The organism is Enterobacter sp. 342, assembly GCF_036663495.1.
Taxonomy (GTDB): Bacteria; Pseudomonadota; Gammaproteobacteria; order Enterobacterales; family Enterobacteriaceae; genus Enterobacter.
In genome coordinates this window covers 1-230,686 of record NZ_JAWUEI010000001.1, presented here as the reverse complement: position 1 = coordinate 230,686, position 230,686 = coordinate 1, and the positions used below count along the sequence as shown (strand labels likewise).

At 52.6% G+C, this 230,686-nt stretch carries 221 protein-coding genes, 3 tRNA genes and 9 pseudogenes; 73 read left to right on the top strand and 160 right to left on the bottom strand.

All coding sequences use genetic code 11. The features are described from left to right. Positions 1–17: 17 nt before the first annotated feature. The gene (gene dauA, locus V6E55_RS01150) at positions 18–1,697 is read left to right on the top strand and encodes a C4-dicarboxylic acid transporter DauA (RefSeq protein ID WP_129995612.1); all 1,680 of its coding nucleotides are present in this window, start codon (positions 18–20) and stop codon (positions 1,695–1,697) included. Here the strand turns inward: dauA and V6E55_RS01145 are convergent. Beyond that, positions 1,683–2,741, bottom strand: a complete 1,059-nt coding sequence (locus V6E55_RS01145; RefSeq protein WP_316941966.1) for a MerR family transcriptional regulator — start codon at positions 2,739–2,741, stop codon at positions 1,683–1,685. The genes dauA and V6E55_RS01145 overlap by 15 nt on opposite strands. 120 nt (positions 2,742–2,861) lie before the next feature. After that, positions 2,862–3,137 carry a stress-induced protein YchH gene (ychH, locus tag V6E55_RS01140; RefSeq protein ID WP_114976988.1) on the bottom strand — a complete coding sequence of 92 codons (276 nt, stop codon included), beginning with the start codon at positions 3,135–3,137 and terminating at the stop codon, positions 2,862–2,864. Positions 3,138–3,411: 274 nt separating this feature from the next. Here ychH and pth point away from each other — a divergent pair, with 274 nt between their 5' ends. Together pth and ychF are read left to right on the top strand one after the other, a co-directional pair. Next, positions 3,412–3,996, top strand: coding sequence for an aminoacyl-tRNA hydrolase (gene pth, locus V6E55_RS01135; RefSeq protein ID WP_129995610.1), 585 nt, complete (start codon positions 3,412–3,414; stop codon positions 3,994–3,996). Between the two features lie 126 nt (positions 3,997–4,122). Beyond that, positions 4,123–5,217 carry a redox-regulated ATPase YchF gene (gene ychF, locus V6E55_RS01130; RefSeq protein ID WP_010432886.1) on the top strand — a complete coding sequence of 365 codons (1,095 nt, stop codon included), beginning with the start codon at positions 4,123–4,125 and terminating at the stop codon, positions 5,215–5,217. Positions 5,218–5,271: 54 nt separating this feature from the next. Here ychF and V6E55_RS01125 read toward each other — a convergent pair whose 3' ends face one another. The 6 genes and pseudogenes from V6E55_RS01125 to V6E55_RS01105 form a co-directional block, all read right to left on the bottom strand. Then, a complete protein-coding gene (locus tag V6E55_RS01125; protein ID WP_129995609.1) occupies positions 5,272–5,565 on the bottom strand; it encodes a YciI family protein in 294 nt (97 codons plus the stop codon). A gap of 392 nt (positions 5,566–5,957) precedes the next feature. Continuing rightward, the gene (locus V6E55_RS01120; RefSeq protein WP_316941965.1) at positions 5,958–6,476 is read right to left on the bottom strand and encodes a hypothetical protein; all 519 of its coding nucleotides are present in this window, start codon (positions 6,474–6,476) and stop codon (positions 5,958–5,960) included. A gap of 60 nt (positions 6,477–6,536) precedes the next feature. Continuing rightward, a pseudogene (locus V6E55_RS25750) lies at positions 6,537–6,629 on the bottom strand (RHS repeat domain-containing protein); the annotation flags it as partial. 136 nt (positions 6,630–6,765) lie between these two features. Next, complete coding sequence (gene comJ / locus V6E55_RS01115) at positions 6,766–7,248, bottom strand: competence protein ComJ (protein ID WP_129995608.1); 483 nt, start codon at positions 7,246–7,248, stop codon at positions 6,766–6,768. A gap of 143 nt (positions 7,249–7,391) precedes the next feature. Beyond that, on the bottom strand, positions 7,392–7,823 hold the full coding sequence (locus V6E55_RS01110; protein ID WP_316941964.1) for an immunity 26/phosphotriesterase HocA family protein: 432 nt from the start codon (positions 7,821–7,823) through the stop codon (positions 7,392–7,394). A 304-nt stretch (positions 7,824–8,127) separates the two neighbouring features. Further along, positions 8,128–9,317: pseudogene (locus V6E55_RS01105) on the bottom strand (RHS repeat domain-containing protein); the annotation flags it as partial. On the opposite strand from V6E55_RS01105, the pseudogene V6E55_RS01100 reads away from it, so the two are divergent. Then, positions 9,311–9,406, top strand: a pseudogene (locus tag V6E55_RS01100) (DUF933 domain-containing protein); the annotation flags it as partial. The pseudogenes V6E55_RS01105 and V6E55_RS01100 sit on opposite strands and share 7 nt — an antisense overlap. 104 nt (positions 9,407–9,510) lie before the next feature. On the opposite strand, the gene V6E55_RS01095 reads toward V6E55_RS01100, so the two are convergent. The 36 genes from V6E55_RS01095 to V6E55_RS00920 form a co-directional block, all read right to left on the bottom strand. Further along, entirely contained in the window at positions 9,511–9,936 is a 426-nt protein-coding gene (locus V6E55_RS01095; RefSeq protein ID WP_129995606.1) for a hypothetical protein, read from the bottom strand. Between the two features lie 306 nt (positions 9,937–10,242). Continuing rightward, positions 10,243–10,734, bottom strand: a complete 492-nt coding sequence (locus tag V6E55_RS01090) for a hypothetical protein (RefSeq protein ID WP_129995605.1) — start codon at positions 10,732–10,734, stop codon at positions 10,243–10,245. Continuing rightward, positions 10,724–11,053 carry a hypothetical protein gene (locus V6E55_RS01085; RefSeq protein ID WP_316941963.1) on the bottom strand — a complete coding sequence of 110 codons (330 nt, stop codon included), beginning with the start codon at positions 11,051–11,053 and terminating at the stop codon, positions 10,724–10,726. Before V6E55_RS01085 ends, V6E55_RS01090 begins: the two co-directional genes overlap by 11 nt. Positions 11,054–11,573: 520 nt before the next feature. After that, a complete protein-coding gene (locus tag V6E55_RS01080) occupies positions 11,574–12,569 on the bottom strand; it encodes a hypothetical protein (protein ID WP_316941962.1) in 996 nt (331 codons plus the stop codon). Beyond that, positions 12,569–16,957, bottom strand: coding sequence for an RHS repeat-associated core domain-containing protein (locus V6E55_RS01075; protein WP_316941961.1), 4,389 nt, complete (start codon positions 16,955–16,957; stop codon positions 12,569–12,571). Before V6E55_RS01075 ends, V6E55_RS01080 begins: the two co-directional genes overlap by 1 nt. Before the next feature lie 3 nt (positions 16,958–16,960). Next, positions 16,961–17,401 (bottom strand): DcrB-related protein, encoded by a 441-nt coding sequence (locus tag V6E55_RS01070; protein WP_316941960.1) that lies wholly within the window; start codon positions 17,399–17,401, stop codon positions 16,961–16,963. A gap of 85 nt (positions 17,402–17,486) precedes the next feature. Continuing rightward, positions 17,487–18,185 (bottom strand): hypothetical protein, encoded by a 699-nt coding sequence (locus tag V6E55_RS01065; RefSeq protein WP_316941959.1) that lies wholly within the window; start codon positions 18,183–18,185, stop codon positions 17,487–17,489. Then, complete coding sequence (tssI, locus tag V6E55_RS01060; protein ID WP_316941958.1) at positions 18,185–20,746, bottom strand: type VI secretion system tip protein TssI/VgrG; 2,562 nt, start codon at positions 20,744–20,746, stop codon at positions 18,185–18,187. Before tssI ends, V6E55_RS01065 begins: the two co-directional genes overlap by 1 nt. 83 nt (positions 20,747–20,829) lie before the next feature. After that, positions 20,830–21,279 carry a hypothetical protein gene (locus V6E55_RS01055; RefSeq protein ID WP_316941957.1) on the bottom strand — a complete coding sequence of 150 codons (450 nt, stop codon included), beginning with the start codon at positions 21,277–21,279 and terminating at the stop codon, positions 20,830–20,832. 49 nt (positions 21,280–21,328) lie between these two features. After that, a complete protein-coding gene (locus tag V6E55_RS01050; protein WP_316941956.1) occupies positions 21,329–21,796 on the bottom strand; it encodes a hypothetical protein in 468 nt (155 codons plus the stop codon). Continuing rightward, on the bottom strand, positions 21,768–22,571 hold the full coding sequence (locus V6E55_RS01045) for a hypothetical protein (protein ID WP_316941955.1): 804 nt from the start codon (positions 22,569–22,571) through the stop codon (positions 21,768–21,770). The genes V6E55_RS01050 and V6E55_RS01045 overlap by 29 nt, the downstream gene beginning before the upstream one ends. A gap of 20 nt (positions 22,572–22,591) precedes the next feature. Beyond that, the gene (locus V6E55_RS01040; RefSeq protein ID WP_114976971.1) at positions 22,592–24,025 is read right to left on the bottom strand and encodes a serine/threonine protein kinase; all 1,434 of its coding nucleotides are present in this window, start codon (positions 24,023–24,025) and stop codon (positions 22,592–22,594) included. 24 nt (positions 24,026–24,049) lie between these two features. Then, entirely contained in the window at positions 24,050–26,665 is a 2,616-nt protein-coding gene (gene tssH, locus V6E55_RS01035; RefSeq protein ID WP_236921034.1) for a type VI secretion system ATPase TssH, read from the bottom strand. A 38-nt stretch (positions 26,666–26,703) separates the two neighbouring features. Beyond that, entirely contained in the window at positions 26,704–27,747 is a 1,044-nt protein-coding gene (tssG, locus tag V6E55_RS01030) for a type VI secretion system baseplate subunit TssG (protein ID WP_316941954.1), read from the bottom strand. After that, positions 27,744–29,615 carry a type VI secretion system baseplate subunit TssF gene (gene tssF / locus V6E55_RS01025; protein ID WP_316941953.1) on the bottom strand — a complete coding sequence of 624 codons (1,872 nt, stop codon included), beginning with the start codon at positions 29,613–29,615 and terminating at the stop codon, positions 27,744–27,746. The genes tssG and tssF overlap by 4 nt, the downstream gene beginning before the upstream one ends. Before the next feature lie 2 nt (positions 29,616–29,617). Next, positions 29,618–30,181, bottom strand: a complete 564-nt coding sequence (tssE, locus tag V6E55_RS01020; protein ID WP_129995588.1) for a type VI secretion system baseplate subunit TssE — start codon at positions 30,179–30,181, stop codon at positions 29,618–29,620. Continuing rightward, positions 30,174–30,986 carry a type VI secretion system accessory protein TagJ gene (locus V6E55_RS01015; RefSeq protein WP_316941952.1) on the bottom strand — a complete coding sequence of 271 codons (813 nt, stop codon included), beginning with the start codon at positions 30,984–30,986 and terminating at the stop codon, positions 30,174–30,176. Before V6E55_RS01015 ends, tssE begins: the two co-directional genes overlap by 8 nt. Positions 30,987–30,995: 9 nt before the next feature. Beyond that, the gene (locus V6E55_RS01010) at positions 30,996–31,994 is read right to left on the bottom strand and encodes a hypothetical protein (RefSeq protein WP_316941951.1); all 999 of its coding nucleotides are present in this window, start codon (positions 31,992–31,994) and stop codon (positions 30,996–30,998) included. 16 nt (positions 31,995–32,010) lie between these two features. Then, positions 32,011–32,808 carry a PP2C family protein-serine/threonine phosphatase gene (locus V6E55_RS01005; RefSeq protein ID WP_114976964.1) on the bottom strand — a complete coding sequence of 266 codons (798 nt, stop codon included), beginning with the start codon at positions 32,806–32,808 and terminating at the stop codon, positions 32,011–32,013. After that, positions 32,805–34,559 carry a type VI secretion system-associated FHA domain protein TagH gene (gene tagH / locus V6E55_RS01000; RefSeq protein ID WP_316941950.1) on the bottom strand — a complete coding sequence of 585 codons (1,755 nt, stop codon included), beginning with the start codon at positions 34,557–34,559 and terminating at the stop codon, positions 32,805–32,807. The genes V6E55_RS01005 and tagH overlap by 4 nt, the downstream gene beginning before the upstream one ends. A gap of 122 nt (positions 34,560–34,681) precedes the next feature. Then, a complete protein-coding gene (locus V6E55_RS00995) occupies positions 34,682–35,062 on the bottom strand; it encodes a hypothetical protein (protein WP_129995584.1) in 381 nt (126 codons plus the stop codon). A gap of 204 nt (positions 35,063–35,266) precedes the next feature. Then, positions 35,267–35,683 (bottom strand): hypothetical protein, encoded by a 417-nt coding sequence (locus tag V6E55_RS00990; protein ID WP_129995583.1) that lies wholly within the window; start codon positions 35,681–35,683, stop codon positions 35,267–35,269. A 469-nt stretch (positions 35,684–36,152) separates the two neighbouring features. Continuing rightward, positions 36,153–36,554 (bottom strand): putative T6SS immunity periplasmic lipoprotein, encoded by a 402-nt coding sequence (locus tag V6E55_RS00985; protein WP_332637095.1) that lies wholly within the window; start codon positions 36,552–36,554, stop codon positions 36,153–36,155. Between the two features lie 67 nt (positions 36,555–36,621). Beyond that, positions 36,622–37,104 (bottom strand): Hcp family type VI secretion system effector, encoded by a 483-nt coding sequence (locus V6E55_RS00980; RefSeq protein ID WP_008502640.1) that lies wholly within the window; start codon positions 37,102–37,104, stop codon positions 36,622–36,624. Between the two features lie 180 nt (positions 37,105–37,284). After that, positions 37,285–37,734 carry a T6SS amidase immunity protein Tai4 family protein gene (locus tag V6E55_RS00975; protein ID WP_410493430.1) on the bottom strand — a complete coding sequence of 150 codons (450 nt, stop codon included), beginning with the start codon at positions 37,732–37,734 and terminating at the stop codon, positions 37,285–37,287. Continuing rightward, positions 37,719–38,213, bottom strand: coding sequence for a T6SS effector amidase Tae4 family protein (locus V6E55_RS00970; RefSeq protein ID WP_316941949.1), 495 nt, complete (start codon positions 38,211–38,213; stop codon positions 37,719–37,721). The genes V6E55_RS00975 and V6E55_RS00970 overlap by 16 nt, the downstream gene beginning before the upstream one ends. Further along, positions 38,210–38,641 (bottom strand): Rap1a/Tai family immunity protein, encoded by a 432-nt coding sequence (locus tag V6E55_RS00965; RefSeq protein WP_114976959.1) that lies wholly within the window; start codon positions 38,639–38,641, stop codon positions 38,210–38,212. The genes V6E55_RS00970 and V6E55_RS00965 overlap by 4 nt, the downstream gene beginning before the upstream one ends. Positions 38,642–38,721: 80 nt before the next feature. Next, the gene (gene tssC, locus V6E55_RS00960) at positions 38,722–40,221 is read right to left on the bottom strand and encodes a type VI secretion system contractile sheath large subunit (protein WP_028018712.1); all 1,500 of its coding nucleotides are present in this window, start codon (positions 40,219–40,221) and stop codon (positions 38,722–38,724) included. Positions 40,222–40,224: 3 nt separating this feature from the next. After that, positions 40,225–40,749, bottom strand: coding sequence for a type VI secretion system contractile sheath small subunit (tssB, locus tag V6E55_RS00955; RefSeq protein WP_008502644.1), 525 nt, complete (start codon positions 40,747–40,749; stop codon positions 40,225–40,227). Positions 40,750–40,824: 75 nt separating this feature from the next. After that, positions 40,825–41,841, bottom strand: coding sequence for a type VI secretion system protein TssA (gene tssA, locus V6E55_RS00950; RefSeq protein WP_316941948.1), 1,017 nt, complete (start codon positions 41,839–41,841; stop codon positions 40,825–40,827). Positions 41,842–41,852: 11 nt separating this feature from the next. Next, complete coding sequence (gene tagF, locus V6E55_RS00945; RefSeq protein ID WP_114976956.1) at positions 41,853–42,569, bottom strand: type VI secretion system-associated protein TagF; 717 nt, start codon at positions 42,567–42,569, stop codon at positions 41,853–41,855. 16 nt (positions 42,570–42,585) lie between these two features. Further along, positions 42,586–46,206 (bottom strand): type VI secretion system membrane subunit TssM, encoded by a 3,621-nt coding sequence (tssM, locus tag V6E55_RS00940; RefSeq protein WP_316941947.1) that lies wholly within the window; start codon positions 46,204–46,206, stop codon positions 42,586–42,588. Positions 46,207–46,208: 2 nt separating this feature from the next. Beyond that, a complete protein-coding gene (locus V6E55_RS00935; RefSeq protein ID WP_114976954.1) occupies positions 46,209–47,447 on the bottom strand; it encodes a DotU family type VI secretion system protein in 1,239 nt (412 codons plus the stop codon). Positions 47,448–47,464: 17 nt separating this feature from the next. Then, positions 47,465–48,808, bottom strand: a complete 1,344-nt coding sequence (gene tssK, locus V6E55_RS00930; protein ID WP_114976953.1) for a type VI secretion system baseplate subunit TssK — start codon at positions 48,806–48,808, stop codon at positions 47,465–47,467. A gap of 28 nt (positions 48,809–48,836) precedes the next feature. After that, on the bottom strand, positions 48,837–49,340 hold the full coding sequence (gene tssJ / locus V6E55_RS00925; protein ID WP_049008586.1) for a type VI secretion system lipoprotein TssJ: 504 nt from the start codon (positions 49,338–49,340) through the stop codon (positions 48,837–48,839). Positions 49,341–49,363: 23 nt separating this feature from the next. After that, positions 49,364–49,858 carry an SH3 domain-containing protein gene (locus V6E55_RS00920; RefSeq protein WP_114976952.1) on the bottom strand — a complete coding sequence of 165 codons (495 nt, stop codon included), beginning with the start codon at positions 49,856–49,858 and terminating at the stop codon, positions 49,364–49,366. Positions 49,859–50,861: 1,003 nt separating this feature from the next. Here V6E55_RS00920 and V6E55_RS00915 point away from each other — a divergent pair. Together V6E55_RS00915 and V6E55_RS00910 are read left to right on the top strand one after the other, a co-directional pair. Next, the gene (locus V6E55_RS00915; RefSeq protein WP_316941946.1) at positions 50,862–53,150 is read left to right on the top strand and encodes an FdhF/YdeP family oxidoreductase; all 2,289 of its coding nucleotides are present in this window, start codon (positions 50,862–50,864) and stop codon (positions 53,148–53,150) included. A gap of 23 nt (positions 53,151–53,173) precedes the next feature. After that, positions 53,174–54,070 carry a LysR family transcriptional regulator gene (locus tag V6E55_RS00910; protein ID WP_114976950.1) on the top strand — a complete coding sequence of 299 codons (897 nt, stop codon included), beginning with the start codon at positions 53,174–53,176 and terminating at the stop codon, positions 54,068–54,070. Here the strand turns inward: V6E55_RS00910 and V6E55_RS00905 are convergent. Both V6E55_RS00905 and V6E55_RS00900 read right to left on the bottom strand, forming a co-directional pair. After that, entirely contained in the window at positions 54,049–54,795 is a 747-nt protein-coding gene (locus tag V6E55_RS00905; protein WP_129997082.1) for a phosphate/phosphite/phosphonate ABC transporter substrate-binding protein, read from the bottom strand. The genes V6E55_RS00910 and V6E55_RS00905 overlap by 22 nt on opposite strands. Next, the gene (locus V6E55_RS00900) at positions 54,788–55,759 is read right to left on the bottom strand and encodes a fatty acid desaturase (RefSeq protein WP_316942038.1); all 972 of its coding nucleotides are present in this window, start codon (positions 55,757–55,759) and stop codon (positions 54,788–54,790) included. Before V6E55_RS00900 ends, V6E55_RS00905 begins: the two co-directional genes overlap by 8 nt. Positions 55,760–55,908: 149 nt before the next feature. Between V6E55_RS00900 and V6E55_RS00895 the strand changes: the two genes are divergently transcribed. The 4 genes from V6E55_RS00895 (at position 55,909) to V6E55_RS00880 (ending at position 59,650) form a co-directional block, all read left to right on the top strand. Continuing rightward, positions 55,909–56,889, top strand: a complete 981-nt coding sequence (locus V6E55_RS00895) for a GlxA family transcriptional regulator (protein ID WP_114976948.1) — start codon at positions 55,909–55,911, stop codon at positions 56,887–56,889. Between the two features lie 78 nt (positions 56,890–56,967). Next, on the top strand, positions 56,968–57,978 hold the full coding sequence (gap, locus tag V6E55_RS00890) for a type I glyceraldehyde-3-phosphate dehydrogenase (RefSeq protein WP_236921425.1): 1,011 nt from the start codon (positions 56,968–56,970) through the stop codon (positions 57,976–57,978). Positions 57,979–58,259: 281 nt separating this feature from the next. Beyond that, complete coding sequence (locus V6E55_RS00885) at positions 58,260–58,991, top strand: hypothetical protein (protein ID WP_316941945.1); 732 nt, start codon at positions 58,260–58,262, stop codon at positions 58,989–58,991. 179 nt (positions 58,992–59,170) lie between these two features. After that, a complete protein-coding gene (locus tag V6E55_RS00880; RefSeq protein ID WP_114976944.1) occupies positions 59,171–59,650 on the top strand; it encodes an Hcp family type VI secretion system effector in 480 nt (159 codons plus the stop codon). A 48-nt stretch (positions 59,651–59,698) separates the two neighbouring features. Here V6E55_RS00880 and V6E55_RS00875 read toward each other — a convergent pair whose 3' ends face one another. Next, positions 59,699–60,886 carry an MFS transporter gene (locus V6E55_RS00875; protein WP_129995576.1) on the bottom strand — a complete coding sequence of 396 codons (1,188 nt, stop codon included), beginning with the start codon at positions 60,884–60,886 and terminating at the stop codon, positions 59,699–59,701. A gap of 115 nt (positions 60,887–61,001) precedes the next feature. On the opposite strand from V6E55_RS00875, the gene V6E55_RS00870 reads away from it, so the two are divergent. Together V6E55_RS00870 and V6E55_RS00865 are read left to right on the top strand one after the other, a co-directional pair. Beyond that, a complete protein-coding gene (locus V6E55_RS00870) occupies positions 61,002–61,958 on the top strand; it encodes an AraC family transcriptional regulator (protein ID WP_129995575.1) in 957 nt (318 codons plus the stop codon). A gap of 102 nt (positions 61,959–62,060) precedes the next feature. After that, on the top strand, positions 62,061–63,746 hold the full coding sequence (locus tag V6E55_RS00865; protein ID WP_316941944.1) for an alpha,alpha-trehalase: 1,686 nt from the start codon (positions 62,061–62,063) through the stop codon (positions 63,744–63,746). A gap of 64 nt (positions 63,747–63,810) precedes the next feature. On the opposite strand, the gene V6E55_RS00860 is transcribed toward V6E55_RS00865, so the two are convergent. Both V6E55_RS00860 and V6E55_RS00855 read right to left on the bottom strand, forming a co-directional pair. After that, entirely contained in the window at positions 63,811–65,913 is a 2,103-nt protein-coding gene (locus tag V6E55_RS00860; protein WP_316941943.1) for a TonB-dependent siderophore receptor, read from the bottom strand. A 112-nt stretch (positions 65,914–66,025) separates the two neighbouring features. Beyond that, positions 66,026–66,280, bottom strand: a complete 255-nt coding sequence (locus tag V6E55_RS00855; RefSeq protein ID WP_114976939.1) for a GlsB/YeaQ/YmgE family stress response membrane protein — start codon at positions 66,278–66,280, stop codon at positions 66,026–66,028. A 207-nt stretch (positions 66,281–66,487) separates the two neighbouring features. Between V6E55_RS00855 and ycgR the strand changes: the two genes are divergently transcribed. Beyond that, positions 66,488–67,219 (top strand): flagellar brake protein YcgR, encoded by a 732-nt coding sequence (gene ycgR, locus V6E55_RS00850; protein ID WP_114976938.1) that lies wholly within the window; start codon positions 66,488–66,490, stop codon positions 67,217–67,219. 38 nt (positions 67,220–67,257) lie between these two features. On the opposite strand, the gene emtA is transcribed toward ycgR, so the two are convergent. Beyond that, positions 67,258–67,869, bottom strand: coding sequence for a membrane-bound lytic murein transglycosylase EmtA (gene emtA, locus V6E55_RS00845; RefSeq protein ID WP_114976937.1), 612 nt, complete (start codon positions 67,867–67,869; stop codon positions 67,258–67,260). A gap of 107 nt (positions 67,870–67,976) precedes the next feature. Between emtA and ldcA the strand changes: the two genes are divergently transcribed. Next, positions 67,977–68,891, top strand: coding sequence for a muramoyltetrapeptide carboxypeptidase (gene ldcA, locus V6E55_RS00840; protein WP_316941942.1), 915 nt, complete (start codon positions 67,977–67,979; stop codon positions 68,889–68,891). 97 nt (positions 68,892–68,988) lie between these two features. Further along, positions 68,989–70,656: pseudogene (locus V6E55_RS00835) on the top strand (potassium/proton antiporter); the annotation flags it as partial. 111 nt (positions 70,657–70,767) lie between these two features. Here the strand turns inward: V6E55_RS00835 and dadX are convergent. Next, the gene (gene dadX, locus V6E55_RS00830; protein ID WP_108089702.1) at positions 70,768–71,838 is read right to left on the bottom strand and encodes a catabolic alanine racemase DadX; all 1,071 of its coding nucleotides are present in this window, start codon (positions 71,836–71,838) and stop codon (positions 70,768–70,770) included. 9 nt (positions 71,839–71,847) lie between these two features. Continuing rightward, a complete protein-coding gene (locus V6E55_RS00825) occupies positions 71,848–73,146 on the bottom strand; it encodes a D-amino acid dehydrogenase (protein WP_028018688.1) in 1,299 nt (432 codons plus the stop codon). Positions 73,147–73,467: 321 nt separating this feature from the next. Between V6E55_RS00825 and V6E55_RS00820 the strand changes: the two genes are divergently transcribed. Then, positions 73,468–75,000, top strand: coding sequence for a SpoVR family protein (locus V6E55_RS00820; RefSeq protein WP_024909810.1), 1,533 nt, complete (start codon positions 73,468–73,470; stop codon positions 74,998–75,000). Between the two features lie 74 nt (positions 75,001–75,074). Here the strand turns inward: V6E55_RS00820 and fadR are convergent, their stop codons facing one another. Then, positions 75,075–75,794, bottom strand: a complete 720-nt coding sequence (fadR, locus tag V6E55_RS00815; protein WP_028018687.1) for a fatty acid metabolism transcriptional regulator FadR — start codon at positions 75,792–75,794, stop codon at positions 75,075–75,077. Positions 75,795–75,995: 201 nt separating this feature from the next. Between fadR and nhaB the strand changes: the two genes are divergently transcribed. Together nhaB and dsbB are read left to right on the top strand one after the other, a co-directional pair. Continuing rightward, positions 75,996–77,534: a Na(+)/H(+) antiporter NhaB gene (nhaB, locus tag V6E55_RS00810; protein WP_236921020.1), complete on the top strand. Its 1,539-nt coding sequence runs from the start codon at positions 75,996–75,998 to the stop codon at positions 77,532–77,534. 143 nt (positions 77,535–77,677) lie between these two features. Next, positions 77,678–78,208 (top strand): disulfide bond formation protein DsbB, encoded by a 531-nt coding sequence (gene dsbB, locus V6E55_RS00805; protein WP_316941940.1) that lies wholly within the window; start codon positions 77,678–77,680, stop codon positions 78,206–78,208. A gap of 65 nt (positions 78,209–78,273) precedes the next feature. Here the strand turns inward: dsbB and V6E55_RS00800 are convergent, their stop codons facing one another. The 3 genes from V6E55_RS00800 to V6E55_RS00790 all read right to left on the bottom strand — a co-directional run bounded on the left by V6E55_RS00800 (position 78,274) and on the right by V6E55_RS00790 (position 79,790). After that, positions 78,274–78,714 (bottom strand): YcgN family cysteine cluster protein, encoded by a 441-nt coding sequence (locus V6E55_RS00800; protein ID WP_028018684.1) that lies wholly within the window; start codon positions 78,712–78,714, stop codon positions 78,274–78,276. A 93-nt stretch (positions 78,715–78,807) separates the two neighbouring features. Continuing rightward, positions 78,808–79,467 (bottom strand): fumarylacetoacetate hydrolase family protein, encoded by a 660-nt coding sequence (locus V6E55_RS00795; RefSeq protein WP_114976932.1) that lies wholly within the window; start codon positions 79,465–79,467, stop codon positions 78,808–78,810. Positions 79,468–79,514: 47 nt separating this feature from the next. After that, positions 79,515–79,790 (bottom strand): YcgL domain-containing protein, encoded by a 276-nt coding sequence (locus V6E55_RS00790; RefSeq protein ID WP_028018682.1) that lies wholly within the window; start codon positions 79,788–79,790, stop codon positions 79,515–79,517. A gap of 123 nt (positions 79,791–79,913) precedes the next feature. Between V6E55_RS00790 and minC the strand changes: the two genes are divergently transcribed. The 3 genes from minC to minE are packed head-to-tail and all read left to right on the top strand — an operon-like array spanning position 79,914 to position 81,730. Continuing rightward, positions 79,914–80,621, top strand: a complete 708-nt coding sequence (gene minC, locus V6E55_RS00785; RefSeq protein WP_129995567.1) for a septum site-determining protein MinC — start codon at positions 79,914–79,916, stop codon at positions 80,619–80,621. Between the two features lie 23 nt (positions 80,622–80,644). Further along, a complete protein-coding gene (gene minD, locus V6E55_RS00780) occupies positions 80,645–81,457 on the top strand; it encodes a septum site-determining protein MinD (protein ID WP_114976930.1) in 813 nt (270 codons plus the stop codon). A gap of 3 nt (positions 81,458–81,460) precedes the next feature. Continuing rightward, complete coding sequence (minE, locus tag V6E55_RS00775) at positions 81,461–81,730, top strand: cell division topological specificity factor MinE (RefSeq protein WP_008500504.1); 270 nt, start codon at positions 81,461–81,463, stop codon at positions 81,728–81,730. Positions 81,731–81,804: 74 nt separating this feature from the next. On the opposite strand, the gene rnd is transcribed toward minE, so the two are convergent. The 5 genes from rnd to V6E55_RS00750 all read right to left on the bottom strand — a co-directional run bounded on the left by rnd (position 81,805) and on the right by V6E55_RS00750 (position 88,184). Next, a complete protein-coding gene (rnd, locus tag V6E55_RS00770; RefSeq protein ID WP_316942037.1) occupies positions 81,805–82,920 on the bottom strand; it encodes a ribonuclease D in 1,116 nt (371 codons plus the stop codon). A gap of 83 nt (positions 82,921–83,003) precedes the next feature. Then, positions 83,004–84,689 (bottom strand): long-chain-fatty-acid--CoA ligase FadD, encoded by a 1,686-nt coding sequence (fadD, locus tag V6E55_RS00765; RefSeq protein ID WP_316941939.1) that lies wholly within the window; start codon positions 84,687–84,689, stop codon positions 83,004–83,006. A gap of 203 nt (positions 84,690–84,892) precedes the next feature. Next, positions 84,893–85,474: a Slp family lipoprotein gene (locus tag V6E55_RS00760; RefSeq protein ID WP_114976929.1), complete on the bottom strand. Its 582-nt coding sequence runs from the start codon at positions 85,472–85,474 to the stop codon at positions 84,893–84,895. A gap of 37 nt (positions 85,475–85,511) precedes the next feature. Further along, positions 85,512–86,207, bottom strand: a complete 696-nt coding sequence (tsaB, locus tag V6E55_RS00755) for a tRNA (adenosine(37)-N6)-threonylcarbamoyltransferase complex dimerization subunit type 1 TsaB (RefSeq protein WP_316941938.1) — start codon at positions 86,205–86,207, stop codon at positions 85,512–85,514. 66 nt (positions 86,208–86,273) lie between these two features. Continuing rightward, entirely contained in the window at positions 86,274–88,184 is a 1,911-nt protein-coding gene (locus V6E55_RS00750) for an ATP-dependent DNA helicase (RefSeq protein WP_114976927.1), read from the bottom strand. Between the two features lie 134 nt (positions 88,185–88,318). Here V6E55_RS00750 and V6E55_RS00745 point away from each other — a divergent pair, with 134 nt between their 5' ends. Beyond that, on the top strand, positions 88,319–88,663 hold the full coding sequence (locus tag V6E55_RS00745; protein ID WP_316941937.1) for a RidA family protein: 345 nt from the start codon (positions 88,319–88,321) through the stop codon (positions 88,661–88,663). A gap of 6 nt (positions 88,664–88,669) precedes the next feature. Here the strand turns inward: V6E55_RS00745 and V6E55_RS00740 are convergent, their stop codons facing one another. Continuing rightward, positions 88,670–88,852, bottom strand: coding sequence for a YoaH family protein (locus V6E55_RS00740; RefSeq protein WP_008500497.1), 183 nt, complete (start codon positions 88,850–88,852; stop codon positions 88,670–88,672). Between the two features lie 61 nt (positions 88,853–88,913). Here V6E55_RS00740 and pabB point away from each other — a divergent pair, with 61 nt between their 5' ends. The 4 genes from pabB to V6E55_RS00720 all read left to right on the top strand — a co-directional run bounded on the left by pabB (position 88,914) and on the right by V6E55_RS00720 (position 94,104). After that, entirely contained in the window at positions 88,914–90,239 is a 1,326-nt protein-coding gene (pabB, locus tag V6E55_RS00735) for an aminodeoxychorismate synthase component 1 (protein WP_316941936.1), read from the top strand. A gap of 6 nt (positions 90,240–90,245) precedes the next feature. Next, positions 90,246–90,824, top strand: a complete 579-nt coding sequence (locus tag V6E55_RS00730; protein ID WP_047652298.1) for a CoA pyrophosphatase — start codon at positions 90,246–90,248, stop codon at positions 90,822–90,824. Between the two features lie 185 nt (positions 90,825–91,009). After that, on the top strand, positions 91,010–92,374 hold the full coding sequence (sdaA, locus tag V6E55_RS00725; RefSeq protein ID WP_316941935.1) for an L-serine ammonia-lyase: 1,365 nt from the start codon (positions 91,010–91,012) through the stop codon (positions 92,372–92,374). A gap of 131 nt (positions 92,375–92,505) precedes the next feature. Then, positions 92,506–94,104 carry a cyclic diguanylate phosphodiesterase gene (locus tag V6E55_RS00720; RefSeq protein ID WP_316941934.1) on the top strand — a complete coding sequence of 533 codons (1,599 nt, stop codon included), beginning with the start codon at positions 92,506–92,508 and terminating at the stop codon, positions 94,102–94,104. 6 nt (positions 94,105–94,110) lie between these two features. Here the strand turns inward: V6E55_RS00720 and yoaE are convergent, their stop codons facing one another. After that, complete coding sequence (gene yoaE, locus V6E55_RS00715; RefSeq protein ID WP_049008537.1) at positions 94,111–95,670, bottom strand: CNNM family cation transport protein YoaE; 1,560 nt, start codon at positions 95,668–95,670, stop codon at positions 94,111–94,113. Next, entirely contained in the window at positions 95,658–95,816 is a 159-nt protein-coding gene (locus V6E55_RS25745; RefSeq protein WP_410493429.1) for a protein YoaL, read from the bottom strand. Before V6E55_RS25745 ends, yoaE begins: the two co-directional genes overlap by 13 nt. A 316-nt stretch (positions 95,817–96,132) precedes the next feature. Between V6E55_RS25745 and manX the strand changes: the two genes are divergently transcribed. The 5 genes from manX (at position 96,133) to mntP (ending at position 100,294) form a co-directional block, all read left to right on the top strand. Further along, complete coding sequence (gene manX / locus V6E55_RS00710) at positions 96,133–97,095, top strand: PTS mannose transporter subunit IIAB (RefSeq protein WP_028018670.1); 963 nt, start codon at positions 96,133–96,135, stop codon at positions 97,093–97,095. Positions 97,096–97,141: 46 nt separating this feature from the next. Further along, positions 97,142–97,942 (top strand): PTS mannose/fructose/sorbose transporter subunit IIC, encoded by an 801-nt coding sequence (locus V6E55_RS00705; protein WP_028018669.1) that lies wholly within the window; start codon positions 97,142–97,144, stop codon positions 97,940–97,942. 12 nt (positions 97,943–97,954) lie between these two features. Beyond that, a complete protein-coding gene (locus V6E55_RS00700; RefSeq protein WP_028018668.1) occupies positions 97,955–98,806 on the top strand; it encodes a PTS mannose transporter subunit IID in 852 nt (283 codons plus the stop codon). Positions 98,807–98,868: 62 nt separating this feature from the next. Continuing rightward, on the top strand, positions 98,869–99,327 hold the full coding sequence (locus V6E55_RS00695) for a DUF986 family protein (RefSeq protein ID WP_316941933.1): 459 nt from the start codon (positions 98,869–98,871) through the stop codon (positions 99,325–99,327). Between the two features lie 400 nt (positions 99,328–99,727). Continuing rightward, a complete protein-coding gene (gene mntP / locus V6E55_RS00690) occupies positions 99,728–100,294 on the top strand; it encodes a manganese efflux pump MntP (protein WP_316941932.1) in 567 nt (188 codons plus the stop codon). Here the strand turns inward: mntP and rlmA are convergent. The 7 genes and pseudogenes from rlmA to mgrB all read right to left on the bottom strand — a co-directional run bounded on the left by rlmA (position 100,291) and on the right by mgrB (position 105,524). Continuing rightward, positions 100,291–101,106: a 23S rRNA (guanine(745)-N(1))-methyltransferase gene (gene rlmA, locus V6E55_RS00685; RefSeq protein ID WP_316941931.1), complete on the bottom strand. Its 816-nt coding sequence runs from the start codon at positions 101,104–101,106 to the stop codon at positions 100,291–100,293. The genes mntP and rlmA overlap by 4 nt on opposite strands. Before the next feature lie 67 nt (positions 101,107–101,173). Further along, complete coding sequence (gene ftsI / locus V6E55_RS00680) at positions 101,174–102,892, bottom strand: peptidoglycan glycosyltransferase FtsI (protein ID WP_316941930.1); 1,719 nt, start codon at positions 102,890–102,892, stop codon at positions 101,174–101,176. A 219-nt stretch (positions 102,893–103,111) separates the two neighbouring features. Beyond that, positions 103,112–103,321, bottom strand: coding sequence for a transcription antiterminator/RNA stability regulator CspE (gene cspE / locus V6E55_RS00675; RefSeq protein WP_001062678.1), 210 nt, complete (start codon positions 103,319–103,321; stop codon positions 103,112–103,114). Positions 103,322–103,333: 12 nt separating this feature from the next. Next, positions 103,334–103,478 (bottom strand): annotated as a pseudogene (locus V6E55_RS00670) (DUF2627 domain-containing protein). 524 nt (positions 103,479–104,002) lie between these two features. Next, positions 104,003–104,992 (bottom strand): MBL fold metallo-hydrolase, encoded by a 990-nt coding sequence (locus tag V6E55_RS00665; protein ID WP_129995558.1) that lies wholly within the window; start codon positions 104,990–104,992, stop codon positions 104,003–104,005. 23 nt (positions 104,993–105,015) lie between these two features. After that, on the bottom strand, positions 105,016–105,306 hold the full coding sequence (locus tag V6E55_RS00660) for a YebO family protein (RefSeq protein WP_114976916.1): 291 nt from the start codon (positions 105,304–105,306) through the stop codon (positions 105,016–105,018). 74 nt (positions 105,307–105,380) lie between these two features. Then, entirely contained in the window at positions 105,381–105,524 is a 144-nt protein-coding gene (gene mgrB, locus V6E55_RS00655; protein WP_006175995.1) for a PhoP/PhoQ regulator MgrB, read from the bottom strand. A 159-nt stretch (positions 105,525–105,683) separates the two neighbouring features. On the opposite strand from mgrB, the gene V6E55_RS00650 reads away from it, so the two are divergent. Next, positions 105,684–105,923 (top strand): YobH family protein, encoded by a 240-nt coding sequence (locus V6E55_RS00650; RefSeq protein ID WP_114977445.1) that lies wholly within the window; start codon positions 105,684–105,686, stop codon positions 105,921–105,923. Between the two features lie 60 nt (positions 105,924–105,983). Here the strand turns inward: V6E55_RS00650 and kdgR are convergent, their stop codons facing one another. Next, complete coding sequence (gene kdgR, locus V6E55_RS00645) at positions 105,984–106,775, bottom strand: DNA-binding transcriptional regulator KdgR (protein WP_114976915.1); 792 nt, start codon at positions 106,773–106,775, stop codon at positions 105,984–105,986. Between the two features lie 178 nt (positions 106,776–106,953). Between kdgR and V6E55_RS00640 the strand changes: the two genes are divergently transcribed. After that, on the top strand, positions 106,954–108,327 hold the full coding sequence (locus V6E55_RS00640) for an MFS transporter (protein ID WP_316941929.1): 1,374 nt from the start codon (positions 106,954–106,956) through the stop codon (positions 108,325–108,327). A gap of 50 nt (positions 108,328–108,377) precedes the next feature. On the opposite strand, the gene htpX is transcribed toward V6E55_RS00640, so the two are convergent. The 4 genes from htpX to V6E55_RS00620 all read right to left on the bottom strand — a co-directional run bounded on the left by htpX (position 108,378) and on the right by V6E55_RS00620 (position 112,801). Further along, positions 108,378–109,259: a protease HtpX gene (htpX, locus tag V6E55_RS00635; protein WP_028018658.1), complete on the bottom strand. Its 882-nt coding sequence runs from the start codon at positions 109,257–109,259 to the stop codon at positions 108,378–108,380. Positions 109,260–109,452: 193 nt separating this feature from the next. Further along, positions 109,453–111,501 carry a carboxy terminal-processing peptidase gene (prc, locus tag V6E55_RS00630; protein ID WP_316941928.1) on the bottom strand — a complete coding sequence of 683 codons (2,049 nt, stop codon included), beginning with the start codon at positions 111,499–111,501 and terminating at the stop codon, positions 109,453–109,455. A gap of 19 nt (positions 111,502–111,520) precedes the next feature. Then, complete coding sequence (proQ, locus tag V6E55_RS00625) at positions 111,521–112,207, bottom strand: RNA chaperone ProQ (RefSeq protein WP_114976912.1); 687 nt, start codon at positions 112,205–112,207, stop codon at positions 111,521–111,523. Between the two features lie 96 nt (positions 112,208–112,303). Next, positions 112,304–112,801: a GAF domain-containing protein gene (locus V6E55_RS00620; RefSeq protein WP_114976911.1), complete on the bottom strand. Its 498-nt coding sequence runs from the start codon at positions 112,799–112,801 to the stop codon at positions 112,304–112,306. Positions 112,802–112,933: 132 nt separating this feature from the next. Here V6E55_RS00620 and yebS point away from each other — a divergent pair, with 132 nt between their 5' ends. From yebS to V6E55_RS00600, 4 genes are all read left to right on the top strand, one after another. Next, positions 112,934–114,217 (top strand): membrane integrity lipid transport subunit YebS, encoded by a 1,284-nt coding sequence (yebS, locus tag V6E55_RS00615; protein ID WP_316941927.1) that lies wholly within the window; start codon positions 112,934–112,936, stop codon positions 114,215–114,217. Next, positions 114,186–116,819, top strand: a complete 2,634-nt coding sequence (locus V6E55_RS00610) for a PqiB family protein (protein WP_168112366.1) — start codon at positions 114,186–114,188, stop codon at positions 116,817–116,819. The genes yebS and V6E55_RS00610 overlap by 32 nt, the downstream gene beginning before the upstream one ends. Before the next feature lie 76 nt (positions 116,820–116,895). Continuing rightward, positions 116,896–118,338, top strand: a complete 1,443-nt coding sequence (gene rsmF / locus V6E55_RS00605) for a 16S rRNA (cytosine(1407)-C(5))-methyltransferase RsmF (protein ID WP_316941926.1) — start codon at positions 116,896–116,898, stop codon at positions 118,336–118,338. 106 nt (positions 118,339–118,444) lie between these two features. Beyond that, positions 118,445–118,684, top strand: coding sequence for a YebV family protein (locus V6E55_RS00600; protein WP_028018652.1), 240 nt, complete (start codon positions 118,445–118,447; stop codon positions 118,682–118,684). Between the two features lie 34 nt (positions 118,685–118,718). Here V6E55_RS00600 and pphA read toward each other — a convergent pair whose 3' ends face one another. Beyond that, positions 118,719–119,363, bottom strand: coding sequence for a protein-serine/threonine phosphatase (gene pphA / locus V6E55_RS00595; protein WP_129995552.1), 645 nt, complete (start codon positions 119,361–119,363; stop codon positions 118,719–118,721). A gap of 176 nt (positions 119,364–119,539) precedes the next feature. On the opposite strand from pphA, the gene V6E55_RS00590 reads away from it, so the two are divergent. Further along, the gene (locus tag V6E55_RS00590; RefSeq protein ID WP_316941925.1) at positions 119,540–120,481 is read left to right on the top strand and encodes a VirK/YbjX family protein; all 942 of its coding nucleotides are present in this window, start codon (positions 119,540–119,542) and stop codon (positions 120,479–120,481) included. A 407-nt stretch (positions 120,482–120,888) separates the two neighbouring features. On the opposite strand, the gene V6E55_RS00585 is transcribed toward V6E55_RS00590, so the two are convergent. From V6E55_RS00585 to yobA, 3 genes are read right to left on the bottom strand one after another with little or no spacing between them, the layout of a single operon-like run. Continuing rightward, positions 120,889–121,227: a YebY family protein gene (locus V6E55_RS00585; protein WP_114976905.1), complete on the bottom strand. Its 339-nt coding sequence runs from the start codon at positions 121,225–121,227 to the stop codon at positions 120,889–120,891. Positions 121,228–121,243: 16 nt separating this feature from the next. Next, complete coding sequence (gene copD, locus V6E55_RS00580) at positions 121,244–122,113, bottom strand: copper homeostasis membrane protein CopD (RefSeq protein ID WP_316941924.1); 870 nt, start codon at positions 122,111–122,113, stop codon at positions 121,244–121,246. Position 122,114: 1 nt separating this feature from the next. Next, positions 122,115–122,486 (bottom strand): CopC domain-containing protein YobA, encoded by a 372-nt coding sequence (gene yobA / locus V6E55_RS00575; RefSeq protein WP_316941923.1) that lies wholly within the window; start codon positions 122,484–122,486, stop codon positions 122,115–122,117. Positions 122,487–122,623: 137 nt separating this feature from the next. Between yobA and V6E55_RS00570 the strand changes: the two genes are divergently transcribed. The 3 genes from V6E55_RS00570 (at position 122,624) to exoX (ending at position 124,303) form a co-directional block, all read left to right on the top strand. Further along, positions 122,624–122,854, top strand: a complete 231-nt coding sequence (locus tag V6E55_RS00570) for a DNA polymerase III subunit theta (protein WP_028018646.1) — start codon at positions 122,624–122,626, stop codon at positions 122,852–122,854. Between the two features lie 111 nt (positions 122,855–122,965). Next, positions 122,966–123,616, top strand: coding sequence for a carbon-nitrogen hydrolase family protein (locus tag V6E55_RS00565; protein WP_114976901.1), 651 nt, complete (start codon positions 122,966–122,968; stop codon positions 123,614–123,616). 24 nt (positions 123,617–123,640) lie between these two features. After that, positions 123,641–124,303 (top strand): exodeoxyribonuclease X, encoded by a 663-nt coding sequence (gene exoX, locus V6E55_RS00560; RefSeq protein WP_316941922.1) that lies wholly within the window; start codon positions 123,641–123,643, stop codon positions 124,301–124,303. Here exoX and ptrB read toward each other — a convergent pair. Together ptrB and V6E55_RS00550 are read right to left on the bottom strand one after the other, a co-directional pair. Then, the gene (gene ptrB / locus V6E55_RS00555; RefSeq protein ID WP_114976900.1) at positions 124,300–126,360 is read right to left on the bottom strand and encodes an oligopeptidase B; all 2,061 of its coding nucleotides are present in this window, start codon (positions 126,358–126,360) and stop codon (positions 124,300–124,302) included. The two genes, exoX and ptrB, sit on opposite strands and share 4 nt — an antisense overlap. 85 nt (positions 126,361–126,445) lie before the next feature. Continuing rightward, complete coding sequence (locus V6E55_RS00550; RefSeq protein WP_316941921.1) at positions 126,446–127,096, bottom strand: tellurite resistance TerB family protein; 651 nt, start codon at positions 127,094–127,096, stop codon at positions 126,446–126,448. Positions 127,097–127,266: 170 nt separating this feature from the next. Between V6E55_RS00550 and purT the strand changes: the two genes are divergently transcribed. Then, a complete protein-coding gene (purT, locus tag V6E55_RS00545; protein ID WP_129995545.1) occupies positions 127,267–128,445 on the top strand; it encodes a formate-dependent phosphoribosylglycinamide formyltransferase in 1,179 nt (392 codons plus the stop codon). A gap of 41 nt (positions 128,446–128,486) precedes the next feature. Here purT and kdgA read toward each other — a convergent pair whose 3' ends face one another. From kdgA to zwf, 3 genes are all read right to left on the bottom strand, one after another. Continuing rightward, positions 128,487–129,128, bottom strand: a complete 642-nt coding sequence (gene kdgA, locus V6E55_RS00540; RefSeq protein ID WP_129995544.1) for a bifunctional 4-hydroxy-2-oxoglutarate aldolase/2-dehydro-3-deoxy-phosphogluconate aldolase — start codon at positions 129,126–129,128, stop codon at positions 128,487–128,489. Positions 129,129–129,167: 39 nt separating this feature from the next. Beyond that, the gene (gene edd, locus V6E55_RS00535; RefSeq protein WP_028018639.1) at positions 129,168–130,979 is read right to left on the bottom strand and encodes a phosphogluconate dehydratase; all 1,812 of its coding nucleotides are present in this window, start codon (positions 130,977–130,979) and stop codon (positions 129,168–129,170) included. Positions 130,980–131,213: 234 nt separating this feature from the next. Further along, entirely contained in the window at positions 131,214–132,689 is a 1,476-nt protein-coding gene (gene zwf / locus V6E55_RS00530) for a glucose-6-phosphate dehydrogenase (RefSeq protein ID WP_129995543.1), read from the bottom strand. A gap of 357 nt (positions 132,690–133,046) precedes the next feature. Here zwf and V6E55_RS00525 point away from each other — a divergent pair, with 357 nt between their 5' ends. Together V6E55_RS00525 and pyk are read left to right on the top strand one after the other, a co-directional pair. Beyond that, on the top strand, positions 133,047–133,916 hold the full coding sequence (locus V6E55_RS00525) for a MurR/RpiR family transcriptional regulator (RefSeq protein WP_114977444.1): 870 nt from the start codon (positions 133,047–133,049) through the stop codon (positions 133,914–133,916). 139 nt (positions 133,917–134,055) lie between these two features. Then, positions 134,056–135,498: a pyruvate kinase gene (gene pyk, locus V6E55_RS00520; RefSeq protein ID WP_114976895.1), complete on the top strand. Its 1,443-nt coding sequence runs from the start codon at positions 134,056–134,058 to the stop codon at positions 135,496–135,498. A gap of 45 nt (positions 135,499–135,543) precedes the next feature. Here pyk and lpxM read toward each other — a convergent pair whose 3' ends face one another. The 3 genes from lpxM to znuA all read right to left on the bottom strand — a co-directional run bounded on the left by lpxM (position 135,544) and on the right by znuA (position 138,915). Continuing rightward, a complete protein-coding gene (lpxM, locus tag V6E55_RS00515) occupies positions 135,544–136,515 on the bottom strand; it encodes a lauroyl-Kdo(2)-lipid IV(A) myristoyltransferase (protein WP_028018636.1) in 972 nt (323 codons plus the stop codon). Between the two features lie 120 nt (positions 136,516–136,635). Then, positions 136,636–137,955, bottom strand: a complete 1,320-nt coding sequence (gene mepM / locus V6E55_RS00510; RefSeq protein ID WP_114976893.1) for a murein DD-endopeptidase MepM — start codon at positions 137,953–137,955, stop codon at positions 136,636–136,638. 15 nt (positions 137,956–137,970) lie between these two features. Continuing rightward, a complete protein-coding gene (znuA, locus tag V6E55_RS00505; RefSeq protein WP_316942036.1) occupies positions 137,971–138,915 on the bottom strand; it encodes a zinc ABC transporter substrate-binding protein ZnuA in 945 nt (314 codons plus the stop codon). A 77-nt stretch (positions 138,916–138,992) separates the two neighbouring features. Here znuA and znuC point away from each other — a divergent pair, with 77 nt between their 5' ends. Both znuC and znuB read left to right on the top strand, forming a co-directional pair. Beyond that, on the top strand, positions 138,993–139,748 hold the full coding sequence (gene znuC / locus V6E55_RS00500) for a zinc ABC transporter ATP-binding protein ZnuC (RefSeq protein ID WP_316941920.1): 756 nt from the start codon (positions 138,993–138,995) through the stop codon (positions 139,746–139,748). Continuing rightward, the gene (gene znuB, locus V6E55_RS00495; RefSeq protein WP_114976890.1) at positions 139,745–140,530 is read left to right on the top strand and encodes a zinc ABC transporter permease subunit ZnuB; all 786 of its coding nucleotides are present in this window, start codon (positions 139,745–139,747) and stop codon (positions 140,528–140,530) included. The genes znuC and znuB overlap by 4 nt, the downstream gene beginning before the upstream one ends. A 59-nt stretch (positions 140,531–140,589) precedes the next feature. Here the strand turns inward: znuB and ruvB are convergent, their stop codons facing one another. The 6 genes from ruvB to aspS all read right to left on the bottom strand — a co-directional run bounded on the left by ruvB (position 140,590) and on the right by aspS (position 145,844). Further along, positions 140,590–141,600: a Holliday junction branch migration DNA helicase RuvB gene (gene ruvB / locus V6E55_RS00490; RefSeq protein WP_114980176.1), complete on the bottom strand. Its 1,011-nt coding sequence runs from the start codon at positions 141,598–141,600 to the stop codon at positions 140,590–140,592. A gap of 8 nt (positions 141,601–141,608) precedes the next feature. Beyond that, a complete protein-coding gene (ruvA, locus tag V6E55_RS00485) occupies positions 141,609–142,223 on the bottom strand; it encodes a Holliday junction branch migration protein RuvA (RefSeq protein WP_025756925.1) in 615 nt (204 codons plus the stop codon). A gap of 79 nt (positions 142,224–142,302) precedes the next feature. Next, positions 142,303–142,824, bottom strand: coding sequence for a crossover junction endodeoxyribonuclease RuvC (gene ruvC / locus V6E55_RS00480; RefSeq protein ID WP_316941919.1), 522 nt, complete (start codon positions 142,822–142,824; stop codon positions 142,303–142,305). 34 nt (positions 142,825–142,858) lie between these two features. Next, on the bottom strand, positions 142,859–143,599 hold the full coding sequence (locus V6E55_RS00475) for a YebC/PmpR family DNA-binding transcriptional regulator (protein WP_028018629.1): 741 nt from the start codon (positions 143,597–143,599) through the stop codon (positions 142,859–142,861). Between the two features lie 27 nt (positions 143,600–143,626). Further along, entirely contained in the window at positions 143,627–144,070 is a 444-nt protein-coding gene (gene nudB / locus V6E55_RS00470) for a dihydroneopterin triphosphate diphosphatase (protein ID WP_114980175.1), read from the bottom strand. Position 144,071: 1 nt separating this feature from the next. After that, a complete protein-coding gene (gene aspS, locus V6E55_RS00465; protein WP_316941918.1) occupies positions 144,072–145,844 on the bottom strand; it encodes an aspartate--tRNA ligase in 1,773 nt (590 codons plus the stop codon). Positions 145,845–146,108: 264 nt separating this feature from the next. Here aspS and V6E55_RS00460 point away from each other — a divergent pair, with 264 nt between their 5' ends. The 5 genes from V6E55_RS00460 to cmoB are packed head-to-tail and all read left to right on the top strand — an operon-like array spanning position 146,109 to position 149,691. Next, positions 146,109–146,675 (top strand): hydrolase, encoded by a 567-nt coding sequence (locus V6E55_RS00460; protein ID WP_114980173.1) that lies wholly within the window; start codon positions 146,109–146,111, stop codon positions 146,673–146,675. Beyond that, positions 146,672–147,490: a DUF72 domain-containing protein gene (locus V6E55_RS00455; RefSeq protein ID WP_316941917.1), complete on the top strand. Its 819-nt coding sequence runs from the start codon at positions 146,672–146,674 to the stop codon at positions 147,488–147,490. The genes V6E55_RS00460 and V6E55_RS00455 overlap by 4 nt, the downstream gene beginning before the upstream one ends. Before the next feature lie 52 nt (positions 147,491–147,542). Beyond that, entirely contained in the window at positions 147,543–147,938 is a 396-nt protein-coding gene (locus V6E55_RS00450) for an MAPEG family protein (RefSeq protein ID WP_114980171.1), read from the top strand. A 41-nt stretch (positions 147,939–147,979) separates the two neighbouring features. Further along, complete coding sequence (cmoA, locus tag V6E55_RS00445; RefSeq protein ID WP_114980170.1) at positions 147,980–148,723, top strand: carboxy-S-adenosyl-L-methionine synthase CmoA; 744 nt, start codon at positions 147,980–147,982, stop codon at positions 148,721–148,723. Continuing rightward, entirely contained in the window at positions 148,720–149,691 is a 972-nt protein-coding gene (gene cmoB, locus V6E55_RS00440; RefSeq protein WP_114980169.1) for a tRNA 5-methoxyuridine(34)/uridine 5-oxyacetic acid(34) synthase CmoB, read from the top strand. The genes cmoA and cmoB overlap by 4 nt, the downstream gene beginning before the upstream one ends. A gap of 132 nt (positions 149,692–149,823) precedes the next feature. On the opposite strand, the gene cutC is transcribed toward cmoB, so the two are convergent. Next, positions 149,824–150,567: a copper homeostasis protein CutC gene (gene cutC, locus V6E55_RS00435; RefSeq protein WP_114980168.1), complete on the bottom strand. Its 744-nt coding sequence runs from the start codon at positions 150,565–150,567 to the stop codon at positions 149,824–149,826. Between the two features lie 78 nt (positions 150,568–150,645). Next, positions 150,646–151,206 (bottom strand): VOC family protein, encoded by a 561-nt coding sequence (locus V6E55_RS00430; RefSeq protein WP_316941916.1) that lies wholly within the window; start codon positions 151,204–151,206, stop codon positions 150,646–150,648. A gap of 239 nt (positions 151,207–151,445) precedes the next feature. Here V6E55_RS00430 and argS point away from each other — a divergent pair, with 239 nt between their 5' ends. After that, entirely contained in the window at positions 151,446–153,179 is a 1,734-nt protein-coding gene (gene argS, locus V6E55_RS00425; RefSeq protein WP_028018619.1) for an arginine--tRNA ligase, read from the top strand. 41 nt (positions 153,180–153,220) lie between these two features. On the opposite strand, the gene flhE is transcribed toward argS, so the two are convergent. The 14 genes from flhE to V6E55_RS00355 all read right to left on the bottom strand — a co-directional run bounded on the left by flhE (position 153,221) and on the right by V6E55_RS00355 (position 168,604). Further along, positions 153,221–153,613, bottom strand: a complete 393-nt coding sequence (gene flhE / locus V6E55_RS00420; protein ID WP_114979672.1) for a flagellar protein FlhE — start codon at positions 153,611–153,613, stop codon at positions 153,221–153,223. After that, complete coding sequence (flhA, locus tag V6E55_RS00415) at positions 153,613–155,691, bottom strand: flagellar biosynthesis protein FlhA (protein ID WP_316941915.1); 2,079 nt, start codon at positions 155,689–155,691, stop codon at positions 153,613–153,615. The genes flhE and flhA overlap by 1 nt, the downstream gene beginning before the upstream one ends. Beyond that, positions 155,684–156,832 carry a flagellar biosynthesis protein FlhB gene (gene flhB / locus V6E55_RS00410; RefSeq protein WP_114979674.1) on the bottom strand — a complete coding sequence of 383 codons (1,149 nt, stop codon included), beginning with the start codon at positions 156,830–156,832 and terminating at the stop codon, positions 155,684–155,686. Before flhB ends, flhA begins: the two co-directional genes overlap by 8 nt. Before the next feature lie 148 nt (positions 156,833–156,980). Continuing rightward, positions 156,981–157,625 carry a protein phosphatase CheZ gene (gene cheZ / locus V6E55_RS00405; RefSeq protein ID WP_008500432.1) on the bottom strand — a complete coding sequence of 215 codons (645 nt, stop codon included), beginning with the start codon at positions 157,623–157,625 and terminating at the stop codon, positions 156,981–156,983. 10 nt (positions 157,626–157,635) lie between these two features. Continuing rightward, complete coding sequence (gene cheY, locus V6E55_RS00400) at positions 157,636–158,025, bottom strand: chemotaxis response regulator CheY (RefSeq protein ID WP_008500431.1); 390 nt, start codon at positions 158,023–158,025, stop codon at positions 157,636–157,638. A 17-nt stretch (positions 158,026–158,042) separates the two neighbouring features. Further along, positions 158,043–159,092 (bottom strand): protein-glutamate methylesterase/protein-glutamine glutaminase, encoded by a 1,050-nt coding sequence (locus tag V6E55_RS00395; protein WP_014884341.1) that lies wholly within the window; start codon positions 159,090–159,092, stop codon positions 158,043–158,045. Further along, positions 159,089–159,955 (bottom strand): protein-glutamate O-methyltransferase CheR, encoded by an 867-nt coding sequence (gene cheR / locus V6E55_RS00390; RefSeq protein ID WP_028018614.1) that lies wholly within the window; start codon positions 159,953–159,955, stop codon positions 159,089–159,091. The genes V6E55_RS00395 and cheR overlap by 4 nt, the downstream gene beginning before the upstream one ends. A gap of 19 nt (positions 159,956–159,974) precedes the next feature. After that, the gene (gene tap, locus V6E55_RS00385) at positions 159,975–161,576 is read right to left on the bottom strand and encodes a methyl-accepting chemotaxis protein IV (RefSeq protein WP_316941914.1); all 1,602 of its coding nucleotides are present in this window, start codon (positions 161,574–161,576) and stop codon (positions 159,975–159,977) included. Between the two features lie 44 nt (positions 161,577–161,620). Then, positions 161,621–163,288: a methyl-accepting chemotaxis protein II gene (tar, locus tag V6E55_RS00380; protein ID WP_114979677.1), complete on the bottom strand. Its 1,668-nt coding sequence runs from the start codon at positions 163,286–163,288 to the stop codon at positions 161,621–161,623. A gap of 84 nt (positions 163,289–163,372) precedes the next feature. Continuing rightward, positions 163,373–164,338, bottom strand: a complete 966-nt coding sequence (locus V6E55_RS00375; RefSeq protein ID WP_316941913.1) for a Csu type fimbrial protein — start codon at positions 164,336–164,338, stop codon at positions 163,373–163,375. Next, complete coding sequence (locus V6E55_RS00370; protein WP_316941912.1) at positions 164,335–166,719, bottom strand: fimbria/pilus outer membrane usher protein; 2,385 nt, start codon at positions 166,717–166,719, stop codon at positions 164,335–164,337. Before V6E55_RS00370 ends, V6E55_RS00375 begins: the two co-directional genes overlap by 4 nt. Continuing rightward, positions 166,695–167,453 carry a fimbrial biogenesis chaperone gene (locus tag V6E55_RS00365; RefSeq protein WP_114979680.1) on the bottom strand — a complete coding sequence of 253 codons (759 nt, stop codon included), beginning with the start codon at positions 167,451–167,453 and terminating at the stop codon, positions 166,695–166,697. Before V6E55_RS00365 ends, V6E55_RS00370 begins: the two co-directional genes overlap by 25 nt. A gap of 16 nt (positions 167,454–167,469) precedes the next feature. Further along, positions 167,470–168,018: a Csu type fimbrial protein gene (locus V6E55_RS00360; RefSeq protein WP_129995529.1), complete on the bottom strand. Its 549-nt coding sequence runs from the start codon at positions 168,016–168,018 to the stop codon at positions 167,470–167,472. 13 nt (positions 168,019–168,031) lie between these two features. Continuing rightward, on the bottom strand, positions 168,032–168,604 hold the full coding sequence (locus V6E55_RS00355; RefSeq protein WP_316941911.1) for a spore coat protein U domain-containing protein: 573 nt from the start codon (positions 168,602–168,604) through the stop codon (positions 168,032–168,034). A 426-nt stretch (positions 168,605–169,030) separates the two neighbouring features. On the opposite strand from V6E55_RS00355, the gene V6E55_RS00350 reads away from it, so the two are divergent. Next, positions 169,031–170,302: a dicarboxylate/amino acid:cation symporter gene (locus V6E55_RS00350; RefSeq protein WP_316941910.1), complete on the top strand. Its 1,272-nt coding sequence runs from the start codon at positions 169,031–169,033 to the stop codon at positions 170,300–170,302. Between the two features lie 45 nt (positions 170,303–170,347). Here V6E55_RS00350 and cheW read toward each other — a convergent pair whose 3' ends face one another. The 6 genes from cheW to flhD all read right to left on the bottom strand — a co-directional run bounded on the left by cheW (position 170,348) and on the right by flhD (position 175,774). Continuing rightward, positions 170,348–170,851, bottom strand: a complete 504-nt coding sequence (gene cheW, locus V6E55_RS00345; RefSeq protein ID WP_041909416.1) for a chemotaxis protein CheW — start codon at positions 170,849–170,851, stop codon at positions 170,348–170,350. Between the two features lie 19 nt (positions 170,852–170,870). Continuing rightward, on the bottom strand, positions 170,871–172,901 hold the full coding sequence (gene cheA / locus V6E55_RS00340) for a chemotaxis protein CheA (RefSeq protein WP_114979684.1): 2,031 nt from the start codon (positions 172,899–172,901) through the stop codon (positions 170,871–170,873). Between the two features lie 4 nt (positions 172,902–172,905). Next, the gene (gene motB / locus V6E55_RS00335; RefSeq protein WP_028018604.1) at positions 172,906–173,835 is read right to left on the bottom strand and encodes a flagellar motor protein MotB; all 930 of its coding nucleotides are present in this window, start codon (positions 173,833–173,835) and stop codon (positions 172,906–172,908) included. Next, a complete protein-coding gene (gene motA / locus V6E55_RS00330) occupies positions 173,832–174,719 on the bottom strand; it encodes a flagellar motor stator protein MotA (protein ID WP_316941909.1) in 888 nt (295 codons plus the stop codon). Before motA ends, motB begins: the two co-directional genes overlap by 4 nt. Positions 174,720–174,842: 123 nt before the next feature. Continuing rightward, positions 174,843–175,421 carry a flagellar transcriptional regulator FlhC gene (gene flhC / locus V6E55_RS00325; RefSeq protein WP_010432486.1) on the bottom strand — a complete coding sequence of 193 codons (579 nt, stop codon included), beginning with the start codon at positions 175,419–175,421 and terminating at the stop codon, positions 174,843–174,845. A gap of 2 nt (positions 175,422–175,423) precedes the next feature. Next, complete coding sequence (flhD, locus tag V6E55_RS00320; RefSeq protein WP_023312264.1) at positions 175,424–175,774, bottom strand: flagellar transcriptional regulator FlhD; 351 nt, start codon at positions 175,772–175,774, stop codon at positions 175,424–175,426. A gap of 795 nt (positions 175,775–176,569) precedes the next feature. Between flhD and uspC the strand changes: the two genes are divergently transcribed. After that, positions 176,570–176,998, top strand: coding sequence for a universal stress protein UspC (uspC, locus tag V6E55_RS00315; protein WP_316941908.1), 429 nt, complete (start codon positions 176,570–176,572; stop codon positions 176,996–176,998). Between the two features lie 15 nt (positions 176,999–177,013). On the opposite strand, the gene otsA is transcribed toward uspC, so the two are convergent. The 5 genes from otsA to araF all read right to left on the bottom strand — a co-directional run bounded on the left by otsA (position 177,014) and on the right by araF (position 182,962). Beyond that, positions 177,014–178,438 (bottom strand): alpha,alpha-trehalose-phosphate synthase, encoded by a 1,425-nt coding sequence (gene otsA, locus V6E55_RS00310; protein ID WP_316941907.1) that lies wholly within the window; start codon positions 178,436–178,438, stop codon positions 177,014–177,016. Beyond that, on the bottom strand, positions 178,413–179,216 hold the full coding sequence (gene otsB / locus V6E55_RS00305; protein WP_316941906.1) for a trehalose-phosphatase: 804 nt from the start codon (positions 179,214–179,216) through the stop codon (positions 178,413–178,415). Before otsB ends, otsA begins: the two co-directional genes overlap by 26 nt. A 176-nt stretch (positions 179,217–179,392) precedes the next feature. Then, positions 179,393–180,373, bottom strand: a complete 981-nt coding sequence (gene araH / locus V6E55_RS00300; protein WP_114979688.1) for an L-arabinose ABC transporter permease AraH — start codon at positions 180,371–180,373, stop codon at positions 179,393–179,395. Between the two features lie 14 nt (positions 180,374–180,387). Further along, positions 180,388–181,902, bottom strand: a complete 1,515-nt coding sequence (gene araG / locus V6E55_RS00295; protein ID WP_114979689.1) for an L-arabinose ABC transporter ATP-binding protein AraG — start codon at positions 181,900–181,902, stop codon at positions 180,388–180,390. Positions 181,903–181,972: 70 nt separating this feature from the next. Then, positions 181,973–182,962: an arabinose ABC transporter substrate-binding protein AraF gene (gene araF / locus V6E55_RS00290; RefSeq protein WP_008500409.1), complete on the bottom strand. Its 990-nt coding sequence runs from the start codon at positions 182,960–182,962 to the stop codon at positions 181,973–181,975. Positions 182,963–183,752: 790 nt separating this feature from the next. Between araF and V6E55_RS00285 the strand changes: the two genes are divergently transcribed. Together V6E55_RS00285 and V6E55_RS00280 are read left to right on the top strand one after the other, a co-directional pair. Beyond that, entirely contained in the window at positions 183,753–184,256 is a 504-nt protein-coding gene (locus V6E55_RS00285) for a non-heme ferritin-like protein (RefSeq protein WP_316941905.1), read from the top strand. 157 nt (positions 184,257–184,413) lie between these two features. Then, positions 184,414–185,757: an anaerobic C4-dicarboxylate transporter gene (locus tag V6E55_RS00280; RefSeq protein ID WP_028018596.1), complete on the top strand. Its 1,344-nt coding sequence runs from the start codon at positions 184,414–184,416 to the stop codon at positions 185,755–185,757. 42 nt (positions 185,758–185,799) lie between these two features. On the opposite strand, the gene V6E55_RS00275 is transcribed toward V6E55_RS00280, so the two are convergent. Beyond that, positions 185,800–186,051: a DUF2766 family protein gene (locus V6E55_RS00275; protein ID WP_028018595.1), complete on the bottom strand. Its 252-nt coding sequence runs from the start codon at positions 186,049–186,051 to the stop codon at positions 185,800–185,802. Between the two features lie 231 nt (positions 186,052–186,282). Between V6E55_RS00275 and yecR the strand changes: the two genes are divergently transcribed. Both yecR and ftnA read left to right on the top strand, forming a co-directional pair. Next, positions 186,283–186,621: a YecR family lipoprotein gene (yecR, locus tag V6E55_RS00270; protein ID WP_316941904.1), complete on the top strand. Its 339-nt coding sequence runs from the start codon at positions 186,283–186,285 to the stop codon at positions 186,619–186,621. Between the two features lie 201 nt (positions 186,622–186,822). Beyond that, complete coding sequence (gene ftnA / locus V6E55_RS00265) at positions 186,823–187,320, top strand: non-heme ferritin (protein WP_114979692.1); 498 nt, start codon at positions 186,823–186,825, stop codon at positions 187,318–187,320. Positions 187,321–187,356: 36 nt separating this feature from the next. Here ftnA and V6E55_RS00260 read toward each other — a convergent pair whose 3' ends face one another. Beyond that, the gene (locus tag V6E55_RS00260; RefSeq protein ID WP_316941903.1) at positions 187,357–187,698 is read right to left on the bottom strand and encodes a hypothetical protein; all 342 of its coding nucleotides are present in this window, start codon (positions 187,696–187,698) and stop codon (positions 187,357–187,359) included. 230 nt (positions 187,699–187,928) lie between these two features. Between V6E55_RS00260 and tyrP the strand changes: the two genes are divergently transcribed. Beyond that, positions 187,929–189,140: a tyrosine transporter TyrP gene (tyrP, locus tag V6E55_RS00255; RefSeq protein ID WP_114979694.1), complete on the top strand. Its 1,212-nt coding sequence runs from the start codon at positions 187,929–187,931 to the stop codon at positions 189,138–189,140. 33 nt (positions 189,141–189,173) lie between these two features. On the opposite strand, the gene V6E55_RS00250 is transcribed toward tyrP, so the two are convergent. Then, the gene (locus tag V6E55_RS00250; RefSeq protein ID WP_316941902.1) at positions 189,174–189,842 is read right to left on the bottom strand and encodes a YecA/YgfB family protein; all 669 of its coding nucleotides are present in this window, start codon (positions 189,840–189,842) and stop codon (positions 189,174–189,176) included. Between the two features lie 425 nt (positions 189,843–190,267). Between V6E55_RS00250 and V6E55_RS00245 the strand changes: the two genes are divergently transcribed. From V6E55_RS00245 to V6E55_RS00215, 7 genes and pseudogenes are all read left to right on the top strand, one after another. Further along, a complete protein-coding gene (locus V6E55_RS00245) occupies positions 190,268–191,389 on the top strand; it encodes a branched-chain amino acid ABC transporter substrate-binding protein (protein WP_028021355.1) in 1,122 nt (373 codons plus the stop codon). A gap of 100 nt (positions 191,390–191,489) precedes the next feature. Beyond that, positions 191,490–192,404 (top strand): ABC transporter permease subunit, encoded by a 915-nt coding sequence (locus V6E55_RS00240; RefSeq protein ID WP_129995523.1) that lies wholly within the window; start codon positions 191,490–191,492, stop codon positions 192,402–192,404. Positions 192,405–192,414: 10 nt separating this feature from the next. Continuing rightward, positions 192,415–193,689, top strand: coding sequence for a high-affinity branched-chain amino acid ABC transporter permease LivM (gene livM / locus V6E55_RS00235; RefSeq protein WP_316941901.1), 1,275 nt, complete (start codon positions 192,415–192,417; stop codon positions 193,687–193,689). Continuing rightward, positions 193,686–194,561, top strand: a complete 876-nt coding sequence (locus V6E55_RS00230; RefSeq protein WP_114979698.1) for an ABC transporter ATP-binding protein — start codon at positions 193,686–193,688, stop codon at positions 194,559–194,561. The genes livM and V6E55_RS00230 overlap by 4 nt, the downstream gene beginning before the upstream one ends. Continuing rightward, on the top strand, positions 194,558–195,274 hold the full coding sequence (locus V6E55_RS00225) for an ABC transporter ATP-binding protein (RefSeq protein WP_236920840.1): 717 nt from the start codon (positions 194,558–194,560) through the stop codon (positions 195,272–195,274). Before V6E55_RS00230 ends, V6E55_RS00225 begins: the two co-directional genes overlap by 4 nt. Positions 195,275–195,427: 153 nt before the next feature. Further along, positions 195,428–195,517, top strand: a pseudogene (locus V6E55_RS00220) (type VI secretion system tube protein Hcp); the annotation flags it as partial. A 395-nt stretch (positions 195,518–195,912) separates the two neighbouring features. Continuing rightward, positions 195,913–196,832 (top strand): annotated as a pseudogene (locus tag V6E55_RS00215) (DUF1214 domain-containing protein); the annotation flags it as partial. Here V6E55_RS00215 and V6E55_RS00210 read toward each other — a convergent pair. From V6E55_RS00210 to uvrY, 7 genes are all read right to left on the bottom strand, one after another. Further along, positions 196,829–197,203: a cell envelope integrity TolA C-terminal domain-containing protein gene (locus V6E55_RS00210; protein WP_114979750.1), complete on the bottom strand. Its 375-nt coding sequence runs from the start codon at positions 197,201–197,203 to the stop codon at positions 196,829–196,831. The pseudogene V6E55_RS00215 and the gene V6E55_RS00210 sit on opposite strands and share 4 nt — an antisense overlap. A gap of 353 nt (positions 197,204–197,556) precedes the next feature. Beyond that, a tRNA-Leu gene (locus V6E55_RS00205) sits at positions 197,557–197,643 on the bottom strand. Positions 197,644–197,654: 11 nt separating this feature from the next. Beyond that, positions 197,655–197,728, bottom strand: a tRNA-Cys gene (locus V6E55_RS00200). 46 nt (positions 197,729–197,774) lie between these two features. Then, positions 197,775–197,850, bottom strand: a tRNA-Gly gene (locus tag V6E55_RS00195). 152 nt (positions 197,851–198,002) lie between these two features. Then, on the bottom strand, positions 198,003–198,551 hold the full coding sequence (gene pgsA / locus V6E55_RS00190) for a CDP-diacylglycerol--glycerol-3-phosphate 3-phosphatidyltransferase (protein ID WP_316941900.1): 549 nt from the start codon (positions 198,549–198,551) through the stop codon (positions 198,003–198,005). 56 nt (positions 198,552–198,607) lie between these two features. Continuing rightward, entirely contained in the window at positions 198,608–200,440 is a 1,833-nt protein-coding gene (gene uvrC, locus V6E55_RS00185) for an excinuclease ABC subunit UvrC (RefSeq protein ID WP_129995519.1), read from the bottom strand. Continuing rightward, positions 200,437–201,093: a UvrY/SirA/GacA family response regulator transcription factor gene (uvrY, locus tag V6E55_RS00180; RefSeq protein ID WP_023330806.1), complete on the bottom strand. Its 657-nt coding sequence runs from the start codon at positions 201,091–201,093 to the stop codon at positions 200,437–200,439. Before uvrY ends, uvrC begins: the two co-directional genes overlap by 4 nt. Before the next feature lie 372 nt (positions 201,094–201,465). On the opposite strand from uvrY, the pseudogene V6E55_RS25740 reads away from it, so the two are divergent. Together V6E55_RS25740 and V6E55_RS00175 are read left to right on the top strand one after the other, a co-directional pair. Beyond that, positions 201,466–201,534, top strand: a pseudogene (locus tag V6E55_RS25740) (hypothetical protein); the annotation flags it as partial. Positions 201,535–201,559: 25 nt separating this feature from the next. Continuing rightward, positions 201,560–201,784, top strand: coding sequence for a DUF2594 family protein (locus tag V6E55_RS00175; RefSeq protein WP_014832453.1), 225 nt, complete (start codon positions 201,560–201,562; stop codon positions 201,782–201,784). A 65-nt stretch (positions 201,785–201,849) separates the two neighbouring features. On the opposite strand, the gene sdiA is transcribed toward V6E55_RS00175, so the two are convergent. The 8 genes from sdiA to V6E55_RS00135 form a co-directional block, all read right to left on the bottom strand. Then, positions 201,850–202,572, bottom strand: a complete 723-nt coding sequence (sdiA, locus tag V6E55_RS00170) for a transcriptional regulator SdiA (RefSeq protein WP_114979701.1) — start codon at positions 202,570–202,572, stop codon at positions 201,850–201,852. A gap of 221 nt (positions 202,573–202,793) precedes the next feature. Next, positions 202,794–203,546 (bottom strand): L-cystine ABC transporter ATP-binding protein TcyN, encoded by a 753-nt coding sequence (gene tcyN / locus V6E55_RS00165; RefSeq protein ID WP_114979702.1) that lies wholly within the window; start codon positions 203,544–203,546, stop codon positions 202,794–202,796. Continuing rightward, positions 203,543–204,211, bottom strand: a complete 669-nt coding sequence (gene tcyL, locus V6E55_RS00160; RefSeq protein WP_028019576.1) for a cystine ABC transporter permease — start codon at positions 204,209–204,211, stop codon at positions 203,543–203,545. The genes tcyN and tcyL overlap by 4 nt, the downstream gene beginning before the upstream one ends. 21 nt (positions 204,212–204,232) lie before the next feature. Beyond that, positions 204,233–205,219, bottom strand: coding sequence for a D-cysteine desulfhydrase (dcyD, locus tag V6E55_RS00155; RefSeq protein ID WP_316941899.1), 987 nt, complete (start codon positions 205,217–205,219; stop codon positions 204,233–204,235). Positions 205,220–205,325: 106 nt separating this feature from the next. After that, positions 205,326–206,126: a cystine ABC transporter substrate-binding protein gene (gene tcyJ, locus V6E55_RS00150; protein WP_028019578.1), complete on the bottom strand. Its 801-nt coding sequence runs from the start codon at positions 206,124–206,126 to the stop codon at positions 205,326–205,328. Between the two features lie 86 nt (positions 206,127–206,212). Beyond that, entirely contained in the window at positions 206,213–206,764 is a 552-nt protein-coding gene (gene fliZ / locus V6E55_RS00145; protein WP_028019579.1) for a flagella biosynthesis regulatory protein FliZ, read from the bottom strand. Positions 206,765–206,818: 54 nt separating this feature from the next. Beyond that, positions 206,819–207,538: an RNA polymerase sigma factor FliA gene (locus V6E55_RS00140; RefSeq protein WP_028019580.1), complete on the bottom strand. Its 720-nt coding sequence runs from the start codon at positions 207,536–207,538 to the stop codon at positions 206,819–206,821. A gap of 162 nt (positions 207,539–207,700) precedes the next feature. Beyond that, positions 207,701–208,660 (bottom strand): flagellin N-terminal helical domain-containing protein, encoded by a 960-nt coding sequence (locus tag V6E55_RS00135; RefSeq protein ID WP_316941898.1) that lies wholly within the window; start codon positions 208,658–208,660, stop codon positions 207,701–207,703. Positions 208,661–208,897: 237 nt separating this feature from the next. Between V6E55_RS00135 and fliD the strand changes: the two genes are divergently transcribed. The 4 genes from fliD to amyA all read left to right on the top strand — a co-directional run bounded on the left by fliD (position 208,898) and on the right by amyA (position 212,686). Beyond that, positions 208,898–210,301, top strand: coding sequence for a flagellar filament capping protein FliD (gene fliD / locus V6E55_RS00130; RefSeq protein ID WP_316941897.1), 1,404 nt, complete (start codon positions 208,898–208,900; stop codon positions 210,299–210,301). Between the two features lie 24 nt (positions 210,302–210,325). Then, positions 210,326–210,736: a flagellar export chaperone FliS gene (gene fliS, locus V6E55_RS00125; RefSeq protein WP_021241380.1), complete on the top strand. Its 411-nt coding sequence runs from the start codon at positions 210,326–210,328 to the stop codon at positions 210,734–210,736. After that, complete coding sequence (fliT, locus tag V6E55_RS00120) at positions 210,736–211,095, top strand: flagella biosynthesis regulatory protein FliT (RefSeq protein WP_316941896.1); 360 nt, start codon at positions 210,736–210,738, stop codon at positions 211,093–211,095. Before fliS ends, fliT begins: the two co-directional genes overlap by 1 nt. A gap of 103 nt (positions 211,096–211,198) precedes the next feature. Further along, a complete protein-coding gene (gene amyA / locus V6E55_RS00115; protein WP_316941895.1) occupies positions 211,199–212,686 on the top strand; it encodes an alpha-amylase in 1,488 nt (495 codons plus the stop codon). A 42-nt stretch (positions 212,687–212,728) separates the two neighbouring features. Here amyA and yedD read toward each other — a convergent pair whose 3' ends face one another. The 3 genes from yedD to V6E55_RS00100 all read right to left on the bottom strand — a co-directional run bounded on the left by yedD (position 212,729) and on the right by V6E55_RS00100 (position 213,930). Next, complete coding sequence (gene yedD / locus V6E55_RS00110; protein WP_114979708.1) at positions 212,729–213,142, bottom strand: lipoprotein YedD; 414 nt, start codon at positions 213,140–213,142, stop codon at positions 212,729–212,731. Between the two features lie 231 nt (positions 213,143–213,373). Further along, complete coding sequence (locus V6E55_RS00105; RefSeq protein WP_316941894.1) at positions 213,374–213,691, bottom strand: hypothetical protein; 318 nt, start codon at positions 213,689–213,691, stop codon at positions 213,374–213,376. Beyond that, on the bottom strand, positions 213,691–213,930 hold the full coding sequence (locus tag V6E55_RS00100) for a hypothetical protein (RefSeq protein ID WP_316942035.1): 240 nt from the start codon (positions 213,928–213,930) through the stop codon (positions 213,691–213,693). The genes V6E55_RS00105 and V6E55_RS00100 overlap by 1 nt, the downstream gene beginning before the upstream one ends. A gap of 132 nt (positions 213,931–214,062) precedes the next feature. Here V6E55_RS00100 and V6E55_RS00095 point away from each other — a divergent pair, with 132 nt between their 5' ends. Beyond that, entirely contained in the window at positions 214,063–215,901 is a 1,839-nt protein-coding gene (locus tag V6E55_RS00095) for an SGNH hydrolase domain-containing protein (RefSeq protein WP_316941893.1), read from the top strand. A gap of 31 nt (positions 215,902–215,932) precedes the next feature. Here V6E55_RS00095 and V6E55_RS00090 read toward each other — a convergent pair whose 3' ends face one another. The 18 genes and pseudogenes from V6E55_RS00090 to V6E55_RS00005 form a co-directional block, all read right to left on the bottom strand. Further along, positions 215,933–218,323: a glycosyl hydrolase family 28-related protein gene (locus V6E55_RS00090; protein WP_316941892.1), complete on the bottom strand. Its 2,391-nt coding sequence runs from the start codon at positions 218,321–218,323 to the stop codon at positions 215,933–215,935. 58 nt (positions 218,324–218,381) lie between these two features. Next, positions 218,382–220,859: a host specificity factor TipJ family phage tail protein gene (locus V6E55_RS00085; RefSeq protein ID WP_316941891.1), complete on the bottom strand. Its 2,478-nt coding sequence runs from the start codon at positions 220,857–220,859 to the stop codon at positions 218,382–218,384. Beyond that, positions 220,846–221,238 carry an NlpC/P60 family protein gene (locus V6E55_RS00080; RefSeq protein WP_316941890.1) on the bottom strand — a complete coding sequence of 131 codons (393 nt, stop codon included), beginning with the start codon at positions 221,236–221,238 and terminating at the stop codon, positions 220,846–220,848. Before V6E55_RS00080 ends, V6E55_RS00085 begins: the two co-directional genes overlap by 14 nt. Before the next feature lie 9 nt (positions 221,239–221,247). Then, the gene (locus V6E55_RS00075; protein ID WP_316941889.1) at positions 221,248–221,718 is read right to left on the bottom strand and encodes a hypothetical protein; all 471 of its coding nucleotides are present in this window, start codon (positions 221,716–221,718) and stop codon (positions 221,248–221,250) included. Beyond that, complete coding sequence (locus V6E55_RS00070; protein WP_316941888.1) at positions 221,718–222,215, bottom strand: hypothetical protein; 498 nt, start codon at positions 222,213–222,215, stop codon at positions 221,718–221,720. Before V6E55_RS00070 ends, V6E55_RS00075 begins: the two co-directional genes overlap by 1 nt. Further along, on the bottom strand, positions 222,215–224,680 hold the full coding sequence (locus V6E55_RS00065) for a tape measure protein (protein ID WP_316941887.1): 2,466 nt from the start codon (positions 224,678–224,680) through the stop codon (positions 222,215–222,217). Before V6E55_RS00065 ends, V6E55_RS00070 begins: the two co-directional genes overlap by 1 nt. A 57-nt stretch (positions 224,681–224,737) precedes the next feature. Beyond that, on the bottom strand, positions 224,738–225,112 hold the full coding sequence (locus tag V6E55_RS00060; RefSeq protein WP_316941886.1) for a hypothetical protein: 375 nt from the start codon (positions 225,110–225,112) through the stop codon (positions 224,738–224,740). A 71-nt stretch (positions 225,113–225,183) separates the two neighbouring features. Then, positions 225,184–225,927, bottom strand: a complete 744-nt coding sequence (locus V6E55_RS00055; protein WP_316941885.1) for a DUF6246 family protein — start codon at positions 225,925–225,927, stop codon at positions 225,184–225,186. Positions 225,928–225,977: 50 nt separating this feature from the next. After that, complete coding sequence (locus tag V6E55_RS00050) at positions 225,978–226,733, bottom strand: Ig-like domain-containing protein (RefSeq protein WP_316941884.1); 756 nt, start codon at positions 226,731–226,733, stop codon at positions 225,978–225,980. Between the two features lie 58 nt (positions 226,734–226,791). Continuing rightward, a complete protein-coding gene (locus tag V6E55_RS00045; protein WP_316941883.1) occupies positions 226,792–227,175 on the bottom strand; it encodes a phage tail termination protein in 384 nt (127 codons plus the stop codon). Then, entirely contained in the window at positions 227,172–227,540 is a 369-nt protein-coding gene (locus V6E55_RS00040) for a hypothetical protein (RefSeq protein WP_014883994.1), read from the bottom strand. The genes V6E55_RS00045 and V6E55_RS00040 overlap by 4 nt, the downstream gene beginning before the upstream one ends. Positions 227,541–227,542: 2 nt before the next feature. After that, on the bottom strand, positions 227,543–227,899 hold the full coding sequence (locus V6E55_RS00035; protein ID WP_316941882.1) for a hypothetical protein: 357 nt from the start codon (positions 227,897–227,899) through the stop codon (positions 227,543–227,545). After that, positions 227,899–228,072 carry a hypothetical protein gene (locus V6E55_RS00030; RefSeq protein ID WP_006820518.1) on the bottom strand — a complete coding sequence of 58 codons (174 nt, stop codon included), beginning with the start codon at positions 228,070–228,072 and terminating at the stop codon, positions 227,899–227,901. Before V6E55_RS00030 ends, V6E55_RS00035 begins: the two co-directional genes overlap by 1 nt. Further along, positions 228,072–228,452: a DUF7370 family protein gene (locus V6E55_RS00025; protein ID WP_033817218.1), complete on the bottom strand. Its 381-nt coding sequence runs from the start codon at positions 228,450–228,452 to the stop codon at positions 228,072–228,074. Before V6E55_RS00025 ends, V6E55_RS00030 begins: the two co-directional genes overlap by 1 nt. Before the next feature lie 2 nt (positions 228,453–228,454). Beyond that, complete coding sequence (locus V6E55_RS00020; protein ID WP_039266645.1) at positions 228,455–228,742, bottom strand: hypothetical protein; 288 nt, start codon at positions 228,740–228,742, stop codon at positions 228,455–228,457. A gap of 38 nt (positions 228,743–228,780) precedes the next feature. Continuing rightward, the gene (locus tag V6E55_RS00015; RefSeq protein WP_316941881.1) at positions 228,781–229,812 is read right to left on the bottom strand and encodes a major capsid protein; all 1,032 of its coding nucleotides are present in this window, start codon (positions 229,810–229,812) and stop codon (positions 228,781–228,783) included. Between the two features lie 11 nt (positions 229,813–229,823). Next, positions 229,824–230,261 (bottom strand): hypothetical protein, encoded by a 438-nt coding sequence (locus V6E55_RS00010; RefSeq protein ID WP_199557631.1) that lies wholly within the window; start codon positions 230,259–230,261, stop codon positions 229,824–229,826. Then, positions 230,261–230,686 (bottom strand): annotated as a pseudogene (locus tag V6E55_RS00005) (DUF2213 domain-containing protein); the annotation flags it as partial. The pseudogene V6E55_RS00005 and the gene V6E55_RS00010, both read right to left, overlap by 1 nt.

The following is a 230,686-nucleotide window of genomic DNA, read 5'->3' as shown; positions in this document are numbered from 1 at the left end:
CTGGAAGATAGATAATTGTGAAAAACGTAACCTCCTCACATGTTCTGCCCTTTCGCGCCCTCATCGACGCTTGCTGGAAAGAGAAATACACCTCGTCACGCTTTCTACGTGACCTGATAGCCGGGATCACCGTCGGCATTATCGCCATTCCGCTGGCAATGGCGCTGGCGATTGGCAGCGGCGTTGCACCGCAGTATGGTCTTTATACCTCGGCCGTTGCCGGGATCGTCATTGCCCTGACCGGCGGTTCACGCTTCAGCGTCTCTGGCCCGACCGCTGCCTTTGTGGTGATCCTCTACCCGGTTTCCCAGCAGTTTGGTCTGGCAGGCCTGCTGGTTGCCACCCTGATGTCCGGCGTCTTTTTGATTTTGTTTGGTCTTGCCCGTTTTGGCAGGTTGATTGAATACATCCCCCTTTCCGTGACGCTGGGGTTCACCTCCGGGATTGGTATCACCATCGGGACCATGCAGATCAAGGACTTCCTCGGTCTGCAGATGCCCCACGTACCGGAGCACTACCTGCAAAAAGTGGGGGCGCTGTTTATGGCGCTGCCGACCGCCAACCTGGGCGACGCCGCTATCGGGATTGTGACGCTGGGTACGCTGATTATCTGGCCTCGTCTGGGCATTCGTCTCCCGGGCCATCTGCCCGCGCTGCTGTTGGGCTGCGCGGTGATGGCTATCGTCAATATGTTCGGTGGCCATGTCGCCACTATCGGCTCGCAGTTCCACTATATTCTGGCTGATGGTTCACAGGGGAGCGGAATTCCGCAGCTGTTGCCACAGTTGGTGCTGCCGTGGGATATGCCCGGTTCCAGCTTTACGTTAAGCTGGGATTCGCTGCGCGCCCTGCTTCCTGCGGCCTTCTCAATGGCCATGCTGGGGGCGATTGAATCTCTGCTCTGTGCGGTAGTTCTGGACGGCATGACAGGAACGAAGCATAAAGCCAACAGCGAGCTGGTTGGTCAGGGCCTGGGCAACCTTATCGCACCGTTCTTTGGCGGCATCACTGCAACGGCAGCCATCGCACGCTCTGCGGCAAACGTGCGTGCCGGGGCAACATCCCCTATTTCGGCAGTGATCCACTCCGTGCTGGTGATCCTCGCCCTGCTTATCCTTGCTCCGCTGCTCTCCTGGCTACCGCTTTCTGCCATGGCCGCCCTGTTGCTGATGGTGGCCTGGAACATGAGTGAGGCGCATAAGGTGGTGAACCTGCTGCGTCGCGCGCCGAAAGACGACATTATCGTGATGCTGCTTTGTATGTCGCTGACCGTGCTGTTTGATATGGTCATCGCCATCAGTGTCGGGATTGTGCTGGCTTCCCTGCTGTTTATGCGCCGTATTGCGCAGATGACGCGTCTTTCCCCGGTGAACGTCGAGGTGCCTGACGATGTGCTGGTTCTGCGTGTGATTGGTCCACTGTTCTTTGCCGCCGCAGAGGGGCTGTTCAGCGATCTCGAATCCCGCATCGCGGGGAAACGGATTGTGGTGCTGAAATGGGATGCTGTTCCGGTGCTGGATGCCGGTGGACTGGATGCCTTCCAGCGCTTTGTGAAACGTCTCCCGGAAGGCTGTGAACTGCGCGTGAGTAACCTGGAATTCCAGCCCCTGCGCACCATGGCGCGCGCAGGTGTGCAGCCAATCCCTGGCCGACTCTCCTTCTACCCTAACCGGGAAGCCGCATTAGCGGATCTGTGAGTGGCCTGATGCAGAGTAACGTCTCTGCATCATCACTCCAATCGCCTGCTGGAGCCATTCAAGCACAGCAGGCGTCATCCATGTTCCTTTCATGATATGCGGTTCCTGCTGCATGGCAGTGCGAAACTTTTGCTGGGTCTCCGGGTTGGTGCCCGCGTAAGACTGGAACAATGCCAGCCAGTTTTCAGCCAGCTTTTGCGCTTCCTCCGTGGCAGGATCGATATTTTCCCGCTGCGCCTGATGCAGTTTCGCCACCAGCGGCGGCCACTCCATCATGCGGTCAAAGTAATGTGCCCGGGTAAAGGCCATCTCTTCGGCAGTAAGATACTTCTCCCATATGCTGAGCTTAGATTCAGCAAAAGCACGCGTGATGTAATCCGTCATTTCCGGCGTGATGCCGGTCTGCGCCTGCATCTGCGGTTCAACGCTGTGCATCTCGTTCAGCCGGGTGAGAAACTCCGGCTTGCCCGCCGTGTCCTGCTCCAGGCGTTCCATCCAGCGCGTCGCCAGATCCATCGCCCGCGCGTCCGTAGCGGGTATATGGTGCTCCAGTAGCGTGTTGGCCTCTTTAACCAGCCCTGACCAGATAGCCGCCAGCGCATCCTTCTGCACCGCAAACGGCAGTTGCTGTAACTCTTCTTTGCTAAACCAGCGATCGTACATATTCATTAACTCCAGAGTCTGTAGCCAGGATTCCAGATCCGGTGTCGCATCGTCGAGAAGCCCGGTTCGCAGCTCCACCAGCCGGTCGCGCAGCGTATGTATGCTACGCAGCTGTTTATCCAGCAACGTGATTTGCGCATCGAGTAACTCGGTTAACGACAGCGACTCCTGTTCCAGGAAATCCCTGATTTCAGCAAGTTCCAGCCCCGCTTTTGCCAGCGCCTGGATCATATGTAGACGCTGGACATCCGCCAGGTTGTAAAGCCGGTAACCTGCCGCGCTTCTGGCAGAAGGCAGCAACAACCCTGTTTGATCATAGTGGTGCAAAGTCCGCACGGTGATCCCGGCACGTTTCGCCAGCTCACCCACCTGAATCAACATAACTGCTCCTTTTCTTTGCCAGTGGCGCCACTCTGGAGCCTTACGTTACGTGAGGGTCAATCCTTGATGCAAAAAAAAACGGCTCCCCAGGGAACCGTTTCGGTGTTCTTTATCGTAGCACTAGCTGTGCTTATGCTGGTCGCGACGACAGCGTTTGTCGTAGTGGCGCAACCACCAGTATTTGTCACACACTTCCTCACGGCCGCTCATGCGAGCCCCTGCCAGCCACAATACCGCACCAATGAAGATGCTCAATATCGCGCCATGCGCGAAGTATTGCGGGAGATCAAGCTGCGGCAGTTGGTTTAAAATTGAATAACCCACGCCAGCTACCATCACGAACAGTCCCAACCCCATCAGCACGTTACCGAATAACGAAGCGTTTTTGCGTTTCATGTGTCACCTCCGGAACTTTGGGTTGTCAGGGGAAAAGCCCCTAATCCTTGTGTGTAAAGTATAGACAACGCCCCTTTTATGAGTTGCGTGAATGATCACAATTACCGATAACGTCCAAACAAAAGTTTACAAATAAGACTTTGAACAGCTTGAAATTCTAATTGTTCAAATAAGAAATTATTCGTATTCCGCTGTGGAGATCGCAGAATTTTGTCAAGCGGCTCGTCAGACAGTAAACTACGCGCCAGATCTGGAACCCATTAGGAATTGAATCGTGACGATTAAACTGATTGTCGGCCTCGCCAACCCAGGCGCAGAGTATGCGGCAACACGCCATAATGCCGGGGCATGGTACGTCGATCTCCTGGCCGAGCGGTTACGTGCTCCCCTGCGTGAAGAACCTAAATTCTTTGGCTATACCTCACGTATCAACCTTGCTGGCGCTGATGTTCGTCTGCTGGTGCCAACCACCTTTATGAACCTGAGCGGTAAAGCCGTGGCGGCAATGGCAACGTTTTATCGTATCAACCCGGATGAAATTCTGGTGGCGCACGATGAGCTGGATCTCCCGCCTGGTGTGGCAAAATTCAAACTGGGCGGCGGGCACGGCGGTCACAACGGTCTTAAAGATATCATTAGCAAGCTGGGCAATAACCCGAATTTCCACCGTTTGCGCGTGGGAATCGGTCATCCGGGCGATAAAAACAAAGTTGTCGGTTTCGTACTCGGTAAACCCCCGGTTTCTGAGCAGAAACTGATTGACGATGCGGTAGACGAAGCGGCTCGCTGCACTGAAATCTGGCTGAAAGATGGGTTAACCAAAGCGACAAACCGCTTACACGCTTTCAAAGCGCAATAATCCGCCCGATACGGCTTTTTTACCGCGCGGCATGCGGGTTACGTGTATAATAGGCGTAGTTATTTACTTTTCATCAATCGGTTATCGTTAACGGATTGATTATCAAGATATTAAGGTGATTTAGAAATGGGATTCAAATGCGGTATCGTCGGTCTGCCAAACGTGGGCAAATCCACCCTGTTTAACGCGCTTACCAAAGCGGGTATCGAAGCGGCGAACTTCCCGTTCTGTACCATCGAACCTAACACCGGTGTTGTGCCAATGCCGGACCCGCGTCTGGACCAGCTCGCGGAAATCGTAAAGCCTCAGCGCATTCTGCCAACCACCATGGAGTTCGTGGATATCGCGGGTCTGGTAAAAGGCGCATCCAAAGGTGAAGGTCTGGGTAACCAGTTCCTGACCAACATTCGTGAAACCGAAGCGATCGGCCACGTTGTGCGTTGCTTCGAGAACGACAACATCATCCACGTTAACAACAAAGTGGATCCGGCTGACGACATCGACGTTATCAACACCGAGCTGGCACTCTCTGACCTCGACACCTGTGAACGCGCTATTCACCGCGTGCAGAAGAAAGCCAAAGGCGGCGACAAGGATGCGAAAGCGGAACTGGCTGCGCTGGAAAAATGTCTCCCACAGCTGGAAAACGCGGGCATGCTGCGTGCGCTGAAAAATCTGACGGAAGAAGACAAGGCGGCAATCAAATACCTGAGCTTCCTGACCCTGAAGCCAACCATGTACATCGCCAACGTTAACGAAGACGGTTTCGAGAACAACCCGTATCTGGACAAAGTCCGTGAAATCGCAGCGGCTGAAGGGTCTGTGGTTGTGGCGGTTTGCGCTGCGGTTGAATCTGACATCGCCGAGCTGGACGACGCTGACCGTGAAGAGTTTATGGCCGAGCTGGGTCTGGAAGAGCCGGGCCTGAACCGCGTGATCCGTGCAGGCTACGAGCTGCTGAACCTGCAGACCTACTTCACCGCTGGCGTGAAGGAAGTGCGTGCGTGGACGATCCCTGTGGGTGCGACTGCGCCTCAGGCGGCCGGTAAGATCCACACCGACTTCGAGAAAGGCTTTATTCGTGCGCAGACCATCGCGTTTGAAGACTTCATCACCTACAAAGGTGAGCAAGGCGCGAAAGAAGCAGGCAAGATGCGTGCGGAAGGGAAAGATTATATCGTTAAAGATGGCGATGTGATGAACTTCCTGTTTAACGTTTGATTTGTTTTGAATGAAAAAAATCCACGCTTTGGCGTGGATTTTTTTATTCCGGGGTTAAAACACATTTTCCAGGAGTTCTGTTTTCATGCTGGGTTCAAATGGAATGATCTCAACAGTCGCAAGCTTTAACCTCTGAAAAGGATCATCGCGTAAGCGCTCTTCAAGAGAGGCAAGGCTCTCACATTTCGCGAGAATGACCCCACCGTTTCTTGGGATCCGTCTACCGGACGCCAGGAATATCCCTTCTTCGTACCCCTTTTTAAGCCACTCAACATGAGCAGGTATCGCTGCGTCAACCTCTTCAAGGGGTTTTATATAGGTCAAAATGACAATGTAAACCGTGCTCATCCTTTGCCTCTTAGCTCTGTTTTAAACCGCTTGTTGGAACTGCTTATGCAGCTCCTCTTTTGCCACCCGGTATTGGTATAACGTTTATGTGTATTTTAATCTTAATACGCGGGTCCGGATTGGGACAACACGTTAAGAATCATAGGAAAAAACCAATCATGCCAGCCGTTTTTTACCGCACAGTTACTGACAATGACGACTTCCCTTGGGAGAGTGGGTGTTAAGCAATAAAAAAGTCCCTTGGGGAGGTGCAGAGAAATATATTTTTAACACAGTGCATTGAAGTTTGTCAAAACGGCTGGTAACGGCTTTTGTTCATTTAATATAAAGAATAATTAACGTGTTGAATAGAACATTGCATAGTCTAAAAATGATATGCCGAAAGTATATTTTTACCCTTTAGCGATCACAACGCTTCTATAATCTGTTTCATTTTTTATCCAGAACATTTCATCTTGAGGTAACGATCCATCACTGCAGAAATCAACAAGTTCACCTAACCACCCATCAGAAACATATTTGTGATAATGCATACTCTCAACATATTCAGAAAATAGTCGCTTACTATCAAAGTCTATAAATAAATCCGGCATTAGATCATATATATCCCACCAGGTTGTTTTTTCTGAAAGTCTATTGTAAAACGCCTCAGCTATATCATCCTTATCGTATAAATAACCATCTTTAATTAAGTTATCAATGAATATCTGTACGTTTTCTTCATTTACTACTGGTATGTCATATCTTTCCTTATGGATATCCTGTAGGTTTATTTCTACCCCGCTTTTCACAAAATCGTCTACCCATTTAACTCTGTCCAAAATCCACTTTTCTTTAAAGGCAACAAACCAAAAAAATCTTCCTTCGTTCTTTACTATTACAAGGAGTTCATCATCTTTATTAACATTCATATAGCAACCTAATTTACATTCCCCGAGCCTGGAATCGCTACTTCTTCAAGCTCCATAAAGTGAAGGGCTCTGCGCATTGCCGGTAAAGACGCGGCGATGCAATCGGCCAAGGCTGTCGTACTCGCTGCGGCTGGTCAGCAGCCCTTGGGGGCGGTGGGAAAGATTACATCGTCACAGACAGCGATGTGATTAACTTCTTGTTTTACTTTTGATTTATTTTTAACGAAAACTCCATACAGTGGCGTGACGTAGTTTTTTTATATTCCAATTTTACTTATTTTATATTAACTTAAAAAAAACCTTCTTTGAGAGGATAATCTTTTATTCCTCCCCAAGGGTCATCTAGCAAAAACTTAGCAGTAATAGCTTCTTTCGTCGGTACAAGAGTGAAATTATAGTAAATTTCATCCCCTTCACAAATCTCATAAAAAAGTGAATAAACTTTATCGTTCATATCTATATTTAAATCGAATTTCTCAGTTACAGAAGCGATTTGCAGCTTATGTTTATCCGTAATGAAAAATGGTACAACAATACAGCGCTGAGCATTTTCATCCAATTTGAAAGCATTCTCTATTTTGATATTGACGTTTGCTCCAAACGCGTCCTCTGGTAATGGATCGAATATAACATAATCCTTGTGTAGAACAGCACCTTGAGAAACATTGCCTTTTCCCCACTGACTCAGTTTTTCGTCATAATCTCGGGAACGTAAAAATATTTGACTATGCGAAATCAGTAGGTCAACTATTTGTATTTTTTTATCATTCATTACATTACCTCTATTTTTATTCTCGCTCTACCTATAATGTGAGTTCAAGCCATCAAAAAATAAAACTCCTGTGATATTTTTCAAGGCGTTATTGAGTGACTGTAATACGAAAGGTGACAGGGGAAGCACCCTTCTCCTGATACTCAAATATTGGTCAGAATGTTATCGACAAGCTCAAACCCTGATACCCCCATTGTTGTGTAATTAGGGTATTCTGCAACAGATAATCTCCTGATCTCGTCCTCTCCATTATACAAACCACCTGCATAATTAAATATTTTCAGTTGTTTTTTTTCTTCTGTGAGATCACCGTAACCAATAATTTTCCAAACGCCTTTGCTGATATTTTGGTTGCCAGTAAAGATAACTTTCATCTCCTTACCAAACTTTTCAAAAACTAAAGGCGTTAATGAACCGCTATCCATAAGTTCTTCAGTATGCTGTAATGATAATATGCAGAACCCTATTGCTTGCTTAAATTTTTTGCTTGGAGCAAAAACAATATGACAAATCGCATATTCCCCATTACTCAATGGAATGACAAAAATGTCACCCTCTTTATATTTTACTTTCATAAGCCATTACCGTCCAGAATTGATAACGCATCTTTCAATACTTTCCCACCCCAATCGCTACAATGACCCGCAATATCATATGTGCTAGCATTTGGGTTATTAGGACTATATGACCTGATTTTATTGAGAAGATTTGTTAAGGAATTCGTTGACTTAGCTCCACCATTAAGATCCATAATCCTTTGTTCCAAGTATTTAGCCTCAGCTTTGGTCAAATTATTATCAAATATGGTTAGCTGTTCCAAATGAGATTTACCCGGTGTATTCGCATGGCTATTCAATCGCGTTGGTGCATCCCCACGTCCTACATAGATAATATTCTTTCCTCGTGTAACACATACAACCCTTGTCCATTTACAGGATCATAATGTTTGCCTGTCCCCCCAGCCCTACGTGTGGAAGTTAACCCCTTACAAGACGTTAGACCTAAAGGATCTATCCAGATTTTAGGATTAGAAGCATAGCTGTAAAGATTTATCCCCCCGCCAGCTCTATCGGGTCCTGCTGCGTAAACCTTCCGCAGTCCGGGTCGTAATACCGGAACAGATTGTAGTGCAGCCCTGTCTCACGGTCCAGGTATTGCCCCTGCATCCGCAGGTTCTGAGAATATCCTGATAGCTGCGTCTCGCTTTCCCGCAGCAGCTTGCCCCAGGCGCTGTTCACGCCTTCCCAGCGCACCTGCCCCTCGATATCCGTCATCCGCTCCGGCGTGCCGTTCGGCTGGCAGTGGAACCAGAAAATCTCCGGCGCTTCCACGCCGTCAATACGCGCCAGCGGGTCGTAACTGTCCTGGTCGCTGTAAACGTAGGTCAGCGGCACATCCCCGTGCACTTCCTGCAGCAAGCGGAACCCCTCCCAGACAAACCGGGTGGTGACCAACTTACCGACTGGCTGTCCGCCCAGCATCTGGCGACGCGTTTTGCTGATGCGGCGTCCGAGCGGATCGTAGCGGAAGCTGACCTGCGTCTGCGGTTTATTGCGGTCCCGCGGCTGGCTGATAACCTCCGTCAGGCGATGCTCACCATCGTAGCGGTAGTGCCAGCGGGTCTGGCCGTTATCCTTCTCCACGGTGCGGCCGTGGATGTCATAGTGCCAGCGAATGCCGTTCAGCTGCGTCAGGCGGTTGTGCGTGACCTTCTCAGCGGATCCTTCGAGCGGGTTACCGGCCGCATCCCAGCGCCACTGCTCCTGGCCGGGCAGCGTGCCGTCCTGGACCAGCAGGCGCCCGGCGCTGTCGTACTGCCAGCGGTACCAGCTGAACGGGTTATCGTCCCGCTCTTCGCGCACCAGGTTATTGCGGTAGTCATAATCCCAGCGGCGGGACCAGCGACGCGGCGACGGGCGCTGAGCGTTGCCGGTAAAGACGTCCCGGCGATGCAGGCGGCCGAGGCGGTCGTACTCGCTCCGGGTAGTCAGCAGCCCCTGGGTGCGGCTGGTCTCCCGGTGAAGTTCGTCGCGGGTAAAGTCAGAGACCGACAGCTTATCGAGAGCAAGGCGCGAAAAAAGCAAGCAAGATGCGTGCGGAAGGGAAAGATTACATTGTTAAAGATGACGAAGTGATGAACTTCTTGTTTGATTTTTGATTTTTGATTTTTGATTTTTGATTTTTGATTTTTTATTTTTTATTTTTTATTTTTTATTTTTTATTTTTTATTTTTTATTTTTTATTTTTTATAGATTAACGAACTTACGCCCTCTTGCGCAGATAGAACTCAAGATATTTTTCAGGTCTATCCTGAAAAGCACGCTCTTTGCCATAGTTATAAGCATCGTTAAAATATTGATACGCTTCCTCGAATTGATTCAACTCATAACAGGTCATACCGAGATCGATTAAGGGTGCAGTGTCTATATCCGATTCACGCGTCCTTAATGTCGTTTCTCCCCATTTCTTTGCCTCAGCATAATCCGCGAGATCAAAATATACACTGTACATGCAAGCAGAGATCCAGTTGGCGAGCTCGCATTCGAGCTTTGGCTCAGGGAGAGCTTGCCAGGCTTTTTGGTATTGCTCTAAAGCCTCGGCGTATCTTTTATCGTCGTGAAACTCATTTCCTTTTTCAACAAAGGAGTTGATTTCAGATTCAATTTGTTGATCTTCAAGGTTTTTCATGGGAAGATGTTCCTTGATTGAAAATTCTGATATTGCTCTTCCGCAACCCTTATTAGGCTTTGTAGTGTTACCCTATAATCCTGCATTTACACTAGATTTAATCTTTCCACTCTATATTTAACTCAATTAATCTTAAGATTTTTAAATATACACTCCCGAATGTTTAATTAAAATTTTCAATGACGTTCCTTGGCAAAACAAAATAGCCTCCGGAAAGGTAATTACAATTATACTTCCCCCCTGGCAATTTTCTATTTCCCATCATTAAATAATTGCGAGATTTTTTCACACCAATATGCATCCAATTCAAATTTTTATATTATTCCATTTACAATAATCCTTCCAGGATTTTTCATCTCTGAAACCAGTGCGATAATTGCAATAAATTGCGCCAGAGCAATTCCAATGGTCATATGCCGCATCAATATGGCCCCAAGAACCATGAATTGGGAGATCAATATTCGTTTTTTCTTTGAACCATTCCCTTAATCTTTTTGTTACTTTTCCCTCTGGTTTCTTTTGCTCTCCATCAATTAATTTATCAGGTGCGAAACTCCATCTACCTATAATGGCATTCCCATCATTAGGTTTAATAAAGTTAATTATTAAATAAATATCACCATGTGTGTTTCCTTTTATGTTAAAAATAGCTCTATAAGAGACTGTGTTATTTCCCTTATCTGGCCAAGCCTCCCAATTTAAATTGTTATTATCCATTATTTCTTTTTTGGTCGTAAATGGTGTAAGTGCCTGCATTTTATTGAATAAGAAAGCGCCTGTATCTATATCAATATTCATAGCCATATTCCGATATCAAAAGGCTTGTCAATAGGCTCAAGCACAGTTTTATAATTTGACAGGAAAACTGTGTTCGTCCTCCCAGGCCAAAAACAGCAGGATCTTGTGATAATGCTTGTCCTGTTCCAGCAACTGCATCACGTTTTACTCGGTAAGCCTGAATTTGGCTACGGAATCCATATATTCTATGCGGCTTCACCTGCAAACTCTCCCATAGTTTTTGTCTACTACCGCCGGCGGCATCGAGAGTTGCCTTATCAAAATAAAAACCAGATTGTTCGGGAGCACCACCATAAACGACATCACCTTCTTTTAACATTGTGTTAGACCACACGTCGCGTCCTTTATACTCCCCATGACCTTGCCACTACCTACCGAAGTCAGCCTGATTATGGTCATTTGCTTTCGTCAGTGCACATCTTAGTTTCACCCCCCACGGATCAACTCACCCCAGCGAATTCAGCGCATACTGGCAAAGGTTTATCCCCCCTGCACAATCGGGTCCTACTGCGTAAACTGCCTACAAGCCGGATCATAATATCGGAACAGGTTCCAGCGAGCGCAATGTGTCCTCTTCAGTGAACGTTTTGAGCGCCGAGAGGGTAAAATCATCAATAACCAATCAAGATAATAAGATGCTTTTGGTTATGCGAATAATCCGTACTTTTGTTAGATGCATCCGCTCAGGTAGTGCATGAGGTATACATAATTATCTATTCGCAACGATCGAACCGTAAATTTCTTTACCAGCTTTACCTTATTTTTTAAGCATCGAGGGCTCTACGGCGGTTCCAACTTTGAAGCCATAACACCCTCGATTGCCGTCGGATATTTATACATTAAATCGAGTATATTAAATTAAATAACATATACCCCTCCCTTTCAGGCTTGACATTATATTCATCAATTAACTTTAAAATTTTAGCTTCATCAACGAAAAAACCTCTATACACTATAGCTGAAATAATTTTTTCAAATACATCTTGAGAAACGTTTTTTCTTAAGGCTTTAAGATCTTCTAAATTATCTCTAACAATATAATATGAGTAATTCATTAGTATGAAATTTGATATCAGTAAGTTTTTTGTAGACTGATACTTATCAAAACATTGCTCCAAAGCTTTGTATATTACTTTCTTGGATTTTTTGTACGTATACATGAAAGTATTAGGATCGCTAAGATAACAATTTGTATCATTAAACAACAGGTGATTATTTTCCTTATCCTCAATAAATAAGAAACTCAATACCGATGATTGATAGTGTTTTATAGATTGAGTATCCTCTAGGTCTTTCTTTTTCCCTAATTGCAGGTAAAATTGTTCAAGCAAAGACAACACTGATACATTGTCGTGCTGAATGGTATTTATACAAAGCCCATCATTAGTTATACATAGTAGATTATACGAATCATAATCCATGCCCATTTCAAAGCACAAAAATCTTAAAAAATAATTTTTTGCTTTTATTGCGTAATCTTCTTTGCTATTTTTTAAAGAAACGAGTTGATATATATAAAACAATATGAAGATATCTTTATCAATACGCTGCCGATTATCTATTTGAAATAGATAACCTAATCGAGACAGGAAAACTTCGAATGCATACATTCCATCTTCACTTAAGCCTAATTTCTTCAATGACCGATGAAACATAATTTTAGGAAAACAAGTTTGCCAACGACTCAACTCTGCGGGCTTTCCTTTTTCTTTTTTAAAACAAACGGAAAACAGATCCGGCTCATCTTGCACATAGAAATATTTTCCAAAACTATCAATCTCTGCTCTCGCATTAGTGAAGTGTTCGATTTTATGTAGATACATTTCAAAAATCATTAAGTAATCCTCTTACCACATTTTTTCCAATTTCCTTTAGCATCTTTCTTTTCAATATGGAATGAAGTGATTTTATCATTAAACCGAGAAAGAATATTTTTACCAATACCCTTTGCTCCAGGTTCATTTCTCTTTGATAGAACTCCGTCTTTCAGCCCAGTTTCTTTATAATCAACTTTTGATATATCACTGTGTTGATTAAGAAGCTCAACCCCAGAGTCATTCACAGTCATAACTGCACGATATTTTTCATTTCCGGGATTAAAACCTGGTCGACTATCATGATTAACCCATATGGCTTTATCACCACGATTATTGGGAACCAATCCGCCTTTACCACCGCGTTCAGAAGCTGATGCAATCGCTTCATCTTTACTCATATAGCGTATAACTTCCTCTTGCTTTAATCCCAAAGGGTCTATTCGGGTGAGACTATTTGCACCATACTGGTAAAGGTTAATCCCCCCCGCCAGCCCTATCGGGTCCTGCTGCGTAAACCTTCCGCAGTCCGGGTCGTAATACCGGAACAGATTGTAGTGCAGCCCTGTCTCACGGTCCAGGTATTGCCCCTGCATCCGCAGGTTCTGAGAATATCCTGATAGCTGCGTCTCGCTTTCCCGCAGCAGCTTGCCCCAGGCGCTGTTCACGCCTTCCCAGCGCACCTGCCCCTCGATATCCGTCATCCGCTCCGGCGTGCCGTTGGGCTGGCAGTGGAACCAGAAAATCTCCGGCGCATCAACGCCGTCAATACGTGCCAGCGGGTCGTAGCTGTCCTGGTCGCTGTAGACGTAGGTCAGCGACACGTCTCCGCGCAGCTCCTGCAGCAAGCGGAACCCTTCCCAGACAAACCGGGTGGTGACCGGCTTGCCGACTGGCTGACCGCCAAGCATCTGGCGGCGCGTTTTGCTGATGCGGCGTCCGAGCGGGTCGTAGCGGAAGCTCACCTGCGTCTGCGGTTTATTGCGGTCCCGCGGCTGGCTGATGACTTCAGTCAGGCGATGCTCACCATCGTAGCGGTAGTGCCAGCGGGTCTGGCCGTTATCTTTCTCCACGGTGCGGCCGTGGATGTCATACCGCCAGCGAATGCCGTTCAGCTGCGTCAGGCGGTTGTGCGTGACCTTCTCAGTAGATCCTTCCAACGGGTTACCGGCCGCATCCCAGCGCCACTGCTCCTGGCCGGGCAGCGTGCCGTCCTGAACGAGCAGCCGTCCGGCGCTGTCGTACTGCCAGCGGTACCAGCTGAACGGGTTATCGTCCCGCTCTTCGCGCACCAGGTTATTGCGGTAGTCGTAATCCCAGCGGCGGGACCAGCGACGCGGCGACGGGCGCTGAGCGTTGCCGGTAAAGACGTCCCGGCGATGCAGGCGGCCGAGGCGGTCGTACTCGCTCCGGGTAGTCAGCAGCCCCTGGGTGCGGCTGGTCTCCCGGTGAAGTTCGTCGCGGGTAAAGTCAGAGACCGACAGCTTATCGAGGGCAATGCTGAGCAAATGCCCGCTGCCGTAGTAGAACTGCTTCAGCTCGCGGCCATCGGGCAGCGTGACGGTCGTGCGGTTGCCCAGCGCGTCATACTGCCACGCCAGCTCACCGTGCTCACCCGCCTCGCGCGTCACGCGACCGAGCGCGTCATACTCAAAGGCGAGCTCCTGCTCTGCCTCGGTGGTCCACGCGTCGGCTGAAAGCGCAGGATGAAGCCCAATCCGGCTTAACAGCCCGGACGGCGTGTAGTTGTAGCGAGTCTGTCCTTCCGGCGTGGTGCGGGCGACAAGCTGGCCGCCCGCGCTCCAGGCGAAAGCATGAGTGATGGAATCCGGATGACCGGCGGCAAAGGTGCGCGCAATCGTGCGCCCGCAGGCATCATAGCGATACTGCGAGGCCACGCCATCGAGCCCCACCTCTTCCAGCAGCAGCGAATCTGCTCCCCAGCGGAACTGATACGCTTCGCCGTTTTCGTTTTCCAGAGCAATCAGACGCCCGCGGCTGTCCCAGCGGCGGCGAACCTCTTCGCCCCGGGTATTGCGGATGGCGGTTAAGCGCCCTGCCTCATCGTATCTGAACTCACTTTCTTTCCCGTCTGCGCCAGCATGCTTCACCGGCAGGCCACGTTCGTTCCATTTGAGCGACTCCGTCCAGCCTTCCGGGCGATCAAGCTGCACCGGACGCCCTGCCGCGTCGTAGCGGTAATGGGTCTCTTCACCGTCAGCGCCTATCTCAGCCGTCAGCCAGCCCAGCGGATGATAACGATAGCGGGTCGTGCGGCCAGAGCAGTCCGTAGCACGCACGACTTGTCCGGCCTCGTTGTACTCCTGGTAGCGGCTGTTCCCGGCGGCGTCCACCTCTTCAACCACCTGACCGAACTCATCCCGTCGCAGCTGCGTGGTCTGCCCCATCGGGTCCACCACACGCTTCAGGCCGTGATGTTCGTCGTACCAGAACCGGGTGGCGCTGCCGTCGGCTTCAATGATGGCTGACGGCAGCGCACGGTGCTCCAGCCAGGTCGTGGTGCGGGCATTGCCGTCGGCGTCGATCTCCTGCACCCGGTTGCCCATGTCGTCGTAGACGAAGGTGACGACGTTCCCGAGCGGATCGATGCGTTGCGCGAGGAGTTCGTTGTCATCCCACGCGTAGCGCCAGTTCTCGCCGCGCTCGTCAACGTAGCGGACTATCAGATTTTGCGCGTTCCAGTAGTGCTGACGTTTCTGACCATCGTAGTGTTCAACGGTGGTCAGCCCGGCATTCAGATCGTAGGTAAAGCGGCAGCCATCCCCGGTGCTGGTGCGGTTTTCCACTACGCGCCAGTGGTCAAATTTTTTCCAGCGGTATTCACTTTCCAGACCGCCCGGCAGGCGATGCCAGACCATCAGGCCGTGGTCGTTATAGCGGTATTCACGCGTCACCACGCCGGAGGCATCCGTCGCACTCGCCAGCTGTCCACGCGCATTGTAGCGCCACTGCATCAGCGGCCATGTCTGGTTACCGTCAAAATGGCTGGCAGCGGTAACGCGCTGCGGGAAACGTTCATCTTCATAGCGCAGGGTGACGTCTATCGCCCGCAACTCATCGTGCAGACCGACCAGCCTGCCGTGCTCGTCCCACTCCGTCAGCAGAGCGTTGCCGTATTCGTCGCTGAGAGAGGCCAGACGCAGGATAGATGGCTCCGCCCGGGTTGGTTTATACAGACGCCACACCGCACCGTCATCGTCGGCAATCGCCACGTCGCCGCTCTCATTACGGCGGATAATGACGCCTTCGCTGATGCTGTAAAACGCGTGGTCAACCGACGGCAGCTCAAAAGTCAGCTCTCGTCCGGTTTCATCGAACCAGGTGGCGTTGTTCTCTTCCAGCGTCAGATAGCTGTCGAAAGTCGTTGCCCAGCCCAGACCGAACAACCCTTCGCGGGTGGTCAGGCTGTTATAGCTGCGCTGCCAGCGAAGCGGGAAACGCCCCGGCAGCGAGAAGTCAAGTTCGTCGTCGTCATTCAACACCTTCACGCCGGTGGCGGCGTGAACCGGATGCGAGGAGCCAAACACGGCATTGACGGCCATATCTGCCAGCATCCCGCCGCCGGCTGCCGCCAGCGCACAGGGCATGTTTTTCAGGATCTTGCCCGGACGCCCACGCAGCAAGGATAGCGCAATCATTCCCAGCGCCAGCCCCGGCGTTTTACCGCTTTTGATATCGCGGACCGTCAGCGTATCGCCGCCAATGATCACGTTCGGGTAAACATCATCGGAAACGGTGCCTTCGCAAGTGGTGCGATCTTTCGCACGCACAGCGGGTTGTCCATTGATGAAGACGCTTTTGGAGCCTTCTGCCAGATACTGCGGCCCGGAGTGTTTTTCGCACGCCACCTTGTCCTCTTCCAGCGGTGAAGTCCCCGCAGCGGCAGATGCCACACTCGGCTGCCACATTTCACTGCCGAATTGTCCGGCAGCGGAAAGCAGCATGCCCGCGTAATCGGCAAAGCTACCCGGGGACTGCGGTTCTGGTGAAGGGGTATCCGCGGGTGTCAGCGTGCCCGCCGCGCGTGCAGCAGGGATCGCATTCGTCAGAACGTTATTCGAGCCGGTGGTGATTTTACCCGCAGGTGATGGCGGGAAAAGCGCATTGCCTAATCCCTCCGCAGCGTTGCTGATATCGTCGGTGATGCCCGCCACGTTTGCCAACACGCCGCCAATGATGCCGCTCAGCAAACAGCTGGAACCAATCGCCGCCACACCTGCGGCAGCAGCCCCCGCCCCCAGCAATGGTGCAGCCACGGTGGCTGCCGCGCCCACCGCCGCACCGATCACCGCATAGGCGGCACCTTCCGCCACAATGCTGGTGATGTCAGCAAAAATGCTGGAGTGAATAATCTCGTCGCCCTTACGGGCTGCGTTGCTATCGCTCATGCCTTACACATTCCGGTTGTCGTTTAGCGTCAGACTCTGCTTAAGCGCGCCCCAGCGCACCTCGTCCTCTTCGGTGAAGGCTCTGAGTGCCGAGAGGGTAAAAATCATCAATACCGGTTTGCCCGGTGTCTGTACGGCCAGCTGTTTTTGCCACAGGCGCTGGCCATTACGGTCAAAGGTGGTCTCAACTTCCAGCCCGTTAATTTTTCCCTCAGGACCCGCTTTTACGTTGCGGAATTCACTCTGGGCAATCTCACCCATCTGAGGACGCAGCGCATCCCACTGGCGGTGGAACTCTTGTTCGTAGTTGCTGCCATCCGGGATAACGCCGCGGCTGACCACCACGGACAACCCGCTTTCGTCATCACGAATAATGTTCATACTGTTATCCTGCCAGGCAGCAGGGAATAGGGAAAACGAACCTTCCTGAAGGGTGTATTTCATAAGTGAACCCGGGATGATTAATATTAAAAAAAGTGAAGGCAAAAAAAATAAAGGCCAGAGAATGCTGACCTTTTAATAATAGATTCTATTTATTAACCCATTGACCTGGCTGATCAACTAAAACATGGCTACCTTTACTGACTACCAATTTTAATGGGTTATAAGTAACTGTATAGATAACTTCGCCATTTCTAAATAAAGAACCAATTACTTTTCCAGTTGCATCGTTTAACGTCTTCCCATCTAAAGAAATTGTACTATTGTCACCCTTTCTAATTCCAAGATAAAACATATCATTGCAGTCGCTTTCAAACGAACCGCATTTATTTACTAGAGTAACATTGAATTTATCGGTAACAAAAATTCTTTTTTCGGACGCCGGTGATTTTAACACTTTTGTTAGTTTATAATTCCGTGGAACATAATATTCACCTTTCAGTGGCGATGTAATTAAAGTCCAGAGCATTTTATCACCAACCACTTCAAGTTTCGCATGTCCCTTTTCACCACCAAATGAAGAATTAAATTCCACATTTGCTCGATTTTCAGCAATAACACCCTTTAGATTATTTTCATCATCTGGGGGACAATCAATACGGTTACCGTTTTGCGTAACATAACAATAACTACCATTCACATTTTGACCAACTTGTGTTAATCGTAAAGTGAACGTTGACTCATTTTTTTGCTCTCCGCTCCACTGACCAGAAAACATATCTTTAGCTATTACATGGCCACTATTAAAACCTGCAACCATCAATAACATTACTAATTTTATATTCATTACAAAACCACCTGTGCACACCGATCAACTCGATTTAACCAACCTGTCAAAAACTTAGCATTTTTAGAATTATTTACCACAAGATTTTCATAATATTCTTTACGGATGTCTGATATTCTGGATGTAAGTTTCGCTGAATCGCTTACGCTGTTCATTGCTTCTATTGTCTTAGGTCCTATTTTCCCATCTGCAATCAACTGCTGGCCAAACTCATTATTCAGCAATTTCTGAATTTGTTTACCGGCTCCACCCGATGTTATTGTCCAATCGTAAGACATTAGAGCAAGTTTTGGATCCTTAAGATTATTAAATCCTGAGGGCTCCCAGTAGCGTTTACGGTAAATTGTCTCAGCTTGTTCATTTGTTAAATTTTTCAGGTTATCCAGTGTGGGTTCAACGCCAAGATCTTCTTTAGCATATTTCTGCCATGTTTTCCACGCAATTCCTTTATTGGTAGCACCCCCAGCGTCGTTAGGGTCATTAACGTATCCACCTTCATTCTTGAAAATAATAGGTGAGATCTTTGAAAATTTGTCCTCACTTTGATTCGGTGTTGCTGAAGTGGCATTACTTACTGTTGCTTGAGGTGCTGGTTTCATTGCAGACTGTGATGGCACAGGAGATGCTGCTGCCCCTCTCTTGCTTTGGCCAGGCGCAAAATACGCCTGCACCGCAGCATCAATATCCCCTTTATGTCCCGCCCCCGGTGCCGTGGTACCTGGATTTGTGCCGGAGGTATTCAGATGCAGCTTACCGCCTGTGGTGATATAACCATCGCCCTCAACAAAGAAGTTAAACTCTTTCCCGATTAGGTTGATTTTGCCGTTAGCATTCAGCTCAATGGCGCTTTCACCAGAGACCAGCCGCAGCTTCGTCCCGGAAGCAATGACATACTGCTCTACCGCCGCATCCAGCTTGCCTTTACCCGTCAGGATTTCGGTTCCACCTTTTACGGCCTGGATTTGGTTTGCTTCCACCCGATGCAATTCATTTTTCTTAACATAATGGCTGCGTTCCCCGCCGACGCTGTGCGTTTCATCATTTTTAACGCTGGTATCCATATTGCGCTCGGCCTGGATCCACACCTGCTCTGCACCTGCTTTGTCCTCAAAACGCAGGGCGTTCGCGTTGTCGACAGAACCGTCTTTCGTGCGGCTCATAAAGCCCATCTGCGTAGCTGCAGCCGGTAGCGCCCACGGCGGCATACTCGCGTCGTTATACACACGGCCGGTAATAATCGGACGGTCCGGGTCGCCGTTGATAAAGTCCACCACCACCTCATCGCCGACGCGCGGGATCTGCACTCCACCGTAACCCTGGCCTGCCCAGGCACTCGACACGCGTACCCAACAGGAGCTGGTGTCATCGCCCTTCGCCAGACGGTCCCAGTGGAATTTTACCTTCACGCGGCCATATTTATCTGTCCAGATACTTTCTCCCTGTGGTCCCACCACTTTCGCGGTCTGCGGGCCGTAGGTACGTGGCCACGCCGTGGACTGCAACGGACGGTAGACCACCGCCGACGGGATAACCGTGAAATCAGTACGGTGAATGGTTTCCCCCTCGCCGCTGGCGTAGCGGTTCTCTTCGAGGTGGTAACCTGCGGCCGTCACCAGATACTCACCGTTATCGCTGAAGAACGGCGCGTTGGTTAACGTGAAGGTGTGGCCTGGCGCAATTCCTGCCGCCGTCGCGGTGGCCTGAATCTGCTGATGCTCCACCTGCCAGCGCTCCTGGCGTATACGGGCATAGAACTCCGCATGCCCAGTTTCCACAAAGCGACCCGGCCAGTCGTAGACGTCGATGCTGCCCGGTTTCGGTGACGCCGGGTTCTGCTGAGCCTGGAACAGCCACGCATTCGGCTTGCGGAAGTCATAGTCATCGAGGCTGTAAATCCCCGGCGTGACGCTGTCTTCCAGCGCCCACTGGCTGATGCCCTCTTCGTCCGTACTGCCGCCGGACGGTGTCTGGTGGTAAGGAATGACCTCATAGCCACTGAACGGCTGATGCTGCGTCGCGGCGTCGGTCAGCACCAGCGTATGTTTGTCCGCTTCGTGATTAAAGTGATACGCAATCCCTTCCAGCTCCATCAGACGGCTGATGAAGTCCAGACTGGACTCCTGATACTGCACGCAGTAATCCCACACCCTGTAGCTGCCGGTGAGTTTATCCTCAACGTTGACCTGATGCTCACCCAGCAGGGTTTTCACAATCTGTGGCACCGTCTGGCCCTGGAAGATTCGCAGGTTACGGTCACGTTTCATCGGCCACAAATCTGGCTCTACCGTCAACTGATAGACCGCATAGCGGGTGCCCGTCAGTTCAACGGCGCTGACCCCCACACGTGTGACTTTGCCGTTGATGTAGCGGGAAGTGAGCAGATTCTGCGTCGGAATGGTGACCGTGACCGGCTGCCCCAGCAGTTTACTGCGGTCAATGCGCGCATCCTTGCCGAGCAGCGTCAGCGTCAGCGCGAACGATTCTGACATCGCCTCGCGGCCCGTCAGTTTCCAGAAAAGAAGCCCCTCCACCGGGAGCTGAACGGTAATTCGGTTGAGCATAATCGTTAATCCATATGGCTTATGCGATACAAATGATTTCGGTAGCAAACCTGCAATGCTGAATACTATTCAGATCCAAATCTTTAATTCAATGCAGGCTGTTTTTTAATAACATATATCAGTGAGCCTATCTTTAATAACTCAGATATCACAAGCAGAGAAATATTAACTGTTAATCCACTCCACTCGAATCTATTCGCGATCACAGGAAAGAGAGGTAAAGAAAACCGAAATGTGAATATGCGTAAAACTTCAATCGCTAGTGCGAATTTGGCTGCATAGGGTTTCTTCGTGAAGAACAAGTAAGCCGAAAAAAGCAGCATCAAAGGCATTAACGTGTAAACAAGGTAGTAAGTCCCCTTTAGCGTGCCGTCTACCCCATCAAACCACATGAGAATAAACATTACAGTGAGATTCACCAGCGCTAAAGCCCAATCTTCTCCCAGAAATCGCCATGAATCAATGGCATAATATGCCGCCCCGATGATATCCATGACGCCCCAGAAGTAGAATATTTTTTCTTTCGCAATCATGTTAATCCCGTAGACGATTTTGATACCGGGGAGTTCGCTCTCCCACCAATTAACTGGCACCTCTTAAACTGCGTTCGTCTTCTGATTTTTTCATTACAAATACCAAAGAATAGATCTTTAAAAACTCAGACAACAAAAACAACCCCAGGTTTAGCCAAACATTCGAAACGCCGAACACGCTTACTAACATTGGAAATAGTGACACTGAACATCTGAATGAGATGAGACGAAAAACCTCCTGAACCAGTGCAAATTTAATTGCGCACGTTTTTCTTTTAAAGAAAAACCAGGCCGATACAAAAAGTGAAAGTAAAAGCATCAGATCTAAAATGAAAAAGAGCGTCACCAGTCCGCCCCCTGAAACATTATTCGGCAGACCACTAAAGGCCATAACATCGGAAATAAACGGAATTCTATCCTGCCGAAATGCATTAATGCAGTAAAGTAATACGGCCAGAACATCCATAAATCCCCAGAAATACCATAACTTATTTTTTAAATTCATAATCTTCTTCACTTACTCCTGGGATCCAATGCCAAGATTTACCGCCAATAGCCCAGGCATCATCCCCTTCCTGATACTTTTGGTAAATAGAGCGCTTTTCTCCATAATGTCTGATCACAGACTGCTCAGAGAGCAATGCGCGCGAAGTGCTATCCAAATCTGCGGGTAAAGGAGTCCATTGTTGTATTTTGTCACGTGAGGTATTCATATAATCTTTACCGTCCGATCCAAAAACACGCCCCTCATCCCCCATACTCGTCAATCGATTTATCGCCATTACCAGAACATTTTTTGTGCCATGATAATCATTGTCTACCGTTTTCCAAAAGCCCGGACCATAGCGAGGCGTTGAGGGAACAAACGCATCTCTCGTTGGAGCAGGTTTTCCGAACAGAGCGACATTATTACGATAACGCTCCATGACATAATTTATAAAAGCAGAGTTATAAAGCGCTTCATCAACACAAAATAACTCTCCTGATTCTGAAATGAAAAAAGGATAGGTAGCCTTTGTACGTTGCCGCTGGTCAATTAACACCACCGCACCCGAGTCAATTAAGCGCTCTATCTTATTAAGATTTTGCGCATAAAGCGGATCAAAAACCGCGTTCGGATTAAATTCGTAGCGGTGTCGTAACGTCAACCCCTCTATGCTGTGAAAAGGATTAGATGCACCGCGAACCACAACAAACTCACGTCCTACATCGCCCCGTGCATAAACAGGAGAGACAATCTTTTCAAATTCCTTTGGGTGAAGCCTCTGGTTTCGAAGATCGAATACTTCCATAATATCTCCTGTTTATATACTTATGGATTCACCAGCCAGGTGCCAGGCTTCGCAATATCCAGCGTCTGGGTACGGGTTCTTCCATTCCCTTCCAGTTCAATTCTGATCTCACCCGCCGGCAATTTCAGCGATGCATAACCGTTGGTCGCCGGACGCAGCGCTTTTGTCTCGCCGTTCACTTTCAACGTCTCGCCATCAAGAATGCGAATGTAAACCAGAGCAATCGGGCTGGCTTCAACCGGTGGCGGGCTCGGTTGCGCGGTCTCAGGCGTTGCAGCTGGCTCGCTCACCTTCTCGGTTTCCGGTTTTACGTCAGGCGCGTTAGATGCGGTTTCCGTCGGGCGAGACGCTTCCGGCGCTTGTGCAGCCTGCTCCGGCGCATCATGGCCGCCGCTAAACAGCATCGCTCCGGCGACAACACCCACCAGCACACCTGCGGCAACCATCCCAGGGATCTTGTAGCGACGCCAGTCGAGTACAGAAGCCGGTTTTTCCTCTTCCACCGGAACCAGCATCGTGCCAGGTTTTTTCGCCGTCAGTACGTCGTTGATACCGGCGACCGGCATCTCAATCAGCGCGGCGAACTCGTCGATTGACTGCGGACGGTCTTCCATGTGCAGCGACAGCGCGCGGTCAATGGCCTGCAGCAGTGGAATGGAATAGCCCTGCGGCATCAACTCGACCAGCGGTTTGCAGGTGTCCTGGATCGAACGCACCACGCTGACTGGCGGCGGTGATCCCACGATTAGCGTACGCAACACCGCGCCGAGGGCATAAATATCTGTCCACGGGCCCTGCTCGCTTTCGTTGTCGTCGGTGTACTGCTCAATCGGCGCAAAACCCGGGCGCAACATGGTTTCCGTTTCGTCAGAAAGGTTACCAATGGTGCGACGTGCGGAGCCGAAATCGAGCAGCACCGGCAGACCGTTCTCCTGAATTTGAATGTTATCCAGGGAGATGTCGCGGTGCAGATAGCCCTCGTCATGGATGGTCTTAATCGCGCCAAACAGCATCGGCAGTGTACGACGGATCCAGGCCTCGTTAATCAGCTCCGGCTTTTCTTCACGCAGGCGAGAAAGCGTGGTACCGCTGTAAAACAGCGTCCCCATATAGGCCGTGTCGTTTTGTACCCAGAAACGCAGGACGTGCAGCAGGTTCGGGTGGTTAAAACGCGCCAGCAGACGGGCTTCCTGAATAAAGCTGTTCAGGCCTGCGGAAAAGGCTTTGCCAAAGCGCTCACTGCGCAGCACGAGGGTCATGTCGTCGCCACGCACGGCGAGCGAAGAAGGCATAAATTCTTTGATAGCGATAGTGCGTTCGAGCTGGTGATCCCACGCGCGATAGACGATGCCAAATCCGCCGCCGCCGATCACCTCTTTGATTTCAAACTCGTTGAAGCGATACCCGACCGGGAGCGCGTTTGGAACAGTCCGATTGTTATCATTATCCGTCATCTTTTACAGTTCTCTTGATGATTATTACGCGGCAAACTGACAGTGAAACTCGCCCTGCTCGCAGGTGACATGCAGACGTCGGTACTGCTCGTCGCTGCGGCTGGCGGTAAGTAAGATCTGGCTCATCTGAGGCAGCAGGGTGTTGGTCAGGATAGCGTCCACCATGCGACCACCAGACTCCACCTCGGTACAGCGCTGAACAATTTGTTCCACCACACTGTCGTCAAACTCAGAAATAATGCTGTGATTCTCTTCCAGACGACGCTGAATGCGCTTGAGCTGCAGGCGAACAATCAACCCCAGCATCTCGTCACTGAGCGGGTAGTACGGCACCACCAGCAGGCGGCCCAGCAGCGCTGGCGGGAATACTTCCAGCAGTGGCTGGCGAAGCGCGCCGCTCAGGGCGTCTGGTTCCGGCATCAGATCCGGATCGGCACACATGGCGCTGATCAGATCGGTGCCAACGTTAGACGTCAGAATAATTATGGTGTTACGGAAATCAATGTGGCGTCCCTCGCCGTCTTCCATCCAGCCTTTGTCGAAGACCTGGAAGAAAATCTCATGTACGTCCGGGTGCGCTTTTTCAATTTCGTCCAGCAGCACCACGCTATACGGGCGGCGGCGTACGGCCTCGGTTAACACTCCGCCTTCACCATACCCTACGTATCCCGGAGGCGCACCTTTTAAGGTGGAAACGGTGTGCGCTTCCTGAAACTCACTCATGTTGATGGTAATAACATTCTGCTCGCCGCCATACAGCGATTCCGCAAGCGCCAGTGCGGTTTCGGTTTTACCGACGCCAGACGGGCCACACAGCATAAAGACACCGACCGGTTTGTTCGGGTCGTCGAGTTTCGCCCGTGAGGTTTTGACGCGGCGGGCAATGAGATCCAGACCATGACGCTGGCCAATAACGCGCTGGTTGAGCGTGTCGGCGAGGTTCAGCACCGCGTCGATCTCGTTTTTCACCATCCGCCCCAGCGGGATGCCGGTCCAGTCGGAGACCACTGCAGCGACCACGTTTTCATCCACCGCCGCGAACAGCAGCGGTTCATCACCCTGCAAGGCATTCAGCGCATGTTGCTGTTCCGCCAGTTGGCGGCGAAGCTCAACGGTATCGTCGTCGCCTGCTGCAAACAGCGCGGCACGCAGGCGGATAATCTCCTGCACCAGGTTGCGTTCCTCTTCCCAACGCTGGGCCAGGGTTTCGCGTTTTGTTTCATACGCGTCGCGATCTGCAAGTAATGCCGTGACGCGATCGACGTCACCGGCCCCCACGCGGGCTTCGCGTTCCGCTATCTCTATTTCCACGTCCAGCGCGGCAAGATGGCGCAGGCAGTCTTCCAGCTGCGCAGGTGGTGCGCTCTGGCTGACCGCGACGCGGGCACAGGCGGTATCAAGCAATGCAACAGCTTTGTCCGGTAGCTGACGCGCCGGAATGTAGCGATGCGACAGCTTCACCGCCGCGCTGACCGCTTCGTCCAGCAACAGGACCTGGTGATGGGTCTCCAGCGGCGAGACGGTGCTGCGCAGCATCAGAATGGCTTTGGCTTCATCCGGCTCGTGAACCTGAACTGTCTGGAAACGGCGGGTCAGCGCCGGATCTTTCTCAATGTATTTTTTGTACTCTGCCCAGGTCGTGGCCCCAATGGTACGCAGTTGCCCGCGAGCCAGGGCAGGCTTCAGCAGGTTTGCCGCATCACCGGTCCCCTGCTGGCCACCTGCGCCAATCAGAGTGTGGATCTCATCAATGAACAGAATGATCGGCGTAGCGCTGGACTGCACTTCATTGATTAATGCCTGCAGACGTGCTTCGAACTCACCTTTCATGCCTGCACCGGCCTGTAGCATGCCGATATCCAGCAGCCAGAGTTGAATATTTTGCAGCGGTTCCGGCACATCGCCGTCGGCGATACGCAACGCCAGTCCTTCCACTACCGCCGTTTTCCCGACCCCGGCTTCTCCGGTCAGCAGCGGGTTGTTCTGGCGACGGCGCATCAGAATGTCGACCATCTGGCGGATCTCTTCATCACGCCCGACCACCGGGTCAATTTTCCCTTCACGGGCACGCGCAGTCAGGTCCTGACCATATTGGGCCAGCGTGCCCTGTGCAGCCGGTACTGCACCTGCTGGCACATCCGCTGCGGCAGCTGCCTGCTGCGTCTCTTTGCTGTTGGCGCAAATAGCGTCGAACTGCTCAATCAGCACCTCGACATTCAGACGAGTAAACTGCGCAGAGATGCTTTTCAGCACGTTAGCCAGATTCCAGGTTTTCAGTATGCCGATCAGCAAATGCCCGCCACGAATACGGCTGACGCCAAACTTCAGCGAGCCGAACACCCAGGCGCGTTCCACAGCGCTGTCAATATGTTCAGAGAGATCGGAAACGGAACTCGCGCCGCGCGGAAGTGCGTCCAGCGCGGCCACGATATCACGCGTCAGTTGCTGTTCGTCGAGACCAAAGTGGCGGATGACCTGCTGCAGATCACCGTCCTGCTGCTGCATCAACTGATGCAGCCAGTGCACCAGCTCAACATAGGGGTTGCCGCGCAGCTTGCAGAACGCAGTGGCGCTTTCCAGAGAGGTAAATAACAGCGTATCCAGTTTGCCGAAAAGCACGGCACGGCTAATTTCTGACATGTTAGTTTCCATTAACAATAATTCGGTATACGGAAGGATTACCGCTCTGCGCGATACACCAGGTCGCCACGCGGGACAGGCTGCGGCTGAAGTCCCAGCCAGGTGTTATAGCCTAATCGCCCGGCGCTGCCGAGCGTGGTGCCCTGTACCGCATCTTCACGCAGGATCACCCGTGTTTCCCATTCAAACTCCACCCCAAGATACTGACGCACCCAGTCACGCAGCTCGGTGACCCACGCTTCGCCCGGCAGAAAACGGTTGTACTCCTCCGCGCTCAACGGGCCAATGTCGATGCGAAACTTGTGCTGCACATCGCGGACGGCGACACCGAGAAACGCAGATTCGCCCATACGTGGCAAACGACGTCCTTCGCCTAACTGTGCCTGCTCACGCGGTGAAAGCGGCATCCACTGCGGCACGTTGCTTACCAGTTTGACCGGCGCTTTAAAATAGTTGCGCAGGATCTTCTCCAGCCCCTCGGGATCCCGCCCGTGACGGGCCAGGTGCCCGGCGTGGGTAAAGCGTGCATGCGAGCTCAGGCTGCCTTTTTCCATCTGGCCCGGCTGCCCCATGCCAATCAGCGACGCCAGATACCCCTCAAAGCGCTTGTTATCGGCACGGTCCAGAGAGACCGCAGGCTGCGCATCCGCCCACGCGCGATAAAACAGCAGCGTCAGACGATGATGGAACAGATCGGCAAACGCACTCAGGCTGGTGTCCTGATGATGATGAATACGCTCGCGGGCGTACTCGGTCATGTGTACCGGCAGCGGGCCATTAGGGCCAAACAGACCGAAGCTGAGGATAGACACCTCATGCAGCCCGCTTTCCTCCCGCAGGCCGACTTGTGCCACCGTCGACGGCGCAAAACTCATCGACGGCTGCTGACCGATGCGTAACGGCTCAAACTTTGGCAGTGGCGCGCGTCCCAGCGGGTAGCGCTCGCCGCCCTGAGCATCAATACGCCTTAAGAGCTGGAATAGATCGTAGCGCCACGGGGTCTCGCGAACGCCATGCCAGAACGTATCCGGCAGTGGCGTCAGACGCTGGACACGCAGCGGTGCGACAGCAACATCACTCATAGCAGCGCCCTTTTACCCATCCGCGGCGCCCAGTAGCCGATCTCGCCGCGCTGCTGACTTTGCAGGGTGAACTCAGTGAAGCTGTTGATCGACACCAGCCGGGCAAACAGGCGCTCCAGCACGCTGCCAAAAAGCCAGGGGCTGGCACCGGAAAACGCCCGCTCATCCACCGTCAGGGTAATACCGATCCCACGGGCGAAAACGACCGGACCGGGTTCAGGAACACGACGGTGAACGGGTTCCAGCACGCAGTGACGAACCCCTTCAACCTGACGCGCAACGGGCGTTTCTGCCAGGTTGGCATACAGCCCTAACAGCTGACGCAACGCAGCCGCGCCCTCTTCATTTTCGCTGTCCATCAGGCTGAGGTAGTTCATCTGCAACTGACTGATAAGCCGCCAGGTACTGAACCCTTCTGCCAGTGCCGGACGCGGTGGCGTTGGGCCTTTACGCAAGGTCAGGGATTTCACCGGCATGGAGTCGGCCATAATGAACTGCCCGAGCTCCTGCTGCAGCATCAGCGGCAGATCACGGCTGGTGCACAACACCTCGGCAGAGATGTAGCGCAGGTTTTCCTGCCAGGGTGCATGCTGTTCATCCACCAGCGAAACAAAAACCTCCGAGCCGATATAGCCGGTACGAGTGCCGTACCGCAGAGCATGTTCTGAGAGCACGCGCTGTTCCCGGCGCTGAGAAAAATAGGCACCGTAATTGCCTGCATCGCCGCTCCAGGTGCTCCAGAAAGGACGAAACGTCTGGTCGTCACGCTGGCCATCGACACTGCCGAAGATTTTTTTCACCGCGTAAATTTCATAATCCAGCGGACGAATGTTATCCACCACCAGATGGTATTCATGCTGACCGTCGTTGAGCTTTTGCCGCGCCGCCACTTTCGGGAACAGGTTGATCACCGGCGTACAGTGCAGCGCCAGATGACTGGCATCAACGACGCGCTCCAGTTGCTCATCCGACTTATCCAGCAGAATGAAAATATCAAAGGCTTTTTCGTTTTCACAACGCTGAATCAGCTTGCTCAGACCGCTGAGGCTGATGAAGCGGAAGCGGGCCGGAAACGCGAAATACTCCTGCAGCAAGCGATAACCGTCAAAGTTACGCAGATCGTCCGGGAGCAGCGCCTGATCCGGTTCAAAGCCCTCCTGACGCAAAGCATCAGACGCCAGCACTTGTCGCTGCGGCTGCGGGCTGACCGTCTGACAGACGATCCCGGCGTGGTGCTCCATCACCAACTCCAGCAGCTTCAGCGCTTCAATGTCAGGACCACCGAGGAAAAATTCCAGACGGTCGAAATCCAGGTGGCCGAGGTTTTGCGGGCCGTCGCAGGCGATGCGGATCCGCAAAGCGCTGTTGATCCCCCGTTGGCTCAGGCCCAGTTGCGCCAGTGGCAGGTCAGCAGGCACCCCGCCCAGTTCGACTTTCTCGATTTTCAGCGGCAGCAGGTTGACCTCGTGCGCAGTGGTATAGCTGCAGGTCACGCCGGTTTTTTTCAGCGCCAGGCTGTCCATCATAGTGCCGCGCGGCACGATAAAGCCTTTGCTCAGGTCACCCCGGCTACTGTCAGGCTGGATTTCAGCAATCGCCATTGAGGGGGTCGGGGCGAGATAGTTCGGCGCAATCATCTCCAGCAGGCGCTGAGAGAAACGCGGAAACTCCGCATCCATTTTCATCTGCACGCGGGACGTCAGGAAGGCAAAGCCCTCCATCAGACGTTCGGTGTACGGGTCCGCAACCTCGATGCCACGCATGCCCAGTCGTCCGGCGACTTTAGGGTAGCGTTCTGCAAATTCGGCCCCCATTTCACGCAGGTAGGCCAGTTCACGGTTGTAGTATTCGAGCAGTTTACTTTCCATGATTACCCCGCATCTTTCAGTTCAAAATGGCCGTTTTCCAGATCGACATCGGTGCGAAACAGAAACTCCAGCGGGTATGGCACACACCACAAACGCCCTTTGATTTCGATGGACAGCACATTGTGCAGATCCAGCGAGGAGGTATCCGATACGCAGCGAACCTGCAGCCCTTGCGGCAAAATACGTGGTTCAAAATTGATAATGGCCTCAGTGAGCTTGCGCTGAATGTCATGCCATTCGATATCCGACATTCGCTTCCCGGCCAGCGGCGCAACACCAAAGTTGATCACCGAGCGGTTGACGTGTGGCAACGCACTCAAATCACCGGACGCATCATGGTTAATAGTGTTAAACAGCCACTGCAGATCCCGCAGGACACTGCGACGCAGCGCAGCGTGGGTGATCAGATTGCTGTTGGCCGACTCGCGTTTTTTTTCCGGGTCGTTATCGGTGAGGCGATCCAGCAGTGAGGGCTGCATTTTATCGCGCGCCCCCACCTTCTCCTGCTTGCTACGGGCTTGCCAGCCGCTGCGCAGCAGATCGCCCTCACCCGCAGGATTACTCATGGGCTCCATCCGTTGCAAACGTCACAAGGTTCAGCGACAGCAGCGGGCTTTCGCTTTGCTCGCTCAGCCAGGACTTCTGTCCCATCCCGGCATAGAGCGTGCCGTCTTTGTCGAGCGGTAACCATTCGGTGGTTCGCCCCAGCTTGACGGCATCAGAGGCATCGGCCGTGAAAGGATATCGCGCCGGGATCTGGCACACCTGTTCCGTACCGTCGGTCAGACGCACCAGCGCATGACGCCAGACGAGATCGGTAACGCTGGCCGGAGCCTGGAAGCGGATCTCCGCGATGGCGCTAAACGGCAGCCAGAAATAGCGACCGTTCACAATGGTTTCGCACACCGGACCGAGACGGGCATCGCCATCCATCAGCCAGTCAAACGTCTGTGTTTCCTCGTTTTCGAAAGTGATGTGTCCCGGGTTTGCCTGCGCCTGTTCAAGGGCGTCCAGACGCAGTACGGCTGCTTGTTCGCCTTCTTCGCTCAGCGCCGCAGCAAGCGTGGTCAACCACGGCCACTGGGTTTCAGGCATGGCCGGGCGCGCTTGTCCCGCCATTACCTGCGCACGTAGCAACTCGCCCTGGATTGACTGCTCCAGCAGCGTAACCGTTGGCTTTGCCTGAGGTTTCAGCGCCAGCCAGCTTTTCAGTTGGGTCAGCGCACGCGTCCAGTTGCCGCTGAGGGTTAAAAACTGCACGAACGCGGCGCGGAGATCGGCATCTGCCGGACGGGCTTTGATCTCTGCTTCAAGACGCGCCAGCGCATCGTTGAGCGACTCACCCGCCAGGTGTTGATAGAGCGTATTCATGGCCATTCCTTAATTCGCCGCGCGCCACGCACCGACTGCCGGGTCGCGCAGTTGAGGACGCAGGGTATCAATCAGAACGATATTCACCGGGGTGCCTGGGGCAACCCATGCGCTCCAGGTTTTTTTCACTGCCGCAATACGTGCCTGTAGTTTTGCATCGTCGCTGGCGGTTTCACGGGAAATCTCCACCGCTACGGTGCCGTTACTCTTCCAGCTATTGAGGGTGTCGTCGTAAGGCAGGATCATCCAGCTCTGGTCGCTGTTTGGGGTGCTGAATACCATGCGCTCTTTGTTGACGGAGGTGATCAGCGCGTTTTCAGGGTTGGCGCTTTGATTCAGCCCCATTACCGGGAAGCCATGAATGTACGTCACCGCCATCTCTTTCTGTCCGCCGTTACGGGACTGTGAGATGACGGCGTGTCCGCTCAGCCAGCTCCCGTTACCGCAGCGGGTGGTGTCAGTATCCGGAATAAACAGCGCCGGTGCTGAGGAGCCACCTTCCCAGAAGGTGCGCAGGTGGCAACCATCCTGAAGGGTAAATTCCTGCCACGGAGTGCGGTCGGCGGCAGCAGTTTGGGTGGCGACATTCTGGTCCGGCGGCACTAACGCACCGCTGGCAGGGGTTGCGGTTACGGTCGCTGCTGGGGCGCTCTGCTCCTGCTTCACCACCAGAGCCCAATCCTGCGCTTTACCTGCTGTGCCCTGTGCCAGTGTGGTGCCCGCCGGATCGTTAAGCGTCCAGTTGAGCTTATTCACTTTGCTGCACTGGTGTTCCAGCAGAGAACCAAGACGCGGCACAAAGTTCTCCAGAACGGAAACGTCTTTCTTGCCGTTCGCCACAATACGCAGGGCCACCTCTGGCTTACACCAGCTCTGCGGCGTATTGTCTTTGATGTTGTCGATCCAGATATCCAGCTTCTGCGCAGGTGACTGCACAATGCGGAAATTCTCAGCCTGCGCGGTGGAAGCCACCGTCAGAAGTGCCAAACCCGATAGCCAAAGTTTCATATCGTTCCTTGTGTGTCTAATCAGTTCCGCAGGGAAGAAATTGTGCTGCGTCAGAGAGTGTGTGCAGCAATGTGGTGTCCTGAGGGTTGCCCATCCATACCGCCAGGGCGGTATAGTTATCCTGCGCATTCCCCTCCTGCTCGCCATTCTTTTGAATGATTTGGTTCATTAAGGTCAACCATTCTTGCGGTGTGTTGACCATGTGAAGCGATTGTTTCATCTGCTCTTCGCTGACGCCATGCCAGAAACCGTCTGTGCAGAGTAAAAAGGCATCGCCATCTTCAACCTGTACCACGTCGCTGTAGCTCGCTTCCGGTCCACCGTTTTCAATCCCCAGCGCCAGATACAGCAGGTTGCTGTTCAGGTCGTCGGTCTGGTGTCCGGCATCTTTCATCTGTTGCACCAGGCTGTGGTCGGTGGTGACATGCCACAACCAGCCCCGACGAAACAGATACAGGCGGCTGTCTCCGGCGTGCGCCCAATACGCCAGACCGTAATCCCTGTCAATAAACAGGCTGACCAGCGTCGTGCCCATCCGGCGATAATCCTGTACCGCCTGCTGTTCACTGAGAATGGTGCGGTTCGCCGTTTTCACATAGTCACGTATATGCTGCGCGTTGAGGTGCTTGTCGCCATCGAAGCGGGAGATAATACTGTTGCGGGCCAGTTCAGCGGCAACGTCACCACCCGGCAGGCCCGCGATGCCGTCACAGACGACAAAGCAGGCTGAACGTTCCCCAATGGTTTCTCCCGTCTGATCCTGGTTGCTGGCGCGCGTCCCCTGGCGGGAGAGAGAAGCCGTTGCGATATTCATTTGTCTTCCGATCCGCTCTGTGAGTCTTTGTACTGATTCACCTCCATGTCATATGCATGAAGGAAGGCTTCGCCGAACAGAGTATGGAAGTCATCCTCAATCTCGCCGGCCGTCTCGCCATAGCTGCGGACAAAATAGTCCCACAGGGCGGCTTTGCGGCTGCCCGGTAGCGCCAGACGGGAGGTCATCCCGTTCTGCTTCGCCTGCTCTTCCAGCTGTTCCGGATTAAAGGACTGCAGCATCGCGGCAATAATGGCGCGGATACCGGAGATCATACCCAACTGATGCGCCTGCAAATCGATCAGCGCGTCGCGCACGGATTTTGTTGGCGGCATAAACCCCGGCATCGGGGTGCCGAACATCTGGATCAGTACGGTTTTGCCGGTCGGCAACAGCTTGAACGGGTTGTTGGCATCGTCCAGCACCATGGTCATATCGGCTTTCACGCCGCGCTTGAGGATGGAGCGCGAGGAGAGCAGCGCCACGGTTCCCTGAGAGAACATACCCAGAATCTGCCCCAGTTGACGCATATTTTCACGGTCAAACTGCGGCACCGGCTGCATTTCACTCAGGCCCATGCCTTCCAGCAGCGCCTCCAGCAGTTCGCCCTGCAGCACCTCGCCTTTCTCACCATTGTTTACCGTGGCGGTTGGGGAGGCAGTGTTATTGACTGGATCGATACGCAGACGGCCCTTAGGGGCCTGAGCGCTACTGCGCGCCACAGCCTGCGGCGTAGGCATCGTGAAGCCTGCATAATCTGGTCGCGCGGGCTCTTCTTCTGCACGCGGTGCTTCCTGCGGCTCAGGGGCAAACAACGGAGACTCAGCCAGCACGTTGTTTTCCTGCTCAGGTTCAGGTACTGGCTGATTGTCGATGATCTCATCCGGATGGGTTAACGGCGTGCCGCCCATCAGCCCGAGTGGGTCATCATTACGTGCAGCTGGCGCGCTGGCCTTGCCACCAAACAGGGCCAGCGGATCGAGTTCATCCGTCGCCTCTTCTTCTGGTGCAGGTTTACTCTCTACCGGCGGCACCAGTGTTGACGGGGTGACGTCATCGAAGATGCTCTCTTTTTTGAACAACGCTTCATCGCTGAACAGCGTGTCCGGATCGACATTCTTACGCTCAAGCTTAGGATCGCTGTCGTTGAACATCGCCAGCGGATCTTCAGCGTTACGCTCCGGGGCCGCAGGCTGGGAGAAGGGATCGTGCGAAGCTGCAGGCTGCGGTTTTGTGCGGTTGCTGGAGATACTGTCGGAGATAGAGAACTCCTGCATCAGGTTATCCCAGATTTCCGTTGGCACAGCTGTCGGCCCTGCTTTCACTCGTGGCGCTGCACTCACAGGCTTCGGTTGCGGAGCGGGTGCGGGTGCGACAGTCGGACGCGCCTGCTGCTGCATGCTGGCCGCCATACGGCTCACGGGCTGCGTGTCGTGGATCAGCTCAGTCACTTCGAGGCGGTAGTCATCGATACCGAGAATGTCGCCATCCTGCAGTTCAACCTGACGCCCCCGCTCCAGCGGAATGTCATTTAATACCACGCGGGTGACGCTGCCACGGTTGGTCACGCGGCATTCACCCTGGGCGTCAACGTGAACAATGGCCTGCAGACGAGAGATAGTGCGGTCATTATCCGGCAACACCAGGTTGTTATCCGTACCGCGCCCAATGGTGCCGCCCGGGGCGTAAAAATCACAGCTGCTTTGTGGCGGCTGATGACCAGGTTTTGTAGAAATAATCGTGAATCGCATGGCGTATTCCTGCTGGTATGATTAGCGCTCAAACGCTGCCGCTCTCGAGGGTGAAAACGGCGGCGTTTGGGGGTTAATGCAAAGGTAAGTTTAAATATTGAGCATCATTTGAAACGGTACTTTTATCGCCCAGTAGCAACTAGCACAATTAACAATAACATTAAAAACACGACAAATACTGTTAATTTATGAAACGTTGTAATCCACGGCAAACGGTATATTGAAAGTATAAACTCTCCTGCTTCAGGAGAGATTTGCATTGTATTACCTGATTTTATCGGCTTGCAGGCAATTATTTTTCTCATTAAGAATACACGATGTGCAAAGCCAGGTAATCCAAGCTGTTCATAAAAAAGATAATCATTTATATCTAAGTATTGCTTACTACTCAGAAGGTGAAATGCTTTTTTAAGCTCCTGAGAGTGTTTCCGATAAAAGTAAACGTATAAAACTAAAGAAATAAACAAACCTAAAAATACAAAAGAAAGCAGTATCAGGCGCATTTACTCACCCCCCGAAAAATCAATCGCATGATGTAACTATAGTAAGCACATCATTCCCCACTGAATATTAAGCTACCGTTCTGCTCGCCAACATACCCACCTACTTTCGTACTTCCTACAGCTCAAGCAGCTTTGATTAACGCTCAAACGCTGGCATTCTCGAGGGGGAAAACAGCGGCGTTTGAGAAAGAGAATATCAAAAAACTATTTAATAAAGGTTATAAAATATAATCCAACCATGAGCCATAGAGTGAATATCAACGCCTGTAATTTATAACGGCGATGTAGCTTTAGTATCCAGCCAATTTTTTCTTCCGGTAACGACTGTACGTATTTATAAGCTTCTTCCTGCACAAGCCTTTCATGAGTGAACTTCATTCTAACGCCTTTGTAAAGACGTACAAACCAGATTATTTTTTGATAATTGGCCAACGAACCCAAAAAAGAAGCGTAGTTTGTTACAAGATCCAGATCATATCCTTTGCGTCGGTAATCAGAAAGTAACTGATTATAATCAGCCTCGTGTTTTTTGAAGTCACGAGAATTGAACAGATCCATAACCACAACAATAAGAAATAAAGCCACAATAAGGAATAATAGTAAACTCTCTATATTCACCATAACTTACTACCACGAGAGGATTTATATTTTATTAATACCAGCCAAGACTAAAAGTAGTATAAAAACAGCCGCCGTGAATTTTATTTTTTTGTCATAAGAATAAACCCAGGAGAGCTCAGAATCGGACAAAATGTTATGGCACGAATGGGAATGAAGCATTCGAGAATTGGTTAGTTTAACGGCCCTACTCCGTAACAGTCTGGATAATATTGTGACACGAAAACCAAAACCCCAGAACCCCAAACCTTCCCAAAGTTGATAGTCCTCTTTCCTTAATAACCCAATCTGCATTAATGAATTATATACTTTCGATACTTCACTTGAGTGCTTTCTATAATCAATATAGATAGTCACAGCCAGGGTCAAAAAAAGAATAAAAAGAAAAATCACAAAAATAGAGAAAATATCATTAACAACCACATTCATTTCCTGCCGTACCTATGTTTACTCTGCAGAAGATGCTGCTTACTTACTCAATTTTAATGAGCGATGCCACCCCATTTTTATCTTTATTAAATATAAAACGTGCAGCATAACGTTTAGAATTATTATCCCTTATCACCTTGACCACAACATCATATTCCCCAGTCTGCCAGTCAACTTTTTTCCAGCTAATGCATTCGCCAGAGATTAGGCTCCCTAATGGAGAAGATGTATGGGGTGAAAAAACTGTTTCCCATTGTTCACCGACACGTTTCATTACCGAAGGTTCGTAAATGAATAGTGTTTCTCTGGATTTCAAATCCCCCGGGATACCAAAACAGGGAACGTCGTTTACTAACGTAACCGTAAGATTCTCATACTGTGCAGGATGCGAGATGCAAGCACTACACAATAATGCAATCGATACGACACTTATCACTCGTAACATGATTAACCCGAAGCAGAACCTGGATCACGCATCATGGCCGGGGATATCCCCGGCCATAGATGAACAATTACGCTTCTTTGTTCTCTTTGATGTTCCAGCCAGCGCTGCTTTCAGCACCTTTACCACCAGAAGTGGTCTGCTCCCAGTACTGCTGTTTCACTTTCGCAGCCTGGAATGCATAGGTCACACCAACGGTATCGCCGTTATCTGCACCGGTGTACTGAACAGACGTTACCAGAACGTCTTCCAGTGTGATGCGGGAGTATTCTACCTGCTGGCCACCGGCTTTACAGACGGACAGCTCAACTTTGGTCAGGTGTTTACCGCTGGCGCAGTGTTTCAGGATTGCTGTAGTGGATTTGTCAATCAGAGCGTTAACGTGCAGATCGTTAAAGTTAACTTTACCGGCACCGCCGCCACCGCCGACGCTCATATTACCTGGCTGGGAAGCGCCCCAGGAGAAGGAGGTAATATCAGTCCAGCCGGTGTGGTTAGAATCTTTAGATTCGCCCGTAACACCCTCGACCTTCAGAAACATATCAATAGCCATAATATCTACTCTTCGTGGATGAACAATATTGCTTTCGAAAAAGCACTTATATGGCAAACAGGAAAGCATGGGGCTGAATAAAACCGTCCATATTTTACCTCTGCCTCATATCAAACGACTCATGTCATTTGACAGTCTTACACTCCCCCTGAATGAACGGAAAGAATGTGAAGTCTTTTACTACTCTGGGTTATCCTGGATCCAGCTACGGTCAGGATCGCCAATGATGACTTGCGGAATCAGTTTGTTCAGTTCGTCGCTATGATAAAGACGTAGACAGTTTAAGGTTACGCCTTTGACATCGGGTTTTCGCTCTGAATGAAAACCATTAATTTGATTTTTATATTTTTCGATGAGGGCATTCACTTTATCCGTGCCATTTTCAGCATCAAAAGGTATCCACTCAATAAATGCGCTCGCACTTCGGGCCGCATCAGCAGAAAACTGGCTGCCTTTATCTGCCACCTGAGCAAGACAGCGCGCCAGAACTAAATCTTTTAAAACCTGCCGATATGTTTGCTGCTGATAAAAATCTACGTGTGGGTTATCACCGTGGGCAGAAAAACATAAGCAAGTGAGCAAAATAAATGCTGTCTTTAGATACCTGAATGAAATTATTTTAATTCCCAAAACCAGATTTCCTGACAGTACGGAAAGCAATCGGAGTTACATATAAACGAGTTATTACTCAGAGGCTCGATAAGGTCGATATGCCCACCGCCATACCCATCAATTTTATTGAAGAAAACAACACCTTTTCGACCCAACATTGCGCGCGCACCCGCCTCGCGGTCGGCAAATATTTCTGCCTTACCAAATACATGGGATTTATACAGTTGATCGGCAAGTAATTTTGCGCCAGGTTCGATTGTTTTTCCTTTATAGGGACCCGACTTTATGGGTAAACGACCTGTGAATTCAACATTACATTTTAACAATGCCAGACTCATTCTTACCGCGCAGGTATTTTCGTATGCCGGTTGCTGCTTGATAATTGTTGAATAATCATAGCCAATTTCTGAGAAGACCTGTTCACCCGAGGCAAAACCCGCGCGCGTATGATTTGAAGAGTAATGCTGACGTTTTAGTTGTTCGTATAATGGTCTCATTTATCACTCTCCTTTTTGCACGGGCGTAATTCTTTCATTCCGTCAATGATGATTTTTGAAGCGCGTTCATCGCCTTGCTGTTTCGATAAGTTCGCAAAACGAGAATAGAGAAACTCATGTAGAGTATTTGGCAAAAAAGGCCTGCCGTTGCACCATGCAGTGCCCTCAGACGCGTCGACTACGCCGAGAAGATACATATTTGCCTTGATGCGTTCACGTTCATTCGTTTTCGACAGCCAGGCTTTAGCGAAACGATCTGCACTCAAATTTAAATCGTATCCCGTTAACAACATCGGATCGCGTTGGAAGTTTGATGTGTCATCCTGAGGCAATGCTTCAGCTTGTGGGTATTTATAATTTCCAGCGTCCGCGCTTGCCAGAGTAGAAACTGCCAGCAAACTGGTTGCGATCAAAAGTATATGTTTCACCGTATATCCTTATTCACTGACAGAAATTAGCTAAGCTCTTTACGTTCAAATGGCCGGCTCCTTCGAGCCGGCAATCATCATCACGCGTCTTTCGTCTTCAGCGACGGCAGTTTAGACACCAGACGCAGGGACACAGTCAGACCCTCCAGCTGGTAGTGTGGACGCAGGAAGAACTTCGCGGCGTAGTAGCCCGGGTTGTCTTCGATTTCCTGCACCTGCACTTCCGCAGCCGCCAGCGGCTTACGGGACTTGGTCTCCTGGGAGGAGTTAGCCGGGTCACCGTCCACGTAGTTCATGACCCAGTCGTTCAGCCAGCGCTCCATCTCTTCGCGCTCGCGGAAAGAGCCGATTTTGTCGCGCACGATGCACTTCAGGTAGTGCGCAAAACGGCAGCAGGCGAACAGATACGGCAGGCGTGATGCCAGACGCGCATTGGCGGTGGCATCCGGGTCGTGGTACTCGGCCGGTTTCTGCAGAGACTGCGCGCCGATGAAGGCCGCAAAGTCGGAGTTTTTGCGGTGAACCAGTGGCATAAAGCCGTTTTTCGCCAGCTCGGCTTCACGACGATCGCTGATGGCGATCTCAGTCGGACATTTCATATCCACGCCGCCATCATCGCTCGGGAAGGTGTGGCATGGCAGGTTTTCTACCGCCCCGCCAGACTCCACGCCGCGAATCGAGGTGCACCAGCCGTACTCTTTGAAGGAGCGGTTGATGTTGGCAGCCATCGCATACGCCGCGTTCGCCCAGGAGTAGCTGTTATGGTTCGCGCCGTCGGTCTGCTCTTCAAAGTCAAAGCTGTCGACCGGATTAGTGCGAATGCCGTACGGCAGACGTGACAGGAAGCGTGGCATCACCAGACCCAGATAGCGGGCATCTTCAGATTCACGCAGTGAACGCCAGGCGGCGTATTCGGTGTTCTGGAAGATCTTGGTCAGGTCGCGCGGGTTAGCCAGCTCCTGCCAGGATTCCATCTGCATCACGCCCGGTGCGGTACCGGTGATAAACGGACAGTGCGCCGCAGAGCCGATACGCGCCATTTCACCCAGCAGCTCAACGTCCTGCGGGCTGTGGTCGAAGTAGTAGTCACCCACGATGCAGCCAAACGGCTCACCACCAAACTGACCGTACTCCTGCTCGTAGATTTTCTTGAAGATCGGGCTCTGGTCCCAGCCCACGCCTTTATAGCGTTTCAGGGTGCGACCCAGCTCCTGCTTGGAGATGCTCATAAAGCGGATCTTCAGCATCTCGTCGGTTTCAGTGTTGTTCACCAGGTAGCTCAGACCGCGCCAGGCGCTTTCCAGTTTCTGAAACTCGTCGTGGTGAATGATCTGGTTCACCTGCTGAGACAGCTGTTCATCGATACCAGCAATCAGGTTCTGGATGGTGCGATAGGTGTCGTTCGAGAAGGTGACGGTATTTTCCAACGCCTGCTGCGCCAGAGTTTTGACCGCGCTTTCTACAGCGGAACGCGCCTGATCGGTTTTAGGACGGAACTCTTTGTTCAGCAGCGCGCTGAATTCATCCTGGCTGAACGCCTGACCCGCCTGCTGTTCATGTTGTTGAGTCTGGTTGCTCATCGATTATTCCTCGCTACCTTTCGCACTTTCGTCATTTTTCGGCAACTGGCTCAGAGATTTGAGCAGCGTCGGATCCTGGAGAATTTTCGCGATCAGCTCTTCCGCGCCGTTTTTACCGTCCATATAGGTCAGCAGGTTAGAGAGCTGTGTACGGGCTTCCAGCAGCTTGTTCAGCGGTTCAACCTTACGGGCCACTGCATCTGGCAGGAAGTCGTCCATGCTGTCGAAGGTCAGATCGACATTGAGCTTACCTTCGCCGGTCAGGGTGTTATCCACCTGGAACGCCACACGCGGCTTAAGTGCCTTCATGCGTTCGTCAAAGTTGTCGATATCGATTTCAAGGAATTTACGCTCGTCGACGGCCGGCAGGTTTTCCACCGGTTTGCCGACCAGATCGGCCATGACGCCCATTACAAACGGCAGCTGAATTTTACGTTCTGCACCGTAGATCTCTACGTCGTACTCAATCTGCACGCGGGGGGCACGGTTACGTGCGATGAATTTCTGCCCACTGTTACTCATTGCCATGATGTTCTCCATCAAAGATGCGCGGTGAAGTTGAAACGGCAGGCTCCATGCCTGTCGTCATAATGCCTGGACGCGTTATTCGCGGCGTCCAAAGATGTTTTCCAGTTGGTTAACGCCGTCCGGCGCCAGGTCGCGAATAATGTCCATAAAGTTGAGTTCTGACAGCCGCTGTACCCGTTCAATCATCAGCGGCGCAGGGTGACTCGGTTCGTACTGCGCAAAATACTGCTTCGCTTTTTCCAGCATCAGCTGCGCATCGGCGCGGCTGGTGACCTGCACACTGCGCCAGTCGGTGACCTGCTGAGCAGGCTGCGCTGCCACCTGTTGCTGCTCAGTATGTTGTTCAGCCTGCGCTTCACGGTTTGGCAGCAACTTGCTGATGTCGGTCACCTGACAAGCTCCGGCGACCAGCCCCACGGTTTTCAGCAACTGCTCCATTTCGGGTACGCCGCTTTCACCGAGATGCCCGGTGAGAAGCTCGCGAATCGCCTGCAGTCGTTCGTGAATGACGATAACCGCGGCGGTACCTGGCTGGTCGCCGCGAGCCAGTTCGTCAATCAGTCGTGGACGACCACCCGGATAATCCGGACATTCGGTCTTGCTGCCATCCAGCAGCGCCTGGGCATCCCGGAGCGAAATTTCATCGCCGTTTGAACGCAGCAGCGAAGCGTTACGCACGGCGACGGTGAGGTCAGATTTATCGCTCAGCGCGGCCAGAGCGTTAATGCGATAGAACGGATCAGTTTCGCCGTACTCTTCCAGCAGCGGATAAAGCGGCTCCCAGTAACGACTGATAGCCTCCTGCACCAGTAATAACCCGTCTGCGTAACCTGCCAGGCCGCGACGGCGGGTCCAGGCATGCGTGAGTGCCAGCAGTACGCGAAGATCTTTGGTGCGGGTCAGCAGGCTGGTGGCGAACTTTTCTACCGTGTTCCAGTCAGCAGGCTCTGCCGGGATAATGGTGTCGCCAAACTGCTGTTCTGCTTTCCCCTGACTGGCCTGATTCATGATCTGGAAGTCGGCGTCGTACTCCAGGTTTTCGCCGCAGGGTTTGTCGGGGCTTATTGGCGCGAGAAATTCTTCGATATTCATGAGTTCCCTGCTTATTCAAACATGGGCGGATAGAGACCGTGACGGCCCGGGCGGGCGCCCCCTGCAGGGTCGAACAGCAGAGTGAAAAGCTGCCCGGTAAAGTTACCGCTGTGCACGTGGGTGTACAGCGGATAACCATCGCAGCGGTTAGTCCACCAGTAGCTGGTCTGGCGCAGCGGATCAAAGCACTCCGCGGCCTGGGGCCAGCCCAGCGTGTTCTGACCGTCCTCGTCATAACCAATCACATCAAGGATGTCAGAACGCTTTTGCGGCTCGACAGGCTGCGGCGCCGGAATGGTCATCAGCATCTCATCCAGCTGCGAGGCGGAAAAACTGTTGCGCACCGCGTGCAAACCCAGACGCCCAATCTGCTGATACCAGCTTTCAGCCTGGCTGAGCAGGCTCGTCGACCACTCTGTCGGGGCGAAGCTCAGTTGAATACAAACCGGGTATTGTCGACCAACACTGTCACGACCGGGCAGCAGACAGCCCATCTGGATCATCTGGCTACCCAGCATCGGGGGGACAACAAAATTCCAGACCGGTGCTTTATTGAACTGGCGCTCGCCGCTGCGCTGCTCTTCCTGCTGCCAGGCCAGCAGGCCGACCTGAAACCAGTGTGACCACTGGCGCTGTAGGGTGTCAGGAAAGCGACGCTGCAAAAAATCTCCGGCGCTGGGTAACTTGCCATACCAGCTGTAGCGGTTCATCGCAGAGGTATTCGTCATACGGCTGTCCTTGCGGTTATGGGCATGAGAAACGAGGAAGCTGGAACGGGTTGCGAATGCTGTTTGGCGCAAACTCCAGCGTGACCTGATGTCCGTCGACGTTGAACGTGGCCTGACGGCTAAGACTACCTGCTCCCGGGCTGGTACTCGCTTTATCGAAAAAGCGGTTTAGCGCCCAGGCACCGTTGGTCACCAGCGTCGCCGTACTGCCATTCGCCAGCCCCAGTTGCATACGTACCTGATTGGTACCACCCGGTCCTGGCCAGTTCATGATCTGCACCGCCTGAGGACCATGGCTGTAGCGCAGTTGCTGGCCATCAACGTCCAGCGTCAGGTTCAGAATGGTGTTATCCATTCGGACGGTGCGGACCGTCACTTTGAAAGACGGGGTCGTGGCACCGTTTGCAAAGAAGGCATCACGGATCGACTGGGCCTGCTGGAACGGTCTCAGCAGACCTTCACTTCCTGGCAGCGTTTTACCGTCGATGCCCGGCATAAAGCGCCAGTTTGCCTGGGTGGTGTCCACTTTATTGGTTAGATTGTCGCGGAAGAAGGCATCCATCAGCCCGGTTCCCGGCGCAAACATACGCGCGAGATCGTCAGGAGTGACCTCGGTGCTGGCGCTGCGCACCAGCGGGTAGCGACCGGCAATCGCCTGACGACAGAATCCACCCACTTCGACATTGATCCGCTTACGCACATTGTCCAGATCACGGCGCTGGGTATCGCTGCTGGCTCCCACCGCCATGTTGCTGAACATGGTTTGCAGCCCACCCGGCAGACGACCGGCACTGGCCTGCAGACGGCTGATCGCCTCACCACCCGGTGCCGGCATACCACTGTTGGCGGCATCCTGGACGGCGGTCAGGTAACGATAAAGCTCATCCACCTGCTTAAGAAAGTCATCAAAGACGATAGTCTTGCCGCCCTTCTCCAGCGGTTGCGCCAGCTCAATCAGCGGGGCGTAGTGATCAGTAACCAGTTGTTCCGGTGACTGGGCGACAACGGCAGCCTGTGAAGGAGCAGAGTTGTTATTGCTGAACAGCGTTTCCAGCGTGCGGGTAGCGCGGTTGCTTTGATCCTGTGCTTTACCGGCATTGTCTGCTGCTGGCACATCACGAGACAGCGTCAGTACCTGACTCAGGCTCAGCACCAGACGGCGCAGCGGTGAGTTTGTGCCAGAAAGCAGACGCGCGGTGTTGATGCGCTGAGACAGGTCGGCACTGTTGTTAAGCTGAATGTCGGCGAGATAGGGATCCCAGTTCGCGATAAAGTCACGCATGTAGAGCTGGCGCACGTCGTTATCGATCTGCTGTTTATCTTCCGGCGCCATGGAAGCCCCCAGAACCCAGGCGTCGTCCTCATGCAGGGCGGTGGTCACACTATTAATCTGGCCGTTAAAGCTTTTCCAGTAGCCGTCCGGAGTATAGAGCCCCGGCACACCCTCACTCACTGGTTTGCCACTTTTACGTGAAAATACCAGTTCGCTCTGCGGTCCTCCCAGGTCGGTAAGAGACACCGGCTTCAGATTTTCATCATGCTCCAGCAGACGCTTCAGACGACCATACACGCGGGTGGAGAGCGGCTGCTGGTTGATCAGCGCTCTTTCGCGAGTAACCAGAGATTCGTCCTGGGCGTACGGGGAGGCCTGAATTTTCGGCTCCAGCAACTGGGTCAGATGCCATTCAAGCTGTTGCAGCTGTGCCTTCGTCACGTTTTGCGGCAGGTTGCGCTGCAGATTGAGCATCACCCACGAATGCAGGAATTTACCGTCGTAGTGTTTCGGCTGATACAGCATCTGATAGGCTTTTAACGCTTCATAGCTGTATTCCGTATCGCTACCGTTGTCGTTACGAAGCCAGGTGGTGATGTGCATGGCGACAGCAGGTAATAGCATCTGATCCAGCGCTTTCTGGTACAGAGACTGCGATGCATCACTGACGTCATCCCCACGATAAAGCCCCATACGGCGGGATACTGGCGGATCGTTTACATCAAACGCGTCACTCTTCGGCAGGTCCACCAGACCATTGAGCAGAGGCAGCAGATCAAACAGGTCACGCTGAGGCTGATTCTGTAACGCTTTGCTCTGCTGATCCAGCAGCGGCACCTTCGCATCGACCTCTTCCAGATACGCCTTGTTTTTGGCGTAGCTGGTCAGCCACAGTCCACCAAGGATCACCAGCAGAGACAGCAGCGCTGCATAGCCGGACCAGATCACCGCCCGGTTGCGCAGTTCCCACCAGCGGTTTTCTCCGGCAATACCGGCTTCCTGGAAAATGACGTTTTGCAGCAGATTCTTGATGAAGAAGCTCTGGCCTTTCGCACCGGGAATGGGTGCCTCTTTGCTGACTGCATCCCAGCTATCACCCTCGGCACCTTCAGGTAAAGAGAGCGCGCGGTTCAGTTCGCCCATCACGCGGTCAAACGGCATGCCCTCCTGGGTCCCGCTGGCGAAGTAGATCCCGCGCGGGGAAAACTCAGTTTCGAAATTCGAACGGGCGAAGACTGTGCTCAGGTAGTCCGCCAGCAGCGGACGCAGCGCGGCAAATTCCTGCGGGAAGAGATAGGCTTCGGCGCGAGTTTTCGCATCATGCTCTTTCAGCATGGTTTCCGGCAGCCCGGCATCCAGGCGCTGCTGTAACAGAGAAAACTCCTGCTGGAAGTTGCCCATCAGGTCGTAATCGGCGTGTCTGGTTTGCTCCCACGGCAGCGTAAAGCCCCAGATCTGATCGCGCTGGGCTTTGTCGTAGTCGGCAAACCAGGCACGGAAGCCTTTAAGCAGGTCAGCCTTGGTCACCATCACATAAACCGGGAAACGGATGCCCAGTTGTTCATGCAGCTCAGAAAGACGCTGACGCAGATTCACCGCCTGCTGGCGGGACGCCTCGGCAGACTGGGTGAGCAGGTCAGAAATGCTGATAGTGATGATGACACCGTTGATCGGCTGGCGGCGGCGATACTTACGCAGTAACCCCATGAATTCCAGCCATTCTCCGGCATCCTGTACCTGCTCGCTCTCCTGAGTAGTATAGCGACCCGCCGTATCCAGCAGCACCGCCTCGTTAGTGAACCACCAGTCGCAGTTACGTGTGCCACCAATACCCCGCAGCGCAGTCTTACCGAAACGATCGGCCAGTGGGAACTGCAGCCCGGAATTAACCAGCGCCGTGGTTTTACCGGAACCCGGTGCACCAATAATGACGTACCACGGCAGTTGATACAGATATTGCGTGCTGAAGCGCTGCGTCCACTGGGCACTCTGCCCCGCTTTGCTGAAGTGCGCTTTTTTCAACATCTGCGCGGCTTCATCAAAACGGCTGGCGAGGATCTGCTCCTCGCTGTTCAGTCGTTTCTGCGGATCCGCGGCTTCCGCTTTGCTCGTGTTCTCATTGAGCTTGTCCATCAGCTTGCGGTTCAGCCAGGCATTGTACAACCGCGGCAGGATATGGCCCTGCGCCCAGAGCAGATAGACCACAGCGATGCTGATGATGCGGTTTTGTTCAGACTCAAGCGGTCGGGTGTCCACGATGGACAACAGTGGACCGATCATCCAGATCACCGCCGCAAGCGCCGTTACGCCGAGGAAGCTCCACAGAATGCGGTTGGTCAAAATGGAAAGAAGTGTAGTCAGCATCCTTAGTTTCCTTGCGGCAATCCGTTCAGCTCAGCCTGTGTATTTTCAGGCGACACCAGCAGAGTAATTTCCACACGGCGGTTACGGGCGCGGTTTTCAGGCGTATCGTTTGGCGCTACCGGGTTAATTTCGCCCCGCCCTTCCGCTTTCACACGATCAGGCCGGGAGAGGCTTCCCTGCAGCATGTTCTGTACAGACCGGGCACGTTCCAGAGAAAGTTCATAGTTAGAGGCAAAGCGCGCGCTGCGAATCGGCACGTTGTCGCTGTAGCCCACCACCAGAATTTTGCCGCTGACGTTATTCATTGCCTGCGCAATACGGTTGATCACCGGTTCATAGCGATCACGCACAACGGTGGAGGCAGAGGCAAACAGCCCGTCACCTTTCAGGATCACGACGCTACGGTCCGCTTCGTCTTTCACCGCGACCAGACCCGCCTCGATTTCAGGTTTCAGGAACCCGCGCAGGTTCAACACCGCAGGTAGCTGACGGGCCGGCTGCTGGATGGTGGTTTCCGGTAACTGGGACTGGTAAATCTTCGCCAGCACCGGGTTGGTGTTATCGCCAAGACGCCAGTTAAGCACGATATAAAACAGACAGGCGATAAACCCGACCAGGGCTACGCAGGCCCAGAGGGGTACCATCGGGCGCCACAGTTTGCGCAGCACCGGACGATCTTCCGGATGGGGGGAAAGCGGTGGCGGATAGCTGCCACGTACGCCACGGATCATCTGCCAGAGTCGCTGCTTGATCGTCTCGAGCTGGGTGCGGCCATTATCCAGCACCCGATAACGCCCTTCGAAGCCGAGCAGCAGACAGTAGTTGATCATCTCCAGCAGCAGAATATGTTCGCGTGGGTTTTGCGACAGACGCGCCAGCAACTGGAAGAACTTTTCACCGCCCCAGGTTTCGTTATGGAACGTCACCAGCAGGCCGTTGCTTGACCAGACGCCACTACTGCCCCAGGGGGTCAGCGCAGCCGCTTCATCCAGTGCCGTACACAGGCAGTAACGCGCCCCGACGATCACCTCATAGGCGAGGCCAGCCTGCTGACAGCGGACTTCGAAACGGCGAATTTCATCGATCAGACGCTGGCGTAATGCCACCTGATCGTCATGAGACACCGAATGACGGATCTGCGGAATCGCATTGAGCAGCGGATTAGCGGCCGCCACCAGCGGATTGTTACTACTGGCTCCGGTAATCGCGGCATCACTGCCGGTATCCTGTCGTTCCTGCATATTTAGCGCTCGCTATATTATTCTGTCGGGCTACGGATGGCCCAAAACTCCATATCCAGCCCCGGGAATTCCCCTGCAAGATGCAGGGCAAATGCACCGGACTTATCCATCTCGTGCCACAGCTCACTGCCTTTCTCCAGCTCAAAGTAGCTGTAGCCCGCATGCCATGGGATCTGCGGCGGCGCAACCGGCATGGCGCGCAACATAATGCCAGGCAGTTGCAACTGGACCAGATCGCGGATTTTCGATACCGGCGCGATCTTCATCTGAGCAGGGAAATGAGTTTGCAGGTGTTCGCCTGGCACACTGGCTTTTACCGCCAGTACGAAGCCAAACTCGCGCACCATGCTGGTTTCAGGCACCGTGGCGATGTTCAGACCGTGGGAGCGCTCGTTAAGCGGCAACTGAATCGCGTGATCTTCCATCACCAGCGACAGCCCCTGACGTAACATCAGCATCAACTTGCTGAAGCAGTTCGCGAGATCGTCATGATCGTAAATCGGCAGAATGTTTTCGGCGTGACGTTGCGAGGTCCAGGTGGCGAGTTCGGTCGCAAACGGCAGCCAGCTACGCCAGAGTGTTTCCGGGTGTAGCAGCGGCAGCGTTTTTAAGTGGGAAACTTCGCCCAGATGGCGGTTCACCAGCGACAACAGCGTAAATTCGATCAGTTCAGAGGTGTTAAAGCGGCCAGGCTGACGCAGACGACCGCCAATCTGCTGACTGCGCTGCACCAGTAAGCCGTGAAGATCGTTGATCATGCTGTAGATCTGCGGGCTGTTATTGGCGTTCAGCATCGGTGGAATGTAGCTGTTATCGAGTCGCACGAGGTTATCGTTACGTTTCTCGGTTACCACCGCCACGCCGATGGCGGTCCATTCTGCTGTCAGATCTTTTTCCAGCATCAGGGTCAGACGCAGACGGCCAAACTGGACGGTGGCATCCCCCACCGACATGGCGTTATCGTCTTCTACCTCTTGCTCGAAAGCGATGAAGCGCGCCAGAGAGGCCTGCTCTTCACTAAAAATCACCTCTTCTCTTTCACCACGGCGAACCGGCAGTGCAAGCACCACCTTTTCATTGGTGAGGTTGTCCGGGATTTTCAGCGGAGCGGGACCGTTGCGCCCGTTACGCACCTGGAAAAAGGTACCGTCCGGCAGCAATCCACTGCAGTAGCTCAGGGCAATGCAACCCTGACGAAGCATTGCTTCATCGAGTTCAACGTCAAGAAAGCCCCAGAGATATGAGCGCTGTAGCGCACCCCATTCACGAACATGGTTGAGCAGATAACTTTCAGTCCGCTGAAAATGGTGTGGACGCAGGAACATGCCTTCGGTCCAGACGACCTTTTCTGCTTTCGTCATGATGATGTGTTTCCTGTTTTAACGCGCGTTACTGACTGATGACACGAATACCATTCACGTCGAGAAAAACGTTGGCCTGGAGTTCATCCGCGGACCATTTCCAGAACTGATAGAGATGATTTTCGCCTGGCACAGGCAGAGGGATTGAAACGCGCCATTTTTTGCCATCCAGCATCTGATATTCCGCCATCACACCGATATAGCGGGCCTCCGGAGAGCTTTGTCCGCTGAGGGTTTTCGACAGCTGTCCTGGCATCAGGAAGAACACATCGCTGTTCAGCAGATTCGCGCCAAGCGTTGCTGACGCGTTGTTCTGCAGGGAATAGAAGTCGCTGGACATGAAATCCGCATCGGATTTCAGCAACAGTACCCGGACTTTAAGCGGCGCAGATTCATTGATTTGTGGATGAGCCTGAAACTGCAGATTGTAGCGGGAAGGGTCGCTGTGTGAAGACGACGTACAACCACTGACAAGGGTGAAAACCACCGCGTAAAAGACCAACCATAACCGATGAAAATTTTTATTATTCATAAAAACACGCTCATAAAAGCCGTTTAGTTCAGGATCCAGGTACCGTTAGCGCTGTCTTTGCAGGCTTTGCTGTTGCCATCAACATCGACACAGGTCGCTTTTTTACGTGACTTAGGACGAATGGCCTGTTTACGTACGGCGGCCTCGTACTGATCGGCCTTGATGACGGCGCGCATCGGAACGTAACCAATCAGCTGGTCTTGTCCTTCATCGGCAAGCGCCATCCAGTAGTGTTCAACCTGCCCCAGCACCACGTAGGTTTTTCCGGTTTCCAGCGTACGGATAACCTTTCCGCCAAAGTCAGGACGGCTCATCACGGATGCCGGATACATGGCACGATACGGCTCATTGAGTTGGGTGAATTCTGCAGGCGGCGTAACCGCGTGACGGTGGGTTAAGGTGACGCCGTTGACCTGGCTGGTCACGATCGTATCGTCGTTGATAACAGGTTTCTGCGGCGCTTTACAGCCCGCCACCGCCATTACAAACAGAAGTGAAAACAGTACGCGCATTTTCATATGCTTTTCCGTAGCGATATTTCGATGATGAAGATGAGGGAATGAAGTTTGTTTTAAGTACTAAAGTTAAAACATGCAGGATAATTTCGGGGCGTGACTATTTTAAGGGCATAGCTACCGCACGAGCCCTTCAGAATAAGGCCCAGCGTCTTCCTGACATATTTTAAGAAACAGCGAGCAAGTTTACATGAGCTTCGTATCAATTCAATATTTAACGCCACGCAAGTGATGGTTAATGAAGCACTCGATGCATTATAGGATTAATCTGACAAACAGAGTCGACGCATTCTGAAAGAGGTTATTATTAGGCGAACCACTAACGTAACAACCTGTTTAATAACATAAAAACACAAAAGAGAACGAGTTGCATTAACGCAACCAACCTATTTTCACCACTACCATAATTAGTAGAATTTCGCTTATTTTCGGTTTGCAATGAATATATTCTTTATGAATTATTTGTTGCATCGATAGAGTATGTTTATTTCTGCCCGGCAGGACATCTTAAATCAGATTATTTCAGACCGCTGGCAGGCAGTTAATTTCACACCTCAAAATAAGTATGTATTTTTTATCGTGATAACTGTCTATTCAGACATCAATTGGATGAATTAACAATTAAGCGTGGGTAAACTTTCCTGCTGCAATGATGTTCAGAATTTTCTTTAGATCAATTTACACTGAGGTTTACCGCTAGCTCACCCTTCCCGACTTTCATATGAAGTTTTATCGCTACTACATTATTTTCTCTTCCTGCGTCATCTATCCCACCGAACGTGTGATAGATAAGATTTATTATCAAAATGATAAAATTTCGTTATAATTTCTTTAAATTTTTAGACTACATCGCTTATAAGTCACTGTAATAAAGATGTATTTAAGATAAAGCGCTTTGCAGCACCGTGTGCATTGATACACGTGGTCATCATTGCTTGCGCTTATTGCCCCTCCACAGTGGTTTTACGGGTCCGGCGGTGTATGAGTTAACGAGTCAGGAGTTGGTATGAATAAGAAAAGACGCTCAGTTCCCGGGATCAGACACTATGACGGTCCTGCTGGTGGCTGGGGGGCGTTAAAAGCCACCGCCATCGCGGTGCGTACCCAAATGGATACCTTTGATGCCCCCGCGACGCTGCTGCGCACCAACCAGCCTGACGGCTTTGACTGTCCGGGCTGCGCATGGCCTGATAAAGAGCACAAATCGACGTTCCAGTTCTGTGAGAACGGCGCGAAAGCAGTGACCTGGGAAGCGACCAGCAAACGCGTCACCCCAGCTTTTCTGGCCGAAAACACAGTTGCCTCATTGCTGGCTAAATCTGACTTTGAGCTGGAAGGATACGGCCGTCTGACACATCCCCTGCGCTATGACCGGGCAAGCGATACTTTCAAGCCTGTCGAATGGGACGAGGCGTTTCAACGCATCGGTGAGATCCTGCGCGGGCTCGATCCGGATCAGGTTGAGTTCTATACCTCCGGGCGCGCCTCCAACGAAGCGGCATACCTGTTCCAGCTCTTTGCACGCGAATACGGTACTAATAACTTCCCCGACTGTTCGAATATGTGTCACGAAGCCACCAGCGTCGGATTGCCACGCTCGATTGGTATCGGGAAAGGTACTGTCTCACTGGATGATTTCGATAAAACAGAGCTGGTGATCTCCATCGGTCACAACCCCGGGACTAACCATCCTCGGATGATGGGTACCCTTCATGAACTTGCGCGCCGCAACGTGCCGATTATCGTCTTTAACCCGCTGCGCGAGCGCGCTCTGGAACGTTTTGCGGACCCGCAAAGCGTCATTGAAATGGCGACCTACAGCTCGACAGATATCGCGTCGACTTACTTCCAGGTGAAGGCCGGAGGTGATGCCGCCGCGTTAAAAGGTATTGCTAAACACCTACTGCACATGGAGGCCGAACGCGGTAACGTGCTCGACCACGCGTTTATTGCCGAACACACCCAGGGCTTTGAGGACTTTGCTGCCGATATTGCCCACACGCAGTGGGACGAGATCGAGCGAGAGTCAGGGCTGAGCCAGGCGGCGCTTAAAAGCGTGGCCGACGCCTATGCGAAATCCAGTGCCACTATCATTACTTACGGGATGGGGATTACCCAGCACAATAAAGGCACGGCTAACGTCCGGCTGATTGCTGACCTTCTGCTGATGCGCGGCAATATTGGCAAGCCCGGTGCGGGGATCTGCCCTCTGCGCGGTCATTCAAACGTGCAGGGAAACCGCACCGTCGGGATTAGTGAGAAGCCGACGCCGGCATTTCTGCAGCGTCTGAAAGACGTTTTTGGGTTTGAGCCCCCCTCCCATCACGGCCATGATGCGGTGCAGGCAACGCAAGCCATGATCGACGGCCATGCAAAAGCGCTCATCTGCCTCGGCGGTAATTTTGCCGTCGCGATGCCCGATCACGAGCGCGGTTTTCCGGCGATGGGATCCCTGGCGTTGAGTGTCCACGTCGGGACCAAGCTCAACCGTACCCATCTGCTGGTCGGTAAAGAGACGATTATTTTACCTTGTCTTGGTCGTACCGAACTGGATGTTCAGGCCACCGGGCGTCAGTCCATTACCGTCGAAGACTCGATGTCGATGGTGCATGCCTCTTCAGGCAAGCTAAAACCTGCGTCTCCACTGCTGCGGGCTGAACCGGCCATTGTCGCCGGCATGGCGAAAGCCACTCTGCAGGCAACCCGTGTGGACTGGATGACGTTGATTGAGGATTACGACCGCATCCGCGATCTCATCGAGCAAACCATTCCGGGGTTCGAGAACTACAATGCGCGGATCCGCGTTCCCGGCGGCTTCCGTATGCCACTGCCACCCACGAAACGTATCTGGCCAACGGCGACTGGCAAAGCGATGTTCTCAATATTCGACGGCGTACATGAAAATGCCAGTGGTGAAGGAGAGCATGTTCTGCGCCTGATCACGCTGCGCAGCCATGACCAGTACAACACCACCATTTACGCCCTGGACGACCGTTACCGTGGCGTTTTTGGCCGCCGGGATGTGCTGTTTATGAATGAAGATGATATGGCACAGGCTGGGCTGGAACACGGTGACCGCGTGGATATCGAAACCGCCCTTCCCGGCAGTGTTCAGCGTCTGGAAGATATTACGGTTGTGGCATACAGCATCGCACCGGGCTCTGTCGGAGCGTACTATCCGGAAGCCAACGTGCTGGTGCCGCTTGATTATCTGGATAAAGACAGCGGCACGCCGTCCTATAAATCAGTTCCGGTTCGCATCACCCTGCGCTCGAAAGAGATCCGCATGCTGTAAGGCTGTTTGCGCAGAGAAAGACGATGGATATAAAACAGCTGAAATATTTGATCGCACTCGACGAGACCCGCCACTTTGGTAAGGCGGCCTCGCAGTGCAACATCACCCAGCCGACGCTCTCCATGCGCATCCGCAATCTGGAAGAGGAGCTTGGGCTGGTGCTGATTGTGCGCGGGCAGCGCTTTGAAGGCTTTACACCGGAAGGTGAACGCATTCTGGCATGGGCGCGTGCCTTGCTTGCTGCCCATGACGGATTACAGGCTGAAGCCGCGCTGTGCAAGGGCCAGGTGGTGGGTGAGTTACGCCTGGGAATGGTCCCGCTGGCGAGCGTGGACCCGATGATCTTTATCCGCCTGTTGACGCAAAAATACCCGGAGCTGACTTACAGCCTTTATTCCATGTCCTCGGCACAGATTGCCGATGGCGTCAGCCGTAATCAGCTTGAGCTGGGTATATGCTACCTCAACAGTATCGACACCAGCTTGTTTGACATTATTCAGTTGCCAAAGACGAAGATGGGTCTGCTGCACGATACGCGTCATTTTCAGTTGGATCAGGTCACCCTGACCTGGCGCGACCTGATGGATTTTCCGCTGGGGTTCCTGACCAAAGGGATGCATTACCGGGCGCATATGGAGGCCAGCTTTAACGCCGCAGGGATCGAACCCACGTCCGTTTTTGAAAGCGACTCCACGTTCCAGATTATTCAGGCGGTTCAGAGCGGCGTATGTTGCGCCGTGATGCCGCTGAGCAACGGGCTGGAAGACCTGAACAGCAATTTCAGGATAGTCCCCATCGCCGACGCCAATATTGAGGCCCCTGTCGGCCTGATTATGCGCAGACAGAAGCCCGTCTCCTCGCTGGCACTGCGCTGTTTTACTGACGCTCAGGCGATTTTTCACGCAGACAATGAAGCGTAAGCCTGACGCGTCACCACGCTAAAACCGCCGATCAACACCGCGTCGCAAACGTTCCGATGTTCCGGTGATTCCACCAGCGCGCGGAGCGCATCACGAATGGTGTTAAGCGTTTCAGGCGAGGTGTTATGCGAGGTAATCAGCGGTAGCCCCGGCGTCAAAGGGGTACGGTCAATGACCGCGAGCCCCGCAAGCCGTTCCGGCTCGTGACGCTGCAGCAGTGCCCAGGTCACACAGTCGATGGCTGCAATATCACCTTCTCCGTGTTTGACATCAATCAGCGACTGACGATGGCTGCCACTGAATGTCGTTTGTGAGAAAAAATTGTCGTCAGCCACTTTCTTTCGCAGCGCATGGTAGCCGGACTGCGAGTCCGCGGAATTACAGACCGCCCGACGTCCGCGAAAATCCGCCAGCGTGAGATGCCGGTCCTGTGCACGCACCACCAGAAGACTGCGGTACTGGATCCCATCGCATCCCGGAGCCGTGTAGTGAAAACAACCGACCACCTGCACGTCCGGCAGTTGCGTGACCAGCGGATAGCCGCAGGTCTGGCTGAGAATAAGTTCAGGCTGCTGCCAGTGAGTCAGCAGGTCAGACACCGGCTCGCCGGGGTCTCGAACAACGAACACACCACGTGCGGCCAGCAAACTCTTTACCGTCAGCCAAAGCGCGCGGGTATTGGCTTGATCAATGGCATACATAGGAAATGCCAGCAGATTACTCATCATTTGTCCTTTGTTGGCGCCCCGGATGGACGGTAACGTCAACGGGTCTGCTCCAGAACTGGCAGAACCATTCGCCATAGCCCCGGACGAGAAAACCACGGTTTCGCTGCCGATACGCATCCTGGTTTTGCTGGTAGATTGTCTTCAGCCCATACCAGGGCACGCCCGGTAAATCATGATGTACTGAATGGTAGTTGAGATTCAAAAACAGTACCCGCCAGAACAACCCAGCCTCGTTAATGACAGAACGTGCGAGCGGGTCATCCGCCGCACGATGTTCGAAAAATGATCGGACCTTGGTCAGCGCCAGCGCCGGATAACTGACCGCCAGCACAAACCAGACGGGTGAAAACCCGGTATGTGTCATCCATGTGAAGAGTGCCACCAGCAGCAAAATGTGAACCAGCCACATTGATATTGCCCGCAGTTGAAGATGACTAAACGCCGCCACGGCACTGCCCAGTGTCTGAACGATATCCAGCAGCGGCGCCAGCAATATCCGCCCGGTAAAGGTATTCCGCGCCTGGATCACGCGTTTCTGCCAGGGGGAGAAGCGCGCCCAGCTCGCTTCTGTAAAATAGTATGACTCCGGGTCATCCGCCGGAAAAGTCAGGCTATGGTACCGATGATGGGCGAGATGGGAATCCCGGTACAGACCATATGGATACCAGACAGCCAGTGGGAGCGTACCAAGCAGCTGGTTAAGCCAGGCAAAACGCGTGGGATGTCCGTGGATCAACTCATGTTGCAAGGACATATACCAGGCGGTAAACCCGATGAGCAGCAACGTGGCGGGCAGCAGGCCGAGCATTTGCCAGAACGTCAGTGTGGCAAACCAGCCTGCATAAATAGTGATGATCAATAGCCACGTGGGCAGTTCGCTTCGCCATATAAAACCCGATGCGAGATGGCGGATTTGTTCGCGTTGTTGCTGATGTAAATAGAGGGAGTTTCGTTTACCCATTCCTTCAGTCGCCGTTTCGCCAGAGACAGTGCCCTGACGATCGGGGATAACGTCTGAAATAACAAAGAACTTAAATCGCATTGCTTTGCCAGAAACGTGGGCAGGCTCCGCCACTTGACTTATTCTGCAATAAAGGTACTTTTCAGGACATGAAGAAAATCCTGATTATTGTTCCTGACGGCGGCATGCTGTTTGAAGCCGCCGGTATCGCTGACATTCTGATGCAGGCCAATCGACTGCATCCGGAAGGTATTTCGCATCCCCGCTATCGCATTATCATCGCCACGACTCAGCCCCACCAGGTGATCCACGGTCAGTCCGGTCTGAATCTGCTGGCGGACTACCGTCTGCCGGAGCTGGATCCGCGTGAACCGCTGGATACGATTATCATCACCGGTCGCGGTATGAACGAACAGGAAAGTACCGCCGTGGTGGACTGGCTGCACCTTGCTGCGCCGCATGCGCGGCGGATCGCGTCAATTTGTGGCGGTGCGATGCTGCTTGCCCAGACGGGATTGCTCGATGGTCGTCGCGCGACCACCCACTGGCGGCTGCTGGAAACAATGCAAACCCAGTATCCGGCTATCAGGGTCGAAAGTGGTCCGTTGTATGTTCAGGATGGTCCTGTCTGGACCTCTGGTGGCGTAAGTTCCGGGTTCGATCTGACTCTGGCGCTGGTGGAAGATGACTATGGTTTTACCCTCGCCCGCGACGTGGCGCAGGATATGGTGATGTATCTGCGCCGCCCCGGTGGGCAACTGCAGTTCAGTCGTTATAGCCTTCAGCAACCCGGTGATTCTGGCCCGCTCAGTGCGTTGCAAACCTGGATCCTGCAAAACCTCACGGAAGACTTGTGCGTGGAAAATCTGGCCGGGAAAGCGGCGATGAGCCCGCGCAATTTCACCCGCGTGTTTACCCGTGAGACAGGTGTTTCTCCGGCCCGCTACGTCACTGAAGCGCGTCTGGCTGCCGCCCGACAACTGCTGGAGCAGACCCGGGATCCCCTTGAGCTTATTGCTGAGCGAACCGGGTTTGGCAGCAGTATTAATTTGCGACGCGTGTTTGAGAAACAACTCCACCTCACTCCGGGCGAGTACCGCCAGCGCTTTCATTGCCGGAAGATGGCGTAATCTGATCCTTTTTTGTCGTTTACGCCACCCGGCCTGACGCCTACAGTGACTCCAGACAACAGAGATAAGCAGTGCACCATGGTTAAGGTCGGTATTAACGGTTTCGGCCGTATCGGACGTAATTTCCTGCGCGCGGCGCTGGGCAACGCGGATCTGCAGATTGTGGCCATTAACGATCTGACGGACAGCAAAACCCTCGCCCATTTGCTCAAACACGATTCCCTTCTCGGTACCCTGCCGGTTCCCGTTGAAGCAGCTGACGGCGCGTTGCAGGTGGATGGTCAACGAATTACCGTATACAGCGAACGCGACCCGGCGAATATTCCGTGGCGTGATGCCGGCGTTGACGTGGTGATTGAGGCCACCGGCTTCTTCACCGAACGGGAAAAAGCGGCAGTGCATATCACCCACGGTGGAGCTAAGCGCGTTATCATCTCCGCTCCCGGGAAAAACGATGACCTGACGATAGTCATGGGAGTCAATCACGAGCAGTACGATCCGGCCCGGCATATTGTCGTAAGCAACGGGAGTTGTACCACTAACGGCCTGGCTCCAGCCGCGCAAGTACTGCATCAACAGTTCGGGATTGAGCATGGGCTAATGAACACGACACATGCATATACCAACAGTCAGGCGCTGCATGATCAGCCTGAAAAGGATCTGCGTGGAGCACGTGCTGCAGCACTGTCAATTGTCCCGTACTCCAGCGGTGCAGCAAAAGCGCTGGGGAAAGTCATCCCTTCCCTGGACGGTAAACTGACCGGATACTCCCTGCGTGTGCCAGTTCCAGTGGTGTCGATTGTGGATTTAACGGTAACGCTAAGCCGTAACGTGACTGTCGAAGAAGTGAATGATGCTTTTCGTCACGCTGCCGCCAGTGGGCCACTGAAAGGCATTCTGGGATATAGCGATGAACCGCTGGTCTCCAGCGATTACCAGGGCGACCCACGCTCCTCAATTATCGACGGGCTTTCCACGCTGGTGATTGGCGGGAACATGGTGAAGATCCTGGCGTGGTATGACAACGAATGGGGATTCTCAAACCGCCTGGTCGATCTGGCGTTGTGGATGGATAAGAAAGGGTTGTAAATCTTACCTTGATGCCGGGTGGCGCTTACGCTTACCCGGCCTGCAACTTATGTCATCATTCTGTAATATCACCCACTCCTCGCTGAATATATATTTCAAGATAATCTTAGTTATACTCAACAAGTTCCAATTCATCGCATCAATTATAAATAAGCATCGATTAACTATAGATAATAGGTTAGTGGTTATTCTTTATTTTACTTTTAAAATTGAGAGTACGATCACTATCCTTAGACGATAACGTAGACCATGATAAACCCTGTACACAACAGGGACATATTATGTATTACAGCAAGGAAATTATAGAAAGAATTGGATCCGATAAGGACCTCGCAGTAAGACTCGATCACGCCGTCGCGGGGGTAAAGGATGGTGCCATAGAATATTTAAACAATCTTGGTGATGCTACCACGCGCTTGCTTTATTATACATCTTGCTTTACCGATAATTATCAGGATGTCTGTAAACGATTGAGCATAGAAGACAAGCGATTTGCTGATGGTATTTATCAACTTGTGACACACAGAGACATTATATTTAGAATGATAAGGATTTATATAGAAACATTATTAAATGGCAAAAGTGAAGATCGAAAAAGAAATATTCTTGAAAAAACAATACGTCTTACAACACACTACTCCGTCAAACAAATATCCAAAATAGGTTTACTCTATGCAGTGGCCAAATACATCTGTTATGGTAACAAAATGAACTCTGCCGTACAAAACGCCTTCAATAATAAAATAGCAGGTAAGGGTGCAATAGCTTTATTTGTACTTAATACTTATAGCCTGGTTCAGCAGGCCGCTGATAGTGCAAATAGACTAAAAAATAATAGCCCGCTTTTTTATCATGCTCTATATACGGAACATCTTGAAATGATGTACTTCCTGATTGAACCCGTTATAACAAAATCAGGTAATTTCAATGTTTACTCTGCTTCAGACGATGATATTGCCGAAGCCTTAATCAAGATGATGAAACAATGTTTAACTTCTTTAAGAGTATATTGAAAATAATTTTAGATGATATAATTAGAGACTTGCGCGCTTGTGGGGTCGTCGTAATCATTCTTCTTTTATCAATGATTACAGTGTCTGTTATTGATGATGACATGATAGCAATTCGAATAATTGGGGTAATTGCACTCGTTGTTTTATCAATCGCTTTTTTTATAAAGGAAGATAAAAACATGTCTACTCCAGCACATATATGGTTTACTGATGAAAATAACGCGCCCGTTATTGGTGAATGTTTAATGCCTACAAGATTGGGCTCTACCGAACTAAAATCGTTTAACCACTCTGTCTGGATCCCCACCTGTTCCAACACGGGAAAACTGACGGGGACACGCCTTCATGTTCCAATTACCTTTGAAAAGGAAATAGACCGCATCACACCCTATTTATGTCGTGCAGTATGTACAGGCAAAACATTCAAATCAGCATTAATAAAAATGTATAAAATTGATGACGCCGGTATTGAGCGCGAATACTTCAATATCACTCTGGAAAACGTCAAGATAACGAGGATTTCGCCAGTATTGCATCCATTAGGTATCGCGAGTGCTCACATGGAAGAAGTCGAAATCCGATATGAATCAATTGAATGGAAATATTGCGACGGCAATATAATGTTTAAAGATACCTGGAATGAAAGAGCGACAGCGTAGAACATTGGATATCAATAATTTCCCTCTCCCACTGGAGAGGGAAAAAGATCACTCCGCCTTCACTCTGACACCCATAAACACAATCACCATCGCCGTCACCAGCAGGAGACCGCTTCCAACAAATACGCCGTTGGCGCCGTTAAGGTCAAATACCGCCCCGCCCCCGGCCGCACCGGCACTGATCGCCAGCTGGATGGACGCTACCAGCAGCCCGCCTGCACTTTCGGCTTCATCCGGAACGGTGGTTGCAAGCCAGGTTGACCAGCCCACCGGAACCAGACCAAACGCAAAGCCCCACAACGCAACCAGGAACCCATCCAGCATCGCCAGATGACCAAACGCCACCATCGTGAGGGCGAGTACGCCCATCGCAAACGGTACCAGCGCCAGCGTCAGGCGCAGATTACGCGCCAGCAGATGCCCGGCGACAGAGGTGCCGACAAAGTTGGCAAGTCCAAAACCCAGCAGGATCAGTGAAATACTCTCAACGCTTACCTGCCCTACTGTTTCCAGGAACGGACGCAGGTAGGTAAAGAAAGCAAAGTGGCCGCTAAAGATCAGAATGGTCGCCAGCATACCGCCGATCATCCCCGGACGACGTAACACCCGGAACAAGGTACTCAGGCTACCGCTGCTCTCCGGTTTCATGGAAGGCAGCACCCAGAGCTGCCACAGCAGCGCCAGCATACTTGGCAGAATACAGAGTACAAAGACGTTACGCCAGCCAATCAGGCTGCCCAGATAGCTCCCCAGTGGGGCAGCAACTACGGTGGCAATGGATACACTGGAGAAGATCACCGCCAGCGCTTTTGGCACTTTATCCGCGGGAACCAGACGCATCGTCGTGGCCGTCGACATCGCCCAGAATCCGCCGATGGCAACCCCCAGCAGCAAGCGCCCCATCAGCAGGACGTGTAAGTTGGGCGCAAAGGCTACCAGCAGGCTGGAGATGATTTGCAGCACGGAGAAAAACATCAATACCCAGCGGCGGTCGATGCTTTTGGTGGCCGGCGTGATCAGCAATCCCGTGACCAGCGCCACCAGTGCGGTGGCGGTCACGGCCTGACCGGCCATCCCCTCGCTTACCCCCAGGCTCGCAGCCATTGGCGTCAGCAAACTGGCGGGCAGAAACTCTGCCGTAATCAACCCAAACACCCCCAGCCCCAGTGAATAGACCGCTCGCCAGGCGGGTTTTGCAGGCGCGATGGCCTCTCTCGCCGCGACACATGAATTCATCTGCTGTTCTCCTGTTATGAAAATGTGACATCTGTCGCAAAAGCATAGAAGGTTCACCCTGGACGATCTATGACATATAATCTCCACTTATTGATTATTCGTCCGGAGTTATGCCATGACCGTGCAGTCACCCGATCTGATCAGCGAACTTTTACGCGGCATGCGCCTGTCAGGTGTGAAATACCGGCGGATCCAGGCCAGTGCACCGTTTGGCGTCGCGTTCCATCAGGCGCCCGGTAGGGCGCAGTTTCATTTTGTGAGCCACGGTAGCGCCTTGCTGCGAATGGAGAGCGGTACCACGTTCGAACTGAGAAGTGGTGACGCCCTTTTCATTCCTGGTGGAAATTCCCATTCCCTGCTCTCAGACGAGCAGGCAACTATTACGCCCATCAACGCTTTTCCCAGCGAACCCATCTGCAGCTCGGTGTGTGCCATCACCTGCGAGCCCTGCCCGGAAAGCGAGAACACCATTATCTTTAGCGGGTGCATGGATTTTGAGCTGGGCGGGATGCAGCCGCTGATCAAGGCGATGCCGGAAGTGATGATGGTCAGCCGGTTGATGTCCACCTGGCCGGAGATCCACCCGTTGCTGGCGGCGATGGAGCGGGAATCCGTGGCGCGTCAGGCCGGGTACGCAGGGATCCTTGCGCGACTGGCCGACGTGGTAGCAGCGTTAATCGTGCGTGGCTGGGTTGAAGGCGGCTGTGGCAAAGCCACCGGCTGGGTGCAGGTACTGCGCGATCCGCGCCTGAGCCGGGCCATTTACGCTATGCACCAGCAGCCTGGCCTGAACTGGAGCGTGGCGGACCTGGCAAAAGAAGCGGGCACGTCCCGTTCCGTGTTCGCCGAACGTTTTCTGGCCGCGACGGGAACCACTCCGGCAAAATATCTCAGCGAGTTGAGGATGAGGCTGGCCATTCAGTACATTCGACACGAAAATCAGCCGATTGAAACCGTCGCGCTGCGGCTGGGATACGGCTCTCTGGCGGCATTTAGCCGGGCATTTAAGCGCATTATTGGACATGCACCGGGCACGCTGCGGGAAGCCAGTCAGACGCCGGAAGAGGCCTGACTGAACAGCAATATTTAACGCGAATCAGGCAATATTCGTCTAAGGTTTTCAGGTGATTGACAACAGCGGTCACGCTGTTTAGTGAAGACAGGAGACGAACTGATGATAAGACCTCAAACACTACGCCCCGCGTTCCTGGCCCTTGCGTCAGGAGTCGCGCTGCTCGGCGTAACGACATTGGGTTATGCCGACGATAGCCCCGCGACCCAGACAACCTCACCTGATATTTTGCTGGGCCCTCTGTTCAATGATGTGCAAAGTGCCAAACTGTTTCCCGATCAGAAAACCTTCGCTGATGCCGTCCCCAAAAGCGACCCGCTAATGATTCTGGCGGATTATCGGATGCAGCACACGCAGTCCAGCTTTGACTTACGCCACTTTGTCGAGATGAACTTCACGCTCCCTGCGGAAGGGGAAAAATATGTTCCGCCTGCTGGACAAAGTTTACGTGAGCACATTGATGATCTCTGGCCCGTACTGACGCGCACCACGGATAAAGCCAGCAACAAATGGGATTCCCTTCTACCGTTACCCAAACCTTACGTGGTGCCCGGCGGTCGTTTCCGTGAGGTCTACTACTGGGACAGCTATTTCACCATGCTGGGCCTGGCGGAAAGCGATCACTGGGACAAAATCAGCGACATGGTGGATAACTTTGCGTATGAGATTGACACCTTCGGCCACATTCCCAACGGCAACCGTAGCTACTACCTGAGCCGCTCCCAGCCACCGTTTTTCTCAATGATGGTTGAGCTGCTGGCAACCCATGACAGCGATGCGTTGAAGAAATATCGTCCGCAGATGGAGAAAGAGTACGCTTACTGGATGGATGGCGTAGATGCCCTTCAGCCGGGACAAGCCAACAAACGGGTGGTGAAACTGGATGATGGCGCCATTCTCAACCGCTACTGGGATGACCGCGATACCCCGCGCCCGGAGTCCTGGCTTGACGATGTGAATACCGCCAAAAGTAACCCTAACCGTCCCGCGACCGAGATCTACCGTGATTTACGTTCCGCTGCGGCTTCGGGCTGGGATTTTAGCTCCCGCTGGATGGACGATCCGCAAAAGCTCGGCACGATCCGGACCACCAGCATTGTGCCCGTCGATCTGAATGCCCTGATGTTTAAGATGGAAAAACTGCTGGCGCGGGCAAGCCAGGAGAGTGGCGATGCCGCCAGCGCGAGCAAATACGAAACGCTGGCAACCGCGCGTCAGAAAGCCATTGAGAGCCATCTGTGGAATGATAAAGAGGGTTGGTACGCCGATTACGATCTCAAGAGCAAGAAGGTGCGTAATCAACTCACGGCGGCAGCCCTGTTCCCACTTTACGTGAAGGCGGCGGCGCAGGATCGGGCCGACAAAGTGGCAGCGGCAACCTCGTCTCGCTTGTTGAAACCAGGCGGAATTACCACCACCACTATTAGTAGTGGCCAGCAATGGGACGCGCCAAACGGCTGGGCCCCGCTGCAGTGGGTGGCCGCGGAAGGACTGCAGAATTACGGGCAAGAGAAGGTCTCGATGGAGGTAACCTGGCGCTTCCTGAAGAACGTTCAGCATACTTATGACCGGGAAAAGAAACTGGTCGAGAAGTATGACGTGTCGACAACCGGTACTGGTGGCGGCGGCGGTGAGTATCCGTTGCAGGACGGCTTCGGTTGGAGTAACGGTGTGACATTGAAAATGCTGGATCGGGTCTGCCCGAAAGCGAAACCCTGCGACAGCGTGCCGGAAAATCAGCCTGCGGCAAATGATGAAACAGCGCCGGTGAATGCGACGGCGCAGTAAGTGAGTATTGCCGGGTGGCGGCTACGCCTTACCCGGCTTACATGTTGAACTCACAGGGCTTCGCTTAGAAACTGTAACTCGCCCCTAACTGATACGTCCTGTCACGCCCAATCCAGCAGTTGGTCGCATCGTAGCAGGTCAGTGTCTCTTTATTGGTGATGTTCTGCGCACTGGCTTTAAGCGTTAGCCCTGCCAGCGAGGGCAGAATTTCGCCCATCCGGTACGAGGCCGCCAGATCGTACTGCGTAGTGCCGCCCAGTTTACCCGCATCGTTAGACGGAGAGATTTCCATCGGGCCGGTGTAGCGTGCGCCCGCCCCCAGCATCAGCCCTTTCAACGCCGTGTTCTCAAAGGTGTAATCCCCCCAGAGATTGAAGGCATTCTCCGGAACCTGCGTTGGACGTTTCCCCTGGTATTTATCATCTTCGGTATTGATCGCGTGGGTGTACGCATAGTTGGCAATCAGCGTCAGGTTGTCCATCGGACGGCTGATGGCGGACAACTCTGCCCCTTTAGACTCCACTTCCCCGGTCTGACGATAGTTCAGGAAACCCGGATCGGAAGTGACGACATTTTTCTGACGGATGTTAAACACCGAGGCGGTAAAGGTGGTGGCGTAGTCGGCCAGCAGATATTTTACCCCACCTTCCACCTGCTTGCTGGTGGTCGGTTTGACGTCTTTCGCCACGAGCGTTCCCTGCGGGGAGACTGGCGCAAAACCTTCTGAGTAGCTGATAAATGGCGATATCCCGTTATCAAAGGCGTAAAGTGCCCCCAGACGTTTGGTAACGCGATCCTGCGATACCCAGGCTTTATCGCCGTTTTGCAGATAATTGGTGGTGACGGAGCGGTAATCGTCGTAGCGCAGGCTACCCAGCAGATTGAGGCCGCCAAATTCCACCTGATCCTGCAGGTAATAACCGTTCTGTTGGTAGCTGAGACGGTTTTTCTGGGCGGTGTAGAGCCCCAGCGCGCTTTCATGGATCTGCGAATAATCAGGATGACGCATATCCATACCCGGCGTGGCCGACGCGTAGCGATAATGGAAATGGGAGTTCAGCTTCTGATAGTCAAACCCGGCCAGCAGATGGTGTTTCCAGTCACCCAGCGTAATGGTTTTGGTCACCTGGTTATCGATGTTAAAGCTCTTAAGGTCTTCATCGGTGGTATAGGCGAAGCGGTTGAGCTCGTATACCTCGCTTCCTGTCCCTGTCGCGTAGGCGCTGCGCTGGTGGGTATCGACGTCGAAATAGCGCGCTTTCTGATTAAAGCCCCAGCCGCTGTCAAATTCGTGTTCGAAGCTGTAGCCCAGCATCCACTGACGCTGTTTAAACCCGTTCCACTCATCTCCGGCGTAATCGCGCTTGCCCGCGTATTTCGAGCGCAGATAAGCAAGCGGCAACGGGTTAGACGGCGTCAGGCTCGGGGTGTTTTGCGCCAGGGCATCCAGGGTGAGTCGGGTTTTGCTGTCCGGTTGCCAGGTGACTGACGGGGCAATCAGGTAGTTTTCATAGCGGGTAGTGTGCGGCTGATCGTCATTTTCCGTCGCTTTGCCCAGCAAACGGTAGTTCCAGTCGCTGTCGGCAATTTGTCCGGTTGAGTCGAGATAGCCCTCTTTCAGATTACGGTTCCCGGTGTTAAAACCGACCTCAGTCCGGGCTTCTCGCTGCGGCTTTTTACTTTGGATATTCACCAGCCCGCCCGGAGAACCTCCGCCATAAAGTACCGATGAAGGGCCTTTCAGGATATCAACACTGTCTATTAACAGCGGATCGATGCGCGCCTTGGTGTTTCCGGTGACGTTATAGGGCAGTTGCAACCCGTTGTAGAACTCCTGGTCGACGGTAAAACCACGAATTTTATATTCGCTCATGTAGGAGGTATTCCCGCGCACCTCGGTTGAGACGCCCGGGGCATAGCGCAGGATTTCATTCACCGAATTCGCGTGACGCTTTTCTATTTCCGGTGCAGAGAGGGTCGTGATGACCTGCGGCGTTTTACTTTCGGCAACGGCCGATTTCGTGGCGCTGTTCGTCCAGGCAGGCAGTGCGCTGCCCTGCTCTGAGCCCGTAACAACGATTGTTGATTCTTCGGCAAACGCCTGGGCCTGCAATGCCAGCGTGACGGCACCTGCCAGGGCGCACAGCGCAAAACGTGAGGTATTCATAATGTCGTCTTGTTGTTAGATGCAATTAGGAACGACAATTATTATCATTTAGATTGACAAATCAATACTAAGATAAAAAAACGGCCCTCCGCAGAGAGCCGTTTATGTCATTTTATGCTCGTCGCAGTAATCGGAATATGCCCAACACCACAACGGCACCCACGACAGCGACCAGAAAACTGTGCAGGTCAAAACCACTTATGTTGCCTCCAAAACCAAACATCGTCGCCAGCCAGCCGCCCACAACCGCACCAACGACCCCGAGTACACAGGTCAAAATAAAGCCGCCGCCATCGTTTCCCGGCATGATCAATTTAGCGATAGCGCCAGCAATAAGACCAAAGATAATCCAGGCGATGATACCCATAGCGATGCCCTCTTGCAGGTTTAACGCATGTGCAGAAAACCTTCTGCACAGCTACCTTAATTATAGGTCATCACCAGAAAACCATTTTCATCTCACCGACTTATCTTTTCTTAAACAGGTAAAAAAACTCACCGGTTTGTATTAAGTTTCATTGTTGATTGCCGATAACGCTAAGACAGTCTGTCATCTTTCAAGGAGCCATCCGGCGTGAGTCATTACAGTGAGCAGTTCCTCAAGCAAAATCCGCTGGCTGTATTAGGGGTATTACGCGACCTGCAAAAAGGCGAAGTGCCGCTGCGCATCAGTTGGTCGAATAATCAGTTCATCAGCAAGATCCTTGATGCCTCGCAGGAGCGGCTGGTTATCGACCTGGGCAGTCAGGAGTATGAAAACCGCGCCGCACTGAAAGCGGAAAATATCGCGGTGATGGCCGAAACGCAGGGGGCGAAAGTGGAGTTTGTCCTGCCACGACTGGAACTGAGCGAATATCAGGGGCTTCCTGCTTTTGTTACGCCTCTTCCCACTAATCTCTGGTTTGTCCAGCGTCGTGAGTATTTCCGCATCAGCGCTCCGCTTCAGCCAGCCTATTTTTGTAAGGCCAAAATGCCGGACAAAAAAGAGATCCGTTTCCGCCTTTTCGATCTGTCTCTTGGCGGTATGGGCGCACTGATGGATACCGCGAAACCTGAGGGGCTGGTTGAAGGTATGCGTTTTACCCAGATCGAACTGGATATGGGAGGCTGGGGTCGCTTTTATTTTGATGCACAACTGATAGCCATCAGCGATCGCAAAGTCGTAGACAGCAAAAACGAGACTATCACTACGCCACGCCTGAGCTTCCGTTTCCTTAATGTGGGGCCCGGCGCAGAGCGCGAACTTCAGCGTATTATCTATTCACTGGAGCGGGAAGCGCGGCAACGCGCCAATAAAGTTCTGTGAGAAAAGTCGGGCAGCGTAACCGCCGCCCGTGTACGGCATTACATGGCATCCATCGCTTTCTGAACTTTCCAGATATAACGAGGCGCCTGTGGTGCCGGATGATTCTTAGCCACATGTTCAAAGAACTCATCTTTGTCCATGCCATTAATTTCCGCAATCGCCTCTTTCCGGTCAGAGGAGAAGGTTCTGAGCAACGCGCCGGCACCGTTAACATAAGAAACCACGAGCGCATACTGCATCACCTCCGGGTCCTGAATCCCCTTCAGCACCCCATGTTCCATAATGCTCAGGTAGGCGGTTCCCATCGAAATGTTGCGTTCCGGGTTTTTCAGCTCACTGGTCGAAGGCTGACCGTTCCAGCCCATATAGCGGTAGACCTCTTTTCCCGCCGTTGATGCTTTAAGCTGCATCAGCCCCACCGCGTTGGATTTGCTGACGAGCGTTGGATTACCGCCGGACTCCACCGCAATAATCGCGGTGATCAGTCGTGGACTAACACCCCAGGCCTTTCCGGCTTGTTCGCTGATTGGCATCCACTGCATGGCCCGTTTTACAGGCACTTCCGGGTTCCAGGGCGGGTTTTGATAATCATGTTTGGAACTACAGCCAGCAAGCAACACAATCAAAAAAGCAAACCATCTCAATTTCACGTCATCTATCCTTATAGCCGGTCATCGCGGTGCGCCGCCTCTTGAAGCAGGCGGCGTATAAGCGGCATGATATAGACAATTAGTTTCTCATTCAGCAAGGAATTGCCATGTCTCAGTTTCATCTCATCGCGCCATCGGGCTACTGCATTAACCAGGACGCGGCACAACGGGGCGTTCAGCGCTTGCTGGAGTCTGGCCATCAGGTAGAAAATCAGACGATTATCCCTCGCCGTCTTCAGCGTTTTGCCGGAACGGAAGCGCAGAGGCTGAATGATATTAATAGCCTGGTGAACCTGAAGGGCGAAAACCAGATTGTGCTCGCGGTGCGCGGGGGATACGGTGCGAGTCGCTTACTGGAGAGTATCGACTGGCAAGGGCTGGCACAGCGTCAACAGCAGGATCCGCTGCTGATCTGCGGACACAGCGATTTCACGGTGATCCAGCTTGGGCTGCTCGCTTTGCATAACGTTATTACCTTCAGCGGTCCGATGCTGGCGGGTAATTTCGGCGCACCAGAGCTGGATACGTTTACCATGGAACATTTCTGGCTTGCGCTGCAAAAACCGACCTATAGCGTGAAATGGCAAGGCCGTGGGCCACACTGGGAGTGTGAGGGCCAGCTCTGGGGCGGTAACCTGGCGATGCTGGTCTCGCTGATTGGTACGCCGTGGTTGCCGCAAATTGAGGGCGGCATTCTGGTGCTTGAAGATATCAACGAACATCCGTTCCGTGTTGAGCGTATGTTATTGCAGCTTTATCACGCCGGGATCCTCGAAAGTCAGTCCGCGATTGTACTGGGCAGTTTTAGCGGCTCGGCACCGAATGATTATGACGCAGGTTACTCTCTTGAGACCATGGTCGACTTCATTCGCTCGCGGCTGGATATTCCGGTTATTACTGGGCTGGATTTTGGCCATGAGCAGCAGACTGTGACCCTGGCGCTGGGGGCGCACGCCGCACTGGTTCATGATAATTCAGGCAGTCGACTAACCATCAGCGGCCATCCTGTCATAAAGGCATAAAAAAACCGTTTAACCCCCTTAATAAAACGCTGTTGCCACCGTTAATATGTTAGGGTTTTAGTAACAGCGTTAACATTGAGGTGGGAGAAAGACAACATTGGATGCCGCAGCGATAATCAGCCTTTTCATTCTGGGTTCTGTGCTTGTAACCAGTAGTATTTTATTAAGTTCATTTTCATCGCGTCTCGGCATACCTATTCTTGTTATTTTCCTTGCCATCGGCATGCTGGCTGGCATTGATGGCATCGGCGGTATCCCATTCGATAACTACCCTTTCGCTTACATGGTGAGTAACCTCGCGCTGGCGGTGATCCTGCTGGACGGTGGAATGCGCACCCAGGCGAGTTCGTTCCGTGTGGCCTTAGGGCCGGCACTGTCGCTCGCCACAGTCGGTGTGTTGATTACCTCTGGCCTGACCGGGATGATGGCCGCGTGGCTTTTCCATCTCAATATCATGGAAGGCTTGTTGATTGGCGCTATCGTTGGCTCAACCGATGCCGCAGCCGTGTTTTCTCTGCTCGGCGGAAAGGGGCTTAACGAACGTGTTGGTTCCACGCTTGAGATTGAATCCGGCAGTAACGATCCGATGGCGGTGTTTCTCACCATCACGTTAATCGAGATGATTCAGCAGCACGAAAACGGGCTGAGCTGGATGTTTGCCTGGCATATTCTGCAGCAGTTCGGTCTGGGTATTATCATCGGTCTGGCGGGCGGTTATCTGTTACAGCAGATGATCAACCGTATCTCGCTTCCTCTGGGGCTTTACCCTCTGCTGGCGCTGAGCGGCGGCATTCTGATTTTTGCCGTTACCACGGCGCTGGATGGCAGCGGCATTCTGGCGGTTTATCTCTGCGGATTCCTGATGGGCAACCGTCCGATTCGCAATCGTCATGCCATTTTACAGAATTTCGACGGTCTGGCGTGGCTGGCGCAAATCGGCATGTTCCTGGTGCTGGGTCTGCTGGTCACGCCGTCAGACCTGTTGCCGATTGCCGTTCCGGCGCTGATGCTTTCTGCGTGGATGATCTTCTTCGCCCGTCCGCTATCGGTGTTTGCGGGCCTGCTGCCGTTTCGCGGTTTCAATCTGCGTGAACGGGTTTTTATCAGTTGGGTGGGGCTGCGTGGTGCGGTGCCGATTATTCTTGCCGTCTTCCCGATGATGGCCGGTCTGGATAATGCGCGATTGTTCTTTAACGTGGCGTTCTTCGTGGTTCTGATCTCCCTGCTGTTCCAGGGAACCTCGCTCGGGTGGGCAGCGAAAAAAGCCAAAGTGGTGGTCCCTCCTGTCGGCTGGCCGGTTTCCCGCGTGGGGCTGGACATTCACCCTCAGAACCCATGGGAACAATTCGTCTATCAGTTGAGCGCTGACAAATGGTGTGTGGGAGCATCGCTTCGCGATTTACATATGCCAACCGAAACGCGTATTGCCGCGCTGTTCCGTGATAATGCCCTGCTGCATCCTACCGGCAGCACTCGTCTGCGCGAAGGCGATATCCTGTGTGTCATTGGCCGCGAGCGCGATCTGCCTGCGCTGGGCAAACTGTTCAGTCAGTCGCCACCAGTGGCACTGGATCAGCGCTTCTTTGGTGATTTTATTCTGGAAGCGAGTGCTAAGTTTGCCGATGTGGCGCTGATTTACGGTCTGGATGAGGGACTGGAGTACCGCGATAAACAGCAAACGCTGGGTGAAATCATTCAGCAACTGCTGGGTGCAGCCCCTGTCGTTGGTGACCAGGTGGAGTTTGCCGGGATGATCTGGACGGTGGCCGAAAAAGAAGATAATGAGGTCAGGAAAGTTGGCGTGAGGCCAATGGACGAGGAAGCGGAGTAGCGGTTTTCTGCCGGGTAAGCGCTCGCGCTACCCGGCGAATATATGTTACACCGTCACAACCGGCACTCTTGGCGCCAGAGCACACATCAATTCGTACCCCACCGTTCCTGCCGCAGCGGCCACATCGTCAATTTTGATTTCATTACCCCACAGCTCAACCGGTGAACCGATCCCCGCCTGCGGGCATGGCGTCAAATCAACGGCCAGCATATCCATAGAGATAGTACCCACCGTACCGGTGCGCACACCATCTACCAGGACTGGCGTGCCGGTCGGGGCGATGCGCGGGTAGCCGTCGGCATAGCCGCCCGCCACAATACCAATCCGTTGCTCACCCTTCGCCCGGTAACGGCTGCCGTAGCCCACCGTGTCACCGGCCTTCAGCGTCTGCACGCCGATGATTTCACTGCGCAGGGTCATGACCGGCTTCAGGCCGCTGTTGGCGATATCCTGCCACTGACCTGACGGAGATGCGCCGTACAAGACAATCCCCGGGCGCACCCAGTTATAGTGGGCTTCAGGATGCCATAGCGTGGCGGCTGAGTTTGACAGCGAGCGCGGACAATCCAGCCCTTCAGCCGCCTGCTCAATACGCACCATGGCATCGGCAATGCCATCAGGTTTTTCCGCATCGGCAAAGTGCGCCATCAACGTCATTTCACCCACATTCTTCAGTGCACGAAGCTGTTGCCAGACTGTATGAACCCGCTCAGGCTGGAAGCCCAGGCGGTTCATACCGCTGTTGACCTTGAGATAAATATCCAGCGGTGCGTGCAGTTTTGCATCCTGCAGGGCTTTAATTTGCCAGTTGCTGTGAACGCTGGTGGTCAGACGGTACTTATCCAGTAACGGCAGGTCGTCGGCGTGGAAGAAACCCTCAAGCAACAGGATAGGCCCTTTCCAGCCGCGCTCACGCAGCAGAATGGCCTCTTCCAGATTAAGTAACGCAAAACCGTCGGTGGCGCTCAGTGCGCTCCAGATACGGTCAATACCGTGGCCGTAGGCATTCGCTTTCACCACCGACCAGACGCGTGAACCAGGTGCTGCCCGGCGTACAATTTGCAGGTTATCCTTCAGGGCCTGCAAATCCAGCTGAGCCAGAACAGGACGGGACATGACAACTCCTTAGTTATGCGCGCCGTGCAGGTGCTGTGGACGCGAAGGGGTAAACCCCGATTGATAGCGTGCGGCACTTAAATCGTCAAACGGAATGGCCGGCGTGCGCCCGGAAATCAGGTCGCTCAACAGCTGGCCAGACCCACAGGCCATCGTCCAGCCAAGCGTACCGTGTCCGGTATTGGTCCACAGATTTTTAAACGGTGTGCGGCCCACGATAGGTGTGCCGTCCGGGGTCATTGGACGAAGACCGGTCCAGAATGTCGCCTGTTCAACAAAACCTCCGCGCGGGAAGAGATCCCCTACCACCATCTCCAGTGTTTCACGACGCGGCTTCAGCAGCTCGGTGTTGAAGCCGACAATCTCCGCCATCCCACCGACGCGAATACGGTTATCGAAACGGGTAATGGCAATTTTGTAGGTTTCATCCAGGATGGTCGACACGGGCGCGCCGCTCTCCTCTTTCACCGGAATGGTCAGCGAGTAGCCCTTGAGCGGGTAGACAGGAATATCGAGAATGCCTTTCAGCATGGCAGTGGAGTACGAGCCAAACGCCATGACGTAAGCATCGGCTTTGATCACCTCATCTCCACACTTCACGCCGTAAATCTTTTCCCCTTCCGACAGCAGCTTATCGACAGAGGTGTTAAAGCGGAATTTCACCCCCGCCTGCTCGCACATTTGCGCCAGACGTTGCGTAAAGAGCTGGCAGTCACCGGTTTCGTCATTAGGCAGACGCAGACCGCCCGTCAGTTTGTGCGCCACTTCCGCCAGAGCCGGTTCAACCTGACCAAGCTGACTGGCTTCCAGCAATTGATACGGTACTCCGGCATCTTCCAGCACGGCGATATCACGGGTCGCATTTTCGTACTGTTGCTCTGTACGGAACAGCTGCAGTGTCCCGCCCTGGCGGCCTTCGTACTCAATACCGGTCGACGCACGCAAGGCTTTCAGACAATCACGGCTGTATTCCGCCAGACGCACCATACGCCCTTTGTTTTCCATGTAGTGTCGGGTGTCGCAGTTGCGCAGCATTTGCCACATCCACTTCAACTGGAACTGGGTGCCGTCGAGGCTGATGGCCAGCGGCGCATGGCGCTGGAACATCCATTTAATCGCTTTCAGTGGAACACCGGGGGCCGCCCACGGCGCCGCATAGCCCGGAGAAATTTGTCCGGCATTCGCCGCGCTGGTTTCAAGCGCAGGTCCTGACTCACGATCGATAACGGTCACGTCATGTCCCGCCTGACTTAAATACCAGGCGCTGGTTACGCCAACGACACCACTTCCCAGTATGACAACACGCATAGCCACTCCATTATGTGCAAAAGAACAATCCTCTAATTACAGATTGATAACCTAGTTGAAAATATTATTCAACATATGACTTTTTTATGGTGACTTACCTCACACATCCCCCAGCATCAGGGGATAGTGCTAATTTGGGATCTCATGCTGCGCGTTATTTTTAACCAGCATAATATGCTGCGAGACACCGTTTATTTGCCGTATCAAAAACGCGAAATCGCAAAGAAAAAATTTCTGCTCCAGCACGCTTTTTAACACGTTGATCTATGCTTGAAAGGAGGCTCTCCAGACAGAGAGAGCACCCACAACGAGGGCGCGCTAATGGCTACTATTGATTCCCTGAACAAGGACAACACACGTCTGAGCGATGGACCCGACTGGACCTTCGAGCTGCTGGATGTCTACCTCGCCGAAATCGACCGGGTTGCAAAACTGTATCGCCTGGATACCTATCCGCATCAGATTGAAGTCATTACGTCCGAACAGATGATGGACGCTTACTCCAGCGTCGGGATGCCGATTAACTATCCTCACTGGTCGTTTGGTAAAAAATTTATTGAAACGGAACGGTTGTATAAGCACGGCCAGCAGGGGCTGGCGTATGAGATTGTCATCAACTCCAACCCGTGTATTGCTTATTTGATGGAAGAGAACACCATTACCATGCAGGCGCTGGTGATGGCGCATGCCTGCTACGGACACAACTCCTTTTTCAAGAACAACTACCTGTTCCGCAGCTGGACAGATGCCAGTTCTATTGTCGATTACCTCATCTTCGCCCGTAAGTACATTACCGACTGTGAAGAGCGTTACGGCGTGGATGAAGTGGAAAAACTGCTCGACTCGTGCCACGCGCTGATGAACTACGGCGTGGATCGCTATAAACGTCCACAGAAAATCTCCCTGCAGGAGGAGAAAGCCCGGCAGAAAAGCCGCGAAGAGTATCTGCAAAGCCAGGTGAATATGTTGTGGCGTACTCTGCCGAAGCGTGAGGAAGAGAAAGCAGTTGCCGAAGCGCGTCGCTATCCGTCTGAGCCGCAAGAAAACCTGCTCTATTTTATGGAGAAGAATGCTCCGCTGCTGGAGCCATGGCAGCGTGAGATCCTGCGCATCGTGCGCAAGGTAAGCCAGTATTTCTACCCGCAAAAACAGACCCAGGTGATGAACGAGGGCTGGGCAACATTCTGGCACTACACCATTCTCAACCACCTGTATGACGAAGGAAAAGTCACCGAGCGGTTTATGATGGAATTCCTGCATAGCCATACCAATGTGGTGTTCCAGCCGCCGTACAACAGCCCGTGGTACAGCGGTATTAATCCGTACGCGCTTGGCTTTGCCATGTTCCAGGACATTAAACGTATCTGTCAGTCACCTACAGAGGAAGACAAGTACTGGTTCCCGGATATCGCTGGTTCCGACTGGCTGGAAACGCTGCATTTCGCCATGCGCGACTTTAAGGATGAGAGCTTTATCAGCCAGTTTATGTCGCCGAAGATCATGCGTGATTTCCGCTTCTTTACCGTCCTGGACGATGACCGGAATAATTATCTGGAGATTTCAGCGATCCATAACGAAGAGGGGTACCGTGAGATCCGCTCTCGCCTCTCTTCTCAGTACAACCTGAGCAATCTTGAACCCAATATTCAGGTGTGGAACGTTGATTTACGCGGTGACCGTTCTCTGACCTTGCGTTATATCCCGCACAACCGCGCGCCACTGGATAAAGGGCGTAAAGAAGTGCTGAAGCATGTGCATCGCCTGTGGGGCTTTGACGTGCAACTTGAGCAGCAGAATGAAGATGGTAGCGTGGAGTTACTTGAGCGTTGTCCGGCGCGGTTGAATACGCTGTAGCTCTGCCCTGTTTGTCCGCTAAGCGTCGCGCCATCCGACGAAAAAAAAACCTCTCATATGAGAGGTTTTTTTATTTAACGACTTTGAATCGCTAAATCACCCGGTAGGGTTTTCTGCATACGGTGCCAGATTTCACCAGAGTCATGGCCGTAGCGACGCACGGTTTCATAGACCTGATCGTGCAGACCTTCAGAACAGAGCTTGCTCAGCTTATGGTAGAAACCCAGTGCCAGGCTGCGGGCTTCCGGATTAGCAAAATAGTGGCGACCAATGCGGGTATACAGCCCTTTCATCCCGTTCAGAATAAGGCCATAGATTGGGTTGCCAGAGGCAAACGCCAGCCCACGGAAGACGTTGTAATCGAGGGTTGCAAACGCATCTGCGTGATCTTCAACTTCGTTCGCACTGGCCAGTACTGCAAGAGCGTCTTCAGGATGCTGACGAAAAGCGGTACGAATAAAGATCGTCGCGATGTTGGTGCGAACAGAAAGCAGATTATCGATCAGTTGCGGCACGCTTTCATGGTCGAGACGCGCCAGCGTTTCAAGAATGTTCAGCCCGGAAGTTTCCCAGAAGTTGTTCACTTTCGTTGGTTTGCCGTGCTGAATCGTCAACCACCCATCACGTGCCAGTCGCTGGAGCACTTCACGCAGCGTGGTGCGAGTGACGCCAATCAGTTCAGAGAGTTCGCGTTCAGCCGGAAGAATGGACCCCGCAGGAAAACGATTATTCCAGATGCTTTCAATGATGTACTCTTCCGCGAAACCCGCCGGGCTCTGCGCCTTAATGACCATAGTGAGATTTCCATTACACAGCTTTAGCAAATTGGACTCATCATACCAGAGGCACGCTGTAGCAGATAGCGCGGCAAAGAGAGAAAAGAGGGATCACGGTTTCATTTTTGTGAAATTTACAATGCAGTCATATCCACCTCCAGGCCGCGATTTTTGCGTATACTCATGTTTTGTCTTAGTTGACGGGGAAGGACGTCTGTCGTGGAAATTTCTTTTGGGCGCGCAGTGTGGCGCAATTTTTTAGGCCAGTCACCCGACTGGTACAAACTGTTATTACTGGTGTTCCTGATCGTTAACCCCATCATTTTTATTGTGAACCCGTTTATTGCCGGGTGGTTGCTGGTCGCGGAATTTATCTTCACTCTGGCGATGGCGCTAAAATGTTATCCCCTGCTGCCTGGCGGCTTGCTGGCTTTTGAAGCGGTCGTTATCGGTATGACCAGCGCAGAGCACGTGAAAGCAGAACTGGCCTCGAATCTTGAAGTACTTCTGCTGCTGATATTTATGGTGGCCGGTATCTACTTTATGAAGCAGCTACTGCTGTTTATCTTTACCCGCCTGCTGCTCAGTATTCCGTCGAAAACGCTTCTGTCGCTGGCCTTCTGCATGGCTGCCGCGTTTCTTTCGGCCTTCCTGGATGCACTGACGGTTGTTGCCGTGGTGATAAGCGTAGCCGTTGGATTTTACGGAATTTACCACCGGGCGGCCTCTTCGCGTCCCGGGGACGATCTGCTGGATGACAGCCAGGTTGACACTTACCACCGGGAAGTGCTGGAACAGTTCCGCGCCTTCCTGCGAAGCCTGATGATGCATGCCGGTGTCGGCACCGCACTGGGTGGCGTGATGACAATGGTGGGTGAACCGCAAAACCTGATCATTGCCAAAGCGGCAGGCTGGCACTTTGGTGATTTCTTCCTGCGAATGGCACCGGTGAGTGTACCGGTTCTGCTCTGCGGCCTGGTGACCTGTATGCTGGTGGAGAAGTTTCGTCTCTTTGGCTACGGTGCACAACTCCCGGACCCGGTACGTCAGGAACTGCAAAAATTCGATCTGCAAAGCCGTAGCCAGCGGACACGCCAGGAGACACTGCGTCTTATTGCGCAGGGGATCATCGGTGTCTGGCTTATTGCCGCGCTGGCGTTTCATCTTGCAGAAGTAGGATTAATTGGCCTGTCGGTCATTATCCTCGCCGCCACTTTCACTGGTGTGACGGATGAGCATGCTATCGGCAAAGCGTTTACTGAAGCCCTGCCGTTTACCGCACTGTTGGCTGTATTTTTTGCCGTTGTGGCGGTGATTATTGACCAACACCTCTTCGCGCCAATTATTGCCTTTGTTTTACAGGCTGCACCGGATGCTCAGCTCTCGCTGTTTTATCTGTTTAACGGCCTGCTTTCGTCGATATCAGATAACGTCTTTGTCGGAACGGTCTACATCAACGAAGCGAAAGCTGCCATGGAGCAAGGCGTCATCAGCACAGGTCAGTTTGAGTTACTGGCTGTGGCGATCAATACCGGCACTAATCTGCCGTCGGTGGCGACGCCTAACGGACAAGCCGCTTTCCTCTTCCTGTTGACCTCTGCACTGGCGCCACTCATACGACTTTCTTATGGCAAGATGGTCTGGATGGCCCTGCCCTATACGCTGGTGCTCACGATCGTGGGATTGCTTTGCGTCAAAATTACCCTCATTCCCTGTACGCAATGGTTGATACAAGCGGGTATACTTGCGGCGCAGTAAAGTATGTATATCGGGCAGTTCGCTGCCCGTTTGCCTTTTCGCACGATAAACATCCAATTACGTTTTATTTCGTCAGGTACATCTGGCGCGAAAGACGAATTCGTTTACACTGCGCTTTCTAAGCATGTTCCAGGGAAATGATTATGTTGAGATTTTTAAACCAGTGCTCCCGCGGTCGCGGAGCGTGGTTGTTAATGGCCCTGACCGCCTTTGCGCTGGAAATGGTCGCGCTGTGGTTCCAGCATGTGATGGGACTTAAACCCTGCGTGCTCTGCATCTACGAGCGCTGCGCACTGTTCGGCATTATGGGCGCTGGCCTGGTGGGTGCGATTGCACCGAAAACGCCGTTGCGCTACGCCGCAATCGCTATCTGGTTGTACAGCGCCTGGAAAGGGATTGAACTCTCCTGGCAGCACACTATGATGCAGCTGCATCCGTCACCGTTTATGACCTGTGATTTCGCCGCCCGCTTCCCGAGCTGGTTGCCGTTGGATAAATGGCTGCCGCAGGTTTTTGTTGCCTCCGGTGACTGCTCCGTTCGTCAGTGGGAATTCCTGACTCTGGAGATGCCGCAGTGGCTGGTGGGTATTTTTGTGACCTACTTCGTCGTGGCACTGCTGGTGCTGATTGCCCAGCCATTCAAACCGAAGAAACGCGATTTGTTTGGAAGGTAAACGCAGCGCGACCCGATACACAGCAAACAATAAAAAACCCGCCTCGGCGGGTTTTTTATTTCAACTCAACGGTTGGGATGATTCATGATGTGATCTTCCCAGTCCCGGACCTCAGACTCTTTCACCGCAATGTGGCGTACTGAAATGCGCTCACCGTGCATCGCCGCTTTCGACCCCGTCAGCAGCGGGTGCCAGTTCGGTAAATCCTTCCCTTCCGCCAGCAGGCGATACGCGCAGGTATGCGGCAGCCATTCGAAGGTTGGCAGATTATCGCGGGTTAATTTGATGCAGTCCGGCTCAAACTCGAACCGACGCTCATAGTTACGGCACTGGCAGGTTTTGATGTTCAACTGTTTGCAGGCAACGTTGGTGAAGTAGATTTCGTCAGAATCTTCATCCATCAGCTTGTGCAGGCAGCACTGCCCGCATCCGTCGCACAATGATTCCCATTCCGCGTCAGTCATGTCATCAAGAGTTTTGCTTTGCCAGAAAGGGATGTCGTTCATCAGGATGTCCACACGTCAAAAGAAAGCGCACCTTATAACGAGTCTGGCACGTTGTTGCAAGTTTTGCCGCCCTCTTCAGGCGGCAAGATGCGGTTACAGCACGCGGGTTTTCAGCGACAGGCCATTAAAACCAACGTCCAGTTCATCGCCGCTAATAAGGGGGCCGACACCTTCGGGCGTACCAGTCAGGATCACATCACCCGGTTTCAGGGTAAAGAAGCGGCTCATATAGGCGATCAGCGGCACAATCTTATGGATCATATCGGCCGTAGTGCCCTGCTGACGGATCTCCCCATTGACCTTGAGGCTGAGCGGCGTGTCCTGCGGATCGCGGGTAAATTCGCTGACCGGAACAAAACCGGAAATGGGGCAGGAATTATCAAAACCTTTGGCTTTTTCCCACGGTTGCCCCGCTTTCTTCATTTTGCCCTGAACATCGCGCAGTGTCAGATCCAGAGCCACGCCGTAACCGGCAATCGCTTTCTGGACATGTTCTTCAGAGGCCTGACGCAGCGTCGCACCGATCAGCACAGCGAGTTCAACTTCGTGATGGACTGAACCCAACCCCTGCGGTAAGGCCAGCGGCTGACGGATATCACAAAGCGCCGTTTCTGGCTTAATGAACAGAACCGGTTCTTCTGGCGTCGCGCTGCCCATCTCCTGAATATGTTTTGCATAGTTGCTGCCCACGCAGACCACTTTGCTGACGGGATAATCCAGTAATGCACCTTGCCAGTTATGATGTTGATACATGGTCGCCCCCTAAACGGTTGATGTGTTGTGCCCAAAAACAGTTGAGACTATTTTTTTCCGTTCGCCTCAAGATGCTGTTTTAATAAATTCTCGGGCGGTGGTGGAAGCTGTAAATAATAGCCCTGCTCGGTTAATGCCGTTTTCACTTTTTCCAGATCGGCATTCACCAGAGTCTTACGACCATCCAGCGGCAGCAGCATCGCCAGCTGTGGTCGGCCAAAGCTTTTCATTAATTCTTCAGGCACGCGGGAAAAATCGTCTTTCTTTTCGACATAAAGATAGGTCTGGTCACGACTTGTACTTCTGTAGATCACACAAAACATGTTTTTACTCTGAATTAATGGGTGGTTGCTTGCCTCAATATACTCCTGACTATAACATGCCTGATACTCTTCGGAATATCGCAGCGAGTGGTTGCGGTTAATAGCAAATTGAGTAAGGCCAGGATGTCAAACACGCCCATCGAGCTTAAAGGCAGTAGCTTCACCTTATCAGTGGTACATTTGCATGATGCAAAACCCGAGGTTATTCGTCAGGCGTTAGAAGACAAAATCGCCCAGGCTCCCGCTTTTCTGAAACACGCCCCTGTTGTTATCAATGTCAGCGCGCTTGAAGCGCCGGTTAACTGGAAACTTCTCCAGCAAGCCGTCTCCTCGACCGGGCTGCGTATTGTTGGCATCAGCGGCTGCAAAGATACTGAGCTGAAAGCGGAAATTGACCGTGCTGGGCTGCCACTTCTGACTGAGGGCAAAGAAAAAGCCTCACGTGCAGCACCTGTTGCCGTCCAGACGCCCCCTCCTGCGGTGCAAAACGTTACCGCTGTCACAAAAACGCGAATGATTGATGTACCGGTTCGTTCCGGTCAGCGCATTTATGCACCAAACTGTGATCTGATTGTTACAAGCCACGTCAGTGCTGGCGCAGAGCTGATTGCAGATGGCAATATTCACGTTTACGGTATGATGCGTGGACGTGCGCTCGCGGGTGCAAGTGGCGATCGGGATGCACAAATATTTTGTACTCACCTGACGGCGGAACTGGTGTCCATCGCAGGTGAATATTGGCTGAGCGACAAGATCCCAGCCGAATTTTATGGCAAAGCGGCTCGTCTGCGCCTGGCAGACGACGCGTTGACCGTTCAACCGTTGAATTGATCCCTTTTTAACAAGGAATTTCTATGGCACGCATTATTGTTGTTACTTCGGGTAAAGGAGGCGTTGGCAAGACCACCTCCAGCGCGGCCATCGCTACTGGTTTGGCCCAGAAGGGAAAGAAAACCGTCGTTATCGACTTCGATATCGGTCTGCGTAACCTCGACCTGATCATGGGATGTGAGCGTCGCGTCGTGTATGACTTTGTGAACGTCATTCAGGGCGATGCTACGCTGAACCAGGCGCTGATTAAAGATAAGCGCACCGAGAACCTCTACATTCTCCCGGCCTCTCAGACGCGTGACAAAGACGCGCTGACCCGTGAAGGAGTCGAAAAGGTGCTCGATGATCTGAAAAAAATGGAGTTCGACTTTGTGGTCTGCGACTCCCCTGCGGGTATCGAAACCGGTGCCCTGATGGCGCTCTACTTCGCTGATGAAGCAATCATCACCACCAACCCTGAAGTTTCATCCGTGCGTGACTCAGACCGCATTCTGGGGATCCTCGCGTCGAAATCACGTCGTGCGGAAAATGGCGAAGACCCGATTAAAGAACACCTGCTGCTCACCCGCTACAACCCGGGCCGCGTGAACAAAGGTGACATGCTGAGCATGGAAGACGTGCTGGAGATCCTGCGCATCAAGCTGGTGGGTGTAATCCCGGAAGATCAGTCCGTGTTACGCGCCTCTAACCAGGGCGAGCCAGTGATCCTTGATACAATGGCAGATGCAGGTAAAGCGTATGCTGATACTGTTGACCGTCTGCTGGGAGAAGAACGTCCTTTCCGCTTCATTGAAGAAGAGAAGAAAGGTTTCCTCAAACGCCTGTTCGGAGGATAAGTTATGGCATTACTGGACTTTTTTCTCTCGCGGAAAAAGAACACCGCCAACATCGCTAAAGAACGTCTGCAAATTATCGTGGCGGAGCGCCGTCGTAGCGACGCCGAGCCTCATTACCTGCCGCAGTTGCGTAAGGACATCCTGGAAGTGATCTGTAAGTATGTGCAGATTGACCCGGAGATGGTCACCGTACAGCTGGAGCAGAAAGACGGGGATATTTCGATTCTGGAGCTGAACGTTACGCTCCCGGAAGCGGAAGAGTCACGTCCGTAGGTTTGTGGTTTTGTAACCCCGGTGAGCGCAGCGCCGCCGGGGGAATATGCCGGGTATTTCACCCGGCATATTTATTAGCGCGGATACCCTTCCAGCAGCGTATTCAGACGATCGGCCATCAATTCACCACGCCATCCTGCCACCATTTCCGGCAAACCATTTTGCGGTTTCAACTTCCAGTGCCAGTTCAGCAGCTGGTTAATCTGTCGGCGTGAGGCGAGCAGTTCTGCACTCAGTTTGCTTTCCGTTGCGACGGTCTGCACCAGCGCTTTGATATCCTTAAACGCTTTACGGTAGCCCGGCATATCCATCAGATTCAGCAGCGGTTCCGGCAACGCATCTTCCGGCAGCTCCTGCGCTTTTGCGACCAGCGCCAGCAGGGTTTTGCCGTGGAAACGGATCTCGCTTCCTGAAAGCCCAATGCTGTCCAGCTCGCCCAGGCTACCTGGCATATAGCGTGCAACCGCCCAGAGATGCTCTTCACGGACCACAAAATTAACGGCAAGATCGCGCTCACGGGCTTTGCGCAGACGCCAGTCCGCTAACAGTTGCAGGCACGCCAGCTGACGCGTACGCAACTGCCAGGCATTAGTGATATCACGCCAGGCGTCTTTCGGGTCAACCACTTCCTGGCGACGTTGTTGCGCCATACGACACTCATCCAGGGCCGCAGCCAGCCAACCTGAAGCTTCAGCCTCTTTCATCAGTTGTCCGGCAATCGGCAGCAGATAAAACACGTCTGCCGCCGCGTATTCCAGCTGACGCTCAGTCAGAGGGCGTGCCAGCCAGTCAGTACGGGATTCGCTTTTGTCCAGCGTCAGGCCCGTGTACTCCTCCACCATGGCAGCAAAGCCCCAGGAGAGTGGACGATTGCTGAATGCCGCCAGGATCTGCGTATCAATCAACGGCTGCGGCATGATGCCAAACGTGTTGAGAAAGACCTCCAGATCTTCACTGCCTGCGTGCAGGTATTTCGTCACGGCAGTATCGAGCAGCAGGTCACGCATTGGCGTCCAGTCGGTAATACCAAGAGGGTCGATCAGCGACACATGTTTACCGTCGAACATCTGAATTAAACCCAGCTGCGGATAATAAGTCCGGGTACGGACAAATTCGGTATCCAGGGCAATGGCAGGAAAGTCGCGCGTCACTTCGCACAGCGAAGCCAGCTCGTCATTGGTCGTGATCATCTGGTAATTCAAAACGGGTTCTCTTTTGTTTGCGCCCATAAAAAACGCCGGCTTAACCGGCGTCTGGGCGATTAGCGTGAAGCTCAGGCCTTATTGTCTACTTTGCCACGGGCTTCGTCACGTAATTCTCGTCGTAATATCTTTCCAACGTTTGATTTCGGCAGCTCATCGCGGAATTCAACCAGCTTCGGTACCTTGTAGCCCGTCAGTTGACGGCGACAGAACGTTACCAGTTCCTCCTCGGTGAGAGACGGATCCTTCTTGACCACAAAAATTTTGACCGCTTCACCACTGCTGCCGGAAGGAACCCCTACCGCCGCCACTTCGAGTACGCCGCTGTGCTGCATGACGACATCTTCGATCTCGTTCGGATAGACGTTGAAGCCTGACACGAGGATCATGTCTTTCTTACGGTCAACGATGCGCAGGAAGCCCTCATCATCCATCACGGCGATGTCCCCGGTATGTAACCAGCCGTCTTTGATGATTTCGTCTGTCGCATCAGGACGCTGCCAGTAACCCAGCATCACCTGTGGCCCTTTAACACACAGTTCTCCCGGCTCACCCGGTGCAACTTCGTTATCGTCATCATCGACCAGTTTAGCTTCTGTCGAAGGCACTGGCAGACCAATGCTACCGCTGTGGTAGTCGATATCATGTGGATTGACGCTAACCAGCGGCGCACACTCCGTCAGGCCATAGCCTTCCAGCAAATACTGACCGGTGAGTTTGACCCAGCGCTCGGCGACTGCCTGTTGCACCGGCATCCCACCACCCGCAGAGAGGTGCAGCGTCGAAAAATCAAGCTGCTGGAACTCTTTGTTGTTAAGCAGCGCGTTAAACAGGGTATTCACACCGGTCATCGCGGTGAACGGATATTTTGCCAGTTCTTTGACCAGCCCAGGAATATCGCGCGGGTTGGTAATCAATACGTTTTGGCCACCCAGTTCAATGAACAGCAGACAGTTCATGGTGAGCGCAAAAATGTGATACAGCGGCAATGCTGTAATGACCAGCTCTTTTCCAGGATGCAGCAGTGGGCCATACGTGGCATTCACCTGCTCAAGATTTGCCAGCATGTTACGGTGGGTCAGCATCGCGCCTTTCGCCACACCGGTAGTGCCGCCAGTGTATTGCAGGAAGGCCAGGTCTTCTGACACCACTTCCGGCTTGACGTATTGCATACGATAGCCCGCATGGAGCGCACGGCGGAAGGAGATAGCATCCGGCAGATGGTATTTTGGCACCAGGCGTTTGACGTATTTGACGACAAAGTTAACCAGCGTGCCTTTGGCGGTGGAGAGCTGGTCCCCCATACGCGTCAGGATGACGTGCTTAACCTGGGTTTTATCGACCACTTTTTCCAGTGTGTGGGCAAAGTTAGAGACAATCACAATTGCCGCCGCACCGCTGTCGTTCAACTGGTGTTCCAGTTCACGCGGGGTGTACAACGGGTTAACGTTGACGACAATCATCCCTGCTCGCAGGATACCGAACAATGCTACCGGGTATTGCAGCAGGTTCGGCATCATCAGCGCGACGCGGTCCCCTTTTTGCAGTCCCAGACCTTCCTGCAGGTAAGCCGCAAACGCCCGGCTACGCTCCTCAAGTTTACGGAACGTCATCACCTCGCCCATGTTCACGAAAGCGGGTTGATCGGCATAACGCCTTACCGAGTGTTCAATTAATTCAACCAGGGATTGATAACGGTCAGGATTGATCTCGGCAGGAACATCTGCGGGATAACGGTTAAGCCAAACCTTCTTCAATGCATCACCTCTGAAATGAGTGTTCGTCGTCATCACAACCCCGATAATAAACAGTTTGTTAACATTATATTAACTCAGCGTACCAGTTTATTAATTGTTCAGATTTAAGGTTGCGAAGCGCGTCACTCTTTTTTTTCGTCTTGTCCGTAAAAAAACAGAGACAGCGGCTGAGCCGCTGTCTCTTTTCCAGCAATAACAGTAAGTTACTCAGTAACGATAGTCTGTACCTGTGCAGGTCCTGGGTTATACCAACCCCAGCCCGGGTAGCCATAACGATAAGGATGCGGTCCCCACATCCACGGGTCGATAGGCTGAGGCGGCATGATCACCTGCTGCGCCAGACGCCAGCGTTTATACCCGTTAACCTGCATGGTCATGAATTTATACGGTGTGTTACCGATCTTGCCCTGCACGGCACCGGTAATCGGCCCGACGACGGTCACCAGTTGTCCGCGAAAATCGACCGGGTCAAGGAAACCACTGACGTCCGCATAAATCCGACCGCGAGAGGCTTCACCCAGTACAGGCCGAGCACCGCTGTCCAGCGGAACGGTTGCGATCTCCAGACGGGTTTTTCCCTGCTGGTTTTGTACGTCGATCACCTTGCCGCCGAAGCGAGCTTCCTGGCCGACGTAAAGCTCAGGGGCATTCATCACCCGGACCAGATCCTGCTGTGGCGTCGGGCTGCTGCCCTTTATCGCATCAGGAACGGAAACGCATCCGCTCAGTGCTATGGCTACAACGCCTGCCATAATAAGGCGTACTACTTTAGTCTGAACCGCCATGATGCGACTCCTTTTTCTCAGTTCCTGTTACTGAGATTCACTCGCGGCCCGGAAGTTTCTTCCACGCAACGGTGTTTCGCAAATAAACCGGCTCTGCGTGTTCCACGGCAACGGTTTTTCCTTCTGCAAGCAGCTGGCAGGCAATCGGAAGCATATCTTCCGCAGTTGGCAGTAACATGTTGCCATCCACCAGCGTCACCCCGGTATCGTTCGCCATCTCGGGCCATGCAGGCCAGCCCGTGCCGACAGTCGCCCACTCACCGGACAGATGTTGCAGTCGTTCAGTGACCGCTTCCGGCTTAAGCACGGCTTCCGTCTCTTCACCGTGCCACACGCCGTTTTCATCGCGCGTATATTCGGCCCAGTAGACTTCACCCATGCGGGCATCAATCGCGGCCAGCACGCGCGTTGCTCCGGTCATGCGCCATGCGCCCTGCGCCATGGTGGCGAGAGTAGAGACGCCAATCATCGGCAGCTCAGCGCCCAGCGCCAGCCCCTGTGCAATGCCAATCCCGATACGTACGCCCGTAAAGCTGCCAGGCCCTCGGCCAAAGGCCAGCGCATCGAGGTCGGTTAAGGAGGTGTTGCCCTGAGTTAAAATCGCTTTTACCAGGGGCAGAATGCGCTGGGTATGTTCCCGTGGGCACTCTTCGAAATGAGCAGAGATAGTACCGTCGTTCCACAGGGCAACGGAACAAGCCTCTGTAGCGGTATCAATAGCCAGAATTCGCATCAGTTGTCGCGCTCTCGCAAGGATCAGTCACAAAATGGCGCGCATCTTAGCACACTCCGGGGCAAATTACTCCGCCGTTGGGTTTGCGAGGAAACGCACCGCGCGTTTTATGTCCCGCGTACGTGGCGCGGGCGGCAGGCTTGCAAGGAAAGTGGCACCATACGGGCGCATCACCAGCCGGTTATCGCAAATGACCAGCACGCCGCGGTCGGTCACGTCGCGGATCAATCTCCCTACCCCTTGCTTAAGGGTAATTACCGCATCCGGCAACTGGACTTCGTCAAACGGATCGCCTCCGCGCAGGCGGCAATCTTCCATGCGCGCTTTCAGCAGCGGATCGTCCGGAGAGGTAAACGGCAGTTTATCAATAATCACCAGCGAGAGCGTGTCCCCGCGCACATCCACCCCTTCCCAGAAGCTGCTGGTTGCCACAAGGAGGGCATTACCGGCGCTGACAAACTGCTGCAGCAGTTGCCCTTTGCTGGTTTCACCCTGTAACAGCACGGGCAAGGTCATGGTGGCACGGAACTGCTCAGCCAGGTCTCGCATCATGGCGTGAGAGGTGCAGAGCATAAAGCAGCGGCCGTTGTTTGCCTCAATCATCGGTTTTAACATCGCCGCCAGGTGGCGTGCGGCACCGGGCTGATTCGGTAATGGCAAATTGCGCGGCACACAGAGCAGCGCCTGTTTTTCGTAATCGAACGGGCTTGGCAGCAGCAGTGACTCCGCATGCTCGATGCCCAGACGCTCGGTAAAGTGGTGCAGATCGTCATTCACCGAAAGCGTTGCCGAGGTGAAGATCCAGCTTCCTGGTTTTTGTGCCATCACCTCCTTGAATTTATCTGCCACGGTAAGCGGTGTCAGGGCGAGGGTGAAATGACGTGAGGTACACTCATACCAGTAGCTGAAACCCGGCTGGTTAATCTCTTTCAGCCGTTTGAGCCGCCCGCGATAGAGCGTGGCGCGCTCGAAGGCGGCATCCAGCAACGCGGAGCGTCCGAGAGACAGTTTCGCCACGTCGTAACAGAGCTCAAGGGCATCATCCAGCAGCAGCAATGCGCGCTGGATATTTTTGTCGGCCAGCAGTTCACGCAGGTTGCCACGATAGCCCGGCTCGCCAAGCTGTAAGCGAAAATCCTGGGCACTTTGCGCCAGTCGGTCGGCACACTTCTGCAACTGCTGGGTATCTTTTAATTCAGTACGGTAAGCAATGGTGAAATCTTTGGCCAGATCCAGTAGCTGACGGCTGGAGAGCGACTGACCGAAATACTGGCTGGCGATATCCGGCAGTTGATGGGCTTCATCGAAGATCATGACGTCCGCCTCGGGGATCAGCTCACCAAAACCGCTGTCTTTAACCACCATATCGGCGAGAAACAGATGGTGGTTAACCACCACCACATCGGCATCCATCGCCGTTTTGCGCGCTTTCACCACAAAGCAGTCTTTATACAGTGGGCAGTCGCTGCCAAGACAGTTGTCGTTAGTACTGGTCACCAGCGGCCAGGCAGGAGAGTCTTCCGGCACACTCGCGCAGGTACTAATATCCCCTTCTTCGGTCTGGTTCGCCCAGGCGCGAAGAATAATAACGTCACTCAGGGTTTGCACCGGCAGATCACCCCCCGCCAGCGCCTGCTGCTCAAGACGTTCCAGACAGAGATAGTTGGAGCGCCCCTTCAGCAAGGCCAGACGTCCTTTGTATTTCAACGCCTTTGCCACGGTGGGTAAATCGCGGCTGTAGAGCTGATCCTGCAGCGCTTTCGATCCAGTGGAAATGATCACCTTCTTTTTCGCGCGCAGCGCCGGTGCAAGGTAAGCATACGTTTTCCCCGTGCCGGTTCCGGCTTCGACCACCAGCGGTTGCGCCTTGTCGATCGCGCGCGCAACGGCATGCGCCATCTGCCGCTGTGGTTCACGCGGTTTGAAACCAGGGATGGCCTGTGCTAATTGACCTTCAGGGGAAAAATCGTCTGCCACGTTGTTCTCTCACTGTATTTTTGCACAGGGATTATGTCAGCCCCTTCTCTCCAGTGCCACCCCAATATAGTGACGACAGCGGAACAATATGGCAGTCTTGCCGCCTGATGACGAAAAATAACGAGGAAACGTTTATGACAATTGTGCGCATTGATGCCGAAGCCCGCTGGTCTGATGTGGTGATCCATAACCAGACGCTCTACTACACTGGCGTACCGGCTAACCTGGAAGCAGATGCATTCGAGCAGACGGCAAATACCCTGGCGCAGATTGACGCGGTGCTGGAAAAACAGGGCAGCGACAAATCCCGCATTCTGGATGCGACGATTTTTCTGGCAAACAAAGATGACTTCGCGGCAATGAACAAAGCCTGGGATGCGTGGGTTGTAGCAGGTCACGCGCCTGTACGCTGCACCGTACAGGCCACGCTGATGAAACCGGAATACAAGGTTGAGATTAAGATTATCGCGGCGGTTTAAGCCCGATCACTCTTCATCTTCATCCTCAAAACGCGCCACGATCCGCTCGCCGGTATGCGTGGCGCGCAGTTCTTCCGCCACCTGGGAAATCGCCTGTCCGCTGCTCATCCCCTGGGACATCAGTTCCTGAATTCGCTCAACCGCTTTCTGCTGCTGCTCATGGCTCAGAGAAGGTAAACCTGCAAACATCGTCAACTCCTGCTAAATTATTGGCGCTAATTATTTCACGCTGCCCGGTAGTATGCCACACATGAACATGCGCTTCCCCACTGTTATTACCCTGCCCTGGCGTACGGACGCCGCTGAATTCTGGTTTGCTCGTTTGAGCCATCTTCCGTTTGCGATGCTGCTGCACTCCGGCTATGCGGATCACCCGTACAGCCGCTTCGATATTCTGGTAGCCGACCCCGTTAAGACGCTGACAACCGATGACATGTCGTTAACCGACGATCCACTGATGCTGCTTCAGCAAGAAATTAACGCGCTGGGCTTATCTGCCACACCGAACCCGGACCTCCCTTTTCAGGGGGGCGCGCTGGGCCTGTTTGGCTACGATCTGGGTCGTCGTTTCGAAACGCTACCTGAACATGCGCAGGCTGATATTTCCCTGCCAGACATGGCCGTGGGACTGTATGACTGGGCGTTAATCGTTGATCATCAGAAAAAAACGGTTTCCCTTCTGAGCCATCATGACGTGCAGGCGCGCCTGGCGTGGCTTGAGGCGCAGCAAGCTGCCCCGGCACAGACGTTCACACTAACCTCCGGGTGGTGCTCAAATATGAGCGCCGCGGAATATGCCGAAAAATTCTCGCGCGTTCAGGCGTATCTGCAAAGCGGTGACTGTTATCAGGTTAACCTTGCCCAGCGTTTCCAGGCGACTTATGAAGGCGATGAATGGCAGGCATTTATCCGCCTCAATGCCACTAACCGGGCACCGTTCAGCGCGTTTATTCGCCTGAAACAGGGGGCAATACTCAGCTTGTCGCCTGAGCGCTTTATTCATCTGGCAGAGGGCACGATCCAAACCCGTCCGATTAAAGGCACATTGCCGCGTCTTACCGATCCCGACGCCGATCGTCAGCAGGCAGAAAAACTGGCCACCTCACCGAAGGACCGCGCCGAAAACCTGATGATTGTTGATCTCATGCGTAACGATATAGGCCGGGTGGCCATTCCGGGCAGCGTACGCGTGCCGGAACTGTTTGTCGTCGAACCGTTCCCGGCGGTGCATCATCTGGTCAGTACCATTACCGCGCGTCTGCCCACTTCTCGCACCGCCTGCGATCTGCTCCGCGCCGCGTTTCCTGGCGGATCCATCACTGGCGCGCCAAAAATTCGCGCCATGGAAATCATCGACGAACTGGAACCGCACCGCCGCAACGCCTGGTGCGGTAGCATTGGCTATATCAGCCTCTGTGGCACGCTGGATACCAGCATCACGATCCGCACGCTGACGGCCTGCAACGGAAACCTTTACTGTTCGGCCGGAGGCGGCATTGTTGCCGATAGCCAGGTCGATGCGGAATATCAGGAAACCTTTGATAAAGTTAACCGTATCCTGAAACAACTGGAGTAATCACGGGTGGAAAAAGAGAACCTGACGCTGGATGACTTTTTATCTCGTTTTCAGCTATTACGACCGCAGGTCAACCGCGAAGCGCTTAATCAGCGTCAGGCCGCCGTACTGATCCCGGTCGTGCGTCGCGCGCAGCCAGGCCTGCTGCTCACCCAGCGTTCTCCCCATTTACGTAAGCACGCGGGTCAGGTCGCGTTTCCAGGAGGCGCAGTCGACAGTTCCGACGCCTCGCTGATTGCCGCCGCGCTGCGGGAGGCGCAGGAAGAGGTTGCCATTCCGCCAGAGGCTGTGGAGGTTATCGGCGTGCTGCCGCCCGTCGACAGTGTCACCGGGTTTCAGGTCACGCCAGTGGTTGGCATTATCCCGCCGGGCCTGCAGTATCACGCCAGCGTTGATGAAGTTTCTGCGGTGTTTGAAATGCCGCTGGATGAAGCCCTTCGACTGAGTCGTTATCACCCGCTGGATATTCAGCGTCGCGGGCATGACCATCGGGTCTGGTTGTCCTGGTATCAGCATTATTTTGTCTGGGGCATGACGGCAGGTATTATTCGTGAGCTGGCGTTGCAAATCGGCCTGAAGCCTTGACTATACTTTACATTCCGCCCTCTTCTGCCAGGTTTGCGATCTGTGTCGCGCTATTAGCAAAACCCATCGTTAACCATTAGTTTAATTCATGTGAATAGTTAAGCCGAGGTCGGTGTTCCCTCTTACACTATGCGCAGTTATAACATCGTTACTGGAACCCCGGTAACCCTGTCAGGAGTGTGAAAGTGATTAGTATATTCGACATGTTCAAAGTGGGAATTGGCCCTTCGTCTTCCCATACTGTTGGCCCGATGAAGGCCGGTAAACAGTTCGTCGATGATCTGGTCGAAAAAGGATTACTGGAAAGCGTTACCCGTGTCGCCGTGGATGTTTACGGCTCACTGTCATTAACGGGTAAAGGCCACCACACCGATATCGCCATTATTATGGGTCTGGCTGGCAATATGCCGGATACCGTTGATATTGATGCCATCCCGGCATTCATCCGCGACGTGGAAACACGTGGACGCCTGCTGCTGGCTAACGGCCAGCATGAAGTCGACTTCCCGCAGGATGACGGCATGCGTTTTCGTAGCGACAACCTGCCACTGCATGAAAACGGCATGACCATCCACGCCTGGAACGGCGAAAAAGAGATTTACAGCAAAACCTACTACTCCATCGGCGGGGGCTTTATCGTCGATGAAGAGCATTTTGGCAAAGATAGCGTCGGCGACGTCAACGTACCGTACCCGTTCAAATCGGCTACCGAAATGCTGGGTTACTGCAAAGAGACCGGTCTTTCACTGTCCGGTATGGTGATGCAGAACGAACTGGCACTGCACAGCAAAAAAGAAATTGAAGACTATTTTGCGAACGTGTGGCAAACCATGCGTGCCTGTATCGATCGCGGGATGAACACCGAAGGCGTTCTGCTGGGTCCACTGCGCGTACCACGTCGTGCCTCTGCCCTGCGCCGTATGCTGGTGACCACAGACAAGTTCTCCAACGACCCGATGAACGTGGTCGACTGGGTAAACATGTTTGCCCTGGCGGTTAACGAAGAAAACGCCGCAGGGGGGCGCGTCGTGACCGCTCCTACTAACGGCGCGTGCGGCATCGTTCCGGCGGTACTGGCTTACTACGACCACTTTATTGAACCAGTGACCCCGGACATCTACATCCGTTATTTCCTGGCGGCGGGTGCCATCGGTGCGCTGTACAAAATGAACGCCTCCATTTCTGGCGCTGAAGTCGGTTGTCAGGGTGAAGTAGGTGTGGCCTGTTCTATGGCGGCAGCCGGTCTGGCAGAACTGTTGGGAGCAAGCCCTGAGCAAGTCTGTGTGGCGGCTGAAATCGGTATGGAACATAACCTCGGTCTGACTTGTGACCCGGTTGCAGGCCAGGTCCAGGTGCCGTGTATCGAACGTAATGCAATTGCGTCGGTGAAAGCCATCAACGCCTCGCGCATGGCGATGCGCCGTACCAGCGAGCCGCGTGTATCGCTGGATAAGGTGATTGAAACCATGTACGAAACGGGCAAAGACATGAACGCGAAATACCGTGAAACGTCCCGTGGTGGCCTGGCCATTAAGGTGCAGTGCGACTAATACTCTCTGTCGCCCATCTGCAACGGATGGGCGAATTTCCCTCCTGTTTCTCGTCTCCTTCTGCTTTCACCACTACACTTTGTACTGTTGCGTCCGGCTTTTGTGGCTGGTGGCTTATCAGGCGACCGTTCATGCAAACAGCACAAACGATCATTAAAAACTATCGCCGAAAACGCGTTATCGTCTGTGTGACGGTCGCGCTCCTCACGCTCATCCTGACATTAGGTATTCGCTTTATTTCGCAGCGGAACGTAAACCAACAGCGGATCCTCGACTTTACCAGCCATACCGTTCGCTCCCTTGATAACGTTCTGCTTTCTTTAGAAAACCGTCGCAAGGTGCTGCAGCCCCTGGTGGGTCAACCCTGCCCGCAGGCACACCTGGCTCTGCGAAAGCAGGCGGCTATTTTGCAGACCGTGCGCTCCATTGCCCTGATTAAAGACGGTATTCTCTATTGCTCCAGTATTTTCGGTAGCCGCAATGTGCCGGTTCGTGACTTCCTGAAAGAATTACCCGCCAACACCACGAAGCTGATTTTATCGACCGACCAGTGGCTGCTTAAGGGCAGCCCGATTTTGATCCAGTGGTACCCTGTCTCCGGAGACGGTGAAGACGGCGTCATTGAGATCATCAATATTGATCTTATTACCAAAATGATACTGGAACCCCAGCGCCCGCTTATTAATGACGTGGCACTGACCGTGGGGGATCGCTTTCTGCGTTATGGTCAACGCGTCACTGATAGCCTGACATTTGATGAAGATGGCGCTATTTTCCAGCAGTCATCAATCCGTAATCCTTTCTCCATTACAGTAAGCGGGCCGGGTCCTGGACAACTCGCCTTAAAGAGTCTGCCAGCCCAGTTGCCGCTTGGGTTAATGCTGAGCCTGTTGCTGGGGTATCTCGCCTGGCTCGCTACGGCAAACCGGATGAGCTTCACATGGGAGATTGATATGGGGATTGCGGCGCGGGAATTTGAGCTTTTCTGTCAGCCGCTGGTGAATGCCCGTACTCAGGAGTGCTCTGGCGTTGAGATCCTGCTGCGCTGGAATAACCCTCGTCAGGGATGGATCTCCCCGGAAGTGTTTATTCCTCTGGCAGAAGAACACAACCTGATTGTTCCCCTGACCCGTTACGTCATCGCCGAAACGGTGCGCCAGATAGGTTACTTTCCTTCCAGCGCCGGTTTCCACATTGGGATTAATGTCGCCGCCAGCCATTTCCGTCGCGCTGCGTTGATACAGGATCTGAACCAATTCTGGTTCAGCGCACACCCGCGCCAGCAACTGGTAATTGAATTAACGGAACGAGATGCGTTGCTGGATGCGGATTATCGCACTGTGCGTGAGCTCCATCGTAAGGGGGTGAAACTCGCTATCGACGATTTTGGCACCGGGAACAGCTCCCTCTCCTGGCTTGAAAAACTGCACCCGGACGTTCTGAAAATTGATCAGTCGTTTACCACTGCAATTGGAACTGATGCAGTAAATTCAACGGTGACAGATATCATTATTGCTCTGGGTCAGCGACTGAATATCGAACTGGTTGCTGAAGGGGTCGAGACAGAGGAACAAGCGCGGTATTTACGCCGTCATGGGGTACCTGTCCTGCAGGGATTTTTCTATGCGCGGCCTATGCCACTGCGAGATTTTCCGCAATGGCTGGCGGGAAGTTCCTCCCCGCCAGCACACCATAACGGACACATCGTCCCTTTAATGCCGTTACGTTAAGCAGACTTACTCATCTTCATCGTGAACAGAGTGTTCTTTAACAATACGGACCATATCAACGCGATAGTCGTTGGCTTCAACGATGGTAATGTGCAACGGCGGCAGTTCGATAACATCACCCACTCGTGGGATTTGCCCGTTAACCGCGATGACCAGACCCGCCACGGTGGCTATGTCTTCTTCATCGTTGACCACGTTTTCTAGCCCCAGGGTGTGTGAGAGCGCATGCAGATCGGTTGTACCTTTAACCAGCCAGCCTTCACCGTCAGCCACGATCTCAGGTGTTTCGTCTGCATCCGGGAACTCACCGGCGATCGCTTCAAGCACGTCCAGCGGCGTCACCAGCCCCTGTACTACGCCAAATTCGTTAGTGACGATCACAAAGCTACCGCGAGCACGACGGAGCACGCCCAGCAGGTTGATTGGATCTAACGTTTCCGGCACCACAATCGCAGGTGAAGCAGCGGCGATGGCTTCGACGTTGACACCCTCTTCCAGAGCCACCAGCATCTCTTTCGCACGGACCACGCCGATGATCTCATCCAGCTCACCACGGCAAACCGGGAACAGGCTGTGTGGTGACGAGAGCAACTGCTGACGAATTTCATCCACGCTCAGGTTGGCATCAACCCAACTGATTTCACCGCGCGGGGTCATGATCCCACGCAGTGAACGAGAGGCCAGGGAGAGTACGCCGTTAATCATGTAGCGCTCTTCTTCCACAAACGCCCCTTCAGGGACCGGAACCGGGTGACGGTTTTCGGAATCAGACTGGACGTTGACCTGTCGACGGCCCCCCATCAGACGCAGAATGGCGTCTGCAGTACGGGCGCGAAGTGGCTGATTCGACTGCTGTTTAATAAAGTTACGGCGCGCAATCTGGTTAAACAGCTCAATCAGAATTGAGAAGCCAATGGCTGCGTACAGGTAGCCTTTCGGAATATGGAAACCAAAGCCTTCCGCCACCAGGCTCAGACCAATCATCAACAGGAAGCTCAGACACAGAACCACTACCGTCGGATGCTGATTCACGAAACGCGTCAGCGGTTTCGAGGCCAGCAGCATGACCGCCATCGCAATAACAACAGCCGCCATCATCACCGGGAGATGATTCACCATGCCGACGGCCGTGATCACCGCATCCAGCGAGAAGACAGCATCAAGCACCACGATCTGCATCACGACAACCCAGAAGCTGGCATAGCCTTTACCATGCCCATCATCGTGCTGACGGTTTTCCAGCCGCTCATGTAGCTCTGTCGTCGCTTTGAACAGCAGGAATATCCCCCCCAATAGCATGATCAAATCACGGCCGGAGAAGGTGAAATCCATGACGGAAAAGAGCGGTTTTGTCAGCGTAACCATCCACGAGATGACGGACAGCAATGCCAGGCGCATGACCAGCGCCAGCGACAGACCGATCAGGCGCGCTTTATCACGCTGTTTTGGCGGCAGTTTGTCCGCAAGGATGGCGATAAACACCAGGTTATCAATGCCGAGAACAATCTCCAGCACCACCAGCGTGAGCAATCCCACCCAGATTGACGGGTCCATTAAGAATTCCATGACAAGCTCCTGCTAAAGGAATGACGAAACGGTGCCCCACTCAATGTGGGCAAAACAGAGGCAGACAGAGTCGATACGTGGCGAGGATCGCCGGTGAAATAGGCGCGAAATGGCCTGGTAGATGACTGACGTCGGTGACGGTCCATATAGTGGGCTGTAGCCCTATACTCCTGAACAATTAAACGGAGGCTAAACATATCAGAGACAATATCTGTTTAGCAAAGATTTACGTTCCTTTGCAAAAATTCGATAAGACTTAATTCTTGACGAGTAATTTCTCGATTGCGAAAGCTAAATTACGGATCTTCATCACATAAATTATTTTTTCACTATCTAAAATAATTCGCGGAAGTCTTAGTTTTTTAGAACTCTAACCCTTATCTGAATCGATTCGGTTCGCCAATACGATTCTCAGTACGTCTGCCAGTCAGGCGTATTAATGATAATAAAAGGAGGTAGCAAGTGACCATTGCTATTGTCATAGGCACACATGGTTGGGCTGCTGAGCAGCTACTCAAAACAGCAGAGATGCTGTTGGGCGAGCAGGAAAACGTCGGCTGGATCGATTTCGTTCCCGGTGAAAATGCCGAGACGCTGATTGAGAAGTACAACGCCCAACTCGCGAAGCTGGATACCAGCAAAGGCGTGCTGTTTCTCGTTGATACATGGGGTGGCAGTCCGTTCAATGCTGCCAGCCGCATTGTCGTCGATAAAGAGCACTACGAAGTTGTCGCCGGGGTGAATATCCCGATGCTGGTGGAAACCTTCATGGCGCGCGACGACAATCCATCTTTCGATGAGTTGGTTGCACTGGCCGTTGAAACTGGCCGCGAAGGTGTGAAAGCGCTGAAAGCACAACCGGTCGAGAAACCCGCACCGGCTGTCGCAGCACCAAAAGCTGCTGCACCGGCAAAACCGATGGGCCCGAACGATTACATGGTTATCGGCCTTGCACGTATTGATGACCGCTTAATCCACGGTCAGGTCGCTACGCGCTGGACCAAAGAGACCAACGTTCGACGTATTATCGTCGTCAGTGACGAAGTTGCCGCCGATACTGTACGTAAAACCCTTCTGACTCAGGTTGCTCCTCCTGGCGTTACCGCGCACGTGGTGGATGTCGCCAAGATGATCCGCGTTTATAACAACCCGAAATATGCGGGTGAACGCGTGATGCTACTGTTCACTAACCCGACAGACGTTGAGCGCATTGTTGAAGGCGGCGTGAAAATCACCTCCGTGAACATCGGGGGTATGGCATTCCGTCAGGGCAAAACGCAGGTCAACAACGCCATTTCGGTTGATGCGAAAGATATCGAGGCATTTAACAAACTGAATGCCCGCGGTATTGAACTGGAAGCCCGTAAGGTTTCCACGGATCAGAAACTGAAAATGATGGATTTGATCGGTAAAGTTGGGAAATAAGCCCGCGCCGGTTTTCACATAACGCTTATGTAATAGGAGAAGTGCAATGGAGATTACCACTCTTCAGATTGTGCTGGTGTTCGTCGTCGCATGTATTGCGGGTATGGAATCCGTACTTGATGAATTTCAGTTCCACCGTCCTCTGGTGGCCTGTACGCTGATTGGTGCCGTTCTGGGTGACATGAAAACCGGTATCATCATCGGTGGTACCCTTGAAATGATCGCTCTGGGCTGGATGAACATCGGTGCGGCGGTTGCGCCTGATGCCGCATTGGCCTCAATCATTTCTACCGTTCTGGTTATTGCCGGTCACCAGAGTATCGGTGCAGGTATCGCCCTGGCGATCCCGCTGGCAGCAGCAGGCCAGGTACTGACCATCATCGTTCGTACCATCACGGTTGCTTTCCAGCACGCAGCGGATAAGGCGGCCGAAAATGGCAACCTCACGGCGCTGTCCTGGATCCACGTATCGTCTCTGTTCCTGCAGGCAATGCGTATCGCTATTCCGGCGGTTATCGTCGCGATTTCTGTCGGTACCAGTGAAGTCCAGAGCATGCTGAACGCCATTCCTGAAGTGGTCACCGGCGGCCTGAACATCGCGGGCGGTATGATCGTGGTAGTTGGTTATGCGATGGTCATCAACATGATGCGCGCAGGCTACCTGATGCCGTTCTTCTACCTCGGTTTCGTGACCGCTGCATTCACCAACTTCAACCTGGTTGCACTGGGTGTGATTGGTGCAGTGATGGCGATTCTCTACATCCAGCTGAGCCCGAAATATAACCGCGTTGCGGGTGCCCCAGTGCAGGCTGCTGGCAATAACGATCTCGATAACGAACTGGACTAGCAGGTGAGCGAAATGGTTGATATGACAAAAACTACCACCGAGAAAAAACTCACTCCGGGTGATATTCGTGGCGTGTTCATCCGTTCTAACCTGTTTCAGGGTTCATGGAACTTCGAACGTATGCAGGCGCTGGGCTTTTGTTTCTCCATGGTGCCGGCGATAAAACGTCTGTATCCGGAAAACAACGAAGCACGCCGTCAGGCGATTAAGCGCCACCTGGAATTCTTTAACACCCATCCATATGTGGCGGCTCCCGTTCTGGGCGTAACGCTAGCGATGGAAGAGCAGCGTGCGAACGGCGCAGAGATTGACGATGGTGCCATCAACGGTATCAAAGTCGGTCTGATGGGGCCGTTAGCAGGTGTGGGTGACCCTATCTTCTGGGGTACCGTTCGTCCGGTCTTCGCGGCACTGGGTGCCGGTATCGCGATGAGCGGCAGCCTGCTTGGCCCGCTGCTGTTCTTCATCCTGTTCAACGCCGTGCGTCTGCTGACCCGCTACTACGGTGTGGCATACGGTTATCGTAAAGGGGTGGACATCGTTAAGGACATGGGCGGCGGCTTCCTGCAAAAACTGACTGAGGGGGCGTCGATCCTCGGCCTGTTTGTGATGGGGGCATTGGTTAACAAGTGGACACATGTGAACATTCCGCTGGTGGTCTCCACCATCACCGGGCAGGATGGTCAGACCCGTGTCACCACCGTGCAGACTATCCTTGATCAGCTTATGCCTGGTCTGGTGCCGCTGCTGTTAACCTTCGCCTGTATGTGGCTGCTGCGTAAGAAAGTCAACCCACTGTGGATTATCGTTGGCTTCTTCATCATCGGTATCGCGGGTTACGCTGTCGGCTTGCTGGGCCTGTAAAGCAATAACGTTAGACGCCGGGGGCTTGCCCCCGGTTTTTTTATCTGTCATCTGGAGGATGAATGACTGTCACAGACATCGTACTGATTTTATTTATTGCTGCCCTTCTGGCTTACGCGATCTATGACGAGTTCATCATGCCTCGCCGCTACGGCGAGACACTGCTCTCCCTTCCTCTTTTGCGACGTGGTCGCGTAGATGCGTTTATCTTCGCGGGTCTCATCGTCATCCTTATTTACAATAACATCACCAGCCATGGTGCAATATTAACCACATGGTTATTATGTGCGCTGGCATTAATGGCGATTTATCTGTTCTGGATCCGCACGCCAAAAATCATTTTTAAATCCGGTGGATTTTTCTTTGCCAATGTCTGGATAGAATATAACCGTATTAAAGAGATGAATTTATCGGAAGATGGTGTACTGGTCATGCAATTAGAGCAACGCCGCCTGCTTATTCGTGTTAAGAATATTGACGATCTGGAAAAAATATACAATTTACTCGTTAAAACTCAATGAGTTAGGTATATAGCATTGGCTATGTTTTGTGTGTACCTCGCGCAATAAATATAGCCGAAGCTATATTAGTCTTTTTCTTTCCACCTATATTTCTTAACGATATATTCACCCTTAAATAAAAATGAAAATCGTTATCAACAAGCATTTGAAATAATGCCTCTCCATTGTTGTTTTATATTCTCAAAATATGTTAAGGTTGCGCCCGTCGTTGGGGAGTAGCCGATTTCCTGTTCTCAGGAAATGTACGTGTCAACATACTCGTTGAAAAACGTGGCGCGTACGGATCACTTTCTGCACATCTTTATGTGCGTTGTGATCAGGCGAGACCATAGATACATCAACTGCTGTTTACTGGGGGCAGTGATGTGTCATATGGATATCTCCCGGTCTGGACGCTGTTATGAATATCTCCGCTACCATCCTTCTTGCTTTCGGCATGTCCATGGACGCTTTTGCGGCCTCCATCGGAAAAGGTGCCACGCTCCACAAACCAAAATTCTCTGAAGCATTACGCACCGGTCTTATCTTTGGCGCGATTGAAACGCTGACACCGCTTATCGGCTGGGGCCTTGGCATGCTCGCCAGCCAGTTTGTGCTGGAATGGAACCACTGGATTGCGTTCGTGCTGCTGGTGTTCCTCGGCGGCAGAATGGTCATCGAAGGTTTTCGCGGCAATGGCGATGAAGATGAAGAGCCACAACACCGCCACGGTTTCTGGTTACTGGTTACCACAGCAATTGCTACCAGCCTTGATGCGATGGCAGTCGGTGTTGGCCTGGCATTTTTGCAGGTTAATATTATCGCCACCGCGCTGGCTATTGGTTGCGCAACGCTAATGATGTCCACGCTGGGAATAATGGTCGGTCGGTTTATCGGCCCGCTGCTGGGTAAACGCGCCGAGATTCTGGGTGGGATTGTGTTAATTGGCATCGGAGCCCAGATACTCTGGGCACACTTCGCCGGTTAATCTTCGCGCTGCCAGACGTGGATACTGAAATCCGTCTGGCAGCGAAATGATGATTGTGCAGTTAACGTTTCCCACACTTCCGGTTTTGCCCGCCACGCAAACGGCGTCATCTGTAACAACGCAACGGCCTCTTCTCCTTTAAGCGTCATTTCATAGGCAACTGATCCCTCTTGCTTCAGGGTAAAACCTGCCAGTTGTTCAGAATGAGGCGCATGCAGACGCACTTCGTCGTAGATCAGACCTTTTAACTCCAGCAGATGACGTGGGCCTGGTGTAACGGTTATCACCCATCCGCCAGGTTTCACCACTCGCGCCAGTTCTTCTGCCTTACAGGGGGCATAGATGCGGATAACGGCATCCATACTGGCATCATCGAAGGGCAAGCGGTGACTGGATGCCACGCAGAACGTCACGTCGGTGTAACGTTTTGCCGCTGCACGGATCGCCACTTTCGACACGTCCAGACCAAATGTCAGAGCGCCCTTCTTATGGGCAACCTCGGCAAATCTCGCAGTGTAGTATCCTTCCCCACAGCCAATATCCAGTATGGCCGATGATGACTCTCCCAGAGAGTCATCCAGCATCTGCGCGACAGTTTCCCGCAAAGGCAGATAGTGCCCGGCATCCAGAAACGCGCGACGCGCCTGCATCATTTCGGCGCTGTCCCCTGGGTCCCGGGAGCGCTTATGTTGCACCGGCAGAAGATTCACGTAGCCTTCTTTCGCCATGTCAAACTGATGTCCCTTCGGGCAGGAGTAACTTATTTCTGAGCGAGTCAGGGGCGCGTGGCAAAGAGGACAACTGAAAGACATAGCTACTCCGGAGCATAAATCAAAGGGCGAAGTGTAACGCTATTCGCCCTGGTTATAAACGCCCGGGTTAACGCATGACGATAAGGTGATCTGAACCCGCCGGTAAACCATCAGGTTTCACATTCTCCAGGCGTAGCACGTTTCCCATGATCTCGCTGAAAACGGGCGCGGAGACAGCACCTCCGTAGTATGCCCCGTTTTGAGGATCGTTAATCACGACTACGAGCGCAAAGCGTGGATCGCTGGCGGGTGCAACACCTGCAGTGTAGGCGACGTATTTATCAACATACTTCCCGCTATCATCAATTTTCTTCGCCGTACCAGTTTTCACCGCCACGCGATAGTCACGGACGGCTGCTTTAACGCCTCCCCCACCAGGTAGTGCTACGCTCTCCATCATGTGCTCCACTTCATGAGCAATTTCCTCTGGCATGACACGTTGCCCAATAACGGGGGGATCGATACGCGTGATTGAGAGAGGACGCTCAAGCCCGTAGCCGCCAATGGTGGCGTAAACATGTGCCAGCTGGAGCGGTGTCACCATCAGCCCGTAACCAAAGGCAAAAGTCGCCCTGTCGAGCTGGCTCCAGAATTTACGCTGTGGTAAAAGCCCCGCACTCTCCCCCGTTAAGCCAAGCCCCGTATTCGTACCAAAACCAAAGTTCCGGTAAGTTTCAATAAGATGCTGGACCGGCATCGCCAGCGAGAGGCGGGATACACCTGTATCGCTCGATTTTTGCAAGATCCCGGTCATGGTCAGTTCAGGGTAGTAACCCACATCACGAATACGATGCCCGTCGAGAGTATACGGATGGGTGTCAATCACGCTGTCCGGCTGGACCAGTCCCTGCTGCAATGCGGTCATCAGCACCAGCGGTTTTACGGTAGAGCCGGGTTCGAATGTATCGCTGATCGCACGGTTACGAAAATCGTTTATTGTCGCGCCTTCGCGGTTATTGGGGTTGAAATCCGGATAGCTCGCCATGGCGAGTATTTCCCCGGTTGGGATGTTAATTAACACCGATGCCCCGGATTCGGCCTTATTCCAGGCCACGGCATTATCAAGCGCATCTTCGGTAATGGTTTGCAGGCGCTCGTCGATACTCAACTGGATGTTATGCGCCGGTGAAGGGGCAACTTCTGTCAGGTTTTCTACCACACGCCCATAGCGATCCTCTCTTACCTGCCGGACCCCGGCCTTGCCCGTTAGCTGAGCGTTGAAGCTTTTTTCCACACCCTCAATACCCTGCCCGTCAATATTGGTGAAACCAATCAGATTCGCTGCCACGTGTCCGGCGGGATAAAAACGACGAGACTCATCACGTAAATTGATGCCCGGCAAATTCAGTTTATCGATCCACTTTGCTTGTGCCGGATCGACCTGGCGGGCAAGGTAAATGAAGCGTCCCTGTGGATTCGCGTTGATGCGCGTCGAGAGCGTAGCCAGAGAGAGATGCAGCGCACTCGCCAGCGCTTGCCAGCGCTGATCAAAGCCGACTCCCCCTTTCGCCAGCACGGTTTTTGGATCGGCCCATACGGCCCTGACGGGTACACTGACCGCCAGTGGTCGGCCTTCACGATCCGTAATCATGCCGCGTGGAGCATCAATCGCCAGCTCCCGCAGTGACCGCATATCCTCCTGCTTCACCAGATTGTCAGGCTTGATGATTTGCAGCCAGGCAACACGACCCAGTAAAAAAGCCAGACTACAAAAAATGGCTAAACAGAGCAGCGCAAAACGCGCCGGCGTGAAATTTCCGGCTGTCGTAAGTATCTTCTTCTTCACCTGAACCCCAGGACAATTTAACAACGCCCTGATTTAACGGGAAAAGCCGAGCAGAAGTAGCCGAAACAGTGCTACTAACCTCGCAGCTTTGCAACAAGTTACTAACAAGCACGGGGATGGTAATATTTTGAAAGATAAAGGACATAAAAAAGCCCCGCGTTGTGCGAGGCTTTATGTCTGAGAGTGAAGTGCTAAGCGCTTCAGTCAGCAGTGGTTCGATCAGATAGCAGTTACGTTAACTGCAGCTGGGCCTTTCTGGCCGTCCTGAATTTCGAACTCAACGTTCTGGCCTTCAGCCAGAGTTTTGAAGCCGTTACCCTGGATTGCAGAGAAGTGTACGAACACGTCTTTGCTGCCGTCAGCAGGAGTAATGAAACCAAAACCTTTAGACTCGTTGAACCACTTAACTTGACCTTTAATCTTTGCCATTTGCAAAATTCCTTAGAGTGTTTTCTTAGCCCGCAGGCATTAACTGAGATAAAACTGAGACATTACTGCATGAGGCACTAATATAAGGTTCGGCAGAGAAGCGGTATTCAACGACAACGTGTTTACTCAGGACTTCTTTACTGAAAATGCCACACATAAACAGAACTGTACCTCGTTTGACCCAAAACGTGTTATCACACACAATGTTTAATATGGCAAGCCATTTTTAAACATGTCTCGATCCGCCGCACAAATTCGAACACTGCCTGTCAGGTTTTGCACAATTATGCGCATGACATACAGACAAGTCTACTTCGTTACAGAGACTCAACGTTGCTTTCGCAGTCGCTGTAATCTAAGACTTTTTTAACATAGCTCAATCATTCCAGTGCGTCCAGCAGCCGGGAAAAGAAATCTTCAGATCTGATTGAGTTAGAACAATTTGTGAAAACTTATGCTTAAATCATTGTAACGACACTGTATTGTTTCGCTGAAAATACAATGTTAATAACCTGCACCTGACTGTATTAAAATTCATCAGCTAATAAGTCTGTTATGCACCAAAATAATGAAACTTTTATGACTCTGCATCAAAATAAGGCAAGCAAAACGTTTCGATAAAAATAAAACATTCATTATCGCGTTCACATACAGAATATATGCAACAATTTATCGCTTCGTTTATAAGGATAAATATTCACCAATTTTCAGTATCCTTAAAGAACTATCAACTGGTGCTAAATTATCTAGTGCTTCCGTTAACTCTCTCACAGGGTCATCCAGCGCTTCATCTGCCAGTTCAAACACCCCCCAGTGAATGGGAAACGCCAGAGGAGAGCCCAACTGTTGCCACAACGCAACAGCAGACTGAGGGTCCATATGATGTACAGCCATGAACCATCGTGGGGCATAAGCACCAATCGGTAATGCTGCAGCATCAATTCTCCCCAAACGCTCCGGTATCAACAGTAGCTCAGGCGAATAACCTGTATCGCCGCTAAACCAGAAACGGTGATGCCGCCCTTCAAAGACCCAACCGCACCACAATGAGCGATTTCGATTCCAGGGTGTGCGCATACTCCAGTGCTGTGCCGGAACGGCGCTCAACGTCATCCCCTGCCAGGTGAAACTCTGCCACCAGTCGAGCTCAACCACGCGTCTTGCTCCCCGGCGGCGAAACCAGTCGGCCAGACCTAAAGGTACAAACAGACTCACGTCAGGGAAGCGTTTAAGGATCCTACGAATAGTTGCGTCATCAAGATGATCGTAATGATTATGGGAGATAACGACAGCATCAAGCTGATGAAGTTGATCAACAGAAAGTACCGGAGGGGTTTTACGTTGTGGTCCCAGAAAAGGGAGCGGAGAGGCACGATGTGAGAAAACCGGGTCAGTGAGGAGAATATTGCCGTCTATCTGCAGCAGCACACTCGCGTGTCCCAGCCACCATACCCCATCCTCGTGAGGTTGCATTAGATCAACCGGTTGCCACCACTGACGTATAAAATCCTCATAACCGAGTGCAGGTGGTCTGGGCAAGCCGGCCGCTTTACGCGCTTTTCGCCAGCGTTCAAGGTCACCGGGTTGATGGCCGACCGAACTGGTATTACGAAAACCATTCGGCGTGTGATGTTTCAGGGAGGGGTCATACCAGGGATTTTTCCAGACCACAGCCACCTCCCAGGACAGAAAGATTAACGCTCAGCCACCAGGCGGATAAAGTCGTCTTCGTCTTTGTCGTCTTCAGCAACAGCGTCTTTCTGCGCGTCTTTCTCTTCCGGTTCGTTAGCCTCGCACAGACGGCGTAACAACGCGTTTTGACGTTTTTGCTGATCGAGCAGCGCTTCCAGCAGTTCGATCTGCTCGTTAGTACGTGAACTGGCTCGGTTCACAAAAAACCAAATGACCAGCCCCACAAGCAGAACGACCAAAGAAATCATCAGGGATGCCATATTCAGCAGCCCTGAATTCAGTAACTCACCCATTTCACCACCTCAATAAAAACGTCTATTTTACCACTGGCGCAAAGGAAGGAAATCACCTTGATAAAAAATGCGTGTTACCACGGAATAAACTTATTTATTGCGCAAACGCCGCTAAAGAACTGTACATCCTGATCGCACATCACATTGATAGTCTGCGTCCATAACACCACGCACGCTATCAGCACGATTATCAGAATTACCCAGCGTATTTTTTTCACTCCACACTCCGTCTAAAGACCTGATGTAACCAGGTTATCACGGTTATCTTAAACAAGGACTAACTGTACCGCCATCAAACCTTTTTCAGAATCATGCACTTGTTTCATAGCGTAAACCGTTTACGCTTGATTAATGATAACAACGATAAAGAGGCATTGATGCGCTTAATTATTCGAACAATTATTGTACTGGCTATCGTCTGGATTGGTCTTCTGTTAACAGGCTATGGCGTGCTGGTGGGAAGCACTGAAAACGCAGCAGGATTAGGCATTCAGTGTAAATACTTAACAGCACAAGGCGTGAGCACGGCGCAGTATCTGCACTCTGATAGCGGGATCATTGGCCTGACTAACTGCCCGGTACTGCGTAAAATGTCTGTCGTCATCGATAATGGCTGATCAGCCCGGCTAACGACAAAAAACGCCGCAAAAATGCGGCGTTTTTTATGCTAACAGGGATTAAAACGGATAGTCGTGATAACCCATCTGCTCAGAAATCTTACGTGCTGCAGTATGCAGAATAGCCACATACTCGTGAAGTCGCTCTTCTGAGAAGCGCAACGTTGGGAAAGAAATACTCAGCCCTGCAATCACGACACCAAAGCGGTCAAATACCGGAACGCCAATACAGCGCAGGCCCTCTTCCTGCTCTTCGTTATCTTCGCCATACCCTTGCTCACGCACTTTATCGAGCACGGTTAACAGCTCATCGGTGTTGATAATGGTTCGTGCCGTACTGCGTTTGTATTCCACGCCATTGAGGATCTGTTTTACTTCTTCACGATCGCGCCATGCCAGCAGAACCTTACCAATTGCAGTACTGTAGAGAGGGTTACGACGGCCAATGCGTGAATACATTCGCAGGTTATACATGGAGTCGATTTTATGGATGTAGACAATACTGTCTTCATCCAGTGCCCCCAGGTGGATGGTCTCTTTGGTCAGACGAGAGATTTCACGCATCTGAATATCGGCGCTGCGGATCAGGTCAACATTTTGCAGCGCACGGGCACCCAGTTCGAACAGTTTCAGTGTCAGAGAGTATTTTTCAGACTCGCCTTCCTGCGCAACGTAACCCAGTGACTTCATGGTTTGCAAAAAGCGATAAACGGTGCTTTTCGACATCATCACACGCTGCGACAACTCTGTAATACCAATTTCACGCTCTTCCCCGAGCGCCTGTAAGATGCCAAACACCTTCAGCACGGAAGAAACAGAATCTGGCTGTTTATCCAAATCGGCAATTGCCATTTACCACCTCATAGCGAGTGTTTTATAAAAATCAGAACTGGTTTTTATTATAAGTTCCCGTCATGTTACCTGCAATCAATCCGCATTTACTTCGTTACAAATCTGCGACATAACACTGCATTAACGATGCTAAAATAGTTACCCTGAGAATAATTTCACACTGAGCTTTTTACCCCTAATGGAAAAGAACCTTTCCGATGGCCTGCCTTTACCCCAGCGGTATGGCGCTATTGCTACCATTATTATCGGTATTTCAATGGCCGTCCTTGACGGCACAATTGCGAATGTTGCCCTGCCAACCATCGCCAGCGATCTGCATGCCTCCCCCGCCAGTTCAATATGGATAGTTAACGCCTATCAGATTGCAATCGTGATTTCCCTGCTCTCGTTCTCTTTTCTGGGCGATATGTTCGGTTATCGTCGGGTGTATCAGTGCGGCCTGGTGGTTTTCACCTTCACCTCTTTGTTATGTGCCCTTTCTGATTCGCTACATACCCTGACACTTGCACGTATAGCGCAAGGTTTTGGTGGCGCAGCACTCATGAGTGTAAACACGGCGTTGATCCGCTTGATTTATCCTCAGCGCCATCTGGGGCGCGGCATGGGAATAAACTCATTTATTGTCGCGGTCTCTTCCGCCGCCGGGCCAACCATTGCGGCAGCTATTCTTTCCGTTGCGTCCTGGCAATGGCTGTTCGCCATAAATGTGCCGCTGGGTATCGTGGCTATCTTCTTTGCCCTGCGTTTTCTTCCGGCTAACGGTCCCAAAAGTACAATGCCGCGCTTCGACATAGTGAGCGCGGTAATGAATGCCCTCACTTTTGGTCTGTTGATTACGGCCCTGAGTGGTTTTGCACAAGGACAATCCCTGATGCTTACTGCCGCGGAACTCATTGTCTTACTTGTGACAGGTTTCTTCTTTGTTCGCCGCCAGCTCACACTTCCTGTACCGTTACTGCCGGTTGATCTGCTGCGTATTCCCCTCTTTTCACTCTCCATTTGTACGTCTGTCTGTTCGTTCTGCGCCCAGATGCTGGCACTGGTCTCACTGCCCTTCTTCCTGCAAAGCGTGGTGGGACGTACCGAAGTGGAGACCGGGCTGTTGTTAACCCCCTGGCCACTGGCTACGATGGTGATGGCACCGCTGGCGGGTTACTTAATTGAACGCGTTCATGCTGGTTTATTAGGTGCACTGGGGCTGGCAGTGATGGCAACAGGCCTTTTCGCGCTGGCACTGCTGCCGCCATCGCCTTCCGATCTGGACATTATCTGGCGCATGATCCTGTGCGGTGCCGGGTTTGGCCTGTTCCAGTCCCCCAACAATCACACCATTATTACCTCAGCGCCGCGTCATCGCAGTGGAGGGGCCAGTGGTATGTTGGGTACCGCGCGTTTGCTGGGGCAAAGCACCGGTGCAGCACTGGTTGCCCTGATGTTCAACCTTGCGGGGCAAAACGGTAATCACATTGCACTCCTGAGCGCTGGAGCCCTTGCGACCCTCGCGGCTATCGTCAGCGGTCTCCGCATTACCCAGCCCAGAGTCCAGGCATAAAAAAAGCCGGGCGGAGTATTCTCCAGCCCGGCTTATTGCGGTTCTTCGCGTTACTTCATGTATTCCCCACTACGCAACGCTTCGATACGTTTATCCAGCGGCGGGTGAGACATAAACATTTCACTCAGTGACTTCGATTTTCCGTTAATGCAGAAAGCCATCATGCTGTTCGCTTCCTGTGGTTCGTAACTGGTTTTCAGACGCTGCAGCGCAGCAATCATTTTCTCACGCCCAACCAGTTTTGCGGAGCCGGCATCCGCGTGGAACTCACGGTGACGGGAGAACCACATGGTGATAATGCTTGCCAGAATACCGAACACCAGTTCCAGTACCATGGAAACGGCGAAGTAGATCAGCGGATTGCCATTGCTCTCTTCACCTTCGTCACGGTTGCCCCCCATAAAGCCTGCCGCAATCTGCGCCAGAATACGGGAGATAAAGATAACAAAGGTGTTCACCACGCCCTGAATCAGGGTCATAGTAACCATGTCACCATTTGCGATATGGCTGATTTCGTGAGCAATAACCGCTTCGGCTTCATCACGGCTCATGTTCTGCAACAATCCGGTGCTGACAGCAACCAGGGATGCATCGCGGCGGGCCCCCGTAGCAAACGCATTGATATCCGGCGCATGGTAAATAGCAACCTGTGGCATGGCGATCCCAGCCTGACGGGATTGCTGAGCGACCGTATTCATCAGCCACTGTTCCATATCGTTACGCGGCTGTTCAATAACCTCACCACCTACCGATTTCAGTGCCATCCATTTTGACATCAGAAGTGAAATGAAAGAGCCACCAAAACCAAACAGCAGCGCCATAATCAACAGACCCTGAACGCTGCTCGACTGAATTCCTGTCAGGCTTAGCACGAGCCCGAAAACCACCATGACCGCAAGGTTGGTGAGCAGGAAGAGCGCGATTCGCATCATAATTTTCTTTTAACCTCAGTTTAACAAAACGCACTATGCGATTACCCACATCGTATGGGTATTGTGGCTATTTTCAAGCATCCGGCGGGCGTAAGTCACCAGAAAGACACAACTTTACACAATTGGAAACCTGCCTGACGGAAGGATGCAGAACAAAAAGAAACAGGCACAATTTCTTGTGCCTGTTGGGAGATTATTTTGCTGGAGCAGGTTGTACGGCAGGTTTCTCTTTTTCAAGATTCGCCAGGTCGAGTGCAATATGCACCGTCTCATCCAGATAGGGATCTGGCTCCTTGTAATCTTTTGGTAGATCGTCAAGTTTCTTGAGCAGAGGTTTGCCTTCACGTTTGAAGCGATCGTTGATACGCGCCAGACGTGTTGCATCGTCTTCGTTGTTCTCTTTTTCACGCTGATCGTAGTTCAGAGAAACAATATTCCGTTTATCTTTCAGAGCATTGAAACGCGCAATGTCCTTCATGATGTACTGGAATTCCGCATCCTTCGCAATGCGGTCATTATGCGCTTTCAGCAGTTCAGGACCAAACTGCGTCATATCACCCGCTTTCACATAGGTCGCAGCGTTGATGCTGTCCCACGGTAACGCGTTATCTTCAAACTTCTCGCCGGTTTCCGTCTCTTCCGTGCCTGTCGGCATCATGATATCCGGTGTCACGCCTTTACGCTGCGTACTGCCACCGTTCACGCGGTAGAACTTCTGAATAGTGTACTGAACCGAACCCAGCGCAGGCCATTCAGGGCGCAGCATCTGATCGTAAATACGATTCAGAGAGCGATACTGTTGAACGGTGCCTTTACCGAACGTCGGCTCACCCACGATCAACGCACGGCCATAGTCCTGCATTGCCGCAGCAAAGATTTCTGATGCTGAAGCACTGAAGCGGTCAACCAGGACCACCAGCGGGCCTTTGTAGTAGACCACACCGTCGTTGTCGGCATCTTCACGCACTTTACCGTTGTTATCACGCACCTGAACCACAGGACCAGATGGAATGAACAGACCAGAAAGTGAAACCGCTTCCGTCAGCGCACCGCCGCCGTTACTGCGCAGGTCGATGATAATGCTGCTAACGTTCTGCTTTTCAAGCTTCTGCAGCTGAACTTTCACATCGTCAGTCAGCCCTACGTAGAAGCCTGGAATATCCAGAACACCTACCTTCTCTTTACCCACGGTTTTCACCGACATTTTCACCGCACGGTCTTCCAGACGGATACGCTCACGGGTCAGGGTAACAATACGGGTTTTAGTGCCTTTACCTGCAGGCAGAACTTCCAGACGAACTTTGCTGCCTTTCGGGCCTTTAATCAGCGCCACCACATCATCAAGACGCCAGCCGATCACATCAACCATGTTCTGACCGGTTTGTCCCACACCCACAATGCGATCACCTACACTTATCGCTTTGCTTTTGGATGCCGGGCCACCTGCGACCATCGAATTGATCACGGTATAATCATCATCCATCTGCAGCACCGCGCCAATACCTTCGAGAGACAGGCTCATTTCAGTATTGAACTGCTCGGTATTGCGCGGGGAGAGATAGTTGGTATGCGGATCGATTTCGTGGGCAAAGGCAGTCATAGCCAGTGAGAAGACATCCTCACTGTTGGTCTGCGCCAGACGACGAATGGCAAATTTGTAACGACGCGTCAGCGTGTCACGGATCTCTTTTTCATCTTTGCCAGTGAGCTTAAGGCTTAATTCGTCATATTTAACTTTTCCGTCCCACAGCGCATTCAACTCGGCTTCATCTTTTGGCCAGGGTGCTTTACTGCGATCCAGATTAAAGGTGTCATTGCCGGTGAAGTCCATCGGACGTTCCAGCACTTTCAGCGCGTACTGATAACGTTCAAAGCGGCGCTTTTGCGACAGGTTGTAGAGATCGTAGAACAGATCCAGCTTGCCTGAACGCAACTCGTCACCCACCTCGGATTTACGCTTAGCGAACTGCTCGACATCGCTGGCGAGCAAAACGTTATGGCTGTAATCCAGCAAGTTCAGATAGCGGTCAAAGATTTTGGCCGAAAAGGCCTGATCGAGATCGAACTGACGATAGTGTGAACGGGTGAAACGTGAGGTCACACGCTCGCTCACAGTTGCGTGCTGCGTCTCTTCCTTAAGAACCGGAATTTGATCAGCACGCGTGATATCGTCCACTGCGAAAGCGTGACCTGTTATGGCAAACAGGCCCGCCAGCGCGGTGAGCTTAAAAAAAGTGTTCATGCCAGGCTTGGCCTCCGTTTCAGAACAACAAGTGTTCTGCGCGTACAATCATTGACATACCAGAAGTCAGCTGTACACGAACGCCATCTTTGGTGATTTCCAGTACAGTGGCGTCCATAGCATTGTTACCCGCTTTTACTTTCAGTGCCTGACCAACGCTCAGGGCGTTAATGTCTGAAACCGGAGTATGGCGCGGCTCTTCACGAGGAGCGCGCGGGGCTTTCGCTGCAGGTTTGTCAGCACGCGGTTTGCGATCGTTATTTTCGTGACGACGCGGTGCAGGGCGTGGTTTACGCTCACGACGAGGCGCTTCTTCCTGGCCGTTTGCCGCTGCGGCTTCGCGTTTTTTCGCTTGCTGTTCTGCACGTTGTGCCTGAACGCGTGCTTTGGCTTCTTCCAGCTGTTTACGCGCGTGTTCAACGTGCTGCTCATCCAGCTCACCACAAGGGTTGCCATCGAGATCCACGCGAGTCGCGCCCGGTTTGATACCGTACAGGTAACGCCAGCTCGAAGTATAAAGACGTAAGGCGGAACGCAGTTGAGTTTTGCTGAGGTTCATTTCCCCTTCAACACGTGCCACCAGATCCTGAAAAATACCGACTTTCAGGGGACGAGCTTCACCTTCAGCACTGAAGCACTGTGGGAAACGCTCGGCCAGAAATGCGATAACTTCTTTACTGCTATTCAACTTAGGTTGATTTTCCATGAAATTTCCTGATTACAACGGACGTTGCCAACAAGCGCAGGCATGAACAGGCGTCATTATAATGACGCTATCAGTAAATGCTACGTTATCCGTTGATTATCCTGCGACGCTCGCAAAGAATTTTTGATAATCGGTTGCTGCGAGAACGTTTTCCAGGTTTGCTACCAGCTCGCGCAGTCCCTGTTCGTCCTCGGTTGTAAAGCGACTGAAGACCGTACTGTCGATATCCAGAACGCCAATAATCTGATTTTTTACCACCAGTGGCAGAACGATTTCAGAATTGCTAGCGGCATCGCAGGCAATGTGCCCGTCAAACGCGTGGACGTCCTCTATACGCTGTACTTCATTTTTGGCGACAGCGGTTCCGCACACGCCGCGCCCCACAGGGATACGCACGCAAGCGATTTTCCCCTGGAATGGCCCCAGCACCAGCGTTTCGCCTTCAAGAAGGTAAAAACCGGCCCAGTTCACCTCGGACAGACGTTCAAAGAGTAATGCACTTGTATTTGCCAGAGTGGCTAAGAAGCTGGTCTCACCCGCCATCAATGCCTTAAAATCGCGGTTTAGATCCGCGTAGAATTCTGTTTTGTTCATTCTTCAATCACTTAGTTGTCTTACAAAATTACCGCAGAGCCTATTAAAATAAGCATTAAATGCGCTCATGCTCAAGATGAATCCGTTCATGAGTTAATATAACGTTCAACAATACTTATTTGTGCGCAGCCGATGGCCTTAAAAACAACCAAAATCACGCCGACAAAAAAGATAACTGTCCATACGGTAAGCGAAGCTTTGCCTCGTGCACATTATCAGCGTTGCCCCCAGTGCGATACGCTTTTTATGTTGCCGAAGATGAAATCGCATCAAAGTGCCTTTTGTCCCCGCTGTGATGCCAAAATTCGTGACGGGCGGGACTGGTCATTGACCCGCCTCGCCGCTATGGCCGTCACCATGCTGCTCCTGATGCCTTTCGCGTGGAGCGAGCCGCTGCTGAAACTCTATCTGCTAGGTGTGCGCATTGACGCCAACGTGCTGCAAGGGATCTGGCAGATGACGCGCCAGGGAGATCCGGTGACTGCAGCCATGGTGCTTTTTTGCACCGTTGGTGCGCCGCTGGTACTGGTCGCGGCGATTGCGTATCTGTGGCTCGGCAATATCCTGGGTATGAACCTGCGACCCGTGTTGCTGATGCTGGATAAACTTAAAGAGTGGGTCATGCTGGATATCTACCTTGTGGGTGTTGGCGTGGCGTCGATCAAAGTACAGGACTACGCATTCCTGCAGCCAGGCGTCGGACTCTTTGCTTTTATCTGTCTGGTATTGCTCAGTATCCTGACGCTGATACACCTGAACGTCGAACAACTCTGGGAGCGTTTTTACCCTCAGCGCCCTGCCACACGCCCGAATGAGAACCTTCGGGTCTGTCTGGGATGCCACTACACCGGGCTGCCTGACGCGCGTGGCCGCTGCCCACGCTGCCATATTCCTTTGAGGGTACGGCGCAACAACAGTCTGCAAAAATGCTGGGCCGCACTGATTGCCTCTATTGTGTTTCTGATCCCAGCCAATATGCTGCCGATTTCCATTATTTATGTGAATGGTGTACGTCAGGAGGATACCATCCTCTCTGGTATTATCTCCCTTGCACACAGCAATGTGGGGGTGGCGGCAATTGTGTTTATCGCCAGTATCCTGGTGCCGTTTACCAAAGTAGTGGTGATGTTTACCCTACTTATCAGCATTCACTTTAAATGTGAGCAGGGGTTACGAACCCGTATCCTGCTTCTGCGATTCGTCACCTGGATTGGTCGCTGGTCGATGTTGGATCTGTTCGTGATTTCGTTGATGATGTCGCTGATTAATCGTGACCAGTTACTTGCTTTTACAATGGGACCCGCGGCTTTTTATTTCGGCTCAGCGGTGATATTGACTATTCTTGCTGTGGAATGGCTGGATAGCCGCTTACTTTGGGATGCACATGAGTCAGGAAACCCCCGCTTCGCCGACTGAAGCGAGAATTAAAACAAAACGCCGCATTTCGCCATTCTGGTTGCTGCCTGTCATCGCCCTGATGATTGCAGGCTGGCTTATCTGGACGAGCTATCAAGATCGCGGGAGTACCGTCACCATTGATTTCCAGACCGCCGACGGTATCGTCGCCGGGCGAACACCTGTTCGCTTCCAGGGGGTTGAAGTGGGTACGGTTCAGGACATCTCCCTTGGAAAAGGGCTGAACAAGATTCAGGTGCGGGTCAGTATTAAATCAGACATGCAGGATGCCTTGCGCAGCGAAACGCAGTTCTGGCTGGTTACGCCAAAGGCCTCTCTGGCGGGTGTTTCCGGTCTGGATGCGCTGGTGGGCGGTAACTATATCGGTATGATGCCAGGTAAAGGTGAGCCACAGGATCACTTTGTTGCCCTGGATACTCAGCCCAAGTATCGCCTTAACAACGGCGATTTGATGATCCATCTGCAGGCGCCGGATCTCGGTTCCCTAAACAGTGGCTCACTGGTTTATTTCCGTAAAATACCGGTGGGTCGCGTCTACGATTACGCCATCAACCCGAATAAACAAGGTGTCACCATTGATGTGCTGATCGAGCGCCGCTTTACCAATCTGGTTAAAAAGGGCAGCCGCTTCTGGAACGTATCCGGCGTGGATGCCGATCTCAGTCTGAGCGGTGCAAAGGTGAAACTGGAGAGTCTGGCTGCGCTGGTGAATGGCGCCATTGCCTTTGATTCCCCGGAAAACTCAAGCCCTGCCACCGCTGATGATTCGTTCGGATTATACGCTGACCTGGCGCACAGCCAGCGTGGGGTGATCGTTAAACTCGTCCTGCCTGACGCAAAGGGACTAAAAGCCGGTTCAACGCCGCTGATGTATCAAGGGTTGCAGGTCGGTCAGCTCACCAAAATGACGCTCAACCCGAGCGGTTCAGTCACAGGCGAAATGACTGTTGATCCGAGCGTGGTCGATCTTCTACGCGAGAAAACGCGCATTGAAATGCGCAGTCCGAAACTCTCTCTCAGCGATGCCAGTATCAGTAGCCTGTTGACGGGCAATACGTTTGAACTGATCCCCGGTGAAGGTCAGCCCAGCAATAGCTTTGTGATTGCCCCGGCCGATAAAGCCTTGTTGCAAAAACCAGGTGTCGTGACGGTTACGCTGAATGCGCCAGAAAGCTACGGTATCGAAGCCGGCCAGCCGTTGATTTTACACGGTGTCCAGGTAGGGCAAGTTCTGGAACGTACGCTTAACGAGAACGGCGTGAGCTTCTCGGTCGCCATTGACCCGCAATACAGCAACCTGGTCCATGGCGACAGTAAGTTTGTGGTTAACAGTCGTGTCGACGTGAAAGTGGGTCTGGATGGGGTGGAGTTCCTTGGGGCCAGCGCCAGCGAATGGGTCAACGGAGGGATCCGCATTCTTCCGGGCGATAAAGGCCCTGTGCGTGACAGCTATCCGCTGTATGCCAACCTGGATAAAGCGATTGAAAACAGCCTGAGCGATCTTCCTACCACTACGCTGACATTAAGCGCCGAAACATTGCCGGACGTTCAGGCAGGATCCGTGGTGCTTTATCGCAAATTTGAGGTCGGGGAAGTGATCACCGTTCGCCCTCGCGCGGACGCATTTGATATCGAACTGCATATCAAGCCGGAGTATCGTAAGCTGTTGACGCCAAACAGCGTATTCTGGGCTGAAGGCGGTGCAAAAGTTCAGCTCAACGGTAACGGGCTGACGGTGCAGGCCTCCCCGCTTTCACGCGCGCTGCGTGGGGCAATTAGCTTCGATAACCTCAGCGGTGCCGGCGCTAACCTGCGTAAAGGTGATAAGCGTATTCTCTTCCCGTCCGAAACCGCAGCACGTGCCGTTGGCGGGCAAATTACCCTGCACGCTTTTGATGCGGGGAAACTGGCTGAAGGGATGCCAATCCGTTATCTGGGTATTGATATCGGGCAGATCCAGAAGCTGACGCTGATCACCTCGCGTAACGAGGTGCAGGCCACTGCCGTGCTTTACCCGGAATATGTGCAGACTTTCGCCCGCACGGGTTCTCGATTCTCGGTGGTGACACCGCAGATCTCGGCGGCAGGCGTTGAGCACCTCGACACCATCCTGCAACCGTATATTAATGTCGAGCCTGGCCAGGGCAATGCCCGTCGTGATTTTGAGCTGCAGGAAGCCACAATCACTGATTCGCGCTATCTTGATGGTCTGAGCATTGTGGTGGAGGTACCAGAAGCCGGTTCGCTTAGCATCGGCACGCCAGTACTGTTCCGCGGTATTGAAGTGGGCACGGTGACCGGTCTGACGCTCGGGACGCTCTCCGACCGCGTAATGGTGGCGTTACGGATCAGCGAACGTTACCAACATCTGGTGCGAAATAACTCGGTATTCTGGCTGGCTTCCGGCTATTCGCTGGACTTTGGCCTGACGGGGGGTGTCGTGAAAACCGGTACCTTCAACCAGTTCATTCGCGGTGGGATTGCGTTTGCCACACCACCGGGCACACCGCTGGCACCGAAAGCGCAACCGGGTAAACACTTCCTGCTGCTCGAAAGTGAACCGAAAGAGTGGCGTGAATGGGGAACTGCCCTGCCGCGTTAATCTCAGGGCTCCGGTGTCAACGCGCCGGAGCCTTTATGCTACACTGCGCACCTGAACTTTTCCCTGTGGTGTACCCGTGGCTCAAAACTCCGTATTTCTTCCTGAACAATTCCTCGCGCAGATGCGCGAGGCACTTCCTTCTCACCTGTCGTTAGACGATTTTATCGCCGCCTGTCAGCGTCCGTTGCGCCGAAGTATTCGCGTCAATACGCTGAAAATCAGCGTCGATGATTTTCTGGCGCTGGTCGCCCCGTACAACTGGCAACTGACGCCCGTACCGTGGTGTGCTGAAGGGTTCTGGATCGAGCGCGATGACGAAGATGCTGTGCCGTTGGGAAGTACCGCCGAGCATCTGAGCGGGCTGTTTTATATTCAGGAAGCCAGTTCTATGCTGCCAGTTGCCGCGTTGTTCGCCGATGACAACGCGCCTGAGCGGGTGATGGATGTGGCCGCGGCACCCGGGTCGAAAACCACGCAGATTGCCGCCCGGATGGGTAACCACGGCGCAATTCTCGCCAATGAGTATTCCGCCAGCCGCGTCAAAGTGTTGCATGCCAACATTAGCCGCTGCGGCATTCATAATGTTGCCCTGACACACTTCGACGGGCGCGTATTCGGCGCTGCCTTGCCGGAAGCCTTTGATGCTATTCTGCTGGATGCTCCCTGCTCCGGGGAAGGTGTGGTGCGTAAAGATCCTGATGCGTTAAAAAACTGGTCAGTTGAAAGCAATCTTGAGATCGCTGCCACGCAGCGTGAGTTGATCGACAGCGCATTTCATGCGCTTCGTCCAGGTGGCACGTTGATTTACTCCACCTGCACACTGAACCGGGATGAAAACGAAGACGTCTGTCTGTGGTTGAAAGCGCAATATCCCGATGCCGTCGAGTTTCTGCCGCTCAATGATCTGTTCCCCACGGCAAAAGAGGCCATCACGCCTGAAGGCTTCCTGCATGTTTTCCCGCAGATCTATGACTGTGAAGGTTTTTTTGTTGCCCGACTGCGCAAAACTGTCGCCGTTGACCCGCTGCCCGCTCCAACGTTTAAGGTCGGCAATTTCCCGTTCACACCGCTGAAAGGTCGAGAGGCCGAGCAGGTCACCCTCGCCGCCAGAAAAGTCGGGCTTGCCTGGGATGAAACATACCATCTCTGGTTACGTGAGAAAGAGATTTGGCTTTTCCCGGCTAATATTGAGCCGCTTATTGGCAAGGTGCGTTTTTCCCGTATCGGTATCCGTCTGGCGGAAGTTCATAATAAAGGTTATCGCTGGCAGCATGAGGCCGTTATCGCCCTCGCCGGACACGAGAATACGTTCGCGCTGACGCATCAGGAAGCCGAAGAGTGGTACCGTGGTCGTGATGTTTACCCTGCCAGTACGCCATCTAATGATGAAGTCGTGGTTACGTATCAGGGATACCCGTTGGGGCTGGCCAAAAAGGTGGGCTCACGACTGAAAAACAGCTATCCACGTGAACTGGTGCGAGATGGTCGGCTGTTTACCGGTAACGATCGCACCGCCTGAAAAAAAGCGCATTTTTTTACTGGCGATTTTGCTCTCCTTGTCTACTATCAAAAATGGATGACCGCACTGGTCATACCAGATTTTGACAACCGACCCGGAGAGCAATATGACGAAAACCAGCGTGCGTATTGGTGCTTTTGAGATTGACGACGCAGAACTGCGCGGCGAAATACAAGGCGATCGAACGTTAAGTATTCCCTGCAAATCCGATCCGGATTTGTGTATGCAACTCGATGCCTGGGATGCGGACATCAGCGTCCCGGCAATTCTTGATGGCGAACACTCTGTCCTTTACCGTGAGCATTACGATAGCAAAACCGATGCCTGGGTCATGCGCCTTGCCTGACCTAAAGAGAACCCGCCCGAAGGCGGGTTATTTATTACTGCAATTGTGCCAGCGTAAAGTAACCATCGAAGACGGCCCCCGTGTCGATATAGTGCAAATTATTAAAATCATACCTTCGGTCGACAGGTGTATGTCCAAACCAGAAATGATCCGCCCCGCTAATTCCCTGCCCTTTTCCCACCATAAACCCCATTAACCGATCGCGATCCCATAATACGCGCTGGGCGCTTACCGGTTTTTGCCAGCGGTATTCCGCCGCGGGATAATCAGCATGAGCGATCACATTCAGACCATTTGCACAGGTGATCTCGATAATATGCGGCAAACTGCGACAGGCATTGAGTAACGATAGCGCCAGCTGTTGCTGGTCGCGTTCAAGACGCGTAAACCACATTCCGCCATTCATCGTCCAGAGCGCAAAATCATTATTATCCAGGCTGTCGATTGCCATTTGCTCATGGTTGCCGCGCACCGCGCGAAACCATTTTTCATTGATTAGCGCCAGGCATTTAACGCTATCAGGACCACGATCAATCAAATCCCCGACGGAGATAAGTAAATCCTCATAAGGATTAAAATGACGACGTTTCAGTTCATCCATCAGCCACTGGTAACAGCCATGGATATCGCTGACAACCCAGACGTGACGCCACCTCCCACCTTCTATTCGCTGATACATAAGGCCTCCTGTAGCAAGTATAGTTGCACCAGGCTTATCTGGAGAGACGCAATCTCGCAGTGCTTTTCACAAAGCTAAACAAACAGTAAACTAAGGATAAATAAATATTTCACCAGTATTAATCCACTTTCGCATGCCCCCTAAAATATGCAATGCATAAAATTTGAGGTTTTCCCGTGTCCAATACGCGCCTGCAAGACGATGCAGCACACTCGCATCGTAACCATATCATTTCCGAACTGGTGAAAGGTAAACTCGTTCCAGGCCCTATCTGGCAAAAACGCGAGTATCGACTTAAATTTCTGTTACGTTCGCTTCTTTTTTGGTCTTCAACGCACCGAATGCTCGATGCGCTGGCCCGCCGCGACGATTTTGACCAACTTCTGGCCTCGCAAATCACGCTACCAAGCAAAACCCATCGTCAGTATCTGATGCGTGGCATGAATGCCAACGCGCGTGCCGACGCTATCATTAGTCATTATCAGTGGATTGACTCTTTGAAAGATGCTGAGCTGGTCAACGCTTTGACTGGCCCTCAGGAGCAATCTATTGTTGAGTTTCATGCCAAAGATGGCGTTAGCTATAACGTCAATGCTATGAATGCCAGTAAAGCGGAGCGTGAAGGCGAGTGTACGCTGTGGCTGTGTGATAATGAAAATACTCTGCTTGCAAGCGTGACATTTTGCGTCGCTCGCGAAAATGGCGTGCCAGTACTGGTAATTGGTGGTCTTCAGGGGCCTCGTCGCAGCGTATCCCGTGATGTGATCAAACAGGCAACCCGTGCCTGCCACGGCCTTTTCCCTAAGCGAGTATTAATGGAAGTGCTTTTCCAGCTAGCAACTCTCTCGGGTATCAAAGCGATTTATGCGGTCAGCGATGAAGGACATATCTTCCGTGCTCTGCGTTATCGCCTGAGTAAAGGCCGTCATTTCCACGCCAGCTATGATGAATTTTGGGCCTCCATCGACGGTCAAAAGCGCTCTACATTCCGCTGGCAACTGCCCTTGCAGATGGAGCGCAAATCTCTTGAGGAGATTGCCAGTAAAAAACGTGCCGAATATCGCCGTCGCTTTGAACTCCTTGATGAAATTGAGGCGTCGGTAAAATCCCGCTTCTAAGCACAGCACGGGCTTTCGCTGATTGCGCACAAAAATTTAACAAAACAGGCAAAAAGGGCTGGACTTCCGCATGCTGTGTTGTGTTATGTTTTAGCAAGTCACACATAGTGTGAACGCTGTATGAGAAAGAAAGCGCTGAAATTACTCGTTTACTTTCATACAGATAAAAAGAGACCGAATACGATTCCTGTATTCGGTCCAGGGAAATGGCTCTTGGGAGAGAGCCGTGCGCTAAAAGTTGGCATTAATGCAGGCTAAGTCGCCTTGCCTTTTAAGAATAGATGACGACGCCAGGTTTTCCAGTCCACAGCTAAAGCGGCCTGAAAAAAAGCGTAAGAGCATCATAAAAAGTGAAAAACCGCAGTGCTTTCGCAAGCATCTGCGGTTTTTTATTGGAAACCTGAACATTAGCAGAGCTTGTCGGCGCGCTCGATAAACGGTGCCAGACTCATCTTCTGTCCTGGATGAGCCGGGTCATCAATCTGAATAATGCTGATCGGTTGGCCACTGCTCTTACCGCTGGCCACCTGCTGCTCTGCGGTCTCATTTAACGGGTATTGCACCAGCGTACTTGGGTTGATCGCATACAATGCATGACCCGGACGGCAAGTCAGCATCACCTCTTCTCGATTGAAAGCCCATTTATCCTTGCCCACTTCAAAACGGCTGACGGTAATCACCTGCGGTGCAGCCAGGGCACTCCCCGTACAGGCCAGTAATAAGAGAGAAAGTACTGTCTTTTTCATATGCTATTTAACCTTATCAGAAGGGTTCCCAGGTAGCGAACAGACTGACCGTTGCCAGCACCAGCGTTCCCAGCACCACCTCTGCCTGTGTCATCCTGATAAAAATCTGTTGCGCTTGTCCGGTCTCCGGACGAAACCGTGGCACCAGAAAATACCGATTTGCCAGCGCAATTGCTACCATCAACGCCACCAGCGCACATTTGAACAACAAAAACCGCACGTAGTCAGTCTGCCATGGGATCTGGATGCCAGTGATAAACAGCGTATTGATAATACCTGTGAGCAGCACTCCTGCGACGGCATAATGACCGACTCGCGAGAAACGCATCATGGTGTAGATAGCAGCATTTTGCCAGCGCCCTTTCGCCAGACGCATGCAGAACAGCAGCGGAAGTAATCCGCCAAGCCAGGTTGCGGCACACAGCAGGTGAAAAGCATGATTAAGACGCTGCAAAGCTCCTGTCGGACCGTCGCTCATCGCCGCGTGCCCTACCCCTGCCAGCAGGATAAGCTGCCCCATTGCGAGCAGTAACAGCCGTGAACCTTTCAGGGGAGCGAGCCATGCAGCTCCGACAGTAATGACAGCAAGAATAATTTGCCACAGCCAGACGCTGCCAAACTGCGTCGCCAGCACACTACGCCAGATCTCCGGGGAAAAGACATCCCCCCAGCCACTACCCATCAATCCCCCCTGAAACACAAACATCAGGAGTGCAGCACCCAGGCTGATTAAAGACGCCACTTTCTGCTGTAACTGGAAACGTCGGGACATCAGGCGGTGGAGTGAGGAAGGAGCAAACCAGACGCTGTAAAGCGCATTGCCAAAAATGAGCATCAGCGCCCCGAAATGAATAAATCGCAACCCGACATAAAACAGGGTCAGCATGCTATTTCACGCTAAAGTGGTAGCTGCCTTTGGTTTTATGGCCGTCTACGGAGACCACATGCCAGTCGACCTGATAGGTCCCGGGCGTCAGCGTTTGTTCCAGTGGAACCGTCAGCTGAGTGTTGTTCTTTTCGTCTCGTTTAACCGTACCTGTTTTCATAACCTGCTTTTGTGCATCCGTGACCACGACTCCGCTAAAACCAGGTTCGATACCTTCCGAAAAAATCAGTGTAAGGACCTGGGGTGGTGTCACCTGGCTGTCTGCCGCCGGGGTTTGCTGTTTAAGATGAGCATGCGCCAGCACAGAAGGCGTCATGATCATTGATGCCAGAAAGGCAAGCGCGCATACCGCGCGGGAAGTGGTTAATCCCATCGCAATCATTCCTTTTTGTTATGTCTGTATGCTAAAGAATAACGCTGTATAATAAACGAGTCGAGGATCATCCCGCCTCCGCTTGTCATCATCGTGCAATCGCGGTAACGTTGCCGCCGCATAATAAGGAGAAGGAAATGAAGATTAATCTGGCCACCCTTCCTCAGGACGAGATGGATAAAGTGAATGTCGATCTTGCGGCTGCAGGCGTCGCATTTAAAGAGCGTTACAACATGCCCATCGTGGCAGAGGTCGTTGAACGTGAACAACCGGCTCATCTGCGTGACTGGTTTCGCGAAAGATTAATTGCCCACCGTCTCGCGTCGGTCAACCTCTCTCGTTTGCCTTACGAGCCTAAAGTTAAATAAGCTTAATAAGTCGTTACACTTCCTTACGCGGAATATGCCAGGATAAGAAAACCCTGGTTTATTTAGGTCTATTCTTAAAATCCCTGCGACTCAGTGTATAAGGAAGTCACGATGTCACAATGGAATATTGCCGCAGCCCAGTATACCGGGCAGCATCACAATGTAGATGATCATGTTTCACGCCATCTCTGCTTCATCGCCGAAGCAGCACGACAGCAATGCGATTTGCTGGTTTTTCCTGAACTTTCATTGACGGGCTCAGGCACAACGGTGTTACCTCCTCCCCCCAGTGATGCGCAGCTTGAACCCCTGCTTAATGCCGCACATTTTTACCAGATAACCCTCATTGCCGGGCTCTCTCTTGAACAGAATGGTCAGCGCCAGAAAGGACTCGCGCTGTTTACACCTTCTCGCCAGAGTATCCTGCGCTACCCTCAGGGTGGCGGTGCAAGTCTGGTTCCGGGGGATAAGCAACTTAGCATCATTGATGCGCATACCGATTCACCCAATCTTGATTCGCAGGCGGCTCTGTTCACCAGTTGCCAGTCGGTCGTGGATTATCGCTGGCGGCAATCCATCAGCACCCTGCAGCGCTTCGCACATAAATATGCCATTGCCGTGTTAATGGCTAATGCTTGTGGCGGCAGCGCATTATGGGATGAAAGAGGTCAGTTGATTGTCCGCGCGGATAAAGGTGAGCTCCTGTTGACTGGCACGCTCAGCAGACAGGGTTGGCAAGGCGATATCATTCCTTTAGGCTAAGCGTTTTGAGCTCAGGAGTTTTCAATGCTGCGCGTTATCGATACCGAAACTTGCGATCTTCAGGGCGGAATTGTGGAAGTGGCCTCTGTCGATGTGGTTGATAGTAAAATCGTCAACCCAATGAGTCATCTGGTGCGCCCGGATCGCCCTATCAGCCCGCAGGCAATGGCAATCCATCGCATTACCGAATCAATGGTGGCGGATAAGCCGTGGATAGAAGAAATTATTCCACACTATTATGGTAGCCCGTGGTACGTCGCGCATAACGCCAGCTTTGACCGCCGGGTGTTGCCCGAAATGCCAGGCGAATGGATTTGTACCATGAAGCTGGCGCGTCGCCTCTGGCCGGGCATCAAATACAGTAACATGGCACTGTATAAATCCCGTAAGCTTAGCGTCCGTACACCTGAGGGGCTTCACCATCACCGCGCGTTGTACGACTGCTATATTACCGCAGCGTTACTCATTGATATCATGAATATTTCTGGCTGGACGCCGGATGATATGGCGACGATTACTGGCCGTCCTGCGCTTCTCACTACTTTTACCTTTGGCAAATATCGCGGTAGAGCGGTGTCTGATATTGCGGATAAAGATCCGGGCTATCTGCGCTGGCTATACAACAACCTCGACAAAATGAGCCCGGAACTGCGCTTAACGCTGAAACACTATCTGGGCGAAGCCTAAGGCTCTGCACCGCCTGGCAGCGTTCCTTGTGCCAGGCCTATCAGGAAGGCATATTCCAGGGCGACGCCTTCATAGGTTTTGAATCGTCCCGATTTTCCTCCATGCCCGGAGTCCATATCAGTACAGAGCAACAGCAGATGGTCATCGGTTTTTAATTCCCGCAGTTTTGCCACCCATTTTGCGGGCTCCCAGTATTGCACTTGCGAATCATGCAATCCGGTGGTGACCAGCATGTGCGGATAGGCTTTTGCCTCCACGTTATCGTACGGGCTGTACTCTTTCATATAGCGATAGTAGATCGCATCCTGAGGATTCCCCCACTCTTCGAATTCCCCCGTCGTCAGGGGAATGGATTCATCAAGCATGGTCGTGACCACATCGACAAACGGAACCTGCGCAACAATCCCTTTGAAGCGATCGGGACGCTGGTTGATCACCGCCCCCATCAACATACCTCCCGCGCTGCCCCCCATACCAAAGCAGAGATGCGGATCGCCATAGCCTTGCTCAATCAGCTCATCACAGACATCGAGATAGTCATTGAAAGTGTTTTTCTTTTTCAGGAATTTCCCATCTTCATACCAGTGCTGCCCCAGTTCACCGCCACCGCGAACATGGGCGATAGCGAAAACAAAGCCGCGATCGAGCAGACTTAACCTACTGCTGCTGAAATCGGCATCCATGCTTGAGCCATAGGAGCCGTAGCCGTAAACCAGCAGTGGGTTTTTACCTTTCTGGAAATGCGCCTGGTGGTAAACAAGAGAGACCGGGACCTCCACGCCATCGCGGACAGTGACCCACAGGTGCTCGCTGCGGTAGTTTTCAGATTCAAACCCTTTGACCTCAGTCTGCTTAATCACCTGACGCTGCCCGGTATCCATATCCAGCTCAAACAGCGTATCTGGTGTGGTCATGGATGAGTAGCCGTAGCGCAACCGCGACGATTCGGGTTCTGGGTTGAAACCAATCCACGTCACATACGCGGGGTCGTCGAACGCAATCCCCACCACTTCCCGTGTTTTACGGTTGATTTGCCGGATACTGGTCAGCCCGCGCTGACGCTCTTCCACCACCAGCCAGTCGGTAAACAGAGTGAAGCCTTCCAGCATCACTTGCTCCCGCGCAGGAATAAGCACCTCCCACTTACGTTCATCGCGCACTTTGGTTTTATAGAGACCAAAGTTTTTGCCCTCGCGATTAGAGCGCAAATAAAAACTGTGCTGGAAGTGATCCAGACTGTACTCATGATCCTTGCGACGCGGCAGAAAACAGAGCGGCTGGGCATCAGGTAGTTCGGCGTCCAGAAGCAAAACCTCAGACGTCGTCGCGCTGGCGAGGAAAATAATCACATAGTGGCGTGAGGAGGTTTTATGCAGGCTGACATAAAACGTTTCGTCTTTCTCTTCATAGACCAGTTCGTCATCGGCAGAACCCGTCCCTACGGTATGTCGCCACACCTGATAAGGCAGTAGCGTGGACGCATGCTTTTTGACGTAGTAGACAGTCTCGGAATCATTCGCCCAGACAAAATCCGGGGAGACGTTTTCCAGCATTTCAGGATACCAGTTGCCGGTGTCCAGATTGCGAAAACGCAGGCCATACTGACGGCGGGAGAGGTAGTCTTCAGCCAGCGCCATAATCGTGTTGTCAGGTGAAATGGACATGCCGCCCAGCGTATAAAATTCGCTGTGGGCGGCACGCTGGTTGGCATCCAGCAAAATCTCCCACTCATCCCATTCGGCACTTAACACGGGTTGTCGTTGGTAGATGGGATACTCGTTGCCGGGCTCGTAGATATGACGATAGCGATATCCATTTTTGGTCCAGGGCGCGGAGATATCATGCTGAGGAATGCGCTGTACCATTTCATTCAGCAGTTGATCCTGAAGTGCCTGCTGGCTGGACATGACCTTACGGCCATAGTCGTTTTCCTCGTGCAGGTAGTCGAGCACCTCTGGCCGGGAGCGCGAATCGTCCCGTAGCCAGTAATAATTGTCTATGCGCGTATCGCCATGCGTGGTGATCGCATAAGGAGTACGTCGGGCTTTCGGTGGCATGTGATCATTCTTGTAAGTTCTACACTCTATAAGGGTGGCAAAACCCACGCATGATGCAAGCGAAACATGACCACAGAAGTGATAGTCAGTCAGTTAACGTCCGCTTTTGTTCCCGGATATCCTGCTCAATGCCCTCCCGGACATCCTGAGGGATCTTCAGCGCATCCCCCAGAGCATTGAGATAGCTCCGCTCCATAAAATGATCGATATCAATGGCGGCACAGCTGAGGAAATAGAGTTCAAGGGCTTCTTCCTCATTTTTCACACTCTGCGCAAGGCGCTGTGGATCGAGTGGTTGATCGATCGCCTGCGCCACCAGGACTCTGCCCTTCTCTTCGACACCGGCTTCATGAAGCTGCTGCTCAATCGCCGCTCGCTCTTTATCATCGATATGCCCGTCACTTTTCGCGGCAAAGACCAGCGCAAGGATCAATCGTTCGGTACGTAGATCCAGAGGCGAGGTATGTTCACCGTAATGCGGTTCATCGCTGTGAGTAGTTCGTATCCTGTCCTTGTATTTATTCCACAGTACAGTGCCTGCGATGGCCCCGCCACCGGCCAGCAACGCGCCAGTACCATATTTTGCCAGCAACTTACGTGAGGATTTATTCGCGACCAAAAGGCCAGCCAATCCGCCGAGTGCACCGGGAACCAGCAGTTTACTGAGCCCTTGCTCGCCAGACGATGATGTTTTCTGCCCTAACAACGATTGCAACTGATTTAACCAACCTGACATGGTTTCCCTCACTTAACGGTGAACATATTTCACAGCGTAAGCGAGCAGGCGTCAGGAAATGTCCAGCCTGGCTAAAGATGCGCAAATTTCTTCCCCCTCCTTTAGCCCTGCACAAGACACACGCAAACGTTTTCGTTTATACTGCGCGCATCTTTTTCAGGGGGAATGTTATGACTCGTTTAGGAACTGCGCTGCGACCTGCAGCGACGCGTGTGATGCTGTTGGGATCGGGCGAACTGGGGAAAGAGGTCGCCATTGAATGTCAGCGTTTAGGTGTGGAAGTGATTGCCGTAGACCGTTACGCCGATGCCCCCGCCATGCACGTCGCCCATCGTTCTTATGTGATTAACATGCTGGATGGCGAAGCCCTGCGGGCACTGATTACGCAGGAGAAACCCGATTTCGTGGTCCCGGAAATTGAAGCCATCGCCACCGATACGCTGATCGCCCTTGAACAGGAAGGTCAGCGCGTGGTGCCCTGTGCCAAAGCGGCAAAACTGACCATGAACCGGGAAGGTATTCGTCGTCTGGCGGCGGAAGAACTGGGGCTTCCCACGTCGAGCTATCGGTTTGCTGGCGATAAATCCGCATTCCTGCAGGCTGTCGAGGAGATTGGCTACCCGTGCATCGTTAAACCCGTGATGAGCTCCTCCGGTAAAGGACAGAGCTTTATTCGCGACAGCAGCACGCTGGATAACGCATGGGATTATGCCCAGCAAGGTGGTCGTGCCGGAGCTGGCCGCGTGATTGTCGAAGGTGTCGTGAAATTTGATTTCGAGATCACCCTGTTGACCGTCAGCGCCATTGATGGCGTCCATTTCTGTGACCCAATTGGCCACCGTCAGGAAGATGGCGATTACCGTGAATCCTGGCAACCGCAGCAGATGAGTGCCCTGGCACTGGAACGTGCGCAGGCGATCGCCCGTAAAACCGTACTCGCGCTGGGCGGCTATGGCCTGTTTGGTGTAGAGCTTTTCGTCTGCGGAGATGAGGTTATTTTCAGCGAAGTCTCACCTCGCCCGCATGACACCGGCATGGTGACACTGATTTCGCAGGATCTCTCTGAGTTCGCCCTGCATGTACGCGCTTTCCTCGGCCTGCCTGTTGGTGGTATCCGTCAGTACGGCCCGGCCGCTTCCGCAGTGATCCTGCCGCAATTAACCAGCCAGAATGTCACGTTTGATAACGTCGACGGAGCAGTAGGTGCCGGGTTGCAGGTGCGTTTGTTCGGTAAACCGGAGATCGACGGCACGCGTCGGCTTGGCGTAGCATTAGCCACCGGAGATAACGTAGAAGACGCTGTGGCGAGAGCCAAAACAGCCGCCGCTGCAGTTAGCGTAACAGGATAAAAAAACGGGCCGAAAGGCCCGTTTTTCATGCTGCGAATAACTTACTGCTTCGCACCTTCAACCGCTTCACGAGCCAGTTTAGTAATGCGATCCCAGTCGCCCGCTTCCAGCGCATCCGCCGGAACCAGCCATGAACCACCGATGCACAGCACGCTTTTCAGTGCCAGGTAGTCACGGTAGTTAGCAGGAGAGATACCACCCGTCGGGCAGAAACGAACCTGCGCGAATGGACCCGCAATCGCCTGCAGCGCTTTGGTGCCGCCGTTCGCTTCTGCCGGGAAGAATTTGAACTCTTTCAGGCCGTAGTCCATGCCCAGCATCAGTTCAGATACGGTGCTGATACCTGGGATCAGAGGAATAGTGCCTTCGGTTGCCGCTTTCAGCAGAGGCTCAGTCAGGCCCGGGCTAATGGCGAACTGTGCGCCCGCTTCAGTCACTTCCGCCAGCTGCTGTGCATTCAGAACGGTACCCGCACCGACAATGGCGTCCGGCACTTCTTTAGCGATTGCGCGAATGGCATCCATCGCGCAGGCGGTGCGCAGGGTGACTTCCAGAACACGAACGCCACCGGCAACCAGCGCTTTCGCCATCGGTACCGCATGCTCCAGTTTATTTACCACGATAACTGGCACGACAGGGCCAGTGGTCATGATTGCTTCTGCACTTGTTTTCCAGTTTTTCATCAGTGTCTTCTCTCGCCAGATCGTTAAAATCAAGTCGTCTTAAAACGTAATACAGGTTGCGCCCTGCTCAGCACCAGAGAGTTTCTCACGCAGCGCACCAAACATTTCGCGCCCTGTCCCCACGCGCGATGCGCTCAGGTCAGGAATATGTGGCTTACGTGCCGCCAGCTCTGCGTCATCCACCAGCAGGGTTAACTCACCTGTCTGCCCGTTAACGCGGATCATGTCACCGTCACGCACTTTCGCCAGCAAACCACCGTCGTAAGCTTCAGGTGTCACGTGGATGGCTGAAGGCACTTTACCGGATGCGCCAGAGAGGCGTCCATCAGTTACCAGTGCAATTTTGAAACGGCGGTCCAATAATACACCAAGTGGTGGCATAAGTTTATGTAATTCTGGCATCCCGTTGGCTTTTGGCCCCTGATGGCGAACGACCACCACGCAGTCTTTATCCAGAAGACCGGCATCGAAGGCAGGTAATACGTCGTGCTGGCTTTCGAACACTACCGCTGGTGCTTCGATAATCTGATTCTCTTCCGGTACGGCAGAGGTCTTCATCACCGCGCGTCCGAGGTTGCCGCTCAGCACTTTGGTGCCACCATGAGGAGAGAACGGTTTGTCGATGGTGGCGATAACCTGTGCATCAAGAGAAGCATTCGCCCCTTCGCGCCAGTCCAGCTCGCCGTTATTCAGCCACGGCTCCTGGGTGTAACGTTGCAGACCAAAGCCCGCCACGGTATTCACATCTTCATGCAGCAGACCACCTTTCAGCAGCTCACGCATCAGCAGCGGTACACCGCCAGCGGCCTGGAAGTGGTTAATGTCAGCCGGGCCGTTCGGGTACAGACGCGCCATCAGCGGCACCACAGAAGAGATCTCGGAGAAATCATCCCAGTTAATCAGAATGCCCGCCGCACGAGCCATGGCCACCAGGTGCATGGTGTGGTTGGTTGACCCCCCCGTTGCCAGCAACGCGACAATGCCGTTAACGATGACTTTCTCGTCAACCATTTTGCCCATCGGCATCCATTCGTTGCCATTACCGGTCAAACGCGTCACCTGACGGGCAGCCGCTTCAGTCAACGCCTGGCGCAGTGGCGCATCCGGCTGGATAAAGGACGAGCCCGGAAGCTGCATCCCCATGAACTCGACGACCATCTGGTTCGTGTTAGCCGTGCCGTAGAAAGTACAGGTTCCCGGCGCATGGTAGGATGCGGCTTCTGCCTCCAGCAGCGCCTGACGGTCTGCTTTTCCTTCTGCATACAGCTGACGGATACGCACTTTCTCTTTGTTTGGCAGGCCGCTTGCCATCGGTCCGGATGGCACGAAGATCGCAGGCAGATGACCAAATGACAGAGCTGCCATCACCAGGCCAGGGACAATCTTGTCGCACACACCGAGATACAACGCGCCATCGAACATGTTGTGTGACAAGCCAACCGCCGCAGACATCGCAATCACTTCGCGGCTCAGCAGGGAAAGCTCCATCCCGTCCTGACCCTGCGTCACGCCGTCGCACATCGCCGGCACACCGCCCGCCACCTGGCCCACGGCATTCACGCTGTGCAGCGCTTTACGGATGATATTGGGATAGACCTCATACGGCTGGTGCGCAGAAAGCATATCGTTGTAGGAGGTAATGATAGCGATGTTGTTACGCAACATGCTTTTCAGCGAGGCTTTATCATCGGGTTGGCAGGCGGCGAAACCGTGTGCCAGGTTACCGCATGCCAGCTGAGAGCGGTGGACGGTGTTACTTTTAGCTTGTTCAATCCGGGCGAGGTAGGCCGAACGAGTCTCTTTCGAGCGTTCAATAATGCGTTGTGTTACGCGTAACAATGTCGGATTCATAAATGCTCCTCTAATTTATCTGTCCGTGCTCAGGAGTTTACAAAGTCGCTGGCAGTTGTTAACAACGCTGAAACGCTTGCTGTCCGGAGCTCAGGGGCAAAATCACTTCCGGCAGTGTAATAAAAAAAGCTCCGCGGGTGAATCCACACGGAGCTTAAAAGTTTAAAAATTGTGCCACTAGCTGTGTTAGATCATGTTACCGGTAAAATAACACTTTCGAGCCAGAGGATGACCTTACTCAAACTCGTTCCAGGAGCGGCCATCGCGGGTGATCATCGCCACAGATGCAACTGGCCCCCAGGTGCCTGCCTGATACGGTTTAGGTGCATCCTGATCGGCAGCCCAGGCTTCAGTAATAGAGTCAACCCATTTCCAGGCCTCTTCCACTTCGTCGCGGCGCACAAACAGCGCCTGGATACCGCGCATGGTTTCCAGCAGCAGGCGCTCATACGCGTCCGCAAGATGCGTCTGGTTGAAGGTTTCGGAGTAGCTCAGATCCAGTTTGGTGGTCTGCAGGTTGTGTTTGTGGTCAAGGCCAGGCACTTTGTTCAGGATCTGAATATCAACCCCTTCGTCCGGCTGCAGGCGAATGGTCAGTTTGTTCTGAGGCAGTTCCTGCCAGGACTCTTTGAACAGGTTCAGTTCCGGGTTTTTAAAGTAAACAACCACTTCGGAGCATTTGGCTGGCAGACGTTTACCGGTGCGCAGGTAGAACGGAACCCCCGCCCAGCGCCAGTCGTCGATGTCCACGCGGATCGCTACAAACGTCTCGGTGTTGCTGGACTTGTTTGCGCCCTCTTCTTCCAGATAGCCTGGCACTTTTTTGCCCTGCGCAAACCCGGCGGTGTACTGACCGCGAACAGTCTTCTCACGCACGTTGGAGCGGTCGATACGGCGCAGTGACTTCAGCACTTTCACTTTTGCGTCGCGGATGCTGTCAGCCGTCAGGTCAGACGGTGGAGACATAGCAATCATGCACAGAATTTGCAGCAGGTGGTTCTGGATCATGTCGCGCATCTGACCAGCCTGGTCAAAGTAACCCCAGCGCCCTTCAATCCCCACCTCTTCCGCCACGGTGATTTCCACGTGGTCGATAGTGCGGTTGTCCCAGTTGTTTACAAACAGGGAGTTAGCAAAACGCAGCGCCAGCAGGTTCAGGACTGTCTCTTTACCAAGATAGTGGTCAATACGGTAAACCTGGCACTCTTCAAAGAACTCGCCTACCTGATCGTTAATTTCGCGGGAGGTTGCCAGCGACGTACCCAGCGGCTTCTCCATCACCACGCGCGCCGGCTTGGCGTTCAGTTTGGCTTCGCCCAGACCTTTGCAGATGGCACCAAAGGTGCTTGGCGGCATGGCGAAATAGTTAATGGTGACACGATTTTTCTGATCCAGCATGTCGCCCAGGCGGGAAAACGCATTGATGTCGTTCACATCCAGGTTGCAGAAATCAAGGCGTCCGCTCAGCGTATCCCACAAACTTTCATCGATTTTCTCTTTCATGAACGTTTCGAGCGCTTCACGCACGACTTTGGTATAAGCGTCTTTGTCCCATTCGGCACGCCCTACACCCAGGATACGGGTATCCGGATGAAGTTGGCCTGCTTTTTCCAGTTGATACAGGGAAGGCAGCAATTTCCGGCGTGCAAGATCGCCTTTCGCGCCGAAAATGACCAGGTCACATGCCTGGGCTGTTTGCGTTACCGCCATGTCATTCTCCTCAGTTGGATCACCTGGTACTTCTGCCAGGTATCGTTGTAATTTTATTACAATGCACTGTACTGCTTTTACGTCATTCCCGAAACCATTAGCGCTTATCGCCACGTGCTTTACCGCGATTTTTCGGCATTCCGGTGATTTCGGAGGTGCAATGACGCAACAACCGCCGATTCTTTGCGCAACAAGGGCCCGGCAAAACCCGACGCCGATCAAGTAATGAAAAAAAACAACAACATTATCTTGTCGACTGTTACCCTTTATGGAAGCCACAGGGGTAATATCGGCTAAATCGAATCACGATTTCACCCATTTATGAAATCGTTTACACCCATGAGCGTCATGTTAACAATGAACATGCTGGAAAAAATCCAGTTTCAACTGGAACACCTTAGCAAATCCGAGCGAAAAGTGGCCGAAGTTATTCTCGCGTCTCCCGCTCAGGCGATTCATTCAAGCATCGCCGCTCTGGCGCAGGAAGCGAGTGTCAGCGAGCCAACGGTAAATCGCTTCTGCCGTAGCCTGGAAACGCGCGGCTTTCCTGATTTTAAACTGCATCTGGCACAAAGTCTGGCTAACGGCACACCTTATGTTAATCGTAATGTGGATGAAGACGACAGCGTTGATGCCTACACAGCGAAAATATTTGAGTCAGCCATGGCCACACTTGACCACGTCCGTCAGTGTCTGGATATGAGTTCGGTGAATCGTGCGGTGGATTTACTCACCCAGGCCAAGCGGATTGCATTCTTTGGTCTTGGGTCGTCGGCAGCTGTGGCGCACGATGCCATGAACAAATTCTTCCGCTTTAACGTGCCGGTTATTTATTCCGATGACATTGTGTTGCAACGCATGAGCTGTATGAATTGCAGTGAAGATGATGTCGTGGTACTGATTTCGCACACCGGACGTACCAAGAGCCAGGTGGAACTGGCCCAGCTGGCGCGTGAAAACGATGCCATGGTGATCGCTCTCACGACGGCAGGGACACCGCTGGCCCGTGAGGCGACACTTGCTATTACCCTCGACGTACCGGAAGACACCGATATCTATATGCCGATGGTCTCCCGTCTGGCGCAGCTCACGGTGATTGACGTGCTGGCGACCGGTTTTACCTTACGAAGGGGCGCAAAATTCAGAGATAACTTGAAGCGTGTCAAGGAAGCGCTTAAGGAATCGCGTTTTGATAAAGAATTGCTTATAAAGAGCGATGTTCCCTGATAGTTGATAACGAGACGTAACGAATAATTACGATGTAACGATTTACGGCATTCGGTCCGCTCTCTGCTGCCTTGCGGCAGATGAAGGTCGATTCAATGTTCACGCAACACCAAAGTTGTTTCAGTCAACGGAGTATTACATGTCCAGAAGGCTTCGCAGAACCAAGATCGTAACCACCTTAGGCCCGGCCACCGATCGCGATAATAACCTCGAGAAAATTATCGCCGCAGGTGCCAACGTGGTGCGTATGAACTTCTCTCACGGTACGCCAGAAGACCATAAATTACGTGCCGATAAAGTGCGTGAAATCGCAGCAAAACTGGGCCGCCATGTTGCCATCCTCGGCGATTTGCAAGGTCCTAAAATTCGTGTATCGACCTTTAAAGAAGGCAAAGTCTTCCTCAATATCGGCGATAAATTCCTGCTTGATGCTAACCTCGGCAAAGGTGAAGGCGATAAAGAGAAAGTCGGGATCGACTATAAAGGCCTGCCAGCTGACGTGGTGCCTGGCGATATCCTGCTGCTCGACGACGGTCGCGTACAGCTGAAAGTGCTGGAAGTTCAGGGCATGAAAGTGTTCACCGAAGTCACTGTAGGTGGCCCGCTCTCCAATAACAAAGGCATTAACAAACTTGGCGGCGGCCTCTCTGCGGAAGCGCTTACCGATAAAGACAAAGCGGATATCGTTACCGCAGCGCTGATCGGCGTTGACTACCTGGCCGTCTCCTTCCCACGCTGTGGTGAAGACCTGAACTATGCGCGCCGACTGGCACGTGATGCAGGTTGCGATGCCAAAATCGTCGCTAAAGTTGAACGCGCGGAAGCCGTTTGCGATCAGGACGCCATGGACGATGTGATTCTCGCCTCCGACGTAGTGATGGTTGCCCGTGGCGACCTGGGTGTGGAAATCGGCGACCCTGAGCTGGTGGGTATCCAGAAAGCGCTGATTCGTCGCGCACGTCAGCTGAACCGTGCGGTGATCACCGCCACTCAGATGATGGAATCCATGATCACCAACCCAATGCCAACTCGTGCGGAAGTCATGGACGTGGCCAACGCCGTGCTGGACGGTACCGATGCGGTTATGCTTTCAGCGGAAACCGCGGCAGGCCAGTATCCTGCAGAAACCGTGGCCGCCATGGCGCGCGTTTGTCTGGGTGCTGAGAAGATCCCAAGCATTAACGTCTCTAAACACCGTCTGGACGTTCAGTTCGACAACGTGGAAGAAGCGATTGCGATGTCCGCCATGTACGCTGCCAACCACCTGAAGGGCGTTACCGCGATCATCACCATGACCGAATCTGGCCGTACCGCGCTGATGACCTCCCGTATCAGTTCCGGCTTGCCTATCTTCGCCATGTCCCGACACGAGCGTACGCTGAACCTGACGGCGCTGTATCGCGGTGTTACCCCGGTTCACTTCGATAGCAGCAATGACGGCGTGGCTGCGGCACATGACGCCGTAAACCTGCTGCGCGACAAAGGCTATCTGGTATCCGGTGATATTGTCATCGTGACTCAGGGTGATGTGATGAGCACCATCGGCTCAACCAATACCACTCGCGTCATGACCGTCGAGTAAGTCAGTCTCTGTTAAAAAGCCCTCTCCTTTCAGAGAGGGCTTTTTTTATTTTGTTGGAAAAAGCTCTTTGCGTTTATACGGCTCTTTTTCGCCTGGCTTACGCGTTTTAAGCAGTTTCAGTATCCACGTATACTGCTCCGCATGCGGTCCCACCAGTATTTCCACCTCTTCGTTCATTCGACGCGCAATGGTGTTATCGTCTGCGGTGAGCAGATCATCCATCGGCGGGCGAACCTCAATACTCAGACGGTGGGTGTTGCCATCGTAAACCGGGAAAAGCGGAATAACACGGGCACGGCACACCTTCATCAGACGGCCAATCGCAGGCAGTGTCGCTTTGTAGGTCGCGAAGAAATCCACAAACTCACTGTGTTCCGGGCCGTGATCCTGATCCGGCAGATAGTAGCCCCAGTAGCCCTGACGGACGGACTGAATAAACGGCTTGATACCATCATTACGCGCATGAAGGCGACCACCAAAACGGCGACGTACTGTATTCCAGACGTAATCAAAGATCTTGTTGCCCTGATTATGGAACATTGCCGCCATTTTTTGTCCCTGCGACGCCATCAGCATAGCTGGAATATCAACACCCCAGCCGTGTGGAACGAGAAAAATGACCTTCTCGTTGTTGCGACGCATCTCATCGATGATTTCCAGACCTTTCCAGTCAACACGATCCATGACTTTTTCCGGCCCTTTCAGCGCCAGTTCAGCCATCATCGCCATCGCCTGTGGCGCAGTGGTATACATGGCATCAATAATGGCTTCCCGCTCTGCGTCGCTCTTTTCCGGGAAACAGTAGTAAAGATTAATTTGCGCACGGCGACGGGCACTTTTACCTAAGCGTCCTGCCAGGCGACCTATTTTACCCAGCACAGGATCGCGTACAGAGGCCGGTAACATCGCAATACCCGCAAATGCATAAACGCCAAGCCAGGCACCCCAGTTACGCGGGTGACGGAAAGATTTTTCAAACTCAGGAATGTACTCAATATTGTTTTTTTGGGTTTCCATGCTGGATCCAGGGTCTGATGACGCAAAATTTTATTCAGATAGTGTAGCGAGGCAGTCGTCCACGCACAAAAGAAAAAGCCGGCGCACACTGACACCGGCTTTTTTAACAACACAAAGGGCTTAGTTTAAGCTCAACTGCGGTATCACCTCTTTCACCTGCGCCAGGTAATCAGAACGATCTTTACCTGTCAGGCCTTCGGTGCGCGGCAGTTTCGCCGTCAGCGGGTTAACAGCTTGTTGGTTGATCCATACTTCATAGTGCAGGTGCGGGCCGGTAGAACGTCCGGTATTGCCTGAAAGCGCGATACGGTCACCACGTTTCACTTTTTGACCCGGTTTGACCAACAACTTGCGCAAGTGCATATAGCGAGTCGTGTAAGTACGACCATGGCGCACCGCAACATAGTAGCCTGCTGCTCCGCTGCGTTTAGCCATGACCACTTCACCATCACCCACAGCCAGTACCGGTGTACCCTGCGGCATCGCGAAATCAACGCCACGATGCGGTGCAACACGTCCGGTGACCGGGTTCAGACGGCGCGGATTGAAGTTAGAAGAAACGCGGAACTGTTTCGCCGTCGGGAAGCGCATGAAGCCTTTCGCAAGACCTGTGCCGCTGCGGTCATAGAACTTGCCGTCTTCAGCACGAATCGCGTAATAATCTTTGCCCTCTGAGCGCAAACGTACACCCAGCAGTTGGCTCTGCTCGCGCTTACCTTCCAGCATTTCGCGGGACATCAGGACGGAAAACTCATCACCTTTCTTCAGTTTGCGGAAATCCATCTGCCACTGCATGGCTTTGATGACAGAACTGATTTCAGCGCTGGTCAACCCTGCATCTCGGGCACTTGAAACAAAGCTTGCGCCCACAGTCCCTTTCATAACGCTGTTGACCCAGTCGCCCTTCTGCATTTCGCTGGTCATTTTGAAACCGTTTGCAGTACGTTCGTAGGTGCGGGTTTCGCGGCGAGACATTTCCCAGGTCAGACTCTGTAGATCGCCATCCGCCGTTAATGTCCATGAGAGCTGTTGCCCTATTTTCAGATTACGGAGATCTTTATCGGCCGCCGCCAGCTGGCTGATATTACCCATGTCGATGCCGTACTGGTTCAGTACGCTACTCAGCGTATCCCCGGTAGAAACAACGTATTCGTGCGTCCCTGCTTCGCTCTCGGTTTTATCGTCCAGTTCATCCTGCGGGATAGCTTCATCTTCCTGAGCCGCCTGGTCGATAGGCTCACTGGCTTCAGGCAGCAAAGAACGGATTTCGCTCTTTTCAAGCTCGATGGTTTTGATGATAGGGGCAGAACTCGGGTGGTAAACATAGGGCCGCCAGACGGCGACCGCTAAAGTGAGAACTGTAAGCGACCCCAGCATAACGCGATGGGGTCGAGGCAGATTGTTAAATGCCAGGGCGACAGAGCGGGCTATCTGTTGCACGTATTCACTTCCTCGTTAATCTCCTTTCAGGCAGCTCGCATACTGGTTCGCCAGTTGGCTGAGGAACTGCGAATAGCTCGCTTTGCTCAACTGGATATTCGTTCCTAGCGGGTCAAGGGTCCCCATGCGCACGGATGTCCCCCTGGCCACGGCTTCTACGACCGCTGGCCTGAACTGTGGCTCAGCAAAAACGCATGTCGCTTTTTGCTCAACCAACTGTGTTCTGATTTCATGTAAACGCTGCGCACCAGGCTGAATTTCAGGGTTGACGGTGAAGTGCCCCAGCGGGGTCAAACCGTAGTGTTTTTCGTAATAGCCATAGGCGTCATGAAAAACGAAATACCCTTTTCCTTTCAACGGTGCGAGCTCAGTACCTACCTGCTTATCGGTTGCGGCTAATTGTGCCTCAAAATCCTTCAGGTTGGCGTCTAGTTTGGCTCGACTTTGCGGCATAAGTTCCACTAATTTGTCATGGATTGCAACCGCTGAAAGCCGCGCTATCTCTGGGGATAACCAAAGATGCATGTTGTACTCGCCGTGATGGTGATCTCCATCACCTTTTTCGCCGTCTGCAGCATGATGGTCATGTTCGTCGCCGTCGTCATCCGCCCCTTTCATGAGCAACGGTTTCACGCCGGGGAGTTCGGCAATCGCGACCTGTTTTTCGTCAGCAACCTGTTTCGCTGACTTCTGCATAAACGCTTCCATTTCCGGGCCAATCCAGACGACTAAGTCCGCGTTTTGTAAGCGCTTTACATCTGACGGGCGCAGGGAATAGTCATGCTCGGATGCACCATCAGGGAGCAGAACCTGGGTTTCCGTTACCCCGTCTGCAATGGCAGATGCGATGAATCCAAGCGGTTTAAGCGAAGCGACAACCGCAGCGTTAACATCTTGTGCGGTTGTACCCCAAAGGGCAGCGGATAATGCTGCGAAAAGAAGCGTATTTTTATGTAACATAATGCGACTAATCATCGTAGTGAATGCGTGGAATGTGATATTATAACATTCGTTGACTTCTTCAAGCTTAAATTGACATGACGACATTGGTTTCTCTTGAAAATATTTCGGTCTCATTCGGGCAGCGCCGCGTCCTTTCTGACGTGTCGCTGGATCTGAAGCCCGGCAAAATTCTGACGTTGCTCGGCCCCAATGGTGCCGGCAAATCCACCCTGGTGCGCGTGGTGCTGGGTCTGGTCACACCCGATGAAGGCGTGATTAAGCGCGAGGAAAAATTGCGTATTGGCTATGTGCCGCAAAAACTCCACCTCGACGCCACATTACCGCTGACGGTCAGCCGCTTTCTGCGTCTGCGTCCCGGAACACGAAAAAACGATATTCTCCCGGCACTGAAACGCGTGCAGGCGGGTCATCTCATCGACGCGCCGTTGCAGAAACTTTCCGGGGGGGAAACCCAGCGTGTTTTACTTGCCCGTGCGTTGCTGAGTAGTCCCCAGTTACTGGTACTGGATGAACCTACCCAGGGGGTCGACGTTAATGGTCAGGTCGCACTTTATGATTTAATTGACCAACTGCGTCGGGAACTGAATTGTGCAGTACTGATGGTGTCCCATGACCTGCATCTGGTCATGGCAAAAACTGACGAAGTGCTGTGTCTCAACCACCATATTTGCTGCTCCGGCACGCCTGAAGTGGTGTCAATGCATCCGGAGTTTATCTCCATGTTTGGCCCGCGCGGTGCTGAGCAACTGGGCATTTATCGCCATCATCATAATCATCGCCATGATTTACAGGGACGAATTGTCCTGCGCCGGGGAAATGGACACTCATGATTGAACTGTTACTGCCCGGCTGGTTAGCCGGGATTATGCTTGCCTGTGCGGCGGGCCCGTTGGGCTCGTTTGTCGTGTGGCGCAGAATGTCCTATTTCGGTGATACGCTGGCGCATGCCTCTCTGCTGGGCGTCGCTTTTGGTCTGTTACTGAACGTCAATCCTTTCTATGCGGTGATTGTGGTCACGCTGCTCCTTGCCGCAGGTCTGGTCTGGCTGGAAAAACGCCCACACCTCGCCATTGATACGCTGCTTGGCATCATGGCGCACAGCGCCCTGTCGCTGGGTCTGGTGGTCGTGAGCCTGATGTCGAACATTCGCGTCGACCTGATGGCCTACCTGTTCGGCGACCTGCTGGCCGTGACGCCAGAAGATCTGATCTCTATCGCCATTGGTGTCGTCGTGGTGCTCGGCATTCTGCTCTGGCAGTGGCGTAATTTGCTGGCGATGACCGTAAGTCCGGATCTGGCGTTTGTTGATGGCGTGAAATTGCAGCGCGTGAAGTTACTGCTGATGCTGGTGACAGCGTTGACCATTGGTGTGGCGATGAAGTTTGTCGGAGCGCTGATTATTACCTCCCTTCTGATCATTCCGGCAGCAACAGCGCGCCGCTTTGCCCGCACGCCAGAACAGATGGCCGGCGTGGCCGTTCTCATTGGGATGGTTGCGGTAACGGGTGGGTTAACCTTCTCGGCGTTTTATGACACGCCTGCAGGGCCGTCTGTGGTGCTGTGTGCAGCGGTGTTATTTATTTTCAGTATGATGAAGAAGACGGCAAGTTGACATCGAGGGCGCTTATGCCCTCACCCTGGCCCTCTCCCTGTGGGAGAGGGAATTAAACATTATGGCATTGCCGGTGGGGTAATCCCGAAGTGATTCCACGCCCGCACCGTGGCCATGCGTCCACGCGGGGTACGTTGCAGGAAGCCCTGCTGGATCAAATACGGTTCGAGCACATCTTCAATTGTCTCGCGCTCTTCCCCGATTGCCGCCGCCAGGTTATCCAGCCCCACTGGCCCGCCAAAGAATTTGTCCAGCACCGCCAGTAGCAGCTTGCGATCCATGTAGTCAAAACCTTCAGCATCGACATTCAGCATATCCAGCGCCTGAGCAGCAATCTCGGCGGAAATGGAACCATCATGCTTCACTTCGGCAAAGTCACGCACGCGGCGCAGCAGGCGGTTAGCGATACGCGGTGTCCCGCGCGAGCGCTTCGCCACTTCAAACGCACCCTCTTCGCTCATCTCCAGCCCCATAAAGCGGGCGCTACGCCCAACGATGTGCTGAAGGTCCGCCACCTGGTAAAACTCCAGGCGCTGCACAATCCCGAAACGGTCTCGCAGTGGAGAGGTCAACGATCCGGCACGGGTTGTTGCGCCAATCAGGGTAAACGGTGGCAGATCGATCTTGATAGAGCGCGCTGCCGGGCCTTCACCGATCATGATATCCAGTTGGTAATCTTCCATCGCCGGATAGAGCACCTCTTCCACCACCGGCGACAGGCGGTGAATCTCATCAATAAACAGCACATCATGTGGTTCAAGGTTGGTTAGCATCGCTGCCAGATCGCCGGCTTTCTCCAGCACCGGGCCGGAGGTAGTACGCAGGTTGACGCCCATTTCATTGGCGACGATATTCGCCAGTGTGGTTTTCCCCAGTCCCGGAGGACCAAAAATCAGCAGGTGATCGAGCGCATCGCCACGCAGTTTTGCCGCCTGGATGAAAATCTCCATCTGAGAACGTACCTGCGGCTGGCCGATGTACTCATCAAGCAGTTTCGGGCGGATCGCACGATCCACCACGTCTTCAGCCTGAAGGGAGCCTGCCGATACCAGGCGATCTGCTTCAATCATCCTTTACCTCACAATGCAGCGCGCAGCGCTTCACGAATCAGGGTTTCACTGCTGGCGTCCGGTTTGGCGATTTTACTCACCATACGGCTGGCCTCCTGAGGTTTATAGCCCAGTGCCACCAGTGCAGCAACTGCTTCCTGCTCGGCGTCATCATCTGTCGCTGGCGCACCTGGCGAGGTCAGCACGAGGTCAGCCGCCGGGGTAAAGAGATCACCATGCAGCCCTTTAAAGCGGTCTTTCATTTCTACAATCAGGCGCTCGGCGGTTTTCTTACCAATACCCGGAAGCTTAATCAACGCTGCGGGATCTTCGCGCTCAACGGCATTTACGAACTGCTGGGCTGACATACCGGAGAGAATTGCCAGCGCCAGCTTCGGCCCGACGCCGTTGGTTTTAATCAGCTCGCGGAACAGTGTACGTTCCTGTTTGTTGTTGAAGCCGTACAGCAGCTGAGCATCTTCACGCACCACAAACTGAGTAAAGACAATCGCCTCTTTACCCGCGTCCGGCAGCTCGTAGAAGCAGGTCATCGGCATATGGACTTCATAGCCCACGCCACCCACTTCCAGCAGCACTAACGGGGGTTGTTTTTCAATGATGATGCCTCTGAGTCTGCCTATCACGTGACGCTCCTGCGTTCTGGAAAAATTAACTGCCGACATAATAAAAAAAGGCTGGATAAACATCCAGCCTGATTTTTCATTATCGTAACCTGCCTCGCGCCAGATTGAGCCGCGACTCGCTCATTTGCATCGCGTTCTGGCTGACATGACAGTGAGTAATCGCGATAGCCAGCGCATCCGCGGCGTCAGCCTGCGGGTCCGCGGGGAGCTTCAACAAGGTGCGCACCATATGTTGCACCTGGCTTTTCTCTGCGCTGCCAATCCCCACCACCGTCTGCTTGACCTGCCTTGCCGCGTATTCGAACACTGGCAAATTCTGGTTTACGGCAGCAACAATGGCCACACCGCGCGCCTGGCCGAGTTTTAATGCCGAATCAGCGTTTTTGGCCATAAAGACCTGTTCGATGGCGAAATAGTCTGGCTGGAACTGGGTGATAATTTCAGTCACACCTGCGTAGATCAGTTTCAGGCGTGACGGCAGATCATCCACTTTGGTGCGAATACACCCGCTGCCGAGATAGGTTAGCTGGCGTCCCACCTGACGGATAACGCCATAGCCGGTGACGCGTGAGCCGGGGTCAATCCCAAGGATAATCGACATCACGCGTCTCCCGTTAACGGTTTACACGCTCTCATCAGAGAGTCGCTGCAACCTCATCAGAGATTTCACCGTTGTGATACACTTCCTGCACGTCGTCGCAGTCTTCGAGCATATCGATCAGACGCAGCAGTTTCGGTGCAGTTTCTGCATCCATGTCCGCTTTGGTTGACGGGATCATAGACACTTCAGCGTTGTCTGCTTTCAGACCTGCCGCTTCCAGCGCGTCACGTACCGCACCCATCTCTTCCCACGCGGTGTAGACGTCAATTGCGCCATCATCGAAGGTCACAACGTCTTCTGCACCAGCTTCCAGTGCCGCTTCCATGATCACATCTTCGTCGCCTTTCTCGAAGGAGATCACGCCTTTCTTGCTGAACAGATAAGAAACGGAACCGTCAGTGCCCAGGTTACCACCGGTTTTGGTGAACGCGTGACGCACTTCGGCTACGGTACGGTTACGGTTGTCGGACAGACACTCAACCATGACCGCAGTACCGCCAGGGCCGTAACCTTCATAAATGATGGTTTCCATGTTCGCGTCTTCATCACCGCCCACGCCACGTGCGATTGCACGGTTCAGGGTGTCACGCGTCATGTTATTAGACAGCGCTTTATCAACCGCCGCGCGCAGACGCGGGTTAGAAGCCGGATCGCCACCGCCCAGACGTGCCGCTGTTACCAGCTCACGAATGATTTTGGTAAAGATTTTACCGCGTTTGGCATCCTGCGCCGCTTTACGGTGTTTGGTGTTGGCCCACTTACTATGACCTGCCATAAAAATATCCTCAAAGAGCGCGCCTTTTCAGGCTGCGTTAATTACAAATTCTTCAATCGCCTGCCGGTTGCTCCACGACTTGGTCAGAGCGGCGGCATCCGCCGCATTCACCCAGCGGTAGGTCAGGTGTTCGGTAAACACAACCTCACGTTCGTGGGGAAGTGCGAGACAGAACCACGATTCCGTATTCCGCTCGGTACCCGGCGCATAGCGATGACGTAAATGGCTAAAAATTTCAAACTCCACCGTGCGCTGACAGTCCTTCAGGGTCAGTTGCTCGTTGGCAACATCAATGGTGACCTCTTCCTTTACTTCACGCGCGGCGGCCTGCAGCGCGGTCTCCCCCTCTTCCAGACTGCCAGTTACCGACTGCCAGAAATCAGGGTCATCGCGCCGCTGCAACATCAGCACCCGCTTCGTGTCTTCTGCATAGATGACCACCAGGACCGAAACGGGCAGCTTATATGTCATATCAGTTTTTCTCTTCCTTCTTCACCACTTCAATGCCCAGCTCGGCCAGAGAGGCCGGGTTAGCAAAACTTGGTGCTTCGGTCATCAGACACGCCGCGGCAGTGGTTTTCGGGAAGGCAATAACATCACGAATGTTATCGGTACCGGTCAGCAGCATGGTCAGACGGTCAAGACCGAAGGCCAGACCCGCGTGCGGAGGTGTACCGTATTTCAGGGCGTCCAGCAGGAAGCCGAATTTCTCGCGCTGCTCCTGCTCATTGATGCCCAGAATACCGAACACGGTCTGCTGCATGTCACCGCTATGAATACGCACTGAACCACCGCCCACTTCGTAGCCGTTGATGACCATATCGTAAGCGTTCGCCACCGCGTCTTCCGGTGCGGCTTTCAACTCTGCGGCCATCATGTCTTTCGGCGAGGTGAACGGGTGGTGCATTGCAGTCAGGCCGCCTTCACCGTCGTCTTCAAACATTGGGAAGTCGATAACCCACAGCGGTGCCCATTTGTTCTCGTCGGTCAGGTTCAGGTCTTTACCAAGTTTCAGACGCAGTGCGCCCATCGCATCGGCAACCACTTTCTTGTTGTCCGCGCCGAAGAAGATCATATCGCCGTCCTGTGCGCCAGTGCGCTCAAGGATCGCTTCCACGATGTCCGCGTTCAGGAACTTCGCGACCGGGCTGGTGATACCTTCCAGACCTTTTGCACGCTCGGTGACTTTAATATAGGCCAGACCTTTCGCGCCGTAGATCTTGATGAAGTTACCGTAGTCGTCAATCTGCTTACGGCTCAGTGCCGCACCGCCAGGTACACGCAGCGCAGCTACGCGACCTTTGACATCGTTAGCCGGGCCAGCAAATACCGCGAACTCAACGGATTTAACCAGATCAGCAACGTCCACCAGCTCCATCGGGTTACGCAGGTCAGGTTTGTCAGAACCGTAGCGACGCTCGGCTTCAGCGAAGGTCATAATTGGGAAATCGCCCAGTTCAACGCCTTTCACGTCGTTCCACAGGCTACGCACCAGAGCTTCCATCACTTCACGCACCTGCTCAGCGGTCATGAAGGAGGTTTCCACATCGATCTGAGTAAATTCTGGCTGGCGGTCAGCACGCAGGTCTTCGTCACGGAAGCATTTTACGATCTGATAGTAGCGATCGAAGCCGGACATCATCAGCAACTGTTTGAACAGCTGTGGAGACTGTGGCAGTGCGTAGAATTTACCTTTATGCACGCGGGATGGGACCAGGTAATCGCGCGCGCCTTCCGGCGTGGCTTTGGTCAGCATCGGGGTTTCGATATCCAGGAAACCGTGGTCATCCATAAAGCGACGCACCAGACTGGTGATTTTCGCGCGGGTTTTCAGGCGCTGTGCCATTTCCGGGCGACGCAGATCCAGATAGCGGTACTTCAGACGCGCTTCTTCAGTGTTGACGTGGTTAGAGTCCAGCGGCAGCGCTTCAGCACGGTTAATGATCACCAGATCGGACGCCAGCACTTCAATTGCGCCGGTCGCCATGTCTGCGTTGACGTTTTTCTCGTCACGCGCACGAACAGTGCCGGTGACCTGAATGCAGAACTCATTACGCAGCTCAGAAGCCAGTTTCAACGCATCTGCGCGATCCGGATCGAAGAACACCTGAACGATACCTTCGCGGTCACGCATATCAATGAAGATAAGGCTACCAAGATCACGACGGCGGTTGACCCAACCACACAGGGTTACCTGCTGTCCAACGTGGGACTGACGCAGCTGCCCGCAATATTCTGTACGCATGAGATATCCCTTAATTAGCCGCAGGCTAAATGTCGCCTGGTATGCAGGCTACTATGTCGCAGCTTTCTGTATGTCACAACTGGATGAAAAAAGGCGGCTATTATACTGGAAATTCCGCCGGACGATAAGAGCGAACCACGGCCTGACGGTCGTTTGCTGCTCTCTTATTGCGCATTCTCACAAAAATTAACAAAATTATCCGACCGGTAACAGGCCATCACGTCGTATGGTGTAGCGGAAGTGATTAATTTAACTGGAGTGACTATGTTAACACTCGATACCAGCAAAACCGCGCTTGTCGTCATTGATTTACAGGAAGGTATCCTGCCCTTTGCCGGAGGCCCCCACACCGCAAATGATGTGGTCAGCCGCGCCGCTCGCCTGGCGGAAAAATGCCGCACAAGCGGAGCGCCTGTTGTCATGGTGCGCGTCGGCTGGTCCGCCGATTTTGCCGAAGCCTTAAAACAGCCCGTCGATGCGCAGATTGCGGCGCATTCGCTACCGGAAAACTGGTGGACGTATCCGGTCTCACTCGGCAAACGTGACAGTGATATCGAAGTGACTAAACGCCAGTGGGGCGCGTTTTACGGTACCGATCTGGAGCTGCAGCTGCGCCGTCGCGGAATCGACACCATCATTCTTTGTGGCATTTCCACCAACATCGGCGTGGAATCTACCGCCCGCAACGCGTGGGAACTGGGCTTTAACCTTGTGATTGCCGAAGATGCCTGCAGCGCGGCCTCCGCGGAACAGCACCAGGGTAGTATGACTCACATCTTCCCGCGCATCGGCCGTGTGCGCAGCACTGACGAGATTTTAAACGCGTTATGATGTATGTGGGTCTGCCCCAATGGTCGCACCCGAAATGGGTGCGCCTTGGCATCACCAGCCTTGAGGAGTATGCCCGACACTTCAATTGCGTCGAGGGTAACACCACGCTGTATGCACTACCCAAAGCAGAGATTGTTGAACGCTGGCGTGAGCAAACAACCGATGATTTCCGCTTCTGCTTTAAGTTTCCGGCAACCATCTCCCATAACGCGGCCCTGCGTCACTGCGATGATTTGACCACCGAGTTCTTGAGCAGAATGTCGCCGCTGGCAAACCGCATAGGTCAGTACTGGCTGCAGCTTCCCGCCGTCTTTGGCCCACGCGATCTGCCCGCGCTCTGGCAGTTTCTGGATACACTACCCAGGGAATTTACCTATGGCGTAGAAGTCAGGCATCCTGCATTTTTTGCCAAAGGTGAAGAAGAGAAAGCGCTCAATCGCGGTCTGCTTGAGCGCTCAGTCAACCGTGTGATCCTCGACAGCCGTCCGGTACACAGCGCCATTCCACATAGCGAAGCCATCATTGATGCGCAGCGCAAAAAGCCCAAAGTGCCTGTTCATGCCATCGTGACGGCTCATCACCCTATGGTCAGGTTTATCGGCAGCGATAACATGCAGCAAAATCAGGAGATGTTCGCCGTCTGGCTGCAAAAATTAGCGACATGGGAACAAACCACCACGCCATATCTTTTCCTGCACACCCCGGATATCGCACAGGCACCTGAACTGGTCGATGCTCTCTGGCAGACCTTGCAGGCTGCGGTACCGTCCGTGGGCAGCGCCCCCGTCATCCCACAACAATCTTCTCTTTTCTGATATCACCCCCTATCATAGTAAAGTGCCATCTGCCAAAAAACAGGGAGTTTGTATGGTCAGCGCGCTGTATGCGGTGTTAGGTGCATTGCTACTGATTAAGTTTTCATTTGATGTTGTGCGCCTCAGAATGCAGTACCGCGTCTCTTACGGTGACGGCGGTTTTTCCGAGCTACAAAGCGCTATCCGCATTCACGGCAATGCGGTCGAATACATCCCGGTGGCGTTAATTTTGCTGCTGTTTATGGAGATGAATGGCGCAGAAACCTGGATGGTGCACATCTGTGGCCTGCTTCTGCTTGCCGGCCGGCTAATGCATTATTACGGTTTTCACCACCGTCTGTTTCGCTGGCGTCGTTCCGGCATGAGTGCGACGTGGTGTTCACTTTTGCTGATGGTGCTGGCTAACCTTTGGTATATGCCGTGGGAGTTGGTTTTCTCCTTCCATTAGCGCACAATACGCCACTTTATTTTTCCCGGACTTTTTACGTTATGTCAGATCGCGACACGCTTTTTTCCGCGCCTATCGCCAGCCTGGGCGACTGGACCTTCGATGAACGGGTAGCCGAAGTCTTCCCGGATATGATCCAGCGCTCTGTTCCCGGTTATTCCAATATTGTCTCTATGATCGGCATGCTGGCTGAGCGCTTCGTTCAACCCGGCACGAAGGTCTATGACCTGGGCTGTTCGCTTGGCGCGGCAACGCTGTCGGTACGTCGTAACGTTCACCACGAAGGCTGCCGGATCATTGCCGTGGATAATTCCCCGGCCATGGTTGAACGCTGCCGTCGCCATATTGATGCTTACAAAGCCCCTACCCCGGTGGACGTCGTGGAGGGTGACATCCGTGAGATTGAGATCAATAACGCGTCGATGGTGGTACTGAATTTTACCCTGCAGTTCCTGGTGCCCGAAGACCGTCAGCTACTGCTGGACAAAATTTATCAGGGTCTGAACCCTGGCGGCGCGCTGGTTCTTTCCGAAAAATTCAGCTTTGAAGACGCCGAGGTTGGTGAGTTGCTGTTCAACATGCACCACGATTTCAAACGTGCGAACGGTTACAGTGAGCTGGAGATCAGTCAGAAGCGCAGCATGCTCGAAAATGTCATGCTGACGGACTCTGTAGAGACCCATAAAGCGCGTCTGCGTCAGGCAGGATTTGAACATAGTGAACTGTGGTTCCAGTGTTTCAACTTTGGTTCCCTGGTGGCACTGAAAGCGGGGGTTCCTGCATGATCGAGTTCGGCAACTTCTATCAGTTGATTGCGAAAAACCACCTTTCCCACTGGCTGGAAACCCTGCCGGCTCAGATTGCCACCTGGCAGCGCGATCAACAGCACGGCCTGTTAAAGCAGTGGTCAAATGCAGTGGAGTTTCTGCCTGAACTGACACCTCACCGTCTGGATCTGCTGCATAGCGTGACGGCAGAAAGCGAAGAGCCTCTTTCTGCCGGGCAGACTAACCGCATCGAAACGTTGATGCGAAACCTGATGCCATGGCGCAAAGGACCGTTTTCACTATACGGTGTGAACATCAATACCGAATGGCGTTCAGACTGGAAATGGGATCGCGTTCTGCCGCATCTGTCCGATCTGACCGGGCGTACAATTCTGGATGTGGGCTGCGGCAGTGGTTACCACATGTGGCGCATGATTGGCGCAGGGGCACATCTGGCAGTGGGTATTGACCCGATGCAGCTGTTCCTGTGCCAGTTTGAAGCAGTGCGTAAATTGCTGGGTAACGACCAGCGTGCACACCTGTTGCCGTTGGGCATTGAGCAACTGCCGGCCCTGAAAGCCTTTGATACCGTGTTTTCCATGGGCGTGCTGTACCACCGCCGTTCCCCACTGGAGCACCTATGGCAGCTTAAAGATCAACTGGTCAGCGGCGGCGAACTGGTGCTGGAAACGCTGGTTATCGAAGGCGATGAGAATGCGGTTCTGGTGCCGGGTGACCGTTACGCGCAAATGCGTAATGTCTACTTCATCCCTTCCGCACTGGCACTGAAAAACTGGCTGGAGAAGTGCGGGTTTGTGGATGTACGCATTGCAGATGTCTGCGTGACGTCTATCGAAGAACAGCGCCGCACCGACTGGATGATTACCGAATCGCTGGAGCAATTCCTCGACCCGGCTGATCACAGCAAAACCGTTGAAGGCTATCCTGCGCCGATGCGTGCGGTGTTGATTGCCACAAAGCCGTAGCCTTAGCCGGTCTACTCCTGCTTTGCAGGACCTGGCGCAGGAGAAAAAAAGGCCCCTGTTGAAATTGCAGGGGCCTGGTACAAGCAAGCATCATATTGGGCGACATGATGCGCGGTAAAAATCGGTACGTTGCTACACGTGATGACGCTCAATCAGCGACTTCATTTCCGCAACCGACTCTCCCTCTACACCGTAGCGTGAATACTCATCCGCTTCAGCATCTGTCGACATTGACAACCCTGTATTGCGATAACGCATGGGAGACGGCATCCACTTGCCTGCCGAGCTGTGAAGCTCCTCTACCCCGGCGTTTAAAAACCGTTCCAGATTGCTGGCACGGACACCCGCACCCGCCATTATTATTGGAACACCAGAATGGGCTTTTAGTTCCGTAATTAATTGCAGACCTTTTTCCGCAGAGGACTGCTGCCCCGATGTCAGAATGCGCGCCACACCCAGTTCGGCAAGCGTATCAAATGCTTGCAGGGGGTCTTTGCACATATCAAATGCACGATGAAAAGTCACTGCCATCCCTTTTGCAGCATCCATGACCTGGCGCATACGTGGCATATCGACCTGACCGTCTTCATCAAGCAACCCGATAACCAGCCCGGGGAATCCCAGTTCGCGAACCAGAGTGATATCTTCAAGCATGGCACTGAACTCGCCCGACGTGTAACAAAAATCGCCGCCGCGAGGACGAATAATCGGGTGAACGGGAATAGTGACGGCCTGACGGGCAGACTTCAACATGCCGTAGGATGGCGTCAGCCCGCCCTCTTTGGGTGCCGCACACAGTTCGATGCGGTCAGCACCGTGTTTTTGCGCAGTCACGGCACACTCCACGCTGTAACAACAAATCTCCAGCAGCGCCATTTAATCCTCCTGAAATCCCACTAAACGAATCATCATGACACGCCGCTAATTTTTAGTCCCGGCGTTAACTCACAACTCTCACGCTTCACTGGCAACAATCTGCTCAATGGTCCACGGATGAAATTTTACTGTGACCTGTCCGTCCGTGACGGCCAGCGTCGGGTTAGGTAAACGCTCACGTTCGCCTTTGGGTGAACTCGTTTTTACAAAAATCCCCGGTTTGCTTAAGCCCTCATCAGATAACAGAGCCAGTGCGCGCGCGTTCAGTGTTTCTGGCTCCCCCGGCAGGACAATTTCGATATGCTCCCAGCCTTCGTGTGGATAACGTTTTTCACCCGGCCACGGCAGTTCGATAACGGTGAATTCCCAGTGCGCTACCTTCACGGGTTCATGCAGTTTAAACAGGCAAATGGGGCGGCCATTAATGATGTTCTCAGAGAGCAGCTCACCACACTGTTCAAAACCGCGACGCCAGCGCTCGGCGGTCGCATTTTGATGGCAGCGCAAAGAGATGTGATCCGCCTCAAGCGGTGCGATATCCAGACCAAGGCGGGTGGCAAGTTCTGTGAACGCCTGGGTGAAGCGCGGTAAATCTGCGGAAATATCATGCAGTTCGTCAATGGATTGCCAGTTCGCCATAACTCAGTCTCTTTTCGTGTCGCAAAGCCGCTAATTTACTCTGTTGCCCTGTTTTGACCAACCGCAGAATCAGGCTTTTTATGACTGCATGATTATGCACGCCGTCTTAGCCTGGATTCTGAACAATCTTCGGCCCGCGCAATGCTGACGCCAGAAGGCATTTGCAGTATACTCCCGCCCTAAATTCTATAACTGGCGCGGGTGGTTGTGAGCCCGCATCAAAAAAGTAAGGTATCCAGGTGAATATTCAGGCTCTTCTCTCCGAAAAAGTCAGTCAGGCACTGATTGCCGCAGGTGCGCCTGCGGATTGCGAACCGCAGGTTCGTCAGTCAGCAAAAGTACAGTTTGGCGACTATCAGGCTAATGGCGTGATGGCAGTGGCTAAAAAACTGGGCATGCCGCCGCGACAACTCGCTGAGCAGGTACTGACACATCTGGATCTCACCGGTATTGCCAGCAAAACCGAAATCGCGGGTCCGGGCTTTATCAATATCTTCCTGGAACCTGCTTTCCTGGCAAGCCACGTTGACGCGGCGCTGAAATCTGACCGTCTGGGTGTCTCCCAGCCGGAAGCACAGACCGTTGTGATCGACTACTCTGCCCCGAACGTGGCAAAAGAGATGCACGTTGGTCACCTGCGCTCCACCATCATTGGTGATGCTGCCGTGCGTACCCTCGAATTCCTCGGTCACAAGGTGATCCGCGCGAACCACGTGGGCGACTGGGGTACTCAGTTCGGTATGCTGATTGCTTACCTGGAAAAACAGCAGCAGGAAAACGCGGGTGAAATGGCGCTGGCAGATCTCGAAGGGTTCTACCGCGAAGCCAAAAAACACTACGATGAAGACGAGGCCTTTGCCGAGCGCGCGCGCAGCTACGTGGTAAAACTGCAGGGCGGCGACCAGTACTTCCTTGAGATGTGGCGCAAGCTGGTTGACATTACTATGTCTCAGAACCAACTCACCTATAACCGTCTGAACGTCACCCTCACCCGTGACGATGTGATGGGTGAAAGTCTCTATAACCCAATGCTGCCGGGCATTGTGGCTGACCTGAAGGCCAAAAATCTGGCAGTTGAGAGCGAAGGCGCAACGGTCGTGTTCCTTGATGAGTACAAGAACAAGGAAGGTGAACCGATGGGCGTGATCATCCAGAAAAAGGATGGCGGCTATCTCTACACCACTACCGATATTGCCTGTGCGAAATACCGTTACGAAACGCTGCATGCCGACCGCGTGCTGTACTACATCGACTCTCGTCAGCACCAGCACCTGATGCAGGCGTGGACCATCGTGCGTAAAGCTGGTTACGTGCCAGATTGCGTTCCGCTGGAACACCATATGTTCGGCATGATGCTCGGTAAAGACGGCAAACCGTTCAAAACCCGTGCGGGTGGTACCGTGAAGCTGTCCGATCTGCTGGACGAAGCGCTGGAACGCGCCCGTCGCCTGGTAGCGGAGAAGAACCCGGATATGCCTGCCGATGAGCTGGAAAAACTGGCGAATGCCGTGGGTATCGGTGCGGTAAAATACGCGGATCTTTCCAAGAACCGTACCACCGACTATATCTTCGACTGGGATAACATGCTGGCGTTTGAAGGCAACACGGCGCCGTACATGCAGTATGCCTACACCCGTGTGCTCTCTGTGTTCCGTAAAGCCAATATCGACGAAAGCGTGCTGGCGAATGCTGCCGTGACCATCACTGAAGATCGCGAAGCGCAGCTGGCAGCGCGTCTGCTGCAGTTTGAAGAGACATTGACGGTTGTGGCGCGTGACGGGACACCGCACGTGATGTGTGCTTACCTGTACGATCTGGCAGGCCTGTTCTCCGGCTTCTACGAGCACTGCCCTATCCTGTCTGCGGAAAGCGACGCGGTACGTAACAGCCGCCTGAAGCTGGCGCAACTCACGGCGAAGACCCTGAAGCTGGGTCTGGATACCCTGGGTATCGAAACCGTAGAACGTATGTAAAAAGAAACCCGGCAATTGCCGGGTTTCTTTTTTAAGCGCCGTTAACGGTAGTTAACGATGACAGCATTACTCTGAACTTTCAGCGCCGGGATCAAACGCCCTCCACCCGGCACTTCCCAGATAAAACGCAAAGGTTCGATGGCCGGCACGCCATTAAATGCCTGTGTGGTGCCATTCTCTCCGTCGATTTCCGTACAGCGAGTCTGAGAGCAGAGGCGTACCTGCAACCCTGCTGGTGTTGGGCCAATCAATCTGTAGTTCCACACCACAAGTCCCATCAGGCCGGAAACCGGCTCAGAGGGCGACAACGGGTTTGATGACATGGCGACCCCACGATTGCTGAGGGTCACACCCATGCTGCTCGCCTGCCAGGTCCCTTCCCCGGCAGCCTGCGCCACCAGCGGGAAGAAGAAGATCCATAACCACTTACGCATTATTTTCCTCCAATCGTCGCCGTCATACGGATATGGCGGTTATCCGACAGCTCCATATTCGACAGCACGACCAGCTGGCTCAGGCTACGACGCAGGAAGCGTGACAGCAGCGGACGCAGCGCATGGTTAACCAGCAGCACCGGCGGCGCCCCCAGCATCTCCTGACGCGCCAGCGCCTCCTGCGTTTGCGCCAGCAGGCGGTCCGCCAGACCCGGTTCCAGCCCACCTCCACCCTGCAAGGCCTGCAGCAGCAGACGTTCAAGCGGCGTATCGAGACCAATAACCTGCACTTCTCCGGTTCCAGGGAACCACTGCTGGGTGATTGCGCGTCCTAGCGCCACGCGCACCACCGCCGTCAGCTCATGCGGATCATTTTGTAACGGCGCATGCTCGGCAAGGGTTTCCAGAATGGTACGCATATCGCGGATCGGTACTTTCTCGTCGAGCAGGTTTTGCAGCACCTTATGCAGCGTGGTTAAGGTCAGCACGCCCGGCACCAGATCTTCCGTCAACTTCGGCATCTCCTGCGTGACACGGTCCAGCAGTTGCTGCGCTTCCTGACGGCCAAACAGCTCTGCCGAGAATTGGCCAATCAGGTGATTAAGATGCGTTGCCACCACGGTACTGGCTTCGACTACCGTATACCCCTGAATTTGCGCCTGCTCTTTCAGCGCGCTTTCAATCCAGATCGCGGCCAGACCAAAGGCCGGATCGATGGTTTGCTCGCCTGGCAATGTGCCTGCGGCAGTACCTGGGTTAATCGCCAGCCAACGGCCTGGATAGGCATCACCACTGCCAATTTCCACGCCTTTCATCAGAATACGATAGCGCGCGGGTGGGAGATCCATGTTATCCCGGATGTGAACAACCGGCGGCAGGAAGCCCATATCCTGGGCGAATTTTTTACGGATACTGCGGATGCGGCCGAGCAGTTCGCCATCCTGCTGGAAATCGACCATCGGGATCAGGCGATATCCGACTTCCATTCCCAGCGAATCTTCCAGTTGAACATCGTTCCAGGTCGCTTCGACAGCCTGAGTGTTCTCCGGCATTTTGACCGGAATAGGTTCCGCTGCCGGTTTGGTTTCACGACCACGCATCCACCAGGCAAGGCCCAGCAGTGCCGCAGTGAACAGCAGGAACACGAGGTTTGGCATCCCCGGCACCAGACCGAGCAACCCGAGAACCGCCGCGGCCAGCAGCATAACGCGCGGGTTACTGAAGAGCTGGCCAACCATCTGCTCGCCAACGTCCTGATCGGTACTCACGCGGGTCACAATCACGCCCGCCGCTGTGGAGATAACCAGCGCCGGGATCTGTGCGACCAGGCCGTCACCAATGGTCAGCAGTGTATAGCTTTCCGCCGCGTGGCCCATGTCCATACCATGTTGCAAAACACCGACCAGCAGGCCGCCGACCACGTTAATCACCATGATCAGAATGCCCGCGATGGCATCACCGCGCACAAACTTACTCGCACCGTCCATGGAGCCGTAGAAGTCCGCTTCCTGCGTCACTTCCGCACGGCGTTTTTTCGCTTCATCTTCCGCGATAAGTCCGGCGTTCAGGTCGGCATCAATCGCCATCTGCTTACCTGGCATCCCGTCCAGCACAAAACGCGCGCCCACTTCGGCGATACGTCCGGCACCTTTGGTGATAACCATAAAGTTGATGATAACGAGGATCACGAACACCACGATACCGATGGCGAAATTACCGCCGACCAGGAAGTGGCCGAAGGCCTCAACGACTTTACCCGCCGCAGCCGCACCCGTATGACCTTCCATCAGAATGATGCGCGTGGAGGCCACGTTCAGCGCCAGTCGCAGTAAGGTGGTAAACAGCAGAATGGTCGGGAACGCCGCGAACTCAAGGGTACGCTGGGTGAACATCGCCACCAGCAGCACCATGATGGACAACGCAATGTTGAATGTGAAAAGCAAATCGAGGATGAATGCCGGGAGCGGCAGTACCATCATCGACAGAATTAGCAGGATGAGAATCGGCCCGGCAAGGATCTGCCATTGGGTCGATTTCAGGTTGCCGGGCAGGCGCAACATTGCCACCAGATTAGCCATCAGTGTCCTTCTCGTTCAAAAAATCCAGCGCTTCAGGCACCGGAAGGTTCTCAGGTTTCACAGGTCGTTGTCCGCCAGCCAGACGCCAGCGCTTCAACTGCCATACCCAGGCCAACACTTCCGCCACGGCGGCGTAGAGTTGTCCGGGGATCTGTTGTCCAATTTCCGCATGGCGGTATAAGGCACGCGCCAGCGGAGGGGCTTCCAGGATAGGTACGCGGTGTTCAGTACCTACCTCACGGATGCGAAGTGCTATCAGACCCGCCCCTTTCGCCACCACTTTCGGTGCGCTCATTTTGTTTTCGTCATAGCGCAGCGCAACGGAATAGTGTGTCGGGTTGGTGACGATCACATCGGCTTTTGGCACGTCTTCCATCATGCGTCGACGGGCAGCGGCACGCTGCATCTGGCGGATACGCCCTTTGACATGCGGGTCACCTTCCATTTGTTTGTATTCGTCACGGATATCCTGGCGTGACATGCGCAGTTTCTTGAAGTGGGTATAAAGCTGGAAAATCACGTCGAAACCCACCATCGGGATAATGCTGAGCACCACCAGCAGCGCACAGAGCCCGACCAGGTTCAGCGCATTGCTCATTGCGGTGAGGGGGGATTCGCTGATAAGACGCATCATTTCCGGCCAGTGGTACCAGAGGTAAAAACCCGCTGAACTCCCCATCAGTACTGATTTGAGAATGGCTTTGAGCAACTCCGCCCCGGTCTGCGCAGAGAACATTTTCGCAATGCCCGGCAGCGGGTTCAGTTTGGAAAATTTCGGCTGCAGCGATTTGGCACTAAATACCAGACCACCCAGCATCACCGGAGAAACCAGCGCGACCAGCACAACCCCTGTAATCAGCGGCAGCAGTGCAACCATCGCCCCTTTTATTAGCTGGATAATCTGGCTGAGGATCAGATTCGGGTCATTGACCATGCTGTGGTCAAAACGTAAGCCAGTAGATAACATTCCCGCCAGCTTACGGGCGAGCGACTCCCCACCCCACCAGATAATGCACACCCCTACGATAAGGATCAGCAGGGAAGTCAGTTCTCGGGATCGGGGGATCTGCCCTTCCTCACGCGCCTTTTCTAGTCGGTGGGGTGTGGGGGCTTCCGTTTTGTCGTCGTTCTCTTCTGCCACAGTGCATGCCCAACCTGTTAAGTCACGGGTATCATGCCAGTGCAGCGAAAATCCAATGGCGGGAAAAGCCCGTTTATTCGGGCTCTTTTCAGTGATTTTGTCGTAAACCGCCTCAGACGGTGTTAGCCCTCTGAGGCGGAATGGACAATCAGAAGCCGAGGCTGTCGAGCAGATCGTCCACCTGGTCCTGGCTTGCTACCACGCCCGCTTTGCTGGCGTCGAGCTGTGGACCATTGAGCAGGCTTTCGTTCTCGCGTTTTGGGCGGGCTGCAGGTTCTGGAATGTTCTCCAGCAGCACCATCAGCAACTGACGTTCAATCTCCTGGATAACATCCATCATGCGCTTGATAACCTGACCGGTCAGGTCCTGGAAATCCTGCGCCATCATGATGTCCAGCAGTTGTGCGTTGGTGAAGCTGGTATGGCCGGGAACATCCCCCAGGAACTGACGGGTATCGGTAACCAGCTCACGGGCGTCCGCCAGCTCGATTGGATTCTCAAACCACTCATCCCAGCGTTTTGTCAGCGCTTTCGCGCCCTTTTCCATCGCATCCTGGTGCGGTTGTGACGCTTCAACGCTGTTCAGCGCACGTTCAGCCGCCTGAGCAGTCATCTGCACGACATAGTCCAGGCGATCACGCGCATCAGGAATGGCTTCCGCCGCTTCGGCAATCGCCTGATCCAGCCCCAGTTCACGCAGGCTGTCACGCAGCATGCGTGTCAGGCTACCGATGCGAACGATGATATCGCTCGGCGAGTGTTCTTCAACGGGTTTCATAGCAGGTTGCATCATGACCAACACCTCACATGCCGAGTTTCTCGAAGATCTTACCGAGCTTCTCTTCCAGGGTCGCTGCGGTGAATGGTTTCACCACGTAGCCGCTTGCGCCCGCCTGTGCAGCGGCAATGATGTTCTCTTTTTTCGCTTCTGCAGTAACCATCAGAACCGGCATAGACGCCATGCCCGCATCTGCACGAATGGTTTTCAGCAGTTCCAGACCATCCATGTTTGGCATGTTCCAGTCGGAGATAACAAAACCAAACCCACCCGCCTGCAGTTTGTTCAGCGCATCAACACCATCTTCTGCTTCTTCAACGTTGTTGAAGCCCAGCTCCTTCAGCAGGTTGCGTACAATGCGACGCATGGTGGAAAAGTCATCCACAACCAAAAACTTAAGCTCTTTATCCGCCATCTAATTCTACTCCTGAGTCAAATACGTATTGCCTGTCCGGCACTGATTTTCGCCAACATCTGCTGGCTTACCTGGCTAAGATCGACCACTTCGCTCACGCCACCCATATTGATGGCCTCGCGCGGCATGCCGAACACCACACAACTTGCTTCATTCTGCGCAATCGTCCAGGCGCCAGCCTGGTGCATTGCAAGCATTCCGGCGGCACCATCGTTGCCCATCCCCGTCAGGATCACCCCAACGGCGTTGCGCCCCGCATGTTTCGCCACCGAATGAAACAGCACATCCACCGACGGACGGTGCCGGTTGACCGGCGGCCCGTCATGAATTTTGATTTGATAGTTGGCGCCACTGCGCGCCAGCTCCATATGCTTGTCACCCGGCGCAATATACGCATGCCCCGGGAGTACGCGTTCGCCGTCTTCCGCTTCTTTCACGCTGATCTGACACAGCTTGTTCAGACGTTCAGCGAATGAGCGGGTAAAGCCAGGCGGCATATGTTGAGTGATCAGAATACCCGGACTTGAAAGCGGCAATGGCTGGAGTACATGACGAATTGCCTCTGTTCCCCCGGTTGACGCCCCAATCACCAGCAGTTTTTCCGAGCTGAGTAATGGGCCCGCCTTCAACGTTGCCGGTGCAGCCATCGGTTTGTGAGCGGCGAGTTTCGCGCGCGACGCCGTACGGATCTTCTCCGCGATCATCTCGCTGTAAGCCAGCATTCCTTCACGAATGCCGAGCTGCGGTTTGGTGACAAAATCCACCGCCCCCAACTCCAGCGCGCGCAGTGTGATTTCCGATCCTTTTCCCGTCAGGGAGGAGACCATAACCACTGGCATCGGACGCAGTCGCATTAACTTTTCCAGGAAATCTATGCCATCCATGCGCGGCATCTCGACATCCAGCGTTAGCACGTCGGGGTTATATTTTTTAATTAAATCCCGCGCTACCAGCGGATCCGGCGCTGTTGCCACCATCTCCATGTCGCTGTGGCTATTGATGATTTCAGTCATGATCTGGCGCATCAGCGCCGAATCATCGACAGACAATACCCTGATTTTACTCATGCTTTTTCCTTACTCAGCGCATATACCGTTTGCCCACGCAGGCTAAACTCACGCACGAGGTTGCTGAAGTTTTCCGAGTGCCCGGCAAACAGTAAACCGTCAGGCTTGAGCAACGGAACAAACCGACGCAGAATGTCCTGTTGCGTCGTTTTATCAAAATAGATCATGACGTTACGGCAAAAAATTGCGTCAAAAGGTCCCGGTACGTTGTACTGCTTATCCAGCAGGTTAACGGGCGCAAATTCGACGCAGTTCGCCAGCTCCTGGCGTACGCGTACCAGGCCTTCATGTGGACCCGTTCCACGCATGAAATAACGCTGCAGCTGCTGCGGCGACAGCGTTTTCAGTTCATCCTGGCGATAAACACCGTTACGCGCCTTCTCCAGTACCTCGGTGTCGATATCGCTGGCGTAGACTTTCCAGCGTCCGGGCGCCATGCCCAGAGTATCGGCAAGAGTGATCGCCAGCGAGTACGGCTCTTCCCCCGTCGAGGCGGCCGCACTCCAGACTCGATACTCCCCGGTGCGGCGACGCGCGTGCTCTGCCAGGACCGGGAAGTGGTGCGCTTCACGGAAAAACGCCGTCAGGTTCGTGGTTAATGAGTTAATAAAAGCCTGCCACTCGGCGCTGTTCTGGTTCGCTTCGAGCATGCTCAGATAGCGACCAAAGTCATCCAGCCCCAGCGTACGCAAGCGCCGCACCAGACGGTTGTAGACCATGTCTCGCTTATGATCCGCAAGCACGATCCCTGCACGCTGGTAGATTAACTGACATATCCGACGAAAATGCGCGTCGGACAGCGCGAGGCGCTGTGTCATCTGCAACAATAATGACGTTTGCCCGGAGGGCATTGGTGATGTCATAGCGCCTTCTTAATTACATTCAGGATACAACTGGCACGGCCTGCGACCGCCCGACTTCTGTTACTGCTTCAACGTGCTCTTTCACATTAAATACCGCGACCAACCCGGTGAGATGATCCGCCTGGCTGGCCAGTTGATCGGTTGCTGCTGCCGCTTCCTCAACTAACGAGGCGTTCTGTTGCGTGACTTGATCCATCTGACTGACTGCCTGAGCGACCTGCTCAATCCCGCGACGCTGTTCGTCCGACGCAGAGGCAATTTCGCCCATGATGTCGTTCACCCGCGTGACAGAAGTGACGATCTCGTGCATGGTTTGTGCCGCCGTATCGACCAGCGTCGAGCCCTGCTGGACGCGTGAAACCGACTCTTCAATCAGCACCTTAATCTCTTTCGCCGCGTTGGCACTGCGGCTCGCCAGGTTACGCACTTCACCCGCCACTACCGCAAAACCACGCCCCTGTTCACCGGCGCGCGCCGCTTCGACAGCGGCATTGAGCGCCAGAATGTTGGTCTGGAACGCGATACCGTCAATCACACTGATGATGTCACCAATTTTCTGCGAACTGGTGGCAATCTCCTGCATGGTGCTCGCAACATGAGACGCCTGATCCCCACCCTTTTTCGCCGTCATTGCCGCCTGTTTCGACAGGTCAGATGCCTGACGCGCGTTATCGGCGTTCTGACTTACTGTCGCAGTCAGTTGTTCCATACTCGCTGCCGTTTGCGCCAACGAGGCCGCCTGTTGCTCGGTACGGGACGAGAGATCGTTATTGCCTGCCGCTATCTCTGAAATCCCGGTGTGCATGGCATAACTGCCCTGACGCACATCGGATACCGTTTCCCGCAACGATCCCTGCATTGCCTTCAGGCTGGCAAAGATCGCCGAAATTTCGTTCTTGCCATAAACCGCCACCGGACGCGCCAGATTCCCCTTCGCAATACTGTCGAAGTGGCTGCTAATGATCGCCAGCGGCTGCACAATCATCCTGCGCGACCAGAGCAGTGCCCCGCCGGTCAGCAGCGCCGCCAGAATCACCACCACGGCAAAAATCACGCCGGACATGTGGTAGCTCATTCGGCTGTCTTCCCCTGCGCGTTGGACAAACTGGTTAATATCCTGCTGCCACGCGTTGAAGCTGCCATCAAACGCCGCCTGAGACGCCTGAACCGGTGCGGTCATAAAATCTGACAGCTGGTTGTTCTCAAGCCAGGTTGCCTGGTGGTCCAGATCGCTGTACCACTGTTCAAAGTTCTTTTTCATGGCAGCCTTTAGCGTTTTCTCTTTCTCGCTAACGGCTTCCTGCGCCGTAAAGGCTTTAAACTGCCCGTCTGCCTGTTTCAGACTCTCACGCGCGGTCGCCATCAGCGCTTTGATGTCATCCGGCGGATAACTCAGCGCGGTTAAGGTTCCCGCTTTGTTCAGCGCAGTGCTTGCCTGCAACAGCACGGCACGCGTTTGTGCCAGTGCGGAGCGCTGCTGATTACTCGCCTCAACTTCCTGCAAATTCTGATAGCCATCGCGAAACGCCCAAAAAGACAACCCGTTACTGCCAACCTGCAACACACCGCAAAGGATCAGAATCAAAAACAGTGTGGTCGAGATACGAATACGATTTAACATCCACGCTCCCATCAAGCGGCAAGCAGCCGCGGTTTAATTGTCAGTCAAAATGTTTCCCAGTTTTCATCTTGTCCGGTCGTCGCAGCACGGGTACGGGTTGCCGCTGATTCTGCAGCGGGCACACGATAGGTGGCTTGCGGGGTGACCGTGTTTCCAGCGAGTGAAGCGAGACGAAACGCCGAGACGGCCATCTTCAGACGGCTCGCCTGGTCTTCCAGAGCAGCGGCCGCCGCAGCGGACTCCTGCACCAGCGCGGCGTTTTGTTGTGTCACGCGATCCATTTCCGATACCGCCAGAGCAACCTGGTCGATACCACGACTCTGCTCATCAGATGCAGAGGCGATTTCACCCATGATGTCCGTTACGCGAGTAACAGCATTCACGATGTCATTCATGGTTTCCCCGGCACTTTCTACCAGCACGGAGCCGGTATCCACGCGGGAAACGGAATCTTCAATCAACGCTTTGATCTCTTTCGCCGCGTTGGCACTGCGACTGGCGAGGTTACGTACTTCACCCGCGACCACGGCAAACCCACGTCCCTGCTCGCCCGCACGTGCCGCTTCCACGGCGGCGTTCAGCGCAAGGATGTTAGTCTGGAAAGCAATGCCATCAATGACGCTAATGATGTCGGCGATTTTCTTCGAGCTGTCGGCAATTTCGTGCATGGTTTTCACCACGCCATCCACCACTCGACCACCACGTTGCGCCGTCTCAGAGGCACTTTCAGCCAGTTGAGAGGCCTGACGGGCGTTATCGGCGTTCTGCTTCACGGTCGCAGTAAGTTGTTCCATGCTGGCGGCCGTCTCTTCCAGAGCAGATGCCTGCTCTTCAGTACGGGAAGAGAGATCGTTATTACCCAGCGCAATTTCGCTGGTGCCGGTATAGATGGCTTCTGATCCATTACGTACGTTGGCGACAGTCTCGATCAACGAACGCTGCATATGGTCGACGCTGTTGGCCAGTTCGGTTATCTCATTGCGCCCGGTTACGGTCAGCGTTTTGGTCAGGTCACCACCGGCAATTTCACGGATATGACCAATGACACGACCAAGAGGATTAAGCAGGATATGGCGAATGCCATACCATACCGCCACCAACACAATGACCAGTGCCAGTGCCATTACGGCCATCTGCCATTTCGCAAAGCGGTAATCATTCTGACTTTCAGTAAAGGCCGAGTGATACAGATCGCTACTGACCTTCGCATATTCCCCCAGCGCCGCACCGAGTGCGTTTTGCATCCCTTGCGTTGGCTGTGCGAAATAGGCGTCCATGTTGCCGCTTTCCAGGAACTGAATCAGTTCCGTCAGACCGGCATTGTAGGCGTTGTATTTTTCGTCGACGTTCTGGCTCACCTGCTCCATGGCAGGTTGCGGGGTGATCTTTTTGAAGGCGTCGTAATGTTTTGCGGCGTCAGCGAGAGTAGCACGGGCATTTTTCAACAGATCGGTTTTCGCGCTGCTCTGCTGATTATTCGGATCCATCATCATGCGCGCGGACGAGCGGCTCAGGTTGATACGCGTTTGCAGCATCAGATCCCACGTCGACGTGAGTTCACTCTGCTGCAGGCGGAGATCGTTCGAGGCCGCGAAACTGTCCTGGTTCTGTTTTAATGACGAGAAAAAAAGCCCGCCGGAGATGAGCTGAAGAAGTGCGAAAATGACCAGCACCATCATAAGCATTGTGACAACGCGGATACGGTTCAACATACAACACCTTCTCATAGATTTATTAACGGTGTTATCGGCACTGCCCACAGGAACTTTACATTTGAGAAAGGGAAAAGCGTGGGGTTAAAACGCCACGTCGACAATCAGCGTATCGGTGTAGGTTCCGGCGGGGGGCGTGGCCTGATTTGTCAGGACTTTCGCGGTGTAGTTGTAGGTGCGCAGTAAACCATCGGTACTGACCTGGGACGATACCGCGCTGGACCAGCGCTCGCTGCCGCTTCCTCCCCAACGGTTACTGGTGGCTTCTTTATAGATGTCGTAGCTCATAAAGTTGCTGCCATTCACCATGCGCCGCACATTGTTCAGCGCGTTAGCACCGTTATTAATGCCGATGGTATACGTACTTCCTTTGGTGCAGGTGACGGCAATCGCCTGCAATACAGTGGGGAAACTTTGTACCAGCGGCGCGCTGTTAAAGTTGACGTCCGGCGTGGTCATGGCGCTGCAGTCATTGGTGACGGTCATATCCAACGTGATGCTGGTTCCTTTCGTTCCGGTTTGCAGTCCCGATAAACACGCGTTGAGCACGCCCACCGAGCAGACTCTATAGGTGATATCGAAGTTTAGCGTCACCTGATAAGGACCAGCGGTCACATTTTGCCCCGGGACCGTCCGGAAATAGAGAGGGATATTGTATTGTTTGCCGCCGATCAGATTTAACAAGGTACTGCTGTCCCAGGTATAGGTTTTACTGGTTTGCACTTCGCTGTTGTTAGCGCAGCCCGACTGCCCGCACAGGCGCGTCGGGATCACATCCGTAATGGCCGCGTTGTCGGTACGCTTCATGGTCGCACGACCATTTGCCGAAACAGTCGCTGAGACAAAATTTAGCGTGATGGTGTCCCCGGTCAGCAAGTTCACCAGCGCATCGCAGTCTACGACCAGCGTACCGGTGGTTGCCACTTCGCCAGAACCACTCAGCGCGAATGAGGTCACACTCCCAAACACGGCATTGACCGTGCTGACCCGACAGTCAGCCCAACTGCCGCTGGTCGCCAGCAGCAGAAGCAGGAATAGCAGGCGCCTCACTGTCCCTCCCGACAAACCAGAGGACCGTAGGTTTGCAGTTTGTGTTGCGGATTGGCACCCACCGTCAGCGTGACCGAGCAGTGCTTTCCGTCAGGTGTGATAACGTCGAGCAGGTTCACATCACTGAGATTTTCCAGCCAGGCGATCCCGTCATATCCCACCACCGCATTGCTACGCGAGGCGCGTCGAACCTGGCTTCCCACCGGAATCGCCTCTCCCTGGGCATCATGCAGAATAACGCTGGCCACCCGCTCCTGCTCCATTGGGAAATCAACCAGATAGCCGCTATGGCGACGGATCGCAACCCGGCGTTCTGTCTCTTTCAGCCGGGTATCAGCAGGTAAATTCAGTGTATCAATCCGATAGCTTGCCGGGTAATACGCCGACACGCCGCTCACCAGCAGGTAACCGTTGTTATTGGTTTTGCCGACGGGCTGGTTCTCATAACTGACGGGGACATCCGGGTGACCATCGGTACTGATGACCACAAACGCATCGTTGATTTTGTTGGCCGCAAACAACTCTCCGTCCATCAGAACAATCGCCCCCATCGCCTCCCCCCACCATGTCATGGTGTCCTTTTCACCATAACCGCCTCCCTGCAGCTCAATGTTGTTATTGCGCCAGCCCAGCGTTCCTTGCTGATAGTCACTGGCTTTCGACTGGTTAGCCCATGCCATGTTCCAGCTAAACCCGCCGTCGGAAGGCATGGCGTGGTTATAGTTGATGCGCTGCGTGCTGCCTGCGTCCGGGGTGTTTTCGAAAGTGACGGCGGCACTGTCACGCGCCCCCAGCGGCACCTGCAGCGACAGCGCCACCGTCCAGTCTCCTCGTTGCTGGTCCCGACTTGCTGCCAGATAAATACTGCTCGCGCCCCACAGGTTGCGGCTCCAGGAGAGATTGAGCAGTTCGGTTTTTTGACTGTCGAAACTCTCTACACCGATCCAGGCTGCGCCAATATTGCCGTACTGCCCCAGGTTAAAGGTCAGAGAATACTGATCCGTATTACGACTAAAACTGGCGATGGGTTTGTCATTTTCGTCGTAGACCGTCGGCTGATCATAAAGGGCCAGATTACTAAAGCCGCGATCGCGCCGCGTATGCTGGGTCGCCACACTAAACTCACTGGTGCTGTACTGGTAACCCCAGTTGATTTGCCCGCCCGTGTCACCGCGCATGCGGCTGTGCGAGTAAGAGGTATTCACCACGCCAAACTGGCCGAGTTTTATCACCGTCCCTGCTCCGCCCAGCGCCAGCTCTTGCGCCCCTTCCGCATGCCCCTCCAGCGTGAGCCAGTCGGTCAAACCATAGCGATATGAACCACTGCCTGCGGCAGGACCGTAGTCAAAATTCCTGATGCCATAATTACGCCGCAGGCTGCCCAGCGTCACAGCCCCGTCGCTCAGGCCTTGTTTTAACAAATCACTGGTGACATAAAACGGTAGCGTGGTACTCACCTGACGCCCCAGTGCATCAGTGGTGACCAGCACCGCATCCCCTGCACCGTTGATATAGGGCAGATTAGTCAGCGTAAATGGCCCCGGCTGGAGCTGAGTGGAGCCGGAGCGATAGCCATTGATAAAGAGATCAACCGAGGTGGGTACTGCGGCTTCTCCCGAAAATTCTGGCAATGGCCATGTCACCAGATCCGGACGCAAGGAGAAATCCCTTCCGTAACTTATCCCGCCCATGCGCACGCTGGTACTCCAGCTCAGAGCGTCGCTGATCACATCCCCGACACTCCAGGAAATTGCCTCATCCTCATTCGTGAACAGCAGAGTGGTGTCATAGCGGACATACCCTTCCTGCTGCTCATTATTCCCGGCGAAATTTTCCCGGGCGTAACCGGTAGAAGAAAACGAGCCGTTCTCGTTAAAGTAGCGGAATTCATGCCAGAGCGACGCCTGACCACCAAAGTGCTCCGTGTGGTTGGTGTAGAGATCATAATTAAGCAGTGCCCCGCGCCCGAAGTGCGGTTTGCTCTGCGCCGTTTGTGTGCTGAACGGCGTCACACGGGTCGTGACCCAGTCGCGGGGAACGGTCAGTAACAGCCGTTGCGCAGCGCTGTCATACTCTACCCGAACCTGAGAAAGCGAGGAGAGATTAACCTCTCCGGTTGGCACATGCTCAGGAGGAAGTCCTGCGCGTAGCAAATCAGCGCTGGAGATAAAGAAAGCGCCTTTACGTTGCGTTACAGGCACCACCAGACCGGTATCGTAGTGGTTCAGCACGAGGTCAAGCTGGAAGACGGCCTCATCATTGATCACCTGTGCCTGAGGAGGCGGCGGTAAACTGTCGTCGCCGGGTTCAGCCCAGGAGGTGGTGCTGACGCAAAGCAGTATCATCATCGCCGGTTTCAGTTGACGGGCGTTGACTGCCATTGTGCGTCCCTGGCATTAATTTGCGCACTCATCCGGTCAGGCTGACGAACCCCGGCGGGTATTGGCCAACTGCGGGTGCTGCCGGGGAGAACGTAACCCAGTAATCCCTCCGCCACGGTGCGTTTTTGTCCTCCCTGATCCAGCGTCACCTGGCTGAGCCTGACATGGACATCACCCTGATTACGGACTTCCAGGGCAGGATGCCCGGCTTCCTGCGTCACGCGCCAACTCAGGTTTCGGGTCTCTGCCAGCGCATGATGCGCCCCCTCTTTTATTGTCGGGATCCCCTGCCCATAGACAAACAAAGGGATGGAATAGCGCATCTGTAATTTGAGGCCGATAGCAGGCTCAGCGTTGGCATCAGGCTGGGGAATTTCATCCACAATAATGCGGTAGGCTTGTTCAATACCAGCTGGCACGGTGCCCTGCTTAATAAGACGAATGAGCTGTTTGTTACCTTTTTCAATGGTGACAATTGGCGGGCTGGCGACCACGTCCTGCTGCGCGGAATAGCGCTCGTACCCCCCCTCCTGCTTCCAGCGCATAATCCGTACCTGCATCGTTGTTGCACTGTTCCCCTGGTTCTGGATCCACAATTCGGTGGCTTTGGCATCCGCTGAAAGCCATGGATCAATGGGCCATAGCAGAATGGTGGCTGCCGCCTGCGCCTGGCCGGTTACCGCAGCCATACCCAACACGCCCGCCAGACATACCGGTCTGAAAAATGGCTTCATCAACACTCTCCCTTTATTACCATGACAAGGTCACGGTGAGCTGATCGGAATACGTTCCTGCCGGGCTAACCCCGCTCAGTAGCGCCACGCCAAATAGCGGCAGCGCGATGTTATTGCTGTTGGTATACGTCACCGGTATGGCCTGGTTGACCCCAATTTCACTGTTTGCTGCCAGTGAACTGCTGCTGTATAGCCGGTATCCCACCATTTCCGTTCCGCCTGAGCGTTTCATACGGCGAACAGATGAGTAATTCTGTCCACCATTAATGCTCATGCTCAGCGCGACACCGGGTGTGCAGGCAATTGACAAGGCACCGTTGGGTACAAAACTGGTGCTGACCTGCGCGCTTTCCACACCGGTATGGGTGCCAAAATCCAGCGTGCCGAGAAGCCCTCCACTCCCCGTAGCCACCGCGCATCCGGGTACAATGGTCGCGCTGACCTTAAATGATTGCGATGTCACCGCACCCGCTATGGGTACCATCAGCAACCCGAAGGTGAGCGCGATAAAAAGTTGCACATATCCCTCTGCGCATCTGCGCAGACTTATAAAGGATGCTCTCATGGCAATGCAGGTACTAATAGGTAACGCTGACGTTTATCGTATCGGTGTAGGTTCCCGGAACGACCGTCACGCTGTTACCGCCGCCGGTAATGCGCCCGTAGAGGGTGTAACTGTCTACCCCTCCTGCTGTGGACGTGATCGGCAACGCGGTGTTATTGGTAATCTCGGTGTTGAATCCGCTGTCAGTGTAGAGGCTGTAAGCAACACCCTGCGCCGTGTTGGAGGTATTAATCAGATAGCGAGCAGGCGTCCCCGGCGTACCTACAACGGTACCCGGTGCAGTGGAGTTAGTATTACCGGTAATCGCCACCGTATAGCTGGCCGTCGTGCATTGAATAGTGAAGGTGTTGCCGCCGCTGGCGCCGGTCAACTGCGTGGTCAGAGTGGAAAACGTGGCGGGATGGGTACCGAAATCCAGTGTCCCGAAATTAATGCCATTTTGCGTGGGTGAGCCATTTATCAGACAACCGTTTGTCAGCGTCAGCGTTGCACCGACGGTACCACTGCTGGTGACGGCCAGTGCCTGATGGGTTGTTGTCGCAACCAGTAAAGTGCCTGTGCAGATCAAAAGGAGTTTTCTGTTCATTTACCACCCTCCAGAAGACGTCTTCGTTCCCTCGCAACATTTTATTTTGTTGTTCAAGATGTTAGCCCCGCTTAGTGTTCCTCTGGGGGGTTACTGAGAATTTAGTTTATGGTTATCGCTTCTACCACCTGCTCCACGACGCATAAGCCAGATGTCTTATTGACGAAACTTTTTCCTACATAACAATTAGTTAAATACAAACCATCAGAGATTTTATTTTTTCCGGAGAGAATATATCCGTCATAATGTGATCTCGATCACGATATATCGTCAGCGAGTTAACAACAAAATTAATAAAACTTAAAAATGTGTTGTATCCCCCCCCGCTTTGCGTCAATTTATGTGCCGAATAATTTCCGGCGTCGTATTAAAAAATTTATATATATCGACGCGGGCTACATCAAAGCGCATAGAGGGTCTTTTTTCGTGGCAAGTGCAAACAAACTCACACTCTTCATCGTGATTTTCATGCTGGCGGGTATTCTTTCAGGGGCAGCAATTCATGAGTACGCATCTGCGGATGCTATCAAAGCCTGGTCGGATAATATTACCCTTCTGACCGATATCTTCCTTCGCCTGATCAAAATGGTGATTGCACCTTTGGTCTTCAGCACGTTAACCGTCGGTATTATGAAACTGGGTGAAACCTCCACCATTGGTCGCGTTGGCGGCAAAGCGATGGTGTGGTTTATCAGCTCATCCGTGCTGTCCATTCTGGTGGGGCTGTTTATCGTCACACTTGAGCATCCGGGAAGCGGTTTAAACCTGACGATCCCAACCGAGGCGGTCGATACCGGTCTGGCTGTTGGGGGCATGACATTGAAAGCCTTCCTCTCGCACACCATTCCAACCAGTATCGCTGGGGCGATGTCGAACAATGAGATCCTGCAGATTGTGGTGTTCTCAATGTTCTTTGGCATTGGCGGCGCATCGCTGGGACAGAAATTCAACGCACCTCTGGTAGCTGCGCTGGATGTGGTTTCCCATATCATGCTGAAGGTGACGGGTTACGTGATGTACGTTGCGCCACTGGCCATTTTCGCGGCGATTTCATCCGTTATTGCCACTCAGGGTCTGGGTATTCTGCTGAACTATGCGTCCTTTATTGGCGGATACTATGTGGCGATCCTTCTCACCTGTATGGTGCTGCTGGCCGTAGGTTACATGGTGTTGAAAAAAGAGGTGTTTCGCCTGGTCAGTATGCTGAAAGACCCGGTACTGGTGGCGTTTACCACCAGCAGCTCTGAAGCGGCCTATCCAAAAACGCTGGAACAGCTGGAGCGTTTTGGTTGCTCGCGCGACATCGCCTCTTTCGTGCTGCCGATTGGCTACTCCTTCAACCTGGTGGGTTCGATGGTGTACTGCTCTTTCGCCTCAATGTTTATCGCCCAGGCGTACAACATTCACCTGAGCTTCTCTGAAGTAACGGTTCTGATGCTGACCCTGATGCTCGCCTCAAAAGGCATTGCAGGCGTACCGCGTTCATCGCTGGTCGTTCTGGCGGCAACCATTCCAAGCTTCAATATTCCGGTGGCCGGTATTCTGCTGCTGATGGGGATTGATCACTTCCTGGATATGGGTCGTTCTGCGATTAACGTTCTGGGGAATGGTATCGCGACCGCGATGCTGTCGCAGAATGAAGGGGCGCGGGAAGCGGAAGCGGAAGCCGAAGCTGAGCTGGTAAAACAGGAAGCATAAGGGTATGAAAAAGCCGGGTAAGCGTCAGCGCCACCCGGCTTTGTTTTACGCTACGTGACTCGCGGCGATATCCAGCAGAGCCATCTCCTCGCTGTTCAGCAGCTTCTCAATGTTCACCAGAATCAGCATTCGCTCGCCGAGCGCGCCCAGACCGGTCAGGTATTCCGTAGACAGCGTGACCGCAAACTCCGGAGCAGGACGGATTTGGTCAGAGGTCAGGGAAAGCACATCAGACACACCATCCACCACAATGCCCACTACGCGCTGCCCCAGGTTCAGAACAATCACCACGGTGTTGTCGTTGTAGTCAACGTCGCCCTGGCTGAACTTCACGCGCAGGTCAACGATTGGCACAATCACACCACGCAGGTTGGTGACACCTTTAATAAAAGCAGGCGTGTTAGCTATGCGGGTAACCTGGTCGTAACCACGGATTTCCTGCACTTTCAGAATGTCGATACCGTACTCTTCGTCACCTAAAGTGAAAACCAGGAATTCCTGCCCTGATGGCTCGCCCGCCAGTTTCGTTACATTACTCATACCGGTCATGTTATTACCTTCTACTTAATCAGGCGGCTGTGTACGCCACACGTTGTTCACGATTTAATCCCTGAAGCGCCGACACATCGACGATCAGTGCCACACTACCATCACCCAGAATGGTCGCGGCAGAAATACCCGGCACCTTGCGGTAGTTGCTTTCGAGGTTTTTCACCACCACCTGGTGCTGACCAATCAGTTGATCAACCAGCAGCGCGTAGCGGCGGCCTGCACTTTGCAGGATCACAACGATACCCTGCGTGGCCTCTGTCTTCGCACCGTCCACTTCAAACACTTTCCACAGTTCCACCAACGGCAGATACTCACCGCGCACTTCGAGAACACGCTCGCCACCCGCCAGCGGATGCAAATCTTCCTCACGCGGCTGCAGCGATTCCATCACGGCGTTCAGCGGCAGAATAAACACTTCGTCTGCCACTTTGACTGACATACCGTCCAGAATTGCCAGCGTCAGTGGCAGCAGGATGCGAATGGTGGTGCCAGAGCCCTGCTTAGACTGGATCTCAACGTGGCCGCCCATCTCCTGGATGTTACGTTTCACCACGTCCATGCCCACACCGCGCCCGGAAACATCGGTCACTTGTTCCGCAGTCGAGAAGCCTGGCGCAAAGATCAACATGCCCACTTCTTCGTCGGTCATGTTTTCATTGACCGCCATCCCCTGCGAAATCGCTTTTGCCAGGATGCGCTCACGGTTAAGGCCCGCACCGTCATCGGTCACTTCGATGCAGATGTTCCCACCCTGATGCTCTGCAGAGAGGATCAGGTTTCCGACAGGAGATTTCCCGGCGGCAATACGGTTTTCAGGCAGCTCAATACCATGGTCGAGACTGTTACGCACCAGGTGCGTTAACGGGTCAATGATGCGCTCGATCAGACTCTTATCGAGTTCTGTTGAGCTGCCCATCAGGGTCAGTTCAATCTGTTTATTCAGTTTGCTGGCCAGGTCGCGAACCAGACGCGGGAAGCGGCTGAAGACGTATTCCATCGGCATCATACGGATGGACATGACCGATTCCTGCAGATCGCGGGCATTACGCTGTAATTGCCCCATGCTGGTGATCAGATCGCCGTGTGTCACCGGGTCCAGTTCGTTCGAACGTTGTGCCAGCATTGACTGAGTGATAACCAGTTCACCCACCAGGTTAATCAACTGATCAACCTTCTCAACAGCCACACGGATGCTGGTGGACTCGCTGGAACGCGCGGCCGGTTTTTCACCACGGCCTGGTGCCGCAGCCTCTTTTGGCACGGCTTTCAGCGCCGGAGCCGCAGGCACAACAGCCGGAGCTGCAGCCTGAGCAACAACAGCGACCTCTTCTGCTTCTGCTGGGGTTTCGACAACGGCAGTTTCGGTTTCGAAGGCAATCTGATCGGCTTCAATGACGAAGCACAACACCGCCACGATATCGTCCTGGCCAATACCGTCATCAAGTGTCGCAGCAAGGCTGTCTTTGCCTTTTACTACGTTGCTTAACTTCGCCAGGTTACCCAGCTCTTCTTCCAGCAGGTTAACTTCATTTTCTTTGAGGCGTGACAGCACAACGCGCAGTTTGCCCGCTTGTGCAGCGGCTGGCGCGGCCTCTTCAGCAGCATCGACAACGCTCAGTTTTGCGGCCGGAACAACGGCTGCGGCAACCTCACCTTTTGCTTCCAGCGCGAGCTGGCGCAACGCATTGCAGATGTATTCAAAGCTGGCGGCATCAGGCTCTGCCGAGCTTTTATAGGCGTCGAGCTGTTCCTGCATAATATCTTTGGTTTCCAAAAACAGGTTGATAATATCGGTATTGAGCTGCATCTCACCGCGTCGTGCTTCATCAAGCAGGTTTTCCATCAAATGGGTCGTTTCCTGCAGGATGGTAAATCCAAACGTTCCGGCTCCGCCTTTAATGGAGTGCGCCGCACGGAAGATGGCATTGAGCTGCTCAGAGTCCGGTGCTTCAGGCACCAAATCGAGCAAGTGTTGCTCCATATCGGCCAACAACTCGTCGGCTTCATCAAAGAATGTCTGGTAAAAATCGCTAATATCCATGCTCACGCTATCACCTCGGATTGGCTGGTGGCGATGTTGGAACGGCAGCCGAAGGAACGGCCCCAGGCTGTTTTAAATCGTCCAGTGACTCATTCTGACTTTCGGCGTTTTCATGCAGGATGGCCTGCTCCGCCTGCTGGTTCAGCACTAAAAGACTGATACGACGGTTGATGGCGTCATCCGGCCCGCGGTCAGAGACACGCATGGTTGCTGCCATACCGACCACACGCAGTACCTTGCCATCATCAAGCCCACCGGCCACCAGCTCGCGACGCGAGGCGTTGGCACGATCGGCAGAAAGCTCCCAGTTGCTGTATCCCTTCTCTCCACTGGCATACGGGAAATCATCCGTGTGTCCTGACAGGCTGATTCGGTTAGGAATGCCATTTAGCACCGGCGCAATGGCACGCAAAATATCGCGCATGTACGGTTCGACTTCCGCACTCCCGGTTTTAAACATTGGGCGGTTCTGGCTATCAATAATCTGGATACGCAACCCTTCCTGTACCAGATCGATTTTCAGATGCGGACGCAGCGCGCGCAGTTTGGGATCCGCTTCAATCAGTTGATCGAGATCGCCACGCAGTTTCTTCAGACGCGCCTGCTCCATCTTTCTTTTCAGCTCGTCGATGTTCGGCTCTTTTTTCACCTCACCCTTCTGCTGGGTGTAATCATCGCCACCGCCCGGGATTGGGCTGTCGCTGTTAGAGATGCGCGGCCCACCGGCCACCGCCGTCGCCAGCGGCGTTCGGAAGTATTCAGCAATCTGGATCAGTTCTTTCGGGCTGGAGATGGAGATCAGCCACATCACCAGAAAGAACGCCATCATTGCAGTCATAAAGTCGGCGTACGCAATTTTCCACGAGCCGTGTGCGCCATGCCCGCCGCCCTTATGCTTGCGTTTTTTTACGATGACGATCGGATGGGACTGGTTTTTCATGCGTCCTCAGTTGTCGTCTGTTGGTTTGGGTTTTTCACCGCACGCACGTGTTCTTCAAGCTCGATAAACGACGGACGCTCGCTGGAGTAAAGCGTTTTACGGCCAAATTCAACCGCGATCGGTGGCGCATAACCATTGAGGTTAGAGAGCAGCGTGATCTTCACGCACTGCATCATTTTAGTGGTTTCCGCGCTCTTCTGACGCAGGACGCTTGCCAGCGGAGAGATGAAGCCATACGCCAGCAAAATACCGAGGAAGGTACCCACCATCGCATGGGCGATCAGTGCACCCAGCTCAGCGGCAGGACGATCCGCCGAGGCCAGGGCGTGAACAACACCCATGACCGCCGCGACAATACCAAACGCCGGAAGAGAGTCGCCCACCAGCGCCAGGCTGTTGGCCGGCACTTCGGATTCACTCTCGTGGGTTTCGATCTCTTCGTCCATCAGCGCTTCAATTTCGAAGGTGTTCATATTGCCGCTGATGATGAGTCGCAGGTAGTCGACGATGAAATCCAGCATCATGGCGTCGGCAAGAATGCGCGGATAGTTGGCAAAAATTTCACTCTCTTTCGGGTTTTCAATATCCCGCTCAAGAGAGAACATGCCCTGTTGACGTGACTTCGCCATCAGGCGATAGAGCAGCGCCAGCAGATCCATATACATGCTTTTGGTGTATTTTGAGCGACGGAACAGCAATGGAATCGCTTTCAGCGTGCCCTTGATCGATTTACCGTTGTTACCAACGATAAAAGCCCCTACCCCTGCGCCGCCGATGATAATAAGTTCAGCCGGTTGATAGAGTGCTCCAAGGTGCCCGCCGGTCATCATGTAACCGCCGAAAACTGTACCGAGAACTACCAGGTAACCTAATAAGATAAGCACGACATCATCCTTCCGCTAGTGACTATGGCAAGGACGTTCAGTTCGCAGCGTTTACCGTTTGCGGGGTAAAAAAAAGCAGCGGTAATTGCTTACCGCTGCTGGAATCTTGCCCACACGTTCGGGTTAAACAGCTTGTTCGATCTGTTCATCCAGCAGTTGTGGAATAATATCGGCAGCATCCCGGGAAAGTTTACGTCTTTTTACTGCACGGGATGGAGGCTGACATAAACTACAGGCGAAGCTGCCTGCAGGCTGATGAGCATGGGTAATAAAATTGCCATCGCAGCAATTGCAGCGCGACAGCTCAAGCATTCCGCTTTCAACAAAACGCACCAGCGTCCATGCGCGGGTCAACGCCAGCAGTGGACCATCTTCCTGCTGTGGGCATTGTTCAAGGTAAAGTTTGTACGCTTTGATCACAGCGTCAACGCCGCTACACAAACCGGTTTTGAGAAGATACTGCCAGGCATTACAGAACATGGAAGCGTGAATATTCTGCTCCCACGTCATAAACCAGTCGGTAGAAAACGGCAGCATGCCTTTCGGCGGGGGACTACCACGTAACTCTTTGTACAGTTTGATAAGACGACCACGGCTCAACTGAGTCTCGCTTTCCAGCATTTGTAAACGAGCACCCAGTGTAATCAGCTCCATGGCCAACTGTATGTCACGCGCTTCCTGAACAATGCTTTTTTCGCTCATTGCTAGGCCCTTTTCTTACGGGCTGCGTCATCAGGCTGGCTGATTTCGTTAAGCAAGCGAGTGGAGAGAAGAATACCGGTATGGATCTGTTGAAGATCGTCAACACGGGATTCCTGCGTCAGACGCGTTATTGTCTGCGAATCATCGAAACGGAACTGGCAAACCAGTTGATTCGTTTCAGCCAGTTTAACCATCTGCGGGAGGGTTAAGCCCCCCAGCATGGTTGCCATTTCTTCGTTAATACCCAGACGAAACATCGCGGACGCCTTGTCCTGACTAATCAAACGCTGCGCGAGCAGTAAATACGACAAATTGATGTCATAGATATGTTTTAGCAACTCGGATGTATGCATTGTTCCCATCCCGAATAACCAACTATTATTTTTATGCGGAAAGACCGCACCCCGTGATGTCGCCGGGAAATCACCCGGTATAAAAAGAAAAGGCCAAATGCATAGTTGAATTTAGGTTTGTATTCATTTGAAACACGCAAGAGCAGAAACGCCGTTGCGTCTCTTACATGTTTTATCATTTCTTACAAATAACTAAGATTTTTCCTAATTCGACGCAAACTCTACTCGTCAGTTTTGATACATACAATGCAGCCTTCCTCAAATTTAAAAAAAATGTGATCTACGTCACATAATTTAAGTGAATATCACCCATAAATCCATCAGTATGACTTGTAATTTGCTCAACTATTGAACAATCAGTACTGTTTTGTATTCTTAATTGACGAATACTCATGCAGAAGGGTGATCCATACTGGCATACAACGTGCTTTTCCTGCCGTAAGCGGCGCGCGGAAACATTCACATCAATCTCATCTCTGAGAAACATTTTTCTTACCGTGAAAAAACATATAGTTATGCAGGTAGCACAAAAAAACTGTTTCAGCCCGCAATCATTAGAAATAGTTTTGTAACGTGGCAAAACGGTTTAACAACGAAAGCGGCCATTTGTGTGATTTACGTTAAGTTGTTAATTTTTTTCATTTAGACGCATTTTTCAGTTATTCTTCTTATAAGAATAATTAATGAATAATTATGATAAGCTTCACACTAATGTCGTATTCAGCTCTTGCAGAACCCGGTAATTCGCGGTAATGGTGAGTAGACGCAGTCTGTCAGACATCTAAGGAGTGCACCATGAGTTACTCCCATCTTCTTGTTTCTGTTGCAGTTTCACCCGAGAGTCATCAACTTGTCGCCCGGGCAGTTTCCATTGCCAGACCACATAATGCCCGCATCAGTCTCATCACCCTCGCGGCCGAACCTGAAATGTATAACCAACTGGCTGCCCCTATGCTTGAAGATATTCGAGAGGTACTTCAAGAAGAAACACAGCAATTTCTGCGGGAGCTGACTGAAAAGGCACAATATCCTGTTTACCAAACCGTTATTGCGACGGGGGAACTTAATGCACATATTCTCGACATGTGTCGTAAACAAAATATTGATTTAGTGATATGTGGGAACCATAACCACAGCTTTTTATCGCGCGCTGCCTGTGCAGCGAAATCTATTGTCGCTTCAAGCCAGGTTGATGTGCTGTTAGTGCCTCTTGGGGGAGGTTAATCCCCCAGTTGAAAATCAGGCGAGTTTAGGGAATGTCGCGATCTTTTTTTGCAGATCACCTTCCCTGCTGTTCGGGGCAATATCACGTAAATCCCGAATAAATTGAGCTTGCCAGTGATTAATGTCGTTCTTACGGATCGTCTCCATCATCTCGGCATGCCGGGAAATACGCTCTGTTAGCGGCATAGTCAGGGCGCGGTTCAGTGCGTTAGCCACATCATCCCGATCGTAAGGATTCACGATAAGCGCTGAGGTGAGTTCATTTGCCGCCCCGGCAAATTGTGAGAGCACCAGTACACCAGGGTCGGCAGGATCCTGGGCCGCCACATACTCTTTTGCCACCAGGTTCATCCCATCACGCAGCGGCGTGACCAGGCCAACATCCGCATAGCGGAAGACTTTCATCAGGATTTTACGGTCAAAGTGTTGATTCAGATAAAAGAGCGGTGTCCAGCCCAGTTGGCCATAGCGGCCATTGATGCGCCCTGCTTCTGTCTCCAGTTGGTGCCGAATATCCTGGTAGGCCTGAACTTCACCGCGTGACGTTGGCGCTATCTGGGTATAGCGGATTTTACCGTGGTGTTGAGGGTATTTATCCAGCAGCGTTTCATACGCCAGAAAACGTTCCGGTAATCCTTTGGAATAATCAAGACGCTCTACCGAGAAGATATTTTTTACATGCTTGAGTTCATTCTTAAGCTGGGCCAGCTTGGGTGGCAACGGGCCGGAGGCCTGCTCCGCGATCTCGTCGGGTTCAATCCCTATCGGATACACGTCGGTGTGGAATGTTTTCCCCCAGGCAGTATGCGTTTTCCCACCTTTGGTCACCAGCCGCGTTTTGCCTGACACAGAATCCAGAAACGCAAGACGATCATTTTCCGTCTGGAACCCCAGCAAATCGTAGTCACACAGCGCCTCCAGCAGCTCTTCATGCGGCGGCAGCGCGGTAAAAATCTCCGGTGTCGGGAACGGAATATGCAGGAAGAAGCCAATCCGGTTATTCACTCCCCTCTTTCGCAGTTCGCGCGCGAAGGGCAGCAGGTGATAATCGTGGATCCATAAAATATCGTCTTCTTCGATTAAAGGCAGCAGTTTATCTGCCAGCAGTGCATTGACTCGCGTGTAGCCTTCGAAGGATTCACGCTGGAATTTAACCAGGTCAAGACGGTAGTGAAATGCAGGCCACAGGACGGCATTCGAGAACTGCGAGTAATACTCCTCATAGTCTTTCTCTTTTAACGCGAACGATGCCCACGTAATATTTCCGCGCGTCACTTTTTTGAGCGGTTTTTCGTATTCACTGATTTCACCACTCCAGCCAAACCACAGCCCGCCAGCAGCTTTTAAGGCACCTAACACCCCTACCGCCAGGCCACCAGCACTGACTTTTTTATCATCAGGCGGCGCGATTCGGTTAGAGACGACGACTAAGCGACCCATAATAGTTTCCCCCTTGGTTTTGCGCTATTTGTTGTTGTTGCTGGTTAGCGATGTCAGATATCCACTGCCAGACGCTACCGACATCCGCCAGCCGCCATTGGGCAACCGTGTCGCCGGGCCCCACCTTAACGGAGATCCCTCTGGCCTGATTCACCACGCGGAACCCTGCCTCGTCGGTCAGGTCATCCCCAATGAAAACGGGCGTCCGGTCTTTGAAAGGCGGTGTCGCCATAAACGCAGTGATGGCCGCGCCTTTATTGATCCCTTGCGGTTTTAGCTCCACCACGCATTTACCTGGCTGTAACGCCAGCTGCGGATGCGCATTCGCAATCTCTCTGGCAAGAGCCACCACACGCTCTTCGTGTTGTGGCGCCTGGCGATAATGCAGAGCAAAGGCCATGCCTTTAGCTTCCAGTTCTGTGCCTGGCAGTTCTGCCAGCGCAGCAGAAAGTTTCTCCTGGAGACGTTGTGTGAGTGCATCGGGAAGTGAAACGATATGCGTTTGATCATGGATGTCGCGGCGCTCCGCTCCGTGTACACCGGCTAGCGGAAAGTGGTAAGGACTGGCGAGCATATCCAGCTCGGCCATTGAGCGCCCTGATATCAATGCCAGTGCTCTCTCATTCATAAGCGAGAGCTGATGCAAGTCCTGTAATACCGCATCCGGAATAGCCACCTGATCAGGGTGCGGTTTTATCCCGGCGAGCGTGCCGTCGAGATCAAAAAAGAAAGCATAATGTCCGGACAGTACAGGCGGTGCAGTTAACAAGTCAGCCACCCTTTTCCTCCTTACGGTTTGCGAGAGGTAAACGCCTTTACCTCTTTCATAGCCATGTAAGTATAGACAGTGTGACGTCGCTCGCCATTTGACAACCGCCCCGCAGGTTTAACTGGCGGGGCGGCTAAGGGGACAACTAAGGTTATTAGTTGGGCAAGAAAAAGTAAGAACTGGGGTTACACAGTACGCTTCGCTTTTTGCTTGTAACGGTCGAAAATCACCGCTGCCAGCAGGATCAGACCGCGAACCACGTACTGAGAGAACGGAGAAATATTCAGCAGGTTCATAGCGTTCTCTACCGTTCCTAAGATCAGGATACCGGCCACCACATATGAGATTTTTCCGATGCCGCCTTTAAGGGAAACGCCCCCTAAAACGCAGGCAGAAATGACGATCAGCTCATAACCGATAGAGGTCATGGGCTGGCCGCTAGTCATGCGTGATGCCAGAATAATCCCCGCGGCAGCAGAAACCAGCCCCGAAAGCACAAAGATAATAATCTTGGTTCGCACGACTGGTACCCCAGCCAGACGCGCCGCTTCTTCATTTCCACCAATCGCCAGTGTATTACGGCCAAAGGTGGTCCGGTTGAGCAGGAAACCGAACAGAATCAGGCAGGCAACCGTCAGCCAGATAGGCGCAGGCAACCCCAACCAGTTGGCGTAACCCAGCGTAAAGAAGCGCTCGTCTTCAATCCCCACCGCTTTACCGTCAGAAATAATATAGGCCAGGCCTCTGACAATTTGCATTGTGGCAAGCGTGGTGATCAGGGCGTTTATCTTCAGACGCGCAATGACAAAACCGTTGACCAGACCGCTGATGACGCCCAGTAACAGACCGGCCAGGACACCGATCCACAGGCTTTCAGTCATGTTGATCACCACTGCGGTAGTCACACCCGCGCAGGCAATAACGGATGCCACCGACAGGTCAAAATCGCCGGAGGCCAGGCAGAATAGCATACCGCAGGCCACCATCCCTGACATGGAAATGGCCAGCCCCAGCCCTTTCATATTAATGAAGGTGGCAAAATTAGGAACAAAGATCGCACAGGCGACGAACAATGCGGCAAAGACCACCAGCATGCCGTACTGATCCCAGATGCGTCCAAAACTGAAAGCCGACTTCGGCACTCCGGATGTAGTAACAGAGGACATCATTAACTCCTTACTCAGGCGACAGCCTGGCTGACTTTAGGCATGGCGAGGTTCAACGCCTGTTGTTCATTCGCCTGTTCATGAAGTAATTCACCGGCAATTTCACCTTCACGCATCACGACAATGCGGTCGGCAACGCCAAGCACCTCCGGCAGATCGCTGGAGGCGAAGAGCACCGCCACACCACGTTTTGCCAGTTCATAGATCACGTTATAAATTTCGTGTTTTGCCCCCACATCAATACCGCGCGTTGGCTCATCTAATAAAATGACCTTCATATCTTCCGACAGCCAGCGGCCTAAAATAGCCTTCTGCTGGTTTCCGCCGGAGAGATTCATGATCAGCTGTTCCGGGCCAGGCGTTTTGATATTCAGCGAACGAATATGGTGGTCGGCGTTGCTCGACTCCCAGCTATCGTTAATCAGGCAACCTGCGCGGATAAACTTACGGCGGGCGGAAATATTGATGTTATCGCGCACCGAATGAACAGGAATAATCCCCTCCGCTTTACGGTCTTCCGGGCAGAGCATCATCCCGGCCTTGATCGCGTGGGCCGGTTTCTGGATATCTACCCGCTCGCCATCAATAGAAACCTGACCTTCGGTGATCCGGGTGCCGCCGAATAACCCTTTCATTAACTCACTGCGCCCCGCCCCCACCAGACCAAACAGTCCGACGATTTCACCGCTGCGTACTGACAATGAGATTGGCGTACGCACGCCTGGCGCTTTTACGCTATCCAGACGCAGACGTTCAGGGCCATACTCGCGCGGCTGCCAGTGATAAATGTCACCCAACTCGCGGCCAACCATCGCCTGAACAAGCTGGTCATGGTTAACCTGTTGCATGTCGGTAAAGGTGCGCACATAGCGTCCGTCTTTAAAGACAGTAATGGCATCACTCAGGGCGAATATCTCTTCCATACGGTGCGAAACGTACAAAATGGTGCGGCCTTCCTGACGCAATTCGCGGATCACACGGAACAAATTTTCGATTTCACGTGCGGAGAGCGAACTGGTAGGTTCATCGAAGGCAATAATTCGGGCGTTACGCGCCAGCGCCTTAGCAATTTCAACCATCTGCCACTGACCAATAGAGAGATATTTCAGTGGTGTTTGAGGATCGACGTCCAGGCCAAGATGTTTAAGCTGCAGCCCCGCTTCATAATTAAGTAGCGAACGATTCACCACGCCGCTTTTATGCGGAAGCTGTCCTAAATAGATGTTTTCTGCCACGGTCATCTCAGGGATGAGGTGCAGTTCCTGATAAATAATGGCTACCCCGGCGTTGAGCGCCGCCGTGGTATCGGCAAACGCCACCTCGTCTCCGCGAATAGCCAGCGTGCCAGTCGTCGGTGTGTAGTTGCCGCTGAGGATTTTCAACAGCGTGGATTTTCCCGCGCCGTTCTCCCCCATCAGGGCGTGAACCTGGCCGGCATAGCAGTCGAAACTGATATCGGTCAGCGCATTAACACCGGGGAAAGTTTTACCGATGCCGCGAAAAGAGAGATACGGCTCAGACTGTTGCATAACGTCTCCGTGATTCCAGTAGTGTGTACATCTGGCCCCTCACAGAAATGAGGGGCACAATCACAGCGTATTACTTACCGCCCAGTCCTTTTTTCGCCAGTTCCTCTTTGAAGTTGTCACGGGTGATCAACACCACGTCGGTCACTTCGGTAAATTTCGGCGGTTCAGCCCCTTTGGTTACCCAGTTGTAGAGCATCTCACTGGATTTGTAGCCGTGCACGTCCGGGCTTGGCAGCAGAGAGCCATAGAAGCCAGTGGCCTGCGCTTTGGACAGTTCGCTGACGGCGTCAACACCGTTGATACCGATCCCGATCACATCAGGTGCTTTAAAGCCCTGACCTTCCGTCGCGCGTACACCGCCCAGCACGGTGTTGTCGTTCATCCCGACCACCAGCCAGTGTTTCACTTCCGGATGCTGAACCAGCATAGAGTTCGCTGCGTCGAAAGCGCCCGGAATATCGTTGGATTTGGTTGGGACTTTATAGATCTGTTTTTCCGGGAAGCCGGCTGCTTTCAGCGCGTCCATGGAACCGGTAGTACGACGACGTGCCGTGTCCAGTTCGTCCGCAGTAATGGCCATCACAGCGGTTTCTTTCACATCCCAGCCACGCTTTTGCATCTCTTTATAGAGCTCCTGGCCCTGACGTTCACCGATTTTGGTCGCCGCCATCATCACCAGAGGGACGCTGTCCATCGGTTTGCCTTTGGCGTTAACGAACTGATCGTCAACCGCAATGACCTTCATATCGTAACCACGCGCTTTCGCCGCGATTGCCGATCCCAGTTTTGGATCGGGTGTACAGATAACGAAACCTTTCGCGCCGCTGGCCGCCAGGCTGTCGATGGCATTCAGGGTTTTTTCACCGTCAGGCACGGCGATTTTAATCACTTCAAAACCTAAATCTTTTCCGGCTTTATCTGCGAATTTCCACTCAGTCTGGAACCAAGGCTCTTCGGGCTGTTTTACCAAAAAACCGAGTTTTAAATTCTCAGCGATAGCGGATTGTGACATAACGGCAGCCAGACCGATGGCCGCCAGCGCTTTAGTAAATTTGTGCATGGTAAACTCCAGCTTTAGCATTCTTTTCTGTAGGGAATATGTGCGTGCTTCTTATTTAATCGGACTTAAAACAAGGCATTAGCGCTTACCTCGTCATAAGCGTTATTGCTGGTGATAGTTTTAGCGGGAAATTAATCATCCATAAGAGAGCCCCATCACACCGCAGAATTACAGTAATTGCGTACATAAATTCAGCGAAAAATGACATAAAAAAGGCAGGATTTGTCAGACAAATGAAAGAGAGCTAAGCAGAATTATCCATAAGATTAGCTAAGAAATCCCTGACACCGTCCGCCGGGCAAAATGGCAACCAACGTAAAAAAAGGATCAAACTGCGTTTCATCACAAATGAACAGGAACCACACCGGACTGTTATTCTGTAGAAATTGATTTAGCTCAATTTTTCCAGCGCATCATATATTCGCAATGAATAATCCGTATTTCATTTTTTCTCAGAGCATTATTCCAACTTAATATTCACGGAAGGATATTAGCATGCAAGAATTCGCAACAAACATTATTTATCAATGAGTTATATTATATTTATTTTGTGGCAATCTATTTGCAAATTTGTAGTATTTTAATTTTTGTAATGTATGGTAAACATAAGGTGTTTAGGAGTTTTCTTACCCCAGAGACAAGGGTATGCTTATTTATATCGAACACAGGAAGTGAATTTTCGGTCGATTTTAGTTACTGCGGAAATTGTATTTCTGCGAATTATTCGTCATTGCCTGACGCTCAGGTTAAGCAGTGGACATCACGTCCCACAGTCAATAAGGATATGAGTATGGCTACCCCAACGATGATGCAAAAACTGAATGCGCAGATGAACCTTGAGTTCTATGCGTTCAATCTGCACCTTCATTTAAGTGCGTGGTGTGCTGAGAACAGTCTTACGGGTTCTGCAACATTCTTCCGTACTCAGGCACAAAGTAACGTCACGCACATGATGCGCGTCTTTAACTTCATGAAGGCCGTTGGCGCCAATCCAGTCGTTAAAGCCCTTGATACCATTAACGATGACTACTCTTCCCTGGAAGAATTGTTCCAGAAAACGCTTGAAGAGTATGAACAACGTTGCGCCACTCTCAGTAAACTGGCCGATGAAGCCAGAGCGCAGCAGGACACGACAACCCTCAAATTCTTACGCGATATGGACAAAGAGCAGCAGCAGGACGGCATGCTGCTGAAGATACTGGCGGATGAACTGCGCAATGCGCGACAGGCAGGGTTATGCCCGGAACAAACTGACCGTCACCTGCTCGACATTGTCACGGTGCAACATCACTGATCTCTTTTAACCTGCTCCCGCCCGGGGGCAGGTTTTCCTTCTCACCGCCAACCTTCTGCTTTTGCTGAAATTTAACAAATCAGATCTTGCTCCCAATGATTATCCACACAACATGTAATGATTTATTTAATTACATAATCATTGACGAGGGAGCATCATGATCACCATCGAGTTTGTTGTCATTCTCCTCTGCCTGCTGACAGGTACACGTTTCGGCGGCATGGGACTTGGGTTAATAAGCGGTATTGGTCTTTTTATTTTGTGTTTTGTTTTTGGGCTGCAACCTGGCAAGCCCCCGGTTGACGTCATGTTGACCATCCTCGCGGTGATTGGTTGCGCTGCAACACTGCAGACCGCAGGCGGTCTCAATGTCATGATGCAATTTGCAGAGCGTCTGCTGCGTAAACACCCACAGCACATCACACTTCTCGCCCCCTTTACCACCTGGATGCTGACTTTTCTGTGTGGCACCGGACATGTGGTCTACACCATGTTCCCGATCATTGCAGATATCGCCCTGAAAAAAGGGATCCGTCCGGAACGTCCAATGGCGGTGGCATCCGTTGCCTCACAGATGGCGATTACGGCATCACCGGTTTCCGTTGCCGTTGTATCGCTGGTGTCCATCCTGGGCGCCCAGCATGGAATTGGCCATGCGTGGGGGATACTTGAAATACTTGCCGTGTCAGTTCCTGCTTCACTTTTCGGTGTGGCCATCGCTGCCCTGTGGAGTCTGCGACGCGGGAAAGATCTGGCCGACGACATGGATTTTCAGGAGAAGCTTAAAGATCCAAAGCAGCGCGAGTTTATCTATGGCGGAACAGAGACGTTAATGAATCAACGTTTTCCAAAACAAGCCTACTGGTCCACGTGGATTTTCTTTGCCGGTATTGCCGTAGTGGTGCTGCTGGGCGCATTCCCGGAATTGCGCCCCGCTTTTGAACTTAAAGGCAAAATGACGGCGCTGTCGATGAACCTTGTCATTCAGATGATGATGTTGATTGCCGGTGCCGTGATGCTGATGGCCTGCAAGGTCAATGCCTCTGCAATTTCTAATGGTGCGGTATTCAAAGCCGGAATGGTGGCGATCTTCTCGGTGTTCGGCGTGGCGTGGATGAGCGATACCTTTTTCCAGGCGCATCTCGACGAGTTAAAACTGGCACTGGAAGGCGTAGTGAAAAGTCACCCGTGGACGTATGCCATTGTACTGTTTCTGGTGTCGAAGCTGGTGAACAGCCAGGCGGCTGCGCTGACGGCTGTTGCGCCCATGGGCCTGATGTTGGGTATTGAGCCGAAAATGCTGATCGCCTTTTTCCCGGCGTCATACGGGTATTTTGTCCTGCCAACCTACCCAAGTGATTTGGCCTGTATCGGTTTTGACCGTTCAGGAACGACCCGCATCGGCAAATTTATCATCAACCACAGCTTTATTCTGCCAGGGTTGATTGGCGTGAGTTGCGCGTGCGCGGCAAGCTACCTGCTGGTCCAGACGTTCTTCTGATGGCATTGAAGGGCGACAAATACTGTCGCCCGTTTCCACTCTTCAGTGAGACTCGCTTTGCGGTGTGAATCGCAGCTCAATCAGCGCAATGGCTTTCTGGATGGCACGAAGCGTAACCGGATCAGCCGCTGCCGGATGACTGGCGAAATCAATGTTTTTCAACTGAGTTGACATCTTCTCGCGCACTTCAACTGGCGCAATAACGTCCAGGACATCAAGGATTTGTTTGATAACCAGCTGACAGGCGACAACGTCAGAGACCAGTTCCTGATCGGCACTCAGGTTTTGAGACATGGGGGTTTTCTCCTTATATAAAGGCCGCCATAGTAGCAAAACGCAGGCCCTTTTATCTCCCCTTCGTCACGTGCAGGTACAAAAAAGCCGGCGATATAACATGCTCCGGGTGCGGATTACATTCAATTCCATCCCGTTGCAAAGAGAGAGGGCAGATTGTCCGGCTATTCCAGGCATTGCAGCAGACATCTGCAGGTACGATAACGTATTTCCATCCATTCAGAGCGAACCATGAAAAGAGTCATCGTAGCTGGCACGATCCTGCTGCTCGCGGGGTGTAGCATTAACCGCCAGGCTGAGGTCAGCAGCCTCGACGCGCCCAACGGCATAGTCCGCCTCGACTACGGCCAGGCGGCGCTACAAAATGCGTATACTGATGAGTATGTGAATAACGGCACTGCAGCAAAAGCGTGTCAGAGCATGGGGTATGCTACCGCCTCTGCCTATGGCCAGCCCATCAAAACCTGCACGCTGATTAGCGGCTCTCTGTGTCTGAACGAGAGCGTAACTATCCAGTATAAATGTATGGGCTTTGCCGTTAATCCTAAGTCAAATAATCCGTGGTATTAATCAAGACTGCCAGTATTTGCTGGCAGTTTATTTAACTAAGAACAAAAACAATTCTCATTAATAAATATAAAACCGTCAATGCGTTTTATTCCCATTCGTATTTTAAACTAAAAATTAATAAATTAACGTTTTGCAAATAATTAAATAACAAATTATAGTATCGCTCATTGTGAATCAGAAATAATAATCCGGAGCGTCACCATGCTAAAAACTGAAATGATCGACAAGCTCAACGCACAAATGAACCTTGAGCTTTTTTCATCCCTGCTCTACCAGCAGATGAGCGCATGGTGCAGCTACCACAGTTTCGAAGGCGCTGCCGCGTTTCTGCGTCGTCACGCTCAGGAAGAGATGACTCATATGCAACGTCTGTTTGATTATCTGACAGATACTGGCAGCCTGCCGCGCATTGAGAACGTGGCATCACCTTTTGCTGAGTACACTTCTCTCGATGAACTGTTCCGCGCGACCTATGAGCACGAACAACTGATCACGCAAAAGATTAACGAGCTGGTTCATGCAGCCATGACCAGCCAGGATTATCCAACCTTTAACTTCCTGCAATGGTATGTCGCTGAACAGCACGAAGAAGAGAAGCTGTTTAAATCCGTACTGGATAAATTATCTCTGGTGGGTAAAACCGGTGAAGGTCTTTACTTTATTGATAAAGAACTTTCTACCCTCGATACGCAGAATTAATATTAACGCGGTGCCGGTTTCCGGCACCGCGTTAATTTACATACACCCCGCGCAACTGGTACAACGCCAGTCGTGGGGATTTACTGCCTGATAAAAATAGCGGTAATTCGCCGTTTCCAGCGCAATATTCGCTTCAAAGAACAGGTCAGTCAGCCAGTCTACATTTTCAATAATCCACTCATCTTCGTTTAACCCCTGCGCAAATGTTTCATCTTCAGGATCAATAACTGAATAGATTCCCCAGGTTCCTAAGTCTTTTTCGCGTCGGGACTCCGGAAGCATAAGGGGATGGTTCTGCCAGCTGATGATCCAGTGGCCGTGGCATAGCAGGTTGCCTCCCCGGCTCCAGAACGCGGTAAATGGATTTCCCCCCGCCATAAAAACCCTCACTTTATTTGATTATTTATAATTGTTGTTTACGTTACGCCTGAATGGCGCAGCGCAACATTGCCCTTATGAAGTAGGCATAACCCTCCAAAGGATCAGATGGCCAGCAAACCGTAAACCATTCATTACACTACTTGTAACGGTGATTTGACGAATTACCGCTTTTCCCTTACTCTGCGCCGCAGATTTTGTCGCGATTACGAATCGTTGTAGAGGAAAGCGTGAAAAACAGAACCCTGGGAAGTATTTTTATCGTCGCCGGAACGACGATTGGAGCAGGAATGCTGGCAATGCCTCTGGCAGCCGCAGGCGTGGGATTTGGGATGACCTTGCTGCTACTTGGCATGCTTTGGGCGTTAATGTGCTACACCGCACTGTTGTTGCTTGAGGTTTATCAGCATGTGCCAGCCGACACGGGTCTGGGTTCTCTTGCAGCACGCTATCTGGGACGCTACGGTCAGTGGATAACCGGCTTTAGCATGATGTTCCTGATGTACGCTCTGACTGCCGCCTATATCAGCGGTGCCGGGGAGCTCATCGCCTCCAGCGTCAATGACTGGTTCGGCTCGGATATTACCCCGGCAACGGGCGCCATTTTCTTTGCGCTCATTGGCGGTGGCGTGGTTTGCGTGGGGACGTCGCTGGTCGATCTGTTTAACCGTTTTCTGTTCAGCGCAAAAATTCTGTTCCTGATTGTGATGCTGGTACTGCTCGCACCGCATGTACACAAGGTCAACCTGCTGACCCTGCCGCTGGAAAAAGGGTTGGCGCTTTCCGCGATCCCGGTCATTTTCACCTCATTTGGTTTCCACGGCAGCGTGCCGAGCATTGTCAGCTACATGAACGGCGATATTCGCAAGCTGCGCCGCGTCTTTGTTATCGGCAGCGCAATCCCACTGATCGCCTATATATTCTGGCAACTGGTGACGCTGGGCAGCATTGATTCTTCGACCTTTATTGGGCTGATGGCGCAACACGCCGGCCTGAATGGTTTTCTACTGGCACTGCGCGAGGTTGTCACCTCCCCACATGTTGAACTGGCGGTACATCTGTTTGCCGACCTGGCACTGGCCACGTCGTTCCTGGGTGTTGCGCTGGGCCTGTTTGATTACCTGGCTGACCTTTTCCAGCGTCGCAATACCGCGGCTGGTCGGTTGCAGACGGGTGCAATCACCTTCCTGCCGCCACTGGCCTTTGCGCTGTTTTACCCACGCGGGTTTGTGATGGCGCTGGGTTACGCGGGGGTGGCATTGTCGATCCTTGCCCTGTTGCTCCCTTCCCTGCTGGCATGGAAGAGTCGTCAGCAACATCCTCAGCAAGGGTACCGCGTGGCGGGGGGAAAACCGCTGCTGTGTATCGTGTTTGGCTGTGGCGTGGTGATTATTCTGGTTCAGGTTTTGATTGCAGCGGGAATGCTGCCGGAAGTGGGTTAACTAAAAAAGGGGCTATCATTAGCCCCTTTTTTATCAGTGCAAACAGCAGCTCTTAAACTTCTTCCCGCTGCCGCAAGGACACGGATCGTTACGCCCGACCTTCGTCCCATTCACAATAGGCTTCTTCGCTTCCGGTTGCTGCGGGTTGTTCACCCAATAATTGTACAAACGCAGTGCCGCAGGCTGGATACTTTCAATACTGGCTTTATATTCCTCTTCTGTCAGCGCATCCAGCTTGTCGCTGTTCTCTTCAGTACCGTGCAGCGCAATCACATCCAGATCGGCCTTTAGATCTTCCGGTAAGGCAGACCAGTCCGTCAGCGCCACGCCGCGCATGTAGCCGTAGCACCACTCTTCCACAACGGTATAGCTTTCACCGTCCACGTCGTTGTAACCAAACATCGGTTCAAACTGCTCCGGGTATTCGCTCAGGCGCTCGGCGATATCGTTCATATGCTTAAAGCAGAGATCGATAAAACGGTTCATCTCACGATCGTTTTTCCAGCGTGGAATGTATTTCTCGCCACCCCACACCGCCACCAGCCAGGTATCGGGCTCGACGACAACGGGGCCAGAAAGCACTGCGGTAAGCATGCCGTCCAGTTCGGAGACGTCAATCACGGACGCATCGTCGTGACCGTAAGACATTAATGTCTCTTCAAGCCACTCCATTTCGCTTTCATTCAATGGGCCTTCAGTCATCGCTGACACTCCTGATAAAAAGGAAAGGATCCTAACACATATCGCACACCTTTCCTGGTTGAAGTTTAGGTCTTTATTGCTGCAAAAACGTGCAAATCGTGACTCCTGCACAACTTATGGGCTTTATTGTTAACGATATGTGATCTCCGCTGTAATTTCTTCTCATCCCGCAAGGCGACATAACACGGGGCTCTATACTCAAACATGTCGCAAACCCATCAATGGGTTAACCATTCTGGCAACGTTTTTGCTTAATGTTCTTCGCGCGAAGTTGCGCATGGAAACCTCGCCGTATCACGCAGGATGCAGTCTGGATCTTGTTCGTTTAGTGCATTTTGTTCTTGCTCGTGTTTTGGACTGGCTGCGCCGACGGGCGTTTGGGTATACGCCGTGGTGCAAAAACCTCTTTGCTAAGGAACATAATAATGTCGCTGAAATTTATCAGAACGCCTCTTTCTCTTGTGTTGGCCGGTTGCCTGGTGACCGCATTTTCCGCCCAGGCAGATATTGTGATCGGTGTCGCCGGACCGTTCACAGGCCCCAATGCCACCTATGGTGATCAGTACTGGCACGGCGCAACGCAAGCCGCTGAAGACATTAACGCCGCTGGTGGCATCAACGGAGAGAAGATCAAACTGGTTCAGGGGGATGATGCCTGCGAACCTAAACAGGCTGTGGCAGTAGCTAACCGTCTGGTGGACCAGGATAAAGTCAATGCCGTGGTCGGCCACTTCTGCTCCTCTTCCACCATGCCCGCCTCCGAGGTTTACAGCGATGCAGGGATCATTGCCATTACCCCCGGTTCAACTAACCCGCTGATCACTGAACGCGGTATGAGCGACATGTTCCGTATGTGCGGGCGCGATGATCAGCAAGGCCAGGTCGCCAGCGACTTCATCATCGACAAGCTGAAAGCTAAACGAGTGGTGATCATTCACGATAAAGACACCTACGGTCAGGGTCTGGCTGACGCCACCAAAGCAGCACTGGCGAAACGTGGCGTTCAGGATGTGATGTATGAGGGGCTATCACGTGGTGAAAAAGACTTTAACGCGCTGGTGACGAAGATCGGCGCGCAAAAACCGGACGTGGTGTTCTTTGGGGGCTGCCATCCGGAAGCGGGCCCGCTGGTTCGTCAAATGCGCGAACAGGGTGTACAGGCGAAATTCTTCTCCGGCGACTGTATTGTCAACGAAGAGATGGTAACCGCAGCGGGTGGCCCACAATATACCAACGGCATTTACATGACCTTTGGTAAAGATCCGCGCCTGATCCCCGACGGTAAAGCGGTTATCGAGAAATTCCGAGCCGGCAAATTTGAACCCGAAGGTTACACCCTCTACTCCTATGCCTCCGTACAGGCCATTGCCGCAGCCTTCAAGGCCACTGGCGGGAAGGATTCTGCTAAAGCGAGCGAATGGCTGAAAGCCAATGCCGTCGATACGGTTATGGGCAAAAAAGCCTGGGACAGCAAGGGTGACCTGAAAGTCTCTGACTATGTGGTTTACCAGTGGGACGACAAAGGAAAATATAAGGAAGTGCAGTAACGGGACGGAATCACGCTCAACGCCGGCAGGCCAGTCTGTCGGCGCGTAATAAACATCAGGCTGCGCAAGTCGCGCAGCCTATAAAAACGAGCGCGCTAAGATGAGTACATTCTTCCTGCAACAGTTAATAAATGGCTTAACACTGGGCTCCGTCTACGGCTTAATCGCCATCGGCTACACCATGGTGTATGGCATTATTGGCATGATTAATTTCGCCCACGGCGAAGTGTATATGATTTCCGCCTATCTCTGCGCTATTGGCCTGGCGCTGCTTTCCTTCTTCGGGCTGCAGTCTTTCCCGCTGCTGATCCTCGGGACGCTGGTTTTCACCATTGTGGTGACCGGGGTTTACGGCTGGACCATCGAACGAATTGCCTATAAACCGCTGCGGAACTCCACGCGCCTGGCGCCACTGATCTCCGCCATCGGTATGTCGCTTATCCTACAAAACTACGCGCAGTTGAGCCAGGGTCCGCGCCAGCAAGGGGTTCCAACCATGCTGGATGGCGTTATTCGCCTGCATCTGGGGGAAGGGTTCGTTCAGATAACCTATACCAAAGTGTTTATTCTGGTCGCCTCGTTTGCCGGCATGCTGATACTCACCTGGATAATCAACCATACCCGCCTGGGACGGATGTGCCGCGCGGTGCAACAGGACCGCAAAATGGCCTCCATTCTGGGGATAAACACCGACCGGATTATTTCGCTGGTCTTTGTCATCGGCGCGGCAATGGCGGGTCTGGCGGGTGTGCTCATCACCATGAATTACGGCACCTTTGACTTCTACGTCGGATTTGTCATTGGCATCAAAGCCTTTACCGCGGCGGTACTCGGCGGCATCGGTTCCCTGCCCGGGGCAATGCTCGGCGGACTTATTCTCGGCGTGGCGGAAGCCCAGTTCTCGGGCATGGTGAACTCGGACTATAAAGATGTGTTCTCGTTTGGGCTTCTGGTGATGATCCTTATTTTCCGTCCTCAGGGACTGCTTGGTCGCCCGATTGTGGCCAAAGTGTGAGGGAGCAACGATGACAAGCCACGGTTTTTCTCTCAAGCGCTGCACTCTGGACGCCATTTTTTCCGGGCTGATTGCGCTGATTATATTTGGCCCGATTGCGGGCGTGGTGCTGGACGGGTACAGCTTTAACTTCGCCGGGCAGCGACTGGCCTGGATGGTTGGCATCGTCATGCTCGGGCGTTTTCTATTAAGCGCCTTTTTAGGTACCGCCGCGGGTGCCCGCTTCCAGGCACGCTTCGAAGCCGATAGCGCGGGCGTGTATGTCCGCCCCCCGGAATACAAAAGCCGCATGCGCTGGATTATTCCTCTGGTGATTACTCTCGCGATTTGCTTCCCGTTTGTCGCCACCAAATATGTGCTGACTGTCGCCATACTCGGGCTGATCTACGTGCTTCTTGGTCTGGGCCTGAACATCGTTGTGGGGCTGGCCGGTCTGCTGGACCTGGGATATGTCGCGTTCTATGCCATCGGTGCTTATGGCCTGGCACTGGGTTATCAGTATCTTGGGTTAGGCTTCTGGAGCATGCTACCGCTGGCGGCAATCATGGCCGCTGCCGCAGGTGCCCTGCTCGGTTTCCCGGTGCTGCGCATGCATGGTGACTATCTGGCCATTGTGACCCTCGGGTTTGGGGAGATCATTCGTCTGATCCTGAACAACTGGCTGACCTTCACCGGAGGGCCCAATGGCGTTTCAGCCCCTCCCCCCACCTTTTTCGGTCTGGAGTTTGGCCGACGGGCTAAAGAAGGAGGTGTGCCCTTCCATGAATTTTTCCACCTGACCTACAACCCAAATATGAAATTTATATTCATCTATGCGGTGCTGTTTCTGGTGGTGATGCTGGTGCTATATATCAAGCACCGCCTGACGCGGATGCCGATTGGCCGGGCGTGGGAAGCATTGCGCGAAGACGAAATCGCCTGTCGCTCAATGGGGTTGAACCATGTTCTGGTCAAGCTTTCGGCCTTTACGCTCGGTGCGTCGACCGCCGGGATTGCCGGGGTATTCTTTGCAACTTACCAGGGCTTCGTGAATCCGACCTCATTTACGTTTTTTGAATCGGCGTTGATCCTCGCCATCGTGGTGCTGGGCGGCATGGGCTCCACGCTTGGCGTCGTGCTGGCGGCCTTTGTGCTCACCGTCACGCCCGAGTTGCTGCGCAGTTTTGCCGAGTACCGGGTCCTGCTGTTTGGCATGCTGATGGTGGTGATGATGATCTGGCGTCCACGCGGTTTGATCCGCATAAACCGCAGCGGGTTTGCCGTGCGTAAGGGTGTTGCGCCATGAACGATATGATATTGCGCGTTGAACATCTGATGATGCACTTCGGTGGGATTAAGGCATTAAACGACGTTAACCTTGAGGTTAATCGCGGTTCCATTACCGCCTTGATCGGCCCAAACGGGGCAGGAAAAACGACTGTGTTTAACTGTCTGACGGGCTTCTATAGAGCTTCAGGCGGGACTATTTTATTTAACACCCGCAGTAAAACGACCAACGTTATTCAGGTCCTCGGACAAAAATTCCAGCCAGGTGACTGGATTAACCCCGCGCAGTTTGGGCAGCGTCTTTTCTACAAAATGTTTGGCGGAACCCACCTGGTGAACCGAGCCGGACTGGCGCGCACGTTTCAAAATATCCGCCTTTTTCGCGAGATGTCGGTCGTGGAAAACCTGCTGGTCGCACAGCATATGCGCGTTAACCGCAACCTTCTTGCCGGGATCTTAAATACGCCGGCATACCGTCGGGCGGAGAGTGACGCCCTGGACAGAGCCTTCTACTGGCTGGAGGTGGTTGATCTGGTGGAGTGCGCCAATCGCCTGGCGGGAGAGATGTCGTACGGGCAACAGCGGCGTCTGGAAATCGCGCGGGCAATGTGTACCGGGCCGGAGATGATCTGCCTGGATGAACCCGCAGCCGGGCTTAACCCGGTAGAAACACATAAGCTGAGCAGCATTATTCGTTTTCTGCGCGATCATCACGACATCACGGTGTTGTTGATTGAACATGATATGGGGATGGTGATGGAGATATCGGACGACATTATCGTACTCGACCACGGCGATGTTATTGCCAGAGGAAAACCCGAGCAGATCCAGCATGATGAAAAAGTGATTGCGGCCTATCTGGGAACCGAAGAAAGCGAGGTTAACCTGTGAGCGAAACGATGCTTGAATTTCGGCAGGTGGATGTGTTCTACGGTGTCATCCAGGCACTGAGACAGGTTTCCCTGGAAGTCAATAAGGGTGAAACCGTGGCGCTGATTGGCGCAAACGGTGCGGGTAAATCGACATTGCTGATGTCCATCTTTGGCCAGCCTCGTATCCGTAACGGACAGATCCTTTTCTGCGGAGAGGACATTAGCCATAAATCGACTCATTACGTTGCATCTGGTGGTATTGCCCAGGCGCCAGAAGGTCGACGTATCTTCCCGGATATGACGGTTGAAGAAAACCTGCTGATGGGGACTATCCCCATCGGCAATCAATTTGCGACTGAAGATATGCAAACCATGTTTGACCTGTTTCCGCGCCTCAAAGAGCGTCGCAAGCAGCGCGCGATGACCATGTCCGGTGGCGAACAACAGATGCTGGCCATTGCCCGGGCGCTGATGAGTCGCCCGAAATTGCTGCTGCTGGATGAACCGAGTCTTGGGCTGGCACCTATTGTGGTAAAACAGATCTTCCAGACACTGCGCGAACTGGCCCGCAACGGAATGACTATTTTTCTGGTCGAGCAGAATGCGCACCATGCGCTGAAACTTTCTGACCGGGGATATGTGATGGTTAATGGCCAGATCCGCCTGAGCGGTAGCGGCGAGGAGCTGCTGGGCAATCAGGAGGTGAGGAAGGCTTATTTAGGTGGTGTATGATTCAATATTGGTGTATGTATCAAAATTATTTCCTTTAAATAACAATAAGTTATTCACGATATGTATAGCACGCAATGCCTTGAGAAGGTCTGGTTATGCTGATTTATTAGTCTCTGACGATCACGTCAAACTAACTGAAAAGGAGCTTTCAGCATGGCTATTCCCGCATACCTTTGGCTTAAAGATGACGGTGGTACAGACATCAAAGGGTCTGTAGATGTTCAGTACCGTGAGGTTTCGTTACCCGCCATGGTTACAGCCCAACTGAGGGCGTTTGGCACAATACAGGTATATTGATGAAACCCTTATCACAGGTACTTATCTGGTATGCAGAACTTGCAACCCTCTTCATATTATATTCAGTGTTTTGCTACTTTACGCCCGATTTGGAGATCTATGGATGGTATGTAGAAAAATATGGTTATGTCATGGAGGAAGACTTTCTTGATTACTACACGTTGATTTTATTCACAGCTGCGATTTTAACCACGACTTTAATAATCTGGATAGTTGCGATATTCCGTCAAAAGCGGTTAACACGAACAGGTAAAAACTCAACTCCAAACGCTCTACGATAACGATTATAAGATCGAAAGGTGAGAAACCTTCAGGTGAAAAACCTGAAGGTTTTTCTTTGGGATGTATCATACGGTCTGAGCTTCTTCGAGTTAGATAAAGAACCAATAGTTATTCAGGTACCCGATTTAGTGAACGTTTCTGGGTTTACGCTCTCTATGACGCGCGCACGTATCAAACTGGTATTGGTAATGCAGGTAAACCGTACGGCCCTAAGCCCGGATTTTATTTATTAGTCGGGCCGAACGGGAAAGGCGAAACGCCGAAGGGGATTGCAGGGATTATCCGTTCGTCCACTGAAATGGCCAACGTTATTCCGCGCGTGCCGGTGGATGACACCCCGGAAGATCATATAGCGATTCAGGGGCCAATTAAAGAAATCATGACCTAACCGTTAAACCAGTTTGGCGGGAAAATGAAATCCTTTGAATACTCAAAAACTCCGGCCATTGGTGATAAGCCCACTGAGGTGTGCAAATGGATAGATAAAGCGGCCATCGAGACGGATAAAACAGTTCTTACAGAATTCTTTAAATGGAAGAATAACGGCGTGCCTGCCGGCAATGGTTGAAATCGCTCGAAAAACAACGCCGAGTTCGGTGTGGACTACTTCAACCGAACCGGCACCTCCAAATCGAATATGTTCGATAACAAACCGAACGAAACCCAGTATTTCTACGCCGACAATGATGCCGCAAACGTACAACTTCCCGGAGCCCATGACTACACGGTAACCTTCGCAAAGGGCGAACTTCCTCCTGTAAAAGGTTTCTGGTCACTCACGCTTTACAACAGCAAGCATCTGTTTAGTCCAAATGAGCTTAACCGTTACTCACTGGGGACGAGAAATAAAAATCTGAAGTACAACGATGACGGCTCGCTGACACTGTATGTCAGCAAAACCGCCCATAAGAGGAATCGATCGTTACGCTTTGGTCGAGGTCAGATGAGCAAATTCAGTAAACCACTGCAAAGGCTCTAGCCGCGCATATCAAAGCCGGATCTTTGAAAATCTCTATAGACTTCCTTATTGTTGAAAGCCGGGAATTTAGCTTTACGGGCTGCTGATTCTAACGCTCCACAATAGGCCTTATTGCCGTCGCTGGTTGATATGTTCAAAGGTGTGCCATCCTCAGCGAATTCAATATGCAACCTGCATTTTTTCCCTTTCCAGTTCTGTGGCTCATCAAGTTTGGCATTTATGGCCGCCCTGATTGCCCGAGCTTGCGCGCCCCATTCATCCTGGTCATCCCAGCGCCCTGAGCTGCAGTTACCCGTTGCCGTTGTTTTATGGCACCCAGAGGGATGTAACGGTGCGCATCCCGCAGCCAGGTTCATCACTACAACCAACATGACGATTTTTTTAACTATTGCAGTCACTCCCACTCCCTGGACCTCAATCCATTTAATTACAGCAACATTGGTATATTCTTCTGTTATTCCATGTTTCTTTTCAACTACCAATATTCACATCAACCAGATGCTTCGGATGAATACTTTATGGAAAACAGGAAATTTCAAGCAATAAGGATGGGTATAACGGGAAAATTACTGTAGTGCCTATGATCGGAAGGCAGTAATGCCCTCTTCTTATGGCGAAACTGAATGGCGAAACAATGGAGAATGGCGAAAAATAAACAATAAAAAACCACCTTTCGGTGGTTTACACGACACTGCTTATCATTGATTTTATTCTTCTTTTCCCATGGTAGCCGGAGTGGGACTTGAACCCACACAGCGCGAACGCCGAGGGATTTTAAATCCCTTGTGTCTACCGATTCCACCATCCGGCCAGGGAAGAAAGTGGAGGCGCGTTCCGGAGTCGAACCGGACTAGACGGATTTGCAATCCGCTACATAACCGCTTTGCTAACGCGCCGTTAAATCTTTCAAACTGACACCCGCTATTGCGCATGTCTTTAATCTGGAGCGGGAAACGAGACTCGAACTCGCGACCCCGACCTTGGCAAGGTCGTGCTCTACCAACTGAGCTATTCCCGCATGTCATCAAGTAAATGTCTAACCACTTGATTTCATTGTCGTCCGGCTTGCTGTGCCGCCGTTCGATGCGTTGCATTCTACTGATATGACGTTATGAGTCAACGTTATTTTTTGCATCCCCGGATCGTTTGCTGAAAATTACGGCGAAACGATCACTGATCAAGCAAATCCCCGCGGGCAGCGTTTAAATATTGCAGCATTGACCACAGCGTCAGCACTGCCGCAACCCATAGCAGACCAATCCCCGCCCACTCAACCCAGGCGTTCGGACGCCAGAGCATCCAGACCAGTGCCGCCATTTGCGCGGTCGTTTTCACTTTACCGATCCAGGAGACCGCCACGCTACTGCGTTTACCCAGTTCGGCCATCCACTCACGCAGTGCAGAGATAATAATTTCACGGCCGATCATCGTCGCCGCAGGCAGCGTCACCCACCAGGTATGATAGTGCTCGGCCACCAGCACCATCGCGATAGCGACCATCACTTTATCAGCGACGGGATCAAGAAAGGCACCAAAACGGGTACTTTGATTCCAGCGACGAGCCAGGTAGCCATCAAACCAGTCGGTGACCGCCGCGATCAGGAAGATCAAAGCGCACGCAAAAGGTGCCCAGACAACCGGCAGGTAAAACGCCAGCACAAAGAATGGGATAAGCACGACACGAAAGATAGTGAGCAACGTAGGGATATTAAATTGCATAATGACGGTAACTGTTTGTTGTCAGTAAAATTTAGCTCTATGTTGCTACAGAGCCCTCAATGTTTCAACGAGTAGTAGATCTTTTCTGCCAGCCCTTGCGAAATACCCGGCACTTTTGCAATTTCCTCCATGCTGGCGTTGAGTAATCCTTGCAATCCGCCCATATATTTCAGCAGCATCTGACGACGTTTTGGCCCCACGCCCTCAATCGTTTCCAGGGTACTGGTATTTTTTACCTTTGCCCGTTTTTTGCGATGACCGCTGATGGCATGGTCGTGTGATTCATCGCGAATATGCTGAATGACATGCAACGCCGGGGAGTCCGGCGGCAGGCTGAAGCCCTCACCTTCCGGCTCGAAGAAAAGCGTCTCAAGGCCAGCCTTGCGATCGGCCCCTTTTGCGACACCCAGCAACAATGGATGGTTTTTATCCCAACTGACATCAAGCGATTCAAATACCGCTTTAGCCTGACCTAGCTGCCCCTTCCCACCGTCAATCAGGATCACATCCGGGATTTTGCTCTCTTCAATCGCTTTACCATAGCGACGGCGCAACACCTGGTTCATGGCCGCATAATCATCACCTGGCGTTATTCCGGTGATGTTATAGCGGCGATACTCGGCACGCAGTGGGCCATTTGCATCAAATACCACGCAGGACGCCACCGTCTGTTCACCCATCGTATGGCTGATGTCAAAACATTCCATCCGTTTCACTTGCGGCAACTTCAGGAGCGTTGCCAGGGCCGTCAAACGCTGACTGACTGTCGACTGCTGGGAAAGTTTCGTTGTGAGCGCAGTTGCCGCGTTGGTTCGCGCCAGCTTCAGATAACGCGCGCGATCGCCACGCGGTTTGGTTTGTACATTAACCCGACGGCCAGCGAGTTCAGAAAGTGAATCGGCCAGCAGCGTTTTATCACCGAGGTTAAAATCAAGCAGGATCTCCGATGGCAGCGTGCGCATCTGGCTCCCCTGCAGATAGAACTGGCCGACAAAGGTTTCCACCACTTCACCCAGTTCGGTACCGCCAGGTACTTTTGGGAAATAGCTGCGGCTGCCAAGTACTTTGCCCTGGCGAATAAAAAGAACATGCACGCAGGCCATCCCGGCGTCAAAGGCCACGCCGATAACATCAAGATCGTCACCCGTGTTCGACACAAACTGCTTCTCAGTGACTCTGCGCACCGCCTGGATTTGGTCGCGGATCCGCGCTGCCTCTTCAAACTCGAGTGCGGCGCTGGCTTTTTCCATCCGTTCGATCAGCTGCGTTAATACCTGATCGTCCTTTCCAGCTAAAAACAGGCGCACATAATCAACCTGCTGGGCATACTCTTCTTCACTCACCAGCCCGGCAACACAGGGCCCCAGACAACGCCCAATCTGGTACTGCAGGCACGGGCGCGATCGGTTACGGTAGACGCTATTTTCGCACTGGCGGATCGGGAAAATTTTCTGCAGCAGCGCCAGCGTCTCGCGAACGGCATAGCCGTTTGGAAACGGCCCAAAATATTCACCTTTCGCATGTTTTGCACCGCGGTGCATAGCGAGACGCGGATGGGTATCACCACTCAGAAAGATAAATGGATAGGATTTATCATCACGCAACAGGACGTTATAGCGCGGCTGGTAGAGCTTTATATAGTTGTGTTCAAGCAGCAGCGCTTCGGTTTCGGTATGCGTGACGGTGACATCAATGTTCTGAATGAGTGAGACCAATGCTTCGGTCTTACGAGAGGCAAGGTTGCTGCGGAAATAGCTGGAGAGACGTTTTTTAAGATCTTTTGCTTTCCCAACATAGATAACCGTACCGCCAGCGTCATACATGCGATAGACGCCAGGCTGGCTGGTTACGGTTTTCAGAAACGCTTTTGAATCGAACACATCACTCACTGACTTAACAACGTCTCCGCATTACACAAACCATGTCGGATGGCCAGATGAGTCAGTTCGACATCACCATGAATGTTCAGTTTACTGAACATCCGATAACGATAGCTGTTCACCGTTTTCGGGCTGAGATTCAGTTGCTCCGAGATCTCATTCACCTTCTGACCTTTGGTTATCATCAGCATAATCTGCAATTCACGCTCAGACAAACTGGCGAACGGTGATTCATTTTTCTCAGGTTCGATCTGACTCAACGCCATCTGCTGAGCAATGTCGGAAGCGATGTAACGCTGTCCGGCAAACACAGAGCGGATAGCATTAACAACTTCTTGTGGCGCGGCGCCTTTACTCAGGTAACCCGCAGCACCCGCCTGCATCACTTTCGCGGGCAGCGGATTTTCGGTATGCACGGTCAGCATGATGACTTTCGTATCGACGAAAGTACGTGCGATTTTGCGTGTTGCTTCAAGCCCACCGATACCGGGCATGTTCATATCCATCAGCACCACATCGGCCGAGTTTGTGCGACACCATTTTACGGCATCTTCCCCACAGCACACCTCGCCGGCAACTTTAATACCTTTAATATCTTCAAGAATGCGTCGTATCCCTGCGCGCACCAGTTCGTGGTCATCAACAAGAAGGACGTTGATCAAAGGAAATGTCTCCAGAATAGGGATAACGCTACTGAGTGATAATTTGGTTTATATTAACGGTTTTCCTCACAAGATTAAAACGTTAAAAAACTGGCTATTCGATTTCGCTCTCGTTTCTGGAAATTAGCCTGTACAGTCCGTGGAAAGCGAGCCCGTGCACTTAGGGCCTTTGCGGCTTTTTTTAAGCATCTGTATTCAAAAAGTTACAAAAAAATTGCAGAGATTCCCCGCCAGAAAACAGTACTCAAATTTTTGTAACAATAATTAACGACAAGCGAACCGGACATAAACAATTAATAGCCGTTCGAAGTGGCTCACTTTACCCGCATGCTCTGTTTACGCAATTAAACATCAACGTAAAAGTACGAAAAACAACCGCTGCATTTTTTGCTTCAGCTTGTGGTATACTCCGCCGCCTTGACTTTCGTCGTCGCGCTTTAGCGCCGTTTAATAATGAGGAAAATAAATGAGCACACCTGAATTTGCCACTGCGGAGAATAACCAGGAACTGGCACAGGAAGTAAACTGTCTGAAAGCACTGCTAACATTGATGCTACAGGCGATGGGCCAGGCTGATGCCGGTCGTGTGATCATTAAAATGGAAAAACAAATCGCGCAGATGGAAGACCAGGCTGAATCAGCGGTATTTGCCAACACCGTTAAGCAAATCAAACAAGCCTACCGCCAGTAAAAAAAACGGCTGGATGCACTGCATTCAGCCGTTAGTTCGTCTGTCACGCAGAACGTAGAATCTAATCAGATCAGTCCCGTTGCTGCTGCATAGCACGCAATCTGTGTCTTGTTTGGCGCGTTGAATTTCTTCTGCATATTCTTCTGATGGAAGTTAACCGTATTCTCTGAAATTGAGAGAATGATCGCTATTTCCGCTGACGTCTTCCCTTCCGCTGTCCATTTCAGAATTTCACGCTCACGCTTGCTGAATTTCATTTCAGGCGGCATGACCATCTCATCTTCAAAACGGGTCAACGTGGTTAAGGCCATTTGTACCAACATCTGCAAGCGTAATTCTATTTCTTCGCTGGCTAAGGGTATTTCCAGCATACTAGTACGAGAAACCGACAGAAAACCAAGTGCGTGATTCGGCAGCATCAGACACTGCGTTATTCCTTTACGTAAACCGTGGTCCTGCGCGCTACTCCATAATTCCTGAGCATCCGCAAATAATTCATCGGTCCAGGGTAAATGACCATGAATGAAATTCTCGGGTTTTAACACTGGATCAACCGCGAAATAGTTCGCAGATTGATATTGTGCCATCCACTGCTTTGGATAAGTGGTATGCACAGCAATCCTCGGACGTGTAAATGGCACGGGATGGCGCACACAGAGTGCGTAATAATCAAATTCCAGCGCCTGTGTTTGTCTCTGTAGTTCCTGATATACCTCGTCGGCACAGGTCAATTCCTGGAACCGGAGGGAGCAATCCCGTCGCCAGGTGAAAAAGTCTGAATCCTTCATACTTACTAAATGAAGCCTCTGAAAAGATAATCATTATTATGGTGAATATAAATTAACACATAAAACTTATTTCTAACTACAAAATATCGGCAATAGCACAATTAACTTTACTATTGATAAGGTTTATCCGAGCTGGATGGAATAAAAAAACATGGGATAAGGCGATGAAGGAGAATAATTTGCTCCAGGCTAAATTCCTGGAGCAAATTAGTGCAAAAATGCTACTGCATGAGGAATTTTTCAAGGAACTGGCGAGTTCGCGGCTGCTGAGGGTTAGCAAACAGGTTTTTCGCCGGTCCCTGCTCCACAATTCGTCCTTGATCCATAAAGATGGCTCTGTCGGCAACATCGCGGGCAAAGCTCATTTCATGGGTCACGATCACCATCGTACGTTTTTCCTGGGCCAACTGACGGATTGTGTTCAACACCTCCCCCACCAGCTCAGGGTCGAGTGCAGAGGTGGGCTCATCAAACAGAATCACGTCAGGACGCATGGCCAGCGCACGCGCGATTGCCACGCGCTGCTGTTGCCCCCCTGACAAACGGCGCGGGTAGCTGGTCTCTTTACCCGCCAGCCCGACTTTGGCAAGCAGTTCACGCGCACGAACCGTTGCGTCCTCTTTTGATTCCCCTTTGACAATTACCGGCCCTTCAATAATGTTTTCCAGCACCGTGCGGTGCGGGAAAAGATTGAAGTTCTGGAAAACGAAACCAACATGCTGGCGCAAACGGCGAATCAACCCTTTCTGCTGACTGATGGATTTACCAGTATCAATGGTTATCTCACCGACACGGATGGTTCCGCCTTCAGGCTGTTCGAGCAGGTTAATACTGCGCAGCAGTGTCGTCTTTCCCGACCCACTAGGACCGATAATTGCCACCACTTCGCCCTGTTCAACTTCAAGATCAATCCCGTGGAGCACCGTTTGACCGTGGAATTTTTTCACCAGGTTTTTGACGTCGATAGCACTCATTTTGGATCACGCTCCTGGCGGTTAAGCTGGTTTTCGAAGTAGTTTTGCAGGGCGGACAGCACCGTCGCCATCACCCAGTAAATCAACGAGGCTGCCAGATACATCGTGAAGACTTCCAGCGTACGCGAGGTAATGAGCTGCGCCTGGCGGAACAGCTCAGGCACCTGAATCGTCGCCGCCAGAGAAGTATCTTTCACCAGACTGATGAAACTATTGCTGAGTGGCGGAAGCGCTACTCTGGCAGCCTGCGGCAGAATTGCCCGGCGAAGTGTCTGCCAGGGTGTCATACCGATACTGGCGGCCGCTTCCCACTGTCCTTTGTCAATGGATGAGATGGCCGCACGCAGCGTTTCTGAGGTGTACGCCGCTGTATTGAGCGACAGGCCAATCATTGCCGCCGGGATCGGATCCAGTTCAATACCAAACTGCGGTAAACCGTAGTAAATCATAAAGAGCTGAGCGATAAGTGGCGTACCGCGAAACACAGAAATATAAAAACGCGCCAGCCAACGCACCGGTAAAACCGGTGACATGCGCATTAAGGCCAGCACAAAGCCCAGCACCAGCCCAAAGAACATCCCGCCAATACTGAGTTGTAACGTAAATACCGCACCTTTTAGCAGATACGGCAGCGAATCAATAACCAGTTGAATACTTTCTTGCATTATTATTTTTCGACCTGATATTTAGACATGAGGATGGTAGGCAAACAGCGCAGGTGCCCCACCTGTATGGACAAATAAAATTGGCCCTTCATCCTTAAAGCGTTTCTGTGCAATGCCATCAATAAGCCCGGCCATCGCTTTACCGGTATAGACCGGATCAAGCAAAATACCCTCAAGGCGAGCCAGCAGCTTAACCGCTTCCATGCCCTCTTCGTTGGGCGTGCCGTAACCCGGCGCAAAGTAGTCATCCCAGAGCACAATATCGGCCTTTGCCTTGAGCTCCAGTTGCTCTGCCACCGCCTGCTGCAAGCTGACCACTTTCGGTTTCTGATCCGCAACGCTACGAGAGACCGTCACGCCAATCAGCTCAGCATCGGGCAACAACTGCTCCAGCCCCACCGCCAGCCCGGCATGCGTGCCTGCACTGCCTGAGGCCACCACCACAGAAGAGAGATTAACCGCACCTTCGCACTGCTGAGCAATTTCCAGCGCGCTTTCCACATACCCCAGCGCGCCCAGCGCATTCGAGCCACCGACAGGAATAACGTAAGGACGAAAGCCCTGCGCTTCCAGACGAGTTGCCAGTTCATCAAGCTGTGCGGTCGGGTCGTTCAGGGCATCCACCATCTCAACCTGCACATTAAAGAGATCTAACAGCAGACGGTTACCGTTGGTCAGATAGTTTTCTGCCCGCGTCCCAATCGGGTTCTCCAGCAAGGCCACGCAGTGAAGCCCGAGTTTTGCTGCCACAGCCGCCGTCTGACGAACGTGGTTAGACTGAATGGCACCGGCGGTGATAAGCGTATCCGCTCCTTCGCGCAGCGCATCAGCCGCCAGAAACTCCAGCTTGCGTAGCTTGTTGCCTCCCATTGCCATCGGCGTCACGTCATCACGCTTAATAAAAATATCGCGTCCTAAATAATCAGAAAATCGCGGCAGATACTCCAGCGGAGTCGGTGCGCCGATAAACTCCAGGCGAGGAAAGCGCGTTAAATTCTGTAGTGACATGGGTTCTCCGGTAGCTCAGACAAAATGTGATATTTTTCATTATGCACGCAGACGCGTAAGAAATAAAAAAGGCGCTTTTAAAAGCGCCTTTTTTAACGTCAGAAACTTATTTCGTGACGTCTGCCCCGAACCACTTCTCAGAGAGTGCTTTCAGACTTCCGTCTTTCTGCATATCAGCAATCGCGGTATCAATGGCTTTTACCAGGTCTTCGTTGCCTTTACGAACGGCCACACCTGACTCCTGACGAGAGAACGCATCACCCGCTACTGCCAGGGTATTATTGGTTTTCTTCACCAGATCCAGCGCCGCCAGGCGGTCAACCAGAATCGCGTCAATACGGCCCACGCGCAGGTCCTGGTATTTCGTCGGGTCATCATCATAGGTGCGGATATCCACGCCCTGAACGTTCTGGCGCAACCACTCTTCGTAGTTGGTTCCCAGACCCACACCGACTTTCTTACCTTTCAGGTCAGCAGCGGTTTTGATGGTACCTTCGTTGCCTTTCTTCACCAGCGCCTGAATACCGGACACGGTGTACGGCGTGGAGAAGTCATACTTCTTCTTACGCTCGTCAGAAATGGTCACCTGGTTAATCACCACATCAATACGTTTGGAATCCAGCGACGCCAGCATACCGTCCCATTTGGTCGGTTTCAGGGACGCTTTAACGCCAAGGTGCTTCGCCAGTTCTTCTGCAAACTCCACTTCAAAACCGGTCAATTTACCGTCATCACCCTGGAAGCTGAACGGAGGATACGTTCCTTCCAGCCCAACCAGCAGCGTGCCGCGCTCTTTCACTTTATTCAGCAGGTTTTCTGCGGCGAACGTTTTTACGCTCATTCCCGCAACCAGCGCGACAGCCATGACTCCCATCAGCGCCTGACGACCCAGAAGTGCAAATTTCATAAATACCCCGATATAGTGGAATTTTTACGTAGTGTAGAGAAATCGCCTGCAACGTCAAAGGCGACTGCGCTACATCTTATTCTTTTTTAATATATATCAGAAGTTGTTCCGGCGAGCGCTTTCTGCTTCATAACACCCGGCATTTGCACCTTGTATTGTGCATACTTGCGCAGCGCAATACGGTAATTGTTGGTGCTGGTTGCAGGCAGCCACGGCTCCAGATTTTCATCCAGATAACCGGTCTTCAGCAGATCGCGGGAAATGTTGTTTACGGTCAGATGTTGCCCAAGGCGACGCAGGCGAACGACATATTCACGAACGGTCCCGTGGCTCATCTCCGTTTGTTCAAACAGGAATTGTTTGAAGCCGATAATATCGAAGAAGTCGCTTTGCTCTTTGCAGTGGAGATCACCGCAGAAACGGCAAAGCGCCACCCACTCTTTCTGTTCTTCGAGCCATGCTGATTCATCCATCAACGTGTCGAGACGAGAAATCGCAATCTTATTGACGATTTCGCCACGACGAACCAGCGTGATACGATCGAGTAACTTGTTACAGTGGGCGCAATGCGTCTGGCTGTGTTTAAAGTCTTTCAGGTAGCGGCTTAAAGGCCGTCTTTTAGATTGCTGCACCGTCATGATAACTCCTGGTTGTCAATACGTTGTGCGGCATTTCCCAGGTGAATTAATCACCTATAACTTACCCAGCTTTGTTCTTAAGCGTTTAATGGCCTGGCTGTGCAGCTGGCTCACCCGCGATTCTCCCACCTCCAGAACAGCGCCAATCTCTTTGAGGTTTAGCTCTTCCTGGTAATAAAGGGTCAACACCAGCTGTTCACGTTCCGGTAAAGCTTCAATCGCTTCCATTACGCGCTGGCGTAAATTGCCTTCCATTAAATGGTGTAACGGGTTTTCTTGCTGATGCTCATCCGTCACCAGCTCGATGCTATCGCCATGCTCTTCGCGCCACTCGTCATAAGAGAAGAGTTGGCTATTGTTAGTATCGAGCAACATCTGACGATACTCTTCAACAGCAATGCCAAGACGTTCCGCCACTTCAGTTTCCGTTGCGTTACGTCCCAGTTCCTGTTCCAGCTGCCCTATCGCATGCGCCACTTCGCGGGCGTTACGGCGAACACTACGCGGCACCCAGTCGCGGCTGCGCAGTTCGTCCAGCATCGCACCACGAATACGCTGAACTGCGTAAGTCGTAAATGCCGTTCCTTGCAGAGCGTCGTATCGGTCAACTGCATTCAATAACCCGATACCGCCCGCCTGTAGCAGATCGTCCAGTTCCACGCTCGCCGGCAAGCGCACCTGGAGGCGCAATGCTTCGTGGCGCACCAGCGGGACATAACGCTGCCACAGCGAGTGTTTATCCATTACACCTTCAGCGGTATAGAGTGAATTCACGATAAACAGCCCTGCGTTAGTTGAGTTATCGGCATGATTATCCGATTCTGCAGAGGTTTTAATCGGGTGAATAGTGGGTGAAATGAGGGGTTATTTGGGGGGTTATGCGAATAGCGGTAAATAAAAACCCCGCCGAAGCGGGGTTTGTCGGTAAATTGCGAATTAACGCAGCAGGGACAGCATCGTTTGCGGAACCTGGTTGGCCTGCGCCAGAACAGAAGAGCCAGCCTGCTGCAGGATTTGCGCGCGGGACATGTTGGACACTTCGGTCGCGTAGTCGGAATCCTGAATACGGCTGCGAGCAGCGGACAGGTTGTTCACGGTATTGTTCAGGTTAGTAATTGTCGATTCGAAACGGTTCTGCGAAGCACCGAGAGAACTACGCTGGGTATCGACAGCTTTGATTGCAGTGTCGATATCTTTAAGTGGACTGCCGCCGCCTAATGCCGCAGTACCAGTCAATTTACCACTTAAGACGTCGAAACCTACAGCATCCACCTTACGGTTCCCTGCAGTTCCGTCAACATCCTTAAGCGTTGCGGCAGCTACGGTGTTAGCGTAAACCCCAGCGGCAACTGCTGTAGTTGTGCCATCGGCATTTGCTGAAGCCAAATTCCAACCTGATGCGCTGTTGATGGAAATACCGATAGTTTCGTTATCCTGAGAGCCGACCTGGAAATCATAGTTTTGGGAAGCTGCAGTCGCATTATTAAGAATTTTTTTGCCGTTGAAATCAGTCTGAGTAGTAACACGATCGATTTCCTTCATACGCTCATTCACTTCAGACTGGATCGAGTCGATGTCTGAAGCAGAGTTAGAGCTGTTTTGCGCCTGAACAGTCAGGTCACGGATACGCTGCAGGTTGTTGTTGATTTCGCTCAGAGCACCTTCAGCAGTCTGTGCCAGAGAGATACCATCATTGGCATTACGTGCAGCAACGGTCAGACCGTTGATATTAGAAGTGAAGCGGTTAGCAATTGCCTGACCAGCAGCATCATCTTTTGCGCTGTTGATACGCAGGCCGGAAGACAGACGCTCGATTGCGGTTCCGAGAGAAGACTGAGATTTGTTCAGATTGTTCTGAGTCATCAGAGACAGGGTGTTAGTATTGATAACAGCCATGATGTATTCCTTTAAAAAGTTGTCGGTTTCAGGCATCTGCCTACGGTTTTCTCACCGTCAATGTGATTATCGACACCACTTTCCTAACCTTTAGAAAAAAAGATCATTTTTTTAAATGCCCGAACTGCCTGACTTTCTCCCTCTTTATTTACGCATTAGTTAATAAAAATAACGCTAATCTTTTTCCCGCTTCTGCCGATAGAGCATCCAGTGACTGTCTCAATAAAGGATGAAAAAATGGCAAGTATTAGTTCACTCGGCGCAGGTACCTCACTGGACCTCAATACGTTGTATGACAATTTACAAACAGCTGAGCAAACGAAGCTGACGCCGCTTACCACACAACAAAGTTCTTATAAGGCGAAACTTACGGCCTGGGGAGTGGTGCAGACAGCATTAACAAAACTGCAGACGGCTTCTGACGCATTAAAAAACACGTCTGCGATTGCGCAGTCAAAAGTATCCAGCACAAATACGGCATTTAGTGCATCACTTGCCAGCAGCGCGACGGCTGGCTCGTACTCTGTTGAAGTGACACAATTAGCAGCAGCTCAGTCTTTATTAAGCCCAAAGGTCAACAGTAAGGATACGGACCTTGGTGATAGCAGTATGAGTTCTCGGACGATTACAATCACTCAGCCTGGCCAGAAAAATCCTTTAACGGTGACACTTGCGAGCGACAAAACCAGTTTGGCTGATGTGCGTGACGCGATTAATGCCAAACAGGGCAGCGTCAGCGCCAGCATTATCAAGGCGGATGATAATAGCTACTATCTGTCGCTTACATCACGTGATAGTGGCACAACCAATGAGATGACCATCACGACAGATGATGCTGAGCTGGCAAAGTATATTAGTTACAATCCAGGCAATTCGACCAACGTGATGAGCGAGCAAGTGGCTGCCGCAGATGCCAAAGTCAACATTAACGGTATCGAAATTATCCGTAGCAGCAACACCATCACTGATGCACCCGAAGGCGTAACGTTAAATCTGGTCAAAACGAATAAAGGTAGCCCTGAAACGCTGTCAGTGGTGAAAGACAACCAGCCAATGACCGATGCCATTCAGGCATTCGTTGATGCCTATAACTCACTACAAACAACGATTTCAAACCAGACGAAATATACCAAAGTAGATCAAGGCAGTACCTCACAGAATTCGAGCAACGGTGATCTGCTTGGCGACGGGACCTTACGTAATATACAGACACGTCTACGCTCAATGGTCTCTGCGAGTCAAGGTTCAGGTTCTCTGGCAACCTTATCGCAGATTGGGATTACGCAGGATATCACCGGTAAGCTGACGGTGGACAGTACCAAACTTAACAAGGCACTGAACGAAAAATCGGCTGACGTCGTCGCGTTCCTGTCCGGCGATGGAAAAACTACCGGATTTGCCACCCAGACCAGCAGTCTGCTGAAAGACATGCTCGGAACTGATGGTTCCGTACAGAATGCCACCGCGGGCATCAACAAGACGCTGAAACAACTGTCGGACGAATACGATCGCGTTAACGCACAGATCACCGCCACTATGGCGCGTTATAAAACGCAATTTACCAGTCTGAGCCAGCTTGTTTCGCAAATGGATCAGACCGGAAGTTATCTGACCCAACAGTTCAACGCTATGAACCGTTAATAAATGATGAATTGAGGTTTTACCATGTATACAAAATCGGGAATTCAGGCATATGCTCAGGTCGGCGTTGAATCGGCCGTTCTGAGTGCCAGCCCACATCAACTGGTTGTGCTTCTTTTTGATGGCGCATTAAGCGCCATGAAGAAAGCCATCATTTTGATTGAACAAGGTGATATTCCCGGTAAAGGGCAGGCCATAAGTAAAGCAATCAATATCATCAGTAACGGTTTGCAGTCAGGTCTAAACCATGAGATTGGTGGCGACCTGGCGGCAAATCTCGATAGTCTTTATGACTATATGACCAGGCGTCTTTTACAGGCTAATCTTCATAACGACATCAATGCCATTAATGAAGTAGTGGAGTTACTCAATAACATTGCTGATGCCTGGAAAGAGATAGGCCCTCATTCTCAAAACATGCGGGACAATTACTAATGGACGTCCATCTCGGCTTGCTCCAACATTATCAGCAGTTATTAACAACCAGTAACACGATGCTTGCTCTCACCCAGGCGGGGCGCTGGGATGAGCTTATCGCTTACGAAGTTGACTACCTGACATCAGTTGAAAAACTTACCATGTTTCAGGATGCCAGCGAAATTCCGCCGCATATTCAGGCGCAAATACGCCCTATTCTGAAAAAAATACTCGATAATGAAGTCGAGTTGAAAACCTTGCTGCACCAGCGTATGGAAGAGCTGAAAGCGCTGGTTGGACAGACGTCGAGACAACATAATCTGAACTCAACATATGGACGTTTATCAGGAAATGTTCTCTTTCCCTCAGATCTCTAGTCTGAATATGGTCTTTTGCGGATGAATATTATTTTGTGATTTCATCCGCGTTTTATCCCCATTTCGCCCATAATCACTGTGTTCTCAAAACGGAGCACGGACGATGAAAAACCCCACCCTGTTACAATGTTTTCACTGGTACTACCCTGCTGGCGGTGAATTGTGGCGAGAGGTCACGGCATTAGCCCCCAATCTTAACGAAATCGGCATCAATATGATCTGGCTGCCACCCGCTTATAAAGGCGCGTCTGGTGGGTATTCGGTTGGGTATGATTCTTACGACTTGTTCGATCTCGGTGAGTTTGACCAGAAAGGCAGCATCGCCACCAAATACGGCAACAAAGCTCAGTTGCTGGAAGCCATTGACGCGCTAAAAAGCAACGACATTGCCGTGCTGCTGGATGTGGTGGTGAATCACAAAATGGGGGCAGATGAGAAAGAGTCTGTCCGCGTTCAACGCGTTAACGAACAGGACCGCACGCAAATTGATGACGAGGTCATCGAGTGCGAAGCCTGGACCCGCTACACTTTCCCTGTTCGCGCCGGGCAATATTCGCAGTTTATCTGGGATTACAAATGTTTCAGCGGCGTCGACCATATTGAAAACCCCGCTGAAGACGGCATCTTTAAAATCGTCAACGACTACACCGGCGAAGGCTGGAACGATCAGGTTGATGATGAAATGGGTAATTTCGATTATCTGATGGGCGAAAATATCGACTTTCGCAATCACGCCGTCACCGAAGAGATCAAATACTGGGCCCGCTGGGTCATGGAACAGACGCGCTGCGACGGTTTTCGTCTGGACGCCGTTAAACATATTCCCGCCTGGTTTTACAAAGAGTGGATTGAACACGTACAGGAAGTCGCGGAGCAGCCACTGTTTATCGTGGCGGAATACTGGTCCCACGAAGTGGATAAGCTCCAGGCCTATATTGACCAGGTCGAGGGTAAAACGATGCTGTTTGACGCCCCCCTGCAGATGAAATTCCACGAAGCGTCACGTCAGGGACGGGATTACGACATGAGCCAAATCTTCACCGGTACGCTGGTGGAAGCCGATCCGTTTCATGCGGTAACCCTTGTGGCTAACCATGACACCCAACCTTTACAGGCCCTGGAAGCACCGGTCGAACCCTGGTTTAAACCCCTGGCTTATGCGTTGATCCTGCTACGGGAAAATGGTGTGCCGAGCGTCTTTTATCCCGATCTCTTCGGTGCCAGTTATGACAATACAGGGGGCGACGGTGAAATGTACCATATAGACATGCCGGTCATTGAGCAACTCCACGAATTGATCCTCGCTCGTCAGCGTTTTGCTCACGGCGTGCAGACGCTCTTTTTTGACCATCCAAACTGTATCGCCTTCAGCCGCAGCGGTACCGAGGACGATCCCGGCTGTGTGGTAGTGCTGTCAAATGGTGACGACGGTGAGAAAGTGATTTGTCTTGGAGAAAACTACGGTAATAAAACCTGGCGTGATTTCCTCGGCAATCGCGAAGAAACCATCACCACCGCGGCAGATGGCGAAGGGACCTTTACCTGTAATGGGGGGAGCGTCAGCATTTGGGTAATAGAGGAAGTGCTGTAGAAACAATGCCGGGTAAGCGTCTGCGCCACCCGGCAAAAATGGTTAAGGCGCCTTACTCTCCAGCGGATTTTTGCTCAGGTAATCAGCACACTCAACCGTAGGACGGTCGACTTTCTGCAGCTCCATCCCGTCGTACTCAAGCGTTAAACCATCGCGTTCCAGCGGATAGATATCCAGCTTGCGGGTCACGTTGTAATAACTGTCTGAACGCAGCATGATTTTACCCGGCACGGCAATCACGCGCTGCCACTGACGGCAGTCAAGCGTATCGCCCTCTTCCGTCACCACCAGCGTGGCAATCGCCTCCGGGCTGACCATTTTGCTCTGCGGCCCTTTTGACTGCCAGTATCCCGCCAGTTCCGCCGGAACAGGATGCTTGATCACTTCTTTATAGTTATCGACCTGAACGCACCCGGTCAGTGCCAGCAGCACACCAGCAATTGCTATTTTTTTCATCACCTTTCCTGCATTCGAAGAAAAAAATATTGTGGCATTAAAGCGCTAAGGCTGCCAGCGAAGATCGACAGGTCTTAAACCTGCATCCCCATCATATGAGGATGCATTTTTCATAATCGACAAAGATCGTCCAAGAGCGCACCAAATAACAGATGGTTAGAGTCGTAGAAAACACCAGTCGCCTAAGTTCACCTTAGAGCGAGTGATGTTTTGTGTCCCACCCATGCCCCATTAAACAATTCCCCTGTCATCACTTGCCCGGTTCAGTGTGTGCGTCAGAACGCCATGCACTGTCACATCGCTCAGAGCCTCTCCCTCGATCGCCTCACCCTCTTCCGTTATCAATGCCCGGCCATGCAGCTTCACGAACTGATTTCTGCCATCCATGGTTACCAGCAGCATATCGCCGTTGCCCGCTCTCATGGCCACGTTAATGACGGCCCACCCACATGACGTTTCTATCACCCGGCAGTTGCCGTCAATTCCACACAGAGAATCGATAGTCAGTGGTTGTTCAACATAGTCAGTAGCTGGCGAAACAAACCCCATCAGAATACCCTCCCCATGTTGCGTAAGATCCAGTATCGGTTTTCACTTTCGTCAGTAGTCTTATCAGCGAAGTCAGGCTGGTAACGCTCAATCCACTGGTTTGCATCGGTCTGGGTAAAGTGCCAATTCTTTTCGCGCAACTTCGCGATGAAGCTGTCTGTTCTGAGATAGCGATAACCTTTAGGGTTTAACTGTATGGCCTCAACGAATGCAGACCGTATCTCATACTGCCTCGGCATCATGCACCTCACATTTAACTGTATGCATATACAGTATCGTCAATATTGAGGGTCGATCAAGTGATCATCTGATGCTAAACTTCCGTCCTTTCAGAATTTACTGATTTTACTAATGAATTTTCAGGAATTTTAATGGAACCCAATAATTTCAGGTATGACATTAATGCCCTGAGGGCAATATCCGTTGTTATGGTTGTGCTTTACCACTTTAAAGTGCCTGGTTTTTCATCAGGTTTCATGGGTGTTGACATCTTCTTTGCTATATCCGGATACCTGATGACGGGGATCATAAGCAGGGGCATATCTGGTGACAACTTTAGCGTAATGGGCTTTTACTCCAGAAGATTCAACCGGCTTTACCCGGCGCTAGCCTTCATGATTGTTACGGTTATGGTGTTCGGTTACTACACTCTGACAACGGTTGACTATGCTCTGCTAGCCAAGAATTCATTGTCATCAGCATTTTTTGTTTCAAACATTAATTATTATTTTAATTCTGGATATTTCGATCAGTCTTCCCTTCTGAACTGGCTATTGCATACATGGTCACTTTCTGTTGAGTGGCAGTTTTATCTGGTATATCCGTTAATATTGCTGGCATGTAGTAAAACTATCAAAAGCATCCTGCCCGCAATCATCATAATGATGGCGGTTTCAATTTACTTTTCAGCAACCATGACATTCGATAATAAGGATGCCGGGTACTTTCTCCTGCATACCAGGGCATGGGAGATGCTTGCTGGAGGTGTGGCGTTCTTCATCAATGGATATGCGAGTCATAGATTTAAATACAAGAAGTTTGCCTCTTATTTTGGCTGGATGATAGTTTTGCTTTCACTAGCAATGATTCCTGAAAGAACAATGTGGCCAGGCTATATGGCAATCATTCCTGTATTTGGAGCTTGCGTCATTCTCTCTGTTAATGCAGACCATAAGTTTGCCTACAGGAATATTTTCACCAAAAAAATTGGCCTTTGGTCATATTCTATTTATCTATGGCATTGGCCGATAGTCGTTTATCTTTATTCCTCTGGAATTATTGGTGAAAGTAGTAATGTCGCCATTGGAATATCGCTATCTATTGCTTTCGGGTTCTTGTCATATAGATTCATAGAATCAAGCGAAATGCGGGAGATTTTATCTAAGGCCGGGATGTTATCAGTGCCATTAGTGGCTGCTGCGTGTATGGCAATAATTATTACTGATGGGCTGAAGTTCAGAATCGACGGAAAACTAAACAGTATCCTCTCGTATAAAATGAACTGGGAAGCCCAGCGAAACGGAACTTGCTTCCTTAATCCTGAGCAACGGGCCGACGCTTTTAAATCATGCCAAGATGACTTTACTGATAAATCTATGTTGGTATGGGGAGACTCTCATGCGGCACAGCTGATTCCAGGGCTTGAGAGAGTCAACGGTGGTGAACACGGAATCGCACAACGCACAGCCAGCATGTGCCCTCCTGTTATTGGAGTTGACTTCCACGATCGACCGTATTGCAGGTCTATTAATGACTATGTCCTTCAGGAGATAAAAGACAAAAAGCCAGCTAGTGTAATACTTGCCGCGTCCTGGACTGGGTATCTTAACAAGCCAATCGTAGGCCTTCTTGACAAGACAGTGAAAACGCTAAATTCGATCGGCGTGAAAAAGGTTTACATTATTGGACCGGTTCCTGTTTGGAAAGATGAATTGCCAAAATTAATGGAAATAAACGGGGAGTCTTCCGTTCCAATGTTAAGTCGAGATAATGTGGTTTACCACTCTTTCGCTACCGATGAAAAAATGAGGGCCTATTATGCTAATTCTACGGCTAAGTATATTTCATTAATTGATTCAATGTGTAATCAAGAAGGTTGCTACACTGTTCCAGATGGTTCTTCGTCAGCACCAATGCAATGGGATATCGGGCATCTTACAGAGCCGGGATCTTACTTTATATCTAAGATAATAACCAGAAGTATGAAATAGAACCACTGGCCGCATCCGTGCGGCCTTTTTGTTAGGTCTGAGATCCTATTACCGTACCATCAGTCCCGCTTGTTGGAGTCCCATTTTTTATCCTCAGCACTCCACTTCCATCAACCCATATATGATATGCACCCAATGTAATATGCTGACTGTTCCATGCACTACCAATACTACGAGCATGTCCGGTATTAATTGGCTCTGATGCGTGATATGCAGCAACTCTCCCGACCTTAATGGTGGTGGTTGATGCTGAGTACCCACTTCCTACAACTCGCAGGTTAGCAACAGTTGATCCTGCTGGGAGGGATATTGGGAATCGATAAAGTCGCCACTCTGTAGTTAGATTAAGAAATCTTCGGTGATACTTAATTGTGTCTGACTCTACAATCTCAATAGTTACACTTGCCATTGAGTTTTTATCCCCGCGAGCAAGTTCTACCTCAATCCATATGTTTCTGTTCACATCCCAACTTTGCAACGGATATGTAACCCGCCCATTATTTGATGAGAATACAATGGACGCTGCTTCGGATGGGATACCAATACTGTTATCAATTACAGTTTTCGTTGCTCCATTAACTGTTCCTGCTGCCGAGTTTAAAAGTGTCATCAGGTTTCGATAAGTGACACTGCTTTCACCTGGGAAGGTAGTACCACATGACATATTCAGGTAGTTCTTCTCGTCAACTACCCTTGTGGTAGCAGGGAAGTTTGTCACCTGGGAAACTGGTGCACCCACATAGTTAGTGGCAGTTGGAGCTAACCAATATCTTGTTGAGATAAGATTGTCACAGTCCTGCGGGTTAAAGTCCGCATAAGTCATCCCTCCACGATACTCAAGCATAAGCACGGGAAGGGTATTATCAACAACATCCTCGCATACCAACCCCTGAACGTGCGGAGTATATGACGCTATATAAGGTTGTGTGGCATTCGGCTCAAAGCGAATATTGTTCTTATCAAAAACCAACCCACGAACGAACCCAGTTGATTTGCTGGTCAGGTGACGCCTGTTTCCTCCCCACGTTCCACCAGTATTTTCATCTGCGATAAGAACATGGTACGTGTTGGTATTTACATTCTCAGCACCCCATTTGTTATTACGGAACACAACTGCTCGCCCGGCATTATCATTAGTTGATGGATTTGGAACAATCCAAACAGATGCGGATCCATCAACATTATTTCGACGGTATGTTCCGTTATCCGCAATAAGGATTGGCGTTGTTGGTCCGCGATATCCACCAGCATCTGCTGGGGCGATATTCAACTTAATCCCATAAGAATAAACACCCGTTCCTTCTGCCAGCCCAAATTCGCAGCCGACAATTTCTGAGTTGGCACACCACCCAGACATCATGATGCATATAGTTTGGTAGCCTGAGCGAGGGTAGAATTGCAGGTTTCTCATCTTCGTATTGGGCCAGTCTTGAGAGCTAAGACCTATCGCGCATTCCCTGAAGGCTGTGAGAAGTATGTTTTCAATAAGAGATAACTGGACCTGATTTTGAGCTGCTGATGTGAATTTCAACAACCCTAACCCACCGTACACCTTGAAGTCAGATACGTCTATTTGATATGGATTAACTGCTGAGTTTACAAAATACATATCGCCGTCAAGCCAAATTTCTACCGAAGATTTAGACTCACCCTTGATGGCAACGAATGGCACCTGGTTAACGGTATCGTTAAGATTGAGACCTGCGCCGCGATAAATATATCGACCAGCAGGAAAGTAGAGCTTAGGCCCGTTAATGCTAGCCCAATTAAGAATGCTTTCCCCGGTTGAGTGCTGAGGAAAATACTTGCTACCCTTAGAGGTTACAGCCAGCCATGCCGCTTCAATTGCGGCCGTATCGTCAGTAACCCCGTCACCTTTCGCCCCCCAATCCTTTACGTTTACATAGTCAGCGTTCACATCGTGCTGTGTGCGAAGAACAGTATTAGGGTATGGCTGCTTAACAGTAATTAGTGCATCGCCATTACCTGAAGCTGACGAGGCCAGCTCTTGGCGAAGAGTATCACCATCAATGAGTGCAAAATGAGTTACATCTGAAGCCCAACTGGTTGCATCCGTTCCAGTAGTAGTAAACGGAACGTCAGTAGCAGAATTCAGCTTCCAGTATTGTCCATCATATCGGATGTACTGATTTCTTGAAGTGAATGTCAGCGGGCCATCTTCATAGTCGCCAAGAAATTCGTAACCTGAACTTTCGAGAAACTCCTGGAACAGAGAATTCCACTCTTCCATTCTGGCATCAAAAAGCGCCTTCAGGCCTTCAATTGTGTAATGCTTCTGCCCGAACCTGTCGATGTACCACTCAGAAAAAGATGTAATAACTTCGTCAAATTTCCCTGCGTTGAACTTCAAATCACGTGGTGATTCGCTCGGTACAGCGTCTTGAGTAGGTTGCGTAGTCATATTGTTTCCATAAAAAAACCCGGCGCGGTGGCCGGGTATTGGTGATCGGTGAAGGTTATTATTCGTAAATGGCGTCGCTGTACTCTGCGACGGTCAGAGATACCGTGTTATCTGTGTTCGGCTTGATGCTGTTTACCGTCCATAGCTGACTGTCCAGCTCTTCAACTGTCGCGATGAGATAGCGAGACGGTAGCTGTACAGTGTCTCCGTTCCAGATGTTGAGCTGAATGTTGGGTATTGCCGCGGTGAATCCGTATTTCGTGTCGCTGCGCGCCGTAGCCGGATAGCGCAGTGTCGGGTTGCCCAGGTTGTCAGTAACCAGCACATACATCGATCCGGTAAACGTGATCGGCTCACTGGTATCGAAATCATTACCGGCGCGCCCGGTGATGTAACCCTGCTGCTGGTTGCTGTCGTAAACATCTGCTATCTGAACGACGCTACCGACCTGCATTATCCCGTCTTCAAATACCTTCGCGTTCATCTTCGTCCGCGAGTAAATCAGGCGCTTCGTTTCGCGCAGCGCACGCTCCCGCGCCTGGTATTCATTGCGGAAGCCGACGATCTCCAGCTTATTCGGGTTCTGCGCTTCCTGCTCAACGATGGCACCATTCAGTACACGGTAGTTGATATACGTCTTGTTGTTGGTTGTCGGGTGAACATAGGACACCTGCACACCGTCGTAACCTCCAGGAAGCGTGGCTTCGTACGTAATTTTGTACTCGTCCGTCTTCATGTTGGCGCGGTTGAACACTGACGCCGGGTGATTCACTTTCTGATCGCGGGTGAACGTCAACACCCCGTCATCCCAGTACGCCACCACAGACGCCGCATTACAGATCGCCTGCACACGGTCGCCCAACGAGTCGTTTTCGTCGTCAAACGTGTAGTCGAAGTAACCCAGGCGCTCATCCGGCAGGCTTTCGGCGATCGAGTACAGACCGTACAGGTCGATGCTGCTGACCGGTTGCTCACCCATCACAAGCCAGGTGTGCGCCACCGCATCAGCGAACGAGCGCGACGGCCGCAGTGTGTAATCTACGGTCTGCGTGTCAAGGTTGTACGTAATGGTGTGGCGGGTAACCAGGGCGTTGTATTTGCGGTCCCGGCTGCCCAGCGCGTTCTCTGTGGCCCTCACCTTCACGCGCACCAGCGTATCGGTTGGATGGACAACGTTTGTTCGCACATTTACGGCGTGGATTTCCTCAAGTTTGAGTATCGACGCATCACCAGAGTTATCGGTTCGTTGCAGGTTAATGGCATACTTCCCGAAGCCGCCAGTCGGCACTATCTTGTCGGTCCGGTAGAATGTCTCGCTGTCCTGTTTGTGCCAGGTTGTCTGCTGGAACACCAGAGTCTGCTGAGTGCCGGGGATCATGTTGTAGTCGTCATCAATTTTCCACAGCACTACCTTCCAGTTGGTCTGTTTCTTCGGGCCGAGGCTGCTTTGCGTGTGGACCCACAACTGCGTTGATTCGACAGGCGAGAAGAACGGGCCGACGACCAGCGCCTCGTTATCGTTCAGCACGAACTTGGTCGTATTGATAGTGGCGTTTGCCGGGATATCAGGCGGGCCATCCAGATCATCCATCGTGAATGTGTACCAGTGCACCGGGTTAATCACCGCGCCGTCGTTTGTCTCGACCGCAGATAACAGCGTCCCGGAGAACGTAGCATCTGTCGTAACTGAACCAGATGCAGTGGCGTAGGTGACGTTGATATCAAAGGTGACAGCATGAGGTAACACCAGGCCCATGAAATAGTCGAATTCGGCCTGCTTAACGATTTTCATCGCTATCTGGCCGCCAGAATATGTACCTGAAACCACTGTGGTTGCGGTTGCGGTCTCTACAGGGAAAGAATCCCCCTGGTTTGCCCCGGGAACCTCCTGCCCGTCGACGTCATCGAAGCTGTAACCCTCGTTAATCGTCGGAATGACCTCACCCGGCGGAATGAACTGATATTCAGCCCCAGCCATGCTGCCCAAGCTCGATTCGGAGTAACGAACGGACTCGTAGTCGTATTTGCCGATCCCGATGCACATCCACTCTGTGACATACTTTTTGCCACCGTCTTTGGTGCCGGTACTGATGTACTCGAAAAGCGACTCCTGGATCAGGTCAGGAAAAGACCGAACCTGGCCATATATATCCGGCTTGGCTTTATAGACGCGGGCGGTGTTGGTCTGTCCGGTCAGGCTGTTGTTCGGTGAATCGACGGTATTGCCGCCAGTGTTGGCGATGGCTGGCTTCGGAGCGAGAAACGAAAAGACAGAGCCCACAACCTTGAAAATCGGGCTCAGGATATCGCTGACTATGCCTTTGGGCTGGTCGAAAATCTGGACAGTGTCCAGCTCGCTCAGCTCAAACGCCAGCTCGTCATCGTCGCCAAGCCTAACGCCATTGCGGACGATCAGCAGGTCACGGTGAAAGGTAGCGTCATTGGCCGCCAGCCATTCATAAAAAAGGGTGCCGTTTGGCACCCTGCAACGCAGCTTAGGCGTTCCTGGAAAGTTCGATATCTCAACCAGCGCCATATTCGAAAAACTCCACTTTGGTAAATGCCCGCTGAATGACCAGCAACGAGTCCATGCGCACGCTTCCGTTCTCGCCGCGCGAGTGCAACGCCTGCCGGTTCAGTACCAGGCCAACGTGTGCAGGCTGCGCGCCGCGGTACCCGACAAATATCCCGCCATCGACCGGTTTGTCGACCTTGCGCCAGAAAACGACGTCACCCTGATAGCAGGTGAAGAAGTCAGCCCCGGCTTCGTAGTCCGGTGTCTGGTGCAGTTCAATTCCGAGAACGTGCCGGTAATACAGCACCACCAATGCCCAGCAATCCACCTTATCGAACGAACAGGCCCGGTTAGCCCAGGGCACGCCGATGAGACGCCGTATAAATTCATCTTTTGTCATGTTCGTGCCTTAGAGGTACTGGAGCCCAGTATATTCGCGGGGATCGTATAATTTGCCGATGTTGTTGTTCAGCGGGTTGGTGACGGACAGGGTTACTGACGCTGAATCGGCGTCGATGTCCACTGTCTTGACGTATAACTGCCAGGACTTAATCGGCACAGACACGTCGCCGCTGTCGAAGATCTGCCTGGTGGCTGCGATGGCCGTTAACCGGGCCGCTCCCTTCCATTTCTTCATCAGCGCTTTGATGTCCGACGACAGCCGCCCTAACTTCACCGTCGCGTCGATCACCGGCGTACCGCTCTGCTGGCTCTCTTCGATTTCAAAGCGCGCTGGCGTGTACGTCTGGCTGGAGAGCGTCTTCGGGAAGAACTGTTTATCGACAAGTCGGACATATCCAAAGGATGGATGGTAGAACGTGATGGTGTCGTACAGGCCGCGCGTCGGGCGCTGCTGCTTATACTCCCTGAAACTCGGCATTACGGCACCCTCGGCAGTGATTCTGGGTCTCTGTTGTCCGGATAACCCGTGACAACGATATCCAGCCATGAATCCCAAGGCGGCGGCAGTTCAACGATGATGTCGTCGAATTCATCGTCAGTGTTGTAGAGGTGGTTAGCGATAACGGTCCCCGCCCAGGTCACCACCCCGCCGTCGATACTGGTTTGCACCGGCATTTGCGTGAAGTGAAGCTCCTGCAACTGCAGGCCACTACCGCCAAGATTGATATTCATCCTGAACCAGTTCAGGCCCCGGTTGAGATAGTTCGGACTGCGCAGCCACTGCTGGAATGCGCGCTCCTGGTCCAGAGTGAAGATCCATGTCAGTGACCAGGTCACTTTCAGGTCGTCAGTAAGATTCTGGAAGATAGCCGGGCCGACCGCTGGCTGATCGGTCTGAAACCCGGTATCGAGCGTCATGTTTTTGCTGGCCTTCTGCGCCAGCGGCAGCCAGTCTGGATAGTCGATAATTGGCATCAGCCCTGCCCTCTTGGCGTGCGTTTAACGTTCATGTTGCTGGTTATGGCGTTACTGATTGGCCCGCCGTTGTTCAGGTCAGCGACGATTAAATCCACAGTCACGCCGCCATTGCCGTCAGAACTGGCCTGCGCATCTATTGATGAACCGTTATAGTTCTGAACATTTAAGACAACGTTGATGCCTCCCCCACCCTGCATATCCTTATTGCTGATCACCTTGCCGTTGTCGCCCGGTATCATGTACTGCTTACCGGTGCTGGCCTGGTAAATCTCAGGCATGCCACCTTCACCGACCTGGTACATTCCTCCCGCCGAAACAGGCCCGCCGTTCTTACGCTTTCCGGACAATGCCAGGATGCCAGCCATCGCGCCAAGGCCAATAGCTACTGCGCCACCGAATGAAGCCACGGATGACATGATGGCCGCCGGAGTCCATGCTGCAGTTGTGGCCGCCGCCGCAGCGGTAGAAGTAGCTGTCGTGGTTGCGATTCCTGCTGCCTGAGCAGTTGTAGATGCTGCAACCGCAGCAGTGGTGGCAGTTTGCCCCATGATTGCCGACTTCACCCACTCAACACCCATCTGAACGAAGGTGTTGATAAGGCTGTTCAGGACGGTATTGCCGATCGAGCGCAGAGCATCAGAAGCTGACATGCTCCCGGTGATGATGCCGGTTAAGGCATTAGAAGCATTACCGGCCAGTGCATCAAATGACGCCGCCAGCGCTTCATTGCCTGCGCTCTGGTTGCGGAAGATCTCCCACTGTGCAGCGATGCGTGCCTGCTCGTACTCTCTGTCAGCAGTAGCGCGCAACATAAGCGCGTTCTGGTGAGTGATAATCCCCTGCTGCTCGTATGCCTGAATAAGCGCGAGTTTACGGGCATTTTCATTCGCCAGTTGCTGCACCGGATCCACGCCACCAGCGGCTTCCTGCTGTGGGCTTACAGCCTGATCGGCACGTATTTTCGCAAGGTTGGCCTGGTGGGTTGCTTCCAGTCTCTCAGATGTCTGATTAAACTGCTCCTGACTAATTTTCTTCGCAGCCAAAGCAGTATTCAGATCCTCAACATCCTGCTTATAGCTGGCGTTTTCGCGCGCTTCTGGCAGGAGCTTCTCGGCTGCCGCCTGCGCCTTAATGGCGTTGGCCGTGTCCCATTTTTTGGCAGCATACTGACCGGCAAGTGCTATCTGCTCTTTGGTGGCACCTTTCCCGAGTGACTGCTGAGCATTCAGAACAGCTTGCGCACGAGACAACTCACCCAAGCTTCCTGCGGAAAGTTGCGCCTTCTGTCTAAGCTCTTCCAGCTTTTCGTTAACGGTCTGCTGCGCCTTAGCATATTTTTCTGCTTCCTTTTCGGCCTGAGTCTTTTTCTTTTTTCCTGTACCAGCAACAGCCTTTATCTCGATCGGCTTCGTATTGGCAGCAGTTTGTGATGCTTTGGATACAGCAGCCAAATCACCAACCAGCATGGCAGCTTTATTGCTTAACCCAGCAAGCGCTTTGTTTTGTGCCTCCCATCCGTCAAGCCCTAGCCATGACCAGGTGCGGGCCCGGCGCGTAAACATTTCTGCGGTGCTGTTCAGATCAGATATCTGTGCATCGGCAGATATTGCCTTCCCGGCCAGCCTGTCGAGAGCAGATGTCAATGAATCAATCACGGCGACCATGCCAGAGCTTGCACCAGTAGCCTGGTTAACAGAGTCGATCATTGACAGGAATGAGTTGGTAAGCGCGGTATTGGCCTGGGAAAGCGTACGCGGGAGTTTCTCGAACTCAGCGTTCACCGATCCTGCCTGTTTCTGAATAGCGTTGAGGGCATCTTGTGCCGTCAGTTTGCCATCCAGCATCAGCTGACGCAGTTCACCGATACTTACGCCCATCCCCGCGGCAATCTGGCGCGCAAGTTCCGGCATTTGCTCAAGGATGGAGTTGAATTCCTCCGCACGGATAGTACCTGATGAAATTGACTGGCCGAACTGACGAAGAGCATTCGCCATTTCTTCGGATGAGGATCCGCCGATGCGCCCAATTTTCTGAAGAGTCTCGGTGAGCTGAATGATCTGGCCGTTCGTCGCCCCAGTATCGCGCAACGCCGTGCTGAGAGTCTCCCACAACTTCGCTGTATCCTGTAGCGACCCACCCGTTGCCGAGCTTATTCGCATCAGATTCTGCATCGTCTGCGATGCCGCTGCAGCGCTACCGGTAAGACGCTCAATGCGCGCGTTGAGTTGACTCATGTTGTCAGCAGCAACAAGAAACGCCTTACCCCAATCAACAACGAGTGACGCCGCAATAGCACCGGCCACGCGGTTGATGTTCGTCTGCAACTCATCCATCTTTTTGGCTGCATTGGTCGCCGAGTTGCCGATGGAGTCGAGCGACTTATTGGCCTTTCCCTGCGCCTTCAGCAAGCCAGAAACATCGGCCTCGATGTCGTAATAAATCTCGCCTGCTTTTTCAGACATCACTTTTCTCCGGGCATAAAAAAACCCACAGAGAGGTGGGTTAGTTATTCGTGTCGTTTATTGGCATCGTTCGGTGTAGGCTGGCGGTGGCGGCGTGTCGCGCGAACTCAGGAAATATTCGCCAAGCGTGTAATCGACGCCTTTCGAGAACATACCTTTCGATTTCATTTTCAACTCAACGAAGAATGGGTGAAACCCTGCATAGGCCCCAAAACCGTTCTTGCCGTTAATTTCCCCGCAAACTATAGCAAAGACCCGGCCCTCGTCAGCATCCATCATTTTTGCAACTTTCACGTTGCGGAATTGCGCACTGCTTGGATCAAGCAGGTTTGCTGATACTTCAGATTGCGCCAGAGAAATAGCCTTTTCCTCGCCAGGCTTACAGCCAGCCAGAACCAGTGGAATTGCCAAAGCCAACAGTATTTTCTTCACTCTTATCCCCTGAGTTTTATTGTCGAGCCATAGTACGCCCGGTCAGGCGATACGGTACATTCATTATTAACTCAGGCCGCTTTCTTTGCTGATTTTTCGCGCTCAATCATTTCCTGCCAGCGGCGATCGTCATCGTCCATAACAGCGTCGTACTCTTCCCTGGTGAAGCCTTTCTGGTCAGGGTATTTGGCGTTAAGCATCATGGCAAATTCGGTCATGGTAAGGTTTTCAGCCTCTTCCCTGCTGATCCCGAAATGGTTTCTCGCTGCCATGATGTATTCAGTCGCATGAAACTCCGGCGTCGTTTCCTTGCTTTCGTGCTTCTGCAGTTTTCGAACCCTGGCCCGACCGATAATGCCATGCATGATTAGAGACTGAGCTATCAGAATCAGGTTCTCCGGCGGCAACGCGCCGCGGTGCCATACGAATGTGCGCCTGCCAGTACGTGAAGGCTCATGCCATCCTGTCAGTTCAGAAACGTCTTCGTCACAGCAGGACTGAATGACGTTAATGGCCGAGAGCAATGCTTCGCGTACAAAAGCTGCGGAACATGCCGCATCTAACGCCCATCTCGGCAGGGAAACATCACCGAAATAGTGGGCGTAGAACTTGCGTTGATGCTCAGGTATAGCGCTATGAATTTCTCTGGCCGCTTCAAGCATCTTTGCCACATCGTCATTGAACAGCGCATAGAAAGTGCGGACGATATGCTCTGGCTCTCCGATCCGCGTCATGTTACGGAACGATGGCCGGAAGAAGTATTCCCGCTCGCCAGCACCAATCAGGCACTCGCCAATCTCTTTCAAAGGTGTCATATCGTTCTCCATAACCAGTATCAAGGGCAGCACGCCGCCCTTTGTAGTGATTACGGCGCGGCTGTCACGGTAACAGCGCAGGTGTCGGTGAAGTCTCCGTCTGCGGTTGTAGCAGTAATAGTCGCAGTGCCAGCGGAGACGGCCGTTACAAGGCCGGTTGAACTGACTGTTGCGATAGATGCCGCCGAAGTCGTCCAGGTGATCGCCTTGTTAGTCGCATCGGTTGGCTGAACTGCACCGCTCAGCTGCTGGGTTGCGCCAACGACCAGAGATGCAGTTGCAGGGGTAACTTCAACGCCAGTGGCCGCGATGGAATCAGCGACTTCAAACACGACAGTGTCGGCGTCGTAGACCTTCCACTCTCCGGAGAAGGTGGAGATATCGTTGGTACCGAAGTCACCAGACCATGACGTGGTGTTCATGTAGCCCTGGATGTAAGTACCGGCATTCTCGCCCGCGAAGTCGAAACGCACCCATAGATTAGGCTGACGGCCCGCCTGAACTTCGTCAAAGATGTACTTCGACATTCGCCACGCGCCGATCTCGTTATCTTTATCTGACTTGCGAAACTCCCCCTCGCCAGAGAAAGTCAGATCCATGTTGTTGACCAGGTTCTCCACCAGCCCTTTAGCATCATCTGCATCAGAGTTGATGGTATTCATCGAATAGTCGATGCCCTTGGTCGTCATAGCGCCGAGACGCTTCCACTCGGAAAGCGCTGGCACTGCGTCGGGGCAGCCAAAGGCCATGCGTAGCACAGCTACTTTCCCGATCAGCTTGCCAAAATCATTAGCACAGCCTTGCATGTGTACCTCTCAAATAAAAAAGGCCGCCGGATGGCAGCCTGATGGGTTGGTGATGGGGTTATTCGCCGTAAACGCACATGAACTGGAGTCTGAAGACCAGGCGGCCCTCTTCGGTCAGGATAGGTGCTGGCATATTGCCGAGGTTTTGAATAAGGCCAAGGCATTCGTCGTTAATGTCGTTCTGTTCGACATAATTGATGATTTCCTGAGCCTTCTCAGCGGCTGCCCGGCGTTTATCCTTGGCGGAGATGATATCCACCAGCACGTAGTGGTCAGACCCGAGGTCATTTCTGATGTCGGTACCGCCATTAGGACGGAACACGATGAATGCGTCCGTTAACTTCGTTGTGTCGTCCCATGCCAGCAACTGAACAATGAAGCCAGTGGTAAGCCCGGCATCAACGAAGTAGTTACGCACGCGCTCATACATGGAAGGTGTCATACTGAAAGCTCCTTGCGCATCACGGCATCAATCTGGCTGCGGGTGTCTTCAAAGCCTTTGGTGAGGAACTCTTTCTGCGCTGTGGCACGGCGGAATGTTTGCGGCACATTCGGGTCGTGAACGAAAACAGCGTAATTCGCCGTGTACCCCACACGCCCTGTCAGCCGAACGCCGTTGTTTATCAACTCCCGATACTGGCTATTCAACAGCGTTGAAGTGTCGATCGGCGTATAAAGCGCGGCCTGGGAGCTGCCGATTATCATTGCTGACTGAAGCGCCCGGACAACCTTTCGGCCTTTCACGTCGTTGATGATGCGGTTGAGCCCGGCTTTCGACTGCTTAACGCCGCGCACTTTGATGCCCATGGCTACACTCCCGTAATTATCGCCCAGTCATCTTCCAGGCCGTCGAGAGTGTCGTTCCAGCGCGTCACGTGACGCACCTCATCGGCACCGGCCACGACCGGGTCTGGTTCAGTGCTCACACCAATAAGAATGTAATCGCCCTCATCCGCCAGAGCGTAAGCCGTGAAAAAGGTGTTTTTTACGACAACTTCTTTACCGATGGAGCCGAGCTTTGCAGACAGGCCGCCGATGTAGTCGCACATGATGGTTTCAGGCAGTTCGTATGGGTCGACAGGATCGCCCCACTCGTCATTGCCACCTGCACCCTTGCGCCATATCGTGCACGGCTTGTTGTAAGACCATGAGGCAGTAGACGACATCAGCCCTCCTTCCAGCGCAGCACCTTCGCGCCAGTCGCCCGGATGCGCGGGCAGTTGATGAACCACTCGCCGTCCGATTTAACGTAACCGGTAGTCTCCCGCCCCGTGTCGGTCATCACCCAGACGCGGGTGAATGAACGCGGTAGGCCGTGCTTAACTGATTTGTACGTCATCAGCAACCACCTACCACCATGAACAGACCTACGCTGTTACCGGCGCTGATCGGCAATTCACCAGTGCAGCCGCTGGTGTCGAGCCGGGCCAGCGAGTCGCGCAGCCAGGTGATGCTGTCGTCACCGTACTCAAACGAGCGTGACGCGCCAGACGGTGCACCCTGCGATTTGATGCGGCGAGCGCCGGACGACGTAGCCATGAGCGCCGCGGCATACATCAGGATCAGCTTCGCGGTGCAATCGTCATATCCCGCACCATCGAGGCACGGGATAATCTTATTCACCACGCAGAGAATCGGATCCAGCAGCGCGCCCGGGATGGAGTAACCCAATTCACCGAGGAACGCCTGCACGTCTGCCGCTGTGATTGGGTCAGCCATGGTTATTTCGCCTTTTTCTTCAGCTCGTCGATTTGTTTCTGAGCCTCGTCGAGGTCAGCCTGCAGCTTTGCGTTATCAGCGGTCAGCGACTCAACTTTGCCATTGGCCTCGTCGAGGTCAGCCTGCAGCTTTTGCACGTCGGCAGGTGTGGCCACTTCCAGGACCTGGTCGCTTACCGGGATCGCTTTGCCAGCCAGCCACAGCGGGAGAGTCTCACCTTTGTAGACTTCACCCTTTTTCAGTTCGTGGCTGTCGTGAGTGAGCAACCATTTTTGTTCTTTACCAGCCATACGGCCTCCGTAAAAAGATGGGGCCGAAGCCCCATGAATTATGCTTTGGTCAGCTGGACGTAACCGGCCTGGCCATTAGCGTCGTGTTTGAACTGCGGCGCTGCGGCGGCCAGCACGGAGAAGACATAGTCATCTTCCGGGTTCTGACGCGCTTTAGGGCGCATGGTCATCGGCATGCCATTGAGGATCTGCACAACGTCAGGGCGCTTAACCACACCCAGCAGCTCATCGGCAGGAACCTTCGAAGCAGGTACCAGAGCCGCAACACCAGGGATTTCCATGATGCGAGCCAGGATAGTCTTCGGATAGTTTGCCGCGTAGTCGTTCACTGACGCGTAGAACCAGTCTTTGTAGTTCAGGTAGATGGTCACCGGCGCATAGTAGTTTTCGGTATGCAGCAGGTTAATCAGGTTGGAGATGGCTGCGACCCATTGCGCACCGGTAGCGCCATTCAGGGTCAGGCCGTGGGTGCCGGTACCGCGATTTGGCGCGGTGCGCAGGCCGTAAATGGTCGCGCCTCCGACGTTGATGTTTGGATCGCCGTTCAGCACCATATCTTCCAGCTTCTCAGCCACTTTGCGCTGATGGTTGGAGATGGCGTCGCTGTCCAGAGAGTAGCCTTCAGTCTGCGCGGCCAGCATCTGGCGCCAGCCGAAAGAAAGCTCGCTATCAATGATAGGCAGTGGCGTGCCTTCATAATCCATGACCGGCTGATCGGTCTTGGCTTTTCCGCGACCATCCAGGCTGATATTCACATCACCTGAATCGGACAGGGTCATGAAGTAGTGAACGATTTTGCCGAGCGCCATAGGACGGGAAACGCTGGCAGCCAGGTCGTTAAACACTGACAGCACGTCGCGCTGAACGGTAATCGCAGAGCGGTCCCATTCGCCCCAGACATCTTTCGGCAGCACGGAGGCGTTACCGACGAGCTCATCAAACGCAATGAACTGACCGCCTGCGTCGTTGACTGCAAAGCCATGCTGTGCAGCCATATTGCGCTGCATCATGTCCCAGCGACGGCGGGCATTAAGAATCAGCTTCTGCTGCTGTGGAGTAAACTTTAACATTCTTGTTTTCCTTATGCCTTGGCGTACGGAGTGGAGAGGATCACCACGTCGGCGAAACCTTCCGCCGCCAGAGTGCGCCCTGCTTTTTCGTCGAACGTTGCGACGACCTGGTTGCCGGTTGCGGCCGCTTTGAATACACCACCAGCACCAACTGTGAGCTCCTGGCCAACGGTATAAGCTGCCGCCGCCAGGCGAACGTTATATTCCTGCTCACCTTCAACGCGGTAAGCCACGCCGGTTTCGTTCGCTGCGTATGCAGTGGTGATGGCCTGCCCGATGAAACGACGGTTGCCGAGAATGAGCCAGCGACCTGTGGTATCAGTCGCTACAGCCAACTTCCCGGAAGCGACCTTCACCGCAACGCCTGGGTTTAGCGCTGCCGCAACTGGCAGGTTGATGGTTTCTGGCTCGCGTTCAACCGGGCCACGATAGATAACGTTAGCGACCATTATTTTTTCTCCTGATCCATGCCAGCGTTGAGGTCGTAGTCCTTCCACTGGTCGTTTTCAGCATTCACCTGATGGAATGACGGGTTAAGTCCAGTACTGGTCTGGCACTGCGAATACATGTCGTTCAGCGCATCGCCAGCCAGAGAGTTGATCGCAGCTTCAGTCATGAACGGGAATTTCGCCTTGACCGCTTCACGCTTGGTTTTGAGGTCTTGCTCAGCGTTCGCCTGTAACTGAGATTTCAGCGTGCCGATCTCGTCGGTCAGCGGTTTAAGTGCCAGGTTTACTGCCGCAGTAATCGCGTCAGCGTTAATCTGAGCCTGGGCCTGGCCGCCGCCTTCTTTCTTTTGCATCTGCTGGTTGTAGGCATCCCAGACCTGATCGTCGGTCAGCCCCTCGGTTTTAACGCCTGCGGCATTGAGCGC

What these genes read in the sequence shown, in the direction of transcription:
- V6E55_RS00875 (WP_129995576.1), bottom strand. Translation starts at nt 60,886, where the DNA reads ATGAATTCATGTGTCGCGGCGAGAGAGGCCATCGCGCCTGCAAAACCC.
- yecR (WP_316941904.1), top strand. Translation starts at nt 186,283, where the DNA reads ATGAAAAGAGTCATCGTAGCTGGCACGATCCTGCTGCTCGCGGGGTGT.
- tssE (WP_129995588.1), bottom strand. Translation starts at nt 30,181, where the DNA reads ATGAGTAATCCTGCGGGTGAGGGCGATCTGCTGCGCAGCGGCTGGCAA.
- V6E55_RS00550 (WP_316941921.1), bottom strand. Translation starts at nt 127,096, where the DNA reads ATGTCAGGTTGGTTAAATCAGTTGCAATCGTTGTTAGGGCAGAAAACA.
- V6E55_RS00570 (WP_028018646.1), top strand. Translation starts at nt 122,624, where the DNA reads ATGAAGATTAATCTGGCCACCCTTCCTCAGGACGAGATGGATAAAGTG.
- gap (WP_236921425.1), top strand. Translation starts at nt 56,968, where the DNA reads ATGGTTAAGGTCGGTATTAACGGTTTCGGCCGTATCGGACGTAATTTC.
- kdgR (WP_114976915.1), bottom strand. Translation starts at nt 106,775, where the DNA reads ATGGCAATTGCCGATTTGGATAAACAGCCAGATTCTGTTTCTTCCGTG.
- V6E55_RS00705 (WP_028018669.1), top strand. Translation starts at nt 97,142, where the DNA reads ATGGAGATTACCACTCTTCAGATTGTGCTGGTGTTCGTCGTCGCATGT.
- motB (WP_028018604.1), bottom strand. Translation starts at nt 173,835, where the DNA reads ATGAAAAACCAGTCCCATCCGATCGTCATCGTAAAAAAACGCAAGCAT.
- tap (WP_316941914.1), bottom strand. Translation starts at nt 161,576, where the DNA reads ATGTTAAATCGTATTCGTATCTCGACCACACTGTTTTTGATTCTGATC.
- V6E55_RS01145 (WP_316941966.1), bottom strand. Translation starts at nt 2,741, where the DNA reads ATGTTGATTCAGGTGGGTGAGCTGGCGAAACGTGCCGGGATCACCGTG.
- minD (WP_114976930.1), top strand. Translation starts at nt 80,645, where the DNA reads ATGGCACGCATTATTGTTGTTACTTCGGGTAAAGGAGGCGTTGGCAAG.
- araF (WP_008500409.1), bottom strand. Translation starts at nt 182,962, where the DNA reads ATGCACAAATTTACTAAAGCGCTGGCGGCCATCGGTCTGGCTGCCGTT.
- V6E55_RS25745 (WP_410493429.1), bottom strand. Translation starts at nt 95,816, where the DNA reads ATGGACCGTCACCGACGTCAGTCATCTACCAGGCCATTTCGCGCCTAT.
- V6E55_RS00010 (WP_199557631.1), bottom strand. Translation starts at nt 230,261, where the DNA reads ATGGTCGCTAACGTTATCTATCGTGGCCCGGTTGAACGCGAGCCAGAA.
- V6E55_RS00245 (WP_028021355.1), top strand. Translation starts at nt 190,268, where the DNA reads ATGTCGCTGAAATTTATCAGAACGCCTCTTTCTCTTGTGTTGGCCGGT.
- fliZ (WP_028019579.1), bottom strand. Translation starts at nt 206,764, where the DNA reads ATGACGGTGCAGCAATCTAAAAGACGGCCTTTAAGCCGCTACCTGAAA.
- V6E55_RS00100 (WP_316942035.1), bottom strand. Translation starts at nt 213,930, where the DNA reads ATGCCGAGGCAGTATGAGATACGGTCTGCATTCGTTGAGGCCATACAG.
- livM (WP_316941901.1), top strand. Translation starts at nt 192,415, where the DNA reads ATGACAAGCCACGGTTTTTCTCTCAAGCGCTGCACTCTGGACGCCATT.
- flhA (WP_316941915.1), bottom strand. Translation starts at nt 155,691, where the DNA reads ATGGCTAATCTGGTGGCAATGTTGCGCCTGCCCGGCAACCTGAAATCG.
- ruvB (WP_114980176.1), bottom strand. Translation starts at nt 141,600, where the DNA reads ATGATTGAAGCAGATCGCCTGGTATCGGCAGGCTCCCTTCAGGCTGAA.
- V6E55_RS00040 (WP_014883994.1), bottom strand. Translation starts at nt 227,540, where the DNA reads ATGGGCATCAAAGTGCGCGGCGTTAAGCAGTCGAAAGCCGGGCTCAAC.
- V6E55_RS00985 (WP_332637095.1), bottom strand. Translation starts at nt 36,554, where the DNA reads ATGTTACGAGTGATAAGTGTCGTATCGATTGCATTATTGTGTAGTGCT.
- V6E55_RS00905 (WP_129997082.1), bottom strand. Translation starts at nt 54,795, where the DNA reads ATGAGTAATCTGCTGGCATTTCCTATGTATGCCATTGATCAAGCCAAT.
- V6E55_RS00090 (WP_316941892.1), bottom strand. Translation starts at nt 218,323, where the DNA reads ATGACTACGCAACCTACTCAAGACGCTGTACCGAGCGAATCACCACGT.
- yebS (WP_316941927.1), top strand. Translation starts at nt 112,934, where the DNA reads ATGGCCTTAAAAACAACCAAAATCACGCCGACAAAAAAGATAACTGTC.
- V6E55_RS00900 (WP_316942038.1), bottom strand. Translation starts at nt 55,759, where the DNA reads ATGGGTAAACGAAACTCCCTCTATTTACATCAGCAACAACGCGAACAA.
- prc (WP_316941928.1), bottom strand. Translation starts at nt 111,501, where the DNA reads ATGAACACTTTTTTTAAGCTCACCGCGCTGGCGGGCCTGTTTGCCATA.
- V6E55_RS00355 (WP_316941911.1), bottom strand. Translation starts at nt 168,604, where the DNA reads ATGAACAGAAAACTCCTTTTGATCTGCACAGGCACTTTACTGGTTGCG.
- V6E55_RS00790 (WP_028018682.1), bottom strand. Translation starts at nt 79,790, where the DNA reads ATGTTTTGTGTGATCTACAGAAGTACAAGTCGTGACCAGACCTATCTT.
- tssG (WP_316941954.1), bottom strand. Translation starts at nt 27,747, where the DNA reads ATGAGTGATGTTGCTGTCGCACCGCTGCGTGTCCAGCGTCTGACGCCA.
- pgsA (WP_316941900.1), bottom strand. Translation starts at nt 198,551, where the DNA reads ATGCAATTTAATATCCCTACGTTGCTCACTATCTTTCGTGTCGTGCTT.
- V6E55_RS00910 (WP_114976950.1), top strand. Translation starts at nt 53,174, where the DNA reads ATGGATATAAAACAGCTGAAATATTTGATCGCACTCGACGAGACCCGC.
- tssB (WP_008502644.1), bottom strand. Translation starts at nt 40,749, where the DNA reads ATGGCAATGAGTAACAGTGGGCAGAAATTCATCGCACGTAACCGTGCC.
- cutC (WP_114980168.1), bottom strand. Translation starts at nt 150,567, where the DNA reads ATGGCGCTGCTGGAGATTTGTTGTTACAGCGTGGAGTGTGCCGTGACT.
- V6E55_RS01065 (WP_316941959.1), bottom strand. Translation starts at nt 18,185, where the DNA reads ATGAATATAAAATTAGTAATGTTATTGATGGTTGCAGGTTTTAATAGT.
- znuC (WP_316941920.1), top strand. Translation starts at nt 138,993, where the DNA reads ATGACGACATTGGTTTCTCTTGAAAATATTTCGGTCTCATTCGGGCAG.
- cspE (WP_001062678.1), bottom strand. Translation starts at nt 103,321, where the DNA reads ATGGCAAAGATTAAAGGTCAAGTTAAGTGGTTCAACGAGTCTAAAGGT.
- cheY (WP_008500431.1), bottom strand. Translation starts at nt 158,025, where the DNA reads ATGGCGGATAAAGAGCTTAAGTTTTTGGTTGTGGATGACTTTTCCACC.
- proQ (WP_114976912.1), bottom strand. Translation starts at nt 112,207, where the DNA reads ATGGAAAATCAACCTAAGTTGAATAGCAGTAAAGAAGTTATCGCATTT.
- tssK (WP_114976953.1), bottom strand. Translation starts at nt 48,808, where the DNA reads ATGACGAAAGCAGAAAAGGTCGTCTGGACCGAAGGCATGTTCCTGCGT.
- dadX (WP_108089702.1), bottom strand. Translation starts at nt 71,838, where the DNA reads ATGTCCCGTCCTGTTCTGGCTCAGCTGGATTTGCAGGCCCTGAAGGAT.
- V6E55_RS01085 (WP_316941963.1), bottom strand. Translation starts at nt 11,053, where the DNA reads ATGTTAAAAGAAGGTGATGTCGTTTATGGTGGTGCTCCCGAACAATCT.
- V6E55_RS00035 (WP_316941882.1), bottom strand. Translation starts at nt 227,899, where the DNA reads ATGTCGTCTACTGCCTCATGGTCTTACAACAAGCCGTGCACGATATGG.
- V6E55_RS00660 (WP_114976916.1), bottom strand. Translation starts at nt 105,306, where the DNA reads ATGGGTGAGTTACTGAATTCAGGGCTGCTGAATATGGCATCCCTGATG.
- cheW (WP_041909416.1), bottom strand. Translation starts at nt 170,851, where the DNA reads ATGACCGGTATGAGTAATGTAACGAAACTGGCGGGCGAGCCATCAGGG.
- V6E55_RS01075 (WP_316941961.1), bottom strand. Translation starts at nt 16,957, where the DNA reads ATGAGCGATAGCAACGCAGCCCGTAAGGGCGACGAGATTATTCACTCC.
- V6E55_RS00650 (WP_114977445.1), top strand. Translation starts at nt 105,684, where the DNA reads ATGCGCTTAATTATTCGAACAATTATTGTACTGGCTATCGTCTGGATT.
- V6E55_RS00600 (WP_028018652.1), top strand. Translation starts at nt 118,445, where the DNA reads ATGACGAAAACCAGCGTGCGTATTGGTGCTTTTGAGATTGACGACGCA.
- V6E55_RS00275 (WP_028018595.1), bottom strand. Translation starts at nt 186,051, where the DNA reads ATGTCTCAAAACCTGAGTGCCGATCAGGAACTGGTCTCTGACGTTGTC.
- dcyD (WP_316941899.1), bottom strand. Translation starts at nt 205,219, where the DNA reads ATGTCACTACAGAATTTAACGCGCTTTCCTCGCCTGGAGTTTATCGGC.
- cheZ (WP_008500432.1), bottom strand. Translation starts at nt 157,625, where the DNA reads ATGATGCAACCTGCTATGAAACCCGTTGAAGAACACTCGCCGAGCGAT.
- tagF (WP_114976956.1), bottom strand. Translation starts at nt 42,569, where the DNA reads ATGACGAATACCTCTGCGATGAACCGCTACAGCTGGTATGGCAAGTTA.
- pabB (WP_316941936.1), top strand. Translation starts at nt 88,914, where the DNA reads ATGAACATGCGCTTCCCCACTGTTATTACCCTGCCCTGGCGTACGGAC.
- V6E55_RS00895 (WP_114976948.1), top strand. Translation starts at nt 55,909, where the DNA reads ATGAAGAAAATCCTGATTATTGTTCCTGACGGCGGCATGCTGTTTGAA.
- V6E55_RS00455 (WP_316941917.1), top strand. Translation starts at nt 146,672, where the DNA reads ATGATGTATGTGGGTCTGCCCCAATGGTCGCACCCGAAATGGGTGCGC.
- V6E55_RS00360 (WP_129995529.1), bottom strand. Translation starts at nt 168,018, where the DNA reads ATGAGAGCATCCTTTATAAGTCTGCGCAGATGCGCAGAGGGATATGTG.
- comJ (WP_129995608.1), bottom strand. Translation starts at nt 7,248, where the DNA reads ATGAATGATAAAAAAATACAAATAGTTGACCTACTGATTTCGCATAGT.
- V6E55_RS00475 (WP_028018629.1), bottom strand. Translation starts at nt 143,599, where the DNA reads ATGGCAGGTCATAGTAAGTGGGCCAACACCAAACACCGTAAAGCGGCG.
- ldcA (WP_316941942.1), top strand. Translation starts at nt 67,977, where the DNA reads ATGTCTCAGTTTCATCTCATCGCGCCATCGGGCTACTGCATTAACCAG.
- pyk (WP_114976895.1), top strand. Translation starts at nt 134,056, where the DNA reads ATGTCCAGAAGGCTTCGCAGAACCAAGATCGTAACCACCTTAGGCCCG.
- uspC (WP_316941908.1), top strand. Translation starts at nt 176,570, where the DNA reads ATGAGTTACTCCCATCTTCTTGTTTCTGTTGCAGTTTCACCCGAGAGT.
- V6E55_RS00720 (WP_316941934.1), top strand. Translation starts at nt 92,506, where the DNA reads ATGCAAACAGCACAAACGATCATTAAAAACTATCGCCGAAAACGCGTT.
- dsbB (WP_316941940.1), top strand. Translation starts at nt 77,678, where the DNA reads ATGTTGAGATTTTTAAACCAGTGCTCCCGCGGTCGCGGAGCGTGGTTG.
- tcyN (WP_114979702.1), bottom strand. Translation starts at nt 203,546, where the DNA reads ATGAGTGCTATCGACGTCAAAAACCTGGTGAAAAAATTCCACGGTCAA.
- V6E55_RS00870 (WP_129995575.1), top strand. Translation starts at nt 61,002, where the DNA reads ATGACCGTGCAGTCACCCGATCTGATCAGCGAACTTTTACGCGGCATG.
- V6E55_RS00795 (WP_114976932.1), bottom strand. Translation starts at nt 79,467, where the DNA reads ATGTATCAACATCATAACTGGCAAGGTGCATTACTGGATTATCCCGTC.
- V6E55_RS00820 (WP_024909810.1), top strand. Translation starts at nt 73,468, where the DNA reads ATGGCTACTATTGATTCCCTGAACAAGGACAACACACGTCTGAGCGAT.
- flhD (WP_023312264.1), bottom strand. Translation starts at nt 175,774, where the DNA reads ATGCATACATCCGAGTTGCTAAAACATATCTATGACATCAATTTGTCG.
- tssJ (WP_049008586.1), bottom strand. Translation starts at nt 49,340, where the DNA reads ATGAATAATAAAAATTTTCATCGGTTATGGTTGGTCTTTTACGCGGTG.
- V6E55_RS00020 (WP_039266645.1), bottom strand. Translation starts at nt 228,742, where the DNA reads ATGGCTGGTAAAGAACAAAAATGGTTGCTCACTCACGACAGCCACGAA.
- V6E55_RS00095 (WP_316941893.1), top strand. Translation starts at nt 214,063, where the DNA reads ATGGAACCCAATAATTTCAGGTATGACATTAATGCCCTGAGGGCAATA.
- V6E55_RS00280 (WP_028018596.1), top strand. Translation starts at nt 184,414, where the DNA reads ATGATCACCATCGAGTTTGTTGTCATTCTCCTCTGCCTGCTGACAGGT.
- V6E55_RS00640 (WP_316941929.1), top strand. Translation starts at nt 106,954, where the DNA reads ATGGAAAAGAACCTTTCCGATGGCCTGCCTTTACCCCAGCGGTATGGC.
- V6E55_RS01080 (WP_316941962.1), bottom strand. Translation starts at nt 12,569, where the DNA reads ATGATTTTTGAAATGTATCTACATAAAATCGAACACTTCACTAATGCG.
- minC (WP_129995567.1), top strand. Translation starts at nt 79,914, where the DNA reads ATGTCAAACACGCCCATCGAGCTTAAAGGCAGTAGCTTCACCTTATCA.
- purT (WP_129995545.1), top strand. Translation starts at nt 127,267, where the DNA reads ATGACTCGTTTAGGAACTGCGCTGCGACCTGCAGCGACGCGTGTGATG.
- V6E55_RS00915 (WP_316941946.1), top strand. Translation starts at nt 50,862, where the DNA reads ATGAATAAGAAAAGACGCTCAGTTCCCGGGATCAGACACTATGACGGT.
- V6E55_RS00460 (WP_114980173.1), top strand. Translation starts at nt 146,109, where the DNA reads ATGTTAACACTCGATACCAGCAAAACCGCGCTTGTCGTCATTGATTTA.
- flhC (WP_010432486.1), bottom strand. Translation starts at nt 175,421, where the DNA reads ATGAGCGAAAAAAGCATTGTTCAGGAAGCGCGTGACATACAGTTGGCC.
- V6E55_RS00230 (WP_114979698.1), top strand. Translation starts at nt 193,686, where the DNA reads ATGAACGATATGATATTGCGCGTTGAACATCTGATGATGCACTTCGGT.
- V6E55_RS00370 (WP_316941912.1), bottom strand. Translation starts at nt 166,719, where the DNA reads ATGGCAGTCAACGCCCGTCAACTGAAACCGGCGATGATGATACTGCTT.
- V6E55_RS01120 (WP_316941965.1), bottom strand. Translation starts at nt 6,476, where the DNA reads ATGAATGTTAATAAAGATGATGAACTCCTTGTAATAGTAAAGAACGAA.
- V6E55_RS00395 (WP_014884341.1), bottom strand. Translation starts at nt 159,092, where the DNA reads ATGAGTAAAATCAGGGTATTGTCTGTCGATGATTCGGCGCTGATGCGC.
- tssA (WP_316941948.1), bottom strand. Translation starts at nt 41,841, where the DNA reads ATGAATATCGAAGAATTTCTCGCGCCAATAAGCCCCGACAAACCCTGC.
- V6E55_RS00135 (WP_316941898.1), bottom strand. Translation starts at nt 208,660, where the DNA reads ATGGCTGTTATCAATACTAACACCCTGTCTCTGATGACTCAGAACAAT.
- fliS (WP_021241380.1), top strand. Translation starts at nt 210,326, where the DNA reads ATGTATACAAAATCGGGAATTCAGGCATATGCTCAGGTCGGCGTTGAA.
- flhE (WP_114979672.1), bottom strand. Translation starts at nt 153,613, where the DNA reads ATGCGTAAGTGGTTATGGATCTTCTTCTTCCCGCTGGTGGCGCAGGCT.
- znuA (WP_316942036.1), bottom strand. Translation starts at nt 138,915, where the DNA reads ATGTTACATAAAAATACGCTTCTTTTCGCAGCATTATCCGCTGCCCTT.
- V6E55_RS01090 (WP_129995605.1), bottom strand. Translation starts at nt 10,734, where the DNA reads ATGAATATTGATATAGATACAGGCGCTTTCTTATTCAATAAAATGCAG.
- V6E55_RS00865 (WP_316941944.1), top strand. Translation starts at nt 62,061, where the DNA reads ATGATAAGACCTCAAACACTACGCCCCGCGTTCCTGGCCCTTGCGTCA.
- V6E55_RS00080 (WP_316941890.1), bottom strand. Translation starts at nt 221,238, where the DNA reads ATGACAAAAGATGAATTTATACGGCGTCTCATCGGCGTGCCCTGGGCT.
- znuB (WP_114976890.1), top strand. Translation starts at nt 139,745, where the DNA reads ATGATTGAACTGTTACTGCCCGGCTGGTTAGCCGGGATTATGCTTGCC.
- V6E55_RS00740 (WP_008500497.1), bottom strand. Translation starts at nt 88,852, where the DNA reads ATGTTTGCAGGTTTACCTTCTCTGAGCCATGAGCAGCAGCAGAAAGCG.
- V6E55_RS01010 (WP_316941951.1), bottom strand. Translation starts at nt 31,994, where the DNA reads ATGAAACTTTGGCTATCGGGTTTGGCACTTCTGACGGTGGCTTCCACC.
- zwf (WP_129995543.1), bottom strand. Translation starts at nt 132,689, where the DNA reads ATGGCGGTAACGCAAACAGCCCAGGCATGTGACCTGGTCATTTTCGGC.
- V6E55_RS00970 (WP_316941949.1), bottom strand. Translation starts at nt 38,213, where the DNA reads ATGAGACCATTATACGAACAACTAAAACGTCAGCATTACTCTTCAAAT.
- araG (WP_114979689.1), bottom strand. Translation starts at nt 181,902, where the DNA reads ATGCAACAGTCTGAGCCGTATCTCTCTTTTCGCGGCATCGGTAAAACT.
- V6E55_RS00210 (WP_114979750.1), bottom strand. Translation starts at nt 197,203, where the DNA reads ATGTTGGTTGTAGTGATGAACCTGGCTGCGGGATGCGCACCGTTACAT.
- ruvC (WP_316941919.1), bottom strand. Translation starts at nt 142,824, where the DNA reads ATGTCGATTATCCTTGGGATTGACCCCGGCTCACGCGTCACCGGCTAT.
- V6E55_RS00085 (WP_316941891.1), bottom strand. Translation starts at nt 220,859, where the DNA reads ATGGCGCTGGTTGAGATATCGAACTTTCCAGGAACGCCTAAGCTGCGT.
- fliD (WP_316941897.1), top strand. Translation starts at nt 208,898, where the DNA reads ATGGCAAGTATTAGTTCACTCGGCGCAGGTACCTCACTGGACCTCAAT.
- V6E55_RS01015 (WP_316941952.1), bottom strand. Translation starts at nt 30,986, where the DNA reads ATGAATACGCTCTATCAACACCTGGCGGGTGAGTCGCTCAACGATGCG.
- V6E55_RS00800 (WP_028018684.1), bottom strand. Translation starts at nt 78,714, where the DNA reads ATGAACGACATCCCTTTCTGGCAAAGCAAAACTCTTGATGACATGACT.
- V6E55_RS00855 (WP_114976939.1), bottom strand. Translation starts at nt 66,280, where the DNA reads ATGGGTATCATCGCCTGGATTATCTTTGGTCTTATTGCTGGCGCTATC.
- V6E55_RS00050 (WP_316941884.1), bottom strand. Translation starts at nt 226,733, where the DNA reads ATGCAAGGCTGTGCTAATGATTTTGGCAAGCTGATCGGGAAAGTAGCT.
- tar (WP_114979677.1), bottom strand. Translation starts at nt 163,288, where the DNA reads ATGTTGAACCGTATCCGCGTTGTCACAATGCTTATGATGGTGCTGGTC.
- yobA (WP_316941923.1), bottom strand. Translation starts at nt 122,486, where the DNA reads ATGGGATTAACCACTTCCCGCGCGGTATGCGCGCTTGCCTTTCTGGCA.
- V6E55_RS00695 (WP_316941933.1), top strand. Translation starts at nt 98,869, where the DNA reads ATGACTGTCACAGACATCGTACTGATTTTATTTATTGCTGCCCTTCTG.
- tssI (WP_316941958.1), bottom strand. Translation starts at nt 20,746, where the DNA reads ATGCTCAACCGAATTACCGTTCAGCTCCCGGTGGAGGGGCTTCTTTTC.
- V6E55_RS01125 (WP_129995609.1), bottom strand. Translation starts at nt 5,565, where the DNA reads ATGAGCACGGTTTACATTGTCATTTTGACCTATATAAAACCCCTTGAA.
- yedD (WP_114979708.1), bottom strand. Translation starts at nt 213,142, where the DNA reads ATGAAAAAAATAGCAATTGCTGGTGTGCTGCTGGCACTGACCGGGTGC.
- copD (WP_316941924.1), bottom strand. Translation starts at nt 122,113, where the DNA reads ATGCTGACCCTGTTTTATGTCGGGTTGCGATTTATTCATTTCGGGGCG.
- V6E55_RS00250 (WP_316941902.1), bottom strand. Translation starts at nt 189,842, where the DNA reads ATGACTGAAGGCCCATTGAATGAAAGCGAAATGGAGTGGCTTGAAGAG.
- V6E55_RS00065 (WP_316941887.1), bottom strand. Translation starts at nt 224,680, where the DNA reads ATGTCTGAAAAAGCAGGCGAGATTTATTACGACATCGAGGCCGATGTT.
- V6E55_RS00260 (WP_316941903.1), bottom strand. Translation starts at nt 187,698, where the DNA reads ATGGCGGGGGGAAATCCATTTACCGCGTTCTGGAGCCGGGGAGGCAAC.
- tsaB (WP_316941938.1), bottom strand. Translation starts at nt 86,207, where the DNA reads ATGCGAATTCTGGCTATTGATACCGCTACAGAGGCTTGTTCCGTTGCC.
- rlmA (WP_316941931.1), bottom strand. Translation starts at nt 101,106, where the DNA reads ATGTCTTTCAGTTGTCCTCTTTGCCACGCGCCCCTGACTCGCTCAGAA.
- V6E55_RS00760 (WP_114976929.1), bottom strand. Translation starts at nt 85,474, where the DNA reads ATGGCGGTTCAGACTAAAGTAGTACGCCTTATTATGGCAGGCGTTGTA.
- tcyL (WP_028019576.1), bottom strand. Translation starts at nt 204,211, where the DNA reads ATGCAAGAAAGTATTCAACTGGTTATTGATTCGCTGCCGTATCTGCTA.
- V6E55_RS00240 (WP_129995523.1), top strand. Translation starts at nt 191,490, where the DNA reads ATGAGTACATTCTTCCTGCAACAGTTAATAAATGGCTTAACACTGGGC.
- V6E55_RS00285 (WP_316941905.1), top strand. Translation starts at nt 183,753, where the DNA reads ATGGCTACCCCAACGATGATGCAAAAACTGAATGCGCAGATGAACCTT.
- nudB (WP_114980175.1), bottom strand. Translation starts at nt 144,070, where the DNA reads ATGACATATAAGCTGCCCGTTTCGGTCCTGGTGGTCATCTATGCAGAA.
- V6E55_RS00525 (WP_114977444.1), top strand. Translation starts at nt 133,047, where the DNA reads ATGAACATGCTGGAAAAAATCCAGTTTCAACTGGAACACCTTAGCAAA.
- kdgA (WP_129995544.1), bottom strand. Translation starts at nt 129,128, where the DNA reads ATGAAAAACTGGAAAACAAGTGCAGAAGCAATCATGACCACTGGCCCT.
- tssH (WP_236921034.1), bottom strand. Translation starts at nt 26,665, where the DNA reads ATGTCAGAAATTAGCCGTGCCGTGCTTTTCGGCAAACTGGATACGCTG.
- htpX (WP_028018658.1), bottom strand. Translation starts at nt 109,259, where the DNA reads ATGATGCGAATCGCGCTCTTCCTGCTCACCAACCTTGCGGTCATGGTG.
- V6E55_RS00030 (WP_006820518.1), bottom strand. Translation starts at nt 228,072, where the DNA reads ATGACGTACAAATCAGTTAAGCACGGCCTACCGCGTTCATTCACCCGC.
- tcyJ (WP_028019578.1), bottom strand. Translation starts at nt 206,126, where the DNA reads ATGAAATTTGCACTTCTGGGTCGTCAGGCGCTGATGGGAGTCATGGCT.
- ftnA (WP_114979692.1), top strand. Translation starts at nt 186,823, where the DNA reads ATGCTAAAAACTGAAATGATCGACAAGCTCAACGCACAAATGAACCTT.
- ychH (WP_114976988.1), bottom strand. Translation starts at nt 3,137, where the DNA reads ATGAAACGCAAAAACGCTTCGTTATTCGGTAACGTGCTGATGGGGTTG.
- V6E55_RS00920 (WP_114976952.1), bottom strand. Translation starts at nt 49,858, where the DNA reads ATGAAAATGCGCGTACTGTTTTCACTTCTGTTTGTAATGGCGGTGGCG.
- V6E55_RS00015 (WP_316941881.1), bottom strand. Translation starts at nt 229,812, where the DNA reads ATGTTAAAGTTTACTCCACAGCAGCAGAAGCTGATTCTTAATGCCCGC.
- mntP (WP_316941932.1), top strand. Translation starts at nt 99,728, where the DNA reads ATGAATATCTCCGCTACCATCCTTCTTGCTTTCGGCATGTCCATGGAC.
- V6E55_RS00995 (WP_129995584.1), bottom strand. Translation starts at nt 35,062, where the DNA reads ATGCGCCTGATACTGCTTTCTTTTGTATTTTTAGGTTTGTTTATTTCT.
- aspS (WP_316941918.1), bottom strand. Translation starts at nt 145,844, where the DNA reads ATGCGTACAGAATATTGCGGGCAGCTGCGTCAGTCCCACGTTGGACAG.
- V6E55_RS00700 (WP_028018668.1), top strand. Translation starts at nt 97,955, where the DNA reads ATGGTTGATATGACAAAAACTACCACCGAGAAAAAACTCACTCCGGGT.
- amyA (WP_316941895.1), top strand. Translation starts at nt 211,199, where the DNA reads ATGAAAAACCCCACCCTGTTACAATGTTTTCACTGGTACTACCCTGCT.
- V6E55_RS00075 (WP_316941889.1), bottom strand. Translation starts at nt 221,718, where the DNA reads ATGCCGAGTTTCAGGGAGTATAAGCAGCAGCGCCCGACGCGCGGCCTG.
- lpxM (WP_028018636.1), bottom strand. Translation starts at nt 136,515, where the DNA reads ATGGAAACCCAAAAAAACAATATTGAGTACATTCCTGAGTTTGAAAAA.
- V6E55_RS00885 (WP_316941945.1), top strand. Translation starts at nt 58,260, where the DNA reads ATGTATTACAGCAAGGAAATTATAGAAAGAATTGGATCCGATAAGGAC.
- rnd (WP_316942037.1), bottom strand. Translation starts at nt 82,920, where the DNA reads ATGATCACGACCAATGACGAGCTGGCTTCGCTGTGCGAAGTGACGCGC.
- V6E55_RS01110 (WP_316941964.1), bottom strand. Translation starts at nt 7,823, where the DNA reads ATGAAAGTAAAATATAAAGAGGGTGACATTTTTGTCATTCCATTGAGT.
- V6E55_RS01005 (WP_114976964.1), bottom strand. Translation starts at nt 32,808, where the DNA reads ATGAATATCGCAACGGCTTCTCTCTCCCGCCAGGGGACGCGCGCCAGC.
- V6E55_RS00055 (WP_316941885.1), bottom strand. Translation starts at nt 225,927, where the DNA reads ATGACACCTTTGAAAGAGATTGGCGAGTGCCTGATTGGTGCTGGCGAG.
- V6E55_RS00430 (WP_316941916.1), bottom strand. Translation starts at nt 151,206, where the DNA reads ATGGCGAACTGGCAATCCATTGACGAACTGCATGATATTTCCGCAGAT.
- V6E55_RS00880 (WP_114976944.1), top strand. Translation starts at nt 59,171, where the DNA reads ATGTCTACTCCAGCACATATATGGTTTACTGATGAAAATAACGCGCCC.
- V6E55_RS00585 (WP_114976905.1), bottom strand. Translation starts at nt 121,227, where the DNA reads ATGAAAAAGACAGTACTTTCTCTCTTATTACTGGCCTGTACGGGGAGT.
- V6E55_RS01055 (WP_316941957.1), bottom strand. Translation starts at nt 21,279, where the DNA reads ATGATTGCGAAAGAAAAAATATTCTACTTCTGGGGCGTCATGGATATC.
- cmoA (WP_114980170.1), top strand. Translation starts at nt 147,980, where the DNA reads ATGTCAGATCGCGACACGCTTTTTTCCGCGCCTATCGCCAGCCTGGGC.
- otsA (WP_316941907.1), bottom strand. Translation starts at nt 178,438, where the DNA reads ATGGGTCGCTTAGTCGTCGTCTCTAACCGAATCGCGCCGCCTGATGAT.
- V6E55_RS00935 (WP_114976954.1), bottom strand. Translation starts at nt 47,447, where the DNA reads ATGCAGGAACGACAGGATACCGGCAGTGATGCCGCGATTACCGGAGCC.
- V6E55_RS00070 (WP_316941888.1), bottom strand. Translation starts at nt 222,215, where the DNA reads ATGCCAATTATCGACTATCCAGACTGGCTGCCGCTGGCGCAGAAGGCC.
- V6E55_RS00175 (WP_014832453.1), top strand. Translation starts at nt 201,560, where the DNA reads ATGAGCACACCTGAATTTGCCACTGCGGAGAATAACCAGGAACTGGCA.
- V6E55_RS00990 (WP_129995583.1), bottom strand. Translation starts at nt 35,683, where the DNA reads ATGGTGAATATAGAGAGTTTACTATTATTCCTTATTGTGGCTTTATTT.
- V6E55_RS01040 (WP_114976971.1), bottom strand. Translation starts at nt 24,025, where the DNA reads ATGACGGATAATGATAACAATCGGACTGTTCCAAACGCGCTCCCGGTC.
- cheR (WP_028018614.1), bottom strand. Translation starts at nt 159,955, where the DNA reads ATGACATCACCAATGCCCTCCGGGCAAACGTCATTATTGTTGCAGATG.
- V6E55_RS00105 (WP_316941894.1), bottom strand. Translation starts at nt 213,691, where the DNA reads ATGGGGTTTGTTTCGCCAGCTACTGACTATGTTGAACAACCACTGACT.
- V6E55_RS00025 (WP_033817218.1), bottom strand. Translation starts at nt 228,452, where the DNA reads ATGGCTGACCCAATCACAGCGGCAGACGTGCAGGCGTTCCTCGGTGAA.
- fliT (WP_316941896.1), top strand. Translation starts at nt 210,736, where the DNA reads ATGGACGTCCATCTCGGCTTGCTCCAACATTATCAGCAGTTATTAACA.
- V6E55_RS00365 (WP_114979680.1), bottom strand. Translation starts at nt 167,453, where the DNA reads ATGAAGCCATTTTTCAGACCGGTATGTCTGGCGGGCGTGTTGGGTATG.
- araH (WP_114979688.1), bottom strand. Translation starts at nt 180,373, where the DNA reads ATGTCCTCTGTTACTACATCCGGAGTGCCGAAGTCGGCTTTCAGTTTT.
- pphA (WP_129995552.1), bottom strand. Translation starts at nt 119,363, where the DNA reads ATGTATCAGCGAATAGAAGGTGGGAGGTGGCGTCACGTCTGGGTTGTC.
- V6E55_RS00610 (WP_168112366.1), top strand. Translation starts at nt 114,186, where the DNA reads ATGAGTCAGGAAACCCCCGCTTCGCCGACTGAAGCGAGAATTAAAACA.
- V6E55_RS00860 (WP_316941943.1), bottom strand. Translation starts at nt 65,913, where the DNA reads ATGAATACCTCACGTTTTGCGCTGTGCGCCCTGGCAGGTGCCGTCACG.
- V6E55_RS00620 (WP_114976911.1), bottom strand. Translation starts at nt 112,801, where the DNA reads ATGAACAAAACAGAATTCTACGCGGATCTAAACCGCGATTTTAAGGCA.
- edd (WP_028018639.1), bottom strand. Translation starts at nt 130,979, where the DNA reads ATGAATCCGACATTGTTACGCGTAACACAACGCATTATTGAACGCTCG.
- sdiA (WP_114979701.1), bottom strand. Translation starts at nt 202,572, where the DNA reads ATGAAGGATTCAGACTTTTTCACCTGGCGACGGGATTGCTCCCTCCGG.
- V6E55_RS00450 (WP_114980171.1), top strand. Translation starts at nt 147,543, where the DNA reads ATGGTCAGCGCGCTGTATGCGGTGTTAGGTGCATTGCTACTGATTAAG.
- V6E55_RS01070 (WP_316941960.1), bottom strand. Translation starts at nt 17,401, where the DNA reads ATGAAATACACCCTTCAGGAAGGTTCGTTTTCCCTATTCCCTGCTGCC.
- V6E55_RS00565 (WP_114976901.1), top strand. Translation starts at nt 122,966, where the DNA reads ATGTCACAATGGAATATTGCCGCAGCCCAGTATACCGGGCAGCATCAC.
- tagH (WP_316941950.1), bottom strand. Translation starts at nt 34,559, where the DNA reads ATGCGATTCACGATTATTTCTACAAAACCTGGTCATCAGCCGCCACAA.
- cmoB (WP_114980169.1), top strand. Translation starts at nt 148,720, where the DNA reads ATGATCGAGTTCGGCAACTTCTATCAGTTGATTGCGAAAAACCACCTT.
- V6E55_RS00745 (WP_316941937.1), top strand. Translation starts at nt 88,319, where the DNA reads ATGACAATTGTGCGCATTGATGCCGAAGCCCGCTGGTCTGATGTGGTG.
- tssF (WP_316941953.1), bottom strand. Translation starts at nt 29,615, where the DNA reads ATGGAAAGTAAACTGCTCGAATACTACAACCGTGAACTGGCCTACCTG.
- V6E55_RS00045 (WP_316941883.1), bottom strand. Translation starts at nt 227,175, where the DNA reads ATGACACCTTCCATGTATGAGCGCGTGCGTAACTACTTCGTTGATGCC.
- V6E55_RS01045 (WP_316941955.1), bottom strand. Translation starts at nt 22,571, where the DNA reads ATGGAAGTATTCGATCTTCGAAACCAGAGGCTTCACCCAAAGGAATTT.
- yoaE (WP_049008537.1), bottom strand. Translation starts at nt 95,670, where the DNA reads ATGGAATTCTTAATGGACCCGTCAATCTGGGTGGGATTGCTCACGCTG.
- V6E55_RS00825 (WP_028018688.1), bottom strand. Translation starts at nt 73,146, where the DNA reads ATGCGTGTTGTCATACTGGGAAGTGGTGTCGTTGGCGTAACCAGCGCC.
- tssC (WP_028018712.1), bottom strand. Translation starts at nt 40,221, where the DNA reads ATGAGCAACCAGACTCAACAACATGAACAGCAGGCGGGTCAGGCGTTC.
- tssM (WP_316941947.1), bottom strand. Translation starts at nt 46,206, where the DNA reads ATGCTGACTACACTTCTTTCCATTTTGACCAACCGCATTCTGTGGAGC.
- fadR (WP_028018687.1), bottom strand. Translation starts at nt 75,794, where the DNA reads ATGGTCATTAAGGCGCAGAGCCCGGCGGGTTTCGCGGAAGAGTACATC.
- V6E55_RS00980 (WP_008502640.1), bottom strand. Translation starts at nt 37,104, where the DNA reads ATGGCTATTGATATGTTTCTGAAGGTCGAGGGTGTTACGGGCGAATCT.
- exoX (WP_316941922.1), top strand. Translation starts at nt 123,641, where the DNA reads ATGCTGCGCGTTATCGATACCGAAACTTGCGATCTTCAGGGCGGAATT.
- minE (WP_008500504.1), top strand. Translation starts at nt 81,461, where the DNA reads ATGGCATTACTGGACTTTTTTCTCTCGCGGAAAAAGAACACCGCCAAC.
- ptrB (WP_114976900.1), bottom strand. Translation starts at nt 126,360, where the DNA reads ATGCCACCGAAAGCCCGACGTACTCCTTATGCGATCACCACGCATGGC.
- ychF (WP_010432886.1), top strand. Translation starts at nt 4,123, where the DNA reads ATGGGATTCAAATGCGGTATCGTCGGTCTGCCAAACGTGGGCAAATCC.
- V6E55_RS01095 (WP_129995606.1), bottom strand. Translation starts at nt 9,936, where the DNA reads ATGAAAAACCTTGAAGATCAACAAATTGAATCTGAAATCAACTCCTTT.